The 230,686-nt window shown below is 62.0% G+C and carries 206 protein-coding genes and 2 pseudogenes (2 of these 208 only partly in view); 105 read left to right on the forward strand and 103 right to left on the reverse strand.

Annotated elements, in window-relative coordinates; all coding sequences use genetic code 11:
- The 6 genes from IB249_RS07310 to IB249_RS07335 form a co-directional block, all read right to left on the reverse strand.
- Positions 1-482 carry the 5' end (the start) of a hypothetical protein gene (locus tag IB249_RS07310; RefSeq protein ID WP_192303096.1) on the reverse strand. The gene continues 1,780 nt to the left of window position 1, outside the view, so the window shows 482 of its 2,262 coding nt (coding positions 1-482); its start codon is at positions 480-482; its stop codon lies beyond the left edge, outside the window.
- A 172-nt stretch (positions 483-654) separates the two neighbouring features.
- A complete protein-coding gene (locus IB249_RS07315) occupies positions 655-1,317 on the reverse strand; it encodes a hypothetical protein (protein ID WP_192303098.1) in 663 nt (220 codons plus the stop codon).
- Positions 1,318-1,383: 66 nt separating this feature from the next.
- Positions 1,384-2,082: a hypothetical protein gene (locus IB249_RS07320; RefSeq protein ID WP_192303100.1), complete on the reverse strand. Its 699-nt coding sequence runs from the start codon at positions 2,080-2,082 to the stop codon at positions 1,384-1,386.
- 536 nt (positions 2,083-2,618) lie between these two features.
- The gene (locus IB249_RS07325; RefSeq protein WP_192303102.1) at positions 2,619-3,287 is read right to left on the reverse strand and encodes a hypothetical protein; all 669 of its coding nucleotides are present in this window, start codon (positions 3,285-3,287) and stop codon (positions 2,619-2,621) included.
- Positions 3,288-4,046: 759 nt separating this feature from the next.
- On the reverse strand, positions 4,047-4,298 hold the full coding sequence (locus tag IB249_RS07330; protein ID WP_192304813.1) for a DUF1652 domain-containing protein: 252 nt from the start codon (positions 4,296-4,298) through the stop codon (positions 4,047-4,049).
- 172 nt (positions 4,299-4,470) lie between these two features.
- Complete coding sequence (locus tag IB249_RS07335; protein ID WP_192303104.1) at positions 4,471-5,967, reverse strand: helix-turn-helix transcriptional regulator; 1,497 nt, start codon at positions 5,965-5,967, stop codon at positions 4,471-4,473.
- Between the two features lie 268 nt (positions 5,968-6,235).
- Here IB249_RS07335 and IB249_RS07340 point away from each other — a divergent pair, with 268 nt between their 5' ends.
- From IB249_RS07340 to IB249_RS07370, 7 genes are all read left to right on the forward strand, one after another.
- Positions 6,236-7,537, forward strand: coding sequence for an OprD family porin (locus IB249_RS07340; RefSeq protein ID WP_192303106.1), 1,302 nt, complete (start codon positions 6,236-6,238; stop codon positions 7,535-7,537).
- Positions 7,538-7,785: 248 nt separating this feature from the next.
- A complete protein-coding gene (locus tag IB249_RS07345; protein ID WP_192303108.1) occupies positions 7,786-8,604 on the forward strand; it encodes an NAD-dependent epimerase/dehydratase family protein in 819 nt (272 codons plus the stop codon).
- A gap of 44 nt (positions 8,605-8,648) precedes the next feature.
- Entirely contained in the window at positions 8,649-9,536 is an 888-nt protein-coding gene (locus IB249_RS07350) for an SMP-30/gluconolactonase/LRE family protein (RefSeq protein WP_192303110.1), read from the forward strand.
- 69 nt (positions 9,537-9,605) lie between these two features.
- Positions 9,606-10,577 carry a TRAP transporter substrate-binding protein gene (locus tag IB249_RS07355; protein WP_192303112.1) on the forward strand — a complete coding sequence of 324 codons (972 nt, stop codon included), beginning with the start codon at positions 9,606-9,608 and terminating at the stop codon, positions 10,575-10,577.
- Between the two features lie 78 nt (positions 10,578-10,655).
- Positions 10,656-11,183 (forward strand): TRAP transporter small permease, encoded by a 528-nt coding sequence (locus tag IB249_RS07360; protein WP_192303114.1) that lies wholly within the window; start codon positions 10,656-10,658, stop codon positions 11,181-11,183.
- Positions 11,184-12,464, forward strand: a complete 1,281-nt coding sequence (locus tag IB249_RS07365) for a TRAP transporter large permease (protein WP_192303116.1) — start codon at positions 11,184-11,186, stop codon at positions 12,462-12,464.
- Between the two features lie 80 nt (positions 12,465-12,544).
- On the forward strand, positions 12,545-13,417 hold the full coding sequence (locus IB249_RS07370; RefSeq protein WP_192303118.1) for an aldose 1-epimerase: 873 nt from the start codon (positions 12,545-12,547) through the stop codon (positions 13,415-13,417).
- Here IB249_RS07370 and IB249_RS07375 read toward each other — a convergent pair.
- The 13 genes from IB249_RS07375 to pedF all read right to left on the reverse strand — a co-directional run bounded on the left by IB249_RS07375 (position 13,414) and on the right by pedF (position 26,833).
- The gene (locus IB249_RS07375) at positions 13,414-15,141 is read right to left on the reverse strand and encodes a NahK/ErcS family hybrid sensor histidine kinase/response regulator (RefSeq protein ID WP_192303120.1); all 1,728 of its coding nucleotides are present in this window, start codon (positions 15,139-15,141) and stop codon (positions 13,414-13,416) included. The genes IB249_RS07370 and IB249_RS07375 overlap by 4 nt on opposite strands.
- The gene (gene ercA / locus IB249_RS07380) at positions 15,125-16,288 is read right to left on the reverse strand and encodes an alcohol dehydrogenase-like regulatory protein ErcA (RefSeq protein ID WP_192303122.1); all 1,164 of its coding nucleotides are present in this window, start codon (positions 16,286-16,288) and stop codon (positions 15,125-15,127) included. The genes IB249_RS07375 and ercA overlap by 17 nt, the downstream gene beginning before the upstream one ends.
- 103 nt (positions 16,289-16,391) lie before the next feature.
- The gene (gene pqqE / locus IB249_RS07385) at positions 16,392-17,534 is read right to left on the reverse strand and encodes a pyrroloquinoline quinone biosynthesis protein PqqE (protein WP_192303124.1); all 1,143 of its coding nucleotides are present in this window, start codon (positions 17,532-17,534) and stop codon (positions 16,392-16,394) included.
- Complete coding sequence (gene pqqD, locus IB249_RS07390) at positions 17,512-17,784, reverse strand: pyrroloquinoline quinone biosynthesis peptide chaperone PqqD (RefSeq protein WP_192303126.1); 273 nt, start codon at positions 17,782-17,784, stop codon at positions 17,512-17,514. The genes pqqE and pqqD overlap by 23 nt, the downstream gene beginning before the upstream one ends.
- Positions 17,781-18,533, reverse strand: coding sequence for a pyrroloquinoline-quinone synthase PqqC (gene pqqC, locus IB249_RS07395; RefSeq protein WP_192303128.1), 753 nt, complete (start codon positions 18,531-18,533; stop codon positions 17,781-17,783). Before pqqC ends, pqqD begins: the two co-directional genes overlap by 4 nt.
- A 153-nt stretch (positions 18,534-18,686) precedes the next feature.
- Positions 18,687-19,601, reverse strand: coding sequence for a pyrroloquinoline quinone biosynthesis protein PqqB (pqqB, locus tag IB249_RS07400; RefSeq protein WP_192303131.1), 915 nt, complete (start codon positions 19,599-19,601; stop codon positions 18,687-18,689).
- Positions 19,602-19,656: 55 nt separating this feature from the next.
- Positions 19,657-19,728, reverse strand: a complete 72-nt coding sequence (gene pqqA / locus IB249_RS07405) for a pyrroloquinoline quinone precursor peptide PqqA (RefSeq protein WP_003253598.1) — start codon at positions 19,726-19,728, stop codon at positions 19,657-19,659.
- Between the two features lie 252 nt (positions 19,729-19,980).
- On the reverse strand, positions 19,981-21,501 hold the full coding sequence (locus IB249_RS07410) for an aldehyde dehydrogenase family protein (RefSeq protein ID WP_192303133.1): 1,521 nt from the start codon (positions 21,499-21,501) through the stop codon (positions 19,981-19,983).
- Positions 21,502-21,749: 248 nt separating this feature from the next.
- Entirely contained in the window at positions 21,750-23,525 is a 1,776-nt protein-coding gene (locus IB249_RS07415; RefSeq protein ID WP_192303135.1) for a PQQ-dependent methanol/ethanol family dehydrogenase, read from the reverse strand.
- Between the two features lie 266 nt (positions 23,526-23,791).
- The gene (locus IB249_RS07420; protein ID WP_192303137.1) at positions 23,792-24,718 is read right to left on the reverse strand and encodes a quinoprotein relay system zinc metallohydrolase 1; all 927 of its coding nucleotides are present in this window, start codon (positions 24,716-24,718) and stop codon (positions 23,792-23,794) included.
- A 16-nt stretch (positions 24,719-24,734) separates the two neighbouring features.
- Positions 24,735-25,493 carry a quinoprotein dehydrogenase-associated SoxYZ-like carrier gene (locus tag IB249_RS07425; RefSeq protein WP_192303139.1) on the reverse strand — a complete coding sequence of 253 codons (759 nt, stop codon included), beginning with the start codon at positions 25,491-25,493 and terminating at the stop codon, positions 24,735-24,737.
- The gene (locus IB249_RS07430) at positions 25,490-26,368 is read right to left on the reverse strand and encodes a substrate-binding periplasmic protein (protein WP_192303141.1); all 879 of its coding nucleotides are present in this window, start codon (positions 26,366-26,368) and stop codon (positions 25,490-25,492) included. Before IB249_RS07430 ends, IB249_RS07425 begins: the two co-directional genes overlap by 4 nt.
- A gap of 3 nt (positions 26,369-26,371) precedes the next feature.
- Positions 26,372-26,833, reverse strand: a complete 462-nt coding sequence (gene pedF / locus IB249_RS07435) for a cytochrome c-550 PedF (protein WP_192303143.1) — start codon at positions 26,831-26,833, stop codon at positions 26,372-26,374.
- Between the two features lie 254 nt (positions 26,834-27,087).
- Here pedF and exaA point away from each other — a divergent pair, with 254 nt between their 5' ends.
- Both exaA and IB249_RS07445 read left to right on the forward strand, forming a co-directional pair.
- On the forward strand, positions 27,088-28,980 hold the full coding sequence (gene exaA / locus IB249_RS07440) for a quinoprotein ethanol dehydrogenase (protein ID WP_192303145.1): 1,893 nt from the start codon (positions 27,088-27,090) through the stop codon (positions 28,978-28,980).
- Between the two features lie 131 nt (positions 28,981-29,111).
- Positions 29,112-29,759 (forward strand): pentapeptide repeat-containing protein, encoded by a 648-nt coding sequence (locus IB249_RS07445; RefSeq protein ID WP_192303147.1) that lies wholly within the window; start codon positions 29,112-29,114, stop codon positions 29,757-29,759.
- A 138-nt stretch (positions 29,760-29,897) separates the two neighbouring features.
- Here IB249_RS07445 and IB249_RS07450 read toward each other — a convergent pair whose 3' ends face one another.
- Genes IB249_RS07450 through IB249_RS29925 form a run of 3 tightly spaced genes read right to left on the reverse strand, consistent with a single transcriptional unit; the run spans position 29,898 to position 31,914 of the window.
- Positions 29,898-30,530, reverse strand: a complete 633-nt coding sequence (locus tag IB249_RS07450; protein WP_192303149.1) for a response regulator transcription factor — start codon at positions 30,528-30,530, stop codon at positions 29,898-29,900.
- Positions 30,527-31,789: a histidine kinase gene (locus IB249_RS07455; RefSeq protein WP_192303151.1), complete on the reverse strand. Its 1,263-nt coding sequence runs from the start codon at positions 31,787-31,789 to the stop codon at positions 30,527-30,529. The genes IB249_RS07450 and IB249_RS07455 overlap by 4 nt, the downstream gene beginning before the upstream one ends.
- Before the next feature lie 2 nt (positions 31,790-31,791).
- Positions 31,792-31,914 carry a hypothetical protein gene (locus IB249_RS29925; RefSeq protein ID WP_263864716.1) on the reverse strand — a complete coding sequence of 41 codons (123 nt, stop codon included), beginning with the start codon at positions 31,912-31,914 and terminating at the stop codon, positions 31,792-31,794.
- A 156-nt stretch (positions 31,915-32,070) separates the two neighbouring features.
- On the opposite strand from IB249_RS29925, the gene IB249_RS07460 reads away from it, so the two are divergent.
- From IB249_RS07460 to IB249_RS07485, 6 genes are all read left to right on the forward strand, one after another.
- Positions 32,071-33,255, forward strand: a complete 1,185-nt coding sequence (locus IB249_RS07460) for an ABC transporter substrate-binding protein (RefSeq protein WP_192303153.1) — start codon at positions 32,071-32,073, stop codon at positions 33,253-33,255.
- 40 nt (positions 33,256-33,295) lie between these two features.
- Complete coding sequence (locus IB249_RS07465) at positions 33,296-34,255, forward strand: YVTN family beta-propeller repeat protein (protein WP_192303155.1); 960 nt, start codon at positions 33,296-33,298, stop codon at positions 34,253-34,255.
- Positions 34,252-34,983 carry an ABC transporter ATP-binding protein gene (locus IB249_RS07470; protein ID WP_192303157.1) on the forward strand — a complete coding sequence of 244 codons (732 nt, stop codon included), beginning with the start codon at positions 34,252-34,254 and terminating at the stop codon, positions 34,981-34,983. Before IB249_RS07465 ends, IB249_RS07470 begins: the two co-directional genes overlap by 4 nt.
- Positions 34,980-35,771 (forward strand): ABC transporter permease, encoded by a 792-nt coding sequence (locus tag IB249_RS07475; protein WP_192303159.1) that lies wholly within the window; start codon positions 34,980-34,982, stop codon positions 35,769-35,771. Before IB249_RS07470 ends, IB249_RS07475 begins: the two co-directional genes overlap by 4 nt.
- Before the next feature lie 229 nt (positions 35,772-36,000).
- Positions 36,001-36,564 (forward strand): PQQ-dependent catabolism-associated CXXCW motif protein, encoded by a 564-nt coding sequence (locus IB249_RS07480; RefSeq protein WP_192303160.1) that lies wholly within the window; start codon positions 36,001-36,003, stop codon positions 36,562-36,564.
- A 56-nt stretch (positions 36,565-36,620) separates the two neighbouring features.
- Entirely contained in the window at positions 36,621-37,286 is a 666-nt protein-coding gene (locus IB249_RS07485; RefSeq protein ID WP_192303161.1) for a response regulator transcription factor, read from the forward strand.
- A gap of 116 nt (positions 37,287-37,402) precedes the next feature.
- On the opposite strand, the gene nahK is transcribed toward IB249_RS07485, so the two are convergent.
- The 4 genes from nahK to IB249_RS07505 all read right to left on the reverse strand — a co-directional run bounded on the left by nahK (position 37,403) and on the right by IB249_RS07505 (position 43,540).
- Complete coding sequence (gene nahK, locus IB249_RS07490; RefSeq protein WP_225606872.1) at positions 37,403-40,042, reverse strand: hybrid sensor histidine kinase/response regulator NahK/ErcS'; 2,640 nt, start codon at positions 40,040-40,042, stop codon at positions 37,403-37,405.
- Positions 39,972-41,135 (reverse strand): nitric oxide-sensing protein NosP, encoded by a 1,164-nt coding sequence (nosP, locus tag IB249_RS07495; protein WP_192303163.1) that lies wholly within the window; start codon positions 41,133-41,135, stop codon positions 39,972-39,974. The genes nahK and nosP overlap by 71 nt, the downstream gene beginning before the upstream one ends.
- A 238-nt stretch (positions 41,136-41,373) precedes the next feature.
- On the reverse strand, positions 41,374-42,558 hold the full coding sequence (locus IB249_RS07500; RefSeq protein WP_192303165.1) for a porin: 1,185 nt from the start codon (positions 42,556-42,558) through the stop codon (positions 41,374-41,376).
- Between the two features lie 175 nt (positions 42,559-42,733).
- Complete coding sequence (locus IB249_RS07505) at positions 42,734-43,540, reverse strand: sulfite exporter TauE/SafE family protein (RefSeq protein ID WP_192303167.1); 807 nt, start codon at positions 43,538-43,540, stop codon at positions 42,734-42,736.
- 161 nt (positions 43,541-43,701) lie between these two features.
- Between IB249_RS07505 and IB249_RS07510 the strand changes: the two genes are divergently transcribed.
- Positions 43,702-44,565 (forward strand): MBL fold metallo-hydrolase, encoded by an 864-nt coding sequence (locus IB249_RS07510; RefSeq protein WP_192303169.1) that lies wholly within the window; start codon positions 43,702-43,704, stop codon positions 44,563-44,565.
- A gap of 17 nt (positions 44,566-44,582) precedes the next feature.
- Here IB249_RS07510 and bkdR read toward each other — a convergent pair whose 3' ends face one another.
- Positions 44,583-45,071 carry a Bkd operon transcriptional regulator BkdR gene (bkdR, locus tag IB249_RS07515; protein WP_192303171.1) on the reverse strand — a complete coding sequence of 163 codons (489 nt, stop codon included), beginning with the start codon at positions 45,069-45,071 and terminating at the stop codon, positions 44,583-44,585.
- Positions 45,072-45,256: 185 nt separating this feature from the next.
- On the opposite strand from bkdR, the gene IB249_RS07520 reads away from it, so the two are divergent.
- The 5 genes from IB249_RS07520 (at position 45,257) to IB249_RS07540 (ending at position 51,472) form a co-directional block, all read left to right on the forward strand.
- Positions 45,257-46,492: a 3-methyl-2-oxobutanoate dehydrogenase (2-methylpropanoyl-transferring) subunit alpha gene (locus IB249_RS07520; protein WP_192303173.1), complete on the forward strand. Its 1,236-nt coding sequence runs from the start codon at positions 45,257-45,259 to the stop codon at positions 46,490-46,492.
- A 1-nt stretch (position 46,493) separates the two neighbouring features.
- The gene (locus IB249_RS07525) at positions 46,494-47,552 is read left to right on the forward strand and encodes an alpha-ketoacid dehydrogenase subunit beta (RefSeq protein WP_192303175.1); all 1,059 of its coding nucleotides are present in this window, start codon (positions 46,494-46,496) and stop codon (positions 47,550-47,552) included.
- Positions 47,553-48,824 (forward strand): dihydrolipoamide acetyltransferase family protein, encoded by a 1,272-nt coding sequence (locus tag IB249_RS07530; protein ID WP_192303177.1) that lies wholly within the window; start codon positions 47,553-47,555, stop codon positions 48,822-48,824.
- Between the two features lie 3 nt (positions 48,825-48,827).
- Positions 48,828-50,210: a dihydrolipoyl dehydrogenase gene (gene lpdA, locus IB249_RS07535; protein ID WP_192303179.1), complete on the forward strand. Its 1,383-nt coding sequence runs from the start codon at positions 48,828-48,830 to the stop codon at positions 50,208-50,210.
- 242 nt (positions 50,211-50,452) lie between these two features.
- Positions 50,453-51,472 (forward strand): branched-chain amino acid aminotransferase, encoded by a 1,020-nt coding sequence (locus IB249_RS07540; protein ID WP_192303181.1) that lies wholly within the window; start codon positions 50,453-50,455, stop codon positions 51,470-51,472.
- Positions 51,473-51,607: 135 nt separating this feature from the next.
- Here IB249_RS07540 and IB249_RS07545 read toward each other — a convergent pair whose 3' ends face one another.
- Together IB249_RS07545 and IB249_RS07550 are read right to left on the reverse strand one after the other, a co-directional pair.
- Positions 51,608-52,432, reverse strand: a complete 825-nt coding sequence (locus IB249_RS07545; protein ID WP_192303183.1) for a TIGR03915 family putative DNA repair protein — start codon at positions 52,430-52,432, stop codon at positions 51,608-51,610.
- On the reverse strand, positions 52,429-53,649 hold the full coding sequence (locus tag IB249_RS07550) for a putative DNA modification/repair radical SAM protein (RefSeq protein ID WP_192303185.1): 1,221 nt from the start codon (positions 53,647-53,649) through the stop codon (positions 52,429-52,431). Before IB249_RS07550 ends, IB249_RS07545 begins: the two co-directional genes overlap by 4 nt.
- A 205-nt stretch (positions 53,650-53,854) precedes the next feature.
- On the opposite strand from IB249_RS07550, the gene IB249_RS07555 reads away from it, so the two are divergent.
- Positions 53,855-54,886 (forward strand): D-cysteine desulfhydrase family protein, encoded by a 1,032-nt coding sequence (locus tag IB249_RS07555; protein WP_192303187.1) that lies wholly within the window; start codon positions 53,855-53,857, stop codon positions 54,884-54,886.
- Positions 54,887-54,889: 3 nt separating this feature from the next.
- Here the strand turns inward: IB249_RS07555 and IB249_RS07560 are convergent, their stop codons facing one another.
- Positions 54,890-55,228, reverse strand: a complete 339-nt coding sequence (locus tag IB249_RS07560; RefSeq protein ID WP_192303189.1) for an FKBP-type peptidyl-prolyl cis-trans isomerase — start codon at positions 55,226-55,228, stop codon at positions 54,890-54,892.
- A gap of 219 nt (positions 55,229-55,447) precedes the next feature.
- On the opposite strand from IB249_RS07560, the gene IB249_RS07565 reads away from it, so the two are divergent.
- From IB249_RS07565 to IB249_RS07575, 3 genes are all read left to right on the forward strand, one after another.
- Positions 55,448-56,515 carry a sensor domain-containing diguanylate cyclase gene (locus IB249_RS07565; RefSeq protein ID WP_225606873.1) on the forward strand — a complete coding sequence of 356 codons (1,068 nt, stop codon included), beginning with the start codon at positions 55,448-55,450 and terminating at the stop codon, positions 56,513-56,515.
- Between the two features lie 234 nt (positions 56,516-56,749).
- Positions 56,750-58,042, forward strand: coding sequence for an MFS transporter (locus IB249_RS07570; RefSeq protein WP_192303191.1), 1,293 nt, complete (start codon positions 56,750-56,752; stop codon positions 58,040-58,042).
- Between the two features lie 26 nt (positions 58,043-58,068).
- A complete protein-coding gene (locus IB249_RS07575; protein ID WP_192303193.1) occupies positions 58,069-58,845 on the forward strand; it encodes a substrate-binding domain-containing protein in 777 nt (258 codons plus the stop codon).
- Here the strand turns inward: IB249_RS07575 and IB249_RS07580 are convergent.
- Positions 58,835-59,740, reverse strand: coding sequence for a LysR family transcriptional regulator (locus IB249_RS07580; protein ID WP_192303195.1), 906 nt, complete (start codon positions 59,738-59,740; stop codon positions 58,835-58,837). The genes IB249_RS07575 and IB249_RS07580 overlap by 11 nt on opposite strands.
- A 238-nt stretch (positions 59,741-59,978) precedes the next feature.
- On the opposite strand from IB249_RS07580, the gene IB249_RS07585 reads away from it, so the two are divergent.
- Together IB249_RS07585 and IB249_RS07590 are read left to right on the forward strand one after the other, a co-directional pair.
- Positions 59,979-61,787, forward strand: coding sequence for a monovalent cation:proton antiporter-2 (CPA2) family protein (locus IB249_RS07585; protein ID WP_192303197.1), 1,809 nt, complete (start codon positions 59,979-59,981; stop codon positions 61,785-61,787).
- Between the two features lie 118 nt (positions 61,788-61,905).
- Positions 61,906-63,006 (forward strand): DNA alkylation repair protein, encoded by a 1,101-nt coding sequence (locus IB249_RS07590; protein ID WP_192303199.1) that lies wholly within the window; start codon positions 61,906-61,908, stop codon positions 63,004-63,006.
- 35 nt (positions 63,007-63,041) lie between these two features.
- Here the strand turns inward: IB249_RS07590 and IB249_RS07595 are convergent, their stop codons facing one another.
- On the reverse strand, positions 63,042-63,938 hold the full coding sequence (locus IB249_RS07595) for a LysR family transcriptional regulator (protein ID WP_192303201.1): 897 nt from the start codon (positions 63,936-63,938) through the stop codon (positions 63,042-63,044).
- A gap of 121 nt (positions 63,939-64,059) precedes the next feature.
- Here IB249_RS07595 and IB249_RS07600 point away from each other — a divergent pair, with 121 nt between their 5' ends.
- The 3 genes from IB249_RS07600 to lldD all read left to right on the forward strand — a co-directional run bounded on the left by IB249_RS07600 (position 64,060) and on the right by lldD (position 68,786).
- Positions 64,060-65,706: a GMC family oxidoreductase gene (locus IB249_RS07600; protein WP_192303203.1), complete on the forward strand. Its 1,647-nt coding sequence runs from the start codon at positions 64,060-64,062 to the stop codon at positions 65,704-65,706.
- A gap of 137 nt (positions 65,707-65,843) precedes the next feature.
- Positions 65,844-67,466 carry an MFS transporter gene (locus IB249_RS07605; protein WP_192303205.1) on the forward strand — a complete coding sequence of 541 codons (1,623 nt, stop codon included), beginning with the start codon at positions 65,844-65,846 and terminating at the stop codon, positions 67,464-67,466.
- Positions 67,467-67,643: 177 nt separating this feature from the next.
- Positions 67,644-68,786 carry an FMN-dependent L-lactate dehydrogenase LldD gene (gene lldD / locus IB249_RS07610; protein ID WP_192303207.1) on the forward strand — a complete coding sequence of 381 codons (1,143 nt, stop codon included), beginning with the start codon at positions 67,644-67,646 and terminating at the stop codon, positions 68,784-68,786.
- Positions 68,787-68,840: 54 nt separating this feature from the next.
- Here lldD and IB249_RS07615 read toward each other — a convergent pair whose 3' ends face one another.
- The 4 genes from IB249_RS07615 to IB249_RS07630 all read right to left on the reverse strand — a co-directional run bounded on the left by IB249_RS07615 (position 68,841) and on the right by IB249_RS07630 (position 73,405).
- Complete coding sequence (locus tag IB249_RS07615) at positions 68,841-71,312, reverse strand: TonB-dependent siderophore receptor (RefSeq protein WP_192303209.1); 2,472 nt, start codon at positions 71,310-71,312, stop codon at positions 68,841-68,843.
- Between the two features lie 133 nt (positions 71,313-71,445).
- On the reverse strand, positions 71,446-72,390 hold the full coding sequence (locus IB249_RS07620; RefSeq protein WP_192303211.1) for a FecR domain-containing protein: 945 nt from the start codon (positions 72,388-72,390) through the stop codon (positions 71,446-71,448).
- Positions 72,387-72,908: a sigma-70 family RNA polymerase sigma factor gene (locus IB249_RS07625; protein WP_192303213.1), complete on the reverse strand. Its 522-nt coding sequence runs from the start codon at positions 72,906-72,908 to the stop codon at positions 72,387-72,389. The genes IB249_RS07620 and IB249_RS07625 overlap by 4 nt, the downstream gene beginning before the upstream one ends.
- A 128-nt stretch (positions 72,909-73,036) precedes the next feature.
- Entirely contained in the window at positions 73,037-73,405 is a 369-nt protein-coding gene (locus tag IB249_RS07630; RefSeq protein WP_192303215.1) for a DUF427 domain-containing protein, read from the reverse strand.
- A gap of 270 nt (positions 73,406-73,675) precedes the next feature.
- Here IB249_RS07630 and IB249_RS07635 point away from each other — a divergent pair, with 270 nt between their 5' ends.
- The 3 genes from IB249_RS07635 (at position 73,676) to IB249_RS07645 (ending at position 76,910) form a co-directional block, all read left to right on the forward strand.
- A complete protein-coding gene (locus IB249_RS07635) occupies positions 73,676-75,625 on the forward strand; it encodes a DNA topoisomerase III (protein ID WP_192303217.1) in 1,950 nt (649 codons plus the stop codon).
- Positions 75,626-76,162: 537 nt separating this feature from the next.
- Positions 76,163-76,492, forward strand: coding sequence for a hypothetical protein (locus IB249_RS07640; protein WP_192304820.1), 330 nt, complete (start codon positions 76,163-76,165; stop codon positions 76,490-76,492).
- Positions 76,493-76,610: 118 nt separating this feature from the next.
- Positions 76,611-76,910 (forward strand): hypothetical protein, encoded by a 300-nt coding sequence (locus IB249_RS07645; RefSeq protein ID WP_192303219.1) that lies wholly within the window; start codon positions 76,611-76,613, stop codon positions 76,908-76,910.
- A gap of 23 nt (positions 76,911-76,933) precedes the next feature.
- On the opposite strand, the pseudogene IB249_RS30075 reads toward IB249_RS07645, so the two are convergent.
- Positions 76,934-77,028: pseudogene (locus tag IB249_RS30075) on the reverse strand (LysR family transcriptional regulator); the annotation flags it as partial.
- Positions 77,029-77,053: 25 nt separating this feature from the next.
- The gene (locus tag IB249_RS07650; RefSeq protein ID WP_192303221.1) at positions 77,054-78,556 is read right to left on the reverse strand and encodes an aldehyde dehydrogenase family protein; all 1,503 of its coding nucleotides are present in this window, start codon (positions 78,554-78,556) and stop codon (positions 77,054-77,056) included.
- Between the two features lie 378 nt (positions 78,557-78,934).
- Here IB249_RS07650 and IB249_RS07655 point away from each other — a divergent pair, with 378 nt between their 5' ends.
- From IB249_RS07655 to IB249_RS07665, 3 genes are read left to right on the forward strand one after another with little or no spacing between them, the layout of a single operon-like run.
- Positions 78,935-79,138, forward strand: a complete 204-nt coding sequence (locus IB249_RS07655; protein WP_192303223.1) for a hypothetical protein — start codon at positions 78,935-78,937, stop codon at positions 79,136-79,138.
- A 54-nt stretch (positions 79,139-79,192) separates the two neighbouring features.
- Entirely contained in the window at positions 79,193-79,708 is a 516-nt protein-coding gene (locus IB249_RS07660; protein WP_192303225.1) for a DoxX family protein, read from the forward strand.
- 58 nt (positions 79,709-79,766) lie between these two features.
- Entirely contained in the window at positions 79,767-80,468 is a 702-nt protein-coding gene (locus IB249_RS07665) for a dienelactone hydrolase family protein (protein WP_192303227.1), read from the forward strand.
- A 145-nt stretch (positions 80,469-80,613) separates the two neighbouring features.
- On the opposite strand, the gene IB249_RS07670 is transcribed toward IB249_RS07665, so the two are convergent.
- The gene (locus tag IB249_RS07670) at positions 80,614-81,231 is read right to left on the reverse strand and encodes a cell wall hydrolase (RefSeq protein ID WP_192303229.1); all 618 of its coding nucleotides are present in this window, start codon (positions 81,229-81,231) and stop codon (positions 80,614-80,616) included.
- A 197-nt stretch (positions 81,232-81,428) separates the two neighbouring features.
- Between IB249_RS07670 and IB249_RS07675 the strand changes: the two genes are divergently transcribed.
- Positions 81,429-82,283, forward strand: a complete 855-nt coding sequence (locus tag IB249_RS07675; protein ID WP_192303231.1) for a CAP domain-containing protein — start codon at positions 81,429-81,431, stop codon at positions 82,281-82,283.
- Entirely contained in the window at positions 82,280-83,179 is a 900-nt protein-coding gene (locus IB249_RS07680; RefSeq protein ID WP_192303233.1) for a bestrophin family protein, read from the forward strand. Before IB249_RS07675 ends, IB249_RS07680 begins: the two co-directional genes overlap by 4 nt.
- A gap of 5 nt (positions 83,180-83,184) precedes the next feature.
- Here the strand turns inward: IB249_RS07680 and IB249_RS07685 are convergent, their stop codons facing one another.
- Positions 83,185-83,973, reverse strand: a complete 789-nt coding sequence (locus IB249_RS07685) for a DeoR/GlpR family DNA-binding transcription regulator (protein ID WP_192303235.1) — start codon at positions 83,971-83,973, stop codon at positions 83,185-83,187.
- 72 nt (positions 83,974-84,045) lie between these two features.
- Entirely contained in the window at positions 84,046-84,714 is a 669-nt protein-coding gene (locus tag IB249_RS07690; protein ID WP_192303237.1) for an ATPase, read from the reverse strand.
- Positions 84,715-84,918: 204 nt separating this feature from the next.
- On the opposite strand from IB249_RS07690, the pseudogene IB249_RS30080 reads away from it, so the two are divergent.
- A pseudogene (locus tag IB249_RS30080) lies at positions 84,919-85,218 on the forward strand (PAS domain-containing protein); the annotation flags it as partial.
- 207 nt (positions 85,219-85,425) lie between these two features.
- Positions 85,426-86,517, forward strand: coding sequence for a methyl-accepting chemotaxis protein (locus IB249_RS07695; protein ID WP_412547996.1), 1,092 nt, complete (start codon positions 85,426-85,428; stop codon positions 86,515-86,517).
- Between the two features lie 128 nt (positions 86,518-86,645).
- On the opposite strand, the gene IB249_RS07700 is transcribed toward IB249_RS07695, so the two are convergent.
- On the reverse strand, positions 86,646-89,432 hold the full coding sequence (locus IB249_RS07700; protein ID WP_192303241.1) for an amino acid adenylation domain-containing protein: 2,787 nt from the start codon (positions 89,430-89,432) through the stop codon (positions 86,646-86,648).
- Positions 89,433-89,548: 116 nt separating this feature from the next.
- On the reverse strand, positions 89,549-90,481 hold the full coding sequence (locus IB249_RS07705; RefSeq protein WP_192303243.1) for a LysR family transcriptional regulator: 933 nt from the start codon (positions 90,479-90,481) through the stop codon (positions 89,549-89,551).
- Between the two features lie 143 nt (positions 90,482-90,624).
- On the opposite strand from IB249_RS07705, the gene IB249_RS07710 reads away from it, so the two are divergent.
- Together IB249_RS07710 and IB249_RS07715 are read left to right on the forward strand one after the other, a co-directional pair.
- Positions 90,625-91,029, forward strand: coding sequence for a RidA family protein (locus IB249_RS07710; protein ID WP_192303245.1), 405 nt, complete (start codon positions 90,625-90,627; stop codon positions 91,027-91,029).
- A gap of 90 nt (positions 91,030-91,119) precedes the next feature.
- Positions 91,120-91,614: a PaaI family thioesterase gene (locus tag IB249_RS07715; protein ID WP_192303247.1), complete on the forward strand. Its 495-nt coding sequence runs from the start codon at positions 91,120-91,122 to the stop codon at positions 91,612-91,614.
- Positions 91,615-91,659: 45 nt separating this feature from the next.
- Here IB249_RS07715 and IB249_RS07720 read toward each other — a convergent pair whose 3' ends face one another.
- Positions 91,660-93,057, reverse strand: coding sequence for an MFS transporter (locus IB249_RS07720; RefSeq protein WP_192303249.1), 1,398 nt, complete (start codon positions 93,055-93,057; stop codon positions 91,660-91,662).
- A 495-nt stretch (positions 93,058-93,552) separates the two neighbouring features.
- Positions 93,553-94,566, reverse strand: coding sequence for a GlxA family transcriptional regulator (locus IB249_RS07730; protein WP_192303253.1), 1,014 nt, complete (start codon positions 94,564-94,566; stop codon positions 93,553-93,555).
- 193 nt (positions 94,567-94,759) lie between these two features.
- Between IB249_RS07730 and IB249_RS07735 the strand changes: the two genes are divergently transcribed.
- The gene (locus IB249_RS07735) at positions 94,760-95,185 is read left to right on the forward strand and encodes a hypothetical protein (RefSeq protein ID WP_192303255.1); all 426 of its coding nucleotides are present in this window, start codon (positions 94,760-94,762) and stop codon (positions 95,183-95,185) included.
- A gap of 15 nt (positions 95,186-95,200) precedes the next feature.
- Here the strand turns inward: IB249_RS07735 and IB249_RS07740 are convergent, their stop codons facing one another.
- The 3 genes from IB249_RS07740 to IB249_RS07750 all read right to left on the reverse strand — a co-directional run bounded on the left by IB249_RS07740 (position 95,201) and on the right by IB249_RS07750 (position 102,123).
- Positions 95,201-95,851, reverse strand: coding sequence for a response regulator transcription factor (locus IB249_RS07740; RefSeq protein WP_192303257.1), 651 nt, complete (start codon positions 95,849-95,851; stop codon positions 95,201-95,203).
- A gap of 85 nt (positions 95,852-95,936) precedes the next feature.
- The gene (locus IB249_RS07745) at positions 95,937-96,533 is read right to left on the reverse strand and encodes a lecithin retinol acyltransferase family protein (protein ID WP_318653492.1); all 597 of its coding nucleotides are present in this window, start codon (positions 96,531-96,533) and stop codon (positions 95,937-95,939) included.
- A gap of 112 nt (positions 96,534-96,645) precedes the next feature.
- Positions 96,646-102,123: a trifunctional serine/threonine-protein kinase/ATP-binding protein/sensor histidine kinase gene (locus IB249_RS07750; protein WP_192303259.1), complete on the reverse strand. Its 5,478-nt coding sequence runs from the start codon at positions 102,121-102,123 to the stop codon at positions 96,646-96,648.
- A 295-nt stretch (positions 102,124-102,418) separates the two neighbouring features.
- Between IB249_RS07750 and IB249_RS07755 the strand changes: the two genes are divergently transcribed.
- Entirely contained in the window at positions 102,419-102,811 is a 393-nt protein-coding gene (locus IB249_RS07755) for a response regulator transcription factor (protein ID WP_192303261.1), read from the forward strand.
- 272 nt (positions 102,812-103,083) lie between these two features.
- Positions 103,084-104,031: an MBL fold metallo-hydrolase gene (locus IB249_RS07760; protein ID WP_192303263.1), complete on the forward strand. Its 948-nt coding sequence runs from the start codon at positions 103,084-103,086 to the stop codon at positions 104,029-104,031.
- A gap of 356 nt (positions 104,032-104,387) precedes the next feature.
- Here IB249_RS07760 and IB249_RS07765 read toward each other — a convergent pair whose 3' ends face one another.
- Positions 104,388-104,729: a hypothetical protein gene (locus IB249_RS07765; protein WP_192303265.1), complete on the reverse strand. Its 342-nt coding sequence runs from the start codon at positions 104,727-104,729 to the stop codon at positions 104,388-104,390.
- Positions 104,730-104,936: 207 nt separating this feature from the next.
- The gene (locus IB249_RS07770) at positions 104,937-105,317 is read right to left on the reverse strand and encodes a response regulator transcription factor (protein ID WP_192303267.1); all 381 of its coding nucleotides are present in this window, start codon (positions 105,315-105,317) and stop codon (positions 104,937-104,939) included.
- Positions 105,318-105,687: 370 nt separating this feature from the next.
- On the opposite strand from IB249_RS07770, the gene IB249_RS30085 reads away from it, so the two are divergent.
- The 3 genes from IB249_RS30085 (at position 105,688) to IB249_RS07790 (ending at position 109,454) form a co-directional block, all read left to right on the forward strand.
- Positions 105,688-106,677 carry a hypothetical protein gene (locus IB249_RS30085; RefSeq protein ID WP_412547990.1) on the forward strand — a complete coding sequence of 330 codons (990 nt, stop codon included), beginning with the start codon at positions 105,688-105,690 and terminating at the stop codon, positions 106,675-106,677.
- Positions 106,678-106,836: 159 nt separating this feature from the next.
- A complete protein-coding gene (locus IB249_RS07785; RefSeq protein WP_192303269.1) occupies positions 106,837-108,360 on the forward strand; it encodes a sensor histidine kinase in 1,524 nt (507 codons plus the stop codon).
- 74 nt (positions 108,361-108,434) lie between these two features.
- On the forward strand, positions 108,435-109,454 hold the full coding sequence (locus tag IB249_RS07790; RefSeq protein ID WP_192303271.1) for a GlxA family transcriptional regulator: 1,020 nt from the start codon (positions 108,435-108,437) through the stop codon (positions 109,452-109,454).
- Here the strand turns inward: IB249_RS07790 and IB249_RS07795 are convergent.
- Both IB249_RS07795 and IB249_RS07800 read right to left on the reverse strand, forming a co-directional pair.
- Positions 109,446-110,891 (reverse strand): mechanosensitive ion channel family protein, encoded by a 1,446-nt coding sequence (locus IB249_RS07795; RefSeq protein ID WP_192303273.1) that lies wholly within the window; start codon positions 110,889-110,891, stop codon positions 109,446-109,448. The two genes, IB249_RS07790 and IB249_RS07795, sit on opposite strands and share 9 nt — an antisense overlap.
- Positions 110,892-110,918: 27 nt before the next feature.
- Entirely contained in the window at positions 110,919-111,881 is a 963-nt protein-coding gene (locus IB249_RS07800; RefSeq protein ID WP_318653493.1) for a LysR family transcriptional regulator, read from the reverse strand.
- 329 nt (positions 111,882-112,210) lie between these two features.
- Here IB249_RS07800 and IB249_RS07805 point away from each other — a divergent pair, with 329 nt between their 5' ends.
- From IB249_RS07805 to IB249_RS07825, 5 genes are all read left to right on the forward strand, one after another.
- The gene (locus IB249_RS07805; RefSeq protein WP_192303275.1) at positions 112,211-113,803 is read left to right on the forward strand and encodes a sensor histidine kinase; all 1,593 of its coding nucleotides are present in this window, start codon (positions 112,211-112,213) and stop codon (positions 113,801-113,803) included.
- The gene (locus IB249_RS07810; protein WP_225606875.1) at positions 113,800-114,450 is read left to right on the forward strand and encodes a response regulator transcription factor; all 651 of its coding nucleotides are present in this window, start codon (positions 113,800-113,802) and stop codon (positions 114,448-114,450) included. The genes IB249_RS07805 and IB249_RS07810 overlap by 4 nt, the downstream gene beginning before the upstream one ends.
- Positions 114,451-114,682: 232 nt before the next feature.
- The gene (locus tag IB249_RS07815; RefSeq protein WP_192303278.1) at positions 114,683-115,888 is read left to right on the forward strand and encodes an NAD(P)/FAD-dependent oxidoreductase; all 1,206 of its coding nucleotides are present in this window, start codon (positions 114,683-114,685) and stop codon (positions 115,886-115,888) included.
- A 92-nt stretch (positions 115,889-115,980) separates the two neighbouring features.
- Positions 115,981-116,241, forward strand: a complete 261-nt coding sequence (locus IB249_RS07820; RefSeq protein ID WP_192303280.1) for a transmembrane sensor/regulator PpyR — start codon at positions 115,981-115,983, stop codon at positions 116,239-116,241.
- A 214-nt stretch (positions 116,242-116,455) separates the two neighbouring features.
- Entirely contained in the window at positions 116,456-117,127 is a 672-nt protein-coding gene (locus IB249_RS07825; protein ID WP_192303282.1) for a class I SAM-dependent methyltransferase, read from the forward strand.
- A gap of 39 nt (positions 117,128-117,166) precedes the next feature.
- Here the strand turns inward: IB249_RS07825 and IB249_RS07830 are convergent, their stop codons facing one another.
- The gene (locus tag IB249_RS07830) at positions 117,167-117,991 is read right to left on the reverse strand and encodes an alpha/beta fold hydrolase (protein ID WP_192303284.1); all 825 of its coding nucleotides are present in this window, start codon (positions 117,989-117,991) and stop codon (positions 117,167-117,169) included.
- A 213-nt stretch (positions 117,992-118,204) separates the two neighbouring features.
- Between IB249_RS07830 and IB249_RS07835 the strand changes: the two genes are divergently transcribed.
- Entirely contained in the window at positions 118,205-118,615 is a 411-nt protein-coding gene (locus tag IB249_RS07835; protein WP_192303286.1) for a helix-turn-helix domain-containing protein, read from the forward strand.
- Positions 118,616-118,625: 10 nt separating this feature from the next.
- On the opposite strand, the gene IB249_RS07840 is transcribed toward IB249_RS07835, so the two are convergent.
- The 5 genes from IB249_RS07840 to IB249_RS07860 form a co-directional block, all read right to left on the reverse strand.
- Positions 118,626-119,573 carry a helix-turn-helix domain-containing protein gene (locus IB249_RS07840; RefSeq protein WP_192303288.1) on the reverse strand — a complete coding sequence of 316 codons (948 nt, stop codon included), beginning with the start codon at positions 119,571-119,573 and terminating at the stop codon, positions 118,626-118,628.
- A gap of 133 nt (positions 119,574-119,706) precedes the next feature.
- The gene (locus IB249_RS07845; protein ID WP_192303290.1) at positions 119,707-120,267 is read right to left on the reverse strand and encodes a cysteine hydrolase family protein; all 561 of its coding nucleotides are present in this window, start codon (positions 120,265-120,267) and stop codon (positions 119,707-119,709) included.
- 75 nt (positions 120,268-120,342) lie between these two features.
- Complete coding sequence (locus IB249_RS07850; RefSeq protein WP_192303292.1) at positions 120,343-121,806, reverse strand: catalase; 1,464 nt, start codon at positions 121,804-121,806, stop codon at positions 120,343-120,345.
- Between the two features lie 156 nt (positions 121,807-121,962).
- Positions 121,963-123,318 (reverse strand): dicarboxylate/amino acid:cation symporter, encoded by a 1,356-nt coding sequence (locus IB249_RS07855; protein ID WP_192303294.1) that lies wholly within the window; start codon positions 123,316-123,318, stop codon positions 121,963-121,965.
- Between the two features lie 109 nt (positions 123,319-123,427).
- Positions 123,428-124,483: a tartrate dehydrogenase gene (locus IB249_RS07860; protein ID WP_192303296.1), complete on the reverse strand. Its 1,056-nt coding sequence runs from the start codon at positions 124,481-124,483 to the stop codon at positions 123,428-123,430.
- A gap of 136 nt (positions 124,484-124,619) precedes the next feature.
- Here IB249_RS07860 and IB249_RS07865 point away from each other — a divergent pair, with 136 nt between their 5' ends.
- Both IB249_RS07865 and IB249_RS07870 read left to right on the forward strand, forming a co-directional pair.
- The gene (locus IB249_RS07865; RefSeq protein ID WP_192303298.1) at positions 124,620-125,543 is read left to right on the forward strand and encodes a LysR family transcriptional regulator; all 924 of its coding nucleotides are present in this window, start codon (positions 124,620-124,622) and stop codon (positions 125,541-125,543) included.
- Between the two features lie 182 nt (positions 125,544-125,725).
- Positions 125,726-127,852, forward strand: coding sequence for a TonB-dependent receptor family protein (locus tag IB249_RS07870; RefSeq protein ID WP_192303300.1), 2,127 nt, complete (start codon positions 125,726-125,728; stop codon positions 127,850-127,852).
- A gap of 32 nt (positions 127,853-127,884) precedes the next feature.
- Here IB249_RS07870 and IB249_RS07875 read toward each other — a convergent pair whose 3' ends face one another.
- The gene (locus IB249_RS07875) at positions 127,885-128,046 is read right to left on the reverse strand and encodes a DUF2986 domain-containing protein (protein WP_192303302.1); all 162 of its coding nucleotides are present in this window, start codon (positions 128,044-128,046) and stop codon (positions 127,885-127,887) included.
- Between the two features lie 385 nt (positions 128,047-128,431).
- Here IB249_RS07875 and IB249_RS07880 point away from each other — a divergent pair, with 385 nt between their 5' ends.
- Positions 128,432-128,671, forward strand: coding sequence for a hypothetical protein (locus IB249_RS07880; RefSeq protein ID WP_192303303.1), 240 nt, complete (start codon positions 128,432-128,434; stop codon positions 128,669-128,671).
- A 59-nt stretch (positions 128,672-128,730) separates the two neighbouring features.
- Here IB249_RS07880 and IB249_RS07885 read toward each other — a convergent pair whose 3' ends face one another.
- The gene (locus tag IB249_RS07885; RefSeq protein WP_192303305.1) at positions 128,731-129,657 is read right to left on the reverse strand and encodes a Gfo/Idh/MocA family protein; all 927 of its coding nucleotides are present in this window, start codon (positions 129,655-129,657) and stop codon (positions 128,731-128,733) included.
- Between the two features lie 215 nt (positions 129,658-129,872).
- Between IB249_RS07885 and IB249_RS07890 the strand changes: the two genes are divergently transcribed.
- A complete protein-coding gene (locus tag IB249_RS07890) occupies positions 129,873-130,973 on the forward strand; it encodes an acyltransferase family protein (protein ID WP_192303307.1) in 1,101 nt (366 codons plus the stop codon).
- Between the two features lie 13 nt (positions 130,974-130,986).
- On the opposite strand, the gene IB249_RS07895 is transcribed toward IB249_RS07890, so the two are convergent.
- Complete coding sequence (locus IB249_RS07895; RefSeq protein WP_192303309.1) at positions 130,987-131,463, reverse strand: winged helix-turn-helix transcriptional regulator; 477 nt, start codon at positions 131,461-131,463, stop codon at positions 130,987-130,989.
- A gap of 128 nt (positions 131,464-131,591) precedes the next feature.
- Here IB249_RS07895 and IB249_RS07900 point away from each other — a divergent pair, with 128 nt between their 5' ends.
- Both IB249_RS07900 and IB249_RS07905 read left to right on the forward strand, forming a co-directional pair.
- Positions 131,592-132,833, forward strand: coding sequence for an MFS transporter (locus IB249_RS07900; RefSeq protein ID WP_192303311.1), 1,242 nt, complete (start codon positions 131,592-131,594; stop codon positions 132,831-132,833).
- Positions 132,830-133,720 (forward strand): EamA family transporter, encoded by an 891-nt coding sequence (locus IB249_RS07905; RefSeq protein ID WP_192303313.1) that lies wholly within the window; start codon positions 132,830-132,832, stop codon positions 133,718-133,720. Before IB249_RS07900 ends, IB249_RS07905 begins: the two co-directional genes overlap by 4 nt.
- Positions 133,721-133,797: 77 nt before the next feature.
- Here the strand turns inward: IB249_RS07905 and IB249_RS07910 are convergent, their stop codons facing one another.
- Positions 133,798-134,310 (reverse strand): nuclear transport factor 2 family protein, encoded by a 513-nt coding sequence (locus tag IB249_RS07910; RefSeq protein WP_192303315.1) that lies wholly within the window; start codon positions 134,308-134,310, stop codon positions 133,798-133,800.
- A gap of 21 nt (positions 134,311-134,331) precedes the next feature.
- Positions 134,332-135,402, reverse strand: coding sequence for an aldo/keto reductase (locus IB249_RS07915; protein WP_192303317.1), 1,071 nt, complete (start codon positions 135,400-135,402; stop codon positions 134,332-134,334).
- A 149-nt stretch (positions 135,403-135,551) separates the two neighbouring features.
- Here IB249_RS07915 and IB249_RS07920 point away from each other — a divergent pair, with 149 nt between their 5' ends.
- Positions 135,552-136,436 carry an AraC family transcriptional regulator gene (locus tag IB249_RS07920; protein ID WP_192303319.1) on the forward strand — a complete coding sequence of 295 codons (885 nt, stop codon included), beginning with the start codon at positions 135,552-135,554 and terminating at the stop codon, positions 136,434-136,436.
- On the opposite strand, the gene IB249_RS07925 is transcribed toward IB249_RS07920, so the two are convergent.
- The 3 genes from IB249_RS07925 to kdgD all read right to left on the reverse strand — a co-directional run bounded on the left by IB249_RS07925 (position 136,433) and on the right by kdgD (position 138,012).
- Entirely contained in the window at positions 136,433-136,804 is a 372-nt protein-coding gene (locus tag IB249_RS07925) for a hypothetical protein (protein ID WP_192303321.1), read from the reverse strand. The two genes, IB249_RS07920 and IB249_RS07925, sit on opposite strands and share 4 nt — an antisense overlap.
- A gap of 17 nt (positions 136,805-136,821) precedes the next feature.
- The gene (locus tag IB249_RS07930; protein ID WP_192303323.1) at positions 136,822-136,962 is read right to left on the reverse strand and encodes a hypothetical protein; all 141 of its coding nucleotides are present in this window, start codon (positions 136,960-136,962) and stop codon (positions 136,822-136,824) included.
- A gap of 141 nt (positions 136,963-137,103) precedes the next feature.
- On the reverse strand, positions 137,104-138,012 hold the full coding sequence (gene kdgD, locus IB249_RS07935; protein ID WP_192303325.1) for a 5-dehydro-4-deoxyglucarate dehydratase: 909 nt from the start codon (positions 138,010-138,012) through the stop codon (positions 137,104-137,106).
- Positions 138,013-138,372: 360 nt separating this feature from the next.
- Here kdgD and IB249_RS07940 point away from each other — a divergent pair, with 360 nt between their 5' ends.
- From IB249_RS07940 to IB249_RS07960, 5 genes are all read left to right on the forward strand, one after another.
- A complete protein-coding gene (locus IB249_RS07940) occupies positions 138,373-138,879 on the forward strand; it encodes a TRAP transporter small permease (RefSeq protein WP_192303327.1) in 507 nt (168 codons plus the stop codon).
- On the forward strand, positions 138,879-140,162 hold the full coding sequence (locus tag IB249_RS07945) for a TRAP transporter large permease subunit (protein WP_192303328.1): 1,284 nt from the start codon (positions 138,879-138,881) through the stop codon (positions 140,160-140,162). Before IB249_RS07940 ends, IB249_RS07945 begins: the two co-directional genes overlap by 1 nt.
- Positions 140,163-140,187: 25 nt before the next feature.
- The gene (locus tag IB249_RS07950; RefSeq protein WP_192303330.1) at positions 140,188-141,186 is read left to right on the forward strand and encodes a TRAP transporter substrate-binding protein; all 999 of its coding nucleotides are present in this window, start codon (positions 140,188-140,190) and stop codon (positions 141,184-141,186) included.
- Positions 141,187-141,267: 81 nt separating this feature from the next.
- Positions 141,268-142,071 (forward strand): carbon-nitrogen hydrolase family protein, encoded by an 804-nt coding sequence (locus tag IB249_RS07955; protein WP_192303332.1) that lies wholly within the window; start codon positions 141,268-141,270, stop codon positions 142,069-142,071.
- Between the two features lie 37 nt (positions 142,072-142,108).
- Positions 142,109-142,909, forward strand: coding sequence for an HpcH/HpaI aldolase family protein (locus IB249_RS07960; RefSeq protein ID WP_192303334.1), 801 nt, complete (start codon positions 142,109-142,111; stop codon positions 142,907-142,909).
- 84 nt (positions 142,910-142,993) lie between these two features.
- On the opposite strand, the gene IB249_RS07965 is transcribed toward IB249_RS07960, so the two are convergent.
- Positions 142,994-143,893: a LysR family transcriptional regulator gene (locus tag IB249_RS07965; protein ID WP_192303336.1), complete on the reverse strand. Its 900-nt coding sequence runs from the start codon at positions 143,891-143,893 to the stop codon at positions 142,994-142,996.
- A 112-nt stretch (positions 143,894-144,005) separates the two neighbouring features.
- Between IB249_RS07965 and IB249_RS07970 the strand changes: the two genes are divergently transcribed.
- From IB249_RS07970 to IB249_RS07985, 4 genes are all read left to right on the forward strand, one after another.
- Positions 144,006-144,677, forward strand: coding sequence for an RraA family protein (locus IB249_RS07970; protein ID WP_192303338.1), 672 nt, complete (start codon positions 144,006-144,008; stop codon positions 144,675-144,677).
- Positions 144,678-144,748: 71 nt separating this feature from the next.
- Positions 144,749-145,804, forward strand: a complete 1,056-nt coding sequence (locus IB249_RS07975) for a TRAP transporter substrate-binding protein (protein WP_192303340.1) — start codon at positions 144,749-144,751, stop codon at positions 145,802-145,804.
- Positions 145,805-145,870: 66 nt separating this feature from the next.
- Positions 145,871-146,488, forward strand: coding sequence for a TRAP transporter small permease subunit (locus IB249_RS07980; RefSeq protein WP_192303342.1), 618 nt, complete (start codon positions 145,871-145,873; stop codon positions 146,486-146,488).
- Positions 146,489-147,769: a TRAP transporter large permease gene (locus IB249_RS07985; protein ID WP_192303344.1), complete on the forward strand. Its 1,281-nt coding sequence runs from the start codon at positions 146,489-146,491 to the stop codon at positions 147,767-147,769.
- 130 nt (positions 147,770-147,899) lie between these two features.
- Here IB249_RS07985 and IB249_RS07990 read toward each other — a convergent pair whose 3' ends face one another.
- Positions 147,900-149,105, reverse strand: coding sequence for an MFS transporter (locus IB249_RS07990; RefSeq protein WP_192303346.1), 1,206 nt, complete (start codon positions 149,103-149,105; stop codon positions 147,900-147,902).
- Between the two features lie 107 nt (positions 149,106-149,212).
- On the opposite strand from IB249_RS07990, the gene IB249_RS07995 reads away from it, so the two are divergent.
- Complete coding sequence (locus IB249_RS07995; protein ID WP_192303348.1) at positions 149,213-149,857, forward strand: TetR/AcrR family transcriptional regulator; 645 nt, start codon at positions 149,213-149,215, stop codon at positions 149,855-149,857.
- A gap of 5 nt (positions 149,858-149,862) precedes the next feature.
- Here the strand turns inward: IB249_RS07995 and IB249_RS08000 are convergent, their stop codons facing one another.
- The 7 genes from IB249_RS08000 to IB249_RS08030 all read right to left on the reverse strand — a co-directional run bounded on the left by IB249_RS08000 (position 149,863) and on the right by IB249_RS08030 (position 157,503).
- A complete protein-coding gene (locus tag IB249_RS08000; protein WP_192303350.1) occupies positions 149,863-150,498 on the reverse strand; it encodes a helix-turn-helix domain-containing protein in 636 nt (211 codons plus the stop codon).
- Positions 150,495-150,827 carry a type II toxin-antitoxin system HigB family toxin gene (locus tag IB249_RS08005; RefSeq protein ID WP_192303353.1) on the reverse strand — a complete coding sequence of 111 codons (333 nt, stop codon included), beginning with the start codon at positions 150,825-150,827 and terminating at the stop codon, positions 150,495-150,497. The genes IB249_RS08000 and IB249_RS08005 overlap by 4 nt, the downstream gene beginning before the upstream one ends.
- 193 nt (positions 150,828-151,020) lie before the next feature.
- Positions 151,021-152,223: a GGDEF domain-containing protein gene (locus tag IB249_RS08010; protein WP_192303355.1), complete on the reverse strand. Its 1,203-nt coding sequence runs from the start codon at positions 152,221-152,223 to the stop codon at positions 151,021-151,023.
- Positions 152,224-152,502: 279 nt separating this feature from the next.
- Entirely contained in the window at positions 152,503-154,872 is a 2,370-nt protein-coding gene (locus IB249_RS08015) for a hypothetical protein (RefSeq protein WP_192303357.1), read from the reverse strand.
- A 49-nt stretch (positions 154,873-154,921) separates the two neighbouring features.
- On the reverse strand, positions 154,922-155,671 hold the full coding sequence (locus IB249_RS08020) for an ABC transporter permease (RefSeq protein WP_192303359.1): 750 nt from the start codon (positions 155,669-155,671) through the stop codon (positions 154,922-154,924).
- Positions 155,672-155,678: 7 nt separating this feature from the next.
- Positions 155,679-156,668, reverse strand: a complete 990-nt coding sequence (locus IB249_RS08025) for an ABC transporter substrate-binding protein (RefSeq protein ID WP_192303361.1) — start codon at positions 156,666-156,668, stop codon at positions 155,679-155,681.
- A 13-nt stretch (positions 156,669-156,681) separates the two neighbouring features.
- Positions 156,682-157,503, reverse strand: a complete 822-nt coding sequence (locus tag IB249_RS08030; RefSeq protein WP_192303363.1) for an ABC transporter ATP-binding protein — start codon at positions 157,501-157,503, stop codon at positions 156,682-156,684.
- 138 nt (positions 157,504-157,641) lie between these two features.
- Between IB249_RS08030 and IB249_RS08035 the strand changes: the two genes are divergently transcribed.
- Positions 157,642-158,373, forward strand: coding sequence for a GntR family transcriptional regulator (locus tag IB249_RS08035; RefSeq protein WP_318653494.1), 732 nt, complete (start codon positions 157,642-157,644; stop codon positions 158,371-158,373).
- Positions 158,374-158,452: 79 nt separating this feature from the next.
- Here the strand turns inward: IB249_RS08035 and IB249_RS08040 are convergent, their stop codons facing one another.
- On the reverse strand, positions 158,453-159,823 hold the full coding sequence (locus tag IB249_RS08040; RefSeq protein ID WP_192303367.1) for a PLP-dependent aminotransferase family protein: 1,371 nt from the start codon (positions 159,821-159,823) through the stop codon (positions 158,453-158,455).
- Positions 159,824-159,956: 133 nt separating this feature from the next.
- On the opposite strand from IB249_RS08040, the gene IB249_RS08045 reads away from it, so the two are divergent.
- From IB249_RS08045 to IB249_RS08075, 7 genes are all read left to right on the forward strand, one after another.
- On the forward strand, positions 159,957-161,243 hold the full coding sequence (locus IB249_RS08045) for a hydroxymethylglutaryl-CoA reductase, degradative (RefSeq protein WP_192303369.1): 1,287 nt from the start codon (positions 159,957-159,959) through the stop codon (positions 161,241-161,243).
- Positions 161,243-162,160, forward strand: coding sequence for a hydroxymethylglutaryl-CoA lyase (locus IB249_RS08050; RefSeq protein WP_192303371.1), 918 nt, complete (start codon positions 161,243-161,245; stop codon positions 162,158-162,160). Before IB249_RS08045 ends, IB249_RS08050 begins: the two co-directional genes overlap by 1 nt.
- Positions 162,161-162,224: 64 nt before the next feature.
- Positions 162,225-162,701, forward strand: coding sequence for a hypothetical protein (locus tag IB249_RS08055; protein WP_192303373.1), 477 nt, complete (start codon positions 162,225-162,227; stop codon positions 162,699-162,701).
- Positions 162,698-164,086, forward strand: coding sequence for a tripartite tricarboxylate transporter permease (locus tag IB249_RS08060; RefSeq protein WP_192303375.1), 1,389 nt, complete (start codon positions 162,698-162,700; stop codon positions 164,084-164,086). Before IB249_RS08055 ends, IB249_RS08060 begins: the two co-directional genes overlap by 4 nt.
- 38 nt (positions 164,087-164,124) lie before the next feature.
- On the forward strand, positions 164,125-165,147 hold the full coding sequence (locus tag IB249_RS08065) for an SMP-30/gluconolactonase/LRE family protein (RefSeq protein WP_318653495.1): 1,023 nt from the start codon (positions 164,125-164,127) through the stop codon (positions 165,145-165,147).
- 372 nt (positions 165,148-165,519) lie between these two features.
- Entirely contained in the window at positions 165,520-166,353 is an 834-nt protein-coding gene (locus IB249_RS08070; RefSeq protein WP_192303377.1) for an oxidoreductase, read from the forward strand.
- A gap of 38 nt (positions 166,354-166,391) precedes the next feature.
- Positions 166,392-167,300, forward strand: coding sequence for an AraC family transcriptional regulator (locus IB249_RS08075; protein ID WP_192304830.1), 909 nt, complete (start codon positions 166,392-166,394; stop codon positions 167,298-167,300).
- A gap of 74 nt (positions 167,301-167,374) precedes the next feature.
- Here the strand turns inward: IB249_RS08075 and IB249_RS08080 are convergent, their stop codons facing one another.
- Positions 167,375-167,809: a GFA family protein gene (locus tag IB249_RS08080; protein WP_192303379.1), complete on the reverse strand. Its 435-nt coding sequence runs from the start codon at positions 167,807-167,809 to the stop codon at positions 167,375-167,377.
- A 105-nt stretch (positions 167,810-167,914) separates the two neighbouring features.
- Between IB249_RS08080 and IB249_RS08085 the strand changes: the two genes are divergently transcribed.
- From IB249_RS08085 to IB249_RS08100, 4 genes are all read left to right on the forward strand, one after another.
- Entirely contained in the window at positions 167,915-168,793 is an 879-nt protein-coding gene (locus tag IB249_RS08085; protein WP_192303381.1) for a LysR family transcriptional regulator, read from the forward strand.
- 232 nt (positions 168,794-169,025) lie between these two features.
- The gene (locus IB249_RS08090; protein WP_192303383.1) at positions 169,026-169,502 is read left to right on the forward strand and encodes a hemerythrin domain-containing protein; all 477 of its coding nucleotides are present in this window, start codon (positions 169,026-169,028) and stop codon (positions 169,500-169,502) included.
- A gap of 291 nt (positions 169,503-169,793) precedes the next feature.
- The gene (gene alaE / locus IB249_RS08095; protein WP_192303385.1) at positions 169,794-170,267 is read left to right on the forward strand and encodes an L-alanine exporter AlaE; all 474 of its coding nucleotides are present in this window, start codon (positions 169,794-169,796) and stop codon (positions 170,265-170,267) included.
- Between the two features lie 117 nt (positions 170,268-170,384).
- On the forward strand, positions 170,385-170,720 hold the full coding sequence (locus IB249_RS08100; protein ID WP_192303387.1) for a hypothetical protein: 336 nt from the start codon (positions 170,385-170,387) through the stop codon (positions 170,718-170,720).
- Between the two features lie 199 nt (positions 170,721-170,919).
- On the opposite strand, the gene IB249_RS08105 is transcribed toward IB249_RS08100, so the two are convergent.
- A complete protein-coding gene (locus tag IB249_RS08105; protein ID WP_192303389.1) occupies positions 170,920-172,920 on the reverse strand; it encodes a peptidase U32 family protein in 2,001 nt (666 codons plus the stop codon).
- A gap of 181 nt (positions 172,921-173,101) precedes the next feature.
- On the opposite strand from IB249_RS08105, the gene IB249_RS08110 reads away from it, so the two are divergent.
- From IB249_RS08110 to IB249_RS08120, 3 genes are read left to right on the forward strand one after another with little or no spacing between them, the layout of a single operon-like run.
- Entirely contained in the window at positions 173,102-173,842 is a 741-nt protein-coding gene (locus IB249_RS08110) for an AzlC family ABC transporter permease (protein WP_192303391.1), read from the forward strand.
- On the forward strand, positions 173,839-174,165 hold the full coding sequence (locus tag IB249_RS08115) for an AzlD domain-containing protein (RefSeq protein ID WP_192303393.1): 327 nt from the start codon (positions 173,839-173,841) through the stop codon (positions 174,163-174,165). Before IB249_RS08110 ends, IB249_RS08115 begins: the two co-directional genes overlap by 4 nt.
- Positions 174,162-174,365 (forward strand): hypothetical protein, encoded by a 204-nt coding sequence (locus IB249_RS08120; protein WP_192303395.1) that lies wholly within the window; start codon positions 174,162-174,164, stop codon positions 174,363-174,365. Before IB249_RS08115 ends, IB249_RS08120 begins: the two co-directional genes overlap by 4 nt.
- On the opposite strand, the gene IB249_RS08125 is transcribed toward IB249_RS08120, so the two are convergent.
- Complete coding sequence (locus tag IB249_RS08125) at positions 174,362-175,135, reverse strand: SDR family oxidoreductase (RefSeq protein WP_192303396.1); 774 nt, start codon at positions 175,133-175,135, stop codon at positions 174,362-174,364. The two genes, IB249_RS08120 and IB249_RS08125, sit on opposite strands and share 4 nt — an antisense overlap.
- 211 nt (positions 175,136-175,346) lie before the next feature.
- Here IB249_RS08125 and IB249_RS08130 point away from each other — a divergent pair, with 211 nt between their 5' ends.
- Together IB249_RS08130 and IB249_RS08135 are read left to right on the forward strand one after the other, a co-directional pair.
- Complete coding sequence (locus IB249_RS08130; RefSeq protein ID WP_192303398.1) at positions 175,347-176,273, forward strand: LysR family transcriptional regulator; 927 nt, start codon at positions 175,347-175,349, stop codon at positions 176,271-176,273.
- A gap of 113 nt (positions 176,274-176,386) precedes the next feature.
- The gene (locus tag IB249_RS08135; RefSeq protein ID WP_192303401.1) at positions 176,387-177,952 is read left to right on the forward strand and encodes a GMC family oxidoreductase; all 1,566 of its coding nucleotides are present in this window, start codon (positions 176,387-176,389) and stop codon (positions 177,950-177,952) included.
- 16 nt (positions 177,953-177,968) lie between these two features.
- Here the strand turns inward: IB249_RS08135 and IB249_RS08140 are convergent, their stop codons facing one another.
- The 5 genes from IB249_RS08140 to IB249_RS08160 all read right to left on the reverse strand — a co-directional run bounded on the left by IB249_RS08140 (position 177,969) and on the right by IB249_RS08160 (position 184,071).
- On the reverse strand, positions 177,969-178,985 hold the full coding sequence (locus IB249_RS08140) for an XdhC family protein (RefSeq protein ID WP_192303403.1): 1,017 nt from the start codon (positions 178,983-178,985) through the stop codon (positions 177,969-177,971).
- Positions 178,986-178,995: 10 nt separating this feature from the next.
- A complete protein-coding gene (locus IB249_RS08145; RefSeq protein ID WP_192303405.1) occupies positions 178,996-180,348 on the reverse strand; it encodes a c-type cytochrome in 1,353 nt (450 codons plus the stop codon).
- A 17-nt stretch (positions 180,349-180,365) separates the two neighbouring features.
- Entirely contained in the window at positions 180,366-182,615 is a 2,250-nt protein-coding gene (locus tag IB249_RS08150; protein WP_192303407.1) for a xanthine dehydrogenase family protein molybdopterin-binding subunit, read from the reverse strand.
- Complete coding sequence (locus IB249_RS08155; RefSeq protein ID WP_192303409.1) at positions 182,615-183,082, reverse strand: (2Fe-2S)-binding protein; 468 nt, start codon at positions 183,080-183,082, stop codon at positions 182,615-182,617. Before IB249_RS08155 ends, IB249_RS08150 begins: the two co-directional genes overlap by 1 nt.
- Before the next feature lie 77 nt (positions 183,083-183,159).
- The gene (locus IB249_RS08160) at positions 183,160-184,071 is read right to left on the reverse strand and encodes an AraC family transcriptional regulator (protein ID WP_192303411.1); all 912 of its coding nucleotides are present in this window, start codon (positions 184,069-184,071) and stop codon (positions 183,160-183,162) included.
- Between the two features lie 203 nt (positions 184,072-184,274).
- Here IB249_RS08160 and IB249_RS08165 point away from each other — a divergent pair, with 203 nt between their 5' ends.
- From IB249_RS08165 to IB249_RS08175, 3 genes are all read left to right on the forward strand, one after another.
- Entirely contained in the window at positions 184,275-184,799 is a 525-nt protein-coding gene (locus IB249_RS08165; protein ID WP_192303413.1) for a sigma-70 family RNA polymerase sigma factor, read from the forward strand.
- Positions 184,796-185,737 carry a FecR domain-containing protein gene (locus IB249_RS08170; RefSeq protein ID WP_192303415.1) on the forward strand — a complete coding sequence of 314 codons (942 nt, stop codon included), beginning with the start codon at positions 184,796-184,798 and terminating at the stop codon, positions 185,735-185,737. Before IB249_RS08165 ends, IB249_RS08170 begins: the two co-directional genes overlap by 4 nt.
- A 97-nt stretch (positions 185,738-185,834) precedes the next feature.
- Positions 185,835-188,318: a TonB-dependent siderophore receptor gene (locus IB249_RS08175; RefSeq protein ID WP_192303417.1), complete on the forward strand. Its 2,484-nt coding sequence runs from the start codon at positions 185,835-185,837 to the stop codon at positions 188,316-188,318.
- Between the two features lie 31 nt (positions 188,319-188,349).
- Here IB249_RS08175 and IB249_RS08180 read toward each other — a convergent pair whose 3' ends face one another.
- Positions 188,350-189,825 carry an MFS transporter gene (locus tag IB249_RS08180; protein WP_225606876.1) on the reverse strand — a complete coding sequence of 492 codons (1,476 nt, stop codon included), beginning with the start codon at positions 189,823-189,825 and terminating at the stop codon, positions 188,350-188,352.
- A 265-nt stretch (positions 189,826-190,090) separates the two neighbouring features.
- Between IB249_RS08180 and IB249_RS08185 the strand changes: the two genes are divergently transcribed.
- The 3 genes from IB249_RS08185 to IB249_RS08195 all read left to right on the forward strand — a co-directional run bounded on the left by IB249_RS08185 (position 190,091) and on the right by IB249_RS08195 (position 200,655).
- Positions 190,091-190,945: a LysR family transcriptional regulator gene (locus tag IB249_RS08185; protein WP_192303419.1), complete on the forward strand. Its 855-nt coding sequence runs from the start codon at positions 190,091-190,093 to the stop codon at positions 190,943-190,945.
- A 254-nt stretch (positions 190,946-191,199) separates the two neighbouring features.
- Positions 191,200-199,854, forward strand: coding sequence for a GH36-type glycosyl hydrolase domain-containing protein (locus IB249_RS08190; protein WP_192303421.1), 8,655 nt, complete (start codon positions 191,200-191,202; stop codon positions 199,852-199,854).
- Between the two features lie 75 nt (positions 199,855-199,929).
- Entirely contained in the window at positions 199,930-200,655 is a 726-nt protein-coding gene (locus IB249_RS08195) for a Crp/Fnr family transcriptional regulator (protein ID WP_192303423.1), read from the forward strand.
- A 25-nt stretch (positions 200,656-200,680) separates the two neighbouring features.
- Here the strand turns inward: IB249_RS08195 and IB249_RS08200 are convergent, their stop codons facing one another.
- From IB249_RS08200 to IB249_RS08220, 5 genes are all read right to left on the reverse strand, one after another.
- The gene (locus IB249_RS08200; protein ID WP_192303425.1) at positions 200,681-201,421 is read right to left on the reverse strand and encodes an SDR family oxidoreductase; all 741 of its coding nucleotides are present in this window, start codon (positions 201,419-201,421) and stop codon (positions 200,681-200,683) included.
- Complete coding sequence (locus IB249_RS08205) at positions 201,418-202,563, reverse strand: alkene reductase (RefSeq protein ID WP_192303427.1); 1,146 nt, start codon at positions 202,561-202,563, stop codon at positions 201,418-201,420. The genes IB249_RS08200 and IB249_RS08205 overlap by 4 nt, the downstream gene beginning before the upstream one ends.
- Positions 202,564-202,660: 97 nt before the next feature.
- Positions 202,661-203,344 carry a type 1 glutamine amidotransferase domain-containing protein gene (locus tag IB249_RS08210; protein WP_192303429.1) on the reverse strand — a complete coding sequence of 228 codons (684 nt, stop codon included), beginning with the start codon at positions 203,342-203,344 and terminating at the stop codon, positions 202,661-202,663.
- A 360-nt stretch (positions 203,345-203,704) separates the two neighbouring features.
- A complete protein-coding gene (locus tag IB249_RS08215; protein WP_192303431.1) occupies positions 203,705-204,307 on the reverse strand; it encodes a TetR/AcrR family transcriptional regulator in 603 nt (200 codons plus the stop codon).
- 92 nt (positions 204,308-204,399) lie between these two features.
- A complete protein-coding gene (locus tag IB249_RS08220; protein WP_192303433.1) occupies positions 204,400-205,296 on the reverse strand; it encodes a LysR family transcriptional regulator in 897 nt (298 codons plus the stop codon).
- 108 nt (positions 205,297-205,404) lie between these two features.
- On the opposite strand from IB249_RS08220, the gene IB249_RS08225 reads away from it, so the two are divergent.
- Together IB249_RS08225 and IB249_RS08230 are read left to right on the forward strand one after the other, a co-directional pair.
- The gene (locus IB249_RS08225; RefSeq protein ID WP_192303435.1) at positions 205,405-206,823 is read left to right on the forward strand and encodes an aldehyde dehydrogenase family protein; all 1,419 of its coding nucleotides are present in this window, start codon (positions 205,405-205,407) and stop codon (positions 206,821-206,823) included.
- An 88-nt stretch (positions 206,824-206,911) separates the two neighbouring features.
- Positions 206,912-208,099: a GAF domain-containing sensor histidine kinase gene (locus IB249_RS08230; protein ID WP_192303437.1), complete on the forward strand. Its 1,188-nt coding sequence runs from the start codon at positions 206,912-206,914 to the stop codon at positions 208,097-208,099.
- 51 nt (positions 208,100-208,150) lie between these two features.
- Here IB249_RS08230 and IB249_RS08235 read toward each other — a convergent pair whose 3' ends face one another.
- Positions 208,151-209,068: a LysR family transcriptional regulator gene (locus IB249_RS08235; protein ID WP_192303439.1), complete on the reverse strand. Its 918-nt coding sequence runs from the start codon at positions 209,066-209,068 to the stop codon at positions 208,151-208,153.
- Between the two features lie 105 nt (positions 209,069-209,173).
- Between IB249_RS08235 and IB249_RS08240 the strand changes: the two genes are divergently transcribed.
- On the forward strand, positions 209,174-209,926 hold the full coding sequence (locus tag IB249_RS08240; RefSeq protein WP_192303441.1) for an SDR family NAD(P)-dependent oxidoreductase: 753 nt from the start codon (positions 209,174-209,176) through the stop codon (positions 209,924-209,926).
- Between the two features lie 48 nt (positions 209,927-209,974).
- Here the strand turns inward: IB249_RS08240 and IB249_RS08245 are convergent, their stop codons facing one another.
- Positions 209,975-210,865, reverse strand: a complete 891-nt coding sequence (locus IB249_RS08245; RefSeq protein ID WP_192303443.1) for a serine hydrolase domain-containing protein — start codon at positions 210,863-210,865, stop codon at positions 209,975-209,977.
- Positions 210,866-211,037: 172 nt separating this feature from the next.
- Between IB249_RS08245 and IB249_RS08250 the strand changes: the two genes are divergently transcribed.
- A complete protein-coding gene (locus tag IB249_RS08250) occupies positions 211,038-213,212 on the forward strand; it encodes a TonB-dependent siderophore receptor (RefSeq protein WP_192303444.1) in 2,175 nt (724 codons plus the stop codon).
- 77 nt (positions 213,213-213,289) lie between these two features.
- Here IB249_RS08250 and IB249_RS08255 read toward each other — a convergent pair whose 3' ends face one another.
- From IB249_RS08255 to IB249_RS08295, 9 genes are all read right to left on the reverse strand, one after another.
- The gene (locus IB249_RS08255) at positions 213,290-214,495 is read right to left on the reverse strand and encodes a CaiB/BaiF CoA transferase family protein (RefSeq protein WP_192303446.1); all 1,206 of its coding nucleotides are present in this window, start codon (positions 214,493-214,495) and stop codon (positions 213,290-213,292) included.
- 103 nt (positions 214,496-214,598) lie between these two features.
- On the reverse strand, positions 214,599-215,396 hold the full coding sequence (locus IB249_RS08260; RefSeq protein WP_192303448.1) for an enoyl-CoA hydratase: 798 nt from the start codon (positions 215,394-215,396) through the stop codon (positions 214,599-214,601).
- Between the two features lie 54 nt (positions 215,397-215,450).
- The gene (locus IB249_RS08265) at positions 215,451-216,530 is read right to left on the reverse strand and encodes an ABC transporter ATP-binding protein (protein ID WP_192303450.1); all 1,080 of its coding nucleotides are present in this window, start codon (positions 216,528-216,530) and stop codon (positions 215,451-215,453) included.
- A complete protein-coding gene (locus IB249_RS08270) occupies positions 216,527-218,284 on the reverse strand; it encodes an ABC transporter permease (RefSeq protein WP_192303452.1) in 1,758 nt (585 codons plus the stop codon). Before IB249_RS08270 ends, IB249_RS08265 begins: the two co-directional genes overlap by 4 nt.
- 57 nt (positions 218,285-218,341) lie before the next feature.
- Entirely contained in the window at positions 218,342-219,379 is a 1,038-nt protein-coding gene (locus tag IB249_RS08275) for an ABC transporter substrate-binding protein (protein ID WP_192303454.1), read from the reverse strand.
- A 64-nt stretch (positions 219,380-219,443) separates the two neighbouring features.
- On the reverse strand, positions 219,444-220,193 hold the full coding sequence (locus IB249_RS08280; RefSeq protein WP_192303456.1) for an SDR family oxidoreductase: 750 nt from the start codon (positions 220,191-220,193) through the stop codon (positions 219,444-219,446).
- On the reverse strand, positions 220,186-220,644 hold the full coding sequence (locus tag IB249_RS08285; RefSeq protein WP_192303458.1) for a MaoC family dehydratase: 459 nt from the start codon (positions 220,642-220,644) through the stop codon (positions 220,186-220,188). Before IB249_RS08285 ends, IB249_RS08280 begins: the two co-directional genes overlap by 8 nt.
- Positions 220,641-221,042 (reverse strand): Zn-ribbon domain-containing OB-fold protein, encoded by a 402-nt coding sequence (locus IB249_RS08290; RefSeq protein WP_225606877.1) that lies wholly within the window; start codon positions 221,040-221,042, stop codon positions 220,641-220,643. The genes IB249_RS08285 and IB249_RS08290 overlap by 4 nt, the downstream gene beginning before the upstream one ends.
- Before the next feature lie 10 nt (positions 221,043-221,052).
- Positions 221,053-222,219, reverse strand: a complete 1,167-nt coding sequence (locus IB249_RS08295) for a thiolase C-terminal domain-containing protein (RefSeq protein WP_192303460.1) — start codon at positions 222,217-222,219, stop codon at positions 221,053-221,055.
- 156 nt (positions 222,220-222,375) lie between these two features.
- On the opposite strand from IB249_RS08295, the gene IB249_RS08300 reads away from it, so the two are divergent.
- Positions 222,376-223,320 (forward strand): LysR substrate-binding domain-containing protein, encoded by a 945-nt coding sequence (locus IB249_RS08300; protein WP_192303462.1) that lies wholly within the window; start codon positions 222,376-222,378, stop codon positions 223,318-223,320.
- Positions 223,321-223,350: 30 nt separating this feature from the next.
- Positions 223,351-223,809, forward strand: a complete 459-nt coding sequence (locus IB249_RS08305; RefSeq protein ID WP_192303464.1) for an acyl-CoA thioesterase — start codon at positions 223,351-223,353, stop codon at positions 223,807-223,809.
- A gap of 12 nt (positions 223,810-223,821) precedes the next feature.
- Here the strand turns inward: IB249_RS08305 and IB249_RS08310 are convergent, their stop codons facing one another.
- Positions 223,822-224,859, reverse strand: coding sequence for a GlxA family transcriptional regulator (locus IB249_RS08310; protein ID WP_192303466.1), 1,038 nt, complete (start codon positions 224,857-224,859; stop codon positions 223,822-223,824).
- A 108-nt stretch (positions 224,860-224,967) separates the two neighbouring features.
- On the opposite strand from IB249_RS08310, the gene IB249_RS08315 reads away from it, so the two are divergent.
- The 5 genes from IB249_RS08315 to IB249_RS08335 are packed head-to-tail and all read left to right on the forward strand — an operon-like array spanning position 224,968 to position 229,776.
- The gene (locus IB249_RS08315) at positions 224,968-226,017 is read left to right on the forward strand and encodes an ABC transporter substrate-binding protein (protein WP_192303468.1); all 1,050 of its coding nucleotides are present in this window, start codon (positions 224,968-224,970) and stop codon (positions 226,015-226,017) included.
- A gap of 15 nt (positions 226,018-226,032) precedes the next feature.
- Positions 226,033-227,100: an ABC transporter ATP-binding protein gene (locus IB249_RS08320; protein WP_192303470.1), complete on the forward strand. Its 1,068-nt coding sequence runs from the start codon at positions 226,033-226,035 to the stop codon at positions 227,098-227,100.
- Positions 227,097-227,939 carry an ABC transporter permease gene (locus IB249_RS08325; RefSeq protein ID WP_192303472.1) on the forward strand — a complete coding sequence of 281 codons (843 nt, stop codon included), beginning with the start codon at positions 227,097-227,099 and terminating at the stop codon, positions 227,937-227,939. Before IB249_RS08320 ends, IB249_RS08325 begins: the two co-directional genes overlap by 4 nt.
- Positions 227,936-228,724: an ABC transporter permease gene (locus tag IB249_RS08330; RefSeq protein WP_192303474.1), complete on the forward strand. Its 789-nt coding sequence runs from the start codon at positions 227,936-227,938 to the stop codon at positions 228,722-228,724. Before IB249_RS08325 ends, IB249_RS08330 begins: the two co-directional genes overlap by 4 nt.
- 38 nt (positions 228,725-228,762) lie before the next feature.
- Positions 228,763-229,776 (forward strand): proline racemase family protein, encoded by a 1,014-nt coding sequence (locus IB249_RS08335; protein ID WP_192303476.1) that lies wholly within the window; start codon positions 228,763-228,765, stop codon positions 229,774-229,776.
- 174 nt (positions 229,777-229,950) lie between these two features.
- Here the strand turns inward: IB249_RS08335 and IB249_RS08340 are convergent, their stop codons facing one another.
- Positions 229,951-230,686: the 3' portion of an MFS transporter gene (locus tag IB249_RS08340; protein WP_192303478.1), read on the reverse strand. It continues 479 nt past the right edge of the window; only the last 736 of its 1,215 coding nucleotides appear in the window; its start codon lies off the right edge, out of view — the gene reads right to left on this strand; it ends in the stop codon at positions 229,951-229,953.

A 230,686-nucleotide genomic window follows, 5' to 3' on the forward strand; every position in this document is an offset into this window, starting at 1 on the left:
CTCTGGTCGCCGATCGTCCAGACAACATCAATGCCTTCCATGAGTTCGCGGGTATAAAACGACACAAGCGTTATACTCGCCGTCACCGTTTGGCCAATGATGGGTGCCGCAATGGGCGGACGCCTACTATCAAAGTCGTATCGGTAATGCCCCAGTTTCAGCGCGATACTGAAAGGCTGAGCAGTGAACTCACTGTGCAATCGCAACTCCATATCACGATCACCACCCAGCGCCGGACAGTGAACGTTTAGAATCGCACCGGTCTGGGCGAAATCCTGGAATTCACCACGTTTAGGTTCGATTTCAATCAAGGACGAGGGATCGCCAAGTAATTCATACCAGCAGACTTGGTGATTTGCCCATGGGTTGTCAGCCCGGGGCTTGATATTCAAAACATGACTTTTGTCGCCTTCAGCGCCATGGCAGAGGTAAACGGGCTCGAGGGCAGTCGATTCGGTTTCGATTTCGATTTTGAGTGTCATGACGATTCTCTATATCGGGATCAAGAGAAAGAGCGAACACCCCGACTATCGACAAAAAACAGCCTCGGCATAACTGTCAAACCTGACAGTTCGCCTAGAACGAATTGCGATAATGATCCGGCGACGGAATCGTGAATATCAGCGTTTGGGCTTTCACCACTTAAGCAAGCATTCAAGTCGACGACCGCACATCCACCAACACCTCTACCGACAGTTCCCTGTCCGGCAGTGTCGCCACCGCACGAATGGTGCGGACGCCGGTGGTCTTGTAAACAATCGGCACCATTGAGGCTTTTCCCTTGGGGCCGGTTTCCACTTGTTGAGTGTCATGCTCCGGCACATGAAACGTTACGGGCACACCCTCCAAAGGGAGGCCTTTTGAGGTCATCATTACACCGGAGGCGTAAATCACATTGATGTGGGCGGGAACGACAGTCGGGGGATAAGGCAGGTAACGGTCAATCAAATCGATGAAGCGCAGATTGACGTCCGAGACTTCGCACAACAGCGTCAAGGGCTCGGCCATGTCCGGCGTGTATACAACCAGAATGGCGGGTGTATTGTCGGATCCTGTCGGCGTTACTTTCCAGGTACAGGCGCCTTCCACCAATACAACACGCTCATCGAAAGGCGGATTGGCAGTGAAACGCTGACCGCCGCTATCGGCGAGGCCAAGGCGCAGTTCCTTTACTTCGTCCGATGTTGCCTGCACTTTGATCTGGTTCTCCTGCTCATTGAGCAGAACAACTTTTTCGCCCGCTTGGATCTCCTTGCCATTGACGACAACGTTGGCCCAAGTAGCCTGCGCGAGATCCGCTGTGTTTTTATTGCTCATGATAAGACTCCAGCTATCGACAACAATGGGGTGAATCGCCACCGGGTCAGTTTCAGAGGGGTGGAATCACAGCACCTCAACCAAGAGTTTTATTTCTTTCTCTGCGCCAGGCAGTTCGACCACCGCCCTGACTTCAAATACGTCCCCGACGGGATAATCGTTATTCTGAACCCATAAATTGACTCGACCGCTGGCATTAGTTCTATAGGCAAAGTCACTCATGTCCGGGTGGAAAAATTTACCGGGCACATTGGCTAACGGTTCACCCTGTGCATTGGTGAGAATTACCGCAACTCTCTCCACCGGAGTGCTTGCAGGCAGTTGATATTTATCTGGCGGAACGGGCAAGGGCGCCCCGCTGCTGTCGATAAAGGTGAATATCTCCGAGGAGGCTGAAACGACTTCGATGGTCACCTCTAACGGAAGCACGACATCCGGACTGAAGAAAACCAGTGTGGCGCTGCCTGTCTGGCCAGCGCCTGGCGTCAGGGTGCAACAGAACATCCCGCCCACAACGGGGAACAGTTCTCCAAACGGTGGGTCAGCACTCAGCTGCATGCCGCCGGCGTCGACCAGAACAGCGCGTAGTTGCGCAATGTGCGTGGCTTTAACGGTGATTACACTTTCCATACCGCCAGGGAGTACAAAAGGGCTCCCGGAAGGAATGACCTTTCCGTTCACTCGAAACTCGGCGTCCTCCCATGAAGTTGTCGATGGGGGATTCGCCGTTGAGAAAGCTGATCCATAATCAATGCTGCTGGCCATGATAAGTTCTCGACAATTATGACTTGATTGATAAGCATAAACTTACAGACATCAACTTCCCGGCTCATGCCGGTTACGACAGCCAATCGCTTGTACTTCGGACTGGTCTCACCCACCCGCTCTATCCGGACGCGTCGCTACTGCGTTCACCTTAAAAATATGACTGTGGCATTGATCGTCTTTGGCCCCGTAGCAGAGATACACAGGTCCGAGGGCGGTTGAAGCGGTGTCGATTTTTAGGGCCATGACCAATTCTCGATAAGCGGTGTCATAAGAAAAGCGGCAACCTGACTATCAAGAAAAAACACGAACTGCATAACTGTCAGCTTTGACAGTTCGGATAGATTAAATTGCGATAATGTTGGTGGATAACCTTCAAAGTGAGCATCGACTCAGCCCGCCCATCGGTCTTCGACGGCCTCTGAGAGCGCAGTCGAACACCGATCGACGCTTGTAACTCAGGTGATGCAGGTGTTCTTGAGGCGCCTCCGTGGGTGCAAAATGCCGCGCGACAATACCTTTCATGTTTTGAAAGGCTAAGGCCATGGCCACTCTCTTACGTTGAGCAACAACTTACCCGACACATCCCCTCCCGGCAGGTGCGCAATACCTTCGAATGTACGCAAGCCCACTGTGTCATAGGTGAACGCATTGACCATCACTACTCCTCCAGTGCCCGTCGTGTGTTTAAAATCCTCCTTCTCCGGCCGATACAGTGTGACAGGCACTCCCGACACGCCGGTACCATCTGCATACCTGAGTTTCATATGCACGCCCGACCAACCATTGAGACGGATATCAACGACAGCGGGGGGCAAAGGCGCCTCACCCCCTGTGGATTCGTACCAGAACCTGAGAACGGGCTTTTCCTTCGCGACTTGACACGGCACCTCCATTGGCGTGTCGACTTCCCGGCTGTAAATAATCAGCGTAATGGCACCACTGTAACCGGCATCAAACGAGACCTGGACCGTAAACTTGCCATCCGTTCGCTGGACATCCGTCCCCCAATCCGGAGACGCCTCAGGCTGAGGGTTCCCACCATTGGCGTGCCCGAAACGCAACGTCTGCGCGATGTTTTCCGGCAACTGGACTTCTATTTTGTTTATTTGACCGGTATTTAATTCGCCGGTCGTACCAGGCTGCCACTCTTCTCCATTGAAGAGTACGGTTGCCTGTTCCCATGGATTGGTTGAGTTAACCATGACCACTCGCTCCTGAGCCAATATTCAACGATCGTAATATGCTGACAACACGGTCCATCTTCCATTTTTTGATAGATGGCACCTCTTTATTTACTCTTAAAGGCTAATTGAATTTTAAATAGCCCTCTCCGAACCTTGATGTGGTTACGCGTAATCCGCTGACCGTTAAACTATCGAGGTAAAGCCCGCGCTGCGGAACTGTCAGATTTGACAGTTCGATTAGAACGAATAGAGATAACGCACTTGGTTGTTTGAGCGATTTGGGCCGGGCTGCAATCAAATACTGAAAATCATTCGTTGCGCCCAATGAAAGAAGGCAGGCTGAGGATTATGCTCAGCCTGCCTTTTTCGGTTATCCACTCTACTGCAACCCAACAGGTCAGGCGGAGGGCGCTATTGAGTAATGCAACGAGTCGTGGTGGTGACTCGGGTCACCTGTCCGTCCTCCCCCCGCACATCACCGAGCACATCAGTTTTGTCCATGTCCTGGCAGGTGCGCTCAGGAGGTGGCGGTGGCGTAACGGTCGGGGGTGGCGGCGGACTGGCGCAACCGGCAAGTATCGCCGTACAGAAGGCCAGCGACAGGGGTGTACAAACGCGTTTCCCAGGATTTTTCATAGGTTGACCCGCGATAAGTGATCGACACCCTTTTGTGACAACAGGACGGGCGTGCTAAATCCATGCTGCAGTCATAAAAAGTGTTCGTGATGTCGATGACTGTGCAATCACGGGCCGTATGCCGCATCAGGCTGGCATTTGTTACATCGTAGGGTTGGGATAATGCAAAGTGTTGCTCTGTAATTCGTAACGCAGCTCTTCGATCAGTGTCTCCACCGATTCTGCCGATTGCAGCCTCGCGATATTCAAGCCACTGACGACCAGATCAACCTGCCCCGAGACGGGGTGGTAAAGCTTGACGGTCAATGAATGGTCTCCTGAAATCGTGCATTCGCACGCCAGAGGCGAAAAGCTTCTCTCTATCTGCAGCCGCAAGTGTGCCAATGAGATCATTGCCGGAGCGCCAACAGGTGAGATTCGACTCGATTCATGAACAAGTTCCTTTAACGATTCCGAAGAGAACATACAGGCCGCCCGCAGACACCTCCCGCACTCCATCAGCCTAAGAACCGAAAGACCCGCTCAACACATGAATTTGCACCACGCGTGTTAGTGCATTTGCACCTTACGGCTGCCCCTTGCTCCGCCACTCCCCCGAAAACAACCCGCGCTCACGCGCCCAGACAATCGCCTCACTGCGGCTATGAACATCCAGCTTGGAATACACCGTCGCCACATGATTGCGCACCGTATTGGGCGCCAGTTTCAGCCGTGCCGCGATCTCCTTGTCGGCAAGACCTTCACAGATCAGACCGAGTACATCGCGCTCTCGGGCGGTCAGGTCGGTAAATGACACGCTGAGCAACTTTGGCGAATTGACGCTTTTCACATTCGCCAGTTTTTCGATCAGTGTGCGGCTGAACCAGGAGGCATCCTTCATCACCTCTTCGATGGCGGCCACCAACTCCAGCTCGGTGCGTTTGCGCTCGGTGATGTTCATCAACACCAACAGGTAACAGAGTTTGTCCTGGATGTTCACGGTGTCGGCAGAAATGGCGCAATCGATCAATTGGGCATTTTTACACCGAGCACTGACATCGATGCGATCGAGGCTGCCGGTTTTTTCCAGCGCCGCGAACAGTCGCGAGCGGGTTCCCGCGTCATGGATGAAGTCGATGTCGGCAATGGTCTTGCCCAGTACTTCATCGCTTGGGTAAGCAAAGGTATCGAGGAATGCTTCGTTGACGTCCTGCACCACGTGATCGTCTGCGCCGCACACCAGGATAGGCACCGGGCTCAGGCGAAAAGCCTTGGCGAAGCGTTCTTCGCTTTGGCGCAACGCGACTTCGACCTTGTGGCGCGGCTCCATGTCCACGAAAGAAAACAGCATGCAGGCTTCATCGTTGAGCTCCAGTGGCTGTCCGGCAACGATCACCTGCTTGGTACCGCCATCGACGACCTTCAGCTCGGCCTGCATCTGCGGAATGGTGGTGCGCTCGCGTAAACGCTGAATGGCCAACTCTTTCTTTTCAGCGCCCTCGAGAACGTCCAGCTCATAGGTCGAAGCCCCGATCACCTGATCTCGGGAGTAACCGGTCATTTCCAGGAAACCGGGGTTGACCTTGATGAAGCGCAAATCACTGAGACGACAGATCACCGCTGGCGCCGGGTTGGCGTTGAAGGTCTTTTCGAAGCGCTGCTCGGCGCTGGCCCATTCGCTGACATCATCCATGATCAGCACCAGCGATTCGGGTTCGCCGTCGCGGTCCGTCAGCACCATGCTGCGCACGTTATGGACCCAGGAGCGTTCGTCATCATCGACAGACGAGACCTCGACCAGCACGTCGCTGAAGGTCTCACCCCGCGCTACGCGGTTGATCGGGTAGGTATCGGCCGGAAGCGAATGATTATTGCGATAGCGCAGATTGAAGCGCCGGGCATATTCACCTGCACTGGTGCCCAGGTCGCTGATCCGGTTGACGCCATGCATCGTCAGTGCGGCGTCATTGGCCCAGAGGATGGTCTGGTCGAGTTCGAGCAAAATCACGCCGTCGGAAAGTCCGGCGATAATCTGCTGCAACTGGCGGCGATTGGTTTCGGTGGTCAGGACGTCCTGGCTCATTGGATCTCCACTATTCGGATCGCGCGATGGTGCGGCACTTCGTGAAGTTACGACCGCAGCCGTTTGCGATAGTGCAGCGCTTTTACGGGGGCAGGTGCACCTGGATGAACTCATTCGCCAGGGGGCTCGCCCCCCACCGTGATGCTCAATGAGGTCATCGTATAACTTCTGATTGACAACCTTTGAAACCCTCGCAAATAATCGCCCCACTGTTGTACGACGACGTATGACAAAAAATAAAAACAACAAAAAACAAGGGAGCTTCACTGTGAGCAATCTCGCCCGCAATTCCTCGGTCTGTACCCCTCGCCCGACCTTCGTCCGCCGTCAAACCCTGAGCCTGATCGGTTGCAGCGGCCTGGCTGTACTCGCCATGCCCATGACCAGCAGCGCCGAAGGTTTCGTCGATGATGCCAAGGCGACCCTGAATCTGCGCAATGCCTACTTCAACCGCAATTACACCAACCCGGCGTACCCTCAGGGCAAGGCTGAGGAATGGACGCAAAACTTCATCCTCGACGCCAGGTCCGGCTTCACCCCGGGCCCGGTCGGTTTCGGCGTGGATGTGCTCGGCCAGTTTTCGCAGAAGCTCGACGGCGGCAAAGGTACCGGGGGAACCCAACTGCTGCCGATCCACGACGACGGCCGCCCGGCAGACAACTTCGGGCGCCTGGGCGTGGCGCTCAAAGGCAAGGTGTCGAAAACCGAACTGAAAGTCGGCGAGTGGATGCCCGTGCTGCCGATCCTGCGCTCCGACGACGGCCGTTCGCTGCCGCAGACCTTCCGTGGCGGCCAGGTGACGTCCACCGAGATCAGCGGCCTGACGCTGTACGGGGGGCAATTCCGGCAGAACAGCCCACGTAACGATGCGAGCATGGAAGACATGTTCATGAACGGCAAATCGGCGTCGTTCAGCTCCGACCGTTTCAACTTCGGTGGCGGCGAGTATGCGTTCAATGACAAACGCACCCAGGTTGGCGTCTGGTACGCCGAACTGAAGGACATCTACCAGCAGCAATATTTCAACCTGAGCCACAGCCAGCCGATCGGCGACTGGACCCTGGGCGCCAACCTCGGTTACTTCATCGGCAAGGAAGACGGCAGTGCCCTGGCCGGCGACCTGGACAACAAGACCGCGTTCGCCCTGCTGTCGGCCAAGTACGGTGGCAACACCTTCTACGTCGGCCTGCAGAAACTCAGCGGCGACGACGTCTGGATGCGCGTCAACGGCACCAGTGGCGGCACCCTGGCCAACGACAGTTACAACTCCAGTTACGACAATGCCAAGGAAAAATCCTGGCAGGTGCGCCATGACTACAACTTCGTCGCCCTGGGCGTTCCTGGCCTGACATTGATGAACCGCTACATCAGCGGCGATAACGTGCACACCGGGACGATTACCGATGGCAAGGAATGGGGCCGCGAATCGGAACTGGCCTACACCGTGCAGAGCGGTCCGCTGAAAAACCTCAACGTCAAATGGCGCAACGCGAGTATTCGCAAGAGCTTCAACACCAACGAATTCGATGAGAACCGGATTTTCATCAGCTATCCGATTTCGTTGTTGTAAACACCGTACTGACCCAACTCGTATCACCGTGGGAGCGAGCCTGCTCGCGATGGGTTCAGGAGCGCGTACATCAGCCTGCCTGCGTCATGGTTGACGATCATCGCGAACAGGCTCGCTCCCACAGATTCCAGTCGTCCAATTTTCACCAAAGTCGCGTTGACAAGAGCCAAAAACCCTTACGATACTTCCGCAGCGTCGTACGACAACCTACAACAAATTCAATAATGCTTTTGCGTACAGGAACCACCATGACCACCACGCCCAATGCCCCTTTCAATCGTCTCCTGCTGACCGGTGCTGCCGGTGGCCTGGGCAAAGTGCTGCGCGAAAGCCTGCGGCCCTTCGCCAAGGTGATTCGCCTGTCGGACATCGCCAACATCGCCCCGGCCATCGATGAACGCGAAGAAGTCGTGATCTGCGACCTCGCGGACAAGCAAGCCGTGCATCATCTGGTCGAAGGCGTGGACGCGATCCTGCACTTCGGCGGCGTCTCGACCGAGCACTCGTTCGAAGACATCCTCGGCGCCAACATCTGCGGCGTCTTCCACATTTATGAAGCGGCGCGCCGTCACGGCGTGAAGCGAGTGATTTTCGCCAGCTCCAACCACGTCATCGGTTTCTACAAACAGGATGAAGTGATCGACGCCCACTCCCCTCGCCGTCCGGACAGCTACTACGGCCTGTCGAAATCCTATGGCGAAGACGTGGCCACCTTCTACTTCGATCGCTATGGTATCGAAACCGTGAGCATCCGCATCGGCTCTTCGTTCCCGGAACCGCAGAACCGCCGGATGATGAGCACCTGGCTGAGCTTCGGTGACCTGACCCACCTGATCGAGCGCGCGCTGTACGCGCCGAACGTCGGCCACACCGTGGTCTACGGCGCTTCCGACAACAAGAACGTCTGGTGGGATAACCGCTACGCCACCGCCCTGGGTTATGTACCGAAAGACACGTCCGAAGTGTTCCGCGACAAGATCGAAGCGCAACCGATGCCGGCCGCCGACGACCCGGCGATGGTGTATCAGGGTGGCGCCTTCGTTGCAGCCGGTCCGTTCGGCGACTGAGGTTTGAGCAGATCCCATAACAAAAACCAGGGGAACAAGGCGCCATGCAAGCCGAATTGATTGTCGATGCCCGCAACGCGGTCGGTGAAAGCCCGGTCTGGGTGCCCGAGGAAAACGCCCTCTACTGGGTGGATATTCCGGTCGGGGCGCTGCAGCGCTGGAACGCCGACAGCGGTCGGGTCGAGCGTTGGACCACCCCGGAAATGCTCGCCTGCATCGCCCGCCACCGTGACGGCCATTGGGTGGCCGGCATGGAAAGCGGCTTTTTCAGCCTGCACCCCCACGCCGACGGCAGCATCGACAGCCAGTTGCTGGCCCACATCGATCATGCCCGCACGGACATGCGCCTCAACGATGGTCGCTGTGATCGCCAGGGGCGTTTCTGGGCCGGCAGCATGGTGCTCGACATGAGCGCCAATGCGGTCGAAGGCGAACTGTATCGCTACAGCGCCGGACAACGCGGGCCACTCACCGCGCAACTGGAGGGTTTTATCGTGCCCAACGGCCTGGGATTCAGCCCGGATGGCCGGACCCTGTACCTGTCCGATTCTCATCCGCAGGTCCAGCAGATCTGGGCGTTCGATTACGACACCGACAGCGGCACGCCGTCCAACCGCCGGCTGTTCGTCGACATGAAAGCGTTACCCGGCCGCCCCGATGGCGCGGCTGTCGATGCCGAAGGCTGCTACTGGATCTGCGCCAACGATGCCGGGTTGATTCACCGTTTTACCCCTGACGGTCGCCTTGACCGCTCCCTCACCGTTCCGGTGAAAAAACCGAGCATGTGCGCCTTCGGTGGCAGTCGACTGGACACGCTGTTCGTGACCTCGATCCGCCCCGGCGACGACCAGGACCCGCAATCGCTGGCCGGTGGCGTATTCGCCCTCGACCCGGGCGTCAAAGGGCTGGCCGAACCCCTCTTCACCCCCTAGCTACAGGCAACTCTGCTGCACCGCTGCGCCTTGAATACAAAAAAAATAACAACACTGGAGACTCACCCCATGGATTTCAAACGCACTCTGCTCGCTGCTGCACTCCCCCTCGTGTTCACCCTCAGCAGTGCCGTCCAGGCGCTGGAAATCAAATTCGCCGACATCCACCCCGCCGGCTACCCGACCGTCACCGCCGAAGAACAACTGGGTAAAACCCTGGTGGCCGAAAGCGACGGCAAACTGACCTTCAAGATGTTCGCCGGCGGCGTGCTGGGGTCGGAGAAGGAAGTGATCGAACAGGCCCAGGTCGGTGCCATCCAGATGGCGCGCGTCAGCCTGGGCATCGTCGGGCCGGTTGTGCCGGACGTGAACGTGTTCAACATGCCGTTCGTGTTCCGCGACCAGGCGCACATGCGCAAGGTCATCGACGGTGAAGTGGGCGACGCCATCCTCGACAAGATCACCGATTCCGAGTTCGGCCTGGTCGCCCTGGCCTGGATGGACGGCGGCACGCGCAACATCTACACAAAAAAGCCGGTACGCAAACTGGAAGACCTCAAGGGCATGAAAATCCGTGTCCAGGGCAACCCGATGTTCATTGAAACCATCAACGCCATGGGCGGAAATGGTATCGCCATGGACACCGGCGAAATCTTCAGCGCCCTGCAGACGGGCGTGATCGATGGCGCGGAAAACAACCCGCCGACCCTGCTCGAGCACAACCATTACCAGAACGCCAAGTTCTACAGCCTGACCGGTCACCTGATCCTGCCCGAGCCGATCGTGATGTCGAAAATCACCTGGGACAAACTCAGCCCCGACCAACAGGCCCTGGTGAAGAAAGCGGCCAAGGCTGCCCAGGCTCAGGAGCGCACCCTGTGGGACGCCAAGTCCGCCAGCAGCGAAGAGAAGCTCAAGGCGGCGGGTGTCGAGTTCATCACCGTCGACAAAAAGCCTTTCTACGAGGCCACCGCCTCGATCCGCGAGAAGTACGGCGCGCCTTACGCTGACCTGATCAAGCGCATCGAAGCGGTCCAGTAATCCTCCCTGCATTCAAGAAAGGCCCGGCGCCACTGACGTTGCTGTACGTCGGTGCGCGCCCGGTTACGGTGGAACCCGATGAAGAATCAACTGCTGCGCATCAACGACCGGATTTACATGTCCTGCATCTGGGTCGCCGGCCTGTCAGTGCTCGCCATTGCACTGATCATTCCCTGGGGCGTGTTCGCCCGTTATGTTCTGGGTTCAGGCTCCAGCTGGCCTGAGCCCACCGCCATCCTGCTGATGATGGTGTTTACCTTCATCGGTGCCGCCGCCAGCTACCGCGCCGGCGCACACATGGCGGTGGCCATGCTCACCGACCGCATGAACCCGTCCGTGCGCCAGGCCGTGGGCGTTTTCTCGCAACTGCTGATGGCCACGGTGTGCCTGTTCATGACCATCTGGGGCACCAAGCTGTGCCTGTCCACCTGGAACCAGTTCATGGCGTCCCTGCCGGCCCTGCGCGTTGGCATCACCTACATGCCCATTCCCGTGGGCGGTCTGCTGACACTGATTTTTGTTTTGGAAAAACTGTTGTTCGGTGACCAGAGCAACCGGCGGGTCGTGCGTTTCGACCTGGTTGAAGAAAGCGAAGGTGGCGCATAAATGGACGCTCTGATTCTGATTGGCAGTTTTCTCGTGTTGATCCTGATCGGCATGCCGGTGGCGTATGCCCTGGGCCTGTCTGCGCTGATTGGCGCCTGGTGGATCGATATTCCGTTCCAGGCGCTGATGATTCAGGTTGCCGGCGGCGTCAACAAGTTCTCCCTGTTGGCGATTCCGTTTTTCGTACTGGCCGGCGCAATCATGGCCGAGGGCGGCATGTCCCGGCGCCTGGTGGCGTTCGCTGGCGTGCTGGTGGGTTTCGTGCGCGGTGGCTTGTCGCTGGTCAACATCATGGCCTCGACCTTCTTCGGCGCGATTTCCGGCTCCTCGGTCGCGGACACCGCCTCGGTGGGTTCGGTGCTGATCCCGGAAATGGAACGCAAAGGCTATCCAAGGGAGTTCGCCACCGCCGTTACCGTCAGCGGTTCGGTGCAGGCGTTGCTCACCCCGCCCAGCCACAACTCGGTGATCTACTCGCTGGCGGCCGGCGGTACGGTGTCGATTGCCTCGCTGTTCATGGCGGGCATCGTCCCGGGTCTGTTGATGAGCGCGTGCCTGATGGTGCTGTGCCTGATCTTCGCCAAGAAGCGTGATTACCCCAAGGGCGAAGTCATTCCCCTCAGGCAGGCACTGAAAATCTGCGGCGAAGCGATGTGGGGCCTGATGGCGATGGTCATCATTCTCGGCGGGATTCTCTCGGGGGTCTTCACCGCCACCGAGTCGGCCGCCATCGCGGTGCTCTGGGCGTTCTTCGTCACCATGTTCATCTACCGCGACTACAAGTGGAGCGAGTTGCCGAAACTGATGCACCGCACCGTGCGGACCATCTCGATCGTGATGATCCTGATCGGCTTCGCCGCGAGCTTCGGCTACATCATGACGCTGATGCAGATCCCGGCGAAAATCACCACGCTGTTCCTGACGCTGTCGGACAACCGCTACGTGATCCTGATGTGCATCAACGTCATGTTGCTGCTGCTCGGCGCCGTGATGGACATGGCCCCGCTGATCCTGATTCTCACGCCGATCCTGCTGCCGGTGATTCTGGGCATCGGTGTCGACCCGGTCCACTTCGGCATGATCATGCTGGTGAACCTGGGGATTGGCTTGATCACACCGCCGGTGGGCGCGGTGCTCTTCGTGGGGTCCGCCGTGGGCAAGGTCAGTATCGAAACGACTGTGAAGGCGCTGCTGCCGTTCTATGCCGTGCTGTTCCTGGTACTGATGGCCGTGACCTACATTCCGGCACTGTCGCTGTGGTTGCCGCACCTGGTGTTGTAACCGGGCTTCGTTGACTTGCAGGGGTCCGGTTCGCCGGCTCCTGCAGCCATCCCACGTCCTCCTTCATATCGCTGGTCAATATGACGTCCACACTGCTTGAACTCGAAGACGAATTCACCCGCCTCACCCTCTGCCCCGACACCGGTGGCGCCATCGTCAACTGGACGGTGCTGCGCAGTGGACAGCCGCTGTTGCGTCACAGCGACGCCGAGGCACTGAGCACCGGGCTTGCCAACAAACTTGGCGGATTTCCCCTGGTGCCCTGGTCAAACCGCATTTCCGACGACGGTTTCGACCGCCCGGATGGCTGGCTGGCCCTGGAACCCAACACGCTGACCGATCCTTATCCCATCCATGGCAGCGCCTGGCAGCAACCGTGGCAGGTGGTTTCGCGGACAACCGATGAAGTGCTCCTGCAACTCGACAGCAGCACCCCGTTCGCCTACTGCGCCCGGCAACGGTTTCACTTGAGCGGCGGCAAACTGAGCATCGACCTGCACGTCACCCATCTGGCCGAACGCGCTGCCTGGCATGGCTTGGGGTTGCACCCCTATCTGCCGCGCACCCGCAGCACCCGGTTGCAGGCCAAGGCCGGGCAAGTCTGGTTGTGCGATGCGTCCAAAATGCCGACCCGACTCAGTCCGCTGCCCGCCGATTGGGATTTCCACTCACTCAAAGGCCTGCCCGACACCTTGGTCGACAACGGTTTCTGCGGCTGGGATGGGCATTGCCTGATCCAGCAGGCGGACCTGGGCTATGAGCTGCAATGCCAGGCCCACGGCAGCGAATACTTCCTGCTCTACTGCCCGGTGGGCCTGGATTTTTTCTGCATCGAGCCGGTCAGCCATCCGGTCAATGCCCACCATCTGCCAGGCCGCCCGGGTCTGGTGTTGCTGGAGCAGGACCAAAGCACACAACTGGGTTTCAGCCTGCACTATCGCGAGCTGGCCTAACCCAGCATCTGGCTCAGCACCGCCCGCAGCTTGCCGGGTTTCACCGGTTTGTTCAGCAGCGGCGCATCGAGCCTTTGCAGCGAGCGCCGGCATTGATCGGTGCGGTCCGCGGTGATGATCACCGCCGGAATCGTGCGGCGGAAATGTTCACGCAGACGCCGCACCACTTCGCAACCGACCACGCCGTGGTCAAGGTGGTAGTCCGCCAGGATCAGTTCCGGCGCTTGCCCTTTCAACGCCGCCAGTGCGGCGGCTTCGTCGGTGGCGGTGACCACCTCGCAGCCCCACTGCCCGAGCAGTGCGCTCATGCTTTGCAGAATGCTCACTTCATTGTCCAGCACCAGCAAACGCCGGCCCGGTAACGGATTGCCCGTGCCCGGTTGCGGCGGCGCGAGGCTGATGGGCAATGGCACCTCCATGGAAATCGGCACCTCGATGCTGAACAGCGAGCCGCGCCCCGGCCGCGACCGCACCTGGATCCGGTAGTCGAGGATCTTGGCGATCCGCTCGACAATCGCCAGCCCCAGGCCGACGCCCTTGCGGTCGGCGGCGCGGCCGACATCCAGCTGATTGAATTCGAGGAAGATCGAATCAAGGCGATCCGCCGGGATGCCCCGCCCGGTGTCCCAGACCTCCAGCCGCAAAAAGTCACCGCGACGCCTGGCCCCGAGCAGGATGCTGCCCTGATCGGTGTAGCGGCAGGCGTTGCTGAGGAAGTTGCGCAGGATCCGGGTCACCAGACGCAGGTCGGTACGAATGGCGTAGTCGCCCATGTGCACACGCAAGCCCAACCCGGCGGCCGCAGCGACCGACTGGAACTCCGACACCAACGGCCCGAGCAACTCGTCGAGGCGGTACAAGGCCACATCCGGCTTGACCGCTGCCTGATCGAGGCGGGAAATGTCCAGCAGGTCGGTGAGCAGGTCTTCTGCACCTTCCAGGGCCTGATGGGTGCGTTCGACCAGCACCTGCTCGACCTCCGGCAACTGACGCTCACGCAAGGTGGAAATCAGCAGGCGCGCGGCGTTGAGCGGTTGCAGCAAGTCGTGACTGGCCGCCGCAAGGTATTTGTCCTTGCTGCGGTTGGCGGCTTCGGCGGCATCACGGGCATCGCGCAGGGCTTCGGCGATCTGCTTGCGCTGGGTGATCTGCTGCTGCAGGTTGCGATTGGCCTCCAGCAACTCGTCGGTGCGCGCGGTGACCCGCTGCTCCAGTTCGTCATTGAGTTGCTGCAGACGCTGCTGCGCCAGCTTGCGCTCGGTGATGTCGGCGACGAACCCTTCCACCAGCCCTTCCTGACCGGGCTTGAGCAACAGGTTCATCAACGCGTCGAGGTGGCTGCCGTCCTGGCGCCGCAACTGGGTTTCGTAGCCGTGCAGGCTGCCCTGGTGGCGGAGGATTTCGCCGATGTTTTCCAGCTCCTCGGCGCCGCCGACGAACAGGTTGCTCGCCAGGTCCGCCAGGGAAAACAGCACTTGCTGAGGATTCTGATAGCCGAGCATGCGTGCCATCGCCGGGTTGGCGGCGCGCATGCCTTGCAGCAGGCTGGCCTGAAAAATGCCATGCACGGCATTTTCGAACAGCCACTTGTAGCGATTGCGCTCGGCTTCGAGTTCATCCAGGCGCGCGGCCAGTTCCGGGTAATGACTCTTGCGCGCTGAGTGACTGCCTAACCCCAACAGCCCCGCCAGCGCCCGTTGCTGATCGTCAGAGGGCTTCGCCATAGACGACCTCGACATCACGCTGGCTGGACTCGCGCGGGTTGGTCAGGATGCACGGATCGTCCATGGCGTGTTGCGACAGGAACGGAATGTCCGCCGTGCTGACCCCGTGCAGACCCAGGGTTTCATGGAAGCCGATCGCATGCTTGAGGGCAATCAGGTGTTCCACCAGGCGTGCGCAGATCTGCCGATGATTGAGCCCGCGGCAATCGATGCCGAAGGTCTCGGCAATCACTTTGAAACGCTCCGGCGCGGAGCTGTAGTTGAACGCCACCACATGCTCGACCAGCACCGCGTTGCACAGGCCATGGGGCAGGTCCAGGAAGCCGCCCAGGCTGTGGGACATGGCGTGCACCGCGCCGAGGATCGCGTTGGAGAACGCCAGCCCGGCCTGCATGCTGCCGAGCATGATTTTCTCGCGCAGGGCGATGTCCGTCGGGTTGGCGATCATCTGCACCAGGTTGCCGTTGATCAGGCGCATCGCCTCCAGCGCATGGGGGTCGGTCAAGGGTCCGTGGCCCGTGGAAACGAAGGCCTCGATGGCGTGCACCAGTGCATCGATGCCGGTACAGGCGGACAGGAACGGGTCCATGCTCAGGGTGGTTTCCGGGTCGATCAGCGACACGTCCGGCACCACCGCCTTGCTGACGATGGAAAACTTCATGCGTTCCTGCTGGTTGGAAATGATCACGAACTGCGACACATCCGCCGACGTGCCGGCGGTGGTCGGGATCAGGATCAATGGCGGGCTGGGCACGCGGATGGTGTCCACGCCCTCGAACTCGAGGATGCTGCGCCCGTGGGCGACGACGATGCCGATGCCCTTGCCGCAATCCATCGGGCTGCCGCCACCGACGGCGACGATCACGTCGCAATGGTTTTCCCGGTACAACTCGGCGCCGAGCATGACTTCCTCGACCCGGGGGTTGGGCGACACATCCTTGTACAGGCAGTAATCGATGCCCAGCGCCTGCAGGCTGGCCTCGACATCGGCCACCCACCCGGCGGCGATCACCCCGGGGTCGCTGACGATCAGCACCTTGCGGGCCCCGAAGGTCTTGGCGTAATTGCCGACGTTGTGCCGGCACCCGGCACCGAAAATGATTTCAGGCGAAACGAATTTACGCAGCTGGCTGAGACTCTGGCTCATTGGAAAGCCTGTTTTTATTGTTTTGAAAGGTAAAGCCACACTAACCCATCCGGCTGCGAATGCAATCAGACCAATTGATGGATATACCCGGGTACTCCCACAGTCAGCCGCGGTAGATCAGGCGCGACGCCTTCTCGTTGCGCAGCACCAGCTGCTCCATGCCCTGCCCCGGCGCGTCGGCTTCTTCGCGGGCCTTGAGGATGACGCCGTGGTGCGGCGACTTGCTGCACACCGGATCGGCATTTTCGGCATCACCGGTGAGCATGAACGCCTGGCAGCGACAGCCACCGAGGTCCTTGTGTTTTTCATCGCAGGAGCGGCAAGGTTCCTTCATCCAGTCATCGCCGCGAAAGCGGTTAAAGCCGAAGGAATCGTTCCAGATGTGCTCGATGCTGTGCTCACGCACGTTGGGAAACTGCACCGGCAATTGCCGGGCGCTGTGACACGGCAGCGCGGTGCCATCCGGAGTGATGTCGAGAAACAGGTTGGCCCAGCCATTCATGCAGGTTTTCGGGCGTTCCTCGTAGTAATCCGGGGTGACGAAGATCAGCTTGCACGGGTGCCCCTGGGCTTCCAGGCGCTGACGGTATTGCTGGGTGATGCGTTCGGCACGCTGCAGTTGCTCACGGGTGGGCAGCAGGCCGGCGCGATTGAGTTCGGCCCAGCCATAGAACTGGCACGTGGCCAATTCGACAAAATCCGCCTCCAGTTCCAGGCAAAGGTCGATGATCCGGTCGATGCGATCGATGTTGTGCCGGTGAGTGACGAAGTTCAGCACCATCGGATAACCCTGGGCTTTCACCGCCCTGGCCATCGCCAGTTTTTGTGCGAAGGCCTTGCGTGAGCCGGCAAGCAGGTTATTGACCGTTTCGTCGGCCGCCTGAAAGCTGATCTGGATGTGATCGAGCCCGGCCACCTTGAATTCGGCGATCTTGCCTTCGGTCAGGCCGATCCCCGAGGTGATCAGGTTGGTGTAGTAACCCATGTCCCGGGCAGCCTTGATCAGCTCGGCCAAGTCCTGGCGCACCAGCGGCTCGCCCCCGGAAAAGCCCAATTGCGCGGCGCCCATGGCCCGCGCCTCGGCGAACACGCGAATCCATTCATCGGTGCTCAACTCCGCGCCCTGTTGGGCGAAGTCCAGCGGGTTGGAGCAATAAGGACATTGCAACGGGCAGCGATAAGTCAGCTCGGCCAACAGCCACAACGGCGGGCCGGGCGGTGCATCACTCGATCCAGAACTGCGCATGGGCCACCTCCAGAAACGCCAGCACATCCTCGTCGATCCCCGGCACACCGGGGAAACTCGCCGACAGTGAATCGATGATGTCTGCCACGCTGCGTTGCCCATCCACCAGGCCGAGAATCTGCCCGGCGCTGGCATTGAGTTTGATCATGCCCTCGGGGTACAGCAGCACGTGGCAGTCCTGGCGCGGCTCCCATTGCAGGCGAAAACCCCGGCGCAATGCCGGCGATTGCCCTCGGTCGATCAGGCTCACAGCGCGATCCCCCGGTGCCAGACGTTGTCCCGGGTGACCGTGTGATAAGGCGGACGCTCCAGTTCATAGGCCATGCTCATGGCGTCGAGCATGCTCCACAGCACATCGAGCTTGAATTGCAGGATTTCCAGCATGCGTTGCTGGCCCTCGACGGTGACGTAGTGTGCCAGGGTGATGCGCAAGCCATGCTCGACATCACGCCGCGCCTGGCTCAGTCGCGTACGGAAGTAGTCGTAGCCGCCGACGTCGATCCACGGGTAATGCGTCGGCCAGGCGTCGAGTCGCGACTGGTGGATCTGCGGCGCGAACAATTCGGTCAGCGAGCTGCTGGCCGCCTCCTGCCAGCAAGCGCGCCGGGCGAAGTTGACGTAGGCGTCCACGGCAAACCGCACCCCCGGCAGTACCAGTTCCTGGGACAGGATCCGCTCACGGTCCAGCCCCACGGCTTCGCCCAGGCGCAACCAGGCCTCGATGCCGCCCGCGCTACCGGGCACGCCGTCGTGGTCGAGAATCCGTTGCAGCCACTCGCGGCGCACCTCCCGGTCAGGGCAGTTGGCGAGGATGGCGGCGTCTTTCAGGGGGATGTTCACCTGGTAATAGAAACGATTGGCGACCCAGCCCTGGATCTGTTCGCGCGTGGCACGACCGGCGTACATCGCCTGATGGAAGGGATGATGGATGTGGTAATAGGCCCCCTTGGCGCGCAGGGCCTGTTCGAACTCGGCGGGGGTCAAGGGGGTTTCGTTCATTGCGGGTCTCCGGAAGATTCTGCGTGTCTGGTCTGGCGCTATCGCGAGCAGGCTCGCTCCCACCAGGGCCTCTGGTTGATCAGGAAGTGCGGGATCAGTTGCTGGCACCCCCACCACGTGTGGGAGCGAGCCTGCTCGCGATGGGGCCAGGGGCTACAACACAATGTCCATGCCGTCATAGGCCACCTCGATCCCCCGTCGCTCCAGCAACGCCCGTTCCGCCGAGTCCTCGTCGAGTATCGGGTTGGTGTTGTTGATATGGATCAGCACCTTGCGCTGCCGGGGAAAATCCTCCAGCCGCTCGAGCATCCCGCCCGGTCCGCTTTGCGGCAGGTGCCCCATTTCGCTGCCCAGGCTCTGGCCGACACCGCACACACGCATTTCGTCGTCGCGCCACACGGTGCCGTCCAGCAGCAGGCAATCGGCACGCGCCATCCAATGGGCGACGTCGTCATCGATCTGGCCCAGCCCCGGGGCGTAGAACAGTGCAGCACCCGAACGCTGGTCTTCGATAAACAGGCCGATGGTGTCGCCCGGCTGCGGATTGCCGCGGTTGGGCGAGTAAGGTGGCGCGTTGCTGACCAGGGGAATCGCGCGCAAGCGCAGGTGCTCGCAGGCGGCAATGTGGAACGGTTCGCGGTCCAGCTCGACGGGTTGCCACTGCAAACCGCCGTTCCAGTGTTCGAGCATGGGGAACAAGGGGAATCCGCTGCTGAGGTCTTCATGCACCCGGGCGGTGCACCAGACCGTATGCGGGCAACCTTCGCGCAGGCTCAACAGGCCGGTGCAATGGTCGATCTGGCTGTCCATCAACAGCACGCCGGCAATCGCCGTGTCGCGCAGGCGGCGCGCCGGTTGCAGCGGCGCGAAACTGTCGAGTTGCGCGCGGATGTCCGGGGAAGCATTGCACAGCAGCCAATTCACACCGTCCTCGCTCAGGGCGATGGATGACTGCGTTCGACGCTGCGCCCGCAGGCTGCCGCCGCGCTGTCCGGCGCACTGCCGGCAGTTGCAGTTCCACTGCGGAAAACCACCGCCGGCGGCGGAGCCGAGAACGCGGATGTGCATGGGCAATGCTCCAGGAGGCAGGCCCGGCCAACACCACGGCTGGCCGGGTGAACGATCAGCGGTTGGCGAAATACATCGTCACTTCGAAGCCAATGCGCAGGTCGGTAAACGCGGGTTTAGTCCACATGGGTCAATCCTCTTCTTATGCCGGGCAATTCCGGTAAAGCCATTAATGCACGGGGCGCGAAAGGTCCGAATGCTACTTTCGAACGAGGTTGTGGGGTGCGTTGGTAGGGGGTGCGCCTCGGCGTTCAAGCAATGTGAAAAACCCATATGGGAGCGAGCCTGCTGGCGATGAAGTCAGCACATTCAGCATTGAATGTCGGACCGCAATCGCGAGCAGGCTCGCTCCCACAGGGGGGGGCATGGGTTCAGGAGATCAGAAGAACCCCAACGGATTGATGTCGTAGCTCACCAGCAGGTTCTTGGTCTGCTGATAGTGATCGAGCATCATTTTGTGGTTCTCGCGACCGACACCGGATTTCTTGTAGCCACCGAACGCGGCATGGGCCGGGTACAGGTGGTAGCAGTTGGTCCACACGCGCCCGGCCTTGATCGCCCGGCCCATGCGATAGGCGCGGTTGATGTCGCGGGTCCACAGGCCGGCGCCGAGGCCGAATTCGGTGTCGTTGGCGATGGCCAGGGCTTCGGCTTCGTCCTTGAAGGTGGTGACGCCCACCACCGGCCCGAAGATTTCCTCCTGGAACACACGCATCTTGTTGGTGCCCTTGAGCAGCGTCGGCTGGATGTAGTAGCCGCTGGACAGGTCGCCCTCCAGGCGCTCGGCGGCGCCGCCGGTGAGCAGCTCGGCGCCCTCCTCCTGGGCAATGTTCAGGTACGAGAGGATCTTGTCGTATTGCTGCTCCGACGCCTGGGCGCCGACCATGGTTTCGGTGTCCAGTGGGTTGCCGCGCTTGATCTTGACGATTTTCTTCATCACTTCAGCCATGAACGGCTCGTAGATCGACTCCTGCACCAGTGCGCGGGACGGACAGGTGCACACCTCACCCTGGTTGAAGAAGGCCAGCACCAGGCCTTCGGCGGCTTTCTCGATGAACGCCGGTTCGGCCTGCATGATGTCTTCGAAGAAGATGTTCGGCGACTTGCCGCCCAGTTCGACGGTGCTCGGAATGATGTTCTCGGCGGCGCAATGCATGATGTGCGCACCGACCGGGGTGGAACCGGTGAAGGCAATCTTGGCGATGCGCTTGCTGGTGGCCAGTGCTTCACCGGCTTCGCGACCGAACCCTTGAACGATGTTGAGCACACCGGCCGGCAGCAGGTCGGCGATCAGTTCGGCGAAGACCATGATCGACAGTGGCGTCTGTTCGGCGGGCTTGAGCACGATGCAGTTGCCGGCGGCCAGGGCCGGGGCGAGCTTCCAGGCCGCCATCAACAGTGGGAAGTTCCACGGGATGATCTGCCCGACCACACCCAGTGGCTCATGGAAATGGTAGGCGGTGGTCAGCTCGTTGATCTCGGCGGCGCCGCCTTCCTGGGCGCGGATGCAGCCGGCAAAGTAACGGAAATGGTCGGCTGCCAGCGGCACGTCGGCGTTCAGGGTTTCGCGCACGGCCTTGCCGTTGTCCCAGGTTTCGGTGACGGCGAGGATTTCCAGGTTCTGTTCGATGCGGTCGGCAATCTTCAACAGCACCAGGGAGCGGTCCTGGGCCGAGGTCTTGCCCCAGGCATCGGCGGCGGCATGGGCCGCGTCGAGGGCCTTGTCGATGTCGGCGGCGCTGGAGCGCGGGAATTCGGCGATCACTTCGCCGTTGACCGGTGAAGTGTTGGTGAAATACTGGCCATCGACCGGCGCAACGAACTCGCCGCCAATGAAGTTGCCGTAGCGCGCCTTGAAGGAAACGACGGCGCCGGGTGTTCCGGGTTGTGCGTAAATCATGGTGAGCCTCTGTCTGGGTCGAGGCCTGTCGGACCGACAGGCGATGCACCGATACTAGAGAGCCCCGCCGGCCAGACGAATGCGCCGTTGGCAGGAGGGGCTCTCGTTATTTGGTAGTAGGTTGGGCGCAAATCCGATGTGGGAGCGGGCTTGCTCGCGAAGGGGCCGTGTCTGTCGAGAGGGACGTTGAATGGCACACCGCTTCGCGAGCAAGCCCGCTCCCACAGGGTGATGGGCAAGATTTCAGGTCAGTGCTTCGCCACCAGGTCCTTCGGCAACTTGAAGGTCCAGAGCATGCCGCCCTGGTTGAAGTCCTTCACGCGCTTGGCCACCTCACCGCCCCACAGCGGGACGGCGCCGCCCCAGCCCGACAGCACCGAGACGTATTGCTCGCCATCCATTTCCCAGGTCACCGGCGAGCCGAGCACGCCCGAGCCGGTCTGGAACTCCCAGACTTTTTCGCCGGTCTTGGCATTGAAGGCCTGCAGGAACCCTTCCGGCGTACCGGTGAACACCAGGTTGCCCTTGGTGGTCAGCACCCCGCCCCACAGCGGCGCGAAGTTCTTGTGGCGCCACACTTCCTTGCCGGTTTTCGGGTCGATGGCGCGCAACACGCCGATGTAGTCTTCGTTCAACGGCTTGATGGTGAAACCGGCACCGAGGAACGCCGCGCCTTTCTTGTAGGCGATGCCCTCATTCCAGATGTCCATGCCCCATTCATTGGACGGCACGTAGAACAGCCCGGTGTCCTTGTTATAGGCCATCGGCATCCAGTTTTTCGCGCCGAGGAACGCCGGGGCGACGAACACCGAACTGCCCTTGGCTTCGCTGCCCGGTGCACCCGGACGGCTGGCTTCGTTGTAGATTGGCCGACCGTCTTTATCCAGGCCGGTGGCCCAGGTGATCTTGTCCACGAACGGGAAGCCACGGATGAACTTGCCGTTGGTACGGTCCAGCACGTAGAAGAAGCCGTTGCGGTCGGCGGTCGCCGCCGCCTTGATTTCCTTGCCGCCCTCGGTGTAGTTGAACGACACCAGCTCGTTGACGCCGTCATAGTCCCAGCCATCGTGGGGCGTGCTCTGGAAGTGCCATTTGATGGTGCCGTCGTCCGGATTGAGTGCCAGGCGCGACGACGAGTACAGGTTGTCGCCAGGACGCAGGTGCGAGTTCCATGGCGCCGGGTTGCCGGTGCCAAACAGCAGCAAGTTGGTTTCCGGATCGTAGTAACCGCCCAGCCAGGGCGCTGCACCGCCGGTTTTCCACAGATCGCCCGGCCAGGTCTTGCCGGCCTCGCCGCCGGAGATACCGTTCTCTATCGCTTTGCCGTCCTTGTAGACATAGCCCATGTGGCCTTCGACCGTCGGGCGGGACCACAGCAAATCACCGTTTTTCGGGTCGTAGGCTTCGATTTTCCCCACCACCCCGAACTCGCCACCGGCCACACCGGTGATCAGCTTGCCGTTGATCACCAGCGGCGCGGCACTGATCGAGTAACCTTCCTTGTGGTCGGCGACTTTCTTGCTCCACACCACCTTGCCGGTGTCCTTGTTCAGCGCCACGAGCTTGGCGTCGAGGGTGCCGAAGAACACCAGGTCGCCATACAGCGCCACGCCACGGTTGATCACGTCGCAGCACGGGCGGATGTCGTCGGGCAAGCGTGCATCGTATTGCCAGAGTTTCTTGCCGGTGCGCGCATCCACCGCGAATACCCGCGAGTAGGATCCGGTCATGTACATCACGCCGTCCTTGATCATCGGCTGAGCCTGTTGACCGCGCTGTTTTTCACCGCCGAAGGAAAACGCCCAGACCGGTCGCAGGTCTTTCACGTTGTTGACGTTGAGGGTATCGAGGGGGCTGTAGCGCTGACCCTGGACGCCCAGACCGTTGGTGACGATCTGCTCCGGGTTCTTGGGGTCCTGGAGAATGTCCTGGTCACTGACGGCGGCCAATGCCGTGCCGGACAGCAGCATGGCACTGAGCAACACGCTCAGGACGAAGGGTTGGCGACGTGCGGGTTGGGTCATGGCGGCTACCTCTGCGGGTTTTTGTTATACCCGGGAAATTTTCCCGGTCTGGTGCAGATTCTTGGTCGCCACAGGCCCTGCGACAATTGCCCGCAGTGTTGAGATTTCTAGTTCCTTGGTAGCGGGTCTCGGTCTCGACCAATGCTGGCGCCCCTGTGGGAGCGCGCGTGTTCGCGATGGCACTGGATCAGGCACACCTGTGTTGAATGGACTGACCTCATCGCGAGCAGGCTCGCTCCCACAGAGGATAGGGATGTTGGGGGGGGTTATTGATCAACGCGCTTCATCTGCTCACGCTCATAACGCGGGTACAGATGGCTGACACTGCGAATCAGCTCGTAGCGGCTCAGGCTGATCGCGGCGAAGCGTTCCGGAATGGGGCTGCGGATCATTTCCGCCATGTCGCTGCCGTTGGCGGCGCCGTCGCGCATCAGTTGATCGAGCCAGCCGAGGTAGTCGCGCATTTGCGCGAATGGTCTGGCATCGTTGGCCAGCGGGCCGTGGCCGGGCACGATCAGTGTCCAGGGCAGCGCCTGGAGGCTGTCGATGTCTGCCAGCCACACCGACAGCCCAGGGCTGTTCGGCGTGGTCAGCGCCCGCTGATAAAACACCAGATCGCCGGCGAACAGCACGCCGGTCTTCTGGTCGAGAATAGCCAGATCCGCGCCCGTATGCCCACCCAGGCTCAGCAGGCGCAGATCGTGATTCCCAAAAGTTCGTATCCCGGGCGCCAGCGTTTCGGTCGGCAACACCACTTCGGTGCCGCGCATCCAGTCCCCTACCAGCCGGTACATGTTTTCGGCCATGGCGTCGCCCTGCTGTTTGAGCAGCTCGGTCGTGCCGGCCAATGCGCCGATCGGCACGTCGCTGAAGGCCTGATTGCCCAGCACGTGGTCCGGGTGGTGATGGGTCAGCAACACCTGGATGACCGGCTTGTCGGTGGTCGCGGCAATCGCCTTGCGCAGGGCTTCGCCGTAGCGCCGCGAGGGCCCGCTGTCGATCACTACCACGCCGCGCTCGGTGACGATGAACGCCGTGTTGACGATGTTGCCGCCGTTGCTGCGGGCGAAATTATCGGTACTGCCTTCGAGCAACCAGGTGTCTTCGGCGATCTGCCGGGGCGTGAGTCTGTAGTCGAGGTCGGCGAGCGCCGGCAGACTCAGGCTCATGAACAACAGCAGCATCCAGCGCATCGCGCGCTCCTTGGGGTCAGGGTATGGCCGCATCGAATTCATTGCCGCTGTTGTCACGCAATGTCAGGCGCGTCTGCCCTGCGCCCTCGACGTCGAAGGCCAGGCTGGGGTTCTCGCTGACAGCGGGAAACAGCTCGAGGCGCGCCAACAGGCGATCATCCTGATCGCGCAGCTCGACGTGGTTGATGAAAAATTCCGGAATGCCGCTGACCATGCCGTTGTCCATCGGATGCGCCACCTGCAAACGCAGGCGGCTGAACTCCCCGCGCGGGTAACGCCCGCCCAGCACCTGGCCCAGGCGCTCCTCCCAACCCGGCTCGGTGCGCACCACACTGGGTGCCGTGCAACCGCCACCCGCCGCATCGATCAGGGTCGACCCCACATGCCACAGCCCATCGCGGGTCTGTACGGCGGCGCGCAATGGGGTTGCCTGCTCGATACGGATGCGGATCGACAGCCAGGGCAGCACGCCATCCAGTGGCTGGAAATCGACGATTTTCGGCAAAGGATTGAGTTCGGCCCAGGCGATGATCTTCACCACCTCGCCCTTGAATGCCCGGGCATCGATCTCCAGCGGGACCTGACGTGCGTCCTCGGCAAACGGCGGCGCCAGCAGCTTGACCCGGTCATCGAACACGAATGGCGCATCGCCAAGCATCTGCTTGTGGTAGAAGGCCCACATCACCGAGGGCACCGGGTCCGGCCCCGGCTCCACCGCCCCGTGTGCGACCAGGGGCAACCAGCAGGCCAGCAGCCAACTTGCGCACCGGGTCATGGTTGATACATGTCCGGCGCGTCGTAACGCAGACCGTAACGGGCATAGAGGGCGTTGACCGAACCGTCGCGGATCAGCCCCTCCAGCGCCTCTTCCACGGCGTAGGCGAGTTGGCGGTTGCTTTCGTGCACCGCCATGCCGATTTCCCAGCGCTGCTTGCCCATGTTCGGGTAGGCGTTCTCCGCCAGCGCCACCTGCGGGTCGGCGGCTTCGTGCACCTGCCAGTCGATCTCGCCACGCATGGCCATGACCGCGTCGACCTCCCCGGCCTTCATCGCGGCAAACGCCTGGGGCACGCCGGGATAGTGACGGGTGGTGCCGGCGAGCATGCCGTTGAACACCGATGTCAGGTAGAACGACGGCACGCTGTCGACCTCGACGCCAATGGGGTGTTGCTGGAACACCGCGACGCTGGCCACCGATTCCAGGCGCCGGCGGTCATAGGCGACCTGCCATTGTTCATTCTGGTACGGACCGAACATCACCACATGGCCGTTTTCCAGTTCACCCACGTCATTGCGCTTGCGCGCGTAGTCCTGGTCGTAGGGCACGCGCATCATCAGGTCGGCCAGTTGCTGGTTGTGCAACTGGCTGGCCCGCCAGATGTAATCGCGCAGATCGTCGTCGAGTTTTTCGCCGGGCGGCGCCCAGATCAGTGTGAGCCGCACCCCCAGCGCCTTGGCCAGGGCACCCGCCAGTTCGACGTCCACGCCCCTGGGTTGGCCGGCGTCTTCGAAGCTGTAAGGCGCAAAATCCTTGTAGACCGCCACTTTCAACTCGCCGGCGGCGATCATTTCGTCATAGGTGCGGACCTGCGCCTGCACCGCCGGGCAGCACAGCAACACAGCGCTGATCACCATCGCGAGCAGGCGCATGCATCAATTCTCGACGCGGACGCTGTCGAGGTAGGTGCGAACGGCCCACAAGGCTTCCTGGCTCAGGTAGTCGGCCATCTTCGGCATGTACACCCGACCGTCGCGCACCGCACCGTGGCGCACGCGTTCGACAAACCATTCGTCACCGGCCTCATCGGCATCCAGCATGCGCAGGTCGGGGGCGATGCCGCCGGACTTGGCTTCCAGGCCATGGCAGGCCGCGCAGTTCTGGTTGTAGGCCGAAGAGCCGATTTCCACGGCTTTGTCGTGCTCGGGTGATTTGCGGTAAGGATTGACCGCCGCCCAACCGTCACCATCAAGCTGTACGCCAGCGTCCTTGATCGGGGTCAGCCCTTTGGTCTCGACGGCTTGCGGCACAACGTTGCCATGGGCCCAGACCGAACCTGCACTGATAAAGCCGGCCAGCAGTCCGGCGACGAGCAAGGCGTTGCGTTTAGTTGTCATTGTTATGCCCTCAGGATTGCACGCAAAACCTCTTTGCAGAGGCTATGGCAGCCATCTTAGAAAGCACCCGGGCGCATCCCCATGCTGCTTTGGTGGCCGCGGCTTAGTACCTTGGTAGTAGGGCTTGTGGTGCACACCCAAATCAGGTGCCGTCTGGGAATTCTTCCCGGCAACGGCGGGACTTTTTCCGTAGTCGCCGCCCCGCCGGACACACCACCCTGTGCAGGCCAAAACCTCCACTGGGAACTGCAACCATGACAATAAGATCGCTACCCGCCCTTTCCCCTTTGACGCGTGCCGTGCAGGCGTTCGTGCTGGCGGGCTGCTTGACCCTGAGCACGGCCGGCCACGCCGCCAATGCCCCTGCCGCACCGACGCGCAACGTGACGTGGGAAGACATTGCCAACGACCACCTGACCACCAAAGACGTGCTGCAATACGGCATGGGCACCAACGCCCAGCGCTGGAGCCCGCTGGCCCAGGTCAACGACAAGAACGTGTTCAAGCTGACCCCGGCATGGTCCTATTCCTTCGGTGACGAGAAGCAGCGCGGCCAGGAATCCCAGGCCATTGTCAGCGACGGCGTGGTGTACGTCACCGGTTCCTACTCGCGGGTGTTCGCCCTCGACGCCAAGACCGGCCAACGCCTGTGGACCTACAACCATCGCCTGCCGGACAACATTCGCCCGTGCTGCGACGTGGTCAATCGCGGTGCGGCGATCTATGGCGACAAGATCTATTTCGGCACCCTCGATGCGCGGGTGATCGCGCTGGACAAGAACACCGGCAAAGTGGTGTGGAACAAGAAGTTCGGCGACCACGCCGCCGGTTACACCATGACCGGCGCACCGGTGCTGATCAAGGACAAGACCAGCGGCAAGGTGCTGTTGATCCACGGCAGCTCCGGCGATGAGTTCGGCGTGGTCGGCCAGCTGTTTGCCCGCGACCCCGACACCGGTGACGAAGTGTGGATGCGGCCCTTCGTCGAAGGCCACATGGGCCGCCTGAACGGCAAGGACAGTACGCCAACCGGCGACGTCAAGGCGCCGTCCTGGCCTAACGACCCCACCACCGAAACCGGTAAAGTCGAAGCCTGGAGCCACGGCGGCGGCGCCCCCTGGCAGAGCGCCAGTTTCGACGCAGAAACCAACACCATCATCGTCGGCGCCGGCAACCCCGGCCCGTGGAACACCTGGGCGCGCACCGCCAAGGATGGCAACCCGCACGATTACGACAGCCTGTACACCTCCGGCCAGGTGGGCGTCGATCCCAGCACGGGTGAGGTGAAATGGTTCTACCAGCACACCCCCAACGATGCCTGGGATTTCTCCGGCAACAACGAGCTGGTGCTGTTCGATTACAAGGACAAGGACGGCAAGACCGTCAAGGCCACCGGTCACGCCGACCGTAACGGCTTCTTCTATGTGGTCGATCGCAACAACGGCAAGTTGCAGAACGCCTTCCCTTTCGTCGACAACATCACGTGGGCCAGCCACATCGACCTCAAGACCGGTCGCCCGGTCGAGAACGAAGGCCAGCGTCCGGCCAAACCCTTGCCCGGCGAAACCAAGGGCAAGCCGGTGGAAGTCTCGCCGCCGTTCCTCGGGGGCAAGAACTGGAACCCCATGGCGTACAGCCAGGACACCGGCCTGTTCTACATCCCGGGCAACCAGTGGAAAGAGGAATACTGGACCGAAGAAGTCAACTACAAGAAAGGCTCGGCCTACCTGGGCATGGGGTTCCGGATCAAGCGCATGTACGACGATCACGTCGGCACCCTGCGGGCGATGAACCCGACCACCGGCAAGGTGGTGTGGGAACACAAGGAGCACTTGCCGCTGTGGGCCGGCGTGCTGGCGACCAAGGGCAACCTGGTCTTCACCGGCACCGGCGATGGCTTCTTCAAGGCCTTCGATGCGAAAACCGGCAAGGAGCTGTGGAAGTTCCAGACCGGCAGCGGCATCGTTTCGCCGCCGATCACCTGGGAACAGGATGGCGAGCAGTACATCGGCGTGACCGTCGGCTACGGCGGCGCCGTACCGCTGTGGGGCGGCGACATGGCCGAGCTGACCAAGCCGGTGGCACAGGGCGGGTCATTCTGGGTGTTCAAGATCCCGAGTTGGGATAACAAAGTGGCGCAAAAATAAACCACCGCCCCATCCACCCCCGGCCTCTGTGGGAACGAGCCTGCTCGCGATGACTGCCTGACATCCAGCGTTGAAGGGACTGGCCTCATCGCGAGCAGGCCCGCTCCCACAAGGCCACCCGGAGACCCGCCATGAAATGCCTGCCGCTACTCCTTCTATTGAGCATCGCCACGGCTTACGCCGACGACGGCGACGACACCCCACTGATCATCAACGGCTGCACCCTCGCCGAACATAGCCAGTGCCCCGGCGCCAACCTCAGGGGCGCCAACCTGAGCAATCAGGATCTGCGGGGCATGAACCTCAGCGGCGCCGACCTGCGCGAGGCCGACCTGCGTCATGCCCGCCTGGACCTGGCCAACCTGGAAAAAGCCCGGCTGCAAGGCGCCAATCTCAGCCGCGCCAGCCTGCAACAAAGCAATGCGCGCCTGGCGGATTTCAGCGGTGCCAACCTGATGGCCATCCAGGGCTGGGGCCTGTTCGCCCAGGGTGCGCAGTTCCAGGACGCCAACCTCAGCGCCGCCTACCTGCAGTTCGCCAGGCTATCCGGCGCCAGACTGCACAATGCCAACCTGCGGGCAGCCGACCTGGAGATGACCTGGTTGAGCAAGGCCGACCTCAAGGGCGCCCGTCTCGACGACGCCAACCTGCAGGAAGCCAAGTTCGGTGAAAGCAACCTCGAACAGGCCAACCTCAGCGGCTCGCGCCAGCATTACGCGAACTTTCAGGACGCGAACATGGAGGGGTGTTCGGGGTGTCCGACGACCTGGGACAAATAACCCAATGCAGCGCCCTGGACGGTGTGGGAGCGAGCTTGCTCGCGATGGGTGCGAAGGCTAACGTTGGCACCTGACACGCTGCGTTGCTCCCAGTAGCATCGCGAGCAGGCTCGCTCCCACCGGGGGATAGCTCGGCGCTCACCCCGCCTTGCGCACCACCCCCAGGTCAATCCCCAAATGCACCAGCTCGGCGTGGGAACTGACCTGCAGTTTGCTCTTGAGCAAGGTCAGGTGATTGGAAACGGTCTTGCTGCTGATGCTCAGCTGTTCGGCAATCAGCCGGGCCGGGGTGCCCTTGGCGAGCATGACGAAGATCTCCAGCTCCCGTTGGGTCATGCTCTGCAAGCGCGGGTCCTCCTGTTGCGGGTTGCAGGCCAGTTGGGTGGCCAGCGGCTGCTCGATGTAGGCATGCCCGGCGAGGACGCGCCGCACGGCTTCGATCAGCACGTGCGGCGCCGAACTCTTGGTCAGGTAGCCTGACGCCCCGGCGTCCAGTACCTGGCGCACCAATGGCAGTTCGTCGTGCATGCTGAAGAACAGCACGCGCAGTTGCGGCAGGCGCTGGCGCAAGCGGCGGGTGGTTTCCAGCCCGCTGATGCCCGGCAGGCCGAAATCCATGATCACCAGGTTCGGCACCGCTTCCTGGACCCTGGCCAGCGCTTCCTCGCCCGTCGCCGCTTCACGCACTTGCATCGCCGGCAGCAGCGCCCGCAACAGGCTCGCGTAGCCCTGGCGGACCACCGCATGGTCATCGACCAGCAGAATATTCATGACACCTCCAAAGGCACGTTCAAGGCCAGCGCCCAACCGGCACCGGGTCGGCTGATGATGCGCAGTTCCCCACCCAGGCTGCGGGCGCGCTCGAACATCGAGTACAGGCCGACACCCGGCCGCTGGGGTTGCTGCGCACCGCAGCCGTTGTCGCGGATCAGTAGCCGCCAATGCCCGCCACGCTGGCCCAGGTGCACCCGTACCCGGCTGGCGTCGGCGTGGCGGGCGATGTTGGTCAAGGCTTCCTGCAAAAGGCGGTAAAGGTGGGTCTTGTCCGGCGCGGACAACGTCGGCAATTGCGCGCTGACCCGTAACCGGCAATCGATGCCCTGGCGCGCCTGCCATTGTTCCACCAGCAGGCCCAGGGCTTCGGCCAGCGGCAAGTGCTGCAGGACCACCGGGTACAGATCGCGGACCAGCGCCCGGAACCCCTGCTGCAAGTGTTCGCAATTGTGTTCCAGTTCGCGCACCGTGCGCGCTACCACCTCGGGCTGATCCGCTACCAGCGGTAACAGGCAGGCCTGGGCGCGAATGCCCGCCAGGTATTGGCCGAGGTCGTCGTGTAGGGTCTGCGCCAGCTGCGTGCGTTCCTGCTCCTGCAAGGCCAGCAGGGTCTGGGTCAATCGGGTGTTGTCGGCCCGCGCCTGTTCCAGGGCATCGGTCATCTGGTTGAAATGCATCGCCAGTTGCCGCGCTTCCGGCACACCTTGCGCACGCAGGCGCACCTTGAGCTGACCGCCGGACACCTGCTGCAACGCGTGCAGCAAATCGTCGAGCAGGCCCAGGCCCCGGCGCACGGCCCAGCGAATGGTCAACAGGCTCAACAGCAACGCCAGCGCGCACAGGCCCAGCAGCTGTTGCAGGGAGTCCCAGACTTCGTCGATTTCATCCCGGGGATCGACGGCGATCTGCACGCGACGACCATCCTGCACATCCAGGACCTGCGCACGCTGCCGGGCCTCGGCAAACAACAGCTGCCCGAGCCAGGCGTCGAGGTCGTCCTGCACCGGCGCGGTGGCCGTCTCGCCTGGCTGCAACCAGCGCACCCGCACATGGCGCAGGCTTTGTGTCAGCCGGGGTTGCAGGCTGGCAGGGTCGCGCTCGGCGGTTTCGCTCAGGTAATGCACCACGGCCTCGGCCGATTGCAGTTCACGCTCCACGTCCGCCAGCGCCTGGTGCACCAGCAACGCCATGCACGCCAGGGTCACCAGGGTGAAAAACCCGCAGACCCAGAGGTTGATTCGCCACAGCGCCGACATGCCTAACGCCCCGGAATCGCAGGCGCGACGTGCAGCGGCGCGGGACGCGGGCCGTGCAGCTTGTCGACGCCGATCAGGCTCAGGATCAGTAGCAACGGCAGCAGCAACGCCTTGAGAATGCGCATGTTCAATCTCCTCCAGGGTGATGGCCGTTAAGTCCATGCTAAAACCGCGCCGCCCGAGATGAGTTACTACCTTGGTACTGCCCCGTTGGTACTTTCTGCATATTTCCTCTACTTCCCGGGCTTCCTATGCTGGCGCTACCTGTAACGGAGTGCCTTATGCGCCAGCTTGCCCCTTACGCCCTGATCTACCTGCTGGCGATTGCCTGCGCCGCCGGGCTGGCGACCCGCAGCCAGGCCGCCGACGCGCCGCTACAGGTGCAGATCGGCTACCTGGGTTATCGCCCTGATCCAGGCCCGCTGCTGTCGAACATCATTCCCGAACCGACGGACGCCGGGCTGCGCGGTGCCGAACTGGCGATCACCGACAGCAACAGCACCGGGCGATTCCTCAATCACAGCTACAGCCTGGTCGCCGCCAGCGTCGACAGCCCACAGGCCTTGCTCGACGCCGCGAAGGCGCAGCATGCCCAGGGCCTGCGCCTGTTCGTGGTCAATGCGCCGGTAGACAGCCTGCGCCAACTCAGCGCTGCGCTGCCCGACAGCCTGCTGTTCAATGCCGGCAGCCCGGACGACGCCGTGCGCACCCGCGACTGCCTGCCGAACGTGCTGCACACGCTGCCGAGCCGGGCAATGCTGGCCGATGCGCTGGCGCAGTTCCTGGTGGTGCGCAAATGGCAGAAGGCGCTGTTGATCGTCGGCCCGACCGCAGACGATCAAGCCTACGCCGCCGCCCTGCGCCGGGCGGCGAAACGCTTCGGCCTGCAACTGGTGGCAGAGAAGGCCTGGCGTTTCGACAACGACCAGCGCCGCAGCGCCCAGGCCGACATGCCGCTGTTCACCCAGACCGCCGAATACGACGTGGTACTGGTGGCCGATGAACGCGGCGACTTTGGCGAATACGTGCCCTACCAGACCTGGTACCCGCGGCCGGTCGCCGGCACCCAGGGCCTGACCCCGGTCGGCTGGCACAAGAGCGTCGAGACCTTCGGTGCCGCGCAATTGCAGAAGCGCTTCGAAGCCCTGAGCGGGCGTTGGATGAATGATCGCGATTTCGCCGCATGGATGGCCGTGCGCAGCATCGCCAGCGCCGTGAGCAAGCTGCGCCAGACCGATCCGATGGCAATCCGCGACCTGCAAATCAGCGATCAATTGCCCCTCGACGGTTTCAAGGGTCGCAAGCTCAGCTATCGCCCGTGGAACGGCGAGTTGCGCCAGCCGATCCCGATCGTGCAGCCGCGGGCGCTGGTCAGCACTTCGCCCCAGGACGGCTTCCTGCACCCCTTCAACGAAATGGACAGCCTGGGCTACGACAAGCCCGAGGTCAGTTGCCGGTTTCCCTGATCTGGCCCTACACGACAACCACAACAAAAAGGAACACGTCATGCGCCGCACCCTGCTTTCCTGCGCCCTGCTCCTCGCCGCCGGGCACGCCGCGGCCAGCACCGCCTGGGTCTCCAACGAGAAGGACAACAACCTCAGCCTGATCGACATGCAGACCCTGCAGGTCATCGACACCCTGCCCGTCGGCCAGCGCCCTCGGGGCCTGCTGCTGTCCCACGACAACACGCTGCTGTACATCTGCGCCAGCGACTCGGATCGGGTGCAGGTGATGGACGTGGCCACCCGCAAGATCATCAAGGAACTGCCCTCGGGCAAGGACCCCGAGCAATTTGCCCTGCACCCGAACAATCGCTGGCTCTACGTTTCCAACGAGGACGATGCGCTGGTGACGGTGATCGACACCGAAACCTCGAAAGTGCTGGGCCAGATCAACGTCGGCGTCGAGCCCGAAGGCATGGCCGTCAGCCCCGACGGCAAATGGGCGGTGAACACCAGCGAAACCACCAACATGCTGCACTGGATCGACACCAGCACCCAGACCCTGGCCGACAGCACCCTGGTGGATCAACGTCCGCGCTTCGTCGAATTTTCGCCCGATGGCACCCGGCTCTGGGCCTCGGCGGAAATCGGTGGCACGGTGACCGTCCTCGACGTGGCCAGCCGGCAGATCCTCAAGACGCTGACCTTCCAGATCAAGGGTGTGCACCCGGACAAGGTGCAACCGGTGGGCGTCAAGCTCAGCGCCGACGGCAAATATGCGTTCGTCGCGCTCGGCCCGGCCAATCATGTCGCGGTGATCGATGCGAAAACCTACGAGATTCTCGATTACCTGCTGGTCGGACGCCGTGTGTGGCAGATGGCGTTCACCCCGGATCAGAAGCAGTTGCTGGCGACCAACGGGGTCAGTGGTGACGTTTCCGTGATCGACGTCGACAGCCTCAAGGTGATCAAGTCGGTCAAGGTCGGGCGCTACCCTTGGGGCGTGGTGGTGACGCCATGAACACCCTGGAGGTCAGCGAGCTGAGCTTTGCCTACGGTGCGCGTCAGGCCTTGGGCCAGGTGAGTTTCAACCTGGCGCCGGGGCGTTTTGCCGCACTGCTGGGGCCCAACGGCGCCGGCAAGTCGACACTGATCGCGCTGTTGACCCGCCTGTACGATCTGCAGCGCGGTGATATCCGGGTCGGCGGCCACTCCCTGCGCAGCGCCCCGCGCCCGGCGTTGCGGCAACTGGGTGTGGTGTTCCAGCAAAGCACGCTGGACCTGGACCTGAGCGTCGAGCAGAACCTGCGCTACCATGCGGCGCTGCATGGCCTTTCCCGGAGCCAGAGCACGATTCGCATCGAGGCCGAACTGGCTCGCCAGGCGCTGACCGAGCGCCGTCGCGAACGCGTGCGTGAACTCAACGGCGGGCATCGCCGTCGCGTGGAGATCGCCCGCGCACTGCTGCATGAGCCGCGCCTGTTGCTGCTGGACGAGGCCAGCGTCGGCCTCGACCCGGCCAGCCGCCTGGCCCTCAACCAGCACCTGCGCAGCCTGTGCCAGGAGCAACGCATCAGTGTGCTCTGGACCACCCACCTGCTGGATGAAGTGCAGCCCAGCGACGATTTGCTGATTCTGCATCAGGGACGATTGGTGGCCAGCGGACAAGCCGATGCCCTGAGCCAGGAACACGGCGGCGACCTGGGCTCGGCGTTCAGTCGCCTGACCACTGCGGGGGCCCGCCCATGAACGCTTACTGGCAATGCTTCAGCGGCATCGTGCTGCGCGAATGGTTGCGCTTCGTGTTGCAACGCACGCGGTTCCTCAGTGCACTGGTGCGGCCCCTGCTGTGGTTGCTGGTGTTCGCCGCCGGTTTTCGTGCGGCGCTTGGCATCGCGATCATCGAGCCGTACGACACCTACATTCCCTATGAGGTCTACATCATCCCGGGCCTGGCCTGCATGATCCTGCTGTTCAACGGCATGCAGGGCTCGCTGTCGATGGTGTACGACCGGGAAATGGGCAGCATGCGCGTGTTGCTCACCAGCCCCCTGCCCCGCACCTTTCTGCTGTGCAGCAAGCTGTTGGCCACTTCGCTGATTTCGCTGTTGCAGGTGTACGCATTCCTGGCGATTGCCTGGGTCTACGGCGTGCAACCTCCGGCATTGGGGCTGTTGATCGCCTTGCCGGCGCTGTTGCTGGTGGCATTGATGCTCAGTGCCCTGGGGCTGCTGCTGTCGAACGCGATCCGCCAACTGGAGAACTTTGCCGGCGTGATGAATTTCGTGATCTTCCCGCTGTTTTTCCTCTCCTCGGCCTTGTATCCGCTGTGGAAGATGCGCGAGGCGAGCGAGTGGCTGTATGGGTTGTGCGCGTTGAACCCGTTCACTCACGCCGTGGAACTGGTGCGCTTTGCCCTGTATGAACGGTTCAACCCTCTGGCGCTGGCGGCGTGCACTGGCCTGACGCTGCTGTTTACCCTGCTCGCGGTGCTGACCTTCAATCCGCAGCACGCGGCGTTGCGTAAGGCCGGCTGACATCCCCATGCCCCTTGTGGGCGAGCCTGCTGGCGTCGCAACAGTCAGTACAAGTCGACTGACAGTCCGCTATTGCGAGCAGGCTCGCTCCCACAGAAAACCGCGTCATTCAGGCGCATCTCAATCCGGCCAAATTACGACTTTAGTACTGGTTTCACCTGTCTATCGTCGCATTTCCAACGCACCGCGACTGGCATGTAATGGGCTCATAACTATAAGGACCGAACCCATGCCGCATGCCCGACGTCGCCTGCTGTGCCCTGCCCTGGCCCTGGCCCTGCTCTCGCTGAGCCTGTTGTCGGGTGCCGCGCAAGCCGAAACGGCACTGTTCTCCTCCGAGGGTTATCGCATCGGCCTGTACCGCAGCCCGACACCCGCGCAAGCCGAGGGCGCCACCCTGATCGACACCCAGTCCCTGCAGGCGCTGTTGAGCCAGACGCCACGGCCGGTGCTGATCGACGTCTACCGTCGACAATGGTTGCAGGGCCGATTCATCGAGGACCAGCCCCATGAGAACTTGCCCGGCAGCCACTGGCTGGCCAACACCGGCGACGGTGACCTGGCGCCCGACTGGCAGGCCTATTTCAGCCGACACCTGGATAAACTCACCGCCGGCAACCGGCGGCAGCCGCTGGTTTTCTACTGTCGCTCCGATTGCTGGTTGAGCTGGAACGCGGTCAAGCGCGCGGCCTCGATGGGCTACCAGACACTGTATTGGTATCGCGATGGTCTGGATGCGTGGCAAGCGGCGAACCTGCCCGTGACACCTGCTCAGCCGGAGCCCTTTCCCTGAGCTTTACGCCAGCGTGTTGTTGCCACACCATAACGAAAATAATGAGGTGAAAGGCTATGTACAAAATTCTGATTGCCGACGATCACCCGCTGTTTCGCGAAGCCATTCACAACGTCATCAGCGATGGTTTCCCCGGCAGTGAGGTCATGGAAACCGCCGACCTCGACAGCGCCCTGGCGCTGACCGAAGCGCACGACGACCTGGACCTGATCCTGCTCGACCTGAACATGCCTGGGATGCACGGTCTCAACGGCCTGATCAACCTGCGCAACGAGGCGCCGACGATTCCCGTGGTGATCGTGTCCGCCGAACAGGACAAGCAGATCGTGCTGCAAGCCATCACCTACGGCGCCGTGGGTTTCATTACCAAGTCCTCGCCGCGCCTGCAAATGACCGATGCCATCCAGCAGATCCTCAATGGCAACGTGTATTTGCCGCCGGACATCATCCGCACGCAAAAAAGCAGCACCCACCGGCGGATGAACGACACCCCGAGCTTCCCGCCCGAGCTGCTCCAGGCCCTCACCCGCAAGCAGCTCCTGGTGCTGGAACGCATGACCAAGGGCGAGTCGAACAAACAGATCGCCTACACCCTGGAAATCGCCGAAACCACGGTCAAGGCCCACGTGTCGGCGATCCTGCGCAAACTCAATGTGCACAACCGGGTCCAGGCGATCCTGAGTGCCGGGGACATTGATTTCGGGTCCTATCTGCGGCGCTAGGAACGAGGCGCGGCTATCGCGAGCAGGCTCGCTTCCACAGGATGATCACCTTTGTGAGAGCGAGCCGGCTCTGGGCGGTACTCAGACGAAAGTGCCCTGGCCAGCACCGCAGGCTTTCAAGGCCGGCCGAGCAAATGACTCATCGCCGTCTTCAGCTTCATCGGCCTGACCGGCTTGTGCATCAGGGTGTGTCCCAGCTCGCGGATCTGCAGTTTGAGTTCGTTGCTGTAATTGGCGGTGATCATCATCGCCGGAATCGCTGAAGCGCGCCGCGCGTTGATCCGCGCCACCGCGTCCACCCCATTCTGATCATCGTCCAGGTGATAATCGGCTATCAGCAGATCCGCTTCGGCGTGGTAATTGTCCACCTGTCGCGCCAGGTCCTGCTCCGACAACGCCGTGATCACCTGACATCCCCAGCCCTCGAGCAATGTGCGCATGCCGGCGCAAATGGCAGCGTCGTTGTCCAGCACCCAGACCCGCGCCCCGCGCAAACGCTCGAGCATCGGCTCGCTCATCAGCAACGAGGGCAGCGCCTTGGGCGCCGTGGCGCTCAGCGGCACCTCGACGCTGAACACCGAGCCCCTGCCCGGCCACGAGCGCACGTGAATGCGGTGGCCGAGAATCCCGGCGATCTTCTCGACGATGGCCAGCCCCAGGCCCAGGCCACGGTCCTGGTCAGGGCGCTGCACATCACCGCGCTTGAACTCCTGGAAAATTTCTTCCAGGCGGTTTTCCGCAATGCCCATGCCGCTGTCCCACACCTCGATCGACAGCTTCTGGTGCCGACGCCGGCAGCCGAGCACCACGCGCCCGCTGTAGGTGTAGCGAATCGCATTGCTCAGCAGGTTTCTCAGAATCCGCGCGAGCAATTGAATGTCACTGCGCACCAGGGCCGAACAGGGGATGAAATGCAGCGCCAGGCCTTCGCTGCGCGCCACCTGGGTGTATTCGGCGGCGAGGTTTTCCAGCAACTCACTCAGAGCGAACGGGGCGATATCGGCCTTGATCACGCCGGCATCGAGCTTGGAAATGTCGACCAGGGTGCCCAGCAGGTTTTCCACGTCGTCCAGGGAATTGCTGACGTTGCGCACCAGAATCTCGTTGGCCAGCGGTTCCCCGCGTTCCAGCAAGGCGCTGGTGAACAGCCGCGCCGCGTTCAATGGTTGCAGCAAATCGTGACTGACAGCGGCGAGGAACTTGGTCTTCGACAGGTTCGCCTGCTCGGCTTCAAGCTTGGCCTCGCGCAGACGGGATTCGACACGCCGGCGCTCGTCGATCTCCCTCAACAGCTGATCGTTGAGGGTGGTCAGCTCCGCCGTGCGCTCGCGTACCCGCAGCTCCAGGTTCTGGTAGGCCTGGTGCAATGCCTCGGCAGTGCGCCGGCGCTCGGTGATGTCGCGGATCAGCACGAAAATCCCCACCACTTCCCCGCTGGCCAGCCGGTTCGGCACGTAGGAGCGCAGCATGTAGCGCTCCTGATGGTTGATGTTGGTTTCGGCAAACTCGAACGTCACGCTTTCCCCCGCCAGGGCCCGCGCGACATAGGCTTCCAGGCGCTGGTAATGCTGCTCGCTGTGCACTTCGCGCAGGCTCTGCCCGAGCATCACGCCGCGTGGCCAGCAGTACCACTCTTCGTAGACCTTGTTGGTGAATTCATAGACCAGGTCAGCGTTGAGGTAGGCAATCAGCGCGGGGACGTGGTCGGTGATCAGGCGGATCCAGCGTTCGCTTTCGCTCAGCGCCTCGGCGTGCTGATAGCGTTCGGTGATGTCGGTGAACGTGTTGACGAAACCGCCGGTGGGCAGTGGGTGCGTGCGGATCTCCAGGACCCGGCCATCGTACAGCCGCTGCTCCAGCTCCTGCACCGGACGTCCGTTGCCATCGCGAGTGGCCGGGGTCAGCAGGCTCAATTCGCTGTCGGCGATCACTTCGGCGAACGGGCGATGGGCCGCCACCGGGGCGAGGCCGCTGAGTTCGAGGAAACGCCGGTTCCACAACTCCAGCACACCCTCGGCGTTGACCATGGCCACGCCCTGGGACAGGTTGTCCACGGCCCGTTGCAACAGGTGCGATTTTTGCGCCACGGCCTGCTCGCGGCGCATGGTCTCGCTGTGCTTGACGTCGGTGATGTCGGTAAACAGGATCACTCGCCCGCCCTCCTGAGTCGGCCGCTCGCTGACTTGCAGCCAACGCCCGTTGTGCAGGCGATACAGCAGGTTTTCGTCAGCCTGCCCGCGCGGCTCCTCGGTGAACAGGCCGGTGGAGAACATCAGGCGCTTCACTTCAGCCAGGCGCATGCCGGCGTTGATGCGCACCCGACTGTTACTCCAGAAGGCCTTGAAACGACTGTTGAACAGCACGATGCGCTGCTCGGCGTCGAACAGCACAAAGGCATCGGAAATGCTTTCGATGGCATCGATCAAATGCTGGTGGGCGGTTTCCGCCCGCAGTCGCGCTTCGCTGAGCAAGTGATTGCCCGATTTCAGTTCGGCCATGGCCTGGTTCAGGGCATCGGTGCGTTCGCGCACCTGCTCGGCCAGCACCACCGAGTGCTGGAACGCCCGATAGGGATCATTGCCACGGGTGACACCGGACTCGATGCGCTCGATCAAGGCCGCATTGATGCGCTGCAATTTCCGGTTTTCGTGCTGCAGACCGGCCACCTGGGCTTGCAGGTCCGGCTCAGCGGCGTCCGGGGGAACGGCCTTTGGCAATGGCGACCCCGGTGAAGGTCTGGTTGATGTGCATGCCATTGAACTGTTCTCCGTAGGTGTTGAACCCCATCACCCGCCGCTCACGCAAAAAGCGGCCGATCTGTTCGAGGCTGCCGTCGTCTTCCAGCTCCATGCGCCGCAGGAAGCAGTCGCAACCGATGGTCAGCAACAAATCGCCGAGCCGCGCCTGCAAACCGTCGAACAGGGTTTGCAGGTTGGGCAGCATCGGGCCTGGGGTCATGACGGTGAGGACGATGCCGTTTTCCACGGCGCAGTAGAAACTCAGGCTCAGGTCGGCATGCACCTGCTGGATTGCCCGCACGTAGTATTGATCGTTGATGCGCACCGCCAGCGGATGGGCGGCGAAGACCCGGTGATCGAGGTCAGCCACCGGGATGTCGATGTGCCGCGCATATTCCTCGGCGGCCGGTTCGGCATTGAGCTCGAAAACCCGACGCGAGGTGCTGTCCGCCCCGGTGACCACCAGTTTTTCCGCGCGCGGCAGGATGTGGTGAGTGGTGAACACTTCGAAGTCCAGCCAGGTGTTGACCAGCATCACCACCGCAGCGCCGCTGTGGAACTCGCCGCCGAAGTAGACGTGAGTGTGGGTCAGGTAATTGTCGTCACCGGCCGAACCGCCGAAATGCGGAATGTCGCCCAGGGCCGCGCTCAATGCTGCCAGGACCATTTCTTCACGGCTGGACAGGCCATCGAGCAGGGTCAGGGCAAAGCTGTTGCCCTTGATCGGTGCCAGGGTATTGCTGCGACAGCCACTCACCAGGCGCTCCACCACCTGCTGGGCGTCGATCAGGCTGAAGCGCTCCATTTCGTCGATCAGTTCGGCGTCGATGGAGAAATGCCGATGATCGAAGCCCACCGCCGTCACGCAGTTGCGCCCGTAGCCCAACGGCGTGATTTCCCCGGCGCTGGTGCAGCCGACCAGGCGGATCCCGCCAAAGCTCTGCTGCAGGGCCTGCCCCAGCGCCTGCAAGTCGTATTCGGCGGAACAGAAGAACAGCACGAAGCCCAGGTGCGGGTGCAGCAACTGGCGCGCCAGCTCCTGTGCCGCTTGCTGGGCATCGGTCGCCTGGGACATGGCACTGACGATACCGTCGTTATTGAGCCCTTGCATCGTCGCCTCCCGCAGGCGCCTGTATGAGGCACGAGTGTACGAAGGCCGGGGATGGCGCCGTATGCTACTTGGGTAGCGGTCTGGCGGTTCGATGGGAGGAGGCCGCCGGTGAATGGGACTGTGGGAGCGAGCCTGCTCGCGATGGCGGTGGGTCAGTCAACCTGTCTATCGACTGACCCGACATCATCGCGAGCAGGCTCGCTCCCACAGGGGTTTGGCTTGATGCCGGTTTGGCGGGCTACCAGGTCAGCACCGCACCCACGGCAAAGGTGTCGGTGTCTTCATTCTGCGCGCTGGTGTCATGGCCATTGATTTCGAACTGGTTGTACTCGGCCACCAGCTTCAGGTTGTCGTTGACGTCATGGAACAGCGCGATGCCGCGGGTCTCGTAATCCGCCCCGCTGCCGACCACGCCATTGCCGTCATCCTTGGTCTTGCCGTAGGACAGGGCCAGGCGGTTCTTGCCCAGTTTGTAGGAGCCCTGCAACAGATACCCGTCGCTGTCGACATTGCGCAAGGTCGGTTCACCCGCGTTGTTGGTGAAGAACGGGTTGATGCCCTTGGCCTGGAAACCCGAGCCGGTCAGCGACAAGCCGCCCATCTTCGCCTGTACGCCATAACCGACGCCCTTGGAGGTGACGGACTCGACCGTGGAGTCGGTGTTGTCCGAAGTCTGGTAGCTGCCGTTGAGCCAGCTGTAGATCTTCGCCCCGCCAACGTCGAACTGGTAGGTGATTTCGCTCTCGGTGCGCGGATTTTCCTGATAGGCCTTGCCGGTCGGGCTGCTGTCGTTGGTGTCCACCGGATCCATGATGCCCACCGCCACTCGCAGACCGTCCATGACCGGGGTGCGATAGGTGATCTGCGACGTCGGAAACGGATAGGGGTAACCGCTGCCGATGTTGCCGAACGAGACGCCGCCGCCATCGACCAGGCCCAGGGTGTCGCTGACCTGGCCATAACCGGCGAGCAGTTCATCCAGCAGGATGTTGGACCGGGCGAACAGGCCGAAATCCTTGCCGATCAGCACTTCGCCCCACTCCGGGTTGGCCACCGTACCGTAGAACTGACGGACGTCGATGGCGGTGTCGGTGCCGTTGGTTTCGCTGTCGTTGATGGTCACCCAGAACGACGCCCGGGCGCCGAGCTTGAGGTCGTCGACCTGCTTGCCCATGTTGAAGCCCAGGTAGTTGGGCAGGAACCCCATCTTGACCCGCGCCTGCCGACGGTCGTACTGCTCGCCCGCACGGTCGACGTCGCTGTTCACATAGAAGGCGTTGATATAGCCATCGGTGGAAAAGGTGGTCTGGTCCTTGTCGTACAGCATGATTTCGGCTTCGGCCAGGGTGCTCAGCCCGAGGCCCGACAGGCTGGCGATAAAGGCTGGCAAGTAACGACGCTTGAATTTCTTATTGTTGTGCATGACGCGCTCCGCAGCATGGGGACTGGATGTCGGAGGCGATTATCGAAAGCCGACCGGCGGCGTCATACGCTGCCTTGGAGGCGGTTATGAAGTGCTTTGGAGCGGCGCTGCCAGCTCGGCAACTTGGGCGTAGGACCGGGCCGCGACGGGGCCCGGAACTTAGGATGTAAGACCGCTAGCCCTGCGAACGGAGCAGCATATAGGCCGCGACCACCACGCACACCGTGGCGAAGCCGACCTGCAACGCCCGGGCGGGCACCCGCGCGCAGAGCCTGCGGCCGATGACCATGCCGACCACGCTCGCGGCGATGAACGCAAAGCCCAGGCCATCGATACGCACGCCGGCCTGCAACGCACCGATGACGCCAATGGCGGAAATCAGGCTGATGACCATCAGCGACGTGGCGACGATGCCGCGCATTTGCACATCGGTCAGTTGCTTGAACGCCGGGACGATCAGAAAACCGCCACCGACCCCGAGCAAACCGGACACCACCCCGGTCACCGCGCCAAGCGCCGCCAGGGTCGCGGTGCATTTGGCGGTCCAGGAAAAACGCCCGGTCTGCTGATCGAGCATGCAGTTTTTCTGGCCCCAGTTGGCGTGGCCGTGATCGCTCGGACCGTCGTCGCGGCGTTCGCGACGCAACATGCGCCAGGCCACCATGACCATCAGGCCGCTGAACAGGATCATCAGCGTCCGTTCCGCCAATTGGTGGGCGAGGTAGATGCCAAGCGGCGAAAACAGTGCCCCCAGCAACGCGATCAACAACGCCGCACGGTAGCGCACCAGGCCATGGCGCAAACCGTCGATGGCGCCGACCGCCGCCGCGCTGCCGACGGCAAAAAGGGCCACCGGCGCCGCCTGCGTCATGCTCAGGCCCAACCCCAGCACCAGCGCCGGAACCGCCAGGATGCCGCCCCCGGCGCCGGTCAACCCGAGCACCAGTCCCATGACCAGGCCAAACACACTTGCCAGCAACATAAAACACTCGAAATCCGCGAAAAGAGCCGGGAACGCCCGGTATCGATGCCTGACAGGATAGAGCCCCGGGCGTTTTTTTCACCCTTTGAATGATTCCGGGGCTGGTCAGCCCGGGGAAGATCACACTACCCTCAATGCCTGTCTCTGAAGAAACGGCCACCATGCCTGCCTTGATCGAAGCCTTCCTCGACCCCGCGTCATCCACCTACAGCTACGTGATCTACGAAGCCGAAGGCGGCCAATGTGCAATCGTCGACCCCGTGCTCGACTACGACCCCGCCGCCGGCCGCACCGCCACCACCCAGGCGGACAGGATCGTGACGTTCGTCAGGGAACACCGCTTGCAGGTGCAATGGCTGCTGGAAACCCACGCCCACGCCGATCACCTGTCCGCTGCGCCGTACCTGCGCCAGTTGCTGGGCGGCCAGATCGCCATTGGCCAGTCGATCAGCGCGGTGCAGGGGGTGTTCAAGGGCCTGTTCAACCTGGAAGCGGAATTTGCCGTGGACGGCTCGCAGTTCGATCACCTGTTCGCGCCGGACGAATCGTTCATGATCGGCAACCTCAAGGCCACCGCGCTGCATGTGCCCGGCCATACGCCGGCGGACATGGCCTACCTGATCGACAGCGACGTGATCCTGGTGGGCGATACGTTGTTCATGCCGGATGTCGGCACGGCGCGTTGCGACTTCCCCGGCGGCAATGCCAACCAGTTGTTTGCCTCGATCCGCAAACTCCTGGCCTTCCCCGCCGGCGTGCGCCTGTACGTGTGCCACGACTACCCGCCCGAGGGACGCGAGCACCAATGCCAGACCACCGTGGGCGAGCAGCGCAAGCGCAACATTCACGTGCGCGACGGCATCGATGAAGCGACCTTCGTCGCCATGCGCACCGGGCGCGACGCCGGTTTGGGCATGCCGACCCTGCTGCTGCCGGCCATTCAGGTCAATGTGCGCGCCGGGCATTTGCCGCCCGCCGAAGACAACGGCGTCACCTACCTGAAAATCCCGCTGAACAAGCTCTGATCGACACACTGGCCGGGTCAAGCCCCCAGCGTCAGGCCATTGGCCGGTAACGGCAGCGCGGTCTTGTAGCGCACCTGCTTAAGCGCAAAACTCGAGCGGATGTTGGCCACCCCCGGGACTTTGGTGAGGAAGTCCATCATGAAGCGCTCCAGCGACTGAATGCTCGGCACCAGCACCCGGATCAGGTAGTCCGGGTCACCCGCCATCAGATAGCACTCCATCACTTCCGGGCGATCCGAGATCGCTTCCTCGAAATGCTGCAAGGCCCGTTCGACCTGCTTTTCCAGGCTGACATGGATGAACACATTCACGTGCAGCCCCAGCAGGTCGGCGTCCAGCAGCGTCACCTGCTCGCGGATCACCCCCAGCTCTTCCATGGCCTTGACCCGGTTGAAGCACGGCGTGGGCGACAGGTTGACCGAACGGGCCAGGTCGGCGTTGGTGATGCGCGCATTCTCCTGGAGGCTGTTGAGAATGCCGATGTCGGTACGGTCCAGTTTGCGCATAAGACAAAATCACCTGATTTTTATGTTTGTGCAGATTTTTTATCCCCAAATGGTCGCCAACGCAACGAAACACAGATAAATATTCTCCTGCGCCGGGCCTATGATGTTTGTAGGACAAGATTTCCATCACCGTGGAATGACAGTCAGCTCACTACAAGAAATTCACAAGATCGAGCGTAGAAGCCATGAACCAAGCGTACGAACCGCTGCGCCTGCACGTTCCCGAACCTTCGGGCCGCCCAGGCTGCAAGACCGACTTCTCCTACCTGCGCCTGACTGACGCCGGTACGGTGCGCAAACCCGCCATCGACGTCGAACCTGCCGATACCGCCGACCTGGCCCGCGGACTGATTCGCGTGCTCGATGACGAGGGCAATGCCCTGGGTCCCTGGGCCGAAGACATCCCGGTCGAGATCCTGCGCAAAGGCATGCGCGCCATGCTCAAGACGCGGATCTACGACAACCGCATGGTAGTTGCCCAGCGCCAGAAGAAAATGTCGTTCTACATGCAGAGCCTTGGCGAAGAAGCCATCGGCAGCGCCCAGGCCCTGGCGTTGAACATCGACGACATGTGCTTCCCGACCTACCGTCAGCAAAGCATCCTGATGGCCCGTGAAGTGCCGCTGGTGGACCTGATCTGCCAACTGCTGTCCAACGAGAACGACCCGCTCAAGGGCCGCCAGTTGCCCATCATGTACTCGGTGAAAGAGGCCGGTTTCTTCACCATCTCCGGTAACCTCGCCACCCAGTTCGTCCAGGCGGTGGGCTGGGGCATGGCCTCGGCGATCAAGGGCGACACCAAGATCGCTTCGGCCTGGATCGGCGACGGCGCCACCGCCGAATCCGACTTCCATACCGCCCTCACCTTCGCCCACGTCTATCGGGCGCCGGTCATTCTCAACGTGGTCAACAACCAGTGGGCGATCTCCACGTTCCAGGCCATCGCCGGGGGTGAAGCCACCACCTTCGCCGGTCGCGGCGTCGGCTGCGGCATCGCCTCCCTGCGGGTCGACGGCAACGACTTTGCCGCGGTGTACGCCGCGTCCCGCTGGGCCGCCGAACGCGCCCGCCGCAATCTCGGCCCGACCATGATCGAATGGGTCACCTACCGAGCCGGCCCGCATTCCACCTCCGACGATCCGTCCAAATACCGTCCTGCCGACGACTGGAGCTGTTTCCCGCTGGGCGACCCGATTGCGCGCCTCAAGCAGCACCTGGTGAAAATCGGCCACTGGTCCGAGGAAGAACACACTGCAGTCAGTGCCGAACTCGAAGCCGAAGTCATCGCCGCGCAGAAAGCCGCCGAACAATACGGCACCCTCGCCGGTGGCCGGATTCCAAGCGCCGCGACCATGTTCGAAGACGTCTACAAAGAGATGCCGGAGCACTTGAAGCGCCAGCGTCAGCAGCTGGGGATCTGACATGAACGATCACAACAACAATATTCAGCTGGATACCGCCATGACCACGACCACCATGACCATGATCCAGGCCCTGCGCTCGGCCATGGATGTGATGCTTGAGCGTGACGATAACGTCGTGGTGTTCGGTCAGGACGTCGGCTACTTCGGCGGCGTGTTCCGTTGCACCGAAGGCCTGCAGAACAAATACGGCACTTCCCGCGTGTTCGATGCGCCGATCTCCGAAAGCGGCATCGTCGGCGTCGCCGTCGGCATGGGCGCCTACGGCTTGCGTCCGGTGGCCGAGATTCAGTTTGCCGACTACGTGTACCCGGCATCGGACCAGATCATTTCCGAAGCGGCACGCCTGCGCTACCGCTCGGCCGGCGAGTTCACCGCGCCCATGACCCTGCGCATGCCGTGCGGCGGGGGCATCTATGGCGGGCAGACCCACAGCCAGAGTATCGAGGCGATGTTCACCCAGGTCTGCGGCCTGCGCACCGTGATGCCGTCCAACCCCTACGACGCCAAGGGCCTGCTGATCGCGTCCATTGAAAACGACGACCCGGTGATCTTTCTCGAGCCCAAACGCCTGTACAACGGCCCGTTCGATGGCCACCACGAACGTCCGGTCACGCCTTGGTCGAAACACCCCGCCGCGCAAGTTCCGGACGGTTACTACACCGTGCCGCTGGACGTCGCCGCCATCACCCGCCCGGGCAAGGACGTCACGATCCTGACCTACGGCACCACGGTGTACGTGTCGCAAGTGGCGGCCGAGGAAACCGGGATCGATGCCGAAGTCATCGACCTGCGCAGCCTGTGGCCCCTGGACCTGGGAACCATCACCAAGTCGGTGAAGAAAACCGGCCGTTGCGTGATCGTTCACGAAGCGACCCGCACCTGCGGCTTCGGTGCCGAACTGGCGGCCCTGGTGCAAGAGCACTGCTTCCACTCCCTGGAAGCGCCCATCGAACGCGTCACCGGTTGGGACACCCCCTACCCGCACGCGCAGGAATGGGCGTATTTCCCTGGTCCGTCCCGAGTGGGCGCGGCTTTGCAACGGGTCATGGAGGTCTGAATGGGCACGCACGTCATTAAAATGCCGGACATTGGCGAAGGCATTGCAGAAGTTGAACTGTCGGTCTGGCACGTCAAGGTCGGCGACATGGTCGTCGAAGATCAGGTGCTGGCCGATGTAATGACCGACAAGGCGATGGTCGACATCCCTTCGCCGGTGCACGGCAAGGTCATCTCGCTGGGCGGTGTGCCGGGCGAAGTCATGGCGGTCGGCAGCGTGCTGATCAGCATCGAAGTCGAAGGCGCGGGGAACGTCAAGCCAGCCGCTGTACCTGAAGCGGCAGAGCAAACGCCGGTCGTGGCACCGGTCGTCGAAACCCGAGTGGAAAGCAAACCCGCCGCCGCGCCGGTGCCAAAAGCCGCTGTGTGCCAGGCGCCGGTGGTGGCTCGCGAAGCGGATGAACGGCCATTGGCCTCCCCGGCCGTGCGCAAGCATGCACTCGACCTGGGTATTGCGCTGCGCCTGGTGCGTGGCACCGGCCCTGCCGGACGTGTGCTGCACGAGGACCTCGAAGCCTACCTGGCGCAAGGGCAGTCGAATGCCCAGGCCGTTCCTGCCGCCTATGCCCAGCGCCACGACGAAGAACAGGTCCAGGTGATCGGCCTGCGCCGCAAGATTGCCCAGCGCATGCAGGAAGCGACCCAGCGTGCCGCGCACTTCAGTTATGTCGAGGAAATCGACGTCACGGCGGTGGAAGAGCTGCGCGCGCACCTGAACGAAAAGCATGGGGCGACCCGTGGCAAGCTGACGTTGCTGCCGTTCCTGGTCCGCGCCCTGGTCGTCGCCCTGCGCGATTTCCCGCAGATCAACGCCCGTTACGACGACGAAGCCCAGGTCATTACCCGACTTGGCGCGGTGCACGTGGGCATCGCCACTCAGGCCGACAGCGGCTTGATGGTGCCAGTGGTGCGTCACGCCGAAGCGCGCAGCCTGTGGGACAACGCCAGTGAAATCGCCCGGTTGGCCAGCGCTGCTCGCAACGGCAAAGCCAGTCGCGACGAGTTGTCCGGCTCCAGCATTACCCTGACCAGCCTTGGCGCGCTGGGCGGCATCGTCAGCACGCCGGTATTGAACCTGCCGGAAGTGGCGATCGTCGGCGTGAACAAGATCGTCGAACGGCCGATGGTGGTCAAAGGCCAGATCGTGATTCGCAAGATGATGAACCTTTCCAGTTCCTTCGATCACCGCGTGGTCGATGGCATGGACGCGGCGCAATTCATCCAGGCCGTTCGCGGCCTGCTCGAACAACCCGCTACGCTGTTCGTGGAGTAAGGCATGCAGACTTTGAACACTACCCTGCTGATCATCGGCGGCGGTCCTGGCGGTTATGTCACGGCGATTCGCGCAGGCCAGTTGGGCATTCCGACCATCGTGGTGGAAGGCCAGTCACTGGGCGGCACCTGCCTGAACATCGGCTGCATCCCCTCGAAAGCGTTGATTCACGTGGCCGAACAGTTCCACCAGACGCAACGGCACAGCCAGCATTCGGCCCTGGGCATCAGCGTCGCCGCACCGACCCTGGACATCGGCAAGAGCATCGAATGGAAGGATGGCATCGTTGATCGCCTGACCACCGGTGTTGCCGCGCTGCTGAAAAAAAACAAGGTCCAGGTGGTCCAGGGCTGGGCCAGGATCATCGACGGCAAAACCGTTGAGGTCGGCGACACCCGTATCCACTGCGAACATCTGGTGCTGGCGACCGGTTCGAAAAGCGTGAACCTGCCGATGCTGCCAATTGGCGGGCCGGTTATTTCCTCCACCGAGGCCCTGGCACCGAAGTCGCTGCCCAAGCGGATGGTCGTGGTGGGCGGTGGTTACATCGGCCTGGAGCTGGGGATTGCCTATCGCAAGCTCGGCGTCGAGGTCAGCGTGGTCGAGGCGCAGGATCGAATCCTGCCGGCCTACGACGCTGAACTGACCCAGCCAGTACACGACGAGCTGAAAAAACTCGGCGTGAAACTTTACTTGAAGCATAGCGTTCAAGCCTTTGATTCCAATAACAATACCCTGCGAGTCAGCGATCCGAACGGTGACACCCTGAACCTGGAAACCGACCAGGTCCTGGTCGCGGTCGGTCGCAAGCCGAACACCCAGGGCTGGAACCTGGAAGCGCTGAATCTCGACATGAACGGCGCGTCGATCAAGGTCGACCACCGCTGCCAGACCAGCATGCGCAATGTCTACGCCATCGGCGATGTCAGCGGCGAACCGATGCTCGCGCACCGGGCCATGGCCCAGGGTGAAATGGTTGCCGAGCTGATCAGCGGCAAAACCCGCGAATTCAACCCGACCGCCATCGCCGCCGTGTGCTTTACCGACCCGGAACTGGTCGTGGTGGGCAAGACCCCGGACGACGCCAAGGCCGCCGGCCTGGACTGCATCGTGTCGAGCTTCCCGTTCGCGGCCAACGGCCGGGCGATGACGCTGGAATCGAAAAGCGGTTTCGTGCGGGTGGTCGCTCGTCGGGACAATCACGTCATCGTGGGCTGGCAAGCGGTGGGCGTGGGCGTTTCGGAATTGTCGACGGCCTTTGCCCAGAGCCTGGAAATGGGCGCTCGCCTGGAGGACATCGCGGGCACCATTCATGCCCATCCAACCTTGGGTGAAGCCGTTCAGGAAGCGGCGTTGCGTGCTTTGGGGCATGCCTTGCATATGTGAATCATGGAAATCGGTGGCGTAGCGGCTGCCCCTTCGCGAGCAAGCCCGCTCCCACATTGACTGTGCCCTGATCCTGTGGGAGCGGGCTTGCTCGCGAATTCTTGAGGGCAACGGTATTTATCTGCCTGTGATCCGATAGTCCGGGCTGCGAAATCGCCCAAGAATGAAGTATTGTTGTGCCCATCCAAAAAACGTCAGAAGCCTTGAACCGTTTCGACGGTTGTTAAGTGATAGAGGGTGTCATGGGTAACGAAAGCATCAATTGGGACAAGTTGGGTTTTGACTACATCAAGACCGACAAACGCTATCTGTCGTACTTTCGCAACGGCGAATGGGACAAGGGCACCCTGACCGAAGATAACGTGCTGCATATCAGCGAAGGCTCCACGGCCCTTCACTATGGCCAGCAATGCTTCGAAGGCCTGAAGGCCTATCGTTGCAAGGACGGCTCGATCAACCTGTTCCGCCCGGACCAGAACGCCCAGCGCATGCAGCGCAGCTGCGCCCGGCTGCTGATGCCACAGGTCGACACCGAACAGTTCGTCGAAGCCTGCAAGGCCGTGGTCCGCGCCAACGAACGCTTCATTCCGCCTTACGGCACCGGCGGCGCGCTGTACCTGCGTCCGTTCGTGATCGGCGTGGGTGACAACATCGGCGTGCGTACCGCGCCAGAGTTCATCTTCTCGATCTTCTGCATCCCGGTCGGCGCCTATTTCAAGGGCGGCCTGACCCCGCACAACTTCGTGATTTCCTCGTACGACCGCGCCGCGCCACAAGGCACCGGTGCCGCCAAGGTCGGTGGCAACTACGCCGCCAGCCTGATGCCGGGCTCCCAGGCCAAGAAAGCCAACTTCGCCGACGCCATCTACCTGGATCCGATGACCCACTCGAAAATCGAGGAAGTCGGTTCGGCCAACTTCTTCGGGATCACCCACGACGACAAGTTCGTGACCCCGAAATCTCCATCGGTACTGCCGGGTATCACCCGTCTGTCGCTGATCGAACTGGCCAAATCGCGGTTGGGCCTGGAAGTGGTTGAAGGTGACGTGCTGATCGACAAGCTGTCGGACTTCAAGGAAGCCGGCGCCTGCGGTACCGCGGCAGTGATCACGCCAATCGGCGGCATCAGCTACAACGACCACCTGCACGTGTTCCACAGCGAAACCGAAGTCGGCCCGATCACCCAGAAGCTCTACAAGGAACTGACTGGCGTGCAAACCGGCGATGTCGAGGCGCCGGCAGGCTGGATCGTCAAGGTTTGACCTGATTCCGTCGCTGTCATGAAAAGCCCCCCATTGCCGAGGCGATGGGGGGCTTTTTTGTGTCCAAGTTGTGGGAGCGAACCTGCTCGCGATGAACACCCAGGCACTGCGGGCATTCTCGCTCCCACAGAGGAATCACTGGCCACTCTGCCCAATCCGCTTGCCGCCCCTGCCCTTGATCCCTTCGGCCTGGCCATCCTGTTGCTTGCCGGTCCGCGCCTGGGTGATCAACCCTGGAATCAATGCGCCCTCAGGCAGGTTTTTCCAGAACCTCGCAGGCAAGTGCCCCTGCATGACCTTCGGGTTGAGCCGCGCCGGATTGAAAATATGGCTGTAGTAGGTCAACCACATGTCACCGTGGGGGTCGTCGACGTTTTGCGCCAGTTGCTGCCATTGCGTCGGGCACCGGCGTTGGTAAATCAGCTGCTCACCATCGTAGTACACACCGTCCCCGGGGGTGGCGATCAGCCAACGATGGCGGCCCATGCGGCCGATGAAATGTTCGCTGGCGCTGAGCAGGATGTCATGGGCTGGCTCGTGCCATGCCACGTACTGCGGCCCCGGGTTTTGTGGCAGCGCGACAAACCGCACAAATGCATGTAAATGATGAGATTCACGTCGTATCTGCTTGATTCTTCTTTGTAATTCACTTCCAAATCGGTCGCCTGCCATCATCGCCGTGCGGTCGCCGTGACTGACCCGCCACAACACTTCGTACAGCAGGCTCCAACGCTGATCGCCCCGATAACGCGCCGCCTGTTCGAGCGTATCGAGTAAGGTTCGCGGGATGCGCGCCTGGAACGGCCCCAGGGCTTCAGGCAATGGCTCGTCACTGGCGAACAGATCCGTCACACCTTCACTGGCCCAGCTCACCCTGCTGGGGTCGACTCCATGGCTCAGCAGCCATCTCGCCTGCTGACGCCAGGTGTCGAACAGATCGTCGCAATCGAGGTTGATCATCCCCACAACCCCATTTGCTGCGGCTGCGGTCGGTCACGCATCTGCTGATACAGCAAATCGCTGGTGACCTCGGCCTGTTGCGGGTGGTAGTCGCTGGTGATGATAAACGGCTTGGCCTTGGTCAGTACGCAGCGCATGCGCGCCAGGTCCTCGTAACGAATCCGTCGCTGGCGGCGCAGTTCCACCAGACGCTCGGTGGTGCGCAGGCCGATACCGGGAATCCGCGCGATCAGCGTCGCCTCGGCGCGGTTGAGGTCCAGGGGAAACACGTCGCGGTTGGCCAGCGCCCAGGCCAGCTTGGGGTCAATATCGAGCGCCAGGTGCCCCGGCCCCTTGAACAGCTCCCCCGCGCTGAAGCCGTAACTGCGCAACAGAAAATCCGCCTGGTACAAGCGATGCTCGCGCATCAGCGGCGGCGCCGCCAGGGGCACGCTTTTCGGGCTGTTGGGGATCGGGCTGAAGGCCGAGTAATACACGCGGCGCAGACGATAGTTGCCGTACAGCGCCTGGGCGCTGTGGAGAATGGTGCTGTCGTCGGTCTCGTCGGCACCGACGATCATTTGCGTGCTCTGCCCGGCCGGCGCGAATTTCGCTGCTCGGGGTTCGTTGAGCACGGTTTGCTCACCGGTGTAGATGGTCTGCATCGCCTGGCGGATCGAGCCCAGCTGCTTCTCCGGGGCCAGGGTCTGCAGGCTGGCATCGGTGGGCAATTCGATGTTGACGCTCAGCCGATCGGCATAGCGCCCCGCTTCCTCGATCAGTGCCGGATCGGCTTCGGGAATGGTCTTGAGGTGGATGTAGCCGCGAAATTCATGCTCTTCACGCAGCAGTTTCGCCACGCGAACCAACTGTTCCATGGTGTAGTCCGCCGAACGAATGATCCCGGAACTGAGAAACAGCCCGCTGATGCAGTTGCGCCGGTAGAAATCCAGGGTCAGCTTCACCACTTCCTCGGGTGTGAACCGCGCCCTGGGCACATCGCTGGAGCGGCGATTGACGCAATACTGGCAGTCGTAGAGACAAAAGTTGGTCAACAATACCTTCAGCAGCGACACACAGCGCCCGTCCGGGGTGTAGCTGTGGCAAATGCCCATGCCATCGGTGGCGCCCAGGCCGCTTTTGCCTTCGGAGCTGCGCTTCGGTGCGCCGCTGCTGGCGCAGGAAGCGTCGTACTTGGCGGCGTCGGCAAGGATGCCGAGCTTGTCGATGAGTTCCATGGGATCGGCCCTATACTGTTTGTACATACAGTATAGCGTCGACCTCCTGCGCACAAGCCAGCCACGGACCCTTGGTCGGGTCAGCAGTCGCACAAGCGTGGCTCATTCATTACATCAGGTTAAAGCTGTTATGACTGGCACAGCGTTTATCGCCCGCGCCGTTCTCCCTACAGTCAGGTGAATAACCGTCAACGAGGCGCCATCGATGCACACCCCACTGGACAAGTCCCTGAACGCTTTTGCCCGAGCCGACCTGCTGCAAGGTTCGACGCCCATTCAACGGGCCGAACGACTGGAACGACTGCTGGGTCTGGATACGCAGGGCATTGGCCTGTTTCTCAAGCGTGACGACCATATGTCCCTGGGCGGCGGTGGCAACAAGCTGCGCAAACTTGAATTTCATCTCGGCGCGGCGCAGCAGGCCGGCGTCGATACGATCATCACCGTCGGCGGCGTCCAATCCAACCATGCACGCCTGACTGCCGCCGCCTGTGCCCGTCTGGGCATGGCCTGCGAACTGATCCTGACTCGCTCGGTGCCCAAGACCGATGTGGACTACGAACTCAACGGCAACGTGTTGCTCGATCAATTGTTTGGCGCCGAGCTCCAGGTGCTGAACGCGGGCGCCGACGCACTCGCCCTGGCGGAAACACGGGCCGCGCAATTGCGTGACGCTGGGCGCCAGGTACGGGTGATTCCCATGGGCGGCTCGACTCCGCTGGGCAGTCTGGGCTATGCCCGCTGTGCCGCAGAGATCGCACGCCAGGAGAGCGAGCTCGGCCTCACCTTCAACCAGGTCGTGGTGCCCAACGGCAGCGCCGGCACCCACGCCGGGCTGGCCGCCGGTTTCCAGTTGCTGGGACGCGGCACATCGATCGTCAAGTCTTATTCGGTGCTGTCGGACAGTCAGTCTTCGGCCACGCGCACCCTGAACCTGACCTGGGACACCCTGGCATTACTGGACAGCCATGCCAGCCCGACGGCCGAGGAGATCGTCATTGACGGCAGCCAATTGGGCGCCGGTTACGGCCTGCCGACCCACGCCATGCAGGACGCCGTGCGCCTGATGGCCCGCGCCGAAGGCTTACTGATCGATCCGGTGTACTCCGGCAAAGCCTTTGCCGGCCTGCTGGCCGACCTACGGCAAGGGCATTTCCGCCCCGGCGACAATGTGCTGTTCGTCATGACGGGCGGCACCCCGGGGCTGTACGCCTATCGGGAAACTTTTCAGGCCTAGGGCTCAATCATCCCGCGTCAGCACTTCGAGCAATTCAATCTCGAAAATCAGGTTCGAATTCGGCGTGATCTTGCCCATGGTGCGTTCGCCATAGGCCAGATGCGCCGGCACCAGCAGTTTGCGCTTGCCACCGACCTGCATGCCCATGATGCCCAGATCCCAGCCCTTGATCACCCGCCCGGTGCCAATCACGCACTGGAACGGTTTGCCCCGGCTGTAGGAAGAATCGAACTCGGTGCCGTCTTCCAGCCAGCCGCGATACTGGGTTGTGATCAGCGCGCCTTTGACAGCGGTTTTGCCGTCACCCGGTTCGATGTCGATGATCTGCAGTTCGTCGTTCATGCTTCCACTCATTCACTGTCACCCAGCTACGGGCGCGGACGCAGGTTTTCGCAGAAATTGCCTTCGAAGGCAATCCATCGAGCCGAGGCCGTTGCACCTGCGCCCATGACCGTCGACCTGTCGCGCTCACTCGCGGAGCGGATTGTGTCAGGGCCGTTGCTGCAATTGCGCGGATGTCTGGTCTACCATATGCGCAATGACCCGCAATGATGGCTCGCCATGATGGCACCTGTTTTCATCTGGATCAGCGCAGCACTCGCCGCAACGGTGTTGTTCCTGGTCGCCCTGTTGATCTGGCGCGAGCGTTCGCTGCGCAAGCAGTTGGCCGAATGTCGAGCGCTGCTTGCCGGTTTTCCCGAACGCCAGGCCAGCCCGGAGAAAGGCGACGTCGAACGCTACAAGCGCAGCCAATATTTCGCCCGCATCGGCACCTGGGACTGGGATGTCGACACGGAACGCCTGTACTGGTCAGACGCGATCTTCGGCATGTTCGGGTTCAAGATCGGCGAAGTCGTGCCCTCCTACGCCCTGTTTTGCAGCTGCGTGCACCCCGAGGACAGGGAAAGGGTGCGGGCCGGCGAACTGCGTTGCCTGGAAACCGGCGAGAATCATGACGAGGAGTACCGGGTCATCTGGCCCGACGGCACCATTCGCTGGCTGCGCGAAACCGGTAATGTGGTGAAAAACGCCCACGACGAAACGATCAAGATGATGGGGGTGGTGCGTGACATCACTGAAGAAAAAGCCTCTGCCAGCTACTTGCAGCACCTGGCCCACTTCGATCCGTTGACCGGCCTGCCCAATCGCCTGGTGCTCGAGGAGCGTCTGTCCAGTGCGCTGGAACAGGCGCGAACCAGCAACACGCGGGTGGCGCTGGTGTTCATCGACCTCAACGGTTTCAAGACCATCAACGACCGTTACGGCCATGCGGCCGGCGACCGCGTGCTCGTCACCATGGCCACACGCCTGAAGCGGGTATTGCGCTCGACCGACACCGTCGCCCGGATCGGTGGCGACGAGTTCGTGGTCATCCTCCAGGGCCTGCCGAAGGCCGGCAGCCTGCAGGACGAGGCGCGCGTGATCTGCCAGAAGATCTTCGTCGAACTCTCACCCCCCATCGCCATCGGCAGCGAGCACCGCCATATCGGCACCAGCCTCGGCGTCGCCGTGTTCCCGGACCATGCGCCAAGCATGGACCGCCTGATTCACATTGCCGACCTGGCGATGTATGAGGCCAAGCGCAGCGGGAACAACCAGTATCGGCTGGGTGGGCAGACGGTCTGTTGACGTCGCTCCGAGTGAAGTGCCTGACCTGGCAACCTGGCTGACGCGCAGTCCATCGCGAGCAGGCTCGCGTTGTTCGAAAGGGCATCGGCTCTCAACCATTGATCCGCCTTGCGCATCAATGCATGCCAACAATGCACTTATCATATCGATCTCCCTGTTCCACCATTCGCCTCAATAAGAACCGTGCGCCGCGACCAGGTGGTGCACGTCATAACAGCGGTGGAGTACAGGTCAATGACTGCAGCAATCCCTTCCGGGCGTTCCCGCGCCGGCGCCATTTTCCGAGTGACATCGGGCAATTTCCTCGAACAGTTCGATTTCTTCCTTTTCGGCTTCTACGCCACACAGATCGCCGCCGTGTTTTTCCCGGCCAGCAGCGAATTCGCCTCGTTGATGATGACCTTTGCCGTGTTCGGCGCGGGCTTCCTGATGCGACCGCTGGGCGCGGTGGTGCTCGGCGCCTATATCGATGACGTCGGTCGACGCAAAGGCCTGATCGTCACGCTGTCGATCATGGCCAGCGGTACGATCCTGATCGTGCTGGTGCCCGGCTACGAAACCATCGGCCTGTTCGCCCCGGCCATCGTGCTGGTCGGCCGCTTGCTGCAGGGTTTCTCGGCCGGCGCGGAAATGGGGGGCGTCTCGGTGTACCTCGCGGAAATCGCCACGCCCGGCAACAAGGGCTTTTTCACCAGTTGGCAGTCGGGCAGCCAGCAAGTGGCAATTATCGTCGCGGCAGCCCTGGGTTACGGGCTGAACCAGTGGATGGCGCCGGCGATGATTGCCGATTGGGGCTGGCGTATTCCGTTCTTCGTGGGTTGCATGATCGTGCCGTTCATTTTCTTCCTGCGTCGCAACCTGGAGGAAACCGAAGAGTTCGCCAAGCGCAAGCACCGGCCGCGCATGGGCGATGTGTTCCGCACGCTGGCGCAAAACTGGGCGCTGGTGCTGGCCGGGATGATGATGGTCGCCTTGACCACCACGGCGTTCTACCTGATCACCGTCTACGCGCCGACCTTCGGCAAGACCGTGCTGCACCTGAGCACCTCGGATGCGCTGCTGGTGACCCTGCTGGTCGGTGTGTCGAATTTCTTCTGGTTGCCGATTGGCGGGGCATTGTCTGACCGTGTCGGCCGACGCCCGGTGCTGATCGCCATGGCGCTGCTGACACTGGCCACGGTCTACCCGGCGCTGACCTATCTGGTCAATGCACCCAGCTTCGTCAACATGCTGGTGGTGCTGCTGTGGCTGTCGTTCCTTTACGGCCTGTACAACGGCGCGATGATCCCGGCGCTGACGGAAATCATGCCGACCGAAGTGCGCGTCGCCGGTTTCTCCCTGGCGTACAGCCTGGCAACGGCCGTGTTCGGTGGTTTCACCCCGGCGATGTCGACCTTCCTGATCCAGTACACCGGTGACAAGGCCGCACCCGGCTACTGGATGAGTTTTGCTGCGCTCTGTGCCCTGTGCGCGACGCTGTATCTGTATCGCCGCGCCTCTGGCCGCCTGCAACCGGCGATGTCCTGAACCCGACCTTTTTCGAGAGACTGAACATGAAAAAACCATTCAACCTCGCCGCCCTGGCGCTGATGGCCAGCCTGGGCCTGAGCAGCCTGGCCCAGGCCGAAGAAATCCGCGTCATGACCTCGGGCGGCTTCACTGCCGCCTACAAGGTCCTCGGCCCGAAGTTCGCCGCCTCCACCGGCAATACCCTTGACACCGCCCTGGGCCCCTCGATGGGCAAGGCGCCGGAAGCCATCCCCAATCGCCTGGCCCGTGGCGAGAAAGCCGATGTGGTGATCATGGTCGGCTACGCCCTCGATGACCTGATCAAGCAAGGCAAGGTCGACCCGGCATCCCGCGTCGAGCTGGCCGATTCGCGGATCGGCCTGGTGGTGCGCGAAGGCGCGCCAAAGCCGGACATCAGCTCAGAGGCGGGCCTCAAAAAGACCCTGCTCGACGCGAAGTCCGTCGCCTACTCCGACAGTGCCAGCGGCGTGTACATCGAGAGTCAGTTGTTCAAGCGCCTGGGCATCGAGGAGCAGTTGAAGCCCAAGTCGGCGATGGTCCCGAAAATCCCGGTGGGCTCGGTGGTCGCCACCGGCGACTACCAACTGGGCTTCCAGCAGGTCAGCGAATTGCTGCCGGTGCCGGGGGTCAGCTTCGTGGCGAAGATTCCGGAGTCGCTGCAGTCGGTGACGCGTTTCGCCGCCGGCATTCCGGTCGGCGCACAACACCCGGCGCAAGCCCGGGCGCTGCTGGACTACCTGGCGTCCCCGGTGGCGCAAGCGGATGTGAAAGCCACGGGGCTGGATTCGGTCACTCGCTGACCTCGACCTTCATCTGCACCACCAGGCGCTCCAGTTCCAGCGCCGCCGGGGTCAACGTACGGCCCCGGCGCTTGATGATCCCGACACTGCGCATCACCTGCGGCTCGGTCAACGGCACCCGGGTCAGGATCGGGTGGTCCGCCGCCGGCATGGCCATCAGCGGCACTGCCGCCACGCCCAGCCCCGCCTCCACCAGACCGATCATCGTCGTCACATGCCGGGTCTCGCAGATGCTCTGGCGCTGCGGCACGATGCCCGTCAGCGCCTGGTCCAGCAGAAAGCGGTTGCCCGAGGTTTTATCCAGCGATATGTAATCCTGCCGGTAAAACTCGTCCCAGGTGACGCTGCTGCGGCCCGCCAGCGGATGATCGCGGCGGCAGGCAACGACATAGCCCTCCTGCACCAGCGGCTCGAAGTCCACTTCAGCCTCCAGGGTGCCCATGAAACTCAGGCCGAAATCCGCTTCGCCATTGACCACGGCGCTCAATACATCGTGGGCGCTGGAGTCGAGGACCTTGACTTTGATCCGCGGAAACTGGCGGTGGTAATGGGCGACGACCCGCGGCATGAAGTAATACGCCGCCGACGGGACGCAAGCGACCGTGACGTGGCCAAGCCGGGTCGAGGCGACTTCGCTGATGCCCAGCAGGGCGACATCCAGGTCATCCAGCAAGCGTTCGACGCTGGGCATGAAGCCGCGACCGGCCTGAGTCAGGCTGACCTTGCGCGTGGTGCGTTCGAACAACCTGACGCCGAGGGCGTCTTCGAGCTTCTCGATGCGCCGGCTCAGGGCGGGCTGGGAGATGCGCACAGCGTCGGCGGCCTTGCGAAAACTGCCCTGTTCGACCACGGCGCGAAAGGCTTGCAGGTCATTGAGGTCGAAGTTGATGGCCATGCGGCAGGCTCGGGGGCGTTGGAAAGATTGATCAGTTTATCCTATGAATGTAACTTTTTAATGCAAAATGTAACTGAGTTTGTGACGTTTGCGTGGTCCTCATCGCGAGCAGGCTCACTTCCACAGGCCTGCGCCGGTCTCGTGGGAGCGAGCCTGCTCGCGATGGCGGTTGCTGACGCAAAGCGCTTCACCCTTTATTCTTCCCGCCCCCCGCCTCACCGAGTTCTGGAGTTTCGTCATGCCCCATGAAGGCAACCTGTTACAAGCCGCTGTCGTGTTTCTGTTCGCGGCGGTGCTCACCGTTCCTTTGGCCAAGCGCCTGCAACTGGGGGCGGTGCTGGGCTACCTGTTTGCCGGGGTGATTATCGGGCCTTCGGTGCTGGGACTGGTTGGTAACCCGCAAAGCGTCAGTCATATTTCCGAACTGGGCGTGGTGTTGCTGCTGTTCATCATCGGCCTCGAGCTGTCGCCACGGCGCTTGTGGGTGATGCGCAAGTCGGTGTTTGGCGTGGGGCTTGCGCAGGTGTTGTTGACCGGCTCGGTCATTGGTGTCGTCGCGCTGTTCCTGTTTGGCCAGCCGTTGAACAGCGCCATCGTGCTCGGACTGGGCCTGGCCCTGTCGTCCACCGCCTTCGGCCTGCAAAGCCTGGCCGAACGCAAGGAGCTGACCAGTCCCCACGGGCGGCTGGCATTCGCGATCCTGTTGTTCCAGGACATCGCCGCGATCCCCTTGATCGCCATGGTGCCGCTGCTGGCGGGCGGCGATCACACCACCAGCGCTGCCGAGGACATCAACCATGGCCTGCGGGTGCTGGGCAGCATCGCCGTGGTCGTGATCGGCGGTCGCTACCTGCTGCGGCCGGTGTTTCGCGTGGTGGCTCGCACCGGGCTGCCGGAAGTCTCCACCGCCACCGCCTTGCTGGTGGTGATCGGCACCGCGTGGCTGATGGACCTGGTCGGCGTGTCCATGGCGCTGGGCGCCTTCCTGGCCGGGCTGCTGCTCGCCGATTCGGAGTATCGCCACGAACTGGAAGCACAGATCGAACCCTTCAAGGGCCTGCTGCTGGGCCTGTTTTTCATCAGCGTGGGCATGGGCGCCAATCTGAGTTTGCTGCTCAGCGCACCGATCACGGTGTTGGGGCTGACCCTGCTGCTGATCGCCATCAAGCTGCCGCTGCTGTTTGTGGTCGGCCGGCTGGCTGGCGGTCTGGGCAAGGTCAGCGCGATCCGCCTGGGTATCATATTGGCGGCGGGCGGTGAGTTCGCCTTCGTAGTGTTCAAGATCGGTCGCGACCAGGGCCTGTTCGAACCACGTCTGTACGATCTGCTGGTGCTGACGATCACCCTGTCCATGGCCGTGACGCCGCTGTTGCTGCTGGTTTGCGCGCGCCTGGTCAGCCCTAAGGTGCAGCCGGTGGTGGTACCGGAAAAATTCCGCGAGATCGACACCGACGAACCCCGCGTGGTTATTGCCGGCATGGGCCGGATGGGCCAGATCATTGCCCGTATCCTGCGGGCACAGAACATCAAGTTCGTCGCCCTCGACACATCGGTGGAAACCATCGAACTGTCGCGCAGCTTTGGGGGCGTACCGGTGTTCTACGGCGACCCGATGCGCCCGGAAATCCTCAGTGCCGCGAAGGTCGAACAGGCGGAGTATTTCATCATCGCCACCGATGATCCGGATGCCAACATCAAGACCGCCGAGGTGGTGCACCGCCTGTACCCGCACATCAAGATCATCGCCCGCGCCCGGAACCGTCAGCACGTGCACCGTCTGGTCGACCTGGGCGCCGAGGCGATTCGCGAAACCTATTATTCAAGCCTGGAAATGAGTCGGCGCACGCTGATCGGCCTGGGCCTGACCCAAGCGCAGGCCGATGCCCGGATCAAGCGCTTCAAGCACCACGATGAGCAGGTGCTGGAAGCCCAGCATGCGGTGTATGACGATGCGGCGAAGGTGTTGCAAACGGCCCAGGAAGCGCGGGCCGAGCTGGCCAAGTTGTTTGAGTCGGATCAGCTTGAGGAGCAGTCGGCGAAGAACTGAGTCATCCTTGAGGCCGCCATCGCGAGCAGGCTCGCTCCCACAGAGGTCTGCGCCGTCCTTGCTCGCGATGGCGTTCCGAGAAGCGTAACGATGAACCGACATTTTTCAAGGAAAACCCATGGCAACTGACCAACCCGCCCCGGCCCTCAAGGAAATCTTCAACGCCGAGCGTCTCACGCACATCGCCACCGAGATGAGCGCGGTCTATCCCGAATTCGACGCCCGGGCCTTCCTGAAAATGGCCAACGACGGACTGGCCGAGCTGTCGATCATGCAGCGCATGGCGCGGGTCAGCGAGTGCCTGCATGCGACACTGCCGATGAGCTACGAAGCTTCGCTCGAGGTGTTGCGCGCCCTTGCCCCGCGCCTGAACAGTGGCTTCGTCAGCGTCTCGCTGCCGCATTACGTCGCGACCTACGGCCGCCATGCCTTCGAGTCGTCCATGGAGGCGCTGAAGTACTTCACCACCTTCGGCTCGGCGGAATTCGCCATCCGTTTTTTCCTGCGCAGCGATTTCGAGCGCACCCTGGCCGTCATGCAGGCGTGGTCGCTGGACGAAAACGAACACGTTCGGCGCCTCGCCAGCGAGGGTTGCCGGCCGCGCCTGCCGTGGTCGTTTCGGCTCGAGCAGGTTCAGGCCGACCCACGCCTGGCGGCCGCGATACTGGACAACCTCAAGGCCGACGACAGCCTCTATGTGCGCAAGTCGGTGGCCAACCACCTCAACGACATCACCAAGGATCACCCCGACTGGGTGCTGGACACCCTCGAAGGCTGGTCACTGGACAACAAACACACCGCGTGGATCGCCAGGCACGCGCTGCGCAGCCTGATCAAGCAGGGCCACCCGCGTGCATTGGCAATCATCGGCGCCGGTGGCAAGCCCGAAGTCGAGATCATCGATGTCAAGGTCGAACCGGCGGTCATTGCGCTCGGGGAAAAAATCACCCTGTCGTTCACGGTCAGGTCCACGGTCGAGAACAGCCAAAGGCTGGTGATCGACTACGCCATCGACTACGTGAAAGCCAACGGCAGCACCTCGGCGAAGGTGTTCAAGCTCAAGGCCCTGACCCTGCCGGGCAAGGCCCGCGAGTTCCTCACGCGGGGCCAGCACATCAAGGAACTGACCACCCGTCGGCATTACGCGGGCCGACACGCGGTGCATGTCCTGGTGAACGGCGAGCGGCTGGCGAGCACTGCGTTCGAGATCCTTTCCTGAGTAACCGCTTTTGCAGGAGCGTCGACCGGCGGCGCCTAAGGTTGATCGGCGCCCAGCAGTAGCGCCTGTTCGCGTTCACACAGCTCGACCACGTAATCCCACATCACCCGCAGTCGCACGGACTTGTGCAGTTCGCGGCGGGTGCTGATCCAGTAGCTGCGCAGGATGCTTTCCTCCGGGAACAGCGGCACCAGTTGCGGGTCGCCACTGGCCATGTAGCACGGCAGCACCGCAATCCCCATGCCTGAACGTGCCGCCTGTTGCTGGGCGATCACGCTGGTGCTGTGAAAGACCACCTGCGGGTTGCGGCAGAAGCTGTTGAGAAACATCAGTTCCTGGCTGAACAGCAAGTCATCGACATAACCGATCCACGCCTGTCGGCCGAGGTCTTCACGACTGCGCAGCGGCGGTGCGCGGTCGAGATAGGCCTGGCTGGCGTACAGCGCCAGCCGATAATCGGTCAGTTTGCGCGTGACCAACATGTCGGCCGACGGGCGTTCGAGGTGGATGCTGATTTCCGCCTCGCGGTTGAGGATGCTGACGAATCGCGGCACCGCCACCAGTTCCACCTCCAACCCCGGGTAGCGTTCGAACAGCCCGTTCATGCGGCTGGTGAGGAACATGATGCCCAACCCTTCGGTCACACCGACGCGAATCTTGCCCAGCGGCGCGGTGGATTGGGTGATCTCTTCCTGGGCCAGCAGCGCGACGTTTTCCATCGCTTCGGCATGCTTGAGCAGCGCCTCGCCGGCCGGCGTCAGCTCATAGCCCTGGGCATGCTGGACGAACAGTGCGGTGCCGAGGCTCTTTTCGATGGCCTCGATATGCCGGGCCACGGTGGCGTGGGTGGTGTGCAAGCGGCGTGCGGCAGTGAGCAAACGCCCGCTGCGCTGTAGCTCGAGAAAAAACCGCAGGTCATTCCAGTCGAACATGAAGCGTCCCTCAGGCTCACGCTGTTTAAAAACGAACAACGGCTGCGCAAAAACAAACATTCTTTTAACGAAAGCTAACAACTAGGATGACCGATAACAAGAACAACAACAGAGGTCAGGGATGCAGACTTCCCTTGATGAATTCGACTACATCGTGGTCGGGGCCGGGCCGGCCGGTTGCCTGTTGGCCAATCGCCTGTCGGCCAACCCGCAACATCGCGTGCTGCTGCTCGAAGCCGGCGGGCGCGACAATTACCCCTGGATCCACATTCCCGTGGGCTACCTGTTCTGCATCGGTAACCCGCGCACCGACTGGTGCTTCAAGACCGAAGCGCAACCGGGTCTGCAGGGCCGGGCCCTGAGTTATCCGCGAGGCAAGGTGCTCGGCGGCTGTTCCTCGATCAACGGCATGATCTACATGCGCGGCCAGAGCGGCGACTACGATGGCTGGGCTGCCGAAGGCAACCCCGGCTGGAGCTGGAACGACGTACTGCCACTGTTCAAGAAAAGTGAAAACCACTTTGCCGGTGATTCGCCCTTCCACGGTTCCAGCGGCGAATGGCGCATCGAACGCCAGCGCCTGTCGTGGCCGATTCTCGATGCCTTTCGCAGCGCGGCGGAGCAAAGCGGCATTGCCAGCGTCGACGACTTCAACCAAGGCGACAACGAAGGGTGCGGCTACTTCCAGGTCAATCAAAAAGGCGGGGTTCGCTGGAATGCCGCCAAGGCGTTTCTCAAACCGATTCGCCAACGGCCCAACCTCACCGTCCTGACCGAGGTTGAAGTCGACCGCGTGTTGCTGGAAAACGGCCGCGCCTCGACGGTGAGCGCCCGCTGGCAAGGCCAGGTCAAGCGCTTCAGAGCCCGCCAGGAAATCATCCTGTGCGCCGGCGCCGTCGGCTCACCGAGCATCCTCCAGCGCTCCGGCATCGGCCCTCGCCCGCTCCTGGAAAAACTGGGGATCGGCGTGGTTCACGCACTGCCGGGGGTGGGCGGCAATCTGCAGGATCACCTGCAACTGCGGCTGATCTACAAGCTGGAAAACGCCCGCACCCTGAACCAGATTGCCGCCAGCGTGTGGGGCAAGATGGGCATGGGTCTGCGTTACCTGTACGACCGCAGCGGGCCGCTGTCGATGGCGCCGAGCCAACTCGGGGCGTTTGCACGCTCGGGGCCCGAGCAGACGTCGGCCAATCTTGAATACCATGTGCAACCCTTGTCGCTGGAGCGCTTCGGCGAACCGCTGCACCCCTTCCCGGCCTTCACCGCGTCGGTCTGCGACCTGCGCCCGCAAAGCCGCGGGCGCGTGGACATCCGCTCGGCCGATCCGCAGCAGGCGCCGCTGATTCAGCCCAACTACCTGAGCCATCCGCAGGACCTGCGCGTGGCGGCCGATGCGATCCGCCTGACCCGGCGCATCGTCCACGCCCCCGCCCTGCAGGCCTTCAAACCGGTGGAATACCTGCCCGGCGAAAGCCTGCAGAGCGAAGAACAACTGCACGAGGCGGCCGGCCGCATCGGCACGACGATTTTCCACCCGGTCGGCACCTGTCGCATGGGTCTCGACAGCGACGCGGTCGTCGATGCGCAACTCAAGGTCCACGGCATCCCCGGCCTGCGTGTCGCCGATGCCTCGATCATGCCGCGCATCACGTCCGGCAACACCTGCTCGCCTACGCTGATGATTGCCGAAAAGGCGGCGCAGCTGATCCTTGACCCCGCCACGAGGAGAACCCCATCCCCCATGGAACTGGCGACAAATCCCTGAACCAAAGGACAGAACACTGTGGGAGCGAGACCGACTTGACGGTCTCGCTCCCACAGGGGTACGACAATAGCGGCACCCGCCCACAAGGCAGGCGCCGACAGTGGAACAACAAAAACAATCACTGTGAGGGAACCGATATGTCAGAACATGTTCAGCCGCTCAACATCACGCGCAGTGCCGAGATCGGCCGCGACACGCGCAAGGTCATCTTTGCCTCATCGCTCGGGACAGTGTTCGAGTGGTACGACTTTTTCCTCTATGGCGCCCTCGCGGCGGTGATCAGCAAGCAGTTCTTCGCCGGGGTCAACGACACCACCGCGTTCATCTTTGCGCTGATGGCCTTCGCCGCCGGCTTCATCGTGCGGCCCTTCGGTGCACTGGTGTTCGGTCGCCTCGGCGACATGATCGGCCGTAAATACACCTTCCTCGCCACCATTGTCCTCATGGGCCTGGCCACCTTCTGTGTCGGGCTGCTACCGACCTACGCCAGCATCGGCATCGCCGCGCCGATCATCCTCGTGGTGCTGCGCATGCTGCAGGGCCTGGCCCTGGGCGGCGAATACGGTGGCGCCGCGACCTATGTCGCCGAACACGCGCCCATCGACAAGCGCGGCTTCCACACCAGTTGGATCCAGTCCACCGCCACCCTCGGGCTGCTGCTGTCGCTGTTAGTGGTGCTGGGTTGCCGCTACTTCACCGGGGACCAGTTCGAAGTCTGGGGCTGGCGTATTCCGTTCCTGTTTTCCATCGTGCTGCTGGGGATTTCCACCTGGATCCGCCTGAGCCTGCACGAATCCCCCGCGTTCGTGAAAATGAAAGAGGAAGGCAAGCTCTGCAAGTCGCCGCTGCGCGACTCCTTCGGCAAATGGGAAAACCTCAAGGTCGTGTTGATCGCGCTGTTCAGCATCAATGCCGGTCAAGCGGTGACCTTCTACGCCGCGCAGTTCTACGTGCTGTTTTTCCTCACCCAGTTCCTGAAGATGGACCCGGCACTGGCCAACAGCCTGCTGATCATCAGCGTGACCATCGGCGCACCGTTCTTCATCTTCTTCGGCTGGCTGTCGGACAAGGTCGGGCGCAAACCGGTGCTGATGCTCGGGCTGCTGCTGGCCACCGTGCTGTACTTTCCGATCTTCAAGACCCTGGCCCACTACGCCAACCCAGCCATCGACCAGGCCAGCCGCCAGGCACCGATCACCGTACTGGCCGACCCGGCCACCTGCACCTTCCAGTTCGACCCGGTGGGCAAGGCCAAATTCGACAGCCCCTGCGACAAGGTCAAGACCTTCCTGGTCAAGCAGGGCCTGCCCTACAGCAGCGCTGCAGCACCGGCCGGCAGCGGCGTGCAGGTCAGCATCGGCGATGTGAAAATCGAAGGCTATGACGAAGCGGCCCTGCGTGGCGCGGTGACGCTGGCCGGGTATCCATCACAAGCCGATACCCAATCGATCAACAAGACCATGATCGTGGCGCTGATCGTCGCGCTGATCATCATCTCGGCCATGTGCTACGGCCCGCTGGCGGCGTTGATGGTCGAGCTGTTCCCGACGCGCATCCGCTACACCTCGATGTCCCTGCCCTATCACATCGGCAATGGCTGGTTCGGCGGGTTCCTGCCGACGGTGTCGTTCGCGCTGGTGGTGTATACCGGAGACATTTTCTATGGGCTCTGGTACCCGGTGGTGATTACGGCAGTCAGCCTGGTGGTGGGGCTGATCTGCCTGCGTGAGACCAGGCAGGTGGATTTGAACAACAACTGATCCATCGGGTGCCGCTCCCTCTGTGGGAGCGGCTTGCTCGCGAAGAGGACGTGTCAGCCAACGAAGAGGTCAACTGACAGCCCGCTTTCGCGAGCACGCCCACTCCCACAAGTGGTCGGGTTTTCGCTACTCTGACACCCCGCACCATCGCCCCGCCCTCCACCCGAACGAGGCCCCATGATCATTTCATCCGCATCCGACTATCGCGAGGCAGCCCGTCGCAAGCTCCCCAGGTTTCTCTTCGACTACATCGACGGCGGCGCGTATGCCGAGCACACGCTGAGGGCCAACAGCGCCGACCTGACCAGCATCAGCCTGCGCCAGCGCATCCTGAAGAACGTCGAGACCCTGAGCCTGGAAACCCGTCTGTTCGACCAGCCGCTGTCGATGCCCATCGTCCTCGCCCCTGTCGGCCTGACCGGCATGTTCGCCCGGCGCGGTGAAGTGCAGGCGGCCAAGGCTGCGGAAAACAAAGGCATCCCGCTGTGCCTGTCGACGGTCTCGGTGTGTTCGATCGAGGAAGTCACCCGCCAGACCGAGCAAACCATCTGGTTCCAGTTGTATGTGCTCAAGGACCGCGGTTTCATGAAAAATGCCCTGGAGCGGGCCAAGGCTGCCGGGGTGAAAAACCTGGTGTTCACGGTCGACATGCCCACCCCCGGCGCACGATACCGTGACGCGCATTCGGGGATGTCCGGACCTTTCGCCTCATCGCGCCGCCTCCTGCAAGCCATGACCCGGCCTGACTGGGCGTACAACGTCGGCCTCATGGGCCGCCCGCACGATCTCGGCAACATTTCCAGGTACCTGGGCAAAGCCGTCACCCTGGAAGACTACATGGGCTGGCTGGCCAACAACTTCGACCCGTCGATCAGCTGGAGCGACCTGCAGTGGATTCGTGATTTCTGGCAAGGCCCGATGATCATCAAGGGTATTCTCGATCCCCAGGACGCCAGGGATGCGGTGAGCTTCGGTGCCGATGGCATCGTGGTGTCGAACCACGGCGGACGGCAGCTGGACGGCGTGCTCTCCACCACCAAGGCATTGCCGCCGATCATGCAGGCGGTGGGCGATGACCTGACCGTGCTGGTCGATTCGGGCATCCGTTCGGGGCTGGATGTGGTGCGGATGCTGGCACTGGGGGCCAAGGGGGTCTTGCTGGGGCGTTCAATGGCCTATGCGCTGGCGGCCGATGGCCAGCGGGGCGTGGAAAACATGCTGGATATTTTTGCCAGGGAAATGTGCGTGGCGATGACATTGACCGGGGTGACGTCGATTGCGCAGATCGATGAATCAACGCTGGTGCAGGCCCTGCGCTGAGTGCAACCCTCCGAATCTGAATCGCCGCGCCTGGGCGCGGCGATTTCAGGCGGCCTAGAAACTCGCTTTGAGCGACACCATGAAGTTGCGCGGATCACCGTAATAGTTACCGAAGGATTCGGTACCAATCGTGGTGTAGTAGCGCTTGTCGAACAGGTTGTTGCCGTTCAGGGCGACCGACCAGGTGTCGTCGATGCGATACCCGATGCGGCCGTTCCAGATCGCATAACCGGCCTGGGTGATTTTCTCGCCACTGGCCGGAGAGAGCCGGAAGTTATCGCTCTGCGCATTGACCCCGGCACCGATCGTGAACCGCTCGAGCGCCCCGCCCAGCGCGTAGTCACCCCACATGCGCAGCACATGCCGAGGCACATAGCTGTTGAAGGCCGCGCCATTGAGGGTGCTGTCGATGTCGTCCAGGGTCTTGGTCTGGGTGTAGGTGTAGCCGGCCAGCAATTGCAGGCGCTCGATGACCTCACCGCTGATTTCAGCCTCGAAACCCTGTGCGCGGACCTTGCCGGCGTTGACGTAGCAGTAGCCATCCGATGACGGGCAGGACGAGTTGAAGTCCGTCTGCGCCTGGTCTTTCTGGATCGTGCGGAACAGGTTGAACGAGCTGTTCAAACGCCCCTCGAACCAGGCCCCCTTGATCCCCAGTTCATAACTCTGGCCCACCAGGGGCTTGAGCGCCGAACCGTCCTCGCTGCGGTAGTTGCCCTGCGGGGTAAAGATATCGGAATAGCTGGCGTAGGCCGTCAGGTTCTCGTTCAGGTCCAGCAGCAGCGCGGCGAACGGTGTGACCTGACCGGTCTCGGTGTTGCTGGAGTGTGACGAAGTCCCGGTGTTGATGAAGTCGGAGTCAGTGTCGGAGTTGTACCAACTCACCCGGCCGCCGACGACAAACGTCAATGGGTCCGCCAGCTTCAAACGCAAGGTCGAATACACACCCTTCTGCCTGGTCACCGAATTGACCGGGCCACCGCGAGACGAGTTATCAATGAAGTAGCTATCGTCTGGCTCGGGAATGTGTTTGTCGGGATTGAACACGTTCTGCCGCTGTGGCAGAAACGCCACCGAGTAAAAGTCGTCCTTTTTCGCACGGCTGGCGTTGAAGCCCACCACCAGTTCATGTTGTTGGCCGAACGCATCGAACTTGCCGTCCACATAGGCATCGAGGCCGTAATCGACCTGATCGTAGTCGTACATGCTGCCCAGCATACCGGTGGTATTGACGCCGGGCGTCACGGCACCGGAGGCGAATGCGTATTTGATGTCCTGGGTGTTTTTTGTGTAGACGCTGGCAACTTTCAGGCTCCAGTCTTCGTTCAACTGGTGTTTCACATCAGCGAAGACGGTGGTGCGCTGGCTGCGCCAGGTGTTCCACGACGGATCCAGGCAGGTCGAGCGGCTGAGTTTCAAATCGCTGCGATCCCTGTAGCGCGGCAGGCCCCCCCAGCACGGGCTGGCATCCACGTCTTCGTAGGCAACGCCCAGTCCAACGGTCGTGTCGGGGCTCACATCGACGTCAAGCGCGCCGTAGTACACCTGATCCTTGCGGCTGGCGTCGTCCACGAAGTAATGCCGGCTCTGCTCGGCGACCACGGCACGACCGCGGATCGTCCCGGCATCGTTCAACGGGCCACCGGTGTCGACCTGCCCGCGATAGTTGTCCCAGCTGCCACCGGACAGCGTGATCTCGGTATGCGGCGCGGCCTGGCCGCGTTTGCGCACGAAGTTGACCCCGCCGGCGGTGCCACCCGAGCCTTTCATCATGCCGGCGGCGCCACGGAGAACTTCGACCCGGTCGTAATACGCCATGTCACCGCTGAAGCTATCGGCCTGGACATAGAGGTTGCCCATGTCCAGCGGCACGCCATCGTACTGGTACTGGCCCGACATGCGGAAACCGCGCGAGTAGAAATACTTGCCGCCCATGGTCGAGTCATAGACGGTGATGCCCGGGGTCTTTTCCATCACCTGATCGATGGTGTTGAGGTTCTGGTCATCGAGCATCTTGCGGGTCATGACCGTGATCGATTGCGGCGTCTCCCGGAGCGAATGCTCGCCCTTGCCGATGGTCACCGCCCCCGTGGTGTACGACCCGCTGTTCTCGGTGGTCGCACCCAGCAATTGCCCGTTGATATTGGTCGCGCCCAGTTCGAGTGCCGAGCCCGCCGCCGGTGCCGCACGCAGCACATAGGTGCCGTTGGCCTGGGGTTCGGCTTGCAAGCCGCTGCCACCGAGAATCCGTGCGAACCCTTCGCCGACGCCAAAGGCACCTTGCAGACCGGCAGATTTCAACCCTTCGGTTTGCCGTGCATCAAAGGAAATGGCAACGCCCGCCGCGCTGGCAAAGTGGCTGAGCACCTCTGTCAGGCTACCGCCGGCAATGTTGAACGTCTGCATCTGATTCTGCTGCACCGGTGCCGCCACCGCGGCCACCGGCCAGGCGCCCATGGACGTTGCCGCGAGCAACCCGACCTTCACTGCAATCGCCAGACGACCTGGCTTGTACACCCGAGACATGCTTACCCCTCCCCCAAAAACCATCGGTATGAAACTCACTGAGGGATGAGCCGAACGGTGTGAATGAAAAGTGCAAACCTCTGAAAAATATTTGCTGGTGGCGCCAGACTGCTGGCTGTGCGAGTCGGCGGGGTCAGCCGGAAACCGTGACCCAATAGCGACTCAATCGACTGATCTTCAATGAAAAACCACTCTCCAGCGCAGCCAGCGCCAGGTCGGTGTTGTCGACGGGAAAAGCCCCGGATACCTTCAGCTGGGCAATCCGCGAATCGCAGCGCAAAACGCCGGGGCGATAACGCGACAGGTCGGCCAGCAATTCGGTCAAGGGACGATCGATGGCGATGATGCTTCCTCGTTGCCAGGCGCCCGTCGATGCGTCGTTGCGCCGAACCGGTCCCAACGACAAGGCGTTGAATGCCATGGACTGTCCCGCCTCGAGACGCACGCTCGGTCCGCCGCCCGCTGCCGTCACCTCCACTGCATGCTCGAGCACCGCCACCTCGCCCCCCTGATCAAGGGAGCGGACGATAAACCGCGTGCCCAGGGCCAACACCTCACCCTGGCGCGTCATCACCTTGAACGGCCGCTGCGCGGCATCAACGGCAGTGGTGACGAGCATTTCGCCCCACAGCAGTTGCAGACTGCGTTGGCGTCCGTCGAAACGCAGATTGACCGACGTGTCGGTGTTAAGCAGCAACGAACTGCCATCCGCCAACCGGAACTCGCGACGCTCGCCCACTGCCGTGCGGAAATCGGCCAACAGGTTCTGCGAGGTCTCACTGCGCCAACCCAGCCAGCCGAGGGAGCCGGCCGAGGCCATCACCACGAGGCTACGCAACACCTGGCGACGGGATCGGTCAGCACTGCGCAAGGTCGGTGAAGCCAGGGCGCCGGGCACGCTGTTCATCTGCTCGCCGACACTGGCCATGCGTTGCCAGGCTTGATGGTTCAGCGGGTCAGCCAGCAGCCAGGCGTTCCACGCGGCACGATCCGAGTCGGTCGCGACACCTGATCGCAAGCGGGCATACCACCGGGCGGCGGCAGCGATGGCTTTCAACTCGCCCGCGGACAGGCTCATGCCAGTTGCAACTGGATTTGCATCAGACAGCAATGCTCCATGGCCTTGGCCATGTAATTGTTGACCGAGCGCACGCTGACGTTCAGGCGTTCGGCAATCTGCGGGTACGTCAGGCCGTCGAACTGGGACAGGATGAACGCCTGCTTCACCTTCGGCCCCAACCCCTGCAGCAGACGGTCGATTTCCATCAAGGCCTGCAACAGGATCGCCTGCTCCTCCAGAGAGGGTTGCTCTCCTTCCGGCAGGGTGGCCAAGGCTTCGAGCCAGGACTGTTCCAGGGAACGGCGACGGAACAGATCGATCAACAACCCCTTGGCGATCATCGACAGATACGGACGCGGTTCGCGAATCTCCAGTGCGGTCCGCGCCTTGATGACACGCACGAAGGTGTCCTGCGCCAGGTCAGCGGCATCGAACGCATTGCCCAGACGCTTGCGCAGCCAGCCGTTTAGCCAACCGTGGTGGTCGCAATACAGATCATTGACGGCGCGGTTCAGGGACAAATCGTTGGCGGACATGAGGATGGAATAATTCGCGACTGATAATGACTCGCATTGTCATGTCTGCGGGCCGTCATTGGCAATAGCCTCATTGACCTTGACCACGCTTGCATCAGTCGGTGTAGCGGATGGCCGACCGGCAGCAGTCACTCGACATCCTTGAGGATTTCGAATGTCACCTGGTCGGGATAGAACGCAACGTAATTCTTGATCTGCTCGACCGAGATCTTCGGCGATTCATAGCTCCACACCGCATTCGCGCCCTCATGCCCCGGAATCTGCAGGCTGAAGTAGCTCGCGTCGCCCTTGTACGGGCAATAGCTGGTGTGGTCGGTGCGGGCGAAATATTGCTCGTCGATGTCCTCACGCGGCACGTAGTACACCGGCGGATAATTGGCCTCCAGCAGCACCAGCGCGCGCGTGGACGCGGCCACCTGAATACCGTGGAACTTTACCAGCAGGCAGCCGGGCTGCTCGGCGATAGTAATGACAGGGCTGGGACCGGAGCTCTTCATGTAATGCATTCCTCGGCAGGATGATGGACCGGTGGGAGCGTGCCTGGTCTTATCGTCGCACCGCTGCGATGGGTCAGGCCGCCGCCCCGAAACTTGAGACGGCACCTGTCAGGTATAACCCAATTTTCGCCATCGCGACGGACGCACAGCCGAACGGGACGGCAATGATCGGAAATACGGAAGCTGTACATCCATACAGATAAAGATTGCTCCTTCGCCCATCACACGCCATCCTGTGCACCTCCCCGCAGTTGATGAACGATGGTGGTTATGCGGCTGTTTCTCTGTGAAAAACCTTCCCAGGCCAAAGACATCGCGGCCGTACTCGGCGCACGCCGACGCGGTGAAGGATGCTGGCTGGGTACGGACGTCACGGTGACCTGGTGCATCGGCCATCTGCTGGAGACTGCCGCGCCGGATGCCTACGACGCGCGTTACAAGCGCTGGGTGCTTGCCGACCTGCCGATCATTCCCGGCACATGGAAAATGACCGTCAAACCGCGCACGGCCAGCCAGTACAAGGCGGTCAAACGCCTGCTCGGCGAAGCCGATGAACTGGTGATCGCCACCGACGCCGACCGCGAGGGAGAGATGATCGCCCGGGAGCTGGTGGATCACTGCCGTTATCGCGGGCCGATCCAGCGCTTGTGGCTGTCAGCCCTGGACGATGCCTCGATCCGCAAGGCACTGGCGGCATTGAAGCCCGGGTCCGAGACCTTCAGCCTCTACCATTCCGCGCTGGGCCGCTCGCGGGCCGACTGGCTGATCGGCATGAACATGAGTCGGTTGTTCACCCTGCTCGGGCGCCAGTCGGGCTATCAAGGGGTATTGCCGGTGGGCCGGGTGCAGACACCGACGTTGCGACTGGTGGTGGATCGCGATCGCAGCATCGCTGACTTCGTCCCCGTCGCCTACTGGGCCATCGACGTGCAATTGCTCCACCAGGGCACCGCGTTCACCGCACAGTGGCGCGCGCCCTCCGAGGCGTGTGACGACCAGGAACGCTGCCTCAACCAGGCCCTGGCCCAACACGCCGCCACGGCACTGGCCGGCGCGGCGAGTGCCCAGGTAATCAAGCTGCGCACCGAGCGCCTGCGCGAAGTGGCGCCGCTGCCGTTCGATCTCGGCACGTTGCAGGAGATCTGTTCGAAGAAGCTCGGCCTCGGTGCCCAGGAAACCCTCGACATCGCCCAGGCGCTGTATGAAACCCACAAGCTCATCACCTACCCGCGCAGCGATTGCGGCTACCTGCCGGTCAGCCAGCACAGTGAAGCGCCGGCGATCCTGGCGGCGTTGAGGCAGGCGGATCCGACGCTCGACGCCTTGCGCGACCACCTGCTCCCCCAGCGCCGCTCCCGGGCGTGGAACGACGCAAAAGTCAGCGCTCACCATGGCATCATCCCCACCGCTGCGGCACAGAACCTCGGGCGGCTCGCGGGCAAGCAGCGCGCGGTCTACACCCTGATCCGTGCACGCTACCTGGCGCAATTTCTGCCCGATCATGAATACGACCGGACCCAGGCCGACTTCGACTGCGCCGACCAAGCCCTACGCGCGGTCGGCAAGCAGATCGTCGAGCCAGGCTGGAAACGCGCCCTGCCCGAGGCCCTCGCACCGGCCAGGGGACGCGAAGCGCCGGCGCCACAGACCCTGCCGAGACTCAGCGAAGGCGCTGAATGTGCGGTGGCCGACGTGAAGCTCAAGGACCTCTGGACCCAACCACCCAAGCCGTTTACCGAAGGCGACCTGATCAAGGCGATGAAGAACGTCGCCAAACTGGTGCAGGACCCGGTGCTCAAGCAGAAACTCAAGGACACCACCGGAATCGGCACCGAAGCGACCCGCGCCTCGATCATCCAGGGCCTGCTCGACCGTGGCTACCTGGTCAAGCACGGCAAGGCGCTGTCCGCAACTCCGGCCGCTTTCAGCCTGATCGATGCGGTGCCACGGGCGATTGCCGACCCTGGCACCACGGCGATCTGGGAACAGGCGCTGGACATGGTGCAAAGCGGTGAAATGAGCCTGGAAGAATTCGTCACCAAGCAAGCCGCGTGGATGAGCAAGCAGGTCGCCCGCTGCGCTGGCCTGAACCTGACCATCAGCGGCCCGGCAAGCCCCGCCGGGCGCGGCGCCACGCCGTGGAAAAACAAGCGCAAGACGGCCAAGCGCAAGCCTGCCAACGGCAACAAACGCGCGGGCAAACCGGCGGGCAAGGCGTGATGCGCTGCCCCGCGCCGGAGCTGCACTGAGTTCCCCTGCTCATTCCAAACAGCTTTGTCGGACAATATGTAGTGACCGAAAATAATCACTACAAAACCGTTGACGCCTTCGATTTGCCCTTGCATGATGCAGCCATCTCCCCGATCGGGAGTAAGGCAACACGTTTGAGCAAGCTCGTCTGACCGCCGAGCTGTTTTTCCCGGATACACGCTGCCCACAAGGCAGATTGAAGAAGCTGACCTGGCCTGAACGTCCAGTACAAGGACGAGAAGCGCTGGCGATCAATCCTCATGAAGCTTGTGGCCGACCTTGAAACGTCGGTAGTGGCCTGAAGGTTATCGCTGCTTCTCTTCGTTGTGACGCAATTGCGTAGCAGTTATTCAACACGACTACATGCAACAGACGCGGGACCCCGCCCTTTCTGGTGGAGGAACGCTGACGTCCTGGTTTCGGTGCCAGGGATCAACTAACCGATGGGCTACCTGTATTAGCGAATCAACTTTGAAAGATTACCAAATGGTCAAGGGGGCTTTAATGATGAACCTGAACAATCAACCAACCATCGACGAATTGGCTCGTATGTTCGCTGCGCAAAAAGACAGCCATGACAGCCATATCCTGTGGGTCAGCAAGTCGGGCCAGGTTCAGATCGACTGCCTGGCGCCGCATGCCCACGAAGCCGAGTTCGACCAGAACCATCAGAACCTGGCGGCCCGCCTGAAGATGTACCGTCGCGGCCAGGGTTATGTCGGCAAGAAAGCCGCAGCCGACAAGGACTACATCGGCAGCGTCCTGCAGACACTGAAACAGGCCTGGGAATCGATGCAGAACAAGAACGAAGTTCAGGTGATTGACCGGTTCTATTGATTAATCGCCACAGACAAGGCCCCGCTCGACTGTTCGAGCGGGGCCTTTTTGTTTGCCGCCTGTTTGCCAAACAACGCTATCGTTAAGCACACGCGATGTTGTTCATTGGAGACGTGCAATGAGAAGTAAGCTGATCGTTCCGATGTTGCTGCTGTTGGCAAGTAGCGCCCAGGCAAACAGCGTTCAAGGCATCCCGTCATTCGCCGTGGAGTGCCCCGGCAAGTTCCTCGTCCAGGCGGATCAGGACGGGCCGGTGCTGATCAACAGCAAGGAAGCCGACACCAAGGCCATCACCGACCGCCGCTTCGAGGCCAAGGGCTCCGGTATCACGCTGTCAATCGTACTCGCCGATGACGACTCGGTGGAGGTGTCCTCGACCGGCAAGGCCAATGGAATGTGCCAGTCAGTCGACGATTGACGACTCGTCGGACGGCTCACGCCCAGGGTCGGTTGGGACACGGGAGCGCCTCGGCGACCTGGGCGAATCCGCCGTGATCGGCGACCGCCAGCAGATAGCGAAAATGTCGCAGCTGCATGAGGCGATCGCCCATACGCCGAGCTTTAGCGTTTGACCGACAGATCGGACTGGGTCATTCGACTGCGCACGGTAAAGACGCCGTCACCGGAGAGAATCGCACTGCGGGCGAACAGGCGGCCGCTTTCCCAGTTCGAAAGACCCAACTCCGGCTTGTTCAGCGCGTACTGCCCGTCGACCCAGCGAGTGATGCCGTTACCCACAAACGGTGCGTTGACCGCATTGTAGAAACGCTCATGCGCTTCGGGCGCCTCACTGATCAGCGACACAGTGAATTGCGGGCTGTAACGATTGAACAAGGCGATGGCACTGTCCAGGTCGTCGACGATCTTCAGGCTGACTTCCGGGGTTTCTTCCCATTCCCACTCGCGGCCCAGTTGGTCCTCCGGCAGCGGCTCGGCCATGGCCTCAGTCTGATAGCCTTCGGCGCGGCAGACGTCGACGGTCGCGTGCCGCCAATCGTAGGGCAGGCAGGACTCGCTGCCCTCGACGATGTGCAACTTGCAGCCCTCGTCCCGCGCGGCGCCCGCCTCTTTCAGTGCGTGCAGGAACAGCGGCACCAGTTCTGCGGCGCGGTCGCGGTGAATCAGGCAGACGTTCAGGGTGTTGCAGACCTTGCGATCCAGGGAGTTGCGCACCACAGCGGCAAAACGTGTGGCATCGGCGTCCTCGTCGGCGATCAGCCAGGCGCCACCGGTGCCGTGCAGGCTCACGGCGGTGCCGGCCTGTTGCGCAATACTGCCCAGTTGGCTGACGGCACGTCCCGACCCTCGGGCCACCGCCAGTGACAGGCGGCGGTCGGCGAACATCGCCCAACCGGCAGCGTGGTTGACGCTTTCCACCAGAGACACCGCGCCAACGGGCAGGCCAGCCGCCTCCAACGCCGGATTCAGCGCATGGGTAACGATGGCCTGGGCCGTGCCCAGGGCATCGCTGCCAATGCGCAGTACGGCGGTGTTGCCGGTGCGCAATACGCCTGCGGCGTCGGCGAAGACATTTGGCCGGCCCTCGAAGACAAAAGCGACGATGCCCAGGGGAGAAACCACCTGCTCCACCTTCCAGCCTTCATGTTCGACGCAACTGATGACTTTGCCGCGGGTGGCCGGAGCATCGCGCCAGGCCCGGAGGCCGGCGATCATGTCGCGACGCATGCGCTCATCGGCCAACAGGCGCGTGGTCGAACGCCCCCGTGTCTTGGCCCACTCGATGTCGGCCAGGTTGGCGGCCTCGATCAGGTCCCAACAGTCCTGATCCTCAAGGCGCTGGGCGAACAGGTCGAAAAACTCGCTGATCGCCTGGTCCGAAACGGCCGACAACGCGGTAAAGGCCGCCTCTGCCCGTTCGATCGCCAACGCCGCCGCTTTCTGGTCAGCCACGGGAATCAGCAGCAATTCGCCGCTGACCTGCTCGACCAGCAGATGGTCCCCGGGCTGGAAGCGCAAGGCCAGTTCGGGGCTGACCACGGTGACGCGGTTGCCGGCGAATGGGATTGGCGTACCAGCGATTAGACGTTCGAGCGCAAGAGACATGAAACGGTTTCACCATGCAGGGAGCGGTTGGGAAAGGTATAGCAAAATCCCGCCGGGGTAAAAGCGACAATTGGGTCTCGTTTGCAGGCTCGCTCTGAATCTTGAATGTGGGAGCGAGCCTGCTCGCGATGATGATGATGTATCTGACACGCTGAATGTGATGCTGCCGATGTCATCGCGAGCAGGCTCGCTCCCACAGGGGGACGTGTGATCGCCCGAGTTCTGTATCGCACTGTGTACACGCCCGTCCCCGACACACCGCGCCGACAAAAACCCGCACCGAAGACACATCGCGGATACACCCGATTGATGAAATGTGCCTGTCGGTCGGCTCAGCCGGTCACTGCACTCAACTCACTCAATGCACGGGGTATCACCATGTTCAAACTCTCGACGTCCTCCCTGACACTCGGCCTGATCGTTGCTGGCGGCCTGGCCCTGGCCAACGTCGCATCCGCCTCCGAATCCGAAGCGTTCAGCATGAAACAACTGGCCCACGGCTACAGCCAGGCCCAGGCCGACAGCGCCGAGAAACCGGCTGAAGGCAAATGCGGCGAAGGCAAGTGCGGCGCCGGCGAGTAACCCCTGCGCGGGGCTGCCCGGCCCCGCATCCCTGACTGAATGGAGACCCAGTCCATGAACGCTGCAATTTCATCGGCCGTCAAAGGCCTGCACCTGAACCTCGACCGCGCCGGTGCCTGGCTCGCCCCCCTGACCCTGAGGCTGTTCATCGCCTGGGAATTTTTCGAGTCCGGCCTGGAAAAATGGAATGGCGAAAATTGGTTCGCCGATATCCAGGAGCGCTTCCCGTTTCCCTTCGATCAACTGCCGGCCACGCTGAACTGGGAACTGTCGATGTGGGCCGAATTGATCTGCGCCCTCGCCATCCTGGTCGGCCTGGGTACACGGATTTCGGCCATCGTGCTGATCGTGGTGACCGTGGTCGCGACCGCCGCCGTGCACTGGCCCGCCGATTGGTCGACACTGAGTGAACTTGCCCAGGGTTATGCCATCACTAACAAAGGCCATGGCAATTTCAAACTGCCGCTGATCTACCTGGCCGCCTTGCTGCCGTTATTGCTGTCCGGCCCCGGCAAGCTCAGCCTGGACACCTTGCTTGGCCGTTTTTTCTGGCGCCGCGCCCCACACTGAAATGTTAACGTGGCAGCCTGTATGTTCCACCTCACTTGTGCAGTAGACAGGAGCCACCATGAGCGTGACCACCCAATGGATCGAGATCGACAGCGCCGAAGGTAAATTCGGTGCTTACCTGGCCATTCCGCATACCCGCAAAGGCCCGGGGATCGTGCTGATCCAGGAAATTTTCGGTGTCAACGAACACATCCGTTCCGTCGCCGAGCAATACGCCGCGGACGGTTACCTGGTGCTGGTGCCGGACCTGTTCTGGCGCAACGGCCACCGCATCGAACTGACCTACGACGAGGCCGGCTGGAAACGCGCCGTCGAATTGATGAACGCCACCGACATCGACAAGGCGCAGAAGGATATCGAACTGACCATCGACGCCCTGAAAGCCCAGCCGGGCCTGGACGGCGGTATCGCTTCGATCGGCTACTGCTTCGGCGGCCTGCTGTCCTACCTCACCGCCGCCAACGGCTTGGTGGACATGGCCATCGCCTACTACGGCGGCGGTATCCAGAATCAACTGGACCGCGCCGATGAAATCCAGGTGCCGCTGCTGATGCATTTCGGCGAAAAGGACAGCCACATCCCCCTCGAAGCCGTGGAGCAAATCGCTGAACGCTTCGAGAACAACGAAAACGTGGAAATCGTTGTGTACCCGGAGGCCGAGCACGGTTTCAACTGCTCGCATCGCGACAGCTACAACCAGCGCGCGGCGGCCGAGGCTCATGGCAATTCGTTGATCTTCCTGGGGATGGAGTTGCCGTAAGCAGGCTGCGACCGTAACGCTGACGCTGAAACTGTAGGAGCGAGCTTGCGCGCGAAGATCGTCAACGATGACGCTGAGTGCCTGACACCCAGCGGCGCTTTCAAGACCTGCGCGAGCAAGCTCGCTCCTACAGTTCGGGGCGTGATTAACGGGCTTCGCCCCCCTTGGGCTTATAGAAGAGAAACATCTCCGTCTCGGTGGTCTTGAGGTACTTCTTCGCCCAATCGGGTTTCACGTTGCGGTCGTGAAAGTACATCGCACCGTTGGTTCGGTCGTTGAGTTGTTTGTTCAGGGCCTTGCGCGCGATTTCCTTGGCGATCGCGTATTGGGTGGCCTCCTGGACGGTGTCGGGACGCCCGTCGCACCACCAGGAAAACTGGCAGTTCTTGCTTTCCGACCCTTGCTTGACCACCGCGCACACCGTGTCCGGAAAGCCTTCGTGCCCCAGTCGATTCATCACCACGCTGGCGACCGCTTCCATGTCGGCGGACGACTTGCCTTTGGCTTCCCAATAAATGGAGCGCGCCAGGCAGGTGATTGCATCGTCCAAGGGGGCCACACCGGCGGGATCGACCGCCTGCACTTCCGAGGTGGTGATGGCTTCGGATTTGGCGACCGGTAAATCACCGCCCTTCTCCGCCGCCTTCTCTTCCAGCACTTCGGCCTTGTTTTCTGCGGCTTCCTTCTGTTCCTGTTCAGTGGCCGATACCTGGCTGCTGAGTAGCGTGATTGCAATGCAAGCGGCTAGACAGATAAATCGCATGATCAACCCTTCCAGTTGAGTCCGATTCAATCAACACAATGTCGGCACACAGCAGTCGTTCGGGCGACATGGCATGAGTGTAGTTGCCAAATGCCATTCCGCTTGAGGGCCCACCTGCTGTATTTCTCGCGAAAGGCATTGCGCACACGGGGGTGTCATCGCGCATCATGTGCGCAGTCTGATCGAGGGAGATTTCCATGCCTGTCCTGCCATCCGCTTTGCGTCTTGCCACGTTGTCGTTGAGCCTGTTGTTCGCCGGGAAGGCGCTGGCGGTCGACGAAAAACAACTGATCGATTCGATCAACGATTACCGCAGCCAGGTACAGCGTTGCGCCGGTCAGGTGTCCTCGGAACTGCCGCCGCTGGCGGGCGACCCTCGCCTGGCACTGTCTGCCACCAGCATCGGCAACCTGCAACAGGCCATGGTGAGCGCGGGCTACCCGATGAAAAACGTGCAGGCGATCAGCTTGTCCGGCCCACGGGATGCGGCGTCGGCAATGAAAGCGATCCAGGAGAGTTTTTGCCAGATCGTGCTCGACCCGCAATTTGTCGACATCGGCGTGAGCCGCGATGACCGCGACTGGCGCATCGTGGTCGCCCGTCCGCTGTTGAGTGCGCGCCTGGGCACCTCTCAGGCTGAAGGCCAGAAGCTGCTGGCCGAGCTCAATGCCGCCCGCAGCCGGCCACACCAGTGCGGCACTCAATCCTTTGCCGCCGCGCCGCCGCTGACCTGGAACCCGACGTTGGCATCCGCCGCCGAAGAGCACTCGCGCTCCATGGCCAACAACAACTACTTCGACCACAAGGACCGCGACGGCCGTACGCCGGGGGACCGCGCTGAGCTGGCGGGCTACAGCGGGGTACAGGTCGGCGAGAACATCGCTGCCGGCCAGGACACCGCATCGCGGGTGGTGGCGGGCTGGGTGGCCAGCCCCGGCCATTGCGCCAACCTGATGAATCCGCAGTTCCAGGAGCTGGGCGCGGCTTATGCAGTGGACCCCAAGAGCGACTCGGGCATCTACTGGACCACGATGTTCGGGGCGCCACAATGATCGTCCGCCCCAAACCCAACCTGATCAACATTCTCACGTCGCTCAAGGGTTCGATTTTCAAGAAGATCGTGCTGCGCTGCCTGATGGTGACGCTGCTGGCTTCCGTCATCGTGCTGGTGGAAACCCTGCAACCGAATTATTTCGCCAAGGTCAACGCAACGCCGTTCACTTTGCTCGGTTTGTCGCTGTCGATCTTCATGAGTTTTCGCAACAACGCCTGTTACGACCGCTGGTATGAAGCGCGCAAGGCCTGGGGCGACATGATGGTTGCGATCCGCTCGATGATCCGGGAAACCCAGGCGATCAAGGACGTGACGCAGCGTCAGACCCTTCTGCGCAACCTCTGCGGATTCACCCACGCATTGAATGCCAGGCTGCACGCAAAGAATGAACTGCAAGCGGCTGGCGACTGGCTTGAGCCAAGGCCGGACGCCAACGTACCCAACATCAGCGCACGCATTCTTGATCACGTCGGCCAGCAGTGTTCGGCACTCGGCGAGGCCGGTGCGATCAGCGAATGGCGCTACACGGTCATGGCCAGCCACCTGACGAGCCTGACCCACGCTCAAGCAGTGTGCGAACGGATCAAGCACACGCCTTTACCCTTCGCCTACACCCTGTTGCTGCACCGAACCACGTACCTGTTCTGCATCCTGCTGCCCTTTGCCATGGCCGAATCCCTGGGTTGGCTGACGCCGCTGTTCACCGCCATCGTCAGCTACACCTTCTTCGGTCTGGACGCGATTGGCGATGAGTTGGAGGACCCGTTCGGTCGCGACGAAAACGACCTGCCAACCGAGGCGCTCGTGCGCAACATCGAACGCGAGGTACTCGCGGCTCTGGGCGAAACCGAGCTGCCGCCGGTCCTGGAACCCGTGGACTTCGTGTTGAGCTGAAGGGTTCAGACCTGTGCCTGGATGACCTCGATACCCAGCTTCCGGTAGTCGTTGATATCGCCCGAGGCCACGTGACGCTCGGTGATCAAGGTCTGGATGCGGTTGCAGGGCGCCACCACAAAGGGTTCGACAGCGCCCAGTTTGTCCGCCGTAGTGACCGCGATGACCTGGGAGGCGCTGTCGATCAGCGCCTGTTTGACCGGCACTTCATCGAAATGCAACGAACTGATACCCACCTCCGGATGGATCGCGCAGACCCCGGTAAAAAGCACGTCAGCCTTGATCCCCTGCAGCAGCCGCAGGGTCTCGTGACCGCTGACGGACATCGTTGCGAGGTTCAGTTGCCCGCCCGCCAGAATCACTTTGATACCCGGGTATTCAGCAAGAATGATCGCAGTCATCGGCGATGGAGTGATGGCGGTCAGGATGATGTCCGGACGTAGAGAACGGGCGATCTGCAAGGTGGTGCTGCCGGAGTCGAACATCACGATCTGGCCGTCCTCGACCCGGCTGGCAGCGATCTGTGCCAGGTGGGTCTTGACCTCATCGGTCTCGCTGACCCGGGTAAAGTAATCCTTGCCGGTGTCCTTCGGCCGGGGCAGCGCCCCACCGTGCACGCGCTGCACCAGACCAGCGGCGGCCAGTTCCGAGAGGTCGCGGCGGATGGTGTCTTCGGAAACATCGAAATGCTGACTCAACTCGCCGGACATGACCTTGCCGTCACGCTCCAGAATCAACAGGATTTTCTGCCGACGCACAGGCGGCAGCTCGGTGAGGGAATGCGAATCTTGCATGTTTATGCCTGAGAGTGCGGGTTTGTGCGAGATTAGCCAAACCCTTTCACAAAGGCAATCGAACCGCTGTGCTCAGTTGCTGGCGACCTGGGCGACATTGCCTGAAGTCACCAGCGCCTTGAGCGATGCATCGAACTGTTGCAGCGCATTCACTTGCAGCGCGGTCTGCTGTTCGATCTGTGCAGCGATCTCCGGCGCGGCCTTGCCCTGCACCCACACCGATGGCATCTGCTGGGTGCGCGAGCCTTCGGCCTTGCCGATGTACTGCAGGTTCGAATCATAGAACTTCGCCATGAACCGCGCCTCGACCTGGTCGTTGCGCTTGGACACCAGCCGGCTGTAGGTGTCCAGCATCACCACCACGTCCGGGTGCGCCTGCACCAGTGCGTCGAGGTTGTCGTAGACGGTCACCGAAGCGAACTGCCGGTTCAGCGAACCCAGCAGCCAGTTGATCGCCCGTTTCGGGTCGGAACTGCTGACGAAGGCGTTGCTGATGCGCGCGTCCAGTGCCGGGTTGCTCGCGCCCTTGAGCGCGACCGAATGGTATTGCTCAAGGTAGTCGAGGGTATTGAGGGTGTTTTCGCTGTAGAGCACGCCCACCGATTGGCCCGACTGGAAACTGACGGCGCTGTCGGCGACCGGCAGGAAGTGACAGGACGGTTCGGCAGCATTGACGGGCGTGGTGACAGCGGCACTGCCAGTCAACACAGCAACAAGGGCCAACCAGGTGGGAATTCTCATCGCGCAGCTTCCTTCGGGAGCGGATTCGGTATGCGCCTATCTTCCTCCCTTGCCGGAAAAACAGAACTTGCGTTTATTGATGGTCGCCATCAACTAAACGAATGATTGGGCACATCCGGTCACGAAACGACAGGACAAAACTATTTTCCGACATACAGCAGGTGTTTTTCAGGCTCCTTGCTAACCTTTTATTCCGGGCAGCCGATGGCTCTGCATCAGGAAAAGGAGCAACACAGATTGAGAAACAACCAACCAGTAACGCAGCACGAAGTTGCCCTGGGACCTCAGCAGAAACTCATCTCGACAACCGACGCACACGGGGTCATCACCTACTGCAATGACGCCTTCGTCGAGATCAGTGGTTTCAACAGGTCAGACCTGATTGGAGCGCCCCAAAACATTGTTCGACACCCCGATGTGCCCCCTGCCGTCTTCGCCCACATGTGGAGCGCGCTCAAGCAAGGCAAACCCTGGATGGGCATCGTCAAGAACCGCTCGCGCAACGGTGACCATTACTGGGTCAATGCCTACGTGACGCCCGTGTTCGAAGGCAGCAGGATCGTCGGTTACGAATCGGTCCGGGTGAAACCCGACGCCGACCAGATACGCCGCGCCGAACACCTCTACAAACGCATCAGCGACGGCAAGGCGGTACTGGGGGCCAGCGATAAATGGCTGCCTGCCCTCCTCGACTGGCTGCCCGTGCTGGCGATGGGCGCGGCGGGCACACTGGGTGGCGCGCTGCTGGGCACCACACCGGCCATTGTTCTCGCGGTCGCGGTTTCGGTGCCGATCGGCCTGCTGGTGTCGCGCCGGCGCAATCAAGGTGCGCTGCACGTGTTGCAGATGACGGAAGCCACCACGTCCGACGCGTTGATCGCAAAGATGTACAGCGACGCCCACGGCCCGCAGGCACGCCTGGAAACGGCGTTCGTCAGCCAGGCCTCGCGCCTGAAGACCTGCCTGACCCGCCTGCAGGACACCGCCGAACAGCTGAACGGGCTGGCGGGCAGGTCCGACGGGCTGGCCGCCGACAGCTCCCGTGGCCTGGAGCGCCAACGGGTCGAGACCGAACAGGTGTCGACGGCCGTCAACCAGATGGCCGCGACCACCCAGGAGGTGGCCAGCCATGTCCAGCGCACGGCGGATGCCACCCAGGAAGCCAATGTGTTGACCGGACGTGGGCGCGATGTTGCCCGCGACACCCGCGAAGCCATCCAGCGCCTGTCGGCGGTGGTCGGCGAGACCGGGGAATCCGTGGCGCAACTGGCCAGGGACAGCAATGAAATCGGCATGGTGGTCGATGTCATCAAAGGCATTGCCGATCAAACCAACCTGCTGGCCCTGAATGCCGCGATCGAAGCCGCCCGAGCCGGTGAGATGGGGCGCGGTTTTGCCGTGGTCGCCGATGAAGTCCGGCAACTGGCACAGCGCACCACCGAGTCCACGGCGCAGATCCACGGTTTGATTTCCAAGTTGCAGCACTCATCCAGCAACGCGGTGAAGACCATGGAACACGGCCAGCGCCAGGCCGAAGAAGGCGTGAGCTGGGTACTCGAGGCGGACAAGGCGCTGGTGGGCATCAGCGACGCTGTCGCGAACATCACCGAGATGACCACGCAAATCGCCGCCGCTACCGAAGAGCAAACCGCCGTGGCCGAGGAAATCAGTCGCAACATCACTACCATCGCGACCCTGGCCGATCAAACGTCAGAGCAGGCCCGACACTCTGCCGACCTGAGCAAGGAGCTGACGCAAACGGCGCAGACGCAGTACTCGCTGGTGGAGCGGTTCAACCGGTAAAAACGGCTGGCTCCTGCAGGAGTGAGCTTGCTCGCGATGAGCGTCAACGATGACGCTGGAGGCCTGATAGCCCGCAGCGTTCTTGAGGCCATCGCGAGCTGGCTCGCTCCCACAGGGGCCGCGGTGGGTCAGACCACCCGTTCCAGGGTATCCACCCCGGTTTTCTTCTTCCCCCGGCTCCACAACATCAGCAGAATCCGCACGCCCTTGTTCCACGCGTAAGCCACCGCGACACCGCCGACGATGGCCAGCACGACGCCCAACACCGGCTGCTCGGCGATACGACGCGCCACGGACCAGAACTGGAAATGGGTCAGGTAGATGAACAGCGTCGACGAGGCGATCAGGGCCAGCCCTCGTGAAAGGAGCCCCGGCACGGGAATCGACTTGATCCAGATCAGCGCGAGAACGCCCGGGACGGCGATGTCGATGTATTCCCTGGCGACCGATGCGTGCCGGTACAGGTACAGCAAATCCTCCCCGCCCATGACAATGACGGCCAGCGCACTGACCACCCACTTCTGCACGCTGGAATGGGCGTAGTGGATGGCCATGCCGAGGACCATGATTGCCAGGTAGTGTTGCGGCACCCGGTTGTACAAGGCGCTCGCATCGAACAGCCAGGCACTGATCGCAAGGTCCATCACGGCCAGTGTGCCGGCAGCGACCACCAGGTTCTGGAACGGGTTGGCCATGATCACGTGCCTGACCCGTTCGAACGACAGGGCGAAGCCGATGATCACGATCATCTGCACCAGCACTTCGATGTACCAGTAGGTGAACACGCCGATGACACTTTCGGGAAACCAGTTGGAAATGAGCAACAGGGTTTGCCAGTGGAACTTGTCGAACACCACCTGCACCAGCATGGCGTAGAGGATCGTCGGCGCAGCGATGGCGGCAATCGACTTGCCCAGCGAACGTGCATTGCCGCGTTCATTGATGGCTTGCAGTTGAAAGCGTGCCAGGGCGATCCCGGAGACGATGAACAGCACCTTGGTCTCGCCCACGATCGGCCATCTGGCAAAGACATGAAGATGACCGATGACAATGAACAGGATGGAAATCACCCGCAACAGGATGGGCAACTCCATGGCGCGTATGGAAAACCTCGAAGACCGGGTTTTCTGTGTCAGTGCGCACAATTCGCGCACCGGCATCAGCTCCCAGCGATCCGGCAAATGGCCGATCAGTTCTTCAAGCACCATCGAGGCTTGCACAAACGACAGCGAATCCCCGCCCAGTTCGACGAACGACAGGTTGGCATCCAGCTGCGGCACTTCGAGTATTTCCGACCAGGCCGCCGCCAGTTTCAGGGTCAGTGGCGACAGTTCCTGGCTGGCCACTGGCGCTGCGCCCTGGTGTTGGGCCATGGCGGGCAACGCGCGCTTGTCAATCTTGCCGTTGGGGGTCAGCGGAACGCTGTCGATGAACACGAACTGGGCCGGCACCATGTAGTCCGGCAATTCCTGGCCGAGGTGCTCGCGCAAGTGCAGCGGGGATACGTCCGCCGTGGCCACGCAATAGGCAACCAGCCTCTGGTTTGACGAGTCCGCCTGGGCCAGCACCACCGCCTGCTTGATTCGCGGATGCCGCGCAAGCACGCCCTCGATTTCGCTCAGTTCGATCCGGTGCCCGCGAATCTTCACCTGACTGTCCCCTCGGCCCAGGAACATGACACTGCCATCAGCCTGATAAGTGCCGAGGTCGCCGGTCTTGTAGCAGATGTCCTGCTCGATCCGGGTAAACGGGTTGACCACGAACTTGTCGCGGGTCAGCGCCGTATCGTTCCAGTAGCCCAGGGACAAATAAGGGCTGCGGATCAGGATCTCGCCGACCTCGCCTTCGGCGGCCAGTTGACTGGATTCGTTCACCACCAGCAGTTGTGCACCCTCTATGCCTTGGCCGAGCGGGATCCTGTCATTGCCTGCTTGCGCATCGATGCGATGGTGAGCCATGGCCTGCGGCGTTTCGGTGGTGCCGTAGAAGTTCACGTTGCCAGCTTGGGGAGCGATCAGGCGAATTTGCTGGTAAAGCGTTTTGCTCAGGGCGTCCCCGCCCCAGAAAAACCAGCGCAGGGCGTCGAACGTCAGTCCACCGAGCTTGGCCCCGGTTTCAATCAGTTTGCCCAGCGGCGGCGTAAGGTGGATGACGGAAATCCGCTGGTCCCTTATCCAGGTGGCCAGCGCCAGCGGATCGATGAGGGTCGACTGGGCCGGGCAAACCACCGTTGCACCGATCGACAGCGGCGTGAACACGTCCCGGTAGACCGGATCATGACCAAGGCCGGACAACAGGGAGAAACGATCGTCCCTGGAGAACCCGTGCTGCCGGGTGTGCCATTCGATGAAATGCACCAACGGCGCATGGTGGGTCACGACCCCTTTCGGTTCGCCGGTACTGCCCGACGTGAAGGTGATGTAGGCCGCTCGGCCCGGATCGACGTCCGCCAGGGTCTGATCGCCGGCGAACGCCTGCAAGGCGTCGGCAGGCAGTTCGGGAATACGGATGACCGGTGTCTCGAGCTTGAGATCAACGGTGGCGTCGCCGCACAGCAGCACGAAGGCAGGTTCGAGCGTGCGAATGATCTGATCCACCCGCGCCGCCGGATAGGCGGCGTCGGCCACGGTGAAGGCCAACCCGCCACGCAAGGCGCCCAGCATGGCGTAGACCAGCCCTGCACAGCGACTCGCAACGATCACCACTCTGTCGGTTTCGGTGGCGCCCCTTTCGATCAGCAGGCCCGCCACGCCTCGGCTGATCGCCTCCAGCTGGGCATAACTGCATTGCGCCCCGGCAGAAATGACCGCCGTGGCCCCGGGCGCACGGCTCGCTTGCTCGAGGAAGTCGGCGAATATCGGACGTTCAGCACAGTAATCCAGGCTGAGTTCAGGGTTGGGGCGAAGGTCATGCATTTGGTTTTTTTGCTCCGCGTGATCCATACGAGGTCAACATCGCGCCCCGATAAGCCTGGGTGAACTGACGCGGAGTGTAGCCCAAGCCGAGCCGGGACAAACAGCTCAGTGCCCGCTCAATCGGCGGCTCCCGGCCGCCCGGCGAGCGGCGCGTGCCGGGCCAGCAACTCGGCCACCCAATCGATGAACACCCTCAGCTTGAGGCTGATGTGCCGGTTCGGCGGGAACGCGATGTACAGCGGCATCGTCTCCAGGCGCCAGTCTTCGAACAGCGGCACCAGCTCGCCGCTGGCCTCGAACGCCCTGGACATGTACCGAGGCAACCAGAGGACGCCGAGCCCGGCCAGACCGGCGGCCAGGTAGGCGTTGCCATCGTCGACCGCCAGCGCGTAGCGGCCTTTGACCTGCACCCTTTCGCCCTGTTTTTCCAAGCCGTAGGGCACCGGTTTGCCGGTGCGTGCCCACAGGAAGCCGACAATCCGATGCCCGGACGCCTCCAGGTCGCGCGGATGCGCCGGCCTGCCCACCCGGTCCAGGTAACCCGGCGCGGCAAAAATCCCCAGCGGCAAGTCGGCGATCCGACGGGCCATCAGTGACTGATCCACCAGTTCACCGCCGCGCACCACGCAATCGACGTTTTCATCGATCATGTCGACGATGCGGTCGCTGACCCCCAGATCGATCTGGATATCCGGATAACGCGCATAGAATTCGGGCAATGCCGGCACCAGGATCAGGCTCGCCAGCGGGCTCGGCACATCCACCCGCAACCGCCCGCGCGGCAGCGACGAAGCGGCGGACAGGCTGGTCTCGGCATCGTCCATGTCGGCCAGCAGCTTGATCGCCCGCTCATAAAACACCGCGCCATCGGCGGTGACGTTGACTTTGCGCGTCGTGCGGTTGAGCAGTTTGACCCGCAGCCGCGCCTCCAGTTGCTGCACCAGCTGGGTCACCGTGGTTTTGCTCATGTGCAGGGTGTCGGCCGCCTTGGTGAAGCTGCCCGCCTCCACCACCCGCACAAAGGCTTGCATCGCATCGAAACGGTCCATCACAGCCCCTCGTGGCAATCGGATTGTTTGGTTTTCCCAAACAGTGATCGCCAAGGTTGCTCGTTTATCGCTCCGGTGCAAGCCCCTAGAGTGCATCTATCGCAGGTTTCGGGTCGCATCAGACCCTTTTCTGGAGGCACTGTATGACACAGCGTGATGTTGTTTTCCCGCCTGGACGCCAGGCACTTTATGAGCGCAACCGTTATTCGCCGGCCGTCAGGTCCAACGGTTTTCTGTTCGTATCGGGGCAAGTGGGCAGCCTTGAGGACGGTTCACCCGAACCCGATCTGGAAGCCCAGGTCAGGCTCGCGTTTACTAACCTGAACGCGATCCTGGGCGCGGCCGGTTGCTCCTTCGACGATGTGGTCGATGTCACCGTCTTCATGGTCGACCCGCAATCGACGTTCGAGCGCATCTGGAAGATCGTGCCGGAATTCTGGGGGCACGCGCCGCACCCGACACTGACCGGAATCGGTGTCACCTGGCTGTACGGTTTCCAGTTCGAGATCAAGGTGATTGCCAGGCTGCCACAAGCCATCGACGAGTGATCTGTCGCCGACGACGGTTTTTACGCTGCTCACCCCGGGCTGTTCAGCGTTAGAATCCATGGGGTTCGGTTCACTTCAAGGATGCCCGGTATGTCCAGCCACGAGACTTCCCTGCAAGACAGCGCCGCGCCGGAGGGTGTGTGCTACGGCTGCGGCGGCAGCAACCCCCACGGACTGCAGATCAAGAGCCATTGGCATGAGGACGGGGTGCATGTCATCGCCGAGCACCTGCCCGAGGCGAAGTATTGCGGCTGGCCGGACCTGGTCTACGGCGGGCTGATCGCAATGCTGGTGGATTGCCATTCCAACTGGACGGCGATGGCCTATCACTACCGCCAGGAAAACCGCGAGGCCGACAGCTTGCCGCGCATCAACTGCGTCACCGGCCACCTGGGCATCAAGTTCATCAAGCCGACGCCCATGGGCGTGCCGCTGATCCTCAGCGCGAAAGTGGAAGGTGAAGTGGGACGCAAGACCCGGGTCATCTGCGAGGTGTACGCGGGAGATGTGCTGACGGCAGTCGGGGATTCGGTTTTCGTGCGTGTGGACGCCGGGCAGTTGGCGGCCCAGGCGCATGCCCGGTAAACGGAAGAAGGCGCCCGCGGCGCCTTCGACTCGATGGCGACCGGCTTAAAGGTCAGTGATTTCCTTGTGGCGCGGCACCAGCACTTTCATCACGCTCCACGCCACCAGGTAGGCCAGCGCGCAGATGGCAAACATGATCATGTAGCCGGTGTGAATGTCGTTGATCGATTTGTAGTAGTCGAACACCCAGCCACCGATCTTGGTCATTACCACGCCACCCAGGCCACCGGCCAGACCGCCGATACCGACCACCGAAGCCACGGTTTTCTGCGGGAACATGTCGGACACGGTGGTAAAGATGTTGCACGACCAGGCCTGGTGTGCCGAGGCGCCCACGCCGATCAACAGCACCGGCACCCAGAAGCTGATGTAACCCAATGGCTGTGCGAGCAGGACCAGCAGCGGGAAGAACGCAATCACCAGCATGGCCTTCATGCGACCGTCGTACGGCGCATCGCCACGTGCCATGAAGTAGCTGGGGAACCAGCCACCGCCGATGCTGCCGACCATGGTCATGCTGTACAGCACCGCCAGCGGCCAGACAATCGCCTGCCCTTTCATGCCGTATTGGGCCGACAGGTAGGTGGGCAGCCAGAACAGGAAGAACCACCAGACACCGTCGGTCATGAACTTGCCGAAGGCAAAGGCCCAGGTCTGGCGGTAGGTCAGCAGTTTGAACCAGGAGACCTTTTTCTCCACGGCCCCCGGCTCCGGGGCGGCAATGGTCTGTGCGTCGCTGCGAATGTAGGCCAGCTCCTCGGCCGAGAGGCGTTTCTGCTGGTCCGGTTTTTCGTACAGTGCGATCCACAGGGTCACCCAGACGAAGCCCAACATGCCGATCACGATGAACGCGGCTTCCCATCCCCAGAGACCGGCAATCAGCGGTACGCAGATCGGCGCCAGAATAGCGCCGACGTTGGCGCCCGAGTTGAAAATACCCGTGGCGAACGAACGTTCCTTTTTCGGGAAGTATTCGGCCGTGGCCTTGATCGCGATCGGGAAGTTACCCGCTTCGCCGATCGCCAGCACGGCGCGGGACAACATGAAGCCGGCAATGGAAACCGGGATGACCGCCAGGCCGAATGCGCTGCACATCGCGGCGATCCCCTCGCCCATCGGCACGGAAAACGCGTGCATCATCGCGCCGGTCGACCAGATGCTGATCGCCAGGATGTAGGCCTTCTTGGTGCCGATCCTGTCGACGAAACGCCCGGCGAACAGCATGGAAATCGCGTACACGAACTGGAACACCGAGGCGATGTTCGCGTAGTCGCTGTTGCTCCAGCCGAACTGCGACGACAGATCCGGCGCCAGCAGGCTGAGCACCTGGCGGTCCAGGTAATTGACGGTGGTGGCAAAAAAAAGCAGCGCACAGATGGTCCAGCGGTATTTACCGACGGCCTGGCCAACACGTTGCGCATTAATGGGCTCGTTCAGATTCATGGCATCACTTTTATTGTTGGAGTTGGGTGATGATCGCTCGGGGTCAAGCGAGATCGGTGCACACGCGCAGCACGCCGATGGGCGCGTCGCGTCAGGCGAACAACAGGTGCATCAGGCGATGGGCGCAGCAGCCAGGGATAACGGGAATGAAACGGGGAAAGATCGAGCGGTCGATACCGGACCACGGGGAACGAGGTCGAGGGAGATGCAAAGGCGGAGTGTGTTCATGATGAGGCCCGGTTTTTTGTTATGGGGGGTTTGTAACATCATATGTCGTCGTACAACTGTGCCTTTTATAGCGATTCCCCTACCCGCCGTCAATCAGCAAAATTACCGTTCGTCTCCGCATTCACCTTTGCCTGAGCGCGACACCGCAGGCCATGGCGCGTTGCGCCCGGGCAATTGACGTGTGGGAGATCGAGGCCAGAAAAGTCGTACGACAACGCATGTCGCCCGATAGCAGAGTCGGTCAAGCGTTACCGACTCAGGAAACCATCATTTGACCAGGCGCTTTTCCTTGGACGGGCGATAGCCGAAATACGAGCTGTAGCACTTGCTGAAATGGCTCGGCGAAACAAAGCCGCACGCCACCAGCACATCGACCTGGGACAGCTCCGTGTGCTGCAACAGGCGCCGCGCTTCGGTGATCCGCAATTCCATGTAATAGCGCTGCGGTGTGGTGCCCAGTTGTTCCTTGAAAAGGCGCTCCAGCTGGCGACGGGAACGCCCGGCGTAGACGGCCAGCTGTTCCAGCTCCAGCGGTTCCTCGAGGTTGGCGTCCATAAGCTTCACCACCTCGCGCAGGGGCGCGCTGACGCAGATGTTTTCCGACGGCTTGATCCGCCGGTAGCGTGATTCCTCGAACGCCAGGATGTCTTCGATGCCCTCGACCAGCGCCTTGTCGTGCAGGCCCTTGATCCAGTCCAGCGCCATGTGGAAAGCCCCCGACGGACTCGACGCCGTGAGCCGGTCGCGATCGATGACATAGGGTTCGCTGGTGACGTGCGTGCCCTTGGCGATTTCCGCCAGGGCGGGCCGATGTTCCGGGTGGATGGCGCACCGATAACCGTCGAGCAAGCCGGCGATCCCCAGGAACCACCCGCCATTCCACAGGCCGGCCAGGCTGACGTCTTGATCGGCCGCCGTTCGCAACAGGTTGACCAGCTCATCGCTGGCCTTCAGTTCGGTGCGGTAGCCGCCGCAGATGACCAGCAGGTCGAGGTCGTGGATCGCCGCCGCATCGATCCGCGCATCCGGACGAATGACCAGCCCCAGGTCACTGACCACCTCGCTGTCGTTCAAGCCGAACGTACGGGATGAGAACAGTTTGGGTCGCAGCAGGTTCGCGGTGACGATGGTATCCAGCGCCTGAGTAAAGGCCGGCAGGGAAAAATGCTCGAGCAGCAAAAAGCCTGTGCGTGTCAATTGAACAGGCTGGTTGGGGTTTTCGTTCAGGTAGCGAAGGTTTTTCCCCTTCATGCCTCCGCTGAATTGGCGACGTTCGATCAAGGTTCAGGGCACTCGGTTACGTTAACGAACAGGCAATCAGGATATCGCAAATCCTCAGGTGTTCACCGATCTCCTGCAGGCGCGAGACCGCCCTACTGGCAAATCGAATGGAACCTCGCGTCTTGCGCTGTTTTCGAAGGGTTATGAGCGCTGATCCTTTCCTGGGCGAGGCGCCATTGAAGAGGAAGATCCGATGAACACTCGAGTTCTGCTTCTGATCGCCAGTTTCAGCCCGACCCTGGCGTTCGCCGAAGGCTGTGACGTGTTGACCCGCTCCCAAAGCCCTTCGGTGCCGGTGGTCGAGTCCCACAGCTGCTATGAGTACGAAGGCATGCCGGTCAACGCCATAGACTGGTCGTGCAGCAATGAAAGCAAGGAGATGCTGACCAGCACCAAGAAAAAGGTTGCACAGTGCGACGATCACTACCAGGCCAGTTGCGTTGCCACCCTGACCCAGGAGTCGTTGGCCAACCCGCATTCAACGAGCAAGGACAAGAACGCCAAGTCACCGAACATTCCCGACAATGCCCAGGTCACCACGTACTACTACGACGCCGAGCACTTGAGCCAGGTGAAGGCGGATTGCGAGTCGGGCGGCGGGCATTGGAAAACCCGATGAGGTTTCAGGTCCGCGTCAATGTTCGAACCGCTCTACCAGGGCCTCCGACATGCGAACCAGGTCGGCAAACGACTTGGCATTCATTTTTTTCATGGCATGCCCGCGGTGAATCTTCACGGTGATCTCGCTCAGGTTCATCTGGCCGGCGATCTGCTTGTTCATCAGGCCTTTGACGGCAAGGGCCATGACTTCTTTCTCACGTGCGGTCAACGTTTGATAACGGCTGTGCAGATCAGAGAACTGCTGTTCGACTTCCCGGCGCTTGACGTCCTTTTGCAAGGCCGTCGATACGGCGTCCAGAAGATCCTGTTCCCGAAACGGTTTTGCCAGGAAATCCACCGCCCCGGCTTTCATCGCCTTGACGGACATTTCGATATCGCCGTGGCCGGTGATGAAGACAATCGGAATGTTGGAACTGCTGGTCGTCAACTGGCGTTGGAACTCAAGGCCACTGGCACCTTGCAGCCGGACATCGAGGACCAGGCAACTGGCACTGTCGCCCTGGGGTTGCTGAAGGAACTCTGCAGTCGATGCGAAGGTTTCAACATGAATGCCGGCTGAGCGCAAAAGGTTGCTCAATGCGTTGCGCATGGACGCATCGTCATCCACTACAAATACCGTAGGGCTATTGCTGCCCTGCTTGTTGGATGGTGGATTCCCGCTCATGCACAGCCCCCGAGTAAGAAAAAGTGTATCCCACCACTTTATCTCACATTGGCAAGCACACAAGCCTGGATGAACCCACTGACATTCAGGCAATGAAATACAGTTGCAGGGCTGCAACAAGTGAGAGCAGATAACGTGGGCCACTCAGCAGCGCCCTGACCTGAGCACTGCAACTTTTGCCGTGGATGCACCAACTGCAGAAGTGTTCACAGTTGTTGGACAGCACACTGTATCGGCGCTCACCAAGCCTTGACCGCGCACGACTGACCACTTCGTCGGCGGGATACTCGCCGGGCTCCTGCACGATCCAGACCGGCCGGCCACTGGCGAAATGCTCGAGATCGATCACCTCGACCGGGCCCGCCATGAACGAGCCGCTGAACCCGGAATAATGAATGACCTCGCCCCTGCCCAGATGAATGCCATGGTGCAGATAGAACCCCCGTGGGCTCACCAGGTGCGCACCTGTGGGCAGAAGGTCTGCCTGCCCTGCGATACCTGCCAGGTTCAGGGGTATGTTCAGGAACGCCGCTTCATCGGATGGCTTGCCAAACGCATGACGTGCAAGCCCCACAAGGTTCAAGCGATTGCAAACTTCGTTGGCTGCCAGCGTCATGCCAACCGCGACGGTCGACCGAAACGCTGCACACCCATGTGTCAAAGTCATAGCCAGAGTCTTCACGATACGTTCTCCGCAAGCCTTGAAACGACTATATCGCCCGGCTTGCGAAGCTTCATTTGTACCTGTGACTACTTCAAACGACCATTGATATGCCTCTGCTAAAACCTAAGTATTAGGCCTCGGCCTGCTCCACAGGCAGGGTGAACTGGACAATCGCGCCGCGTGGACGATTGACGCTGGCCCACAAGCGGCCGCCATGGGCCTCGATGATCGAGCGGCAGATGGATAACCCCATGCCCATTCCCGTGGGCTTGGTGCTGTAGAACGACGCGAAGATCTGCTCGGTGTTTTCCGAGGAGAACCCTGGCCCCGAATCGCGGACACTGACCAGCACACCACCGGTGTCATCCCGACGCGCGCTGATGTGCAACTGGCGCTCGCCTTCGCCCACGCCATTCATGGCTTCGAGCGCATTCATGATCAGGTTCAGCAGCACCTGTTGCAGTTCGACACGGTCGCCTTCGATCGCGGGCAGGCCATCTTCGATCTCGGTCTGGATCGACGCGCCATTCTTGGTGACCTGGCCACGGGTGAGTTCGATCATTTCGCCAATCGCCCCGTTGATGTCGACCGGGCCCTTTTGCGGTGGGGCTTTGCGGATATGCTGGCGAATTCGACCCAGCACATCGGCGGCACGCTTGGCGTCCAGGATCAGGCTGCCCAACACGCTACGAACTTCATCGATTTGCGGCGGTTGCTGGCTCATCCAGCGCAATGCGGCGTCGGCATTGAGAATGGCCGCGGCGATCGGCTGATTGACCTCGTGGGCAATCGACGCCACCAGTTGCCCCATGGTCGCGACACGGTTGGCGTGGGCCAGCTCGGTTTGCACCTCGCGATAGCGCCGCTCGCTCTCGCGGATTTTTTCTTCCGCCTGCTTGCGCTCGGTCAGGTCCAGGACGAACGCCACCCCTTCCTTGCTGTCGGCTTCGAACATGGCGAGGCCGACGATCACCGGCACGCGCCCGCCGTCCTTGGTGAAATATTCCTTTTCGTAAGGTTGCGCATAGCCGGTGCGCATCGCCTGGGCCAGATGATGCTCGCTGATCTCGCGAAACGGCGGCGTGGTCAGGTCTCGCCAGCGCAGCTGGCCCGAGGCCAGGTCGTCACGTTCGTAGCGCACCATGCGCAGGAAGGCATCGTTGGCCTCGATGATATCGCCGTTGGCGTTCCATACCAGAATGCCAATGATGTTGGCGTCCACCAGGCGACGGATCTTGCCTTCGCGTTCCGCGACTTCGCGGTACAACCGCGCATTCTCCAGGGAAATGGCCGCCTGGGAGGCCACCAGTTTCAACACGGCAATCCGCGCGGGGCTGAACACGCGCGCGGCCAGGTTGTTTTCGAGGTAGAGCGCGCCGGTCAGCTTGGCCTGGTTCATCAAGGGCAGGCACAGGATGGAGCGAGCGTGGTGCTGACGAATGTAGGGATCGTCGGCGAACGACGGCTCGGTCATTGCGTCGTCGAGCGAAACGCTCTCCCCGGTACGCAAGACATGGTAAAGCAACGACTCCGGCAGCATGGCCGATGTCATGGGCTGGTCGCGCAATTGCATCGAGTCGCTGCCCGTGGTCACTTGCGCGGCGATGCGATGTTCGCCCGTGTCCGAGAGAATCAGCACGCCCCGCTCGGCGCCGGCCTGCTCGATGGCGGTGCGCATGATGACGTCGATGAGCTTGTCCAGGACGATCTCACTCGACACCGCCTGGGATACCTTGATCACGGTGGCCAGGTCGAGGTGTTCGACGGGTGTGTCCATGGTCGTGGTCGGCGCGAGCGCCTGCGTCTCAGTGCGCAGCGACGGATAGCGTGCCTCGAGCTGGCGCACCTTGCCGTCGGCGCCCCAACGCAGGTAACCATACCGGGCGTCCTGCATGTAGACGCTGGCGACCTTGCCAAGACCACGGGCCGCGTAGAAGCGCGACGCCAGCTCGTTGGCCAGCGCCTCGAGGTGCACGAAACCACTTTTTTGCGCCGAGTGGATGGCCTGCTCGAACAGCAGTTCGGCCTCGATCATCCGGCCTTCGACCCGGGCAATTTCGGCTTCCACCAGTGCGGCGCGGCTGGCGAAGTTTTCCGGGCACTGCACGGCCCAGGCCTGCAACTGATTCAAAGCCGTTGCCATGAAGGCCAGGTGCTGCGTCCGCTCGCCTATCTGCAGCAAATCACACCAGCGGGCGCGAGTCAGCGCATCGTAGAAGTAATATTCGGCTTCCTCGAAAAAAAGCGACAGCGTGCTCAGGAAACGCTTGACCTTGTCGGCGGCCTGCATCGCGGCCGCCAGATCGTCGGCCAGGTAACGCGCCTGGAGCTTGCGCACCCAATATTTGCCTTCCGCCAGCGCCAGGTCGGGATTGCTGGCGAGGTGAGCTTCCATGCTGGCCTCGTCGAACTTGCCCCCATCCAGGCAGCCGAAGACAGGCGCAGCCCCTCGCAGCATCCTGATCAATGCCAACTGCGTGCGCATGAAACAGGTGCCCAGGCCGAAGCGGACCTTGCGTGCGTAGGCCAGGCCTCGCTCGGCTTCAATCTGTACCTCGGGCAAGGGTTCGCCGGCAAAGAAAAAGTCGGACACCAGGCTGTTGCCGGCGAAGGCGCCATACGCCAGGTCGCCGATCCGGTTCGCCGCCACGAATGAACGACGTATCAGCGGACGGCATTCGCTTACGGGTCTCATCCAGCGCATGGAAAAGATGGCGAAGCACAGATAGGTTCTGGCTTCGAAGCGTTTCAGGCCCCGTTGCTCGACGAGCATGCAGCCGAGCTGACCAAAGCGGAACCCGGCCTGGTAATCGCCAAAGCGCCGCCCGAAAACCCTGAATGCGTTGGCATAGTGCGAGCTCGATGCATCGCAATTACCCTTTTCCAGGCACAGGATGATGGCCTTGCAGATCGACAGGCACGCCAGGTTTGCATCCGTCTGCAACGCCGGCGGGAACAGCTTGCCCAAGGCGCTGGCGGTCATCAGCGACGCGGCGTCGTCCATCAAGGGCAAATCGATCAGGGATTCGATTTCCCGTTCGCCGAGCAACGACCAGACATGGTCATATTCGCGGCGTACTTCATCGTCGCTCGGACGGGCCGACCACTCGATGCCGACATGCCGCAGATATTCCAGGCAGACCGTGACCGCGTCATCGCTGCGATCCATGAGCAGGTAGTCATCCATTTGCAGGCACACGACATTGCCCCGTTCAACCGTCGTGGTGGCACGGTTCGACAGTGCCGCCAGGCGCTTGTCCGCCACCGATAACTGTCCGGTCAGCAGTTCGCATTCGGCCCGGTTCAACTCCAGCGCGAAGCTCAGGTCATGCAGACGGTCCCAGCAATCGTCGTCCAGCAACTGCGCGCCCGTGGTCAGGTAATTGTGGGCCGATGCATAGGCCGTCGAGGCCTTGGCGCGCTGACCGGCCATCAGGTTGAACGCGGCCAGCTGCTCGCGCTCCGCCGGGTCGGTCAGCAGCGCTGCCCCTCGATTGAGTTGACCGACAATCTCGAAGATCGCCTCTTCGCGCTCCTGTTCGGGGGTGTGCGCCGCCAGCAGTCGGCCGATGCGCAGATGCGCTTCGGCGCGCTCGGCCTTGGGTATCAACGAGTAGGCGGCCTCATGAATGCGGTCATGCACAAACCCGTAGGCCCCTTCGAGCCGCTGCACCAGTTCCTGGCGGATGGCGTCCCAGAACACCGCACGGACCTGCGCCCTGGTAATGCCCAGCACGGTCGAAAGCGCCGCCGTCCCGGCCACGTTCCCCAGACAGGCCAGTTGTTGCAGCGCCTGCTGGGTTGGCGCCGGCAGGCGACTCAGCTTGCCGACCATCAGGTCGACGATATTGTCGGTGTAGCCCTTGGCGTGGATACGGTCCGGGCTCCAGCGCCACTGCCTGGCCTGATGATCGAAGGTCAGCAGTTTTTCGTCGGCGAGGGTGTGCAGAAACTGGATCACGAAAAACGGATTGCCGGCGGTTTTTTCCAGCACCAGTTGTGCCAGAGGCTCGATGTGCGCCGGCTCGTCATGCAGTGCATCGGCAATCAATCGCTCGATGTGTACCTTTGCCAGCGGCGCCAGGGTGATTTCATCGATGCGCCCGCCCGCACTGCGGATGGCCTGGAGTTTGCCTGTGAGGGGATGCGCGTCATTCACCTCGTTGCTGCGGTAGGCCCCCACCAGTAACAAGTGCTGCACATCGGAACTGGTCAACAGGTCTTCCAGCAGGTCGAGCGTTGCCGCATCGATCCATTGCAGGTCATCCAGAAACAGCGCAAGGGGATGCTCCGCCTTCGCAAATACCCCGATAAAACGCCGGAACACCAGAAGGAAACGCCGTTGCGCCTGCTGCGGCTCCAAGGCTTGCACCGGTGGCGGCTCGCCAATGATCAGCTTCAGCTCGGGAATAAGATCCACCATCAGCCCTGCTTCGGCATCCAGGGCGTTTTTCAATGCATCACGCCATTGCGCCAGCTCGGTGTCGTTCTTGCCCAGCAGCGTGCGAACCAGGCTTTGAAACGCCTGGACCAGGGTCGCGTAGGGAATATCGCGGCGGTACTGGTCGAACTTGCCGGCGGCGAACAATCCTCGCGGTGGCACCAGCGCCTTGTGCAGCTCATTGACCACCGAGGATTTGCCAATGCCGGAATAGCCGGTGACCAGCATGAGCTCCGGCGTACCACTGGCGATGCTTCGGTCGAACGCGGCTATCAGCGCGATCACCTCCCTCTCGCGCCCGTAAAGCTTTTCGGGGATCATCAGCCGGTCAGATATTCCCTGCTCGCCCAGTGCGAAGGCATCGATGCGCCCATGGGACTCCCAATCCGCCAGGCATTGCCGCAGATCCAGTTCGACACTGGCGGCAGTCTGGTAGCGTTCTTCGGCGGTCTTGGCCAGCAGCTTCATGACGATCCGGGACAGCGCCTCGGGAACGGTATTGACCCGCTCGCTCGGTGACTGCGGCTTCTTCGCGATATGGCAGTGCACCCACTCGATCGGGTCGGACGCCATGAAGGGCAGCGATCCGGTGAGCATCTCATAGAGCGTGACGCCGAAGGAATAGAGGTCGCTGCGCAGGTCGATCGAACGATTCATCCGCCCGGTCTGCTCCGGCGCCATATAGGCCAGTGTGCCGGCAATGGTCTCCGGCGCCTGGCGCTCACGGGGCAGCCACGAGGACAGTCCGAACCCGGTCAGCCGGGCCTGGCCATCGGCGCAATTGACCAGGATATGCGAGGGCTTGATGTCCTTGTGCACCAGCCCGCGCTGGTGCAGCTTGCCCAGTGCCTGGGCGATGCTGATGGCCAGGTGCAGAAATGTCGCGGTGGCCATCGGAGCATTCAACAACTGGAGCAGTGGTGTGCCACCCGTATCCTCCAGCAGCAGGTACATTTGCCCGTTTTCTCGCACCAGCTCCAGAGGACGTACAGCCCAGGCGCCATCGAGTTCATCCTTGAGGGCAAACTCGTGGGCGAAGCGGCCAAGGCAGGCCGGAAGCGGTTGTTCGGCAGTCGGTCGCGCAACGAGCACAGGACGGTCGCCTTGCGCACCCGAGACAGATTCCCGACAGAAAGTGCGTTCGCCATCGTTCCAGAGTATCTGCATGTGGTCATCCATCGGAGCGGGAACAATAGACAGGTTGTTGAGTGCCGCACAGTGCCGTCATGCCTTGACGATGTCGGCAGAATCGTGGCCGGACGTGACGCCCATCTCCAGAGTAGCTGTGAAGTGAAAACAGTACGCATCAACCCCGCATGCGATACAAAAAATAATCATTCCACAGCGGTTCCCGGAACAACAACGACGCTTTGGTCTTAGCCACTCATACGTAGGTATACTTCTACCCCCACTCACTTCGCGTATGTTGTACTAACGATAGAAAACTTCATGAGCACCCCTGATGAACCAAGATGCGCAAACAGGCAATTTTATGATTGTTGCAATCGTCGATGATGACGATTCGGTTCGGGGTGCACTAGAAAACTTGCTACGTTCCAGCGGCTACAAGATCAAGACTTATTGCAGCGCATTGGCCTTTCTCGAGACCAATGACCCCGCCCATACCCACTGCCTTATTTCCGATATCCAGATGCCCGGAATGAGCGGCCTGGAGCTGCACCAGCAACTTATTGCCATGGGCTATCGCATTCCCACTATTTTCATCACCGCTTACCCTGAAGCCCTTCCCCCGGCGATCTCCGACTCACCGACGCTGATTGCCTATCTGCCCAAACCCTGTGAAACCAATAAACTTCTGAGCTATATAGAAACGGCTCTGCACACGCCGCACTAAGCGTGTTTTTACTCGGCCCTGCGTGCCTGATTAAACTTTCGTATACCCCCATGCCACTGACGTATGGTTTTTCTGAACCGAGGTAGAACTGTGCTCGGGGTCATCCGCCAATAACATGAATTCACAGCAGACAATCTGCTGCTTTCATAAAAAGCCTGAACTTGCGGACTGTGTTAATCGCGCCGTTGATCAAGCGAGCAACTAACAGCACAGCCGTCGGGTAGCGAAAAAATTTCAGCGGAAGTTTTGCCCCATACATTCGGAGACCGACCATGACCTTGCACCTGGATACCCACCCCCACGTCAGTGAACCCACCAGCGCTTTCAACCCGGGCAAAGCCGGGTTCGAAGAACTGGTTCCGTCTCGCTATGCGCTGCGTGTCGGCGAGATTGACGTACTGGTGGTCAGCGATGGCGTGCTGCCTCTGCCGACCTCGACCATGTCGACCAATGTCACCCCGCAAGAGCGCGCTGCATGGTTCAAGAGCATGTACCTGGGCCCCGATGCATTCGACTGGGCACTCAACGTGCTGGTCGTGCGCAGCGGTGATCAGACCATCCTGGTCGACGCCGGGCTGGGCGGCCAATTCCCCGGTTTTCCACGGGCCGGTCAGTTCCCCAAGCGTCTCGAGGCGGCGGGTATCGAACTGTCGTCGGTGACTGACATCATCATCACTCACATGCACATGGACCATGTCGGCGGCCTGCTGGTCGACGATGTGAAGAAAAGCCTGCGTCCGGACGTGCGCATCCACGTGACCGCCACCGAAGTGGCGTTCTGGGAATCACCCGACTTCGAACACACCGACATGCCGTCGCCGGTTCCGGACGTCTTGCGCGCGACCGCCAATCAGTTCATCAACGATTACCGCGACAACGTGCGCACGTTCGACGATGAATGTGAAGTGGCGCCGGGTGTGGTCGCCAAACTCACCGGCGGCCATACCCCTGGGCACTGCGTGGTGTATGTGAATTCCGCGGGCGAAAAACTGACTTTTGCCGGTGATGCCCTGTTCCCCGTCGCCTTTGAACACCCGGACTGGCACAACGGCTTCGAACATGACCCCGAGGAATCGGTCCGTGTCCGCGTCCGCCTGATGCAGGAAGCGGCGGCGAGCGGCGAGCTGTTCGTGGCCACCCACCTGCCATTTCCTTCTGTCGGGCGAGTGGCCGTGGACGGTGACGCCTTCCGCTGGATTGCGGCGATCTGGGATTACTGATCCGTTCTGATCCGTTGCGAAAACAACAACGCCCCCGGCCAGCAGGTCGGGGGCGTTTTCGTTCGGCGACCCATCCCCGTGGGAGCGAGCCTGCTCGCGATGGCCGCGGGTCAGGCGACCGCCTGGGTGGCTGGAAGTCCGCTTTCGCGAGCAGGCTCGCTCCCACAGTTGATCGAGGTGAACCCTGGCATTGCGTCCACCGGAAATTCCCCCGTGGGAACGACGTGAACCCAAGCTCTGGCATTCACTGGAACCGGGGCAAAAAAAAGGCCCCACATCCGATCAGGTGTGGGGCCAAGGAATTGGTTGGTTGCGGCCAACCAAAGGAGCTCAGGGAAAAACGTTTACAGATCGAGTCAGATGCAATCCTGTGCGGCGCGTCCAAAACTTGAAGGCAACAGGTTCGAGGCCAGCAGATGCCGTTCGTAGATGAACACCTTGCCGCCATTTCCGGCCTTGTAGGCTTCCACCACGTTGTCCGCCGAGATTTTGCTCGGCACTACAATCCGGTAGCTGCGCTGGGTCTGCGAAACCGTCGGGTGCATCGCATCGCCCTGCAATTTCGGTACGACGCAGTCCGCGTATTGCGCCGGGGTCTTGCTGGTCTGCAAGGTCAAGGTCGGATCATTGGGTGCCGAGGCACAACCGGCGAGTAACAAAGGGGCAAACGCCATGGCCGACAAAAATAAACGACGCATTGGTCCAATCCTGAAAAAAAGTTCCGGTTGATCAGCAGGGAAACTGCGCCATCGGCGGGGTTAGCCGAATGGGATTCTGCAACTTCCTGGCCTGTATTCGATGGGGGCCATTGTCCGGCTATTGCCAACAAAGTAGAACTTGCGTTTGGTGATGGTCACTATTACCTCTAACGATAGTTGCCCTGGAACGGGGGCGTGGGTGGTGCTCTAGCCGGCCGTTCTGGCGCTCAGAACGCACTGCACGCGGGTCATCAGCTGCTGTCCATTGAAGGGTTTTCTGAAGTACCCGGCAGCGCCGAGGTCGCGCGCCTTGTGCTCGGTGGTTTCACGCTGGCAGGCGGTGATGAAGATCACCGGAAAACACTTGCCCCCGGCCTGCAACGCTTCGAACAACTGAAAACCGGTCATGCCGGGCATGCGCACGTCGGAAATAAGACACGCGGTCGAGTCAAGCGCGCTGCACGCCAGATAATCTTCGGCACAAGCATATGTCCGAGCGCTGTAACCCATTGACCGGACAAGACTATCCAGCGAAATACGTACAGTATCGTCGTCATCAACGATCGAAATGATTGGTGTATTTAACAATTAGCTCAACCTTCAATGCGTGGGAGCCATCTGATAAAGCCCCGCCTATTTGAAGACTGTCATTCGCCCCCACTCGTTACAACATACATATGTATAGATCCAAGCATAATAATAACCAGACTTAAAACCTTCACTAAATAGACTTAGAGCACCCTGCCGACCGCCATTAATACTTAGGTGTGAGTCACTCATACGAAGATACCTGCACTCAAACCCTACGCATAAGTGACGTGCGCGCTCAGTCCATTACTATTAAGTCAGTTCCGGCAAAACCCGATTTCCTGCAGTTTTATCCGCTCGATAACATGAATAGTGCATCGACCTCCGGGATATTCATGGAAGAGCTAACCGACCACTTAGGGTGAATATAATGAAGACTTCCGACCTTGGCCTGGCCATCGCTTTTCTTGCTGCGACGGGTTTGATCGCCGGGCACTCCGTTGCCAGCGACACCTGCATCGAACCGAATGTGGTCGCCGGACGAGAGAACAACGCACACGATGACACTGCGCCGCCGGAACAACAGTATCGACCACGATCGGCTCCCACCCGCATTGCCGAAGGCGGTGCCGATAGGCTGAACGAACGCCGTGTGGCCGAGGGCGGATCGGATCGCCTGATCGAACGCCGTGTCGCCGAGGGCGGGTCGGATCGCCTGATCGAGCGGCGTGTCGCCGAAGGCGGATCGGATCGCCTGATCGAACGGCGTGTCGCCGAAGGCGGGTCGGATCGCCTGATCGAACGCCGTGTCGCCGAGGGCGGGTCGGATCGCCTGATCGAGCGGCGTGTCGCCGAAGGCGGATCGGATCGCCTGATCGAACGCCGTGTCGCCGAGGGCGGGTCGGATCGCCTGATCGAGCGGCGTGTCGCCGAAGGCGGATCGGATCGCCTGATCGAGCGGCGTGTCGCCGAGGGCGGGTCGGATCGCCTGATCGAACGCCGTGTCGCCGAGGGCGGATCGGATCGCCTGATCGAGCGGCGTGTCGCCGAAGGCGGGTCTGATCGCCTGATCGAACGCCGTGTCGCCGAGGGCGGGTCGGATCGCCTGATCGAGCGGCGTGTAGCCGAAGGCGGATCGGATCGCCTGATCGAGCGGCGTGTCGCCGAGGGCGGGTCGGATCGCCTGATCGAACGCCGAGTCGCCGAGGGCGGATCGGATCGCCTGATCGAGCGGCGTGTCGCCGAGGGCGGATCGGATCGCCTGATCGAGCGGCGTGTCGCCGAGGGCGGGTCGGATCGCCTGATCGAACGCCGTGTCGCCGAGGGCGGGTCGGATCGCCTGATCGAGCGGCGTGTCGCCGACATTGGATCGGGATACGACTCGGCCATGTACGTCAACGCACACTTTTCCATGGACTGACCGAGGCGGGCTTCGTCGCGAGCAAAACCAACACCCGGCTTGGCTACTCCTTACCAAACGGGTTTTTAGCGCTCTTTTTCAAAGAGCGCTTTTTTTATCTGCATCCCGGCTACTCGAACTCCTATCGTCATTACCCATTTGTTTATAGAAGGCGAAAACATGATGCTCACCCGACTGTGCAAACGTTTTCTGGCGTCAGACCGGCTGGCGTTTATTGCCTCATTTTCCGCGGCGATCACTATTTCCTCCATCAACCTCATGCTGGATTCCGACCTGGCGCATGCCGTGCTCTACATCACATTGTTGTTCATGTCGGCGCATATCTTTTCAATCCGGATCGTCCTTGTGGTTGCCCTGTTCTGCTACGTCCTGATTACCGGCGGCTTTATCGTCGAGTACTTCTATGAGGCGACAGGCTCCATTGCCGGCTATGTCAGGTGCGTCGTTTCGCTGATTACCATCACCTTGCTGACCCTGCGCAGCAAATGGTCAACCGACGAGCTGCGCCGCAACCAGGCCTTCCTCACCAGCGCCCAGCGCTTGAGCCGCACGGGGAGCATCGGCTGGCGCTTCGACAATGGCCAGTGCAAGGAAATTCGCTGGTCGGATGAAGCTTTTCGCATCTATGGCTACCCACAGGATATCGAGCCCTCCTGGGCACTGATGACCGCCCGTTTGCACCCCGATGACCGCTCGATGGCCGACGACCTGTTTGTCCGGCTGGCCGCCGGAGAGCTGGACATCGACATGGAGCAGCGCCTCATCATGCCGGACGCAAGCCTGCGCTACGTGCACATGGTGATCAATGCCATTGATCCCGACAGCAACGCCCACAGTCGCGAATACGTGGCGGCGCTGATGGACATCACATCGGAACGCAAAGCCGAACAGGCGCTGTTCGATTCCCAGGCGCAACTGGCCCACGTCACCCGCATGACCTCGCTGGGTGAACTGGCCGCGTCCATCGCCCATGAGGTCAACCAGCCGCTGGCAGCCATCGTGTCCAGCGGGGAGTCCTGCCTGCGCTGGATGGACCGGGAAAAACCCGACCTGCTGGAGGCGAAGCTGTCGGTACAGCGGATCATTCAGAGTTCACAGCGAGCCAATGAAGTCATCACCTGCATCCGCGCGCTGTCGAAAAAGTGCGTGCCGCAGCGCCAGGAGCACGTGTTCGACAGCATTGTGACCGACGCCCTGGTCCTGATTCAGCAGGAGATGAGCCATAAACACATCAAGCAGCACCTGTCGCTGGGGACTGGCAACGCCCGCATCAACGGCGACCGTGTGCAATTGCAGCAAGTGATCATCAACCTGGTGATGAATGCCTGCCAGGCGATGGGCACGCTGTGCGAAGGCAAACGCTCGCTGGACATCAGCACCTGGGTGGAGCGCAACGAAGTGCTGATCAAGGTCGAAGACAGTGGCAAGGGCATCGAAGAAGGCCAACTGCCGTCGCTGTTCAACCCGTTCTACACCACCAAGGCCGAGGGTCTGGGCATGGGACTGTCCATTTGCCGCTCGATCATCGAGTTTCACGAAGGACGAATCTGGGCGACCAGCATCAAGGGACAGGGCGCTGCGTTCATGTTCGCCTTGCCATTGCTCAAACACCAGGCCGAGGTGAAAACCCGTAGCGACCGGCTCAACCCGGTGCAACCTTTACCCAACCTCAGCTTCGGTTGAGAATACGACACGACGCTCGACCGCAATTTAACCCTTAATGTCGCCCATGCCTGGCGATAACCGAGCATGCCACCATGAACTCAATCGCCCCCAACTTCGACCGTTCGACCGCCGCCCTCTCCCACCCCCGCACCGTGGTGTTCCTGGCCTACCCGCAAATGGGCCTGCTGGACCTGACCGGTGCACAGACGGTGTTCTGGGCCGCTTCCAAAGCCATGGCCGAGCGCGGCCTGCCAGGCTACGCCATGCACACCGCGAGCCTCGAAGGCGGGTTGATTCCCACCGCCGAAGGGCTGTCGGTGCACACGACGTCGCTGCAAGACTTCACGGACAGCCCGGTGGATACACTGATCGTGCCGGGTGCTCCGAACATTCGCCAGGCCATGATCGACGAGGTCGCGCTGGTCAACTGGTTGCGCCAGGCGGCGGTGAACGCCAGGCGTACGGCGTCGGTATGCAGCGGCACGTTCCTGATGGCCCAGGCCGGTTTGCTCGAAGGCTTGCGTGCAGCCACGCATTGGGCAATGTGCGACATGCTCAAGAGCGGTTTCCCGACGATCGAGGTCGATATCGATGCCATTTTCATCCAGCAGGGCGCCGTCTGGACCTCGGCGGGCGTCAGCACCGGCATCGACATGTCGCTGGCGCTGGTCGAGGCCGATTGCGGTCGCGACGTGGCCCTGGAAGTGGCCCGGGAGCTGGTGGTGTACCTCAAGCGCCCCGGCGGTCAGGCACAGTTCAGTCACCTGCTGCAATCGCAGATGGACGACGGTGGCAGCTTCGACGATCTGCACTTGTGGATCAGCGCCAACCTGGGTGATGCCAACCTGACCGTCGAGTCGCTGGCCCGCCAGGCGCAGATGAGCCCACGCAACTTTTCCCGCGTCTACAAGCGCAAGGTCGGACGCACGCCAGCCAAGGCCCTGGAGATGTTTCGCATGGAAGCGGCGCGGCGGATGCTCGAGGACTCCGAGCGCAACATCGATCAGATCGCACAGTTATGCGGGTTTGGCGATGAGGAGCGCATGCGCTACACCTTCCACCGTCACCTGTCGATTTCGCCGCGTGAATATCGCAGCCGGTTTTCACGCTGACGGCTGGCGCTTTTTCTGCAACCAGCCCAGAAGACCGCTGCGCTTGATATGCACCGGTTTTTTCGCCACCACGGACTCGCGGATCTCTTCGCGCTGATGCACCAGATTATCCAGAGCGAGGTGCAGATCGCTGCTGTGTTCCAGTTGCGCGCCCAGCATGCAGCGCTCGATGCGAAACAGACGTCCACTGGTGAGGCTGCGAAACTCGCCTCGCGAGCGCCCCTCGGAAAGAATGCCTTCCTCGCCCAGCACCTCGCCCGGCCCCATGCGCCCGGCCTCGATGAAGCGCTCACCGTCATGGATCGACACCGAAACCACGCCGGTGCTGATGATCATCAGGCAATCGGACACGGCATCGAACGCCAGCAGCACTTCGTTGGCCTGGTAGTCCACGGCCGTCATGTGCTCGGCAAGCCGGTCGCGATCGTCGACGCTCAATGAACGAAACACCCGGACGTCTTCCAGCAAACGCCGGGGTCGGCTCCATGCCTGAACGTCCGGCGCCACGCACCAGCTGACACCCGCCGCCTCGAGGTGACGATGGGCAAGGTCGAACATCAGGTTGCGCACTTCGGTCCGATGCGACAGCGACTCGACGAACCCCTTGAGTTCGTACTCGTTGTATTCCAGGTGCGAGCTTTTCACCGAGACCTTGGGGGTGAAGCCGGGGAGCAAGGCGCGGGTGCCCTGCAGGGCTTTTTCCAGGGCATCGATCGCACGTCGCGGGCGCACGCTGCTGGGAATGGCCATCAGCACACTGACACCGTAGGCATTTCCGGGGCGACTGACGTTGATGATCTTGGCTTTTGCCGCCAGCGAATTGGGGACCACGGCCATGCTGCCCAGCTTGGTCAGCAAATGGGTCGAGCGCCAGTCGATTTCCATCACCCTGCCCTCGACGCCATCGATGACAATCCAGTCGTCCACTTCGTAGGGTTTGGTGGTATTCAGCACAATGCCGGAGAACACGTCGCTCAGCGTGCTTTGTAACGCGAGACCGACAATGATCGCCATCGCCCCGGAGGTCGCCAGCAGCCCCTTGACCGGCAACTGCAAGACGTAGGCGGCGGCCCCGACGATGGCCAACAGGAAAATCACCGCGCCCATCACATCGTGCAGCAAGCGTGCGGTGTGCCCGCCGCGTGAGGTCAGGCCATTGCCCAGCACCACCGTCAGGGTCCTGGCCGCAAACAGCCACCAGGCGATCCCCACCATCGTCGCCATCAGGTTGAGAATCGCGTCTTCCGGCCACAACGGCGGCTGCAACGGGCTGATGCCGGCGGCCATCAGCCCCCAGGAAAAGGCCACGAACACGGCAATGCGTGAAAACATGCGCGACACCGGCCGGCCGGCGCCCAGCCAACGCCAAAGCGACAAGTCCAACAGCAGCAGAACCGCACCGATGATCAAGGGGTGAGTCTGGAAAAACATCAGCATGGTCTATTCCCGGCCATTGGCGCCCGCTCAGGCGACGGATGAAAGGCTGCTGCGGACAGGCACCTGGCGTACCGAGGCGCCGTCCTGCTCACCCAGAAAGGCACTGCACCGCGAGCGCAACCAGCGCTCGGCCGGATCGTTGTGCGTTGCCCCGCGCCAGACCATCGACAGTTCCTGCTGCGGCAGATCCAGCGGCACGAACTCGGCGCGCAGGCCGTCGATCATGGCCATGGAACGAGCAACGTAGTCCGGGACGATGGCAATCATGTCGCTGTCGGCCAGCAGCACCGGCAAGGCGCTGAACTGCGGCACCGCCAGCACCACTTTGCGTTGGCGTCCGATCTGGCCCAGCGTGCGATCCGCCTCTTCAATGACATTGCCCATGGAGGACACCACCGCGTGAGGACGCCGGCAGAACTCGTCGAGACCCAGCTCGCCGGGCTGCGAGTCGGCGCGCAAGAGCATCGGACGAATCGGCAGCAGCCCCTTGCGCCGCGCGTTGGCGGGCAGGTCCAGGGTGTGGCTGATGCCCAGGGAAATTTCCCCCGAGGTCAGCAGTTGCGACATCTGCCAGTGGTCCGCGCGGCGCACCACCAGGGTCATGTTGGGCGCCTCGACCCTCAAGCGACGCAGCAAGGAGGGCAACAGCGCGTATTCCACATCGTCCGAGAGACCGACGTGAAACGTCGCCTCGCTGGTTTCGGGATTGAACGCCTGGCAGCGGCTCAGCGCTGCGGCGATGCCATCGAGTGCCGGCGCCAGGTTGGAAAAGATCTCCTCGGCCCGTGACGTGGGCTCCATCACGCGTCCGGAGCGGATGAACAGCGGATCGTCGAACATCTGGCGCAAGCGCCCCAGCGCACTGCTGATGGTGGGCTGGCCAAGGAAGAGCTTCTCGCCGACACGGCTGACATTGCGCTCGTGCATCATCGACTCGAAGACCACCAGCAGATTGATGTCAGCACGACGCAGGTCATTTCTGTTCATCATATAAACCGCCCGGCGATTAGGCCTCAGAAGTTGGAAAGTTGGCGTGCCACCTCGCCCCCTTTCAATGGTCCGGAGCAACGGTGCGCGATGTATGAACAGATTAAGCCGCTGATCGGCAAACGTATGTCGTACCTGAGGACAACGCATTCATCCATGGGTGTGGCGTTTCATACCTGAGTATGGGGTTGGGCCTGTGGACGCCCGCGGTGAGGCGTGGCTCGACGCAGATGGCTGTTTTTCAGGGATTTATGTCCTATCGGATGAGAACCGTTGCTTTGTAGGATAGATCCCCATGTCCGTCCCCCCGCTATCAGATGTGCAGGGTCATAATGAAAAACAATCGGTCTGCGAGTGCGCGCAAAGCGTCGCCCTTTTTCTTCAACCTCTTTGCCAGACCCTCGCGCAGCCCGAACATCGTCGACGCCGTCATCAGCATCAGCCCCAGTCCGTGGATCAACGCCCTGGGGTGGGTGATCGGGTTGGTGGTGGCCTGCGGAATCGTGGTGATCAACTCCGAAACCCACAACGACCTTGCCCCGACGATTCTGTACATCACCCTGTTGCTGATGGCCGCCAATCTGTTCTCGATCAACGTGGTGATCTCCATCGCGTTGATGTGCATGTTGCTGCTGACCGCGACCTATCTGTACAACGGCGGTTATCAACACTGGGAGTCGACCACCGGTTTTTTCCGCTGCCTGACGGCGCTCTCGGCCATCACTTTTCTCGCCCTGCGCAGCAAATATGCCGCCGAGCGCCTGCGCCACAATGAGTTGTACCTGCTCGGTGCCCAGCGCCTGAGCCGTACCGGCAGCATCGGTTTTCGCGGCGACGGCAAAGCCATTTCCTGGTCTGAGGAAGCGGCGCGAATTTTCGAATACCCTCTGGGCGAACTGCCGACCAGCGACAGGGTCCAGGAACGCACGCACCCCGATGACCTGCACCTCGTCCAGGAGGTGTTTGCCAAGGCGGCGCGCCAGGACACCCTGATCGAAGTCAAACACCGTCTGCTGTTTCCCGACGGCCGCATCAAGCATGTGCACATGATTGCCAGCCCGCTGCTCGAACAACACGGTCGCTACGACTACATCGGCGCGCTGATGGACATCACCGCCAGCAAAGAAGCCGAGTCGGCGCTGTTCTGTGCGCAAACGCAGCTGGCGCATGTCACCCGTGTGACCTCTCTGGGCGAGCTGGCCGCATCGATTGCCCATGAGGTGAACCAGCCGCTGACCGCGATCACCAGCAGTGGCGAGGCCTGCCGTCGGTGGCTCGACCGACCACAGCCCGACTTGCCCGAAGCGCTGCAATCGCTCGACCGGATCATTGCCTGCGCGGGCCGGGCCAGCGATGTCATCAGCCGCATCCGGGCGCTGTCGCGCAAGAGCGATCCACTGCGCCAGCGCGAATCGGTGAATGACATCGTCAGCGAGACCCTGGGCCTGGTCCGGCAGGAACTGGCACATCACGAAATCACATTGAAGGTCGAACTCCTGGCCCTGACGGGCGAAGTCAATGTGGATAGGGTCCAGCTGCAGCAGGTCATCATCAATCTGATCATCAATGCCTGCCATGCCATGGCGGGCGCTGAAGCGCGCAACCGCGTGCTGTATGTACGGACCTGGGTCGTGGGCGGCGCAGCCGTGGTGGAAGTGGCGGATCAGGGCCTGGGCATCGCACCTGAAGTGCTGCCTTCGCTGTTCACCCCGTTTTTCACCACCAAGGAAAACGGCCTGGGCATGGGCCTGTCGATCTGTCGCTCGATCATCAATTTCCACGACGGGCAGATCTGGGCCACCAGCGCCGTCGGCCGCGGTACCTCGTTCAAATTCTCGCTTCCAGTGCTGGGCAGCGGGGCACGCGCTCAACGGCCCACACCGAACGACCATGCAAGGATCACGCACTCTATGGACGTCCCATGAACGAACAACACCCCATGAACAAAGTCGCCAATCATGACCCCCTGGTGTTCATCGTCGATGATGATGCGCCCCTGCGAGAGGCACTCGGCAGCCTGTTGCGCTCGATCGGTTTGCAGGTGGAGCTGTTTGGCTCCGTCGCCGAGTTCATGAACTTCTCCCGCCCCGACATCCCCAGCTGCCTGGTGCTGGATGTGCGCTTGCAAGGCACCAGCGGACTGGATTTCCAGCATGAATTGCTGGCGGCCAATATCAACCTGCCCATCGTGTTCATGACCGGGCACGGCGATATCGCCATGACCGTGCGGGCCATGAAGGCCGGTGCCGTGGACTTCCTGGCCAAACCGTTCCGGGAACAGGACTTGATCGATGCGGTATCGGCCGCCCATGCCCGGGACAAACATCGCCGAGAGTCCGAACGGGGCAATGAAGAACTGCGCAGCCGCTATGCGACCCTCACGCCACGGGAGCAAACGGTGATGGCGCTGGCGGCGTCCGGGCTGATGAACAAGCAGATTGCCGGCGAAATCGGCCTGAGCGAAATCACGGTGAAGATCCATCGTGGCCAGGCCATGCGCAAGATGTTCGCGCGTTCGTTTGCCGACCTGGTGCGCATGGCCCAGGCACTCGGGGTCGATCAGCCGCAATGACCGTCGCTCCCACTCGCACTCATACTTTGGTTTATCCGACTCACACCTAGGCGTGTCGGCAATGACCCTATGTAGAAGTGATCTCACGGCGTCCGCTCGATAGCATCTCATCACAGCGAATCGAACCGTCCTGCGGTTGTTCACGGGAGCCACGGCTTCGAACATCCCGGCCCCCGGTCACGCTTGAACAGACAACCCGTTAAACGATCGTTTTTTCTTCAGGAGTCTTCCAATGAAGCAGCAAATTCTAGTTATTGGCGCAGGGTTTGGTGGCGTCTGGAGCGCGTTGAGCGCAGCCCGTCTGTTGGACAAGCATGACCGCAACGACGTGCAGATCACGCTACTGGCTCCCCAGGCCGAGCTGCGCATCCGCCCACGTTTCTACGAACCCGACGTCCACACCATGGCAGCACCGCTGGGCGACCTCTTCGACGCCGTGGGCGTTAAATTCGTCAAGGGCACCGCCGACAACATCGATACCGACAAGAAGCAGGTCAACTACAGCGACGTGTTTGGCACCCAGGGCACGCTGAGCTATGACCGACTGGTCCTGGCCGCCGGCAGTCGCCTCGTTCGCCCAGCCGCCCTGCAAGGCATCAACGAATACGCGTTCGACGTCGATGAAATCGAATCGGCGGCGCGCCTCGAAGCCCATATCAAGGCATTGAAGAATCAGCCAAGCACCCCGGCGCGCAACACCGTCGTCGTCTGCGGCGGAGGCTTCACCGGGATCGAAACCGCTACCGAAATGCCGGCGCGCCTGCGTGCCGCGCTGGGCGACGACACGCCGATCCGCGTGATTGTGGTCGATCGTGCCCCAACCCCGGGTGCGTCACTGGGCGACGGTATCGGCCCATCGCTGATCGAAGCCTCGGAACACCTGGGTGTCGAGTGGGTGCTCAACGCCTCGGTCGCAGCAGTGGACGCCGGCGGCGTGACACTGGCCGACGGCCAGCGCATCGAATCCAACACCGTGATCTGGACCGTGGGCTTCCGCGCCAGCCCGCTCACCGAACAAGTGACCGGCACCCGTGACCCGCAGGGTCGCCTGCACGTTGACGGCAACCTCAAGGTGCTCGGCCATGCCGACGTCTATGCCGCCGGCGACACCGCGTACGCCGCCACCGATGACCTGGGCAACTACGCCGCCATGTCCTGCCAGCACGCCATCGCGCTGGGCCGTTATGCCGGCAACAACGTCGCGGCGGATCTGCTGGGCGTCGAACCGACTCCTTACAGCCAGCCCAAGTACGTGACCTGCCTGGACCTGGGCGCCTGGGGCGCAGTATTCACCGAAGGCTGGGACCGCCAGGTGAAGCTGGTCAGGAAAGAAGCCAAGGACCTCAAGACCCAGATCAACACCGTGTGGATCTACCCACCGGCGGCTGATCGTGCCACGGCACTGGCAGCGGCCGACCCGTCGATTCCAGTGGCCTGAGTCGCCAGGCGTGCGCACGGCACAGGGAGCCCTTCGCGCCCCTGGCCGTGCGCACTCGATGTGCTGGACCGTACAGCACCAGGGGGTTCGACATGTTTGGTTTTTTCGACGATCCGCATCGCGTGTTGAAGTTGTCCCATCTGTTGCTGGTTGGCGGGCTGTTCATGTTGATCGCCGGGATAATGCTGGCGTACGGACTGGATGCCTACCTGAATCTGCCACAGTTGGTCTGCGCCCACGCCTTGACCATTCTCGGCCCGACCGCCATCAAGCTGGGCTACGTGATGCGTCTGCTGTCCTTCAATCGGTTGCGCCTGGAAGGGCTCGTCGCCGGCAACGGTGCCACCGCTTGATGTAAAGGCTGTTGCCCATCCGGTTCGCGCGCTCTTTGCTGAACCGGCACTTCCCAAAAGCCCGCCACGCGTTTTTTGTGGCGGGCTTTTTTTGTGCGCGGGCGTTCTCCCGTGGGAGCGAACCTGCGCACGATGTTCGGCGCCCACGGATATCCGCGATCCTGCGAGGATTCCTGTCCTATCCTGTGTTCAACACCCGCTATTGGACATCGTCATGAGCACCCCCGAAGCCGCCCTTCTGCACAGCTGGCAGCGCAACGCCCGAGCCTGGATCGAGGCGGTGCGCGGCGGCGCCATCGACAGCCGCATTCAGGTCACCGACCAGGCCATCCTGCTGGCCATCATGGGTCGACAGCCGGCGCGTGTACTCGACCTCGGCTGTGGTGAAGGCTGGCTCTTGCGGGTGCTGGCCGACCGCGGCATCACGGCGGTGGGGGTGGACGGCGACGCCACGCTGGTTGAGGCGGCCAGGGCGGCGGGATCCGCCACGGTACACCTGGCAACGTACGAGCAGTTGGTGGAAGCCCGCGTAGACGTCGGCCGTGATTACGAGCTGATCTGCGCCAATTTCGCCTTGCTGCACCAGGACATCATCCCGTTGCTCGCGGCCATGAACGCCCTGCTCACGCCAGACGCAACGCTGGTGATCCAGACGCTGCACCCATGGGTAGCCGCCGACGGCGATTACCAGGATGGCTGGCGAGAAGAAACCTTCGCCGGTTTCAAGGGACAATGGCAACCCATGCCCTGGTACATGCGCACCCTGTCCAGCTGGATCAATGCGCTGGACATGGCCGGTTTCAGGCTGGTCGGCCTGCAGGAACCGCAACACCCGCAAAGCGCCATGCCGCAGTCATTGTTGTTGATGGCCGAACAACAACGATGAACGCCATCGCGCCCTGCAGGTCAGGAGAACGCCCGCGCCTCAGGACCTTACGAAGGCCAGCAAGTCGGCATTGAGCCGTTCTTTGTGCGTGTCGGTAATGCCGTGCGGCGCCCCCTCATAGACGATCAGCTTGCTGTGCTTGATCAGCTTTGCCGACGCACGGCCGGCGGCGTCGATGGGGACGATCTGATCATCGTCACCGTGGATGATCAGGGTCGGCACGTCGAACCTGGCGAGATCGTCCCTGAAGTCGGTTTCGGAAAACGCCTTGATACTGTCGAAGGTGTTTTTGTGCCCCCCGCGCATGCCCTGCAACCACCAGGCATCGATCACCCCTTGCGACGGCGTGGCGCCCGGGCGGTTGTAGCCAAAGAACGGGCCACTGGGGATGTCGATGAACAGCTGCGAGCGGTCAGCCAGCAACCCTGCGCGAATCTCGTCGAACACCGACACCGGCAGCCCGCCGGGATTGGTCTCGGTCTTGACCATCAGGGGCGGCACCGCCGATATGAGGCCGACCTGCCTGACCCGGGCAGTCCCGTGACGCCCGACGTACCGGGCGACCTCACCGCCCCCCGTGGAAAACCCGAACAAGGTTGCATCCCTGACATCCAGGTGTTCGAGCAATTGCGCCAGGTCGTCGGCGTAGTGATCCATGTCGTTGCCGTCCCACGGTTGGCTGGAGCGCCCGTGCCCCCGTCGGTCATGGGCAATACAGCGACAGCCGTTGGCGGCCAGGTGATACATCTGGGATTCCCAGCTGTCGGCATCGAGCGGCCAGCCATGGCTGAAGACCACAACCGGGCCCTTGCCCCAATCCTTGTAATAGATGTCTACGCCGTCTTTGGTGGTGAAGGTACTCATGGTTTGTGTACTCCTGAGCTTTCGCGATGACCGCAGGTTGAACAGCATGGGTAAATCGATCAGGACGAACTACGTAAATCCGGCAGGCTGGAAGATGGCATGAGTAAATGGCAGTCCTGTGTCCGACGTTGATGAATTTGCCTGTTTTACGTAGTGCGGCCGCCCCGTTGGAGGGAACCTTGATGACCTGACCGAGCCTGAAAGCAGGTGGAAATGAAAAAGTCCCCGGTCCCGCCGTCGAGTCCAGATTGCGCGCCAGCCGCCGCGCCGGGTCGCTGGCAGCGAGCAAAGCGCCGGGCCAATATCGCCAGGGTGCTGGAGCTGCTGCAACGTTACGACGAACAACCGGTGCGGCTCTGCGAGCTGTGCCGCCAGGCCCACATCAGCGAACGCACGCTGCGCTCGATCTTCAACGAGGTGTTCGGTATCGGGCCCAATCGCTATTTGCATGTACGCCGTCTGCACCGGGTGCGGGCGGCGCTTTCGATTGCCAACCCGAATACCGAGACGGTCAATCGTATTGCCCTGCGCTTCGGCTTTTCCGACCCAGGCCGCATGGCAGCCGATTACCACCGGCTGTTTGGCGAATACCCCAGCACCACCCTGATGCGCTCACGGTTTTGAACCCGGCCGCTCAGAGGTGCGTCAACGCCTTGGCCGCTTTCAGCGATTGTGCCGGCAGCAGCCCGAAGTACTGGCGATACAGGCTGGCGAACCGACCGAAATCCCACACGCCGAAGCGTGCACAGATCATGGTGATCGTGTCTTGCGGACCGGCGTGACGGATGGCGTTCCGAATGCCATGCAAGCGACGGATCATCAGGTATCGATGCGGGCTCATGCCCAGGTATTCATTGAAGACATTGCGCACCGTGCGTTCCGAAGAGCAGGTCGCCCGACAGATGTCTTCGATGTAAACGGCCTGGGTCTCCAGCGTGTCCAGCAGTTCAAGGGCACGCCGCAGGATCTCCTTGTGATCGCGATGGTGTCGCGGCGCGGCCGGCAGCGGATCAACGGGCAAGAGCATGCGGAACACCACATCCATCACTTCCTGGCGCGCAGCCTCCTCGCCGCTTTCGGCGTGCAGACCTTCAGGTGCATTGGCGTCGATGTGGAACAGGCGACGGGCCAGCCACAACAGCGGCCCGAGGTGACGCCGGGCATTGCTGACCATGTTGCGATGCAACACGGAAAAATCGAATTCATCTTCACGCACCGCGGCCCAGCGCAACACCCGTTCGCACGACATCGCCACCGTCAGCCAGCTGGCCGGGCTTTTCGCGTTGATGTGAAACATGGCATTGGGCACCATCCAGCCTATTCGTCGACGATTGAAGGCATGGCCATCCACGGCCGTGAATTCATGGCCGGTCAGCGGCAGGAAGATATTGAAGTAACCGGGCAGGCCGATGCCGGTGTACACCGTCCCGGCGCCCTCGCGACCGCTCATCAGTGCCACGCCGTTCAGGTCGACCACGTTGAGTTGCCAGTCACGCTGTTGCCGCGTACGCAGCACGTAGCGGCCCTGTACCCCGTACAACGCTTCTTCGAATTCATCGAAATCCGGACAGACCAGCCGCATCGGCGCACCTCACTGATCTCGAACAGTTGCAGGCAGCCTCCTTGCCGGATGAGTCCAGGCCAATGAGGATAGACCACGAATACGGCCGGTGATGGACAGCCGTGACCGTCCATCGCCCGCCTCCTCCCGTGCTTTAACGTTCCAGGTACTCGGAAGTGGAAATGACCGGTGCGTAACCGAAACTCAGTGCCGCCATGAACGCCGCATGCACTTGCGCGGCGGGCACCTTGACCCCGTTGAACTCAAGGTCGAGCGTCGCGCAGGCATCGTGCAGCACCGTGGTGGTGTAGCCGAAGTCCACTGCTGCGCGTGTCATGCCATCCACGCACATGTGGCTCATATTGCCGACCACCACCACTTCGTTGATTTCATGCCGGTCGAGAATGGCCTTGAGTTCGGTTTCGCGAAACGAATTGATGTAATGCTTGAGCACCACCGGCTCATCGCTGCGGTTCCTCGCACTGTCGTGGATTTGCGCGCCTTCGCTGCCCGGGCGGAAGAATGGCGCGTTTTCGTCTTTGAACTCATGACGGATGTGCACCACCAGGTCCCCTTTTTCGCGGAACCGGTCAATCACCCGCGCGGCTTGCGCGGCAGCGGCCTCGACGTTGGAAAGTGCCCATCTGCCTCCTGGAAAATAGTCGTTCTGAATATCAACGACCACCAGGGCCTTCTTGTTCGAACCAGTGCTCATGATCTTGCTCCCACTGAGGTTGCCGAATGAGACGGCCGGTGGCCGGGTCCTTCCGATCCGTCGTACGCCCCGGATTCAATTGTTCGTCAGGGCTGGCACCTGCACTTGCAGGCCCAGCGCTCTGGCCACACCGGCACCGTAGGCCGGATCGGCTCTGGAGCAGTTGGCGATATGCCGATGCTTGATCATCGCCGATGCATCGCCCATCGCCCGCGCGGTGTTGTCGAACAGCAACTGCTGTTGAGCCGGGGTCATCAGGCGAAACAGGTTGCCGGGTTGTTCGTAGTGATCTTCGATAACGCTCTGATCCCAGTGACCGGCGTCGCCTTCGAGCGGCAATGCCGGTTCGTGCAGCTGCCGATGGTCCTGCCACTCTCCGAAGCTGTTGGGGTAGTAGGACAACGTCGAGCCCAGGTTACCGTCGGTGCGCATGGCGCCGTCACGGTGATAGCTGTGGAAAGGACAGCGCGGGGCGTTGACCGGGATGTGATTGAAGTTCACCCCGAGGCGATAACGCTGGGCATCGCCATAGGAAAACAAGCGTGCCTGGAGCATCTTGTCCGGCGAAAAACTCACGCCCGGAACGACATTGGCTGGAGAGAACGCGGCCTGTTCGACTTCGGCGAAATGATTATCGGGATTGCGCTCCAGTTGCAGGATACCCACTTCCTGAAGCGGGAAATCGGCATGCGGCCAGACCTTGGTCAGGTCGAACGGATTATGCCGATGCGCACGCGCCTGGTCTTCGGTCATGGTCTGGATGCACAACTTCCAGCTTGGAAATTCCTGGCGTTCGATGCATTCATAGAGATCACGCAGGTGGCTTTCCCGGTCATTGCCGACCATCTGCGCCGCTTCACCGTCGCTCAGGTTGGTAATTGCCTGCTGGCACACAAAATGAAACTTGGTCCAGACCCGTTCGTTGCGCTCGTTGATCAGGCTGAAGGTATGGCTGCCGAAACCGTGCATGTGCCGGTAACTGGCGGGAATGCCCCGGTCACTCATGACGATCGTCACCTGGTGCAACGCTTCAGGCAGCAGCGTCCAGAAATCCCAGTTGTTGGTCGCCGAACGCAGCCCGGTGCGCGGGTCGCGCTTGACCACGTGGTTGAGGTCGGGAAACCGCAGAGGGTCGCGGAAGAAAAACACCGGTGTGTTGTTGCCGACGATGTCCCAGTTGCCCTCATCGGTGTACAGCTTCACGGCGAAGCCACGGATATCGCGCTCGGCATCGGCGGCACCGCGCTCTCCCGCCACGGTGGAAAAACGCACGAAGGCCGGCGTCTGTTTACCGACCTCGGCAAACAGGCTGGCCTTGCAATAGCGACGGATGTCAGCGGTGACGGTGAAGGTGCCGTAAGCGCCCGCACCCTTGGCATGCATGCGCCGTTCGGGAATCACTTCCCGGTCGAAATGAGCCAGTTTTTCCAGCAGCCAGATGTCCTGCAACAACGCCGGCCCACGCGGCCCGGCGGTCTGGCTGTTGAGGTTGTCGACCACCGGGGCACCGGTGGCATGGGTGAGATTCTTGTCGTTCATCAGGGCGACCTCTCGAGGCACTTGCGCAACCACTCGTCTCGATCACCCGCAGCAAAGGCTGGGTGACCGACCGCATGATCTGTAAATGCCCCGTCGAGGACTACGTAAAAACGGCAAATTGTCCGGGCGCCCGGCTGAGCAGTACCTTCGATGCCCCTAGGCCCGGGAGGCCTTTTTCAGGTTCGACAGCCCTGGCCCGTCTTCCACTGCCGAATGAGCAAACACACGCTCGACCTGAACCGCCACGTTTTTCGGCGCTTCGATGTCACCCTTGAGCGCGCGGTTCAATTTGCCGGTGTCCAGCGCCCCGACCCATTTGGCAATGGCCAGGGTGCCGACGCCATTGCCGATGGTGTTGGTGATCGCTCGCGCTTCCGACATGAATCGGTCGACCCCTAGCAGCAAGACCATGCCCGCCACCGGAATGGTGCCCAGTGACGACAGGGTCGCCGCCAGAATGATGAACCCCGAGCCCGTGACGCCCGCCGAGCCCTTGGACGTGAACATCAGTACCGCCAGCACGATCAGTTGATCGGTCAGGGTCAACGGCGTGTTGGTCGCCTGGGCGATGAAGATCGCGGCGATGGTGTAGTAGATCGCCTGCCCGTCCGGATTGAAGGTCAGGCCCGAGGGAATGATCATGCCGGCGACAGGTTTGGACACCCCGGCCTTTTCCATCTTGGCAATCATCTGCGGCAGTACCGACTCCGATGAGCTGGTGCCCAGGACAGTGAACAGCTCTTCCTTGATGAACTTCAGGAACTTCCACAGGCTGAACCCGCTGTAGCGGCATATCGGCCCCAGCACGAAGATCACGAACACGGCGCAGGTCAGGTACACGCAGGCCATCAGCTTGCCGAGCGAGAACAGCGAACCGAAACCATATTTGCCGATGGTGAACGCAATGGCACCGAAGGCGCCGATCGGAGCCAGGCGCATGACCATGTTGACGATGCGAAACATGCCCTGCATCAGGCTATCGAGCGTATCGACGAACGCTTTGCCGCGGGGGCCGACATGCGCCAGGGCGATGCCCAGCAGAATGGAAAACAGCAGGATCTGCAGGACGTTGCCCTTGGCGAAGGCATCGACGAGGGTGTCCGGGATGATGTTCATGACGAAATCCATGAACGATGCGTGCTTCACCGCCGAGGTGTAGGTGGCCAGGCTGGAGGTATCGAGGGTGGCGACGTCGATGTTCATGCCAGCGCCGGGTTTGAACACATCGACCACCACCAGGCCGACCACCAGTGCCAGGGTCGACACCACTTCGAAATAGAGCAGCGCGCGGAAGCCGACGCGCCCCAGTTCCTTCATGTTTTCCATGCGGGCGATGCCCGTGACCACGGTCAGGAAGATGACCGGGGCGAGGAGCATCTTGATCAGTTTGATGAAAGCATCGCCCAGGGGTTTGAGCGCAGCGCCGGTTTCGGGAACGAACACGCCGACGACCGCGCCAAGGATGACGGCGATCAGTACTTGTACATAGAGTTTGCCAAATATTCTTTTCATGACAGGGCCCTGATTTTTTATTGTTGTCAGGAAATGCCCTGGGGTCAGGTCAGGCGACCTGCCCCCCAGGCGTTGTGCCGCAGTACTACTTTGAATCGCTGGTGCAGGATCAGCGGTTGATCAACGCGATGACCGCCTCCGTGATCTGGCGTGTGGTGGCGTTGCCGCCGAGATCAGGGGTATGCAAACCGCTCTCGGTGACGGCTTCGATTGCCGACATCAACTGCTTGGCCGCTGTTTTTTCGCCGAGGTGTTCAAGCATCATGGCCGCCGTCCAGAACGTTGCGATCGGGTTGGCAACGCCTTTGCCGGTGATGTCGAAAGCCGAACCGTGGATCGGCTCGAACATCGACGGGAACTTGCGTGACGGGTTGAGGTTGGCGGTCGGCGCGATCCCCAGGCTGCCGGACAGCGCTGCCGCCAGGTCGGAGAGGATATCGGCGTGCAGGTTGGTGGCCACGATCACGTCCAGGGTCGATGGCTTGAGCACCATGCGCGTCGTCACCGCGTCGACCAGCTCCTTGTCGATCCTGACGTCCGGAAAATCCTTGGCCACTTCGTAGAAAATTTCGTCCCACAGCACCATGCCATGCCGCTGGGCGTTGGACTTGGTCACCAGGGTCAGGTGCTTGCGCGGACGGCTTTGCGCCAGCTCGAAAGCGAAGCGGTGGATGCGTTCGACCCCGGCACGGGTGAACACTGAGACTTCAGTGGCGACCTCCTCCGGCAGGCCACGGTGAACCCTGCCGCCGTTGCCGGAGTACTCGCCTTCGGAGTTTTCCCTCACGACCACCCAATCGATCTGATCGCCGTTGTGCAGCGGGCTTTTCACCCCCGGCAGCACCCGTGCCGGACGCACGTTGGCGTACTGGTCGAAACCCTGGCAGATCGGCAGGCGCAAGCCCCAGAGGGAAATGTGATCCGGTACGTTGAGCGCGCCCACCGCACCAAAGAAGATGGCGTCGAAGGTTTTCAGTTCCTCCAGGCCGCCCTCGGGAATGTAGTCGCCGTTTTTGAGGTAGTTGTCCGAGTTCCAGTCAAAGTGCTTGAAATCCAGCTGGAAGCCGGTTTTTTTCGACAAGGCCTCCAGCACCTCAACACCGGCGGCGATCACTTCGACACCGATGCCATCACCTGGAACCGCTGCAATTCTGTATGCGCTCATGCTCAACTCCACTCTCTTGATGTTCTTGTTTTGCCTGTCGAACGGACTGTTCAAGCAGGGGGTGAGCGGAGTATATGTAGTGAATAATTAGGTGTGAGTTACTCAAAATCACTACATAAATAACTTTGAGTTACGAATGAGCCAGACCCTGGATTTGTCTTTTTTTTATCTGTTGGCCAACAAGGGCAGCCTCGCCGCGACCGCCCGGGAGCTGGGCATCACGCCTCCGGCCGTGAGCAAGCGCCTCAGCGCGCTGGAGGCTCGACTGGGCATCCGCCTGGTCAATCGCACCACGCGCTCGATGAGCCTGACCGCTGAAGGCGAACTGCTTTTCTCCCATGCCGCACGCATCCTGACGCAGATCGATGAGGTCGAGCAGTTGATCAACAGCACTCGGGCCACCCCCAAGGGACTGATCCGGGTCAACGCTTCACTGGGCTTTGGTCGTCGCTACATCGGCCCTGCCCTCGGCGCATTCTTCGCACAGTACCCGGAGGTTGAAGTCCAGCTGGAAATCAGCGATCACCCCCTGGACCTGGCGACGCACGGATTCGACCTGGGCATCCGGTTCGGCACACTGCCGGATGCGGCCTTGCATGCCCGCAAGATCGCGTCCAACCGCCGCCTGTTGTGCGCCTCGCCGCTCTACCTTGAAAAATATGGAGTGCCGCAGCGGCTGACGGACCTGCAACAACACAACTGCATCTTTCTGCGACAAAACGAAACGCCCTACGGCGTGTGGAGCTTCACCAACGGTGGCCGCACGCAAAACGTCAAGGTACGCGGTGCGCTGGGTTGCAATGACGGCGAGGTGGCGCTGAACTGGGCGCTGGAGGGGCACGGCATTTTGTTGCGCGCCGAATGGGACATCGCCCGCTATGTACGCAGTGGCCGCCTGCGCCTGGTCCTGGAAGACCAGACACCGACCCGCGCCGATGTCTACGCGGTATACCCGCAACAGCTGTACCTTTCCGCGCGGGTACGCCGTCTGATCGACTTTCTGGTCGACCGTTTCAAGCACATCGATCATCTGGATGAAACGGCCGGTCTCCACGACTGAAACGCACAGGCCTCGACGCACGCCGGCGAACCCGCGAAAGCCGGTTGCTGGGGTTTTTCCTGAGAAGCTCGGAACGGCAAAGCCCTGCTCCTGCAAAAAAACAAAATTCCCATGTGTTTCCTTCGTGACTCCCTGCGTCGCAGTTCTTCATGGCCTATTCCCGGACGTCTGGAGTTCTCTCAATGCCCTCGCCCAAATCCCTGCCCGCTGCGTTGCTGGGCCTGGCGCTCGTGTGTCCGACCCTGGCCGAGGCCCAGGGACTGGAATTGGGAGAAGTGCTGATCGGGGCCGAAGAACCGGGCAGCGAAGATCAATCCATCGAAGACGCCAACGCCCGGCTTGCCGAGGTGCCAGGCGGCACCAACGTGGTGGACCTGCGTCGTCCCTTGCAAGGCCGGGTGGCCAGCAACCAGGACGTGCTGGCCTATCAGCCGGGGGTCTACGCGCAGTCGGCGGGCAATGAAGGGGTGAAGATCTCGATCCGTGGTTCAGGGATCAACCGCGCACCGGGCGCCCACGCTTCAGGGCTGTACACGATGCTCGATGGCCTGCCGCTGACCGGCCCGGGCGGCACACCCTATGAATTGCTCGAACCGCTATGGCTCGATCACGTGGAAGTGTTGCGCGGTGCCAACGGCTTCGACCGCGGAGCCCTGGCGCTGGGCGGCGCCATCGATTACGTCAGTCACACCGGCTACACCGCGCCCCGCTTGCAAGTGCGCTACGCCATGGGCAGCCACGGCTATCAACAGCGCCAGGTCAGCTCCGGGCAGGTGCTTGGCGATTTCGACTACTACCTGTCTTTGACCGACTCGCGCGCCGACGGTTATCAGGATCACACCGCCAGCGAAAGCCAGGGGATCATCGCCAACGTCGGGTATCGATTCAATCCGAATCTGGAGACGCGCTTCTACCTGCGCTACCGCCAGACCGACAACGAACTCGCCGGACGGGTCACCCAGCACGCCATCGAACATGATCCGCGGGCGGCGAACCCCGCCTACGTCACGCGCGATGACCGTCGCAAGCAGCCGGGCAGCACCTTCATCGGCAACAAGACCACGTTTTATCTCGATGACGACTCAAGTATCCAGACCGGCCTGGCCTATCACGACTACCCGATGGACCTGCGCGAAGGCCCCAACCGCCTGAAGGTCGCCTACACCGACGTCAGCGGTACTTTCGACTACAAGCGTCGCGACACGCTCTGGGGGCTGGAAAGCCACAGTACGGTGGGCCTGCGCGTGACCAAGCACCTGCCCAACGCCGGGGCCAGCGAGCAGGTGCGCATCCCCGGTGGCAATACCGCCGGCTACGCACCCGGCACGCACATGCGCAACTTTACCTATCAGGGTTCGGACACCGTCCTGCATGCGAGTAATGACCTGGAAATCGCCGAGGACCTGTGGCTGACCACGGGCCTGGCCGCCATCTATACCCGACGCGAAAGCGCGGTGACCTACCCCGACGGGGGCGGCAAGACCAGCCTCGGGGATTGGGACTACGCCCCGCGCCTGGGGCTGCGCTACCAACTGACACCCGACCTGCAGGTGTTCGGCAACCTCAGTCGCTCGGTCGAAGGACCGCATCCGTGGTCGCTGATCTACAGCGCCAACCAGCGCTTCCCGGCCGGCAGCGGCCCCGCCACCGGAACCCAGCGCGATCCGGTCGAACTGCAAAACCAGACCGCCACCACCCTGGAACTGGGTGGCCGTGGCGACAGTGGTATCGGACAATGGAGCCTGGCCTGGTACTACGCGCAAGTACGCCACGAATTGCTCTCGGTGCTGCCGGATGCCAACGCCACCACGCCCTACGAACTCAACGCCAGCCCCACGGTGCACCAGGGGGTGGAAGCCAGCCTGCAAAGCACCTTGTGGTCGCCAGACGACGGCGGCAAGCTGAGCCTGCGCCAGAGCTACACCTTCAGCGATTTCCATTACCGCGACGATGACCGCTTCGGCGACAACCGCCTGCCCGGCCTGCCAATGCACTACTACCAGGGCGAACTGCGCTACGACTGGCCGCAAGGGTTCTTTGCAGCGGTCAACACCCAGTGGGTGTCCAGGGTCGCAGTCGATTACGCCAACAGCTATTACGCCGACCCTTACGCCATTTTCGGCGCCACCCTGGGCTACAACGCGCCCAAGGACGATTGGCAGACCTGGCTGGACATCCGCAACCTGACCGACAAGCGCTACGCCGCCACCGTGACGCCGGGCTACGACGACAAAGGCCTGGACGCCGCGCGATCCACGCCGGGCGAAGGTCTGGCGGCCTATGTCGGGGTGTCGTGGAGCTGGCGCTGAGGCCTTCGGCTCAACCCATGCAGCGGGCGTGATCAGGCCTCGGACGTCGCACTCGGGGCGTCTGGAGTCTCAGCCTCCAGCTTCAAGCGGTCAGCCTTGCTGATGTACCTGGGCTTGTTCTTCGGCGCCAACTTGGCATTGGCCTTTTTGGCGTGGGCTTCCAGCAGCTGCTTGATCTTTTTACGGCGATTCATCTTGTCCACTCGGTATTGCCGACGTTGCGAGCCGGCGGGTGAACCCGCATTGTCCCGCGTTATTCAAACTTGCACAGCCCCTTTCCAAACACATCCTTGGCGTTCGCGTGGGGCCAGCCAGGAAATTGCAGGTTTTCGGAGCGATGGGTGATGGCCACGTCAGCGAGCTGGCGTGGAAACTGACAATGCAGACGGCGTCACCGGGCTTGACGCCGAACCGCAGCGGCTTTTTCTGCTCGGCGGTCATGAGGATACATCGGCACCCACGGCCGCCCCTGAAGCAGAACTTGCGTTTCATCATCCCGCGGATTATTTCTAGCAGTACTTGCGCGCCGTCTCCGCGAACGCACAACCCATAAAACCAAGATTTCATGAGGAACGCTGCTTGAGAACCTTTGACCTGATCCGCGATGCCGTTTTACCCGAATACCGTGATCGGGTGGCCGAGTACCTGGTCCAGTACGAAACCATCCTGGTGCACGAGCGTGCGCCCGATCCCGAGCTCGTCCAGGCCACTGCCCAGCAGTTACGCGGTTATCTGCGCGGCTTGAACACCACCCGGGTGTTAGGCATGGCGGATTGGGAGGAGCTGGATCGTCGGGTGATCAACACCTGGCTCGAATGACCGGCCCGACCGGCGCCGCAGCAGGTTGCAACCTGCCGCAGCGTTGACCCCGGCGGCGACTACTCGTAGAACGGTTCAACGAGGGTGCGACTGCCGACAAAAAAGCTGTCGGCCACCAGTCGCAGTGGCTGCAGGTCCAGGTCGCTGGCCTTGTCGGCGATCAGTTGATGAAAATGCCGGTACACCGCCGCGTATTCCCCCTCTGCCGACACGGCCTGGCGCACGCCGTCGATGCTTAACAACGCCCCCCCGTTATCCAGGCGCAGGGTGCCTTCGCTGCAGCGGACCTCGATGCTCCAGAGCTCATCGTGGCCGTGGTCGAAATCGAACTCGGCACGCACATCGAGCTGGCGCGCATCGGACATCCTGATCGAAGCGGCAATCGGCGACTGGCAGTTGTTTGGCACCCGCAGCTCGGCAGAGGCGACGAACAGCGGCAGCGCCAGCAAGTGGGTGGCAATCGACAAGGCATTGATACCGGGATCGAAAACGCCCAGGCCGCCAGGCTGCCAGATCCATGTCTGGCCGGGGTGCCATTTGCGCACATCTTCCTTCCAGTCGATCTGCACACTGTTCAAGGTACGGCCAGCCAGCCAGTCACGGGCGGCCTGGATGCCGGGCGCATACCGCGAGTGCCAGGCGAACAAGGCGCTGATCCCCTGTTCGCCGGCCTGATCGGCCAATGCCATCGCTTCACCCAGCGTGGCACAGGGCGGTTTTTCAACCAGCACATGCTTGCCCGCCGCCAGCGCCTGCTGCACCAGCGCGAAGCGGCCCTGCGGCGGGGTGCAAAAGGCAATCGCATCGACAGGCGGGCCATTTTCCAGCAACTCACCCAGCGACTTGAAGTTCTCTACCCCGGCGCAGGGCTGACCCTGCGTTGCGACGGACACCAGCTGGAACGCGGGGTTGGCCTTGATCGCCGGCACGTGTTGATCCTGGGCGATCTTGCCGTAACCCACCAGGCCGAGACGGATCGGTTGCATCAAATGACTCCTTGTTGTTTGTCTTGTTTGGATCGGCGAACGGGCAAGATACGTCTGTATCGCGGGGAAGTCATGGGTGGCGTGCTGCCCCTGAGACAAAAATGTCGCCGGCCGGTTTCGCCGGCTTGACAGGCGCCGGCAGATGCTAAGCTTTCGGCACAGTGGTCGCATTACTGAATGATCGGTATCCGTGGCAAGCGAAGGGAGTAGCGGGAATGAATGTAATCACCACTGACGACAGGCATCGTCTTGCCCTGGTTGACGCGTTGCGATGCTTTGCGGCCTTTTGGGTGGTGCTGTTCCATCTGTCCGAAGGCAGCCACATCCCGACGCTGCTCGCGACCATCCCCTCCTGGTTGAAATATGCAGTCTTCGATGCCGGTCACCTGGGCGTCCCGGTCTTTTTCGTGCTGAGCGGTATCGTCATGGCGACTACCACTTCTCGGGTGACGATGAACAATGTCAACGCTGCACATTTCGTCGCGCGCCGGCTGATTCGCCTGGCACCGCCCTACTATGCCGCCATTGCACTGGGGGTGGCCGTGATTGCCACCAAGCGCCTGTTTGGCCAACCGGCAATCGAGATGCCAGGCGTCACGGACATTCTGGCGCACCTGGTGTTTCTGCAGGATATCCTCGGCATAAAGAACATCATCACGGTGTTCTGGACCCTGTGCATCGAGGTCCAGTTCTACATCGCCTTTGCCCTGCTGCTGTGGCTCGCCGATCAGGCCGCCGGCAGCGAAGTGTTCAAGTCGCGCAACCATTTCATCTGGGCCAGCGCACTGCTGGCGCTGCTCTGGCCCACCGAGATCATTCACTCGATCGGCTGGAAAGGCGGGTTCATCGCGTTCTGGTACAGCTTCATGGCTGGCGTGCTGTGCGCACAGACCCTTTCCGGCACGGCACAGAGCCGCTTCGTCGCCATGGGCTATTGCGCACTGATATTGCTGATCGGCGTGGTTGGCGACGACTCGTTTGCAATGGCGGCCGGATTGACCGGCCTGGCGTTTTGCCTGCTGATCAATCGCTCCGTCACGCTGGGCTTCCTGACCAGCTACCCCGTGCAAAAAATGGCGCTGATTTCCTACAGCCTGTACTTGTTCCATGCCCCGGTGACCGGCACCTTCATGCGCATTTACCGGCGTTTCATGCCGGCCGGGCTGGCTTCGGACGCGCTGGCGACGGTCCTGATCATCGCCAGTTGCATCGCCTTCGCCGCGATCGCCTACGTCCTGTTCGAACGCCCCGCCATCGCCTGGAGCCGACGCATCAAGTTCAGACGCACGGACGCCGCGGTGTTCAATCAATTGTAATCCCGTCCACGGCTCAGACCTCAGGCGTCGTGCGCTCGCCCCCGTCAACGACTCTCACGCGATGACAGTCGGACGGCCCGAGCTTCTGGCCGCTGGCGGAACGAACCTCAATCGGCATCAACGGCTCACCCCGCTCATCGTCCAGCAGCAGGGAGCGCGTCTCGTGGGGCTCGAACAGAAAACGTTCGCCCCACTGCCGCAGGCTGACGACAATCGGAAAGATCTCCCGGCCCTGTTCCGTCAGGACGTACTCCTTGTAGGCGCTGCCATCCGACGCCGGTCGAACCTCGAACACCCCCACCTCGACCAGCGCTTTCAATCGCGCGGTCAGAATATTCCTGGCCACCCCCAGGTTCTTTTGAAATTCGCTGAACCGGCGAATGTCATCGAATGCGTCGCGAACGATCATCAGCGACCAGCGATCGCCAATGGCCTCCAGCGCACGGGCCACCGGGCATTCGCGGGCGGAGGGTGAAGCCTCTTCGATCATCGTCTTTCCCCTTTTTTTGATCGGCCCAGGCCAATCTCCTCGACCAATGTGGTTGCAATTTGAAACTTGATTGAGCAACATCCGAATCAAGTTTTGATTTGAAACCAGTTTACCCCAGGGAGATTCACATGACAGCCGATGCCGACTGCGCCCGCCAACCATTCGTCCGGCATGCCGGCGACTCTGTGGGGCTTTCCCCGTCGCTCACCCTGTTGTTCTCCGTCACCTGCGCGCTGGCGGTCGCCAACGTTTACTTCGCACAACCCTTGCTCGACTCCATGGCCCGCAGCCTGGGCGTCAGCCCTTCCCTGATCGGGATGGTGGTGACGGCGACCCAGGTGGGTTATGCGCTGGGTTTGTTGTTCATCGTGCCATTGGGCGACCTGCTGAACCGCAAATGGCTGATACTGACGCAGGTGCTGCTGTCTGCGCTGGCGCTCATCGCGGTCGGCGCCGCGTGGCAATGGTGGGTGCTGTTGGCCGCCATGATCGTCGTCGGCATGCTGGCCGTGGTGGTGCAAGTGCTGGTGGCCTACGCCGCCGTGCTGGCGACACCGGCACAACGTGGCCAGGCCGTGGGAACCGTCACCAGCGGCATTGTCCTGGGCATTCTGCTGGCCCGGTTGAGCGCCGGGATGATCGCGGACCTGGCAGGCTGGCGCACCGTCTATTTCGTGTCCTCGGGGTTGATGCTGACCCTCGCGATCGTGTTCTGCAGGGTCCTGCCATCCACCGCAGCGCCGCGCAATCATTCCAGCTACACAGGGCTCATCCGCTCACTGTTCATTCTGTTTCTGACCGACCCGATCCTGCGGATCAGAGGTTTGCTGGCCCTGCTGATCTTCGCCGCTTTTTCCGTGCTCTGGACCGCCATGGTACTGCCCATGAGCGCCCCGCCGCTGTCGCTGTCTCATACGGCCATCGGCCTGTTCGGCCTGGCCGGCATCGCCGGTGCGCTGGCGGCCCGGCGCTCCGGTCGCTGGGCTGATCAGGGACATGGGCAACGGGTCACCGGGTGTTCGCTGGCCATCCTGACGCTGTCCTGGTTGCCCATTGCGCTGGCCGAGACGTCGTTGCTCGCGCTGGTCTTCGGCGTGATCCTGCTCGACTTCGCGGTACAGGCGGTACACGTCACCAACCAGAGCCTGATTTTCGCGGCGCGGCCCGACGCGCACAGTCGCATGGTCGGCGCCTACATGTGCTTTTACTCGGTGGGCAGCGCACTCGGCGCCGCCGCCGCGACCCAGGTGTACGCGCTTCTGGGTTGGCCTGCGGTCAGCCTGCTGGGCGCCTCGATCAGCGCAACGGCACTCGTGCTGTGGTTTTTCACCGCACATTCCTCAACGACCGATCAAGGACCATCAGCATGAAGACGCGGCACCTGCTGCTCGCCATTTCGATCACCGCCATCTGGGGCCTGAACTTCTCGGTGATCAAGCTGGGGCTGGGTACGGTCGACCCCCTGATTCTTGCCGGCCTGCGCTTTACCCTCTGCGCACTTCCCGCGATCTTTTTCATCCCCAGACCCGACGTGCAATGGCGCTACATCGTGGGTTACGGACTGGTCTTCGGTATCGGGCTCTGGGGTGTGGTCAACCTGGGCATCAAGGCTGGACTTTCAGCAGGCATCGCCTCGCTGGTGCTGCAGTTCAGCGCGTTTTTCACCCTTCTGCTCGGCGCGTGGGTCTTCAAGGAAGCGATCTCCCGCTATCAACTGGCAGGCATGGGCCTCGCACTGTGCGGCTTGTTGAGCATTCTCTCCATCGTCGATGGAACCGTCACCAGCGCCGGGTTGATCCTGGTGCTGCTCGGCGCACTGGCCTGGAGTGCGGCCAATATGATCAACAAAAAGGCTCGAACCACACAGGTATTCGCGTTCCTGGTGTGGTCCAGCGCGTTTTCGCCGATCCCGCTGTTTGCGCTCGAGTACGCGGTGAACGGTTCGACAGGCTACAGCGCACTGGTCAATCAACTGGACAGTCGCGCCATCCTGTCGATCCTGTTCCAGGTCTACCCCAACACCCTGTTCGGCTACTGGGTGTGGAACTCGCTGCTCAAACGATACCCGGTGTCCACCGTTGCCCCCTTGTCCTTGCTGGTGCCGGTGTTCGGCTTGCTCGGCTCGGTGGTGATATTCGACGAGCACCTGTCGCTCAACAAACTCGTTGCCGTGGCGCTCATCGTCTCGGGGCTGGGTGTCGGCCTGTACGGCCAGCGGTTGCTGAACGCGGTGCTCAGGCATCGCTGCCCGTCTTGAAGTCACGGCTCGGCTTTCCTTTGTCGAACCACTGGCCTCGGACAACGCGCGGGGTTCACCGATAGCCTGCCGCCTGATTACTCCCGCGCAGGCTCGGGAATACGCCGCAACACATCATCGTACGGCGCCAGATCGAGAAACGCCGTGGCCTCGAAGACCTTGCCGTCGCGCAGGTGGAAGATCCAGGCATAACTGTTGTTGTAGGCCTGGCCATCACGCGCTGTGCCGACACCCTCCCATTGGACCACCACGTGATCGCCATCCGCCCAGACCTGCTTGCGCACCGGCCGCACCGGGCTCGACAAACGCGAGACAAACGGCCGCACGGCTTGCTCGACGAAAGCATCGACGCCTCGATAAACGCCGGCACTGGGGCTGGAACCCTTGATGGTCCAGACCACGTCCGGGGTCAATAGGTCGCTGAAGAACGTGGTGCCACCAGCGGCCCAACGGTCGAAGGCTTCGCTGACCTGTTTTTTGTTGCGTGCTTCGACGGCGGAATTGGCATTGATCGCGCCGGACCAAAGCCCCATGCCCACCAGTACGGCAAGGGCTAACCAACGCGTCTTTTGAAAAAGTGATGAGTACATGAACATGATCTCCTCTGCAGCTCACACCCGGGGCTGCAACCGGGTGCCGCCGAATATCAATTGCTGAACCATCGGGCGCGACACAAATCGACCGGGGAAAACAGGATCGGGCGCACTGGCGTCAGTCAATTGCGCGATGTGCTCGTCTTCCAGTTGCAAGCTCAATGCCCCCAGATTGTCCTCCGCCTGCGCCAGCGTCCTGGCCCCCATCACGGGTGCGACAACCGCCGGATTGAGCAGCGTCCACGCCAGGGCTACCTGGGAAGGTGTCGCGCCAAGTTGTGCGGCAACGTTCGTCACCACACTGGCGATCTGCAATGAGCGTTCATTCATATGGCCCGAAGAGCTGATCACGCCTTTGCGTGTCGAGGAGACGCCTGCTTCGCTGGCCTGGCTCAAATCATCGCGGCTGTATTTGCCGGTCAGGATGCCGCCGCCCAGCGGCGACCACGGCAAGACGCCCAGGCCCATGGCTTCGGCCATCGGTATCAATTCGTGTTCGACACTGCGTTCCACCAGGCTGTACTCGATCTGCAACGCCACCAGAGGCGCCCAGCCACGCAGGGTCGCGAGGGTTTGCAGTTCTGCGACTTTCCATGCCGGGGTGTTACAGATCCCGAGATAAAGCACCTTGCCAGCGCGCACCAGGTCATCCAGGGCGCGCATGACTTCCTCGGCACCGGTGGTGAAATCCCAGGCATGCAGGTACAGCAGTTCGACACGGTCGGTGTCCAGTTGCTTCAGGCTGGTCTCCACCGAACGCATCAGGTTCATGCGGTGATTGCCGCCCGAGTTGGGATCGCTAGGGTCACGAGCCATGGTGTACTTGGTCGACACCACCAGACGGTCACGCTTGCCCTTGAGGAATTGGCCAAGCATGCGCTCGGAGGCGCCGCCGGTATAGTTGACGGCGGTGTCGACCAGATTGCCGCCACGATCGACGTAGGCATCAAAAATCTGCCGCGCCTGCGCTTCATCCGAACCCCAGCCCCAGTCGGCACCAAAGGTCATGGTGCCAAGGGCAAGCGGCGAAACGCGCATACCTGATCGTCCGAGCAGGCGGTAGTGGTCGAGCGCTGTGATTGTGGGCATGATGGCCTCCTTACAGAAGTGGGGTCTAACCTGTAGGAAAGAGTCTGCCCGCCAGGGTGCGCCCCCTCGTAGACGGATCGTCCTGGGTTCTTGCACGATTATCCGGGTGAATGGGTTGCGCATTTCTTTCGACAATGAACGGGGTACACATGGACGCTCTGCAAAGCCTGATCGACCTGATCAGTCGACATGCGGCGACTGACGGCATCCACGACACGCCGATTGCCGGCGTCAGCCTGGTTCGCTCAGGCCAGCCCACGGTGCCCATGCCCGTCGTGTACGAACCCACACTGTGCCTGATTGCCCAAGGCCGCAAACACGTGGTGGCCGGCAGCGCATCGTATGTCTACGATGCCGCCACTTATCTGGTGGCCTCCGTGGGCATCCCCGTGATGGGCTCGGTCATCGAGGCGAGCGAGCAGGCGCCCTATCTGTGCCTGGTCCTCGACCTGGACATGAGCGCCTTGAGTGACCTCGCCCTGCGACACCCCACTCCCGATGAAACCCGCGATTTGCCCGTGTCGGGCATCGAACTCAACACGATCACCCCGCCCTTGCTGGATGCCGCCGTCCGGCTCGTCGGCCTGCTGGATACGCCGGCTGACATCGGCGAACTGGCGCCACTGATCATTCGCGAGATGTTGTACCGCCTGCTCATCGGCAACAGTAACGGCGCCATCCGGCAGATGGCCAGGGCAGACAGTCGCCTTAGCCAGATCGCCAGGTCCATTGCGTGGTTACGCAGCCATTACCACGAAAGTTGCAGGATCGAGGACATGGCCGACATCGCCGGCATGAGCCGTTCCACCTTTCACGAGCACTTCAAAGCCGTCACCGCCATGACCCCGCTGGAATTTCGCAGCCAGTTGCGGTTGCAGGAAGCTCGACGGTTGATGGTGGCGCAGGCCTTCGATGCCGCAGGAGCCGGGTACCGTGTGGGCTACGAAAGCCCCTCTCAGTTCAGCCGCGACTACGGGCGAATGTTTGGCTTGCCGCCAGGCAAGGATGCCGAGCGGCTGCGGCGAATGACCTAGCGATCGCTTCGGGTCGGCAGGGTCCAGTCGCCCGGCCTCTTGTCATGAATCGACGGCTCCCGCGAGTGGCCTTCGTAGCCGAACGACACCAGATACACCGCCAGTGCAAACGCTGCCAATGCCGCGCGGCCGAGTGGATGTGCATCCCTGGACAAGCCGCCACCCGCCGCTAACTGGACCGTTCCCCCTCGCAGATAGGCAAACACGGCCTGGCCAAAATAGGCCTGCAAGAGCAGGACGGTCCAGAAGCTCTGCCAATGCCCGGTGAAACGATAAAAGGCGTTCACCAGTGAGGCGGCAATCATCAATGCCAGTATCCAATACCGATGCTGCCTCAGGAACATCAGGGCATTGTTCTCCATTTCCATGAAACGCAGCCCTCGCCTCAACGCTTTGAACGCTGTGACCACCCGATCACCATGAAGACCAGCCCGATGATCCAGAAACCCGGATTCGCAGTCGCGATGCCGATTGCGAAAAGCGGTATTCCGATGACAAACATTGGCTGTTTAAATGCGTTTTCCATGACTCAACCACTCCCTTGAACATTGACCTCAGTAAACCACGAAACGATGTGCCGATCCCGTCGGCAAACAAAACGCCGCGCAGGAACAGGATTCCTGCGCGGCGTCGCACTGTCCAGTGATCAAGGGATCATCGAGGGTGATTACTTGCCGTGCTTATCAATCAGCGCAGCGAGCATTTCGTACTCTTGTGCAGTGAGGTCGGTGAGCGGTGTGCGGACCGGGCCTGCGTCATGACCGACAATTTTTGCACCGGCCTTGACGATACTGACGGCATAGCCCGCCTTGCGGTTGCGGATATCGAGGTACGGCAGGAAGAAATCATCGATCATTTTGCCAACGGCCATGTGATCGTCCCGGGCAATCGCCTGGTAGAAATTGGTAGCCAGTTGCGGCACGAAGTTGAACACCGCCGACGAGTAAACCGGAACGCCCAGCGCCTTGTAGGCAGCGGCGTAAACCTCTGCCGTCGGCAGGCCGCCCAGGTACGAGAAGCGATCACCGAGGCGGCGACGGATCGACACCATCAACTCGACATCGCCCAGACCGTCCTTGTAGCCGATCAGGTTCTCGCAGCGCTCGGCCAATTGCTCAAGCAACGGAGCGGTCAGGCGGCAGACATTGCGGTTGTAGACCACCACGCCAATCTTCACCGACTTGCACACGGCTTCGACGTGGGCCGCGACGCCCTCCTGACTGGCCTCGGTCAGGTAGTGAGGGAGCAGCAGCAAGCCCTTGGCGCCCAGACGCTCGGCCTCCTGCGCGTATTCGATCGCCTGGCGCGTCGAGCCGCCGACGCCCGCCAGAATCGGCACGCTGCTGGCGCAGGTATCGACGGCGGTCTTGATCACGGCGCTGTATTCGTCCGCAGCCAGGGAGAAGAATTCGCCAGTGCCGCCCGCCGCAAACAGCGCACTGGTGCCGTAGGGCGCCAACCATTCCAGGCGTCGCGCATAACCGGCTGCGTTGAATTCACCTTGCGCGTCGAAATCGGTCAGCGGAAAAGACAGAAGCCCGGACGACAGGACAGATTGAAGCTCGGAAGGAGTCATCGTGTTTTCACCTTTTTTATTATCAAGGAGTAGCAATTGAATTTATACGACATCATACAACTGCACTTAAAACAATCCCCGTGACGTTTTAAAGTTGGATAAACAACCCTCAACTTTACAGTGATCAATATCCTTTATCTGACCAATAAGAAGTTTGACTCAGGCAAAACACTGAATCGCGTTGACATCAATCGGACGAAAAGAAAGACTCACTTCAAGTCATACGACGACGTATAACTAATAATAAAAGGTGGTCAAACTTATGCTCCGTTCGCATTTGATTGCAGCGCGCTCCTGGCGGTTCAGCGGGCCATTGCACCCAACGATTCCCCTGCACTTCGTCAACCGGGTGCACGCCTCATGAACTCATTCCTGAATCTCTATTTCCTGGCGCTCAAAACATTGATCGTGGCCTGCCTGGTGTGCATCACCGGGTTGATCTTCACCAACGTCGTTCTGCGTTATGGCTTCAACTCCGGTCTGTTCTTCAGCGAAGAAATTTCCCGGCTGGCATTCGTCTGGCTGGTCTTCGCCGGCTCTCAACTCATGCTGCATGAGAACGGTCATATCGGCGTCGATATCCTGACCAGCCGTGTCTCGGCCAAAGTCGCCAGACACCTGCTGACCCTGACTTATCTGGTCATGTTGTTCGCCACCTGGCTGTTCCTTCAGGGCAGTTGGAAACAGACACTGATCAACCTGAATGTGGGCGCCCCTTCCACAGGCATTTCCATGGGCCTGTTCTATGGTGCCGGCCTGGTGTTTTCGATCCTGAGCAGCCTTCTGTTGTGCGTTCAACTGTTCAAACACCTGACCACTGCGACGGGCGAGCAGCTGCCTTCCACCACACATGGGGTACTCAAGTAATGGCCCTGGGCGTATTTGTCGGCGTGCTCATGGCCGCCATCCTCATCGGCGTTCCGATCGCCTATGCACTGATCCTCTGCGGCGTGGCACTGATGTGGCTGCTCGGGTTGTTCGACGGCCAGATCATCGCGCAGAACATCATTAACTCGGCAGGCAGTTTCCCGCTGCTGGCCATTCCCCTGTTCATCATTGCCGGCGAGGTCATGAACAGCGGCGGTCTGTCCAAGCGCATCATCAACCTGGCCATTTCCCTGGTCGGTCACCTGCGTGGCGGCCTCGGCTACGTCACCATTTTCGCCGGCGTCCTGCTGTCCAGCCTGTCCGGTTCGGCATTGGCCGACGCCGCGTCGCTGACGGCGCTGCTGCTGCCGATGATGGTGATTGCCGGTTACAACCGTAACCGCTCCGGCGGCCTGATCGCTTCGGTGTCGGTGCTGGGCTCGATCATTCCACCGAGCATCGGCTTTGTGGTCCTGGGGGTCGCTTCGGGCCTGTCGATCACCAAGCTGTTCCTGGCGGGCATCGCTCCGGGGTTGATGATTGCCCTGGCGCTGGTCGTCGCCTGGTGGCTGGTGTCGCGTCGGGACAACGATGTGCAACTGAGCCCCAAGGCGTCCGGCAAGACGCGCATGAAAGCCTTCGTCGACAGCACCTGGGCGTTGATGTTGCCGGTGATCATCGTCGCCGGCCTGCGCTTCGGCGTGGTGACGCCGACCGAAGCCGGTGCCGTGGCGAGCGTCTATGCGTTGCTGGTGTCGTCGCTGATCTACCGCGAACTGAGCCTCAAATCCCTCGGTGAACTGTTGCTGCGCGCCGGCAAGACCACCGCTGCCGTGATGTTCCTGGTCGCCGCCGCTTCGATACCGGCCTGGATGATCACCATTGCCGATATCCCGGGGCAAATCATCGACCTCATTCAGCCGGTCATGGACAACCCGAAACTGCTGATCGTGGTGTTGATGCTGCTGATCCTGGTGATCTCCATGGTCATGGACCTGACCCCCACCATCCTGCTCCTGGCGCCGATCCTGGTGCCCGTGGTCACCGCAGCGAACATCGACCCGATCTACTTCGGCGTGCTGTTCATGATCAATTGCTCCATCGGCCTGATAACGCCGCCCGTGGGCACGGTGCTCAACGTGGTGTGCGGCATCGGCAAGATGCGCTACGAGGCGCTGCTCAAGGGGACCTTCCCGTTCCTGATCGCTGAAATCATCGTGCTGTTCCTGCTGGTGATGTTCCCCGATCTGGTCACCGTCCCCGCCCAATGGTTCGCCCACTAAAACTCCAACAAGAACAGGAATGACCATGAAGACACGTCTGACCATATTGGCTGCCCTGCTGCTGGCCAGCAGCCTGAGCTTCGCCGCCGAGTACAACAGCCGCACCCTCAAATTCGCGGCAACCAGCCCGAAGGGCACGCCACCGGCCATCGGCATGGAGCTGTTTGCCAAGAAAATCAACGAACGCAGCGGCGGCAAGATAAAGGTTCGCACCTTCCCCAACGGCGTGCTCGGCGGCGACGTACAGGTGCTGTCGTCGTTGCAGGGCGGCGTGGTGGAAATGATGACGTGGAATGCCGGGCTGATGCTCAATCACGTGACCGATTTCGGCATTCTCGATTTCCCCTTCATCTACACCGACACCGCCAAGGTCGACGCCATGCTCGATGGCGAAGTCGGCAAGATGCTGATCGACCAGTTGCCGCAGAAGAACCTGGTCGGCCTGGCATTTTGGGAGCTGGGTGTGCGCAACCTGACCAACAACGTACGGCCCGTGCAGAAGCTGGAAGACATCGCCGGCCTGAAGATTCGCGCACAACAGTCCCCGCTGTTCCTTGATGTGTGGTCGGCACTCGGCGCCAACCCCACACCCCTGCCCTTCACCGAAGTGCATACCGCCCTCGAGACCGGCACCGTGGACGGCCAGGAAAACCCGGCGGCACTGATCCTCGCCTCCAAATTCAATGAAGTGCAGAAGTTCCTGAGCCTGACGCACCACAACTACAACCCGCAGATCGTCCTGATCAGCAAACCCTTCTGGGACACACTCAATGAGGACGAGAAAGCGTTGCTGACCGAGGTCGCGATGGAAGTGCGCCTTGAGCAGCGCAGGATTTCCCGCGAGGCCGACAGCCAGGCGATTGCCGAACTCGGGAGTTCCGGCATGAAAGTCAACGAACTGCCCCCCGAAGAGGTCGCGCGAATCCAGCAGAAAATCCGCCCGGTGATCGAAAAGTACGCGGCGCAGATCAATCCCGAACTGGTCAAGAAAGTCTACCAGGCCGTGGACTACGTACCGGAGTGACCCCAGCCAGTCACGCAGCCGGCCAGGGCTGGCTGCGACCTGTGGCAGCCGCCTGCCTACCCATCAAGAGGAACCTGCTTCATGAAAATTTCCGTCGCACAGATCCACCCGGTTGCCGGCAACCCGGCGCAAACCATCGAAAAAGTTGCCGGGCTCACCCGCCAGGCCGCCAGTGAAGGGTCGCGCCTGATCGCGTTTGCCGAATGCCTGTTGACCGGTGGTGCCTTCGACAGCCGTGAAGACCTTGAAAAAAGCGCCATCAGCGTCGACGCACTCGCTCCCCTGCTGAAGGTCACGGCAGAAACCGGGATCTACCTGGTCGTGGGCTTTTACGAAAGACACGCCGACTCGATTTTCAATACCGCTGCGCTGATCGGCCCCAAAGGCATCGTTGGCCTGCACCGTAAGCGCCATTTGCCGTTCATGATCGGCGACCGCTTTACCGACCGCCCGGACGAATGGACCGCACCGGTATTCGAGACCGACATCGGTCGCATCGGCCTGGCGATCTGCTACGAAATCCGTTTCCCCGAGGTCATCCGCACCCTGGCCCTGGAAGGCGCCGACATCGTCGTGCTGCCCGCGGCCTGGCCTGAGCAGGCACGCATGCTGCCAGACATTTTCAGCACCGTGCGCGCGGCCGAAAATATCGTCTATTTCGTGGCGCCCAACCGCAACGACATGGATGGCGGCATGCAGTTCATCGGCATGAGCCACATCATCGAACCCTCGGGCAAAACCCTGACCCGGGCAGGCGAAGAGGACGGGGTGTTCAGTGTCGAAATCGACCTGGAGAAGGCGCGCAACAAGTCGTTGATCCGCGACCCGGGCGTGTTCGAGATCCACCCCTTCCGCGACCGCCTGCCAGAGACCTATCGCCTCTGATGGCCACAGCCAATCCTCACGCTTTCAGGTAATTGCAATGCACAACAAGATCAGCTCATTGAAAGATCGGATGGCCAAGGGTCCGACGTTCGGAATGAACATCTACAGCACCGCCGGCATGGCCATCGAAGTGGCGGGAAACTGGGGCCTGGACTTTGTCTTCATCGATGCCGAGCACACGGCGCTGGGAGTCGACAAAGACATGGAGAAACTGATTCTGGCTGCTCACTACGCGGGCATCCATGGCCTGGTTCGCGTGCGCGGCACCCTCGAGTGGGACATCCGCAAGTCGCTGGAAATGGGCGCATCGGGGATCATCGTCCCGCAGGTCCACAGCGCTGCACAAATGCGCGATATTGTGCGCTACAGCAAGTTTCCGCCGTTCGGACGCCGTGGGGGCGACAGTTCGGTCCGCTCGGCCAACCATGCCGGACCGGGCTTCGACTGGGCCCGGTACACCCAGGAGGAAAACGCCCGCAGCGTCATTGTGCCAATGGCCGAAAGCTACGAGTTCTTCGACAACATCGACGAAATCCTCGATGTCGACGGCATCGATGCCGTGCATTTCGGTCCCGCCGATTACTCGCTGTCTCGCCAGTTGCCGGTGGACTACCGACTGGGCAACCCCGAAGTTCGGGATCGCCTGGCGCTGCTGATCGAGAAATGCCATGCGCGTTCGATTCAGGTCATGGTGCCCTGCTTTCCGGCCGACACCGAAACAGCGAGGCGCCTTCTGGAAATGGGCAGTGACATGTTGCTGATGGGCAGTGATCTGTCCTGGCTCAACCAGGCGGGACAACAGATCGCTGCCATCCAGAAGAGCGTTCAGGCCCCCTGAGCGGTTTCCCGCCAGACACAGGTAAATGGAACAGGTAAAAGCCGATCAATTAACTTGCTTCGGCTTTTACTTCCAGCGCCAACATCAACTTACCAGGAAATTCTGTCGCATTAAAGTTGCTCGCGTCAGTGCAACTAACTGCTCCAGTTCGACATCGGGTCTTTCCGTTAAATAAGACAAACAGAATCGGGCCGGCTCTATTGGTGGATTGCACGGTAATACTTTGAGCAAATCAACGGCCAACATATCCCGTATCAATGGAACGGGAAGAATACCGATGGCATGCCCGGCCGATATCATCTTGGCGATGAAGGCCAGGGAGTTGCTGGAATGGAAAGCCTCGGACACCCCGCCACCCTCTTTCAGCCACCGCTCCACCACGGAATACAAGGTCGAAGGTGCCGAGTGCGTCACGATCGGATAGGCACACGCCTGCTCCGGCAGAAACGAATCCCCTTCGATATCCAGGTGCGCGGCCGCCACCCACTGAAAAGTCATCCAGCCCAGAAAGATATCGGTCACCTCCTCCCGCGTCATTGGATTGGTCAGCAGCGCCAGATCCAGCTCGTGATCATTGAGCTTGCGATTGAGCTCGGCCCCTACGTCAATGGTGATTTCCAGGGTGATTTCAGGGAAGTGCGCCTTGATCTCGGCAATGACCGCTGTCAACCCGACCATGGCTGAACACTCGTCGGCACCCACGCGCAATCGGCGATTCTGCTTTTGTTTGGCGGCAAACTGCTCCAGCCGGATGCTGTTGTTCAGCGCCAGTTCCGCATGTTGCAGGGCAATCAATCCGTCGGCGGTGATGGTCATGCGCTGCTTGCTGCGGTCGAACAGCTTCACACTCAGCAAGGACTCCATCTCCCGGATGCGAGAGGAAATGGCCGGCTGGGTCAAGTGAAGGTGTCGAGAAGCGGCATGCACCCCTCCCAATCGGGCCGTCCAATAGAAAGCCTCGATCTGCATCAAGGTAATTCTCATGATAAAAATTGTCCCGCCACTGAGTCGTTTATTTTTATTATCCTGTGAAAAACACGCTTGTTAGGATGGACTCAATGTAACAGACATTCCTCCAGGACAAGTCAATTCCGGCATGTATATTATTCATGAACTACCACAGCAAATCGCCTCGGAAGAACTTGAAGTTCTTCTCGCGGCAGAACCGGCAACCATTGGCCACTTCATAACCAAAGGCATTGTTAGCAGCGATATAAAAGCGCACTTGCAGGATGTCAGGGCAGTGGGCACGGCGATCACCGTGAGAATGCCAGGTGCCGACGGCGGTATCCTGCATCACGCCATGGGCTGCGCCAGGCCCGGGGACTTCCTGATCGTGGATCGCTGCGGCGAACGAGTCACCGCCGCCATGGGTGGGGCCATGGCCTTCGCCGCCAAACAGGCTGGAATTGCCGGGATCGTCATCGACGGTTTTGTCACTGACCTGGGTGAACTGCGCGCCTACGGTGTCCCCGTCTGGTCCTGGGGCGCAAGCGCCATTACCACCCGGGTCAAGGGCGAAGAAGGCGAATTCTGTACGACGATCCAGTGTGGCGGTGTCGTGGTAAATCCCGGTGACGCCGTGGTCGCCGATGAAAACGGCATCGTGGTGATCAGCCCGGGGCAGGTGCTCACCCTGGCACGACGGGCCATCGAATTTCAGGAGCGGGAAAAAACCACCCTGGCGCGCCTGGCCAACGGCGAGAAATTCCCGGATGTCGTGGGCTCCAGGGCGATCATCGACGCCGCCATCCACGGTCGGTCCTGAACAATAAAACATCCGCTTCACTGCTTTCCGTTTCTGCCATGTAGCCTGCTCTAAACAATAAAAGGACTAGCATGAAACCGCATCAGATTGCGCCCTGGATCGTCGCCATGCTCAGTGGCCTGATCGGGCCCGCCGCCCTGGCGGACACCGTGCCACCGACCCACTTGAATGTGATCGGCGGTGGCAGTCACAACTACACCTACCGCGCCGTGGAGAAACCGTTCTGGAACACCACGCTGCCCGCCAGTTCTGGCGGGATGCTGACGGCCAGCGTCAGGGGCCTGTCCGAAAGCGGCCTCAAAGGTGCAGAGATGGTGCGCCTGATCCGCGCCGGCGCGGTTGAAATCGGCATGGGGGTTTTCGCGTTCGTCGCTGGCGATGACCCGTTTTTCGAAGGCATCGACCTGCCCGGCATGGCGGTCGATATCGAAACCGCCCGTCGAGTCTCGACAGCTTTCAAACCAGTACTGGCCGAACGCATGGCCGAGCGTCATGGCGTCAAGCTGCTGGCGACTGTCCCCTATACGGCGCAAGTGTTTTTCTGCCGTGAGCCCATCACGTCGCTGGATGACCTCAAAGGACGCAAGGTTCGCGTGCGCGGACGCAACATGTCCGACATGGTCAAGGCACTCGGCGGCGCCCCCATGACACTGCCATTCGCCGAAGTGGTGACCGCGATGCAGACCGGGGTGATCGATTGTGCGGTCTCGGGCATCGGCTCAGGCAATGCTGCCCGTTGGTACGACATCGCCAACCACCTCTATAACCTGCCGGTGGACTGGTCGATCGGTTTTTATGCCATCGGCCTGAAACGCTGGCAGGCACTGCCCGAGCCAGTGCAACGCCTGCTCGAACAGCAATCCCGGGTACTGGAAGATCGGCTGTGGGAAGAAACCGCCCGGGAAAACCGCTCGGCCCTGGCCTGTAACATCGGCGCGCCCGATTGCCAGATTCATCGACCCGCAAACATGCAGGCCAGCGCGCCGACGCCCGCCGAAAGACAGGTTCTGCAAAATGCCGTGCTGACCATTGCCAACAACTGGGGCAAACGCTGTGGCGTGCCGTGCGTCGAGCGCTGGAATGCCACGGCCGGAGCGGCCCTGGACGTGAAGCTGCAAACACCCTGATGGCGCTTGCGAAATGAACCCCGCCGCGCGCCCTGAACTCACCCCGTTTGCGGAGACTTACCGCTGATGAAACCCACCGAATCTTCTGCCATCAGGTTTGTGAACAGCGTCGCCCGGCTCAGCGCCTGGGTCGGGGGTGTCGCACTGATGGGCACTGCGTTGATGATCGGCGTCGACCTGATCCTGCGCAAAACCGTCGGCGTATCCATGGGCGGTGCCGATGAAATAGCCGGGTACGTCCTGGCCATTGTCAGCACCTGGGCATTTCCCATCGCCCTGTTGAAGCGCTCCCACATCCGCGTCGATATCCTCTACTCGCGCCTGTCGCTGAAAAGCAGAGCCTGGCTGGACCTGCTGGCCCTGGGCGGCATGGCCCTGTTTGTCGGCACCTTAGTGTTCCACGCATCCGGCGTGCTGGGGAACACCCTCAAGTTCCACTCAACCTCGACCACCCCGCTACAGGTCCCGTTGTGGCTGCCGCAATCCATCTGGCTGGCGGGCTACCTGTTCTTTGCCGTGACCATCGTGGTGCTGGCCTGCACCAGCCTCAGCCGTTTGCGTCGACAGCGATGGGCATCGATCAGCGGGCTGATCGGCATCAATTCCGTCGAAGAAGATATCCAGGAAGAAATCCACCGTCCCGTGCCGGGACTCACGCCTTCCCCTGCCAATGGAGAACACTGAATGCTGGTCTTTACCCTCTTCACCCTGCTCTTCCTGCTGGGCTTGAGCGTGGCCGCAGCGGTCAGTGTCGGCCTGCTGGGCATGTCGTTGTCGGAGCTGTTTTCGACGCTACCCCTGAGCAACGCCATGGGCGAAATTGCCTGGAGTACCAGTGCCGAGTTCCTGCTGGTGGCCATTCCGCTTTACATCCTGATGGGCGAGTTGCTGGTGTGCTCAGGCGTTGCCGGGCGCATGTATGGCGCGGTCTCCAAGTGGCTTTCGTGGCTGCCGGGCGGCCTGATGAACGCGAACATCGGCGCCTCGGCATTGTTTTCGGCAACCAGTGGCTCCAGCGTGGCTACCGCCGCCACCATCTCGACCCTGGCCCTGCCGGAGCAAGAGCGAAAAGGCTACCCGGCGCCGCTGTTCCTCGGCTCGGTTGCCGCTGGCGGCACGCTTGGCATCTTGATTCCGCCGTCGATCAACATGATTCTGTTCGCACTGATCGCCAACCTGTCGGTGCCCAAGCTCTACCTGGCCGCGACCATTCCGGGGATTCTGCTGAGTTTGATGTTCGTGGCGATGATCGTCATCGCCTGTCTATTCCGGCCGGAACTGGGCGGCAAAAAGAAACACGCCACCTGGGCTGAACGGCGGGAGAGCATCGCTGACCTGTTACCCCCTTTGGCCATTTTCGTGCTGGTGGTCGGCGCCATCTACAGCGGCTTCGCGACCGCCAGTGAGTCGGCGGCGCTAGGGGTGATCGCAGCGTTTTGCCTGGGGCTGTGGCGACGTGCCTTCACCTGGCAAAGCCTGGGACAAGCCTTTGAATCCACGTTGCGCACCACCGGAATGATTCTGTTCATCACCCTGTCGGCGTTCTTCCTCAATTTCGTGCTGTCGTCCATCGGGCTGACCTCAACCCTGGTCAGTTTCGTGACCGACCTCAACATGTCGCCGATGGGCACGCTGCTGGCCATCATCCTGTTCTACATCATCCTCGGCTGCTTCATGGATACGCTGGCCATGTTGATCACCACGGCACCGCTGGTGGTGCCGGTCATCGTGGCGCTGGGTTTCGATCCACTGTGGTTCGGCGTGATCCTCATCATTCTTTGCGAAATGGGTCAGATCACTCCGCCGTTCGGCATGAACCTGTTCGTGGTGCAGAGCATCCGTAACAAGGGCAACTTCCTCGACGTGGTGTACGGCGCGCTGCCATTTTGTGTCGTATTGCTGCTGTTGATCGCCCTGCTGATCGCGTTTCCGCAAATTGCGCTCTGGCTGCCGAGCGTTGCCTGAGGATGGCAGAACACCGTCAAGTCCCGATGGCCAGCCAAGGCAGGCTCGTCATCGGTCCCTCGCCTTCACGGATGCGACGCAGAACACGCCAGCGCTTTTCGAACCGGATGCCGGTCGAATGACTGGAGCCTCAATGCCCGACGACCACCTGGCCATGCCTTCGCTCCCCTCGCGGAAAACCGTGCACATGCGCTCGGGAGGCAATGGCCAGGCTGACCAACAGCAGCACCATCAACACCCAGGGGAAGGAACCTGCGCCCCACTGGTCGAGCAGTACACCGCCCATCAGGCCACCCGCGGCGATAGCGCTGTTCCACACCACCACATTCATCGAGAGCGCCACATCCGCGCCCTCTCCGGCGGCATCAGCCAGCGCAGTTTGCAGAAGGGTCGCGGCCCCGCCGAAGGTCAGCCCCCAGATCAAGACACCGGCATAAATGGCGGCGGCAGAACCTGAGAAAAAGCCGAAAAAAATCGAAACGGCGGCGAAGGTGGCGAGGCTGGCAAGCACCGACGTGCGCAGATGCCGATCGACCAGACGGCCCGTTATCCAGATCCCCGCCAACGCTGCCACGCCGAACACCAGCAGCACCAGGTCGACGTCAGCGGCCAGGCCGGCCGTGGCAACGAAAGGCGCGATGTAGGTGTAAAGGATGTTGTGTGCCAGCATCCAGGTCACCACCACGCCCAACACCGAACGCACGCCCGGGGTGAACAGCACCTGACGCAATACCTTGCGCTGTGAGGATGACTGTCCCGGATAATCCGGCACCTTGATCAAGACCCAGGCGATCAGGAGCAGGGTCAAACCGGACATCACGCCAAAGGCCATGCGCCATCCCATGATCCCGCCCAGCCAGGTGCCGAGCGGTACACCGAGCGACAAGGCTACAGGGGTTCCGACCATCGCCACCGCCAGCGCCCGGCCCTGCAATGATGGGCTGACCATGCGTCGGGCATAGCCTGCAATCAGGCTCCAGGCCAGGCCTGCAGAAACACCGGCGAAGAACCGGGCGACCAGCGTCAGCCAATAGTTCGAGGACAACGCGGTGAAGGAGTTGAACACCAGGAAACCGACAATCGTCAGCAGCAAGACCCGGCGGCGCCGCCAGGTCTGTGTAGCAATGGTCAGAGGAATCGCAGCCAACAACGAACCCAATGCATAGACCGTCACCATCTGTCCTGCCAGAGACGGCGAGATGCCCAGACCGGTACCGATCCCGGGCAGCAAACCTGCGGGCAATGTCTCCGTGACGATGCAGATGAATCCTGTCATCGCCAGCGCCAGCAATGCCCCGAGTGGCAGCCTTTCCCCTTGCTGTTTTACCTCAGTCATCCGAACCCCCAACTAATATATCGATCGGTACAAATATAGGAGCCAGACACCAGCTGGTCAACAACTTATGTATCGATTAGTATTTATGTAGTGGAGAGGAGGTTTTCATGGCACAGATGGGACGTCCGCGCACGTTTGACCGTGACGTGGCAATCACTCAGGCAATGCATTTGTTCTGGGAGCACGGGTATGACGCCACCTCGCTCAGCCAGCTCAAGGCCCATATCGGCGGCGGCATTACCGCCCCCAGCTTTTATGCTGCCTTCGGCTCCAAGCAAGCCCTGTTCGGCGAGGTGATGGAGCGCTACCTGAACACCCATGGCAGGGTGACGGAAAGTCTGTTCGACACTGCCCTGCCGCCCAGGGAGGCCATCGAACTCACCCTGCGGCGCTCAGCACAAATGCAGTGCGAAGAGGACCACCCAAAAGGCTGTCTGGTGGCCTTGGGGATGATGAGCAGTTGTTCGGACGAGAGCCGAGTCATCTCACAGCCCCTTTCACAGGCAAGAGCCGTGAACCGCGCGGGGATGGTCGCCTGTATCGAGCGTGCAATGGCTTCGCAGGAACTGCCGGCAACGGTCGAGCCACAAGCATTGGCCACGGTGTTCGACAGCTTTCTGCTGGGGCTTTCGCCCCTGGCGCGCGATGGCGTGCCGCATGCGACGCTCGATGCGGCGGTGACGCAGATCATGGGGGTCTGGGACAGCTTGCGAACCGATGAATGCATAGACCGGGGCGCTTCAGGCGAATAGTTGCCCTAGCCCTTGGCCGAGTTTTTACCTGTTTGCCTGCGCCCTTTGGCAGCGGCGGTTTTGTATTCGCCGCTGCCCTCTTCCAGCGCGCATTCGGCCAGCGCACTGCCACGAGCGCGGTAGGAATCCAAGGCTTTGTCGAGCGCCGGGCGAGGTGTTTTCTTATCGGTCGACTTTGCCGGGGCCGAGGCGAGAAAAGCACTTGGCTCCATCGCAAATCGCTCGGCCAGCGCGTACGCCATCTTGTGACTGATCGGGCGATCCCCACCGAGCACCTTGGACACGGCGGTTTTATCGCCGATCTCGGGGAGGTCGGAGCCGGTGAGCCCGAGCGTCGACATGAGGTCCTTGATCAATTGCACAGGCGTGCACGTGGCCTCGAAAACAGCATTCGAAGCGCGAAACTGCTCGGAGTCTCGCTGGTAGGCCAGCAATTCTTCCTCCAGCTCGACGAGAATCTTCTCCTCGACCTTGCTCAGCTCACGTCCGTCGGTAAGCTCGTCAAGCAGGCTGGTGGCTCGCTCGTAATCGGCGGGCGTCTTGATGCCGTGCACAAACTCACCGCGCAGGCGCTCCACGACCGCGTGCAATTCGCCGAGCGTGGCGATCATGCTTTGAAAGTCGTCTCGGGTTGGGTTCATCGTTTTACCCCTTTGTTTCGCGCATACCAAACGTTGGCGACGTCGTACTCGGCATGCGTGTAGACGTGTTTGACGTAGAACTTCTGCCGGGTGTAGTTGACCCCGCCTATCACCCTGAGAGCGTTACCGCCGACGTCGATCACCACCCAGTTCATTGCAGCTCTCGGCTTGAACAGGTCGACGCCGTGGATACCGAAGAGTCTTTGCAGGTCCGAGAACTGTCGCGGCCGCGCCACCTTCAGCAACCGCAGGCAGCGATCAAGACCGGCCTTGTCGTTCGGGTACAGGATCCCGGCGTCGGCAAATCGTGATGGCGTGAGTATATCCATGGGCGTCCTTGTCTTGGGCCGATGCTACGCCAGTTGTGTTTTTTAACAACTACTGTTCGTCGGCAGCAATGGGTTGGGGTCATGCGGGTCAGCCTGCGAAACCCGTCCCTTCACAGTTTATCCGGGGCTGGCGGGCTGTCCTGCCTCCATCACTGCCAACCTGTATCCTGTTGTTTTTAACCAGGAGTCCCCTTCATCCACTCAGGGTTTGCGACCTGTCGCGGGTACGGGCGTCGCTGCGCTGAAACCCCGCAGGCGCCATTCGCAACGTGTTACGCCCCAGGCCCTTGGCCTCGTACAGTGCCGCGTCCGCCCTGGCCAGCAGGCTGGCCGTGGTGTCTCCCTCCCCCGGCACGACGCAGCACACCCCGATGCTGATACGCAGTTCGATACGGGTCTCGCCATACCTTGCCGGCGAGTCCACCAGGGAAGCGCGCACGTCATCGAGTACCGCCACGGCGCCTTCGGGCCCCGTGTCGGGCAACAACAGCAGGAACTCCTCACCGCCATAACGACCGATACTGTCCGATTGTCGAAGGCGCCGGGTGAGGTGGTTGACGCAGTGACAAATCACTTCATCACCCGCAAGGTGGCCATGCACGTCGTTGATCTGCTTGAAATGGTCGATGTCGACCATCGCCACCGCCAGGTACGAACCCTCCCGGCGCGAGCGTTCCAGTTCCCTGGAGAACTGCTCGAGGATGGCCCGTCGATTGAGAATGCCCGTCAGGACATCGCGCAGCGCCAAGCGCTGAAGCATTGACTCACTGCGCTCCTTGGACAACAGCACCAGGCCGAGAGAAATCATCATCGCGGTAAAGGTGCCGATGCTCACCGAGATGGTTTGCTTGAGGTTGCTGACGTCATAGCGCATCTCGGCCGCGCCGCCGCCAAGGATGGCCACGACCCGCATGCCCAGGCCGATCAGGCTGATGCTGGAGCCGATGATCAACAACATGCGCGCACGGCCCCGGGCGGGAATGAAGCGACACGTCCAATAGATGATCAAGGTGCATTGCACCATCAACACAAGCGTGGCCGCGAGCATGCGCGGTTCCAGGGTGTCGATCAGGCTGACCATCGACACCAGCATCAGCACCATCGGCGCGAACACCCGCCACCAGGGCACCGGCAACTCGACAATCCTGAACAGGCTGGCGCCATAAAAGGCCAGGGCCACCGAGAGCAAGGTGTTGGCAGCGCCATAGGTCAACCACAACGGCGCATGTCCATAGAGGGTGTAACCGACATAGGCCAACGCATGCGCCAACAAGCCCGAGCCGATGGTGAGCAAACCGTCGCGCCGATTGAACTGGCCGACCAGGATCAGACAAAACGCCATGATCGTCGCCACCAAAGCGACACAGGCAAACAGCGTGGGGGTATGGGCAATCATGGCGTCTCACTGGGCGCGGTCGAGAAACTCTGACCGCAAGTCTAGTTGAGCAGGGCCAATTCCGGGCTGTTGATTCGCCTGACCGCCCAAGGAGGTTTGCCCCGATCCCTCCGGGCACACTCCCCGCCCCTCGACGACCTGTCCTCTCCCCGCTTGAACCTATCAGACCCCAATCCCGATTCCCCGGTCAACCACGTGCCAGGTTGGCGCCGCTGACGGACTGCAAGACCTGGCATGCCGTCGTCCGGACAGTTTCCTGCCAGGACGAAGCGCTCATGATCACAGCGTGACGAACAGAGCAGATGTCCACAGCCGGGACTGATCCCGCTGCCGGGCACAGATGAACAAAGGATGCTCACGGCCGTGCTCCAGCCCCAGGCTGGCCAGTTCGATGCGGCCTCGTACTTCTCGGGGCAATGCCTGGGCGGTCACTTGTTCGAGGGAAACCTGCAACTCTGCGCCGGACAACTGTTCGACCACCTCATGCTGTGCCAGCAACTGAGCGCCGGTGACCTCCAGGTTCACCACCGGTGCGTGGATGTGAGGTTGCGGTATCAGCGGGTCACCCACCTTGATGTAGCTATCGACGCGGCTGGACACATGGATATGCGCGCCCGCCAATTGCGACAGCTCGATTTCCAGGCTGTCGATGTCGCCGTTGGTGTCGGTGCGAAATGCCAGGGTCGTCGCGTTCTTGCGCCAGACGGTCTGTTCCGGATGGTCCGCCCCCAGGAAGTGGAAGCCATTGATGACCGCGCCGGAGATGCTGATTTCACCGCTCCAGTAGGCGCCACGATAACGGTCCTTGATCCGGGCGCCCCCCAGGCGCAGACGAATATGACGCGACGACAGGCCTGCTTCCCGATGCAGATTGCGCGACCAGATGCAGTGCTCGCCGCGAAACAAATCAATCTGCTCCCAACCCGAATCGCCCAACAAACGGTAGTCGAGCTGATCGCTGGCTTGCGCGTTCACGACGTCGCCCATCACCTGCTCGCCCAACCGCAGCAAGCCGTAGGTGCGCTCCCCGGTGGTAGCGAAGGTATGCCGAGCACGCAGCGCTTGCCCCACCGCGGCACGGTCGAAGCGCTCGGCGATCACACCGGTCAGGCCACCGCGTGAACCGAACACCGCGGTCGCCGGTACCCCTCCGCCGCACCGACCCTGATGCTCGTCGCTGTTGGCCGCGGCGCCAACCCGGTAACCGCGTTGCAGCGCCTCGGCATACACCCAATGAAACTGCCCCCAGGCCGAGCCCACTTCCACCAGGCGCTCAAGCTCGGGATGGTGCCAATCGAGGTTGCAACGACGACCGCCCACATGGGGCATCATCAAATGGCCTTCCGGGTTCTTCGCATAAGCCGCGTAAAGCTCGTCGACCGGCCAGGCGCCGGGCTTGATGGTGCCGGCAGTAAACTCATTCCACTCGAAGGAACGCACCAGGCGGCCCTGGCTGTCGAACGGAAACTCCGGTTTGCCTTCGTGGAGAAACACCACGTTGCGATCACCGCCGGCACAGGAGTTACCGCACCACTCCGTGCCGGGGTAGCAGACGAAACGCCCGGGCTCGTTGAGTTCATGAATCAACGCCACGGCCGCATCCCAACGTTGCTCGGTGATGTTGAAGTCGTTTGCCGTGTAACCCAGCACGTCCAGGCCGGCGACGTCACGGCCATAACCGAGGTTGTAAAGGGTGTCGTTGGTGCCGACGGTGTCATCCGAATGCACATGCAGGTCGGCATACAGCGGGCGCAGCCCTGTCAGGGCCTCGTCGACGTTGACATAGGTCTTTCCTTCCTGCACTCCGGCGCTGCCGGCCAAAGCGCGGATCGCCCACTCGCCGCTTTCGGCCAGGCTCACCGCCGGCAGGCGCACCACCGCCCAACCGTCGCGCGCCAGGGCATAGGGCTGACGCTGGCTCACACCCTGAGGGCCGTCCAGCAGGAGTTCGCCGTGCAGTTCGAGCTGGCGGCAAGTGTTGCCCCATGCATCGTCGGCACGGACCAGCACATCGAACGGCTGCCCCAGGCCGACCAGTCGCGGCGCGATCACCAGCAGACGCTCCGGTGGGCCGGGCACGATATCGAGCAGCAGGTCACCCGGCACTTCGGCGAATTTCGAGCTACCCAGCGGGTCGACGAACAGGCGCAGGCGGAAGTCCTTTTCGACGAAGCTCTGAACCCGCGTGCCAGGACCGCCCTGGCGTCGGTCGCCAAGGCGAATGATGATGCGGTCGCCGGGGTTGATGTAGCCGTCGACGATATCGATCAGGATGGCCTTCTGGAACGGCCGCTCATGGCCCTTCTGATCGAAGCGCACTTTCAGGTACTGAACGGTCGCCGGGCTCTGGCCAGGGACCAATTCGCCGGCCTGATACTCGGCACTGACGTAGTTGGCTGCGCTCGGGTCGCTGGTCTGGAACAGTGCCCAGTCCGAGTAGAATTTAAAGGCCAGTTTGAGCCAGGCGCCATCGGCCAGGCCGCTGGCCCCCACTTCGTAGACAAAGGTCAGTTCATCCCACTGCCCGGCCACCAGTTGCTGTCGGTCGCAGCGGATACTGCCCAGGAACGGGCGCGCCTTGTTGCGTTCGTACAAGCCGGTCGGAGCGATGTAGTGGCCGGCATCCTTGGGGTCGAAGGTCTGTGTCACGGTGCTACCTCTTGCGGAGCAATGTGGAAATCGGGGAGTTGGGGGTTGCTCATGACGCACGCCAGGATTGGTAGTGACGCTCGATGCGACGGAACACCAGGCTTTCCATGAGCCAGGCGAGCAAGCCGATAATGGCGATGCCGAGAAGCACCTGGCTGGCATTGCCGATTTGTCCGCCCATGGACACCATCCAGCCGATGCCTTGTGAGGCGCCGATCATTTCGGCGGCCACCAGCGCCCGCCAGCCCTGGCTGAAACCGATGCGCAAGGCCGCGGTGAGAAACGGCAAGGACGCGGGCAGGTAGACGTAACAGAGCAGTTGCCGGCGATTGGCGCCCAGGGTACGGGCGGCCCGCACTTCGCCATCGCGAATGCCCAGCACCCCCTCCTGAATGGTTACCGCCATGGGAAACACCGCCGCGATGAAAATCACCAGCACGATCGAGAGAAATCCGAAACCGAAGATGATCAGGATCAGCGGTGCCCAGGCGATTGGCGGGATGGCCATGAACAAACTGTTCAGCGGTGCAATGAAGTCACGAAAGCGCCGCGACATACCGGCAGCCGTGCCGAGCACCACGGCCACCAGCACCGCGCTGGTAAAACCGGCCAGCTCTTCCAGCGCGCTGGCCCGGAACTGCTTCCATAGCGAGCCGTCATCCAACCAGCGCAAGGCTTCGGCGGCGACCACCCAGGGTTGCGGCAGTACGTAGCTTGGAAAGCGGCTGGCCATGGCGATCCAGACCAGCAGCAGAAATGGCAGCGAGGCCCAGCCCCAGTTGGGTGTCAGCAATTTCATGGGGCACTCAATGCGCGGATTTCTGCAGGTACGACGTGTCGACCAGGTCGTTGAGCGGGACCTGGGTGTCCATGAATTTCAGCGAGTGGGAGTAATCCATCAGGCGCTGGATGAACTGCAAGTCCCGCGGCTCGAGCTCGGCGGACCAGCCCAGGCGTTTGCGCGCTTCGGCGACGATCTGCTCGCCACTGGCCTGACTGCCGTCCGGACGCTGAATGGTTTCCAGTTTGAAGGCTTCGGCGATGATCCGGTTGGCCTGCTCTGGTTGCCGGTTGAGAAAGTCGATCGCCCGGCGATGGGCGCGCAACAGCTTGACGACATCGTCGGGACGATCGCGCAGAGTTTCCGGCAGGCCAATCACCACGTACCAGGGGTACTGCGGGAGCGCCTGGTTGACGTCCAGCAGCAAGCGGGCCGAGCCACGCAACAGCGCCTGACTGACAAAGGGTTCCCAGGAGAAAGCGGCGTCGACGATGCCACGGTCCAGTGCGGCATTCATGTTGCCGGGCGGCAGGTCAATGATGTCCAGATCCTTGTCCGGATCGAGGCCGGCACGCTCCTTGAGCACGTAGCCACGCAACAACACATCCATGCCACTGCCCTTTTTCACCCCGGCCAGCTTGTGCCCCTTGAGGTCGCCCAGCTGCTGGATGTTGGTCTGGCTGCCGGCGACCACCGCCGCCTGGCCATAGTTGACCTTGGCCAGAATCACGCTTTTCAGGCCACGGGCGTACCACTGGTAAACCGGGGGCGTGCCGACATAGGCCACGTCCAGCTCGTGAGCGGCCAGTGCCTGCTGGATCACCGGACCATCGCCGAGGGCCTTGACGTCAACCGCCAGCCCTTCGTCCTTGTAGTAACCCAGCTTTTCAGCGATCAGCACGGGCGCGTTGGCCATGGCGAACACGTAGCCGATACGCAGCGGTTCAGTTGCGCTGGCTGCGCTCAGCCAGCAGCTTGCCGCCAGGGCGACAGGCACGAAGAGTTTCTTGATCATGTCAGGCTCGTTGTCAGGAGGTGGGTTCTAGCAGGAAGGGTGATTGCGCCATGACCTCGGCAATCCGTCCCATCAATTCATTGCGGTAATCGAGAAACGCCGGCAGGCGACGGGTCTGCAGGTTGCTGCGCGGGCGCGGCAAGTCGATGGCCAGCTCGCTGTGAATCCCGCCGGGCGCGATGTTCAGCACCACCACGCGGTCGGCGAGGAACACCGCCTCGTCGATGTCGTGGGTGATGAACAGGACGGTCTGGCCCAGTTCGGCCCAGAGCCGCAGCGTTTCCTCATTCATGCTCGCGCGGCTGATGGCGTCGAGCGCGGCGAACGGCTCGTCCATCAGCAGCACATCAGGCTCGAGGGCCAGCGCCCGGGCCAGGGAAACCCGTTGTTGCATCCCGCCGGAAAGCTGCCGTGGCAGACGCCCGGCAGCGGCCTCCAGCCCCACCAGGCGCAGATAGCGCAGAGCCTGTTCACGCTGCTCACGCTCGTCATATCGACCGGCAATGCGCAGCCCGAAACGGACGTTTTCCAATGCGCTCAACCAGGGAAACAATTGCGGGCTCTGGAACACATAACCCAACTCGGGCAGCTCTGGACGGGTCGGCGCACCATTGATCAGGACCTGCCCTGCCTGGGGTCGCTGAAAGCCTGACAAGAGATTGAGCAGCGTGGTCTTGCCGCACCCCGATGGTCCCAGCAATGCCACGAACTCGCCCTGCCGGGCGCTCAGGCTCAGGTTGCGAAACACGCTATGCCCGTTCCCGTAGGTGAAGTCCACGGCCTGCACGCTGAGGGCATCGGAGGCATCGGAGGCGGAGGGATAAATATTGGGCATGGCAAGTCGCGTCAGGTCATCTACAATAGGATTGCCTGCAATAATACGTATTAATACAAGTAGCACCAAGATTGAATGTTTATAACCTTAGAAGCAAAGGCCCCTGACCTGCGCTTCGCTCAAATGGATGCGCAACTCGTGGCCCTTCATCGTGAAAGCTCGACCTCCCTCTATGAACAGATCGCCCGGCAGTTGCTGCAAGAGATCCAGCAAGGCGCCTTCGGCCCCACCGGCAAACTGCCGTCGGAAGCAGAGTTGGTGGAGCGCTTTGCAGTCAGTCGGGTGACGATCCGCCTGGCACTGGGCAAGCTGGGCGATGATGGCGTGGTCGAGCGCAAACAGGGCAAGGGCACCTACGTCGCGGCCCAGCAAGTGCGGCATGACCTGGACGCGCTGCGCAGTTTTCATGATTCACTGAAGCTGCAGGGCCTCAACCCCGGCATGCGCCTGCTCGGCCATCGCCTCGAGCCTGTGCCCGATGAGCTTGAAAAACTGTTCGCGGGCCATTGTGTCAGCGTCGAGCGCCTTCACTTCGTCGACGACGAACCCATCGCATTCGCCGTCAGCCACCTGATCGAGGCGCTCAAGGACATCGACTGGACAGCGATGGCCGAGGTCCCCCTGTATTCCGTGCTGGAGCAGGTCACCGGCCGCCCGGTGGCCAGGGCCGACATTGCCATTCGGGCGCGCGAGGCTGACAAGGCACTGGCCGGTCACCTCGGCGTAAAGCGCGGCACTGCGTTGCTGGTGATGGAGCGCACGTCCTGGTTCGCCGATGGCACCTGCTGTGACCGCTCCACCTTTTTCATCAGGCCCGAGCGCTATGCATTCGTGTTGAGTGGGGTGTTCACGACTCGCTCCAGAGTTTAAGTCTCGCTGTACGGCGCTCAAACCAATCGGCACGATTTCGTCGACGATGGACAACGCAACGCCCTGGCACTCCAGGCCATCAACCTTTCAACACCGCTTTCAACAACGGATCATTCAGATAAGCCACATTCAGCCGCGTCCACGGACTGATGCGCGACTGCTCGGGGGAGAAGATGTGCCCGGGGGCAATCATGAATCCCTTGGGCAGCAACTGGCGGGTCAGTTCCCTGGCATCATCGATGTGCGTGAACTTCGCCCACAGATACAGGCTCTGCTCCGGTCGAGAGAACACCTCTGCGCCTATCTCGTCCAGCACTTGCAAACCTGTAACGGTCGCGCTGCGCAGCCGCTCCTGCAACCGTACGAGATGGCGCAGGAAATGCCCCTCGCCAAGAATCACATCGACGGTGCGCTCGCAGAACTCCGAGGTGCTGGTGTGCAGCAGCATCTTCACATCGCCCAATTCGTCGATGACGTCCTTGCTTCCGGCGATGAAGCCCACCCTGAGCGCTGCCGAGACCGACTTGGAAAAACTGCCGACGTAGAGTGAGCGCTTCAACTGGTCCAGCGCGGACACCTTGATGGCCGATGCCGATTTGAAATCGCCCAGCGCGTCGTCATCCACCAGGATGAACTGATGCGCTTCGGCCAGTTGAACCAGGCGATGTGCCTTGCCCGGAGAAATGTCAGAGCCGGTCGGGTTATGCCCCACCGACTGGATGAAAAACAGTTTGGGCTTGTGTTCGCGCAGCAAGCGCTCCAGCACCTCGATGTCGGGGCCATCCGGCAGTCTCGGGACGGCGAGCATTCGCGCGCCCTGCAACTGCAACTTGCCAAAGAGCGGGTAATAGCCCGGGTCTTCCACCAGTACGCAATCGCCGAAGCCGATGAAGCGGCGGATGATCAGGTCGAGCGCGTGGTTGGCCCCATGGGTGGTGACAATCTGGCGCGGACTGACGGTGATCGAATAGCTCGCCAGCTTCTGCGCCAGGTGTTGCCGCAAGCCGGCATTGCCCAGACGATTGCCATAGCGAAACAGCGTTGTGACACCGGTGCGCATGATCTGGCGGGTGAATTTGTCCAGGCGCATGTCCATCAGCCAGTCCACGGGCGGAAACCCTTCGCCCAGCGGCGAGTGCCCCGGCTCGCGAACGAACTGCTGACGCATCAACCAGATCGTGTCCATCGCCCGCGCATAGGGGGGTGGCTCTTCCGGCTCGGGCTGGTTGCAGGCGCCTCGCTTGACGAAGAAACCCTGGCCATGCCGCGCCTCGACCAGCCCCTGGGACGCCAGCGCTTCGTACGCATTGATCACGGTATTTTTCGAATGCCCCAGCAAGCGCATGCATTCGCGCAACGAAGGCAAGCGGTCGCCTTCGCGGTAGGTACCGTTATCGATCTGCTCGACCAGTGTGGCCGTCAGTTGCTGGGCCAGCGTCAGGCGCACCATGGCTCATCGTCCCGAGTGATTTGAAGACAAGGGTACAGCTTGGGTACTGTCTGTCCAAACTGTACCTTCTTTGCAGGCACAGAGCGCATTAGGGTGACGCTATTCGAGAACAATAAACGTCACAGGATCACCCATGAGTATCGATTCGCGCCTCCCGAACTTCCGCAGCCTGTCCCCTGCCCAACGCCTTGAACACTTGCAGCAGTTGCTCCAGCTCCCCGGCGAGGACGTCAACCTGCTGAAAGATGCCGGCGCCCTGCCGCTGGACATTGCCGATGGCATGATCGAGAACGTCATCGGTAAATTCGAATTGCCCTATGCCGTGGCGAGCAATTTCCAGATCAATGGCCGCGACGTGATCGTGCCGCTGGTGGTCGAGGAACCTTCAGTGGTCGCCGCCGCCTCCTTCATGGCAAAACTGGCCCGCGATGCCGGCGGTTTCATGACGTCCAGCAGCCTGCCGCTGATGCGCGCCCAGGTGCAGATCGTCGATATTGCCGACCCTTATAACGCGCGCCTAAGCCTGATGCGCCGCAAGGAGGAAATCATCGAGCTGGCCAACCGCAAGGACCAGCTGCTCAACAAACTGGGCGGCGGTTGCCGGGATATCGAAGTCCACACCTTCGCCCAAAGCCCACGGGGACCGATGCTGGTCGCGCACCTGATCGTCGACGTCCGCGATGCCATGGGCGCCAATACGGTCAATACCATGGCCGAAGCCGTGGCGCCGCTGATGGAGGAAATCACCGGTGGCAAGGTTCGCCTGCGAATCCTGTCCAACCTTGCCGACCTGCGCCTGGCCCGTGCCCAGGTGCGCATTGCGCCCGAGCTGCTGACCACCCCCGAGTACACGGGCGAAGACGTGATCGAGGGCATCCTCGATGCCTACAATTTTGCCGTCGTCGACCCCTACCGCGCCGCGACCCACAACAAGGGCATCATGAACGGCATCGATCCGTTGATCGTCGCTACCGGCAACGACTGGCGCGCAGTGGAAGCCGGAGCGCATGCGTACGCCTGTCGCAATGGGCATTACGGCTCCCTGACCACCTGGGAAAAGGACGCTCAAGGCCACCTGGTCGGCACCCTGGAAATGCCCATGCCGGTCGGCTTGGTAGGTGGTGCCACGAAAACCCACCCGCTTGCCCAATTGTCGTTGCGCATACTGGGGGTGAAGACCGCGCAGGAGCTCGCCGAAATCGCCGTGGCCGTCGGCCTGGCGCAGAACCTCGGTGCGTTGCGCGCCTTGTCCACTGAAGGCATCCAGCGCGGACACATGGCGCTGCACGCCCGCAACATCGCGCTGTCGGCGGGTGCGCGGGGCGACGAAGTGAACTGGCTGGTCAAGCAGATGGTTGAAGCCAGGGACGTGCGCTCCGATCATGCCGCCCAGCTGCTGAAGCAAAAGCGGGCGTTGTGATGACCCGGCCTGAGGACAGCGTCCGGCTGGTGGAGGTCGGCGCCCGGGATGGTTTGCAGAACGAACAACGCACCCTGGCGCCAGCGATCCGCGCACAACTACTGACCCGACTGGCAGACGCTGGCCTGCAGACGCTGGAGGCCGGTGCGTTTGTTTCACCTCGCTGGGTGCCGCAGATGGCTGGCACCGACGAGGTGTTCAAGGCTCTGCCTGCCCGCCCCGATGTCACCTGGACGGCGCTGGTGCCCAACGTTCAAGGCCTGCAGGCGGCCCTCGATGCCGGGTGCCGCGAAATCGCGGTGTTCGCCGCCGCCTCCGAAGCGTTTTCGCAGAAGAACATCAACTGCTCGATCGCCCAGAGCCTCAGCCGTTTTCAGGAGGTCATGGTACGGGCCCGTGAGGCCGGCGTGAGGGTGCGCGGCTATGTGTCCTGTGTCCTGGGCTGCCCGTTCACCGGCCAGGTCAACGTCCGCGACGTGGCCGCCGTCAGTGCTGCACTGTATGGCATGGGCTGCTATGAAATCAGCCTCGGCGACACCCTTGGCACAGGCACGCCCTCCGCCACCCGGGCCTTGATCCAGGCCTGCGCCGAGGAGGTCCCGCTCAGCGCACTGGCGGGTCACTTCCACGACACCTACGGCATGGCCATCGCCAACATCTGTGCGGCGATGGACGCCGGGGTACGCGTGTTCGACAGCTCAGTGTCCGGATTGGGCGGATGCCCGTATTCTCCGGGCGCAACGGGCAACGTTGCCACCGAAGATGTGGTCTACCTGCTCGACGGCATGGGTGTCCGGCATGGGGTGAACCTTGATGCACTGATCGACATCGGCACCTGGATCGACGCGCAGCTGGGCCGGGATACGGCGTCCAGCGTCGCCCGCGCAGTGCTCGCCAAACGTCGTTCGGGAGGCTGAACGAGCGTCTTGCCTCTTCACGTTCATAACAATAAAAGCCCGTAAGGGCGGTGGGAGAACTCTGTTGAAACCCGAACTGTACGAAGTCTGGGGTGACACCGTAGACGGTCGTCACCTGATCTGCTCCATCGCGATTGGCGCAACGGTCAGCCTGAGTGCCTTTTTCGCGGCCCAGGAACTGCTGTCCCATTGGGTTGCCTCGCCACAGATGGCCCGTGCCTACGCCATGCTGGTGGGCATCGTTGGCTGCCTGGCAGGCGGCGCCATCAGTGCTGCGTTGTTCAAACCCAAGCGCCACGTGGTCGAACAACAGGCCGATCCCGCCTGGCGTTCAGAAGTGCTGAAGGAACTGCAGAGCGAATTCGGTGATCTTGGACGGCTGTCGGACCTGCCACCGGAAACACTGGCCGAACTGCGCGAAATGGACCTCTACGACCTGTTCGCAGAACACGAAAAAACCCTCGCGGCACCTGCCAGGGCCAGCGACATGGCAAGCGCAGCCGAGCGGCCCGCCGTGGCGATCGATGGGGGCAAGTCATGATGACCGTCCTGTTGGATCAAATCCTGATCGCCCTGGGCATGGGAATCCTGGGCGCCGTGATCTTCGCCGGGATCGGCCTGATTTCCGGCAGCGACGAAACCACCACCCTTGCCCCGCTGACGTTGCTGGTGGTGTTGCTGGGGGTGCCCGCGCCCGGTGTCCTGACGTTTTTCCTCGCCGGAGCCGTCGCCAAGCACATGACCCACGCGGTGCCGACCGCACTGCTGGGCATCCCCGGCGACACCATGGCAACCCCGTTGATGCGCGAGGCCAACTTCCTGCGCAACCTCGGTGTGCCGCACATTGCCCTGCGCAAGATGATTTCCGGTGCGGTGATCGCCGCGCTGATCGCGGTGCCCATGGCCGTCCTGTTTGCCGTGATGCTCGCGCCGTTTGGCGACATGATCAAACACGCGGCGCCCTGGGTGTTCCTCGCGGCCGCCATCGCCATCGCCTGGTTCTCCAAGGGGCGTCTGGCAGCCGTCTTGGCCCTGGTGCCGTTCGTGATGGTCATCGTCGGCCTGCAGAGCATCACCGGTCAGTACGGGGTCAAGCTCAGCGTCAGCTACTTCCTCGGCATTGCCATCGGCCCCTTGATCGCAGCGCTGTTTTCGATGCTGGCGCCGGCCGAGCGGGCAAAGATGCAACGCCAGGAGGTTCGCAGCTTCTCCCTGTCACCCGACGTAAAGAGCTGGGGAGGCTTCTTTCCCAACCCGCTCAAGGTCCTGGATCGCAAGCAAAGCCTGTGGACGGCAGCCACCGCAGCGGTTTCCAGCGCCACCTTTGTCTTCAGTCCGGTCGCCATGACCGTGATCATGGGCGAAGTGGTCGGTGCTCGCGTCAAGCACGTCTACCATCGCTTGACGACGGTGATCACCGCCCGCAACGGTGTGACCGAATCGACCTACATCGCCGAAGCCCTGATCCCGCTGATTGCCTTCGGCCTGCCATTGAGCCCGGTGGCTGCAGGCCCGGCAGCGCCGCTGTTCAACGCGCCGCCGCGCTTCACCGTCGACTCCGCCACCGGGCAAGTCCACAACCTGCATTCGCTGCTCAGCACTTGGGAGTTTTTCGGCTACGGCATGCTGGCGGTGGTGGTCGCGATCCTGGTGGCCTACCCCTTCACCATGAACTACGCACACCGGGCGGCCTCGTACGTGACGCGCAAGATCAGCCATGAAGCCGTCATCGCCACGTTTGTCGGCCTGATCCTGGTGATCGGCATCTGGGAAGGCGGCTTGCAGGGCCTGCTGGTGATCATCACCGTCGGCCTGCTGGGTGGTTTCCTGTCACGTTTTCTGGGCTTCAACATCGGTGTGCAGTTCATGGGGTATTACACCGCCGTACTCACGGTGCCGGCATTGATTGCGCTGATGGGCGCTTGATTCTCCGCAAACATAACAACAACAGGCAGGTGATCACTGTGCAGAACAACATCCTCGTTTCCATGCTCTTCGTGCTGAGTGCCGCAACCACCCTGGCCCAGGCACAAGCCCCCATTCCTGCGCTCGCCTACGCCCGGGAAGGCCGGCAGTTGCAAGCCATTCCCGGTCCGGAACAGAACCTGCCCACCATCACCGCGCAACAGTGGTTCAAGGTGTCGGACAAGGGCCTGCAACTGGAGGGCCCTTCGTTTGATCGCGACGGCAACCTGCTGTTCGTCGAGGTGTTCGGTGGTCAGGTGCTGAAACTCGACACTCAGAAAAAGCTCAGCGTCGTCGTCGAAAAAAACCCGCTGGGCTCCGCCGGCCTGGCCATCCACAAGGACGGACGCCTGTTTGTCGCGGGCCTGGGAAATTTCAAGGACACGGGCAATCTGACGACCTACAACGCCGACGGCTCAGACCCGCAGGCGATCATCGCCGGCACCAGGAATTTTCTGGTGGATGATCTGGTTTTCGACAACACGGGAGGTTTCTATTTCACCGATTTCAAAGGCACCTCAACCGAGCCGACTGGCGGTGTTTACTACGTGGCGCCCGGCAGCACGGCCATCGTCCCGATCCTGCCCAAGCTGGCCATCGCCAACGGCATTGCCCTTTCCCCCGACGGCAAGACCCTGTGGGTCACCGAATTCGCAACGGGCCTGCTGCACCGCATCGAACTGAAGGATGCGCAGACGATCGCGCCGTTTGGCGAGGCCGTGGTCTATCGCTTCAATGGCCCCTCCCCCGACTCGATGCGCGTCGACGAAGACGGCAATCTCTATGTGGCCATGTACAGTCAGGGACGAGTGCTGGTACTCAATCCCAACGGCCAGCCGATCGGACAGATACTGATTCCCGGACGGGAGAACGGCCATTTCCTGCGGTCGACCAGCATGGCGCTCAAGCCGGGAACCAACGAGGTGTATCTGGTGGCCAGCGACGGGGATCTGGGCGAAGGCAGCGCGATCTTCCGCGCACAGGGCTTTGCCAAGGCGCTGAAGCTTTACTCACACCAATAGTGCGGTGCCTGCGCGCGCCCAAATCCCGCCCTGCAGAGCTGAGAAGGAGCGGATCGCGTCGACCTCGCCGACTCGATCCGTGCGTCTTATGCCAGCCCCAGGAAGGACAGGACCACTGCGATGACCACGACCAGACCGACGATGTAGATAATGCTGTTCATGTTCTTGCCTCTCTGTGTGAAGGGAGTTGCACTGCGAAGGTGTGCATTGGGGGCACTGAACCTTGGCTCGTATTGCAAGTGACAACAGCCGGGCGAAATAACTCCTTCGATTTTACCTGATAGGAATAGGCAAGCCTCAAAGACGAACCGGCATGGGGCAGCGGTTGGCCGATCGTTACCATGGCCTCACACCTACCGACAGGAACTCGCCATGCCCCGTATCCAGACCCTTTTCATTACCGGAGTCAGCAGTGGCTTCGGCAACGCGCTGGCCCGTGAAGCGCTTGCGGCCGGTCACCGCGTCATCGGCACCGTACGCCGCGAAGCCGACTTGCAGGCCTTCCAGGCGCTGTCCCCGGATCACGCCCACGGCGTGATCCTGGATGTCACCGACTTCGAGCGGATCGACGGCGTTGTAGCCGATGTCGAAGCGACCCACGGCCCGGTCGACGTGCTGATCAACAATGCCGGCTACGGCCACGAAGGCATCCTCGAGGAGTCGCCACTGCAAGACATGCGTCGCCAGTTCGACGTCAACGTGTTCGGCGCGGTCGCGGTGATCAAGGCGTTCCTGCCCTTCTTCCGCAAGCGTCGCCAGGGCCGTATCCTCAATATCACGTCCATGGGTGGCACCATCACGATGCCGGGAATCGCCTACTACTGCGGCAGCAAGTTTGCGCTAGAGGGCATCTCCGATACGCTGAGCAAGGAACTGCAACCCTTCAACATCTTTGTCACTGCCGTGGCACCGGGTTCGTTTCGCACCGACTGGGCCGGTCGTTCGATGCAGCGCACGCCGAGAAGCCTTGCGGACTACGACGCCAGTTTCGATCCGGTGCGCAAGGCGCGCGAGGAGAAAAGCGGCAAGCAACCCGGCAATCCACAAAAGGCGGCGCAAGCGATGCTGCAGATCATCGCCAGCCCCAACCCACCGGCGCACTTGCTGCTGGGCAGTGATGCACTGGGCCTGGTGCGTGACAAACTGCAACGCGCCGCCATCGAGATCGATCAATGGGAAGCACTGACTCGCTCCACCGACAATTGAGCGCCCACCTGGACCCGGCCGACGCGAACAGCACACGCATGGTGCACCTGCTGGAAAGGCTCGCGCCGGTCGAGGGCTACAACCTCAGTGCCCTGGAAGACGTGCGCTTTCTGCGCTCCAACCAGCCACTGACCCGAACGCCGGTGCTGTATGACCCCGGGATCGTCATCCTCTGCCAAGGGCGCAAGCGCGGTTACCTGGGCGACGACGTCTACGTGTACGACGCGCAGCACTATCTGGTGGTGTCCGTCCCCCTGCCCTTCACCATGGAAACCGACGCCAGCGAGGACGAGCCGATGCTCGCGATCTACATGCGCCTGGATTTCCAGATGGCCAGCGAGTTGATGCTGCAAGTGGATGAGGTGCATGGCCCCAGCGATGCCCCGCCCAAAGGCATGTTCGCCTCGCCCATGGACCACTCGTTGCGCACTTCGACGCTGCGCTTTCTCGAGGCCATGAGCGTACCGGGCGAAGCGCAGATCCTGGGGCCGACGCTGATGCGGGAAATCTATTACCGCATCCTCATCGGCGAGCAAGGCGGCTCCATGCGCGCCGCGCTCAATCGCCAGGGGCACTTCGGCAAGGTGACGCGGGCGATCCGCAAGATCCACAGCGGCTACCAGCAGCACCTGGATGTCGAGCAACTGGCCCGGGAAGCGAGCATGAGCGTGCCCAACTTCCATCTGCACTTTCGCAGCGTGACGGACACTTCACCCATGCAATACCTGAAATCGACACGCTTGCATCAGGCGCGCTTGTTGATGCTGCGTCAGTCCATGACCGCCTCTGCCGCCGCCTTCAACGTCGGCTACGAAAGTGCCTCGCAATTCAGTCGCGAGTTCAAGCGCTTCTTTGGCCGAACACCACAGGCCGAGATTGAATGGATGAGAGCCACCTATGCGCTGCCGGCACCGGCAACGCCTTCGATGTATGTGTCTTCGCACTAGTGGCGTGCGTGGCAGGTGGGTCGGATCTGCCGTGAGTCACCGACGGTGCCCCCGAGCTCCAACCAACCCTTTGCTCACCCCAACAGCGCCCTGCCGAAATCTTCCGGCGTGGGGCTTTCCTGCCACTGTGGAACGTCCTCCGGCAACACCAGCCAGGCCTGCTTGCGCCGGACCCAGATATGCGCCCGGGGTGTCCACTGATCGGCCCCGTCCAGTACGCCTGCGCGCACCACCCGCATGCCCGGTGCCGCTGTGGTTTCATTGAACAGCCGGGTAAAACACGCGCCGCAGGCGTACTGGGTGGAGGCCTGCCCGGCGTGTTCATGCACGTGGGTGCTGGCTGTGCCCGTTATCTGCACGGCCGATGCCGCGCACAGCATGTGCAGGCCGAACGCACTGCCGCTCCAGCGTTGGCAGTTCAGGCAGTGGCAGGCATACAACGACGGGAGGCTTTGAGCGATGATCTCAAGCTTGAGTTGCCCGCATCGACACTGACCGGTGAAGCGCATGGTATGACTCCTTATAATGACGTCCCAGAAAAACAGGGGCGCATGATCCCCGTTCAATCGCCCAGGTAAAAGCGTAAAAATGGAGCAACTGTTGGTCAGAAATGTATGAGCGGTCTCGAATGGGAAAACCAGCGGGTGTTTCTCGCCGTGCTGCGTTCAGGCAGCCTGAGCGGGGCCGCGAAGCTGCTTGGCATCGCACAGGCCACGGCCCGACGACGGCTGGAGGCGCTGGAGCGCTCGCTGGACGTGAGTCTTTTCACAAGGACCCCGGCCGGCCTGACACCCACCGATCCGGCACGTCGCCTGATCCAGCATGTCGAGGCGATGGCCATCGCCGCGCAAGCGTTCAACCGCATGGCTAGCGCCGAAACGGATGAGGAACACGGAACCGTCAGGATCACCTGCGGCGACTTGCTGGGCGTCGAGGTATTGCCCGGCCTGCTGCGCGACTTCCACCATCGCCATCCGGGGTTGAAGCTCGAACTGAGCATCAACGACCCGCTGGAAGACATCGCCCGGCAACAGTCGGACATCGCCGTGCGTTTGGTCCGCCCCACCGAAGCCGAGATCGTCACCAGGCGCGTCGGCGCCCTGCGTGTCGGTCTCTACGCCAGCGCCGAGTGCCTGGCGCGGCATGGCCGGCCGGACAGCCTGGAAGCCGTGCGCCGTGGCCCGCTGATCGGCCCCGACCGGCGCTCGGCGGACCTGCGCCGACTCGTGGAGGCAGGATTGTGCGAAGCCCACCAGCCTTTTGCGATTGCCACCGACAACCACCTCGCTCAACTCGCCGCACTCAAGGCCGGGCTGGGATTTGGTCTGTGTCCATCGAGCATTGCACGTGCCCATGGCCTGATCGGGATCCTGCCGGACAGCTTTGGCTTCGAGATTGATGTCTGGCTGGCGATGCATAACCACCTGCGCAGGATCAGGCGTATCGCCAAGACCTTCGAAGTACTGAGCCAGGCGCTGCATGAATACCTGTAATGGCTCGAGCGACGCAGGTCGAAGGCCGCACAGGCCGTGAACTGCACTACTCACCGTGCCCTTTTCAGGCAGGCTGCACGAAGGCGATATGCCTTCAATCACGTAACCTTTTGATCTGGCAAGATAATTTTTCTGCCCCTGGTTGGCACGAGCTATGCGGAGGCTTAAGGGATCGCACAGAGCCGTGAGACAACGGCCTGTATTCACCCCCGTGACAGCAGAGGCCACACCCATGAACGCCATCGACCTACTGAAAGCCGACCACGAAAAAGTAAAAGCGATTCTGACCCAACTGAGCGAATCGACGGATCGGGCGCTGAAAAAACGTTCCGACCTGTTGGGCAAGCTGGAAATGGAAATCTCGATCCACACCCGCCTGGAAGAAGAGATTCTCTATCCGGCCTTCAAGGAAGCCGGTGGTAAAGAACAGGACGTCATGTATTTCGAAGCCAAGGAAGAACACCGTACCGTGGACTCCCTGGTGTTGCCTGACCTGAAGCTGACCGACCCCGGAACGCCGGAGTTTGCCGGTCGCGTGAAGGTGGTCAAGGAACTGCTGGAACACCACATCGAAGAGGAGGAAACGGAAATGTTTCCTCAGGCGAAGAAGCTCTTGGGCAAGGCCAAGCTCGACGAACTGGGGCAGCAGATGGAAAAGATGAAAGCGGATCACATGAAAAAGATCGCAGCCGGCAAACTGGCGGCGTGATGTTTTGATGTATCGGGCCCGGCAAATGCCGGGCTTTTTTTTGACCGCCAACCTGGACAGGTCAGTTACAGCGGTGGGAGCTTTGTCGAGCCTGCGTTCAACCAGTCACAGCTCCTGCAAAGTGCGGGGTCTCACTAAACACTCGATCGGCCGCTCGATGAGGCATTTGAGCAAACCGTTTGGACAAAAGGACACCGGGCGTGGTCAGAGCCATTGATTGTCCCGCTGAATCCTTTGGTCCTGCCGATCGATGCCGCCCTGTCGGGATGAAACAGACTGGAGGCCCGCGTTTTGTCGAGTTCAACCCGAGCGTCAAGTGACCGGTGGCGATCATTCGCGGCCGATACGCTGGCGTTGATTGTGTTCTTTACCGCCACGGGCATTCTCAACGAACGGTTCATTGCGGGGATGACCTGGGAACAGGTGCTGGATGCACGGCTTCTGGGTGCCGGGCTGATGGTTGTGTCGGGTCGCCCCTATGGCCTTTGGCGAGACTGGATCATGCGCTTTTCCGGGCCCCGTCGAGGCTCGCGGATCGCCTGGGACGCTTTGGCGCTGGTGAGCTTCCAGGTGCCCATCTATGCCGCCATCCTGGCGATATCCGGTGCTGACAGTGACGCGTTGTTGCGCGGTTCGTTGGGCGTGACCGTCATCATGCTGGCGCTGGGGAGGCCCTACGGAGCGTTCCTGAACCTCGTCAGGCGTCGCTTCGGTCTGCCGGACGGCGGAGACAAGCCCATGTCGCTGAACGTGCAGGACCCCTGAAGCGAGTTCATCATTGACTGTGTCAATAACAACCATTAACTCAATGAAGTTTTCATATTTCTATAGCGGCGTAACATCAGCTCCATACCCACTCAGCACAACACGGAGTACACCACCATGAAACGCCAAACTATCCTCGGCATCGCCTTCTCGATCTTCGCACTGAACGCTTTTGCCGCGACCGAAACCGACCCACTGTTCAGCGATGCGGTAGCCGCGACTGAGACCGACCGTCTGTTCAGCGACGCCGTTGCAGCGACCGAAACCGACCGTCTGTTCAGCGATGCCGTTGCCGCCACTGAAACTGACCGTCTGTTCGGCGATGCCGTAGCTGCCACTGAAACCGACCCTCTGTTCAGTGACGCCGTCGCTGCTACTGAGACCGACTCGCTGTTCAGTGATGCCGTTGCCGAAGGTGGTTCAGACCGTCTGATCGAACGCCGTGTCGCCTGAATGCAGGGTTTCACCGCAGGACTCGACAAGAAGCCCGGCCTGACCCGCCGGGCTTTTTTACGTCTGCACCCTGTGCAGGAGCGGGCTTGCTCGCGAAAAATCTCCGGGCACCTCTCGCGAGCAAGCTCGCGCCCAGACAAAAATGCCCGGCTGATCGACCGGGCATTTTCGTGTTTGCTGCAGGCGTTATCCGCCGACGTCAGTGCGGCGCGCGAGGGATGGTTTTCAGCAGGTCTTCCGGGCTGATGTGACCGACGATGGGCTCCGCGACGCTGCCCGGCAATGGCAGGCCGAGGATGTGCCCCTTCATCTTGCCGATGACGTGCATTTCGCAAGGCTTGCAGTCGAACTTCAGGGTCAACACCTCGTTGCCATGTACCAGCTGCATCGGCGCGACCTTGGTGCGAACCCCGGTGACGCCCTTGGCTTGCTTGGGACAAAGGTTGAAGGAGAAGCGCAGGCAGTGCTTGGTGATCATCACCGGCACTTCCCCGGTTTCCTCGTGGGCCTCGAACGCGGCGTCGATCAGCTTGACCCCGTGACGATGGTAGAAATCCCGGGCCTTCTGGTTGTAGACGTTGGCCAGGAACGACAGGTGCGATTCCGGATACACCGGCGGCGGACTGGTCTCGGCCTTGCGACTGCCCCGCGGGTGGGCGGCCACACGCGCCGCAGTCAAGGCTTCGATCACTTCGCGGCGCAGGGCCTTGAGTTGCGAGTTGGGGATGAAGAACGCCTGCGGCGCATCGAGCCTGATGTCCGTGGCGTGATACTCGGTGGTGCCGAGCTGACCGAGCAGGTCACGCAGTTGCTCCAGCGCCTGCTCCGGCTTGTTGGCCAGGCCGAACGGGCCGTCCAGCGCCACACTGGCGCTGATGCCCTCCTCGCTCGTGGCGGTCAGTTGCAGGCGTCGTTCATCCAGTTGCGCCAGCCAGCTCACGCCGATGCGCCGCTCGGCGGAGGTCTTGAGCAATGCCTGCTGCCAGTTGTGGTCGAGGTTGCGACTCAGTGGATGGTTGGGCCGCAGCTTGTGCATGCCGTCCGGCATCTCGTTGGGTTCGACGCGATAGCGATAGCGCTTCTCGCCCTCCTCCTCGAACTCGCCCCTGGGCTCGGCGATGTTGGCGCGGAAACCCACCACCTCGCGCTTGACCAGGACATTGAGGCCGTCGCCGTTGGACAGAGGCTCAGTGGTCACCACCTGCATGTCGCGCTTGCCGACCTTCTCCACCACGCCCACCGGCAAACCGGTGAAGGTCGGTGAGTCGAAGGCGCCGATGTCGATCTTGCGCTCGCTGACGAAGTAATCGGTGCTGCCACGATGAAAGGTCTTTTCCGGGTCGGGCACGAAGAAGTGCGCGGTACGACCGCTGGAGGCACGGGCCAGGTCCGGGCGATCCTCGAGCACGGCGTCCAGGCGCTGACGGTAATAGGCGGTGATGTTTTTCACATAGCCCATGTCCTTGTAGCGCCCCTCGATCTTGAACGAGCGCACGCCGGCCTCGACCAGGGCGCGGATGTTGGCGCTCTGGTTATTGTCTTTCATCGACAGCAGGTGTTTTTCGTAGGCGATCACACCACCCTTTTCGTCTTTAAGGGTGTACGGCAGACGACAGGCCTGGGAACAGTCGCCACGGTTGGCACTGCGGCCCGTCTGCGCGTGGGAGATGTTGCACTGGCCGGAGAACGCCACGCACAACGCGCCGTGGATGAAAAACTCGATGGCGGCATCGGTTTCATCGGCAATCGCACGAATCTCTTTGAGGTTCAGTTCACGGGCCAGCACCAGCTGCGAGAAACCGGCCTGATCGAGGAACTTCGCCCGCTCCAGGGTGCGGATGTCCGTCTGGGTGCTGGCGTGCAGCTCGATGGGCGGAATATCCAGCTCCATCACCCCCAGGTCCTGGACGATCAGCGCATCCACCCCGGCATCGTACAGTTGATGAATCAACTGGCGCGCCGGCTCCAGCTCGTTGTCGTGCAGGATCGTGTTGATGGTGGTGAACACCCGGGCATGGTAGCGACGGGCGAATTCCACCAACCCGGCGATTTCACTCACCTCGTTGCAGGCGTTGTGGCGGGCGCCGAAGCTCGGGCCGCCGATATAGATCGCGTCAGCGCCATGCAGGATGGCTTCGCGGGCGATGCTCACGTCACGGGCGGGGCTGAGCAGTTCCAAGTGGTGCTTGGGCAAGGACATATGTTTTTATCTGGTTTGGCACGGTTGAGCTGCGCATTGTACCGGCCAAATGCCTGATCGGCACCGGGGTGCGACCGAATGCAGTCAAACGGGCACTTGCTTCGGTGAGATCTCGTGCCGGCGGGAACCTGAGAACGCAGCCGGATTGACGTCACCAGCACAGGAACGACAAGGAAACGACATGCAGTATCGAACGGGTACGGACGCTTTTCTGCACGGCATTCGAACGCTCATGCCATTGACCCCCGGGGTGATTCCTTTCGGGCTGGTGACCGGCGTGATGGCCATCGAAATGGGCATGTCGCCCGGTACGGCGATGGGCATGACGATGCTGTTTTACTCGGGGTCTGCGCAGATGGTTGCACTCCAGCTGCTGCACAACGGTGTCTTGCCGGTGGCCATCGTGGTCACTGCCTTGATCATCAACTTGCGCTTCATCATGTACAGCGCGTCACTGGCCCCTCACCTGCATCACTTGCCTCGTCGCTGGACATGGCCCCTGTCCTACCTGCTATCCGATCAGTCGTTCGCGCTCTACAGCCTGAGGCTTTCAGCGGGGCAACCCGATCGCTTCGGGCATTACTTCTATGCCGGCACCGCCATTGGCATGTGGCTGACCTGGCAGCTCTCGGTTCTGGCCGGGGTCTTTCTGGGCGCCAGCATCCCGGAGTCGTGGTCCCTGAGCTTTGCCATCCCCCTGTCTTTCCTGGCGCTTCTCGTCCCCAACCTGCGCAGTGCCGCGAGCCTGGGAGCCGCAGCGGCTGGCGGGTTGATCGCGGTGTTGGCAATCGATATACCTTACAACCTCGGGTTGGTCATGGCTTCGACAGGTGGCGTTCTTGCCGGGCTATTGATCGAGAGGTTTCGTCGAAGCACTGTGAACACGATGGACGCTGACGATGCCGAACGGGAGACACCATGAGCGACCTGGCGTTGTGGGGACTGTTTGTGGCAGTCGGCGTGGGTACATTCGTGATGCGCCTTTCGTTCGTCGAACTCTATGGTCGATGGCGAATTCCCGAAGTGCTCGATCGAGCCCTGCGCTACGTACCGGCAAGTGTGCTGGCGGCGTTGGTGCTTCCGGCGGTGGTGTATCCCAACGGGCACAGTGAATTCGTGCTCGGTAACCCGCAGATCCCCGCCGCTGTGGTCGCTGCCTGGGTCGCCTGGAAGACCGGGAATACAATCCTGACACTGGCGGTGGGCATGGGCGCGCTTTGGGCATTCAAGTTCATGGGATCATGAAGCGCGGGCCTTCAGCCGGCGACATTTCGCTGCGTTGCACGCTCAAGGGCGTTTTGCTCGGCTGGTACACGCAAGAGAAAGAGGTGATTGCCGGCCGCGCGCAAGCACTGATCGACTTGATCGACGAATTGCTGGACCTTCTGCACGCGGAACGTCAGCGAACGGCAACCACCGCTTCCCTGCAAATGCCCTCCAACTAAGTCGTCGGAATCGTCCCGCCATCGATGACAAACTCGCTCCCGGTGATGGACGCCGCCCGAGGCGAAGCCAGGAACGCGATGAGGTCAGCCACCTCCGATGGTTTTGCAGGCCGCCCGAGCGGGATGCCGCCCAGCGAATTCATGATGATTCGCTTGCCGCCCTCGTAATCGGTACCGGCCTCCTGTGCCAGCCTTTCGGCCAACGCAATCGAGGCTTCGGTTTCGATCCATCCCGGAGACACGCGAACCACACGCACGCCCTGGGGCGAGACTTCCTTCGACAGACTTTTGCTGTACGTCGAGAGCGCCGCCTTGGCCGCGGCATAGGCCGTGGTGGCTTCGGGCAACGGTAAGCGGCCCTGAATCGACGTCACATGGACGATCACACCCGCCCCACGTTCCAACATGTCCGGGAGCAACGCACGATCCAGGCGCACCGCCGGCAACAGGTTCAGGTCGAGCTCGCGCTGCCAGTGCTCGTCGCCCAGTGCAGCGAATCCGCCACCGGGCGACGAGGAGCCACCCAGCACATGGATGATGATGTCCACGCTGCCCAGGCTGTGCCTGATCGCGCTCACCAGCGCATCGCAACCTTCGCCGGTCGAGAGATCGGCGGGGACGAACAGGGCATCGGACAGGTCGCTGCCCGGGTGTCGGGCCGCGGTCACCACCCTCGCCCCTTCGGCGAGGAGCTGTTTGACCACAGCCTGTCCGACGCCTTGGGTGCCGCCGGTCACCAGGACCCGTTTTCCGCTCAACTCAAGGTTCATGGCGCAATCTCCAGGGAGCGGGCACGGGCATTCTCAAACACCAACGCGTGGTCGAACTGAATGGGGTTGCCGGGTATATGGCCGGTAAAACTCATGACGGGGTCTCCTGTCTCGCGTCCGGTAGTTGGACACAAGGATCTTGCCGCCACCCTGATAGTTTGCTCAACTGGGACAAACATTAATGCCCCATCCCGCAAACCAGGACAATCCAATGCCCGAGCCTCGCGTTAGCCTCAATGAGCTGGATGCCGTCATGGCCGTGGCGCGCAGGGCTTCGTTTCGTCAGGCGTCAATCGACCTCGGCATGTCCACCACCGCGTTGAGCAACACCATTGCCCGACTGGAGGCGAACCTCGCCACGCGGTTGTTCAATCGCACCACGCGCAGCGTGTCCCTGACCGAAGCCGGCAAGATGTTCCTGGAGCAGGTCGGCCCGGCCCTGCAGGATGTCCGCGCGGCACTCGACGCCGTGCAATCCCACAGCGCCGGGCCGTCGGGGGTGTTGCGCATCAACGCGTTCGCCAGTGCCGCCCGCTCGACGCTGTTGCCGCTGGTGCTGGAGTACCTGCGGCGCTATCCGCACGTGCACATTGATCTGGTGACCGAAGGCCGTCTGGTCGACATCGTCGCTGACGGTTTCGATCTCGGTGTGCGGTCCGCGAACCTCGTGCCCAGTGACATGATCGTGATCGCCCTGGGGCAGCCGCAACGCTACGCGGTAGTCGGCACGCCGGGGTATTTCGCCAGGCATGGCCGACCCGGCACGCCTGCAGATCTGCTCCATCATCCGTGCATTCGCATTCGTCTGCCCAACGGCGCGATTTACCCCTGGCAGTTCGAGCGGGAGGGACAAGTGCTGCGCCTCGATGTGCAGGGCCCGCTCACCCTCGACGAATCCGGTGTGGCCAAGGCTGCCGTCAAGGCCGGCGTGGGCCTTGGTTTTTTCATGGAGCAGGACGTGCTCGATGAAGTCGCCGCCGGCGAGTTCGAGCGGGTGCTTGAAGACTGGACGCCGCCCCGGGACAACCTGTGCCTGTATTACCCCAACCGCCGCAATCCCAGCGCTGCGCTCAAGGCGTTCACCGCGCTGGCTCGCGCCAACCTGACGGGCCTGGAGGGCCCCGGGTCGGACAATTGACCGATACCTGGCGCACAGGGCCACCCGCAGAATCGGGCTTCCATCCAGGGAGCTGATCCAATGAAAACAATCACATCAAACACCATCACCCGCGCCTTCGCCGGGTGTGACGCATGAATCGCCCCACCCCTGACAGCCATTACGATTTCATCGTGTGCGGCGCCGGCACGGCCGGCTGCGTGGTCGCGGCACGCCTGGCCGAGCACAAAGACGTTCGGGTGCTGCTGCTCGAAGCCGGTCATGGCAGCACCGGCCCCGCGATCACAGAGCCTTCGCAATGGCCACTGAACCTGGGCTCGGAGCGCGACTGGGCATTCGAAGGGCAGCCCAATCCCCATCTGAACGGTCGTCGCCTGTCCTTGAGCATGGGCAAGGGGCTTGGAGGTGGATCGAGCATCAACGTGATGGTGTGGGCACGCGGACACCGATCGGACTGGGATTACTTTGCCGCCGAATCCGGCGATTCGGCATGGGGCTACGACTCCGCATTGCGCTACTACGCGCGGATCGAGAACTGGCAAGGCCTGCCGGACGCCCAGCGCCGGGGTGTCGGCGGCCCCGTGCACGTCGCGCAGCCAACCGCGCCGCAACCGCTCGCCTGGGCCACGCTGGAAGCCGCCAGCCGCCTGGGCATTCCCCGGTTCGACAGCCCCAATGGCGAAATGATGGAAGGTTCCGGCGGCGTCGCCATCACCGACCTGCGCATCAACCGCGGACAGCGAGAATCGATGTACGACTCCTACATCAAGCCCCACTTGCACGCTCCCAACCTGACCGTCCTCACCGGGGCACGGGTGTCCCGCCTCCTGCTGCAGGGAACACGGGCAACGGGTGTCGAAGTGCTGATCGACCATCGGCGCCGCTGTTTCTACGCGGAAAATGAAGTGGTGCTGTCGATGGGCGCGGTGAACACGCCAAAGGTCCTCATGCAATCGGGGATCGGACCGGAAGAGGAGCTTCGCCCCCACGGGATCGACCTGATCAATCCCCTGCCCGGCGTCGGCCAAAACCATCAGGACCACTTAGCCTTCGGCTGTACCTGGGAGTATCGGCAGCCCCAGGCCGTCGGCGGCGGGGGTTGCGAAGCCACCCTGTACTGGAAAAGCGATGCTCGCCTGGACGCCCCGGACCTGCTGCAGTGCCAGCTCGAGTTTCCGGTCCCTTCCCCGCCCGAGGTCGGTGTTCAGCCGCCGCAACACGGCTGGACGATGTTCGCCGGTCTCGCCCGCCCCGGCAGTCGGGGCCGATTGCGCCTGTCGGGTGCCGGCCCGCTGGACAACCTGCTCATCGAGCCGAATTCGCTGAGCACTTCGCAGGACATGGCTGCCGCGTTCGCGTCCATCGAATTGTGCCGGGAACTGGGCAACATCGACGCCTTCGAAGCACTGATCAAGCGGGAGGTCGTTCCCGGCCAGCGTGACCGACGGGCCATGGAACGATTCATCCGTGATTCGGCGGTGACCTACTGGCACCAGTGCTGCACGGCGAAAATGGGCCGGGATGCGCTGTCGGTGGTTGACCATCAGCTCAAGGTGTATGGCATCGAGAAGCTGCGGATCGCCGATGCTTCGATCATGCCGCGAATCACGGTCGGCAACACCATGGCGCCGTGCGTGGTGATCGGCGAGCGCGCGGCCGATCTGATCCTCGCGGCCCATGGACTGGCACCGGCTGGCTGACTGTCGCCGTGTGCACTCAGGTCGCCGCCAGACACTCGCGGGTCTTGGCGGCCGCCACGCTCAGTCCCCCCGACAGACCCACGCCATTCTTGGCCGCCAGAATCTGCGCCATCACACTCACGGCGATTTCCGCCGGGGTCTTGCTGCCGATGTAGAGGCCGATGGGACCTTGCAGGCGTTCGAGCGAGACCTCGGTCTCGCCGAAATGCTCGATCAAGCGTTCGCGACGCAGTTGGCTGTTGCGTCGCGAGCCGATGGCGCCGATATAGAACGCCGGCCCGTGCAAGGCTTCGAGCAAGGCCAGGTCGTCGAGTTTGGGGTCATGACTGAGGGCCACGATGCAGGTGCGCAGATCGACTGCGAAGTCCCGCACGACGTCATCCGGCATGCCGATAATGCGCTCCACCCCGCCCACCGCCCACGTCTGCATGTGCTCGGGACGCGGATCGCAGACCGCCACCTTGAAGCCGTTGAACAACGCCATGGTCGCCAGGTACTCGGCCAGCGCGCCGGCGCCGATCATCAGCAGGCGATAGCCGGGTCCGAGGGTGTTGATCATTTGCCGGCCATCGAAGCTGAACTGTTCCGGGGTTGCGCTGGGTTCGAGCGTGACCGTGCTGGCAGCCAATACCAGCCGGCGACGCACCAGCCGGCCCGCGTCGAGTTGCGCCAACAGTTCGTCCAGCAATGCCCCTGACGGGCTGAACTCGAGGACCAGTTCAAGGGTGCCGCCACAGGGCAAGCCAAAGCGATGGGCTTCATCGGCGCTGACGCCGTAACGCACCACCTCGGGCGCCCCGTCCGTCAGCCCATCGCCGCCGTACGCCGTGGTGTAGCGGTGGATCAGGTCGTCTTCGATACAGCCGCCAGACACGCTGCCCACCACACGGCCATCGCTGCGCAAGGCCATCATCGAGCCCACCGGACGGGGCGACGAACCCCAGGTGCGCGCCACGGTGGCGAGCAGCACGCGATCCCCGGCGGCGAGCCAATCGCGCGCGGTACGCAGGACAAGCACGTCGATGCTTTCCATCAACCCCTCCTCAACGCATTTGCAGAATGATCGGGCTGCTGCTGGCCGGATCGGTGTGTTCGCGCAGCTTGCCGACAGCCTGGGCAGTCACTGCATCAGCCTGGTTGCCCCAGCTGCTGCGCATGAACGTCAGGACTTCGGCAATCTGCTGATCCGACAGCTGCTCACGGAAGGCGGGCATGCGGTAGGCATCCGGCACACCGGCAGCGACGACGCGTTGCGAGCCGTTGAGGGTGATGTTGATCGCCGAAGCGTTCTCCCCGGCCAATGCCGAGGTGGCGCCGGCCAGCGGCGGCATCCACTCGGGCTGCCCCTTGCCTTCCAGGCCATGACAGGAGGCACAGCGGGTCACATAGGTATGCGCACCCGGGCCTTCCTGCAGGGTGGCGGCGGCCACCGGCTGATACTGCCAGGGAGCGCCGTCACGCTGGAGGTCGCCGGGCAATGACTTGAGATAGCGCGCAATCGCAGCCAGATCGTCATCGCTCATGAACTGCGTGGAGTTGTTGAACGCCTCGGTCATCGAGCCGAAGACCACGGCATGCCGGTTGCGACCGGTCTTGAGGAACCGGACGATGTCCGGCTCGCTCCAGCGCCCCAGGCCGGTGTTGTGATCGTTGCGCAAACTCGGTGCGTACCAGCCATCGAGCAAGGCGCCGGCGAGGAACGGCGTGGCGGACTCGTCCAGCCCTTTCTCGTTGAACGCCACCCCCCTCGGGGTGTGACAACTGCCGCAGTGGCCTGCGCCCTGGACGATGTAGGCACCACGGTTCCACAGCGCATCCTGCGCCTGTTTTTCCACGTAGGGCCCGGTGTCGGTGAACACCCCGTTCCACAACGCGATCGGCCAACGCAGGTTCAGCGGCCAGGGGATATCGCTGGGGATATTGACCTGTTTGACCGGTGCCACGCCTTTCATGAAAAAGGCATACAAGGCCCGGACATCGTCGTCGCTGAGTTTGGCGTAAGACGGATACGGCATGGCCGGGTATAGCCGCCGCCCACCCGGCGCCACCCCGTGGCGCACCGCGCGGTCGAAGTCCGCCAGGCTGTAACGGCCTATGCCGGTCTCGGGGTCCGGGGTGACGTTGGTGGCGTGGATTGCTCCCAAGGGCGTGGCCATTTCCAGACCGCCGGCGAAGGGCGCACCGTCGGGCACACTGTGGCAGGCCACGCAGTCGCTGAGCCGGGCGACATACTCGCCGCGGCTGACCAGTGCCGCGTCGATATCGGCCGCGGCCAGCGGCTGGCTGTCCAGGCGCGAGGCGGGTTCAGAGGTGACATACCAGGCCAGCAGGCCGGCCGCGACCAGGCACGGCACGGCCAACCAGCCAGCGGTTCTTGCGAATCGGCGGTTACTCATGGACGCTCCGGCGCTGTTCAAGTGAAGGTGTAGCGGCTCAAGGGCATGCTGCGGATGCGCTGCCCCGTGAGGGTCGCCACCGCATTGGCCACGGCCGGTGCGACGGCCGGCAACGGCGGTTCGCCGATACCGCCCATTTTTTCCCCGCTCTCGACCACCCGCACATGGACCCGAGCCATCCGCGAAGGCGGCAGGATCGGGTACAAATCGTAGTTGCGCGCACGGGGCTTGCCGTCGATGTACACCGCCTCCTCCACCAGCACCTGAGACAGGCCCAGTGCGACAGCACCGCTGACCTGGGCTTCGACGATGGCCGGGTTGACGATGCTGCCCGGGTCGATGGCCTGCCAGATGTCGTGCACCTTGACCTGGCCCTTCTCGATCGACACCTCGGCGATCACCGCCGTCTGGGTGCCAAACGGCGAAGCCATGGCCACGCCACGCGCACGCCGGGTGCCGTCCTCGGCCGTGAACGGGCCGCGCTTCCAGCCGCCCGACAGTTCACCCACCGCTTGCAGCAACGTGGTCAGGCGCTGGTTATCGCGCAGCAAGTGCAGGCGCAATTCGAACGGGTCCTTGCCGCCCTTGTCGGCGATTTCATCGAGGAACGCTTCGTAGAAGAAATCGTTGAGTGAATTGCCGACCGAGCGCCAGTAACCGAGCATGGCCGGGCCCTTGACGTAGATCTGCGCGATCCGCTTGTTGGGAATGGCGTAGGACTTGCCGGCCAGGCCTTCGAGGGCCGTCGGGTCGAGCTTTTCACCCTGCTTGCCGGCCAGTGATTCGGTGGGGCCTTCGGTGGCACTGATCGCTTCGATGGCCAACGGCAGGCCATCGGTATCCAGTGCGGCGCGGAAGTTGACGGCGGCGATAGGCCGAAGTGCATCGCGCAGGAACTCTTCTTCGCGGGTCCAGATCAGCTTGACCGGGCGTCCCACCGCTTTGGCCAGGGCAATCGCCTGCGGGTAGGGGTTGGCCGAGTCGTAGAGAAAATGCCGGCCGAAAAATCCGCCAAGCAACGGTGAATGCAAGTTGATCCGCGAAGCGTCGAGACCGGTCCGCTTGGCGATGTCGGCAAGGAACATGTCCGGCGCCTGGTTGGGCAGCCAGACGTCAAGAGAGCCGTCCGGGTTGAACCGGGCCAGCGCCGACGGCGGCTCCAGCTGAGCATGGTTGAGGTACTGATTATGGTAGGTGGCCTCGATTGTGGTCTTGGCCTTGGCCAGGACGCCGGCGACATCCCCTTCGTTTTCATCGTCGCGGGCGGGTCCCCGTTCGGCGGCCAGGCGCTTGACGAATGCATCGCTGGAAAAGTCCGCCGGCATCGCCCGCACCTGGGAGTCGGCGCCCGGCTCCTGCCAGTCGACCTGAATCGCCTCCACCGCGCGCTTGGCGTGCCACCAGCGCTCGGCGACCACCGCCACTGCGCCGGGCAGGCGATGCACCGAGTGCACGCCTTTCATGGCCTTGACCTGTTCTTCGTTGCGCAGGTTGCCGACGGTCATGCCCAGGCGCGGCGCGTGTTGCACGGCGGCATGCAGCATGTCGTCGACTTTCAGATCGATGCCGTAAAGCGCCTTGCCGGTCGACTTGTCGTAGGCATCGAGGCGCTTGACTGGCTTGCCGATCCAGCGGAACTGACGCGGATCACGCAACTGGACACTGGCCGGATCAGGCACCGGCAGGTCCATCGCGCGCTCGGCCAATTCACCGTAGGCGAGCGTGCGCCCCGAGGCGGCGTGCACGACCCTGCCCGGCTCGGTCGTCAGTTCACCCACCGGTACGCCGAGCTTTTCGGCGCCCGCCTGCAGCAACATGGCCCGGGCCAGCGCCCCCAGGCGACGCATGGTCGGGTAGCTCATGCGCACCGACATGCTGCCGCCGGTAATGCGCATGCCGTTTTCCAGCACCACATAGGCTTCGCCCGGTGGCGCGGCCTCGACCCGGAAGCTCGCGGGATCGGCGTCCAATTCTTCACCGACAATCTGCGCCATGGCGGTGTAGGTGCCCTGCCCGCCCTCCATGAACGGGCACAGCAGACGCACGGTGTTGTCCGGGCGGATTTCCAGAAACGCCGGCACTTGGGTCCCGCGTTCCGCTGCCGCGGTGGCAGCCGCCTGCACCCTGGCCGAACCGAGCGGCAGGCCGAAGCCCAGCACCAGAGCGCCCACGGCGGTGCCGGCGAGAAAACGCCGACGGGACACGTTCACCGGGTCAGTCAGTGTGAAATGGAGGGTTTCTTCCACGGAATCGATACGCGGGCTCATCAGGCTTCCCCTTTCTTCGCAGGCTGGCCGGCAAGGTCGTGGACCGCAGCCTGAATGGCGTTGTAGGTGCCGCAACGGCAGAGATTGACCATGGCCGCCTCAATCTGCGCGTCGTTCGGCGTGGGGTTGTTTTTCAGCAGCGCCGTGGCGGCCATGACCTGCCCGGACTGGCAGTAGCCACACTGGGCCACCTGATGCTCAACCCAGGTCGCCACCACCCGCTTGCCCACTTCATCCGCCTCGATGGCCTCGATGGTCGTCACCTCGCGACCGACCACACCGGCCACCGGCGTGACGCAGGAACGCACCACGTTGCCGTCGACCAGCACTGAACACGCACCGCACTGCGCCAGCCCGCAGCCGTATTTGGTGCCGGTCATGCCCAGGTCATCGCGGATCACCCACAGCAGGGGCGTATCGGCGTCGGCATCGACTTGATAGGTCTTCTGGTTGATTCGTAATTCCATGGCTCACCCGCTGATCATCGGTTGATGTACTTTATTTATGTTTTTTTCCGCCGTTTCCACGGCATTCGATGGGGTCTTCAGACGGCATCCAGCACCTGCCCACGCAGCTGCGCAATGTCATTTCTGGGCGCGTTGCCAAACATCCGGCCGTACTCACGACTGAACTGCGAAGGGCTCTCGTAACCCACGGCGAACGCCGCCCGCGATACGTCCAGGCGTTCGCTGAGCATCAACCGCCGCGCTTCGTTCAGGCGCAGCCATTTCTGGTACTGCAGGGGACTCATCGCGGTCAGTTGGCGAAAATGGTGGTGAAAGGTCGGCGCGCTCATCTGCACGCGCGCCGCCAGTTCATCAATGCGCAGCGGGACGCTGTAGTTGAGCTTGAGCCAGTCGATGGCCTTGGCAATGCGATAGCCCTGGCCATCGACGGCCGTGATCTGACGCAACCGCGTCGCCTGGTCGCTCCTGAGCAGGCGGTAGTGAACCTCGCGCAGGATCAGCGGCGCGAGCACCGGGATCGCCTCCGGCTCATCGAGCAATGCCAGCAGGCGATTGAGCGCGTCTTTCAGCGCCGGGGTCATGGTGCCGATCCCGACCCCCCTGTCGATTGCACGGCCACGGGTGACTGGCATACCGCCCTTGGCAAGCGCCTCGGCGAGCATGGGGATGTCCAGCTTCAGGACCAACCCGACACAGGGTTGCCCGGCGCTGGCGGTCAGCACTTCGGAATTGGCCGGAAGGTCCAGGGAGGTGATCAGAAAGCCCGAGCGGTCGTAGCGATAACCCTCGCCACCGACCCACAGGCGTTTCTCGCCACGCGCCACCAGGATCAGGCTCGGCTCGACCATGCAGACCGCCGGCGCCGCCGGCTGATCGCGGCGAAACAGCGACAGGCCGGGAATCGACGTGGCGAAATCACCCGATTGACGGGTTCGCGGGTCGATGTTCGCGGCCAGAGGCGACTCCTTGCAGGGACTGACATGGATCATGGCGGCTCGCTCCTATTGGCCAGACTCTAGCCTGCGCCCAGCGGCTTTCCTATCCATCACCCTGCATGTTCAGAGGATCAGGCAAGTATTCGATTGGATTGCGCAAGTGCGCGGGTTCATCGATGACCTATTCACAAACCGCGTCAGCCTTCATACAATTGCGATTAATTCTTATCCTCAAATAAACCGACAGGGAGTCCGTCATGTCCGCCATTCTGCCGCCTTCGCCGCTGCATCAACAGGTGGACAGTCTTTACCGTGACCACGGCGGTTGGCTCACTGGCTGGCTGCGCAAGCGTCTGGCTGATCGAGACAAGGCTGCCGACATTTCCCATGACACCTTCGTTCGTCTTCTGACCGGCACCATCGCCCATCCCTTGCGCGAGCCGCGGCATTTCCTCGCCACCGTCGCCAAGCGCGTGATGATTGACCACTTGCGGCGGCGCAGTGTGGAGCAGGCTTACCTCGATGCACTGGCGCAAGAGCCGGAACTGCTCGCCTGTTCCCCCGAGCAGCACATGCTGATGCTGGAAACCTTGTTGCAGCTGGACGCCATGCTCGACGGGCTCGGCTACAAGGTGCGGCAGGCGTTTTTGCTCGCCCAGCTGGAGGGTCTGGGCTATATCGAGATCGCCGAACACCTCGGGGTATCGGTCAGTTCGGTCACCAAGTACATGGCCAAGGCCACCGAGCAGTGCCTGCTCTTTGCCCTGGATGCGCAGGCATGAACGCCGCGAAGCAGCGCCTGGCCCTTCGCGATGCCGCGCAGTGGCACGCTCGTCTCGGCGCGGTACCGGGCTGCGAGGACACTCGGCGGCAGTGGCTCACCTGGCATCAGCAAGATCCGCTGCACCAGTGGGCCTGGCAGCGCCTGGAAATGTTTCAGGCCGAACTTCAGGGTGTCTCCGGCCCACTGGCCCGCCGCGCTCTGCTGGCGGGCGAATCGCGCCTCGACCGGCGGGCCGTGCTCAAGAGTCTGCTGCTCGGCGCAGGGGCGTGCGGGCTGGCCTGGTCCGGCTACCGGGAGATGCCGGTGTGGATGGCCGACCTGCGCACCCGTACCGGTGAGCGTCGCAACCTGAACCTCGACGATGGCACGCTGATTACCCTGAACACGGCAAGCGCCGTGGATATCCGCTACGACGCGACACAACGCCTGATCATCCTGCGTGCCGGGGAAATCTGGGTGCAAACCGGTACGGACCCGCGCCCCCTCAAGGTGCGCAGCGCCCAAGGCGAGATGCGTGCACTGGGAACCCGTTTCAGTGTTCGCCAATACGACGCCCACACCGAACTCAACGTTTTCGAACATGCCGTCGCGGTACGCAACAACCCTGTCGACAATGAGCTGATCGTCCGGGCCGGGAACCGTCTCGACTTTAGCGAGGGCCCTCTGTCGACACCGCAATCGCTGAGCCCGGAACGGGACGCCTGGCGCAACGGCCGACTGGTGATCGACGACTGGCGCCTGGACCACGCACTGAGCGAATTGCAACGCTATCGGCCGGGCATCATCCAATGCGCGCCACAAGTCGCCGGGTTGCGACTGTCCGGCGCTTTCCCGCTGGACGACACCGACCGTGCAATGGCAGCGATCAGCCAGGCGCTACCGGTACGGATCGAAACGCGCACACGCTTCTGGGTCAGGGTCGAACCGCGCGCCTGAGTCTTTTCGAAAAATATTCTCATTAACGATTGTCGATTTTCAGGTTTTCGTACGACTCCTTGTGCAAAACAGCCTCATTGCATTCGAAGGAGTCTTCATGCATCGCCCCAACCGCACCCTGCCCCATCCGCGCAAACCACTGGCCATTGCCGTCCTGGGCACCACGCTGGCCTTGCAGGTCGGTCTTCTCCAGCCGTTGATGGGTTCGAACAGCCAAGCCATGGCGCAATCCGTCACGCGAGATTACGCCATTCAGCCCGGCCCGTTGGGCGCGGTCATCGGCCGTTTTGCCAACGAGTCAGGCGTGGTCCTGTCCTTCGACGCCGGCCTCACCAGCGGCAAGCACAGTCAGGGCCTGCAGGGCAGCTATACCCTGGAACAGGGCTTCGCCAACATACTGGCCGGCAGCGGATTGACAGTGACACAGGGTCCGTCGGGCGATTACCTGCTGGCACCACGCGGCAGCGATGATGTGCTTGAACTGGGCGCGACCAACGTGACCGGCGCCGCACTCGGCTCGACCACCGAAGGCACCGGCTCGTACACCACCGGCAGCTCCGCAACTGCCACCAAAATGAACCTGTCACTGCGCGAAACGCCGCAGTCGGTCAGTGTCATGACTCGCCAGCGGATGGACGACCAGAACCTCGCAAGCCTGCCCGAAGTACTGGAACAGACGCCCGGCATCACCGTGCAGAACCTGGGCAGCGAGCGCTTCAACATCTACTCGCGCGGCTACACGGTCGACAACTTCCAGTTCGACGGCATTCCGACCACGCTGGACATCGTCAGCCAGGTCTCGGCCCAGAGCCTGGCCGACATGGCGATCTACGACCGCGTCGAAGTCTTGCGCGGCGCGACGGGGTTGATGACCGGCGCAGGCGACCCGTCCGCCACCATCAACATGGTACGCAAACGCCCCACCGAGCAATTTCGAGGACATATCAGCGGGGGGCTGGGCTCATGGAACAAGTACCGTGGCGAAGTTGACCTGTCCGGCCCATTGACGCCCACCGGCAACGTGCGCGGGCGTACGGTGGTTGCTTACCAGCAAAACGACAGTTTCATGGATCACTACCATCAGGAACGCGATGTCTACTACGGCATCCTCGAAACCGACCTGAGCGACAGCACCCTGCTGACCTTCGGCGCTGATTATCAAAAGAACAAGCCGCAGGGTTCCTCTTCGGTGGCCTTTCCCCTGTTCTACAGCAATGGCGAACAGACCGACTTCTCTCGCTCCACCAACAGCGCCGCACGCTGGAGTTCCAACGAACAGAACACCCTCAACAGCTTCTTCAGCCTGGAACAGAAACTCGCCCGCGACTGGACGCTCAAAGCATCGCTGAACCAGATGTACATTGACCGCAGCGACTATGAACTGGCCACCGCCAGCTGGGGCTTCCCCAACAAGACCACCGGCGCAGGCGTTCGTCTGTATGGCGGCGCCGGCAGCACCTGGCAGAAGCAGACCGGCGTCGACCTGCAGGCGCAGGGCCCGTTCGAACTGTTCGGCCGACGCCATGAGGCCATCGTTGGCTACAACTACGCCAAATACGAGAACCGCCACAGCCCGCTGCGCGGCACCGCTGTCGAAGGTCGCGTCGTCAACTTCTACACCTGGGACAACAACACCGCCAGGGCCAACACCTCGCTCGGCAAGCTGTACGACGGCGACACCACGATCTACCAGCGCGGCATCTACTTTGCGACCCGGCTGCGTCCGAGCGACGACCTTTCGGTGATCCTCGGCGCACGGGTCAGCGACTACGATTACACCTACGATCTGAGCTACGCACTGACACCGGCCCTGAACCGCGTCACCACCTACAAGGAAACCGGCGTCGTCACACCTTATGCAGGGGTGGTCTACGACCTCAACGACATCCACTCGGTGTATGCCAGCTACACCAACATCTTCAAACCGCAGAGCGTGCGCGACCGCGACGGCGCCACCCTCAAGCCCCGTGAAGGTGACAACTACGAAGTCGGTTTCAAGAGCGAGTACTTCGGTGGTCGCTTGAACACCAGTATTGCCGCCTTCGTCATCAAGCAGGACAACCTCGCCGAAGTCGACCCGGGTCAAGTCATTCCCGGCACCACCACGGCGGCCTATCGAGCGGTGAGCGGCGCCACGACCAAGGGTTTCGAGATGGAGCTCAACGGAGACCTGATGCCCGACTGGAACCTCAGCGCCAGCTATAACCACAGCATAACCAAGGACGCCGACGGCAAGCGCATCAACACCGTGAGCCCGGCCAACGCGGTCAAGCTGTGGAACACCTATCGCCTGCCAGGCGAACTCGATCGACTGACCGTGGGCGGTGGCATGAATTGGCAGAGTGGCATTCATTTCAGCGCCACACCGGCGGGATTGCCCGGTGCGGTCAAGGCCAGGCAGGACGATTACGCCGTCTTCGACCTGATGGCACGCTACCAGGTCACCGACCAGCTATCGGCCACACTCAACGTCAACAACGTATTCGACAAGAAGTACCTTAGCGCCCTCGATACCACGTTCTACAGTGGTTATTACGGCGATCCGCGTAACGTGATGCTCAGCACGCGTTACGATTTCTGATCGGTACCGCCTCGGCATAGCCGGGGCGGATTCAAGTACCCGTGCCTGCTCGGGCCCCGTCGCTGACGCGGCGAGCGGGTGCACTGGCGGCGGGCTGCCAGGCAAGCGTCAAGCTCAATCCCGCGCCGGTGGCCAGGCAGACGGCAATGCACACGCTGGCGACGGTGAACGCCTGGGTGATGGCGGCCGGATCAGTGCGTGAGCCGAGCACTGTGTAGAACACCCCGCCAATCACGGCGACGCTGAGTGAGGTGCTGACCTGCAGGGTCGAACTGGCGATGCCGGCGATCATGCCCGAGTAGGCGGGGGCGACGCGGCCGGTGACCATACGCATCAAGGTCGGCAGCGCCAGCCCTTGTCCCAGTCCAATCACGAACAGAAGGACGCCCAGCAGCACGGAGTCAGGCTGCACACCAGTCGGCGTCGCGCTGATGAGCCAGACCAGACCGAGAACGGCGATGGACTCCAGGGCCATGCCGAGCGGATTGACGTAGTCACCGATCATGCGTCGACCCCAGGGTGTCGACAGCGGCCCCAGCAGGAACCCTGCACCAAACGGCAGGAACACCAGGCCAGCACTCAGCGGGGAGGCGTTCAGCGCCTGCTGCTGGTAGACCGAGAACAACAGGAAGAAAACCCCGATCGAGTACAACGTCAGCGCGGTCAGCAGCGAGCGGCCAAGGCCCGGCGCCTGCAATGCCGCCGGATCGAGCAGCGGCTTGCCGCCCATGCGCCCAAGGCGAGTTTCATAACGCCAGAACAGCCACACCAGCAACGGCATAGCACCGAGCGACAGCCACGACCACCACGGCCAGCCGGCTTCCCGCCCTACGATCAGCGGCACGATAAGCGCCGCGAGGCTGACCATCGACAGGGCCATCCCGCCCAGGTCCAGTTTGCTGGCGTGTAACGCGCGCGTCTCTTTCAGCAAGGGAAGGCCGAACAGCACGACCAGAACCGCCACTGGCAAGTTGAGGAGAAAGATCGCCCGCCAGCCCAGGCCCATGACATCGAGCGAAATCAGGACGCCGCCCAAGGCCTGCCCGATCACCGCGGCCAGACCGAAGACAGCGCCATACAGGCTGAGCGCGAGCGGCTTTTCCGACTCGGGGAAGATCGCCTGCACCGAAGCGAGTGCCTGCGGCGCCATGACTGCCGCCGTCAGACCCTGCAAGGCGCGCCCGGCGACCAGCACCCAGGGCGATCCTGCAAAGCCGCAAACCAACGAGGCGCAGGCAAAGCCCATCAACCCGAGAAAAAAGACCCGGCCCCTGCCGTATATATCCCCGAGGCGCCCGCCGGTGATCAACGTCACGGCATACAACGCGGCATACGAAGAAATGACCAGTTGCTCGACAGAGGCCGAAGCGCCCAACTCTTCGCGGATCGAAGGCAGCGCAACGTTGACGATGAAGAAATCGAGCGGTGGCAGGAACGCACCCACCAGTAGAACCACAAACATCGCCCAGCGCCGTGGGTCGGCGTGGGTTGCATCGTTGCCGTACATGAACAGCCTCCATACGCAGTCAATAGAGAATGGGCACAGGCGTCATGCGCCCGGCGGCTACGCCCCGCAAACCCGGGCAAACTGATGGTTCGAGCGCCCGCGAAGGCTTGCGAACCGGCAGTTGGCAACCAGCCCACCCGCGGCGTCAGGGAGTCCGGCTCGAAGCGCCGCGAGGTGAATCAAGAGGTTCATTGTGCGAGTCGAAGGCTTGCGGCGGGACTGTCATTGCTGCATCTTCGCCGTTCACTTTTGTACGAGGTAAGCCATGGAATGGAATGACTTGCGGGTCTTTCTGGCCATCGCCAGGGGTGGGTCGCTGGGCGCAGCGGCGAAGCTGTTGGGCGTCAGCCATCCCACCGTGGGCCGGCGTCTGCATGTGCTCGAACAGACCAGTGGCCAGGTGTTCTTTCGCCGCACGGCAACGGGATTGGTGCTGACCGACAGCGGGGAGCGCATTTTCGGGCTGGCTGAGGAAATGGAACGCAGTGCGCTGACGATCGAGCGACGCATCGCGGGGGAAAATGACCAACCTGAGGGCCTGTTGCGGATTTCCTCGGCGGACTGGTTTGCCAGCTACGTGCTGGGCCCGGTTTTCGCTGAGCTTTTGCGGCGTCATCCACTGATTGTGCCCGAAGTGATCGCCGGGCATCGGCTGTTCGACCTGACACGCCGGGAAGCGGATATCGCCTTCCGGATTGTCCCTTTCACCGAACCCGACATCGTCCAGCGACGCCTCACCACCCTGAGTTACGGGTTGTACGCGGGCGCAGAGGTGCCATTGCGTCCGGGAGCCGAGGGTGAAGGCGTCGGCCTGATCACCATGAACACCGCCCAGGCGCATTACCCCGACGTGCTCTGGCTACAGGAGCTGTTTCCCGGGGCCAGAACCGTGTTCACCAGCAGCAGTCGCACCGTCCAGGCACGAATGTGTGCGCTGGGGCTGGGCGTTGCCGTACTGCCGCGCGTCCTGGGCGACCAGTTGCCCGCGCTCAGGTTGCTGGACACCGGCCAGGCGCCCCCCGGACGTGATATCTGGATGGGCTTTCACCACGATATGCGGCAGATGGATCGACTTCGCGCACTCGCCGACCTGGCGGGAGAGATGATCGGGACGGCCTGATCGGCTCAGGCCCCTTTTGCAGCACGCCTGCATGCTCAGACACCACCCCCCGATCAGCAAGCCCGACGCGGCGACTGACTCGCCAAGGCTGTGCTCGCTGTATGTTCGCCAGCGAACAGACGAACGCCCCTCATAGTCCTCACACTCAAGGCTGAAAAGCTACGTCCAGAAGGCGCTGCTCGGCGCTGGCGCGATGCGTTGGCGCACCTCTCAAAGCGCGCAATTGCAGTCGTGCGTTTCAGGCTCAGGACTTTATGAACAGTATATGGACACGCATGCTGAGGGTGTTTTCCCGCTCGTCCGGCGTTTGGCGAACCGGTCAGTTCTCCAAACCCCGCTTCGAATATGAGCCGATATTGCGCTCGGAGCTGTTCAGCGCCGATCAGATGGCCACTCACGGCATCGCTCTTGCCGGACAACATCGCCTGACGGCGTTGTCCGCCCGGGACCCGATGCTGCGCAGGCTCGATGACAACGAGCGACTGCTCAAGCGCAGTTGTGCGGCGCTGGCCGATGCGCAAATGTCCAGCCGTCGAGTGACGCCGGCAGCGGAGTGGTTGCTGGACAACTACTTTCTGGTCGAGGAAAACATTCGCACCGCCCGCTCACACCTGCCCAAAGGCTACAGCCGCGAATTGCCACGCCTGGTCAACGGCCCTTCCGCCGGTCTGCCCCGCGTCTACGACATCGCACTGGAAACCATCTCCCATGGCGACGGCCGGGTCGACGAACAAAGCCTGAGCCGCTTCATCTTTTCCTATCAGACCGTGATGCCCCTGGCGCTGGGGGAACTGTGGGCGATACCGATCATGTTGCGTCTGGCGTTGATCGAGAACCTGCGGCGAGTGGCCTCGCGGGTCATGGCCAACGCCGATGACCGCAATCTGGCCGATGACTGGGCCGAGCGCCTGATCGAGACCTCGGAGCGCGACATCAAGAATGTGGTGTTGACCGTTGCCGACATGGCCCGCTCCGCACCGCCGATCACTGCCGCCTTTGTCGCCGAATTCACCCGTCGCCTGCAGGGTCAGAGCGCGGCCCTGGCCCTGCCGTTGAACTGGATCGAGCAGATGCTCAGTGAAAGCGGCTCGAGCATCGAGCGCCAGGTGCAGCTCGATGCGCAACAACAGGCAGCGGACCAGGTGTCCATCAGCAACAGCATCGGCAGCCTGCGGCTCCTGTCCGCGACCGACTGGCGCGAGTTCGTCGAGTCGATGAGTCATGTCGACCGGATCCTCAGGGAAGACCCGGCGGGCGTTTATCAGGCGATGGATTTCAGTACGCGCGACAGCTATCGGCATGTGGTCGAGCGCCTCGCCCGACGAAGTCCCCGACTCTCGGAAATCCAGATCGCCCAAGCCACGATCGATCTCGCCATCGCCGCAACGGCCACCGTGTCCTGCCCGGTGCTGGCCCGTCACGTCGGGTATTACCTGATCAGCGCAGGCCTGCCGGCGCTGGAGCGCCGACTCGAGGCCCGGGTGCCGTTCCATGAGCGCTGGAATCGCCTGCTGCAGCGCTCGCCGCTGGTTTTCTACCTGTCACCGGTGGCCTTGCTGACGTTCGTTCTCGCCTGGCCCCTGCTGGCCTCTGCGCAGCGCGATGGCATGTCGGCAGCAGCCCTGCTGATGCTGGCGATTCCCTGCCTGATCATGACCAGTCGACTGGCGATCGGTCTGATCAACTGGTTGGTGACGTTCAGCCTGGTGCCGGCCGTGTTGCCGAAAATGGATTACGCCAACGGCATTCCCGATGACGCGACGAGCCTGGTGGTGATCCCGACGCTGATCGCCAGCCCGGCCGATGTGGACGAACTGGTGGAGGGTCTGGAAGTACGCTTCCTCGCCAACCGCGACCGCAACCTGTATTTCGCCTTGCTCAGCGACTTCCTGGACGCCGCGCAGGCGAACGAGCCCGAGGACGCCGGGCTGCTCGACCAGGCCAGCCGTGCTATCAGCCAGCTCAACCAGAAGTATGCCGACGGGTTGGACGACCGCTTCTTTCTGCTGCACCGGCCACGGCGCTGGAACGCCAGTGAGCGGGTGTGGATGGGCCACGAGCGCAAACGCGGCAAGCTGATCGAGCTCAACGAGCTGTTACGCGGCCGGGGGCAGGACCGTTTCGATGCCATTGTCGGAGACATCACCCCATTGCGCGCCGTGCGCTATGTCATCACCCTGGACACCGACACCCTGCTGCCCCGCGATGTCGCCCGCCAGTGCGTGGCGGCGATGATGCACCCTCTGAATCGCCCGTTGTTCGATGCCACCGGCGAGCAGATCGTCTCCGGCTACGCGGTGTTGCAACCGCGCGTGGGCATCAGCCTGACCAGCGCCACGCGCTCGATCTACGCCCGACTGTTCGGCAGCGATGCCGGGGTCGATCCCTACACGCGGGCGGTGTCGGACGTTTACCAGGACCTGTTCCAGCAAGGCTCGTTCATCGGCAAGGGCATCTACGACGTGGATGCGTTCACCTGCGCGCTGGACGGTTGCCTGCCGGATAACCAGATCCTCAGCCACGACCTGATCGAAGGCTGCTATGCCCGATCCGGGTTGCTCAGCGACGTGCAACTGTACGAGCAATACCCGTCGCGCTTCGGTGCCGATGTCAAACGACGGCATCGCTGGATTCGCGGCGACTGGCAGTTGCTGCCGTGGACATTACCCTGGGTGCGCAACGCCGAGGGCCACTGGATCCATAACCGGCTGAGCGTCATGGCGCGCTGGAAGATCCTCGACAACCTGCGCCGCAGCCTGGAGCCGCTGGCGCTGTTGCTGATGCTGTCATGGGGGTGGTTTGCCAGCACGGCGCCGCTCCACTGGACGCTCACCGTCATCGGCCTGCTGTTCATCCAACCTTTGCTGCGGGTGGTGACCGACCTGATACAGCCTCCCGACGATGTGCCCTATGGGCAATACGTGCGAGCGCAACTGGGCGATCTGGGCCAGGACCTGGCCAGGGCTTGCCTGGCACTGGCCTGGCTGCCGTTCGAAATGTTCTACAGCGCCGATGCGCTCTTGCGTTCGCTCTGGCGAATCGGCTTCAGCCGGCGCCGGCTGTTGCAATGGCAGCCTTCGCGCGAGGTCGAGCGCAGCACGGAAAACCGGCTGTCCGGGCTCTACCGGCAGATGTGGGTTCAGCCGTTCTCGGCGCTGGTGTCCCTGGCCCTGCTGGCGCACGACCCACAGACCCTGGCCATCGCCAGCCCCCTGCTGCTGGCATGGTTGGCCGGTCCCTGGATCGCCTGGCGACTCAGTTCGCCGCCCCGACAATCGGTGTTCGCCCCGTCGACGGAGGACTTGCGCTTCCTGCGCCTGTTGGCGCGCAGAACCTGGGCGTTCTTCGATCACTACGTGGGACCGCAGGATCATTGGTTGCCACCGGACAACGTGCAGGAAGAACCCAGGCCCGCCATTGCCCATCGCACCTCGCCCACCAACATGGGCATGTCCCTGCTCGCCCACCTGGCCGCTCACGATTTCGCTTACCTGAGCACCGAACGACTGCTGACGCGGCTGGGTGCCTCGCTGGACAGCATGGACGGCCTGGAACGGTATCGGCAGCACTTTTACAACTGGTATGACACGCAGACCCTCGAACCGTTGAAACCGCATTACGTCTCCACCGTCGACAGCGGCAACCTGGCGGGTCTGCTGCTGACCCTGAGCGCCGGCCTTGCGCAGCTTGCCGACGCGCCCATGTTCGGCCCTGCGGTGATCAGGGGCCTGCGCGACACCCTGGAGATCCTTGGCGAAACCCAGCGTGCCGCGGGCGTGGATGAAACCGCCTGCAATGACGTGCGAAAACGGCTGGATGAGGCCCCGCCATCGTTAACCCGCGAGGCGCTGGCAGACCTGCTGCACGCGGCACGCATCAGCGTCGCGGACACTCCTGGCGGCCTCGATGAAGAGAGCGTTTACTGGCGCGAGGTGTTCGACCACCAATGCATCGACTGGAGCGAAGAGTTGCAGCGCTATCGACTCCCTGCGCCCTTGCCCGGCACCCCGTCGGCACCTGGCAGCTTGCGTCAACTGGCAGGCCTGAACCCGGCCGGCTGGGCAGCGGAGCATCACCCTCGACTCGAGCAGGTGCGCGCCGTCGCCGCCGCGCGCCTGCTGACCCTGGAGCGCCTGGCCCTGTTGTCGACGTCGCTGGCACAGATGGATTTCTCGCTGCTGTACGACAATCAGCGGGACCTGTTCGTCATCGGCTACAACGCCGAAGACCGCAGGCTCGACAGCGGTTACTACGACCTGCTGGCCTCCGAAGTGCGGCTGACCAATTACGTGGTCATCGCCCTGGGACAAATCCCCCAGCGTGCCTGGTTCACCCTGGGCAGGCTGTTGGGGGAAAACGCCGGGGTGCCGACGTTGCTGTCCTGGTCGGGCTCGATGTTCGAATACCTGATGCCGATGCTGGTGATGCCCAACTACGACGGCAGCCTGCTGGACCAGACGTGCCGCGCCGCCGTGGCGGTACAGATCGAACACGGCAACCTGCTGGGCATTCCCTGGGGCGTTTCAGAGTCGGGTTATTACACCCTCGACGCCCACTTCAACTATCAATACCGCGCTTTCGGAGTTCAGGCCCTGGGGCTCCAGCGCGGTCTGAGCAATGACGTGGTCATCGCACCTTACGCCAGCGTCCTGGCGTTGATGGTCGACGCCGATGCCGCCTGCAAGAACCTGCAACGGCTCGCCCTGCAAGGTTGCGCGGGACGTTTCGGTCTGTATGAGGCGGTGGACTACACCGAGGCCCGACTGCCCCGCGGCCAGCCCCACGTCGTGGTCCGCTCCTTCATGGCGCACCACCAGGGCATGAGCCTGCTGGCCTTGACCAGCCGCCTGCTCGATCAGCCCATGCAACGCCGCTTCGCCGCCGATCCGGCGCTGCAATCGGCCCTGCTGCTGTTGCAGGAACGGGTGCCGAAATCCGCCGCTCCGTACCTGCAGACCGCCCAGTCGCCCGCGCTCGGTGATGGCGGGCTGGGCCAGGACGCCGGGCTTCGGGTGTTCGCTGACCCAGGCCGCAAACGCCCTGCCGTGCAGTTGCTTTCCAATGGTCGCTACCACGTCATGCTGACCAGCGGTGGCGGTGGTTACAGCCGCCGCCACGACATGGCCGTCACCCGTTGGCAGGAAGACATTTCCCAGGACAACTGGGGGATGTTCTGCTATCTGCGCGATGTGCAGTCCAATACCGTCTGGTCGGCCGCGCATCAGCCAACGCTGCGCCAGCCCGAAAGCCATGAAGCGATCTTCAGCGACTCCCGGGCAGAGTTTCGCGCACGCAACCTGGATTTCGACACGCACATGGAGATTGTCGTCTCGCCTGAAGACGACATCGAACTGCGCCGCCTGCACGTCACCAACCGGGCGTCATCGGCCAAGACCCTGGAAATCACCACCTATGCCGAAGTGGTGCTGACGTCCCCCGCCAGCGATGCCATGCACCCGGCGTTCAGTAAACTGTTCGTGCAAACCGAACTGCTGCCGGCACTCCAGGCCATCGTGTGCAGCCGCCGTCCCAGGGCGAGCGACGAATCGACGCCGTGGATGTGCCATTTACTGGCGGCACACGGCGTGGACATCGACGCGATCTCGTACGAAACCGATCGCGCCCGGTTCGTTGGCCGTGGACGCAACCTGGTATCACCCGCCGCCCTGGATGCCGACTGCCCGCACTTGTCTGGCAGTGCCGGCCCGGTACTGGACCCGGTGGTCGCGATTCGCTGCAGGATTACCCTGCAACCCGGCCAGCAGGCGACCATCGACCTGGTCACCGGCGTCGCCGATAACCGTGACGACTGCGTCTACCTGATCAACAAATACCGCGACCGCCACCTCGCCGACCGGGTGTTCGACCTGTCCTGGACCCACAGCCAGGTGCTGCTGCGCCAGCTCAACATCTCGCTGGCCGACGCCCGCCTGTTCGAACAGATGGCGTCGTCGCTGCTGTATGCGAACGCCTCGATGCGCGCCGATAACACCGTACTGACCGCCAATCGGCGCAATCAGTCGGGCCTCTGGGGCCAGGCGATCTCCGGTGACCTGCCCATTGTCCTGCTGAAAATCCAGAGCCTGGACAACATCGCGATGGTGCGACAGCTGATTCAGGCTCATGCCTACTGGCGGCAAAAAGGCCTGGTGGTCGACCTGTTGATCTGGAACGAAGACCAGGCCGGTTACCGTCAACAACTGCAGGACGCGATCATGGGGCTGATCACCTCCGGCAGTGAGGCCACGTTGCTGGATCGTCCGGGCGGCATCTTCGTGCGTGCGGTGCAACAGCTGTCGAACGAAGATCGCGTGCTGGTGCTCTCGGTGGCCAGGCTGGTCTTGAACGAAGGTTCCGGCAGCCTGGCCGAACAGATTCATCGTCGCAAAGTGTCACCGGTCCATGCCCCATTCGTGGCAACACGGCACTACCAGGCAAGGCCGACCCTGTCCGTGCCCAAGCCTTCGGCGCTGCTGCTGGGCAACGCGTATGGCGGCTTCAGTGCCGATGGCAGCGAATACATCATTAGCGGCCTGGCGGCCAATCCGACACCGGCGCCCTGGGTCAATGTGATTGCCAACGCTCAATTCGGCACGGTCATCTCGGAAACCGGCAGCGCCTACACCTGGGCCGAAAACGCCCATGAGTTTCGCCTGACGCCCTGGCACAACGACCCGGTCACCGATCGCGGCGGCGAAGCCATTTACCTGCGGGATGAAGAGACCGGGCACTTCTGGTCTGCCGCCCCACAACCCTGCCCCGGAACAGGCCCCTACCAGACCCGTCACGGTTTCGGTTACAGCGTGTTCGAACATGAAGAAGACGGAATTGTCAGCGAACTGTGGATCTATGTCGCACTGGATGCACCGATCAAATTCATGCGCCTGTTGCTGAGCAACCGCTCGGGGCGCAGCCGAACGCTGTCGGTCACCGGTTATGTGGAATGGGTGCTGGGCGATCTGCGCAGCAAGTCGGCGATGCATGTGGTCACGCAATCGGATCCGGCCACCGGCGCCCTCTTCGCCCGCAACGCCTACTCGGTGGAATTTTCCGAGCGGGTGGCGTTCTTCGATACCGATACGGTCGATCACGGGGTCAGCGGTGACCGTACGGAATTCGTGGGTCGCGGCGGCACCCTGGCCGCGCCGGAAGCGATGCGGCACGCCGGGTTGTCCGGGCGCCTGGGGGGCGGCCTGGACCCTTGTGCCGCCCTGCAAGTGGCGGTCGATCTCGCCGATGGCGATAGCAAGGAAGTCATCCTGCGCCTGGGCGCGGCCGCCTCGAGCGACGCCGCCAGCCAGCAGGTGCAGCGCCATCGGGGCAGCCTGGTTGCCGCCGAGCAGTTGCACAAGGTGCGGGAGCACTGGCGCTCGTTGCTCGGGGCGATCCATATCGAAACCGCCGCGCCCGAGGTGGATGTCATGGTCAACGGCTGGCTGATGTATCAGGTCATTGCCTGCCGGTTCCAGGCCCGCAGCGGCTACTACCAGTCCGGTGGTGCCATCGGCTTCCGCGATCAGCTACAGGACAGCATGGCCATGATCCACGCCGATCCGGCGACCGTGCGCGCGCATCTGCTGCTGTGCGCCGCTCATCAGTATCTGGAGGGAGACGTGCAGCACTGGTGGCACCCGCCGATGAATCGAGGGGTTCGCACCGCCTGCTCCGATGACTTCCTGTGGCTGGTGGCCGCCACCAACCGCTATGTCGAAATGACCGCAGACGCGGCGGTGCTCGACGTGCCTGTCGGGTATCTGGAAGGACGCCCATTGACGGGTGGCGAAGAATCCTACTATGACCTGCCGGTGGTTTCGCCCCAGCAGGAGTCGCTGTACCGGCACTGCGTACGTGCCATCGAGCACAGCCTGCAGCGCGGTCGCCACGGTTTGCCGCTGATGGGCTCCGGCGATTGGAACGACGGCATGAATCGCGTCGGCCATCTGGGTGAAGGTGAAAGCGTGTGGCTGGGTTTCTTCGGCTATCAGGTGTTGACGCAATTTGCGCTGACCGCTCGCCTGCACGGCGATCACGCCTTCGCCAGGCGCTGCAGCGACAGCGCAGAGGCACTGCAACGCAACCTTGAACAGAGTGCCTGGGACGGCGCCTGGTATCGTCGTGCCTGGTTCGACGACGGTCAGTTGCTCGGTTCGGCGAGCAACGCGGAGTGTCGTATCGACTCGATTGCCCAGAGCTGGTCGGTGCTTTCCGGAGCCGGCTCCATTGTCCGCCAGGCCAAGGCCATGCAGGCACTGGATGAGCATCTGATCAAGCGAGACATCCGCGCCGTGCTGCTGCTTGACCCACCGTTCGACAAGGGCGCTCTGGACCCGGGCTACATCAAGGGCTATGTGCCAGGCGTGCGCGAGAATGGCGGCCAGTACACCCATGCTGCCGTTTGGGCGGGCATGGCGTTCGCGCAATTGGGCGATGCCGCCAAGGCGTGGGAGGTGCTGAACCTGATCAACCCGGCCGCCCTTGCCAACGTTGCGCGAATAGACACCTACAAGGTCGAACCCTATGTCATGGCCGCCGATGTCTACGGCGCGCCTCCGCATGCCGGGCGCGGTGGCTGGACCTGGTACACCGGTTCGGCGGGGTGGATGTACCGGCTGATAGTGGAGTCACTGCTGGGTGTCCAACGCAGCGGTCGCACGCTGAGCCTCGAACCGTTGATACCCGTCGACTGGCCGGGTTTCAAACTGCATTACCGCTTCGGCAGCACGCTTTACCACTTCGATGTGCATCAGGGCAGTTCGCCGCTCACCTCGATGACCCTCGACGGCCAGCCGTTGAGCGGCACGGCGCTGACGCTCGAAGACGACGGACTGGAGCGCTGGGTTCGGGTGGACTGCCGCGCCCGGTCGCCCAGGCCTCAAGCGCTGGAGTATGCGCAGGCCGTCGATGAGTAGGCATTGATCACCGCCCGTGGCGTGCATGGGTGTACCCTGAGCCGGTACCCCCCCTTCCGCCACGGTGCCCCACCCATGTCCGCTTCACACCAGCCAAGCCACAATTACCTGCTCGCGGCGCTGCCCGCCGACGATCTCCAGCGCCTGGTCCCGCACCTGGAGCAGGTCAGCCTGGGACTGGGCGATGTGCTGTATGAACCGGGGGATACCCTGCGGCATGTTTACTTCCCCACCGATGCCATCGTTTCGCTGCTGCACGTCACGGAAAACGGCTCGTCGGCGGAAATCGCCGTGGTCGGGAACGAAGGTTTGATCGGCATCGCCCTGTTCATGGGGGGCGAAAGCACCTCCAGCCGGGCGGTGGTACAGAGCGCCGGCGTCGCATTCCGCCTGCCGGGGCAAAAACTCAAGAAAGAGTTCAACCGCCACGGCGATCTGCTCCTGCTGATGCTGCGCTACACCCAGGCCCTGATCACCCAGATGTCGCAGACCGCCCTGTGCAACCGCCATCACTCGATCGATCAGCAATTGTGCCGCTGGCTGCTGCTGTCGCTGGATCGCTTGCCTGGCAATCGCCTGAACATGACCCAGGAACTGATCGCCAACATGCTCGGCGTACGCCGCGAAGGCGTCACCGAAGCGGCCGGCAAACTGCAGCGCCAGGGCGTCATCGAATACAGCCGTGGGCAGATCACGGTGCTGGACCGGACCCGCCTGGAACGGCTTAGTTGCGAGTGCTACCTGGTGGTCAAGACCGAGACCGACCGACTGCTGCAGCACAGCCGCCGTCACGACGATTGAAACCGCACGGCCACTCGACGCCGGGTCAGAACGCCTGGTGAGTCGGCCGCAGCACGATTTCGTTCACGTCCACGTCGTCGGGCTGCTCGATTGCGAAGGCGATGGCGCGCGCCACCGAGGCGGCCGGGATCGCCTTTTTGTAGAAGTCGAGCACGGTGTCCCTGGCCGTCCCGGAGGTGCTGTGCTTGAGGTCGCTGTCCACCGCACCGGGCGCGATGGAGGTTACGCGGACCTTGTCGCCCACTTCCTGGCGCAGGCCTTCGGAAATGGCGCTGACGGCGAACTTGGTCCCCGAGTACACCGTGCCGCCGGGGGCAAAGACTTTCACCCCGGCCACCGAACTCAGGTTGATGATGTGCCCGCTGTCCTGCGCGAGGAACCGGGGCAGCGCCGCCGCAATGCCGTACAGCGTGCCCTTGAGGTTGACGTCGATCATCGCGTCCCACTCATCGGTGTTGACCTCCGACATGGGTCGAATCGGCATCAACCCGGCGTTGTTGATCAGCACGTCGAGCCTGCCGAAATCCGTCACCACGGCAGCGACCACGGCCTCGACCTGGCGTTTGTCGGTGACGTCGAGGCTGTAGGCCTTGGCGTCACCCCCCTGGGCAGCGATCTCGGCCACCACCGCCTCCAGTTTGTCGGCCCGACGCGCGGCCACCGCGACTTTGGCGCCGCGTGCCGCCAGCAGCCGGGCCACTTCGGCACCGATACCGGTACTGCCGCCGGTGATCAAAACGACTTTGCCTTCGATACCTTTACTCATGACAACACCTCACATCTGGAAGGGGAATATTTCGGGTAATCCGTGAACCCTTGCTCATCGCCGCCATACAGGCCGGTGGCGTTCAGGGCATTCAGCGGCCAGCCATTGGCGATGCGCCGGGGCAAATCGGGGTTGGCGATAAAGGGCCGCCCGAATGCAACCAGATCAGCCAGGCCCGCCTCGACCAGGCGCGCCGCGCGGTCCGCGGTGTACAAGCCGGCGTAGATGATCCGGCCGCTGAAGGTGCTTCTCACCTCGCGCCGAAATGTCTCGGGCAGGTCCGGCGCATTCGCCCAGTCGGCTTCGGCAATCGACAGGTAACCGATGCCTGCCTGCTCAAGCACCTTGATGGCTTCGATGTAGGTCTGGTGCGGGTCCTCCTCGACGAAGCCGATGTACACGCGGTCTTCATCGGTGCTGGTGAACAGCGGCGCGAAGCGCACCCCGACGCGTTCAGGCCCGACCACCGCGCCGACCGCCTGCACCACTTCGCGCAGGAAACGCAGGCGGTTGTGCAGCGAGCCACCGTACTCATCGGTGCGCTGGTTGGCGTGGGCCGAGATGAACTGGTTGACCAGGTAACCATTGGCCGAGTGGATCTCGACGCCATCGAAGCCGGCGCTCAAGGCATTGCGCGCGGCCTGGGCGTAGAGTTCCACCAGCGCCTCGATCTCGGCGACGCTCAGCGCCCGCGGCAGGGAAGGCTCGACCAGGGTGCCCGTGCCCGGGCCGGTTTCGATAAAGGCCTTGGCCTTTTGCGCCTGGATCGCCGACGGCGCGATGGGCGCGGCGTTGTCCGGTTGCAGCGCATTGTGGGACACCCGGCCGACGTGCCAGAGCTGGGCAAAGATCACCCCGCCTTCTGCGTGCACGGCATCGGTCACCGTGCGCCAGCCCTCGATCTGCTCCTGGCTGTAGATGCCTGGCGTCCAGGCGTAACCCTTGCCACGGGGTTCGATCTGGGTGCCCTCGCTGATGATCAGGCCGGCACTGGCGCGTTGCTGGTAATACCGGGCCATGAGGGGCGTTGGGATGTCACCGGGCTGAGCGCTGCGTTGGCGCGTGAGCGGCGGCATGACGATACGATTCTTCAGCGTGATGGCGCCCAACGATGTGGGCTCGAACAGCGAGCGATGTTGCATGATTGATTCCTTGTTGCGTCAGTCTGTCGGGTCGGCTTGCAAACCGCCGGGGTGGAGGCAGCGGCAGACGCCGGAGCGTTTGCCGCCAATGGCAGGCTCAGGCGTCGTTCAGCACGTCTATCAGGACCTTCGCCGCTTCGCTGGACGAACCCGGGTTCTGGCCAGTGATCAGCAGGCCGTCGCGAACCACGTAGGACGCCCAGTCCGGACCTTTGGAATACAGGCCGCCGTTGGCCTTGAGCATGTCCTCGACCAGGAACGGCACCACGTTGGTCAGGCCGACCGCCTCTTCTTCGGAGTTGGTGAAACCGGCCACTTTCTTGCCCTGGACCAGTGGGGTGCCGTCAGGTTTTTTCACGTGGCGCAACACGCCCGGCGCATGGCACACCAGGGCGGCGGGCTTGCCGGCGGCCAGGAACGATTCGATCAAGCGGATCGAAACCGGGTCTTCTGCCAGATCCCACAGCGGACCGTGGCCACCTGGGTAGAAGACGGCATCGAAATCGGCAGGCGAGACGCTGTCCAGGCGCACGGTGCTGGCAAGCAACGCGGTGGCGACGGCGTCGGCTTCGAAACGGCGGGTCAGGTCAGTCTGGAAGGACGGCTCGTTGCTCTTGGGATCGAGCGGTGGCTGACCACCGGCGGGCGAAGCCAGGACGATCTCGGCCTTGGCGTCCAGGAAGGCGTAGTAAGGCGCCGCCAGTTCTTCAAGCCAGAAACCGGTTTTGCGGCCAGTGCTGCCCAGGGTGTCGTGGGAGGTCAGTACCATAAGAATTTTCATGTTGATGTTCCTGATTCGGATTGGGTGTGGAATGAGAAAATTAGACCAGTCGTCTAGTTAGTAGGCAAATAAAAAGAGGCGTTCGCTGCCTCGATGATCAGGTCCGCCCTGTGCGATGTGTTCATCGTTTAACCCCGCTGCGATGCCTTCAATGTGTGAGTACCTTAATACTCGATTAGACCAGTCGTCTAGTAAATTTTTGAGATTTCTTCCACGTTCGTTGTTTCGACGGTTCAGGGAGAAGGCGCAGGTCGTCATCGGCCGGTGCAAGACGGGCGTTCAAGCGCTATTTGATTGGCCACTGAGGGCCCGAGAGGGTAACCACGAGGGGGGCGGCTCTACACCGCCCTGCCCCATGGCTCAGGAAAGATCGAGAATCTGACGAGTCGTCGACATCGCCGTCTCGAAGGGCTGGACACTCTTGGTGATCTTGACCATGACACTGGCGCCGACCCACAACTGGTAGAGGCTCTGCGCCAACGCATGGGGCGCAGCCTCGCACGTCAGCGAGCCTTCGGCGACCCCGGTTTCGATCGCCTGCGCCAGGCGGTCGGTGACACCCGACGTCCCTCGCTTGAGCACCGCGCGCATCGTCTCCGACAGGTCAGCCACCTCCACGCCGAGCTTCACCGCCAGGCATTTGCCCTGGCAGTCGTGGAACGACTGGGTTTGCTGCCAGATGTCCCAATACTTCATCAGACGCTGGGACATCGTCAGCCCAGGCAGCGCCAGGACCTCGTCGAGCTCGGCCAGGTAAGTCTCGAAATAGCTTTCCAGCATGGCCTCGCCAAAAGCGTCCTTTGAACCGAAGTAATGGTAAAAGGACCCCTTGGGCACACCGGCGGTGGCCAGGATTTCATTCAGGCCCACGGCGGAATACCCCTTGGCGGCCATGATTCGTTGGCCTACATCAAGGATTTCCTGGCGGACGTCGGTGGTGGCGCGTGTCTTTGGGCTGCTCATGCTCGGCATGTTATTCGTTACTAGACGATCAGTCTAGCCGGCGATATCCCGCCATCACGCGGTCGATGGATCCGATCGCAGACAGACCTGCCCTACCCTCCACGAACCTCATGCACCAGATCCACAAAGGCGCGCAGCGCTGCGGGCACATGACGGTGGCCGGAGTAATAGAGGCAGAGGCCTGGCAAGTGGACGGCACAATCTTCGAGTACGGGAACAAGCGTGCCGCTGTCGATGTCGCTGGCCACATACCAGCGGGCCAGGTGTGCCAGGCCCCAGGAGGATCGGGCGGCTTCGCGCATCATCAATGGCGCATCCAGCACCAGCGAACCCGGCACATCGACCGAGATCGACCGGCCCCTGGACTTCAATTGCCAGGGCGATGGTTTGCCATTGGGCAGTCGCGCGCGGATGCAGGCATGGTGGGTCAGTTCGCTGATCCGGGTGGGTTTGGGGTGCTGCTCGAAATAGGCCGGCGACCCCACAATGACCATTGGCACATCGCTGGTCAGAGGCACGCGAATCATGTCTTTGGGCACCAGATGACTGGGCCGCAGGCCGGCATCGAACCCCTCGGCAACGATGTCCACCAGCTCGCCTTCGGTCACGATGTCCAGTGTCACCTGCGGATAGCGCCTGGAAAACTCGGACATGAACGGCTGCCAGCTCATCAGAGCAGCCCCCAGGGAGCTGTTGATCCGCAGGTTTCCGGAGGGCACCAGGCGCCGGTCATTCACCGTCGTCATGGCCTCTTCAATCTGTTTGACCGCCGGGGAAATCTGCTCGACGAACTGGCGCCCGGCATCGGTCAGCGCCACGCTGCGGGTGGTGCGATGAAAAAGTCGCGAGCCGAGGCGCGCCTCCAATCCCGCGATGGCGCTGCTCACCGCCGAGCTGGACATTCCCAGTTCCAGGGCGGCTGCGCGGAAACTCTGGCGGCGAGCCACAGCCAGCACCACATGCAAATCAACGAGTCCGCTCTTGTGCATTGTCCTGATTTTCCAAATGGAACATGCGGATTTACCCGCGTAGTCGAGACAATAGCCCAGCCCTAAACTGACGCTCAACCCCTTCGGGCTCAATCAGAGGAGCGTGTGATGCGTCAGTTCAACCAGGCCTACATCGATGGTCGTTTCGTGCCGGTCCACGGTGAAACCGTGGTGCACAGCGTCAACCCGGCGACCGAACAGGTCATCGCCACCGCCACCTTGGCCAATCGCGACGATGCCAAGGCTGCAATCAACGCCGCCAGCCGAGCGCAACGATCCCTGGGGCAAACCGGTAAATCCGAACGCATCGAGATGCTCAGGCAACTGCAAGCCGCCGTGCTCGCCCACGCCGATGACATCCGCGACGTCACCATCGAGGAGTACGGAGCCCCGGCCTCGCGTGCGCAGTGGGTCAGCCAATACGCCTCGCAGTGCTTTGCCCGAACCGCCGACATCCTGCAAACCTATGACTTCACCCGACGCCTGGGCGACGCCGTGGTGCAGCAGGTGCCGGTCGGCGTCTCAGCCCTGATCGCGCCGTGGAACAGCGTTGCCGGCACTGTTTGCAACAAACTGGCATCGGCCCTCGGAGCCGGCTGTGCCTCGGTGATCAAACCCAGTGAACTCAGCCCGCTGCAAACTCAGGTGACGGCCCGGGCGCTGCATGCGGCAGGTTTGCCTGATGGCTGCTTCAACCTGCTGCTCGGGCGTGGAGAGGATGTCGGTGATGAGCTGAGTACCAGCGTCGACGTGGCCAAAATTTCCTTCACCGGTTCAACCCGGACCGGCAAGCTGATTGCGCGTGCCGCGGTAGAAACGATGAAGCGGGTCAGCCTGGGCCTGACCGGCAAATCGGCGACGATCGTGCTCGACGATGCGGATTTTTCGGTGGTCGTCCCCCAGGCGTTGGCCGTGGCGTTCATGAACAATGGCCAGGCGTGCATTGCCGGCACTCGGTTGCTCGTCCCACGGCGGCGCCTGGAGGAAGTGATGCGGTTGGTACGTGCACAGTTGGCAGCGCTGCCCGTCGGTGACCCGCGTGACGCGGCAACCGTGCTGGGCCCTCTCGCCAGCCGTGACCAGTACGAACGTATCCAGCGTTACATTCGCCGTGGCCTCGAACAGGGTGCGACACTGATCGCCGGTGGCGAGGGACGCCCCGAAGGATTGCACCGTGGCTATTTCGTCAAACCGACGGTCTTCGCTCATGTACGCAACGACATGGACATTGCCCGGGAAGAAATTTTCGGGCCCGTACTGTCGATCCTGACGTTCGAAACGGACGCCGAGGCGGTGTCGATGGCCAACGATTCGATCTACGGGTTGCAGGCCTATGTGTTCTCGGCGGACGTCCATCGCGCTCAGCAGATTGCCCAGCGGCTCGAAGCCGGTGGAGTCCTGATCAACCGGACCACGATCGACCCCTGCGCGCCGTTCGGCGGCTTCAAGCAATCGGGCATCGGCCGGGAAAACGGTGTGTCTGGCCTTGAAGCGTTTCTGGAAGCCAAGGCGGTGGTCACCGGTTGAAGCGTTACGACGCCGCCTGCCATCAAATGCCATTAGTCAGGACGCGAGATAAGGGATAGCCTCGTCAAAACCATGCGAAGCGCCCCTCATGTCCAACACAAGCTTTACCCCCGATATTGAAGCCATCCGCAGCATCGATGCAGTGCCCGTGATCCTGAGCATGGTCAAGCACCTCACGGGCATGCGCTTCGCGGCGGTCGCCAGGGTCACCGAGAAAAACTGGGTCACGTGCGCCGTCGACGACGCCATCGATTTTGGCTTGAAACCGGGTGGTGAGCTGGTGCTCGAGTCGACGATCTGTCACGAGATCCGGCAGCACAAAAAGCCTGTCATTTTCGGCCACGCCAGCTCGCATCCGCTGTTTTCGCTTCATCACACGCCCAGGATCTACGGACTGGAAAGCTACATCTCCATCCCGATCATCAAGGCCAATGGCGAGTTTTTCGGGACACTGTGTGCCATCGACTCCGTTCCAGCCAACCTGGATGAGCCCGCCATCGCGCAAACGCTCACCCTCTTCGCCCAGTTGATCGCGATGAGCCTGGACGCTCACAGTCATTTGCAGGCAACGAAAGCCGAGTTGAGCAGCGCCACCGAACTGGGCAGGCTGCGCGAGCAATTCATTGCGGTCCTGGGGCATGACTTGCGGACACCGCTGAGCGCCATCCGCATGAGTGCTGACCTGCTGGAAACCAAAACCGAAGACAAACGCTCACTGAACCTGATCTCAGCGATCCGCAACAGCTCCACGCGCATGGGCGTATTGATCGAGAACGTCCTGGATTTCGCCAGGGGACGCCTGGGTCGCGGCATTCCAGTGCGGCGCAAGCAGGTGGATGACTTGGAGTCCACGATCCGATTGACCGTCGAAGAAGTGCTGAACGCCCATCCGCACTCAGAAATCATTCAGACACTGGACGTGCCGCCAGGTGTCTATTGCGACCCGCTGCGCGTCAGCCAGCTGCTGTCGAACCTGCTGATCAATGCGGTCACTCATGGTTCAAAGTCGACGCCCATCCTCCTGGAGGCCTATTCGGAGAATGATGAGATTGTCCTGTCGCTGACCAACCAGGGGCCCGTCATTCCCCCTCAACTCATGCCGCTTCTGTTCGAACCCTTCTCCCGTTCGCAGGCGGGCCAGCGCGGTGAAGGATTGGGGCTTGGGCTCTACATCGCCGCACAGATCGCGACCGCCCACAATGGCACGTTGAGTGTTTCTTCGACCGTCGAGTCGGGAACGAACTTTGTCGCAAGATTCCCCACTCACTTCAGATGAGCATGAAAATGCCCCTTGCCCGGGTCGGCAGCCGTAGTCGAAAACCGTCGGTTATCGCGGCCAGCGCCATACCGGATCGGCAAGATGCTCGGCAAAAAAATCCGAAAGGACCCTGATTTTCACCGGGCGGGTGCGCGCCGACGGGGTCACGAAATACAGGCCTCCGCGGGTCATGCTCCACTCGGGCAGGATGCGCTCCAAACGACCGTCCGCCAGGTACTCACTGGCCATGAACTCGGGCAGCTCGGCGATTGCCAGCCCCTCCAGCAGCACCGGAATCATCGCATCGGAGTTGGTCACCCGCAGTGGCCCGTTGGGCACCACGTCTTCTTCGACGCCACTGTGGTGGGTGAACCGCCACACCTGAGTGCGAGCGCGGTAGGCATAACTCAGGCACGACCGATTTGCCAGGTCCCGCGGATGTTCCGGTCGGCCGTGTTGTTCCAGGTAACCCGCAGACGCCACCAGAAACTGCGTAACGGAACAGATTCGCCGGGCCACCAACGATGAGTCCGGCAGCGCGGCGATTCTCAGGGCCGCGTCGAAACCGTCGGCAATCAGATCCACCGAGGCGTCGGACAAATGCAGGTCGACCGACAACTCGGGGTACAACCGCAGCAGCTTGGGCATCAGCGGCGCCACCCAGCGCAGGCCAAAAGACATCGGAATGGCCAGGCGCACCTGGCCGCGCGGTTGTACGGAGAGGTCCTGGGCTTCGCTTTCGACCTCTTCGGCCTGGCGATAAAGGTCGCTGGCCTTGGCCGCCATGCTCAGGCCGAACTCGGTCAGCGAGAGCTGGCGTGAGGTGCGGTTGAACAAACGGCCGCCCAATCGCTCTTCCAACCGTGCCACCGCCCGCGACACCGTGGGCACCGACACGCCCATGATCCTCGCGGCGGCCGCGAACGAACCCTCCTCCGCGACCTTGGCGAACATCGCCAAACCTTCAAAATCCGGCAACTTGCTCATTTCATTTCTGCAACGATGAGTTGCGGACAATTCTATTTTGAAATCATCTGATCGTCGATACGCTTCTCCCACACCTCACCTACACACCTCTCTGGAGAACGATCAATGAACGGCAAACTCAATGGCAAAATTGCGCTGGTCACCGGCGGCACCACCGGCATCGGCCTGGCCACGGCCAAGCGCTTCGCCGAAGAAGGCGCGCACGTCTACATCACCGGCCGGCGCCAGGCCGAACTCGACGCTGCAGTCGCCCGGGTCGGCAATGCCACCGGCGTGCAAGTGGACTCGACCCGGCTCGACCAACTCGATGCGCTCTATGAAAAGATCCGCGCCGAGCGCGGCCACATCGACGTGCTGTTCGCCAACGCCGGCGGTGGCTCGATGGTGCCAATGGGCGAGATCACCGAGCAGCATTTCGACGACACCTTCGACCGCAACGTCAAAGGCGTGTTGTTCACCGTGCAGAAGGCGCTGCCACTGCTGGCGAAGAACGCCTCGGTGATTCTCACCGGCTCCACAGCAGGCAGCTCGGGCACTGCGGCATTCAGCGTGTACTCGGCCTCCAAGGCTGCGGTTCGGTCGTTCGTGCGCAGCTGGATTCTGGATCTGAAGGATCGCAATGTGCGCATCAACACCCTCAGCCCAGGCGCCACCCGCACGCCTGGACTCGTCGATCTGGCAGGTCCGGACTCGGCCCAGCAGCAAGGCCTGCTGGATTACCTCGCCGCGCAAATCCCGATGGGGCGTGTCGGCGAACCGGACGAAATTGCCAGCGCCGCGCTGTTCCTGGCGTCCAGCGACGCCAGCTTCGTCAACGGCATCGAGCTGTTCGTCGACGGTGGCCAGGCGCAGATCTGAGCCGTTCCGGTCGCGGCAGCCCGCTGAGCTGTCGCGACCACCTTCAGCTCAAACGGCGCGATTACCGACAATGGCCAGCAGTCGCGCCAATGCCTCGGACTCCACCGCTCCCTCCTCACGGCCCTCGCCAAACACAGAACAGGTCGCGACGCACTGGTCAGTGCGAAGCTGGTACACCGCAATGACGCCGCCAGGCCCGCCACCGGTATGACCGACCAGCCTGTGCCCATCCTTCGTTGTGCCAATCATCAAACCCAAACCATAACCCGGCGTAGCCCAGGGCCGGTCGGGAATGGGACCGCCAAGCACGATGGCGTGCTGCATTTCATCCAGCAACGCTGGAGGAAGCAGTTGCCCGGCCAGCAATTGATCCAGCAATCGCGCGGCCTCGCAAAGCGGGCCTGTGAGCAGTCCGTGATACACCCAGCCAGGATGATAGGCGGCCATGGACGGCGGGTGTACGTCGGCCAGATCCTGCCGTGTTCGTGCAAGCCGGACCCGGGTCAAACCCAGGGGCAGAAACACTCGTTGAGACAGCGCCTGTTCCAGACGTTGCCCTGTACACCGTTCAACCAGAGCGGCCACCTGCATGTATCCCACGTTGGAATACCGCCACGCGGTCCCCGGTGAATAGCGCAGCCGGGTGCCGTCAAGCCGTTGGAGCATTTCGGCGGCGGGCCAGGGTTGCCGATGTTCGGCAACGGCGGCGTGGTAGTCCTGGAGTTCCGAGTAATCAGCCAGCCCGGCCTGATGCTTGAGGAGTTGGCGCAGGGTGAACGGGCCCTCCTCGACTGGATCGTCAAGTCGGACAACACCATCGCGCACAAGCGTCAGCGCTGCTGCTGCCAGCACCGTTTTGGTGAAACTCCACCATGGGACCCTGACGTGAGCTTGCGCGGTCGGCGTGGGCTGACCATTGAGCGATACGGACCAAAGCATTCACGGATTTCCTGATGGTTCAAGGGGTTACGGACCGCTCTGCGGCAAACCTCGAACGGTCCTGTCCGATCATTTTTTCGCTTTCCCCACTTCTGCGCAACGAAAAACCCTGCCACAATAATTAGTAACGATTCTCATATACATTATCATTACTAAATACCAGGAGCCGTCCATGTTGCGCCCGACCCCGCTGCGCTGTTTCCGTACGTCCAGAGATCTGCTGGCCATGGCCATCTGCATGGCGACCCTGACTCCGGCGATGGCCGACGACGCCAGCACAGCGCAGGAGCCATCCAACCCCGCCACACTGGAACTGGGCGCAACCGAAATCACCAGCACCCAACTGGGCAGCACCACCGAGGGCACCACGTCCTACACCACCGGTGCCATGTCCACCGCGACCAAATTGCCGTTGACCATGCGCGAAACGCCCCAGGCAGTGACCGTAATCACCCGTCAACGCATGGACGATCAGGCGATGACCAGCGTCAACGACGTGGTCAAGAACACCCCCGGCCTGTACCTTTCCACCTCTGACGGCCCAGGGCGGCAGAAATATTCGGCGCGCGGTTTTGATATCGACAACCTGATGTATGACGGCATTCCCAGCGGTTACAACGGCTGGGCGGTGGGCGTGCAGCCAAACCTGGCGATGTTCGACCGGGTGGAAATCGTGCGGGGGGCGACCGGCCTGGTGACGGGCGCAGGCAACCCATCGGCGGCGATCAATCTGGTGCGCAAGCGTCCGCTGGCCGAGCAGAAAGTCACCCTGACCGGCGCTGCCGGCAGCTGGGACGATTACCGTGGCGAAGTCGACGCCTCCAGCCCGCTCAACGACAGCGGCACCCTGCGCGGCCGGGTGGTGACCTCTTACCGGGATTCCAACAGCTTCATCGATGACGTCGAGGAAAACCACGGCCTGTTCTATGCGATCACCGAAGCCGACCTGAGCGAGGACACCACCCTGACCTTGGGTTTCTCGCACCAGAAGGACAAGACCAACTACTTCTGGGGCTCATCGATGATCGGCCTCGACGGTCATCACCTGAACCTGCCGCGTTCCTACAACCCCGGTACGTCTTGGGAAAACAAGGACCAGGAGGTCAACACGGTCTTCGCCGAGATCCGGCACAACCTGGCCAACGACTGGAAGCTGCAGGTCAACGCCAATTACGCCGAGCAAAATGGCGTGTTCAGCGGCTCGTACCAGTCGCGCTGGGACGGCACTACGTTGGAGCGCACGGTGTGGCAGGCGACCTACGATGAGAATCAGACCGGGCTGGACGGCTTCCTCAGCGGTCCGTTCCAGGCATTTGGCCGCACCCATGAACTGGTCCTCGGCGCGAGCAAGCGCATCTATGACATGACCACCCAGAACTACACGCCCTACGACATGTTCTGGCCGATCACGGCGGGCAAGCCTAACTTCACGCGTAGCGACCGCGTCCGTGAAATCACCACGCAGGATGGTGTGTACGCCACCACCCGTCTGAGCCTGGCCGACCCGTTGAAGCTGATTCTCGGCGGACGCCTTGACTGGTACGACTACGACAACCGCGATGCCGAGGGCGATTACAAGGTGACCCGCAACGTCACCCGCTACGCCGGCCTGATCTATGACCTGGATGAGCATCATTCGGTCTATGCCAGCTACAGCGACATCTTCACTCCGCAAAGCGAGAAGGACGTCTCCGCGACGCCAGTCAAACCGATTGTGGGCAAGAACTATGAAGTCGGCATCAAGGGTGAGTACTGGGGCGGCGCGCTGAACGCGAGCCTGGCCGTATTCCGCGTCGACCAGGAAAACCGCGCGGTACAAGTCTTCGTACCCAACTGCCCGCAAGCCGATTGCTACCAACCTTCGGGCGAAATTCGCAGCCAGGGTGTCGACCTGGAACTGCAGGGCGCGCTCACCGAAAACTGGCAACTCGGCGGTGGCTACACCTACGCCCGTGTGCACACGCTCAAGGACGACGCCAACCCGCAGAACGAGAATCAGCGATTCGACACCGACACCCCGGAACACCTGTTCAAGCTGACGAGCAGCTATCGCTTCCAGGGCCCGCTGGAAAAACTGCGCGTGGGTGGCAGCGTTTACTGGCAGAGCCGCATGTACAACGACATCGCTCTGGCCGACGGCAGCGAGTACCGCCTGAAACAAGGCAGCTACGCGACGACGGACTTGATGGCCGGTTATCAGGTCAACCGCAACCTGGACCTGCAACTCAACGCCAACAACATCTTCGACCGCAACTATTACGCCTCGATCAGCACCTCCACCCAGTACGGTGGCGACAGCTACGGGACGCCGCGTAACCTGATGCTGACGGCCAAGTACAGCTTCTGATGATTTGCCCTCGGTAAGAACACGCTGCTGCAGGAGCGAGCATGCTCGCTCCCGCAGTCTGGGTACCCCGCCCCGCCTCAAATCACCCCACGCGCCTTGTACGCAAGAATCTGCTCCTCGCTGAACCCCAACTCTTCCAGCACACTGGCACTGTGTTCCCCCAGCGTCGGCGATGGCTGCTCCTCGACCATCTCGGTGTAAGGCATGTGCAGTGGATGCTTGACATAGCGATTGCCCGAGTGCGCCGGCACTTCGACGATCATCCCGCGATGCTGCACCTGCGGATCGGCGATGGCCTCGGCCACGGTGTTGATCGGGCTGCACGGCACGTCGGCTGCCTGGAGCGTCTTGAGCCAATGTTCGCGACCGAACTCGGTCAGCCTTGTTTTCATCAGCGGCTCGAGGTGCGCGTGGTTCCGGGCGCGCAGCGGGCCATCGCGCAGCAACGGGTCGTCGATCCACACCGCACAGTCCATCGCGACGCAAAGGCGTTGCCATTGCTCTTCGGTGTCCACGCAAATGGCGATGGGTTCGTCTGCGGTCGGGAATGCCTGGAACGGCGCAATCAGCGCATGCCGGCTGCCCAGACGTTTGGGCACGTCACCGACCTGAAGGAAGCGGGCCACGGCGTTTTCCATCATTGCCAGTTGGCAATCAAGCATCGAAATATCGATGAACGCACCGGTTCCGCCGTTGCGTTCCTTGTCGACCAGGGCCGCCAGCACACCGACGGTCGTGAATAAGCCCGAGCCGATATCGCCCAGGGAAATCCCGACCCGCGCAGGTGGCCCGAACTCTTCACCGGTGATGCTCATCATGCCGGACATGGCCTGGGCCACCACGTCAAAGGATGGCAAATGTTTGTACGGGCCGTCCTGACCGAACCCGGAAATGGCTGCGTAAACCAGACCCGGGTTGTATTCGCGCACCGTCTCATAACCAAAACCCAAACGTTCCATGGCCCCGGCCCGATTGTTTTCCACGAACACATCGGCCGTGGACAGGAGCTTACGCAATACCGCCTTGCCTTCTTCATCTTTCAAGTTGAGGGTCAAACTGCGTTTATTGCGGTTCACGCTGTTGAAATAAATGCTGCCGTCATCCTTGAACGGCGCGACACCCCGGGTGTAATCACCGCCGTTGGGCCGTTCGACCTTGATCACGTCGGCACCCAGACTGGCCAGCAACCAGGTGCAATAGGGGCCGGCCAGCATATGGGTGGCATCGATGATGCGTATACCGCTCAGCGGGCCTTTATTGGCGTTATCCGTTTTCGTAGACATGACTTCACCCCGTCAGGCAATTAAGGATCACCTGAGCACATTAGGAATTAGATGTAGAGAAGTTGAAGTTCTCTGTTGTTAGTGATCGATCGCGTTAAATGAATCAGCGTCCTTGCCAGGCAGGCGAACGCTTCTGCTGGAACGCTGAAACGCCCTCACGAAAATCAGCGGACTGATAGCAGCCCAGCAACGCATCCTCATCCTGCACATTCGCCACCTGCGCATCCCGCAGGCGCCGCAGTACGGTTTTGGTCGCCCACAGCGTGAGGGGCGCCAATTGCGTCAGGTGTTCGGACACTCGCTGCGCTGCCGACTCCAGCTCCTCCTCAGCGACCAACTCGCGAAATGCTCCGCTGGCCATCAACCCGATCGCATCGACCAACCGCGCGCTGAACACCATTTCCTTGGTCATCGCCGGCCCGAACAGGTCGATCAACCGCTGGTAGTTCAATGCACTCAGGCAGTTGCCAACCGTGCGGGCGATGGGGAAACCAAAGCGCGCCGAAGGGCTGATGATGCGCACATCGCAGGCGGCGGCGATCAGGGCACCGCCACCGACGCAGGGGCCGGCGATGGCCGCGAGCGTGGGAATCTTCAACGCTTCCAGAGCAGCGATCAGCGTTTCGCTGTGGCCTTCCAGCTCGAGGAATTCGGCTTCGGTTCTGGCGTCCTCCAATGCGCCGAAATCGGCCCCCGCCATGAACGACGGGCGCTTGCCCGTAGCCCCGGTCAGGACCAACGCCTTGACCGAGTCGTCCTGGGCCAGGTCGAGAAAAACGCGGGTCAGCGTCTCCTCCATGGCCGGCGACATGGCGTTCAACGCCTCCGGCCGATTGAAAATCACCCATTCGACACTGCCCCGCCGTTGTCGAACAACTTCTGTGGTTTCACTCGTTTTCATCATTACACCCTGCTCTTCACAATCTGCATTTGAATGTTGCTGCCCGCCCGCTCATCAACTGGTGATGCGGCTGCCCGGCTGCAGCAGATGGCAGTCATCTTCCGGCAGTTGCAGCAACACCACCTGGCCCACCTGATAATCGATCTGCGGCGGTGTGAAAGCCCGCACCGTGGCACCGTTGCCGATATCCACCAGCACATCGCAGTACTCGCCCAGATAAGCGGTGCGCAGCACGGTGCCCGGCAATACGTTGTCCGCGCCCTGACCCGGCGCCACGACACGGACCTTCGAAGGGCGGATGCACAGCGTCACCTCCTCGCCAGGCTGCACACCGCTGCGATCAACACCCCGGAGTGCCTGCTCACCGAACTGTGCGGTACCAGCAGGAGTCATCCGTGCGGGAATGACATTGTTGCTGCCAATGAAGGCCGCAACGAACGCGTTCGCGGGCCGTTCGAAGATTTCCCGAGGCGAGCCCAACTGCTGGACGCTGCCACCGTTCATGACGGCCACCTGGTTGGCGGTCACCAGGGCTTCCCCCTGATCGTGAGTCACGTACACCGTGGTCAACCCGAGCAGGTCATGCACCCGTCGAATTTCGAAGCGCATTTCCTCGCGCAGGTGAGCGTCGAGGTTGGAAAGCGGTTCATCGAGCAACAGGATGCTGGGCTCGACAATCAGCGCCCGCGCGAGAGCCACGCGCTGCTGCTGCCCGCCGGACAACTCGGAGGGATAGCGGTCCGCCAGGTGATCGAGGTGCACGGTCTTGAGCGCTTTTTTCAGCTTCTGCTCCAGCTCTGCACGCGGCACCTTGCGGATCTGCAACCCGAACGCCACGTTCTCGGCCACGGTCTTGTGGGGCCAGACCGCATAATTCTGAAACACCAGGGAAATGTCCCGGCGCTCGGGTGGCACCACGCCCTGGGGGCTGGAAATGACCCGGTCGTTGACCCGGATCTCACCACCGCTGGGCGTTTCGAACCCGGCCAGCAACTGCAGCGTCGTCGACTTGCCGCAGCCCGACGGGCCGAGCAAGGCCAGCAATGTTCCGTCCTCGACGGTCAGGTCGATGCCCTTGAGCGCCTGAAACTGACCGAAGCTTTTTTGCAAGTTACGGATATGGATCTGGCTCATTGGGCGACTCCAGGGTCGGTGCTTGCGCGTTTATGTTTTGCCAGCTTGACGCTCAGCAGTTGAGCGATCACCACCACCAGCATGGTGACCACCAGCAGCAATACACTGGCCGCTGCCACCGCCTCGTAGTTGCCGCCGTCCTTGTAGTTGTAAATCAGCGTGGTCATGACGTTCGTGCTCGGGGTAATCAGGAACACCGCCACCGACAGCTCACGCATCACCGGAATGAACACCAGCAGCCATCCGGAGATCAGCCCGGATCGCATCAGCGGTGCGGTGATGCTGGTGAAGGTCTTCGCTTCGCTGGCGCCGAGAATCCTCGCCACCCGCTCCAGGTCGGGGCTGATGCCTTTGAGAATCGCCCCGCCGTGGGAATAGGCAATCGGCAGGAAGGTCGCCACAAAAGCCGCAACGATGATCGCCGAGGTGCCGTACAGGCTCAGCGGAGGTTGGGTATAGGCGGCGAAGAACCCTACCGACAACACGATCCCCGGGATGATGATCGGCAGGTTGGTCAGGCCGGCAATGATCGTGGTACCGGCCACCAGTCGACGCTCGACGATGTAGGCGATCACCGCCCCCAGCAGCACACAGACGGTGGCGGCGCCGGCAGCGTAGGAAAGCGAGTTGAGGATCGCGGCCTGAGTCTCGGCGTTTTCCAGGATCGCCCAGCGGTACCAGTGAAAGGTCAGATTGCCGAGCGACGGCCCCTGCCCCCAGGCCTTGGAAAGCGAGACGACAACCAGTGCAAAGTACGGCAGCAGCACCGCCGTTACCGGTACGATCAGGGCAAAGGCAAGCCCGCCCCAGCGCCAGCCTTTCAGATCGATGCGACGGCCTGCCCGGCTCTTGCCGCCGATCATCACGAAACGTCGGCGGCCGAGAATCTTCTTGCGCACCCAGAACAACCCACCCGTCAGCAGCAACAACGGCATGCAGTAGGCCGCCGCCATGTACAGCTCAGGCGGAAACAACTGATAGAACTCGGCGAGCTTGGTGGTCACCACCGCTGTGCCTGAGGGGGTCAGCAGGAACGCCGGCACGCCGAACAACGTCATGCCCTGGATGAACGACAGGATGAAACCGACGATCACCGCCGGCATCACCATCGGAATGGTGACGCTGAACATCGTGCGCAACACCCCCGCCCCAAGCGTCGTCGCCGCGTCCTCGAGTTCCACCGCCATGTCATCCAGCGCGCTGGCGACAATGGTGAAGGTGTAGGGAACGGTGTAGATCGCACAGACGAAGATCGCACCGCCCATCGAGTAGATGTTCATCAGCGGCTGCGAGCTGTCGAACAGGAAGCGATAGAGCGAGTTGAGCCACCCGGCATTCGGGGCCGCCAGCAGGATCCATCCCAGCGCGCCGATGAACGACGGCGTGACGAACGCACCGAGGGTTAACATCCTGATCATCCCGCGACCCGGCATGTTGGTACGGGCCACCAGCCAGGCCAGAGGCACACCGAGCAAGGTGGAGAACGCCGCCGTGGAAAATGCCAGGATGATCGAGTTCACCAGCGGCGCGAGCATGCCTTTGGCTGTCACCAGGCGCACGTAGTTATTGAGCGTCCATTGTTGTGTCGCGTCATCGTGCAGGCTGTTGTAGACAATCCAGCCCACGGGTTGCGCGACCAGCAAGAACAGGCAAATCAGTACCACCGACACCACGGACCAACGTACCCACGGTCGGTGTCGGCGTGTGCCGGCCCCTGAGGTTGCCGACGATGAATCTATTGCAAATACGCCCATGAAGGGTCACTCCTGAATCTGACAACGGTCAATCTGCAAGCCGTAGCCTGCACAGGCTCACCCAATGATTTCTTTCCATTTGGCGATGCCCTCGGCCACTTCTGCCGCCAGATCCTCCGGTGGGTTGCGGTACCAGCTGATTTGCTCAAGGCTGCGACCTTCCGCCCACGGCACGTCGGTGCGCAGGGTCGGCCAGAAGTTGGCGGCTAGAATCTGCGAGACCTCCAGGTCGTAGAGGAAATCAGAGAACAGCTTGGCCGCATTAGGGTGCGGTGCCTTCAGGGGGATGGCGCTCAGTCCCAGGTTGAGAATGGTGCCATCGGTGGGCGGCTGCACATCGATCGGGTTACCCGCCGCTTTCTGCGTCAGCGAGTAGCTGAAAGGCGCGCCCAGCCCGACCACACGTTCACCTGACAGAATGTCGGTGACGGTGTCCACGTTCGACTGGCCGACTTTCGGATTCAGCTTGCTCAGTTCCTTGAGGTAGTTGTCGCCGTACTTCTTGCGCATGGCCACCAGCCAGGAGGCGACGTCACCGGAGAACGCCGGGCTACCCACCGTCAACTTGTTTGCCCACTGCCCGTCGAGTGCCGCCTCCCAGGTGGCGGGAGCCGAGGTGACTTTGGCCGACTGGAAGTTGAGGCACGTCAGGCTGATCGCACCCACCTGATAGGTGTCATCCTTGTCCAGCCCCTGGAATTCAGCGGGCAAGAACTCGGTGCCCGCAGGCTTGTAGGGCAACAGGGCGCCGATCTTCTTGAGTTCCAGGTAATGAAGAATGTTGGTACTGCCGAGGGAGTCGCAATTGGGCGCGTTGTTCTGCAGTTCAAGACGCAAACGGGTGTAGATGGTCTGCGAAGCCTGACGCAGCAGATTGACCTTGATGCCCGGATATCGACGGATGAAGGCATCACGGATGGCTTCGATGGTCTTCTGCTCATAGGAACCCCAATAGAGGTTCAGCGCGCCCTCCTTGCGGGCCGCTTCATAAAGCGTTTCGTCAGCGGCAAACGAGGGTCGGATCAACCCTGCCGCCAAGCCTGCACCCGCAATACCGCTGGCCTGCAAAAATCTGCGCCGTGTAAATTCGACCATCTTGAGACTCCTTCGCGTTCAGTGACTGCGATACATTTTCAATGGTTGTCTGGAATCGGCGGGATCAGTAGTCGCCTGTTGTCGCCCCGCCATCAACGATCAGCACTTGCCCCGTCATGTAGCTGGCATCGTTCGAAGCCAGGAAGGCGACGACCGATGCAATTTCCGCCGGTTGTGCCGGCCGCCCCAAGGGCATTCTGGAGATCCATTTCTCTCTGACATCCTCCGGCACACTGGCCAGAATCGGTGTTTCCACGATGCCCGGTGCAACCGCATTGACCAGCACGCCATGGCGCGCCGCCTCCAGGGCGACCGTATGCGTCAAGCCAACCACACCCGCTTTGGCACTCGAGTAGTTCGATTGCCCGAACGTGCCGAAGATCGCCGTCGAAGCGATATTGATAATCCGTCCCCATCCCCGCCCGTTCATGGCCGCCAGACCGAACTGGCACCCCAACCATGAGCCGCGCAGGTTCACGTCGATGACCGCCTGCCACTCCTCGTCGGTCATTTTTATCAATGATCGATCCCGTACTATGCCTGCAACGTTGACCACGATGTCGAGCGCTTCGAAGCCTGGCGGAAGTTCAGCCACGGCGGCCTGCCAGCTGGCACGACTCGAGACATCGAGACTGACGGCGCAGGCTTCATGCCCTTGCGCAATCAGGGACTGAGCCAGGTTCTGTGCTCCCGCGCCCAGGTCCGCGACGACCACCCTTGCACCCTCCTCGGCCAGGCGCAGGCAAATGGCGGACCCAATGCCGCCGGCACCTCCCGTGACCAACGCGACATGGCCTTGCAGACGCTTATTCATGCGTGGCTCCTTCCCGGCAGGCGACGGCAAACACATCCTCGCCTTCCTGCACCAACTCGTCGTTCTGGTTCAGAAGCCGCAAGGAAACCTTTGCAATGCCACGGGACGGGTTGGAATGGCTCCTGCGCAGCTCCTGTACCTGAGCGACGTAATGCAGGGTGTCGCCTGCGAAGACCGGGCCAGCGAATCGGCGTCGGGTTTCCATGAACGCCAGGATCGCCCAGTCATCGATACTCGAACGCAGGCCGGTGCTCATCGAGTGGGCCAACATGCCATGCGCGATCCGACGTCCGAACAGCCCCTGGCGCGCGGTCTCCTCATCCATGTGCAGCGGATTGAAATCTCCCGTCAACCCGGCGAACAGTACGATATGGGTCTCCGTCACGGTGATGCGCGAAGACTGCACTGACTGGTCAGCCACCAGGTCTTCAAAATACAAGGTGGTACTCATGGCTTGCTCCGGGCCTGGAACACAGGCAGTGAGGTGGATGAATCCAGGGCGGTGAACGTAACCATCACCTGCATGCCGATCGAGATGTCCTCGACCTGGATATCGTGAAGCTGCGACAACATCAGCGGCCCCTCTTCTAGCTCGATGACCGCGCATACGTAGGGCGCATCCAGACGCGTGTGGCCACGATGAATCACCGAGTAGGTGAAGACCGTGCCGCGCCCGCACACCTGCACCCATTGCGGCGCAACCGAGAGGTCATCGATGCAATGGGCCCTCGGGTACCACTGCCAGGCACCGGAGACGGGATTGCGCTGGACGAGCAATCGGTGGTCCTGATTGGCTTGCCACCAGGCAGCAGACAGGTTGTCGGTAATCACGGGGCTGAGTGTGACCATGGGCATTTCCTCAAACGGTCAGAACGAGAGTGGCGGCGGCGCAGAACGTGCCGCCCAGGCCGTGGACGAGCGCGACCTCGGCGTCGTCAACCTGCACGCCAGGCCCTTCGTTGCGCAGTTGGCGAACGCCTTCGATGAGGGCCAGCAGCCCGCGCTTGCCGGGATGATTCGAAGCGAGGCCGCCGCCGTCGGTGTTGCACGGCAAGGCCCCGCCGATTTTCAGGTTGCCATCGGCGACAAAACGGCCGCTCTCGCCCCGAGGGCAAAAGCCAAGGTCTTCCAGTGCCAGCAGCGGGGTAATGGTGAAGGCGTCGTAGAGTTGCGCGACGTCCACATCCGCCGGCGCAAGCCCGGCCATCTCGAATGCCCGAGGCCCGGTTCGCGCCGCCGGAGTGATCAGCTCACGGGACATCTGACTGATCTGGGTGCGCTGGGTGGCCATGCCGAAACCAGCGAGATAGACCGGTTTGTGCCGACAATCCAAGGCTCGCTCGCGGCTGGTCATGACAATGGCGCCACCGCCGTCGGTGACCACGCAGCAATCCAGGCGATGCAAGGGCGATGCGATCATCGACGAACTCAACACGTCATCGACGGTGATCGACTTGGCGCCGAGAAAGGCATCCGGATTAGCGGCGGCATGTTGTCGGAACGTGACGGCCACCTCGGCCAACTGCTCCGGGGTCGTGCCGTAGAGATGCATGTGGCGCCGGGCATACATCGCATACGTGGAGATCAACGTGGGCGCGAATGGCAACTCGAACTGCCCAGGCCCGGCGGGCAGAACGAAAGGATCGAAAGACGGCGTGTTCAACGGCCACCAACGGGGCGAGGCGGCGTAACTGATGACCACCACGTCGACCAACCCGGCAGCAATCGCCACGGCGGCATGCGCGGCATGGACCAGGTACGAGCAACCGCCGACGTCGGTACTGTCGAACCAGCGCGGCTCGATACCCAAATACTCAGCCATCTCGGTAACGCTGTTGACACCGCCCCCCTCGGCCCAATCGCCGGAGGCGACACACAAGCCGTCAACGTCGCCGAGGGTCAAACCGGCCTGGGTCAGCGCAGCCTGAATGCACTCCACCTGGATGGCGAACGGGTGGACGCCCTGGGCGTCTCTTCGCGGTGATTCATAGGCGCCGACGATGGCGGCGCGTCCGGAAATATTCAACCTGTGTTCCTCAGTTCGAAAACCATGTCATCAAGTTCCGTTATCCGAACGCTGCGCAACAAGCAGTTAGAACCTGCTTGATTGGTGCATTCAAAGCACCGAAATCTGGCATGAGCCTTGCTGTAGCCAAAGGATGTCAGCGCCCTGGAGAAAACCATGAACCGACGCCTTCCTCCCCTGCTCGCCGTGCGTGCCTTCGAAGGTTTCAGCCGCTGGGGCAGCGTGCGCCAATGTGCCGAGGAGCTCTCGGTTTCGCACACCGTCATCTCGCGCCATATCCAGAATCTGGAAACTGCCGTGGGGACGAAACTGGTCAGAAAATCCGGTCGCGGGCTGGAGATGACACGCGAGGGGCAACGCTACGCCGCCCAACTGCGACGGGCCCTGGACATCATTGCCGATGCCAGCAGCGACCTTCGCCAGGGCGAGGATGCGCTGCATGTCTGCTGCATGGCGGGCCTGGCGTCGCGGCGCTTGCTGGGGCGTCTGGGAGAACTGGAAGAGGCCTTGAACGGTCGTGAACTGACATTGGAGCCCACCAGCACCCGGCCCGACTTCAACCGCAACGAAGCGGATGCTGAAATCGTCTATCTCGAAGAATTGAACCTTGGCGACGAGCTTTGCGCAGAGCTGTTTGCCCGGCCCTTGATCCGCGCCGTGGCGAGCCCGGCATTCTGCAATCGCTATCCCGAGGTGTTCAGCGCCGAGGATGTCCTGGGGCTGCCGCTGATCCACGAACGCAATACGCAACGCTGGTCGCAGTGGCTGAGCATCGCCGGTGTCACCGATATACCCAGGCTGCGTGGCCCTCGGTTATGGCACGGGCATTTGACCCTCGAAGCAGCCTGCATGGGACAGGGCATCGCGCTGGTGAGCGAGCTGCTGGCCGATGAAAAAATCGCGGCCGGCGAACTGGTGGAAGTTCTGCCCATGACCATCCGCCTCGGTGGCTACTACTTCATTGCCCCGACGCGAAAATGGAATGACCCGGCTATCGTCAGACTCCGTAGCTGGCTGCATTCCGTCTTTCCGCACGAGTTGGAGAAAGGCGACAAAAACGCACCAGTAGCGCGCTCGCCCAGCGAGACGGCACCGCATTGATGCTCATCCTGCAACCCCGGAGCCCCACCGTTGAAAACCTCACAACCGAAAGCAAAACCCCATGAACTGGCCGTCGTCAAAGATGAATGGATTGATCTGTACGGCCACATGAACATGGCCTACTACGTGCAACTGCTCGATGAACTGGGTCATCGCATCCTCGGTCAGTTCGGCCTTGGCGAGGGTTATACCCTGGAGCACAACTGCGGCCTGTTCACCGTCGAGGCCAACGTCAAATACATCAGGGAAGTCCGCGCGGGCGATCCATTACGGGTGGAGTTGACCCCTGTGCGCTTCGACGACAAGCGCCTGGTGACCCAGGTCGACCTCTACCACCACGAGCAGAACTACCTCAGCGCAAGCATGTGCCAGACGGCGCTGCACGTGGACCTTGGCACGCGCCGGGTTCGTCCCTTCACGGCCACCGCCACCAGTCGACTGCAAGGGTTGAAGGACGAGTTTGCGGCCAATGGCTGGATGGATTCGTGACACTGCGGAGGCTCAAACCCGCGCTTCATTCTGATACTGGCGCGGACACATGTTGAACCGGGCACGAAACTCGCGAGAGAAGTGCGCGCCATCGGAAAAGCCACAATCCATGGCGATCTGGGTGATGCTGCTGTGGCTGTTCACCAGCAGCCAGGCGCCGTACTCCACGCGCAGCGAGCGTTGGAACTCCATGGGTGACAGCCCCAGCGACTGCTGGAAGGCCCGGGTCAGTTGGCGCCGGCCGAGGCCCACGTAACGTGCGATGGCGTCCAGGGTCGGCAGGCTGTCCATGCGCTGTTCGATGTAATGCGCGGCCTGGCGCACGCGCTCATCCTTGATGTCCTCGAGGTTGGCGTAGAAATGCGCCTGTGGCTGCCGGCCCTGGCGAATCCCCTGCAGCATCATGTGCCGCACCGCCTGCTGGGCTTTCTCCCGCCCGCAATGGCGGGCCACCAGGTACAGCGCGAGGTCGATGGCGGCCGTCGAACCGGCGCAGGTGATCAGGTCGCCTTCGTCGATGAACAGATGATCGACTGCGGCCGGGGTCTTGGGGAACCGGGTGCGAAAGGCATCCAGCACGTTCCAGTGCACACACACCGAACGACTGCCCACCACACCCGCCTGCGCCAGGGCGAATGTCCCGGTGCAAATGCCCAGCAGTCGCGTCCGGCTCTTTGCAACGCGCTGCAACCAGTCCCGCAATGGGCTCGGCATGTGGGTGTTGAGGTAATCGTTGCCGCCGCAGATGGCCACGTAGTCGAACGCTTCCAGATCCTGCGCCAGGCCGCCGGTCACCTCCAACGCGATGCCCGCACTGGAAGTTCGCGGCAACCCGTCGACACTCATCACTTGCCACGCCGTATGAATCTGCCGGCTGCCGCCTCCCAGGTCGGCGGCCAGGCGCAAGACATCGATAAACCCGGAAAACGCCGCCAGAGTGAATTGGTCCAGCAGGACGAAGCCCACGGACAGCTGCGGACGGCTGTTCGCCCCGCAGCCGGGAACGGCGGACAGTTGGCAATGCGGGTTTACCGGAGTCATTTTGGGCATGACCTAACTATTCAACTTTAAGACCCCGAAGTGCAAGCGCTCGAATCGACGATACGAGCAAGATGCACGCAAGGGGAACAGTCCAACAACAGCTATAGAGGACACACGATGAAACTCAAGACGGGTCAGACAATCACCGCCGCGCTGTTAGTCACCGGCTGCATCGCCTCACCGGCCGTTCTGGCCGACTCGCAGAAACTGACCGTGGCGTTGTACGGCGGTAACTGGGGTGACGCGTTCCTCAAATGTGTTGCAGAACCTTTCACGCAAGCCACGGGGATCGCCGTGGCCGCCGAAGTCGGCACCTCGACCGTCACTTTGGCCAAGCTCCAGCAACAGAAATCCAGCCCGACGATCGACGTGGCCTGGATGGACGGCGGCATCAGCGAAATGGCCTATGACGCCGGGGTGGTCGCCGACCTGGACCCGGCAGCGATTCCCAACCTGAAAAACGTGCAGGACAAGGCGATATACAGCAACGCCGGCCACACCTTCGCGGTGAGCAGCGGTTACTACTCCCTTGGCCTGACCTACAACACCAAGGACATCAAGCAAGCACCCACCAGCTGGAAAGACCTGTGGAATCCGGAGTACGCCGGCGCCATCGCGCTGCCCTCGCCCGCCAACTCGTCCGGGGTGCCCTTCGTGTTTTTCATGGCCGACGTCTGGGGCATCGACCGCGCCCATCTGGACCAGGTCTACAGCAAGCTCGGTGCGCTGGACACCGCGCTGTTCTTTGACAGTTCGGGCGCCGCCACCAATGCCTTCCAGAGTGGCGAAGCGATCATCGGGGCGCATTTCAACGTCGGCGCCTGGGACCTGATCGACAAAGGCGCGCCCATCGGCTTCACCATTCCCAAGGAAGGTGCCTGGGCCACCGACGCCCGCCTGCACCTGATCAAGGGCGCCAAGAACAGCAAAGCCGGCGAGCAGTTCATCAACACCGCGCTGACCCGCGAAGCGGCGTCCTGCCTGGCCAGCAAGCTGTACCTGGGGCCGGCGGTCAAAGACGTTGAAGTCGCGCAGGACGTGGCGCGCAAATTGCCCTGGGGCGTGAACGGTTCGATCGACAGCCTGCGTCTGTTCGACTGGAGCCAGATCAACGCGCAGCGCGCCGCCGTCACGAACGACTGGAACCGCAAAGTCACCGCCAAGTAGCTCGTGAGGTCTGCAATGTCAGTTTTGTTGAGCATCGACCGCGTCTGTAAACACTTCGGGCCCTTCCAGGCGCTGGACCATATCAATCTGGATATCCAGCAGGGCGAATTCATCGTTCTGCTCGGCCCCAGCGGCTGCGGCAAGACCACCTTGCTGCGCTCGATTGCCGGCTTCATGCAGCCGGACTCGGGCAGCATCGCCATCGACGGCCAGGACGTCAGCCGTCTGCCGCCCTACCGTCGGCCCCTGAACACGGTGTTTCAGAACTACGCGCTGTTTCCACACATGACCGTGCTGGAGAACATTGCCTACGGCCCAAGGCGTCAGGGACTGGGGCGCAACGAAGCAAAGCTCAAGGCCAGAGAAGCCCTGGCGATGGTCGGCCTGGAGGCCCTGGAAGACCGTTTTCCGCGTGGCATGTCCGGGGGGCAACAGCAACGCGTGGCCCTGGCCCGCGCCATCGTCAACCAACCGAAACTGTTGTTGCTCGACGAACCGCTCTCGGCGCTGGATATGAAGTTGCGCAAGCGCATGCAGCTGGAACTCAAGCACCTGCAGGCCAAGCTGGGGATCGCTTTCATCTTCGTCACGCACGACCAGGAAGAAGCGATGACCATCGCCGACCGAATCGTGGTGATGAACGCCGGACGCATCGAACAGGTCGGGACCAGCAGCGAAATCTACAGCGCCCCCGCCTCGCGTTTCGTCGCGGACTTCATTGGCGAGGCCAACCTGATCGGTTACGAGGCCCGCGACAGTGGTGAAATCCACCTGGCGGTCACCCATACCCCATTGCTCTACATGGCGAGGAACCTGTTGCCACGCGGCACGGCCGTGCTGCGCCCCGAGCATGTGCAGGTACTGGATGCCTCGAGCCTGGAAAGCCCCGGGCGCTGCGAACTCCACGGCACGGTGACCGATGTCATCAGCGTGGGCAGCCACACCCTGGTCCACTCCATGATCGACGGCCAACCCGTCGTGGCCCGAACCATGGGCTTGCCCCGGGCCGACCTGATCTCTGGCAGCGCGGTGCGCCTGGGCTTCGATCCGGCGCACCTGCACCTGATCGGGGAAACGCTATGAGACGCACCGCACTCGCGCCGTCGCTGATGCTGTTCGGTGCCCTGGCGTTCTTCACTGCGTTCTTTCTGGCGCCCTTCGCGGTGGTGATCTTCGCCAGCCTGACCACCAGTGGCGACCAGGCGTTCACCCTGCAGCACTACATCAAGGTGCTGGGCGATCAGTACCACTGGGACGTGATCCTCGTGACGTTCCGCATCGCCGCCCTGACCACGCTGATCTCGTTGCTGCTGGGTTATCCGCTGGCCTGGTATCTGGTGCGCGTCGTGAAATGGCGAGCCTGGCGTCGCGCCTGCGTGATCCTGCTGGTGGTGCCGATGTTCACCAGCAACATCGTGCGCTCGTTCGGCTGGATGGTGCTGCTGGGGCGCAAGGGCCTGGTCAATCAAAGCCTGATGGACGTCGGCCTGATCGACACGCCGGTGCGCTTCCTGGGCACCGAACTCGGCATCCTGATCGGCATGGTCTACATCCTGCTGCCGTTCATTGTGCTGGCGGCCGGCAACGCCCTGGCGCAGGTCGACCCGGCCTACGAACAGGCGTCCGACGATCTCGGTGCCAGCCCTCGCGCGACGTTTTTCCATGTGGTGTTGCCGCTGACCATGCCCGGCATCATTTCCGGCTCGATCATGGTGTTCACCCTGGCGGCCAGCGCCTACGTCACGCCAGCGCTGCTGTCCGGCGGGCGGATCTCGGTGCTGTCGATGCTGATTTTCCAGCAATACAGTTCGGTGTTCGATTTCAACTACGGCGGAGCACTGAGCGTGGTGCTGCTGATCTTCACCCTGGTGATGGTCGGGCTCGCCGGGCGGGTGGGCAGCATTCGGGGGAGCCAATCATGATCACGCAACTCTTGGTCAGACTGGTGGCGTGGGCCGTACTCGGCTACATGCTGCTGCCGCTGGTGGTCATCCTCGGCGTCTCGGTCACCGCGACCTCCTTCCTGGCGTTCCCGCCACAGGGCTGGACGCTGGACTGGTACGGCAAAATGCTGAGCGACCCGAGCTACGTGGCGTCCTTTGCGACCAGCACGATCCTGGCGCTGGCAGCGACCTTCGTCGCCGTGTTGCTCAGCGTTCCGGCCGCCCTGGCAATGGCCCGCTACGAGTTTCGCGGCAAGGGCACGATCCTCGCAGCGCTGACGTCACCGCTGGTGTTCCCGCACATCGTGCTGGGCGCGGCGTTGTTGCAGTTCGGCGGCTACCTGGGCTTGACCCGCAGTTTCCTCGCCCTGCTGATCGGCCACACCATCATCATCTCGCCCTTCGTCCTGCGGTCGGTGCTGTCGATGCTGACGCCCGAACAGCGCGCGCTGGAAGAAGCCTCGAGCGATCTGGGCGGGACACCCTGGACCACGTTCTTTCTGGTGACCCTGCCGCAGATCCGGCCGGGCCTGGTGACCGGGTCGATTTTCGCGTTCATCTCGTCCTGGATCAACGTGGAGCTGTCGATCTTCAACACCACCCCGGACCTGAACACCATCCCGGTGAAGCTCTTCAATTACGTGCAATACACCGTCGACCCGACCATCGCGGCCGCCTCCGGCGCCACCATCCTCGTCGTCGTGATTGCCGTGATCATTCTGGACCTGTGCATCGGTCTCGACCTTTTGTCAGAACGCAAATAACCCTCACACCAAACATCCCGCAAGCCAGGAGTGCAGTCATGCGCATGCAAGACACGTTCGATGTCATCTATACCCATACCGAAGGCGAGCCACTGTGCATCGTCCACAGCGGTATTCCCTACCCTGCCGGCTCGAGCATTCTGGCCAAACGGGCCTTCCTCGAGCAGAACTACGACTGGGTACGCAAGGCCCTGATGCAGGAACCCCGTGGCCACAAGGACATGTTCGGGGTGTTCCTCACCCCGCCTTCGAGCAGCGAATTCGACGCTGGTCTGATCTACATGGACGGCAGCGTGTACTCGCACATGTGCGGCCACGGCACCATTGCCGTGAGCATGGCGATGGTCGCCCTGGGCCTGGTGCCGCGTGGCAAGGACGGCATCACCAAAATCCGCTTTGAAACCACGGCCGGGCTGGTCGTGGCCGAAGTGGCATCGGAAGGTGAAAACGTGCTCTGGACCCGGTTCGAAAACGTGCCGGCCTATGTTGCGGCACAAGACATTCCGATCCAGCTTCCCGGCTATGGCGACCTCAAGGCCGACCTGGTGTGGGGCGGCAACTATTTCGGCATCGTCGACCTGACCGACTGCGACCTGCGCATCAGTCCGGACAACGGCAGCGAACTGTCGCGCCTTGGCCTGCTGGCACGGGATCAGATCAACAGGCAGTTGAAGATTCAGCACCCGACCGAGGCGCACATCAACGACCTCAACTTCATCACGTTCTGGCACCCGGCGACCATCGAAGGCGCGTTCTACAAAAACGTCCACGTCTTCAGCGCCGGCCAGCTCGACCGCTCCCCGGGCGGCACGGGCACCAGCGCGATGATGGCGATGTTCGAGGCCCGCGGGAAACTGGGGCTGAACCAGCCGATCCTGTCCGAAGGGCTGCTGGGCAGTGGCACGTTCGAAGGCTGCCTGCTCGGTGAAGTGGACCTCAACGGCACCCGCGCCGTGCGACCCACCGTCAAGGGGACGGCGAGCATCCTCGGCACCTCGCGCTGGGTGATCGAACGCAACGACCCGGTGGGCGCAGGGTTTGTCATCAACTGAAGAATAGTGGGAGCGGCTTGCTCGCGAGGGTCGTCAACGATAACGCGCAAACCCGGTGCCCCGCGGCGTTCTCCAGTCCATCGCGAGCAGGCTCGCTCCCACAGCACTGCGCTCACCGAGAATCACTGTAGGGGCGAGGATCGTCAACGGTAACGCGGTTGATCCGATCAGTCGTTATTGGTCGAAGACACGCGGGTTGACCAGGTTGACGATCGTCACCGGCACAAACGAAACGGCCGCCGTGCCCGCAATGATCAACACCGCTGCCGCGACACCCAGGTGATCGCCGGCGTAACCATACAGCACGGGAGCCAGCGCCCCTGCACCGATGGTGCCGGTGTAGAAAACCGAATAGCTCTTCTCCAGCGTTGCCGGGTCCACCACATCGTTGACCGCGCCGTACAGGACCGACGATGTGCCATTGAGCACGACACCCAGCAACGGCAATGCCAGCATGGCCAGGGTCAGGGGCGAAAACAGCACCACGGCGATCAACGCTGCGGTCAGCAACTCCGTCAGCAGAATGGTCCTGGCGCTGCCCAGCACATCCGCGATCCAGCCACAGCAGAACTTGCCGATCGCCCCACCGATGAACACCAGCGTCAGCCCCAACCCTGTCTGGGCCAACGAACCGCCATGAGCCTTGATGATGAACGGCAGAAAGGTGAGGAAACCCATCCGGACCGCGCTGTCCAACACCGCCGTCGCCAACAGGGCTTGAAAGGCTCGCGGATACCCTGCGGCCGGACTGTCGGCGCGGACGGGTGTTCTGGACACTGGAGCCTCGCCACCGGCGACGACGTTTCTGAGCAGTGACCAGACCAGTGCAGCGGCCAGCAGCCCCACGCCGGCGTACATCATCAGCACATTGTGATAGGTGCCGTAGGTCAGTAGAGCGGCGGCCGACGCC

The organism is Pseudomonas sp. PDM04, from assembly GCF_014851765.1.
Taxonomy (GTDB): domain Bacteria; phylum Pseudomonadota; class Gammaproteobacteria; order Pseudomonadales; family Pseudomonadaceae; genus Aquipseudomonas.

Coding starts and splice junctions, on each gene's coding strand:
- IB249_RS07315 (WP_192303098.1), bottom strand. CDS start 1,317: ATGAGCAATAAAAACACAGCGGATCTCGCGCAGGCTACTTGGGCCAAC.
- IB249_RS07320 (WP_192303100.1), bottom strand. CDS start 2,082: ATGGCCAGCAGCATTGATTATGGATCAGCTTTCTCAACGGCGAATCCC.
- IB249_RS07325 (WP_192303102.1), bottom strand. CDS start 3,287: ATGGTTAACTCAACCAATCCATGGGAACAGGCAACCGTACTCTTCAAT.
- IB249_RS07330 (WP_192304813.1), bottom strand. CDS start 4,298: ATGATCTCATTGGCACACTTGCGGCTGCAGATAGAGAGAAGCTTTTCG.
- IB249_RS07335 (WP_192303104.1), bottom strand. CDS start 5,967: ATGAGCCAGGACGTCCTGACCACCGAAACCAATCGCCGCCAGTTGCAG.
- IB249_RS07345 (WP_192303108.1), top strand. CDS start 7,786: ATGACCACCACGCCCAATGCCCCTTTCAATCGTCTCCTGCTGACCGGT.
- IB249_RS07350 (WP_192303110.1), top strand. CDS start 8,649: ATGCAAGCCGAATTGATTGTCGATGCCCGCAACGCGGTCGGTGAAAGC.
- IB249_RS07355 (WP_192303112.1), top strand. CDS start 9,606: ATGGATTTCAAACGCACTCTGCTCGCTGCTGCACTCCCCCTCGTGTTC.
- IB249_RS07360 (WP_192303114.1), top strand. CDS start 10,656: ATGAAGAATCAACTGCTGCGCATCAACGACCGGATTTACATGTCCTGC.
- IB249_RS07365 (WP_192303116.1), top strand. CDS start 11,184: ATGGACGCTCTGATTCTGATTGGCAGTTTTCTCGTGTTGATCCTGATC.
- IB249_RS07370 (WP_192303118.1), top strand. CDS start 12,545: ATGACGTCCACACTGCTTGAACTCGAAGACGAATTCACCCGCCTCACC.
- IB249_RS07375 (WP_192303120.1), bottom strand. CDS start 15,141: ATGGCGAAGCCCTCTGACGATCAGCAACGGGCGCTGGCGGGGCTGTTG.
- ercA (WP_192303122.1), bottom strand. CDS start 16,288: ATGAGCCAGAGTCTCAGCCAGCTGCGTAAATTCGTTTCGCCTGAAATC.
- pqqE (WP_192303124.1), bottom strand. CDS start 17,534: ATGCGCAGTTCTGGATCGAGTGATGCACCGCCCGGCCCGCCGTTGTGG.
- pqqC (WP_192303128.1), bottom strand. CDS start 18,533: ATGAACGAAACCCCCTTGACCCCCGCCGAGTTCGAACAGGCCCTGCGC.
- pqqB (WP_192303131.1), bottom strand. CDS start 19,601: ATGCACATCCGCGTTCTCGGCTCCGCCGCCGGCGGTGGTTTTCCGCAG.
- IB249_RS07410 (WP_192303133.1), bottom strand. CDS start 21,501: ATGATTTACGCACAACCCGGAACACCCGGCGCCGTCGTTTCCTTCAAG.
- IB249_RS07415 (WP_192303135.1), bottom strand. CDS start 23,525: ATGACCCAACCCGCACGTCGCCAACCCTTCGTCCTGAGCGTGTTGCTC.
- IB249_RS07420 (WP_192303137.1), bottom strand. CDS start 24,718: ATGCGCTGGATGCTGCTGTTGTTCATGAGCCTGAGTCTGCCGGCGCTC.
- IB249_RS07425 (WP_192303139.1), bottom strand. CDS start 25,493: ATGACCCGGTGCGCAAGTTGGCTGCTGGCCTGCTGGTTGCCCCTGGTC.
- IB249_RS07430 (WP_192303141.1), bottom strand. CDS start 26,368: ATGCGCCTGCTCGCGATGGTGATCAGCGCTGTGTTGCTGTGCTGCCCG.
- pedF (WP_192303143.1), bottom strand. CDS start 26,833: ATGACAACTAAACGCAACGCCTTGCTCGTCGCCGGACTGCTGGCCGGC.
- exaA (WP_192303145.1), top strand. CDS start 27,088: ATGACAATAAGATCGCTACCCGCCCTTTCCCCTTTGACGCGTGCCGTG.
- IB249_RS07445 (WP_192303147.1), top strand. CDS start 29,112: ATGAAATGCCTGCCGCTACTCCTTCTATTGAGCATCGCCACGGCTTAC.
- IB249_RS07450 (WP_192303149.1), bottom strand. CDS start 30,530: ATGAATATTCTGCTGGTCGATGACCATGCGGTGGTCCGCCAGGGCTAC.
- IB249_RS07455 (WP_192303151.1), bottom strand. CDS start 31,789: ATGTCGGCGCTGTGGCGAATCAACCTCTGGGTCTGCGGGTTTTTCACC.
- IB249_RS29925 (WP_263864716.1), bottom strand. CDS start 31,914: ATGCGCATTCTCAAGGCGTTGCTGCTGCCGTTGCTACTGATCCTGAGC.
- IB249_RS07460 (WP_192303153.1), top strand. CDS start 32,071: ATGCGCCAGCTTGCCCCTTACGCCCTGATCTACCTGCTGGCGATTGCC.
- IB249_RS07465 (WP_192303155.1), top strand. CDS start 33,296: ATGCGCCGCACCCTGCTTTCCTGCGCCCTGCTCCTCGCCGCCGGGCAC.
- IB249_RS07470 (WP_192303157.1), top strand. CDS start 34,252: ATGAACACCCTGGAGGTCAGCGAGCTGAGCTTTGCCTACGGTGCGCGT.
- IB249_RS07475 (WP_192303159.1), top strand. CDS start 34,980: ATGAACGCTTACTGGCAATGCTTCAGCGGCATCGTGCTGCGCGAATGG.
- IB249_RS07480 (WP_192303160.1), top strand. CDS start 36,001: ATGCCGCATGCCCGACGTCGCCTGCTGTGCCCTGCCCTGGCCCTGGCC.
- IB249_RS07485 (WP_192303161.1), top strand. CDS start 36,621: ATGTACAAAATTCTGATTGCCGACGATCACCCGCTGTTTCGCGAAGCC.
- nahK (WP_225606872.1), bottom strand. CDS start 40,042: ATGGCATGCACATCAACCAGACCTTCACCGGGGTCGCCATTGCCAAAG.
- nosP (WP_192303163.1), bottom strand. CDS start 41,135: ATGCAAGGGCTCAATAACGACGGTATCGTCAGTGCCATGTCCCAGGCG.
- IB249_RS07500 (WP_192303165.1), bottom strand. CDS start 42,558: ATGCACAACAATAAGAAATTCAAGCGTCGTTACTTGCCAGCCTTTATC.
- IB249_RS07505 (WP_192303167.1), bottom strand. CDS start 43,540: ATGTTGCTGGCAAGTGTGTTTGGCCTGGTCATGGGACTGGTGCTCGGG.
- IB249_RS07510 (WP_192303169.1), top strand. CDS start 43,702: ATGCCTGCCTTGATCGAAGCCTTCCTCGACCCCGCGTCATCCACCTAC.
- bkdR (WP_192303171.1), bottom strand. CDS start 45,071: ATGCGCAAACTGGACCGTACCGACATCGGCATTCTCAACAGCCTCCAG.
- IB249_RS07520 (WP_192303173.1), top strand. CDS start 45,257: ATGAACCAAGCGTACGAACCGCTGCGCCTGCACGTTCCCGAACCTTCG.
- IB249_RS07525 (WP_192303175.1), top strand. CDS start 46,494: ATGAACGATCACAACAACAATATTCAGCTGGATACCGCCATGACCACG.
- IB249_RS07530 (WP_192303177.1), top strand. CDS start 47,553: ATGGGCACGCACGTCATTAAAATGCCGGACATTGGCGAAGGCATTGCA.
- lpdA (WP_192303179.1), top strand. CDS start 48,828: ATGCAGACTTTGAACACTACCCTGCTGATCATCGGCGGCGGTCCTGGC.
- IB249_RS07540 (WP_192303181.1), top strand. CDS start 50,453: ATGGGTAACGAAAGCATCAATTGGGACAAGTTGGGTTTTGACTACATC.
- IB249_RS07545 (WP_192303183.1), bottom strand. CDS start 52,432: ATGATCAACCTCGATTGCGACGATCTGTTCGACACCTGGCGTCAGCAG.
- IB249_RS07550 (WP_192303185.1), bottom strand. CDS start 53,649: ATGGAACTCATCGACAAGCTCGGCATCCTTGCCGACGCCGCCAAGTAC.
- IB249_RS07555 (WP_192303187.1), top strand. CDS start 53,855: ATGCACACCCCACTGGACAAGTCCCTGAACGCTTTTGCCCGAGCCGAC.
- IB249_RS07560 (WP_192303189.1), bottom strand. CDS start 55,228: ATGAACGACGAACTGCAGATCATCGACATCGAACCGGGTGACGGCAAA.
- IB249_RS07565 (WP_225606873.1), top strand. CDS start 55,448: ATGATGGCACCTGTTTTCATCTGGATCAGCGCAGCACTCGCCGCAACG.
- IB249_RS07570 (WP_192303191.1), top strand. CDS start 56,750: ATGACTGCAGCAATCCCTTCCGGGCGTTCCCGCGCCGGCGCCATTTTC.
- IB249_RS07575 (WP_192303193.1), top strand. CDS start 58,069: ATGAAAAAACCATTCAACCTCGCCGCCCTGGCGCTGATGGCCAGCCTG.
- IB249_RS07580 (WP_192303195.1), bottom strand. CDS start 59,740: ATGGCCATCAACTTCGACCTCAATGACCTGCAAGCCTTTCGCGCCGTG.
- IB249_RS07585 (WP_192303197.1), top strand. CDS start 59,979: ATGCCCCATGAAGGCAACCTGTTACAAGCCGCTGTCGTGTTTCTGTTC.
- IB249_RS07590 (WP_192303199.1), top strand. CDS start 61,906: ATGGCAACTGACCAACCCGCCCCGGCCCTCAAGGAAATCTTCAACGCC.
- IB249_RS07595 (WP_192303201.1), bottom strand. CDS start 63,938: ATGTTCGACTGGAATGACCTGCGGTTTTTTCTCGAGCTACAGCGCAGC.
- IB249_RS07600 (WP_192303203.1), top strand. CDS start 64,060: ATGCAGACTTCCCTTGATGAATTCGACTACATCGTGGTCGGGGCCGGG.
- IB249_RS07605 (WP_192303205.1), top strand. CDS start 65,844: ATGTCAGAACATGTTCAGCCGCTCAACATCACGCGCAGTGCCGAGATC.
- lldD (WP_192303207.1), top strand. CDS start 67,644: ATGATCATTTCATCCGCATCCGACTATCGCGAGGCAGCCCGTCGCAAG.
- IB249_RS07615 (WP_192303209.1), bottom strand. CDS start 71,312: ATGTCTCGGGTGTACAAGCCAGGTCGTCTGGCGATTGCAGTGAAGGTC.
- IB249_RS07620 (WP_192303211.1), bottom strand. CDS start 72,390: ATGAGCCTGTCCGCGGGCGAGTTGAAAGCCATCGCTGCCGCCGCCCGG.
- IB249_RS07625 (WP_192303213.1), bottom strand. CDS start 72,908: ATGTCCGCCAACGATTTGTCCCTGAACCGCGCCGTCAATGATCTGTAT.
- IB249_RS07630 (WP_192303215.1), bottom strand. CDS start 73,405: ATGAAGAGCTCCGGTCCCAGCCCTGTCATTACTATCGCCGAGCAGCCC.
- IB249_RS07635 (WP_192303217.1), top strand. CDS start 73,676: ATGCGGCTGTTTCTCTGTGAAAAACCTTCCCAGGCCAAAGACATCGCG.
- IB249_RS07640 (WP_192304820.1), top strand. CDS start 76,163: ATGAACCTGAACAATCAACCAACCATCGACGAATTGGCTCGTATGTTC.
- IB249_RS07645 (WP_192303219.1), top strand. CDS start 76,611: ATGAGAAGTAAGCTGATCGTTCCGATGTTGCTGCTGTTGGCAAGTAGC.
- IB249_RS07650 (WP_192303221.1), bottom strand. CDS start 78,556: ATGTCTCTTGCGCTCGAACGTCTAATCGCTGGTACGCCAATCCCATTC.
- IB249_RS07655 (WP_192303223.1), top strand. CDS start 78,935: ATGTTCAAACTCTCGACGTCCTCCCTGACACTCGGCCTGATCGTTGCT.
- IB249_RS07660 (WP_192303225.1), top strand. CDS start 79,193: ATGAACGCTGCAATTTCATCGGCCGTCAAAGGCCTGCACCTGAACCTC.
- IB249_RS07665 (WP_192303227.1), top strand. CDS start 79,767: ATGAGCGTGACCACCCAATGGATCGAGATCGACAGCGCCGAAGGTAAA.
- IB249_RS07670 (WP_192303229.1), bottom strand. CDS start 81,231: ATGCGATTTATCTGTCTAGCCGCTTGCATTGCAATCACGCTACTCAGC.
- IB249_RS07675 (WP_192303231.1), top strand. CDS start 81,429: ATGCCTGTCCTGCCATCCGCTTTGCGTCTTGCCACGTTGTCGTTGAGC.
- IB249_RS07680 (WP_192303233.1), top strand. CDS start 82,280: ATGATCGTCCGCCCCAAACCCAACCTGATCAACATTCTCACGTCGCTC.
- IB249_RS07685 (WP_192303235.1), bottom strand. CDS start 83,973: ATGCAAGATTCGCATTCCCTCACCGAGCTGCCGCCTGTGCGTCGGCAG.
- IB249_RS07690 (WP_192303237.1), bottom strand. CDS start 84,714: ATGAGAATTCCCACCTGGTTGGCCCTTGTTGCTGTGTTGACTGGCAGT.
- IB249_RS07695 (WP_412547996.1), top strand. CDS start 85,426: ATGGGCGCGGCGGGCACACTGGGTGGCGCGCTGCTGGGCACCACACCG.
- IB249_RS07700 (WP_192303241.1), bottom strand. CDS start 89,432: ATGCATGACCTTCGCCCCAACCCTGAACTCAGCCTGGATTACTGTGCT.
- IB249_RS07705 (WP_192303243.1), bottom strand. CDS start 90,481: ATGGACCGTTTCGATGCGATGCAAGCCTTTGTGCGGGTGGTGGAGGCG.
- IB249_RS07710 (WP_192303245.1), top strand. CDS start 90,625: ATGACACAGCGTGATGTTGTTTTCCCGCCTGGACGCCAGGCACTTTAT.
- IB249_RS07715 (WP_192303247.1), top strand. CDS start 91,120: ATGTCCAGCCACGAGACTTCCCTGCAAGACAGCGCCGCGCCGGAGGGT.
- IB249_RS07720 (WP_192303249.1), bottom strand. CDS start 93,057: ATGAATCTGAACGAGCCCATTAATGCGCAACGTGTTGGCCAGGCCGTC.
- IB249_RS07735 (WP_192303255.1), top strand. CDS start 94,760: ATGAACACTCGAGTTCTGCTTCTGATCGCCAGTTTCAGCCCGACCCTG.
- IB249_RS07740 (WP_192303257.1), bottom strand. CDS start 95,851: ATGAGCGGGAATCCACCATCCAACAAGCAGGGCAGCAATAGCCCTACG.
- IB249_RS07750 (WP_192303259.1), bottom strand. CDS start 102,123: ATGCAGATACTCTGGAACGATGGCGAACGCACTTTCTGTCGGGAATCT.
- IB249_RS07755 (WP_192303261.1), top strand. CDS start 102,419: ATGAACCAAGATGCGCAAACAGGCAATTTTATGATTGTTGCAATCGTC.
- IB249_RS07760 (WP_192303263.1), top strand. CDS start 103,084: ATGACCTTGCACCTGGATACCCACCCCCACGTCAGTGAACCCACCAGC.
- IB249_RS07765 (WP_192303265.1), bottom strand. CDS start 104,729: ATGCGTCGTTTATTTTTGTCGGCCATGGCGTTTGCCCCTTTGTTACTC.
- IB249_RS30085 (WP_412547990.1), top strand. CDS start 105,688: ATGAAGACTTCCGACCTTGGCCTGGCCATCGCTTTTCTTGCTGCGACG.
- IB249_RS07785 (WP_192303269.1), top strand. CDS start 106,837: ATGATGCTCACCCGACTGTGCAAACGTTTTCTGGCGTCAGACCGGCTG.
- IB249_RS07790 (WP_192303271.1), top strand. CDS start 108,435: ATGAACTCAATCGCCCCCAACTTCGACCGTTCGACCGCCGCCCTCTCC.
- IB249_RS07795 (WP_192303273.1), bottom strand. CDS start 110,891: ATGCTGATGTTTTTCCAGACTCACCCCTTGATCATCGGTGCGGTTCTG.
- IB249_RS07800 (WP_318653493.1), bottom strand. CDS start 111,881: ATGATGAACAGAAATGACCTGCGTCGTGCTGACATCAATCTGCTGGTG.
- IB249_RS07805 (WP_192303275.1), top strand. CDS start 112,211: ATGAAAAACAATCGGTCTGCGAGTGCGCGCAAAGCGTCGCCCTTTTTC.
- IB249_RS07810 (WP_225606875.1), top strand. CDS start 113,800: ATGAACGAACAACACCCCATGAACAAAGTCGCCAATCATGACCCCCTG.
- IB249_RS07815 (WP_192303278.1), top strand. CDS start 114,683: ATGAAGCAGCAAATTCTAGTTATTGGCGCAGGGTTTGGTGGCGTCTGG.
- IB249_RS07820 (WP_192303280.1), top strand. CDS start 115,981: ATGTTTGGTTTTTTCGACGATCCGCATCGCGTGTTGAAGTTGTCCCAT.
- IB249_RS07825 (WP_192303282.1), top strand. CDS start 116,456: ATGAGCACCCCCGAAGCCGCCCTTCTGCACAGCTGGCAGCGCAACGCC.
- IB249_RS07830 (WP_192303284.1), bottom strand. CDS start 117,991: ATGAGTACCTTCACCACCAAAGACGGCGTAGACATCTATTACAAGGAT.
- IB249_RS07835 (WP_192303286.1), top strand. CDS start 118,205: ATGAAAAAGTCCCCGGTCCCGCCGTCGAGTCCAGATTGCGCGCCAGCC.
- IB249_RS07840 (WP_192303288.1), bottom strand. CDS start 119,573: ATGCGGCTGGTCTGTCCGGATTTCGATGAATTCGAAGAAGCGTTGTAC.
- IB249_RS07845 (WP_192303290.1), bottom strand. CDS start 120,267: ATGAGCACTGGTTCGAACAAGAAGGCCCTGGTGGTCGTTGATATTCAG.
- IB249_RS07850 (WP_192303292.1), bottom strand. CDS start 121,806: ATGAACGACAAGAATCTCACCCATGCCACCGGTGCCCCGGTGGTCGAC.
- IB249_RS07855 (WP_192303294.1), bottom strand. CDS start 123,318: ATGAAAAGAATATTTGGCAAACTCTATGTACAAGTACTGATCGCCGTC.
- IB249_RS07860 (WP_192303296.1), bottom strand. CDS start 124,483: ATGAGCGCATACAGAATTGCAGCGGTTCCAGGTGATGGCATCGGTGTC.
- IB249_RS07865 (WP_192303298.1), top strand. CDS start 124,620: ATGAGCCAGACCCTGGATTTGTCTTTTTTTTATCTGTTGGCCAACAAG.
- IB249_RS07870 (WP_192303300.1), top strand. CDS start 125,726: ATGCCCTCGCCCAAATCCCTGCCCGCTGCGTTGCTGGGCCTGGCGCTC.
- IB249_RS07875 (WP_192303302.1), bottom strand. CDS start 128,046: ATGAATCGCCGTAAAAAGATCAAGCAGCTGCTGGAAGCCCACGCCAAA.
- IB249_RS07885 (WP_192303305.1), bottom strand. CDS start 129,657: ATGCAACCGATCCGTCTCGGCCTGGTGGGTTACGGCAAGATCGCCCAG.
- IB249_RS07890 (WP_192303307.1), top strand. CDS start 129,873: ATGAATGTAATCACCACTGACGACAGGCATCGTCTTGCCCTGGTTGAC.
- IB249_RS07895 (WP_192303309.1), bottom strand. CDS start 131,463: ATGATCGAAGAGGCTTCACCCTCCGCCCGCGAATGCCCGGTGGCCCGT.
- IB249_RS07900 (WP_192303311.1), top strand. CDS start 131,592: ATGACAGCCGATGCCGACTGCGCCCGCCAACCATTCGTCCGGCATGCC.
- IB249_RS07905 (WP_192303313.1), top strand. CDS start 132,830: ATGAAGACGCGGCACCTGCTGCTCGCCATTTCGATCACCGCCATCTGG.
- IB249_RS07910 (WP_192303315.1), bottom strand. CDS start 134,310: ATGTACTCATCACTTTTTCAAAAGACGCGTTGGTTAGCCCTTGCCGTA.
- IB249_RS07915 (WP_192303317.1), bottom strand. CDS start 135,402: ATGCCCACAATCACAGCGCTCGACCACTACCGCCTGCTCGGACGATCA.
- IB249_RS07920 (WP_192303319.1), top strand. CDS start 135,552: ATGGACGCTCTGCAAAGCCTGATCGACCTGATCAGTCGACATGCGGCG.
- IB249_RS07925 (WP_192303321.1), bottom strand. CDS start 136,804: ATGGAAATGGAGAACAATGCCCTGATGTTCCTGAGGCAGCATCGGTAT.
- IB249_RS07930 (WP_192303323.1), bottom strand. CDS start 136,962: ATGGAAAACGCATTTAAACAGCCAATGTTTGTCATCGGAATACCGCTT.
- kdgD (WP_192303325.1), bottom strand. CDS start 138,012: ATGACTCCTTCCGAGCTTCAATCTGTCCTGTCGTCCGGGCTTCTGTCT.
- IB249_RS07940 (WP_192303327.1), top strand. CDS start 138,373: ATGAACTCATTCCTGAATCTCTATTTCCTGGCGCTCAAAACATTGATC.
- IB249_RS07945 (WP_192303328.1), top strand. CDS start 138,879: ATGGCCCTGGGCGTATTTGTCGGCGTGCTCATGGCCGCCATCCTCATC.
- IB249_RS07950 (WP_192303330.1), top strand. CDS start 140,188: ATGAAGACACGTCTGACCATATTGGCTGCCCTGCTGCTGGCCAGCAGC.
- IB249_RS07955 (WP_192303332.1), top strand. CDS start 141,268: ATGAAAATTTCCGTCGCACAGATCCACCCGGTTGCCGGCAACCCGGCG.
- IB249_RS07960 (WP_192303334.1), top strand. CDS start 142,109: ATGCACAACAAGATCAGCTCATTGAAAGATCGGATGGCCAAGGGTCCG.
- IB249_RS07965 (WP_192303336.1), bottom strand. CDS start 143,893: ATGAGAATTACCTTGATGCAGATCGAGGCTTTCTATTGGACGGCCCGA.
- IB249_RS07970 (WP_192303338.1), top strand. CDS start 144,006: ATGTATATTATTCATGAACTACCACAGCAAATCGCCTCGGAAGAACTT.
- IB249_RS07975 (WP_192303340.1), top strand. CDS start 144,749: ATGAAACCGCATCAGATTGCGCCCTGGATCGTCGCCATGCTCAGTGGC.
- IB249_RS07980 (WP_192303342.1), top strand. CDS start 145,871: ATGAAACCCACCGAATCTTCTGCCATCAGGTTTGTGAACAGCGTCGCC.
- IB249_RS07985 (WP_192303344.1), top strand. CDS start 146,489: ATGCTGGTCTTTACCCTCTTCACCCTGCTCTTCCTGCTGGGCTTGAGC.
- IB249_RS07990 (WP_192303346.1), bottom strand. CDS start 149,105: ATGACTGAGGTAAAACAGCAAGGGGAAAGGCTGCCACTCGGGGCATTG.
- IB249_RS07995 (WP_192303348.1), top strand. CDS start 149,213: ATGGCACAGATGGGACGTCCGCGCACGTTTGACCGTGACGTGGCAATC.
- IB249_RS08000 (WP_192303350.1), bottom strand. CDS start 150,498: ATGAACCCAACCCGAGACGACTTTCAAAGCATGATCGCCACGCTCGGC.
- IB249_RS08005 (WP_192303353.1), bottom strand. CDS start 150,827: ATGGATATACTCACGCCATCACGATTTGCCGACGCCGGGATCCTGTAC.
- IB249_RS08010 (WP_192303355.1), bottom strand. CDS start 152,223: ATGATTGCCCATACCCCCACGCTGTTTGCCTGTGTCGCTTTGGTGGCG.
- IB249_RS08020 (WP_192303359.1), bottom strand. CDS start 155,671: ATGAAATTGCTGACACCCAACTGGGGCTGGGCCTCGCTGCCATTTCTG.
- IB249_RS08025 (WP_192303361.1), bottom strand. CDS start 156,668: ATGATCAAGAAACTCTTCGTGCCTGTCGCCCTGGCGGCAAGCTGCTGG.
- IB249_RS08030 (WP_192303363.1), bottom strand. CDS start 157,503: ATGCCCAATATTTATCCCTCCGCCTCCGATGCCTCCGATGCCCTCAGC.
- IB249_RS08040 (WP_192303367.1), bottom strand. CDS start 159,823: ATGGTGCGCCTGACGCTGGCCCAGCAACTGACGGCCACACTGGTCGAG.
- IB249_RS08045 (WP_192303369.1), top strand. CDS start 159,957: ATGAGTATCGATTCGCGCCTCCCGAACTTCCGCAGCCTGTCCCCTGCC.
- IB249_RS08050 (WP_192303371.1), top strand. CDS start 161,243: ATGACCCGGCCTGAGGACAGCGTCCGGCTGGTGGAGGTCGGCGCCCGG.
- IB249_RS08060 (WP_192303375.1), top strand. CDS start 162,698: ATGATGACCGTCCTGTTGGATCAAATCCTGATCGCCCTGGGCATGGGA.
- IB249_RS08070 (WP_192303377.1), top strand. CDS start 165,520: ATGCCCCGTATCCAGACCCTTTTCATTACCGGAGTCAGCAGTGGCTTC.
- IB249_RS08075 (WP_192304830.1), top strand. CDS start 166,392: ATGGTGCACCTGCTGGAAAGGCTCGCGCCGGTCGAGGGCTACAACCTC.
- IB249_RS08080 (WP_192303379.1), bottom strand. CDS start 167,809: ATGCGCTTCACCGGTCAGTGTCGATGCGGGCAACTCAAGCTTGAGATC.
- IB249_RS08085 (WP_192303381.1), top strand. CDS start 167,915: ATGAGCGGTCTCGAATGGGAAAACCAGCGGGTGTTTCTCGCCGTGCTG.
- IB249_RS08090 (WP_192303383.1), top strand. CDS start 169,026: ATGAACGCCATCGACCTACTGAAAGCCGACCACGAAAAAGTAAAAGCG.
- IB249_RS08100 (WP_192303387.1), top strand. CDS start 170,385: ATGAAACGCCAAACTATCCTCGGCATCGCCTTCTCGATCTTCGCACTG.
- IB249_RS08105 (WP_192303389.1), bottom strand. CDS start 172,920: ATGTCCTTGCCCAAGCACCACTTGGAACTGCTCAGCCCCGCCCGTGAC.
- IB249_RS08110 (WP_192303391.1), top strand. CDS start 173,102: ATGCAGTATCGAACGGGTACGGACGCTTTTCTGCACGGCATTCGAACG.
- IB249_RS08115 (WP_192303393.1), top strand. CDS start 173,839: ATGAGCGACCTGGCGTTGTGGGGACTGTTTGTGGCAGTCGGCGTGGGT.
- IB249_RS08120 (WP_192303395.1), top strand. CDS start 174,162: ATGAAGCGCGGGCCTTCAGCCGGCGACATTTCGCTGCGTTGCACGCTC.
- IB249_RS08125 (WP_192303396.1), bottom strand. CDS start 175,135: ATGAACCTTGAGTTGAGCGGAAAACGGGTCCTGGTGACCGGCGGCACC.
- IB249_RS08130 (WP_192303398.1), top strand. CDS start 175,347: ATGCCCGAGCCTCGCGTTAGCCTCAATGAGCTGGATGCCGTCATGGCC.
- IB249_RS08135 (WP_192303401.1), top strand. CDS start 176,387: ATGAATCGCCCCACCCCTGACAGCCATTACGATTTCATCGTGTGCGGC.
- IB249_RS08140 (WP_192303403.1), bottom strand. CDS start 178,985: ATGGAAAGCATCGACGTGCTTGTCCTGCGTACCGCGCGCGATTGGCTC.
- IB249_RS08145 (WP_192303405.1), bottom strand. CDS start 180,348: ATGAGTAACCGCCGATTCGCAAGAACCGCTGGCTGGTTGGCCGTGCCG.
- IB249_RS08150 (WP_192303407.1), bottom strand. CDS start 182,615: ATGAGCCCGCGTATCGATTCCGTGGAAGAAACCCTCCATTTCACACTG.
- IB249_RS08155 (WP_192303409.1), bottom strand. CDS start 183,082: ATGGAATTACGAATCAACCAGAAGACCTATCAAGTCGATGCCGACGCC.
- IB249_RS08160 (WP_192303411.1), bottom strand. CDS start 184,071: ATGATCCATGTCAGTCCCTGCAAGGAGTCGCCTCTGGCCGCGAACATC.
- IB249_RS08165 (WP_192303413.1), top strand. CDS start 184,275: ATGTCCGCCATTCTGCCGCCTTCGCCGCTGCATCAACAGGTGGACAGT.
- IB249_RS08170 (WP_192303415.1), top strand. CDS start 184,796: ATGAACGCCGCGAAGCAGCGCCTGGCCCTTCGCGATGCCGCGCAGTGG.
- IB249_RS08175 (WP_192303417.1), top strand. CDS start 185,835: ATGCATCGCCCCAACCGCACCCTGCCCCATCCGCGCAAACCACTGGCC.
- IB249_RS08180 (WP_225606876.1), bottom strand. CDS start 189,825: ATGTACGGCAACGATGCAACCCACGCCGACCCACGGCGCTGGGCGATG.
- IB249_RS08185 (WP_192303419.1), top strand. CDS start 190,091: ATGGAATGGAATGACTTGCGGGTCTTTCTGGCCATCGCCAGGGGTGGG.
- IB249_RS08190 (WP_192303421.1), top strand. CDS start 191,200: ATGAACAGTATATGGACACGCATGCTGAGGGTGTTTTCCCGCTCGTCC.
- IB249_RS08195 (WP_192303423.1), top strand. CDS start 199,930: ATGTCCGCTTCACACCAGCCAAGCCACAATTACCTGCTCGCGGCGCTG.
- IB249_RS08200 (WP_192303425.1), bottom strand. CDS start 201,421: ATGAGTAAAGGTATCGAAGGCAAAGTCGTTTTGATCACCGGCGGCAGT.
- IB249_RS08205 (WP_192303427.1), bottom strand. CDS start 202,563: ATGCAACATCGCTCGCTGTTCGAGCCCACATCGTTGGGCGCCATCACG.
- IB249_RS08210 (WP_192303429.1), bottom strand. CDS start 203,344: ATGAAAATTCTTATGGTACTGACCTCCCACGACACCCTGGGCAGCACT.
- IB249_RS08215 (WP_192303431.1), bottom strand. CDS start 204,307: ATGAGCAGCCCAAAGACACGCGCCACCACCGACGTCCGCCAGGAAATC.
- IB249_RS08220 (WP_192303433.1), bottom strand. CDS start 205,296: ATGCACAAGAGCGGACTCGTTGATTTGCATGTGGTGCTGGCTGTGGCT.
- IB249_RS08225 (WP_192303435.1), top strand. CDS start 205,405: ATGCGTCAGTTCAACCAGGCCTACATCGATGGTCGTTTCGTGCCGGTC.
- IB249_RS08230 (WP_192303437.1), top strand. CDS start 206,912: ATGTCCAACACAAGCTTTACCCCCGATATTGAAGCCATCCGCAGCATC.
- IB249_RS08235 (WP_192303439.1), bottom strand. CDS start 209,068: ATGAGCAAGTTGCCGGATTTTGAAGGTTTGGCGATGTTCGCCAAGGTC.
- IB249_RS08240 (WP_192303441.1), top strand. CDS start 209,174: ATGAACGGCAAACTCAATGGCAAAATTGCGCTGGTCACCGGCGGCACC.
- IB249_RS08245 (WP_192303443.1), bottom strand. CDS start 210,865: ATGCTTTGGTCCGTATCGCTCAATGGTCAGCCCACGCCGACCGCGCAA.
- IB249_RS08250 (WP_192303444.1), top strand. CDS start 211,038: ATGTTGCGCCCGACCCCGCTGCGCTGTTTCCGTACGTCCAGAGATCTG.
- IB249_RS08255 (WP_192303446.1), bottom strand. CDS start 214,495: ATGTCTACGAAAACGGATAACGCCAATAAAGGCCCGCTGAGCGGTATA.
- IB249_RS08260 (WP_192303448.1), bottom strand. CDS start 215,396: ATGAAAACGAGTGAAACCACAGAAGTTGTTCGACAACGGCGGGGCAGT.
- IB249_RS08265 (WP_192303450.1), bottom strand. CDS start 216,530: ATGAGCCAGATCCATATCCGTAACTTGCAAAAAAGCTTCGGTCAGTTT.
- IB249_RS08270 (WP_192303452.1), bottom strand. CDS start 218,284: ATGGGCGTATTTGCAATAGATTCATCGTCGGCAACCTCAGGGGCCGGC.
- IB249_RS08275 (WP_192303454.1), bottom strand. CDS start 219,379: ATGGTCGAATTTACACGGCGCAGATTTTTGCAGGCCAGCGGTATTGCG.
- IB249_RS08280 (WP_192303456.1), bottom strand. CDS start 220,193: ATGAATAAGCGTCTGCAAGGCCATGTCGCGTTGGTCACGGGAGGTGCC.
- IB249_RS08285 (WP_192303458.1), bottom strand. CDS start 220,644: ATGAGTACCACCTTGTATTTTGAAGACCTGGTGGCTGACCAGTCAGTG.
- IB249_RS08290 (WP_225606877.1), bottom strand. CDS start 221,042: ATGGTCACACTCAGCCCCGTGATTACCGACAACCTGTCTGCTGCCTGG.
- IB249_RS08300 (WP_192303462.1), top strand. CDS start 222,376: ATGAACCGACGCCTTCCTCCCCTGCTCGCCGTGCGTGCCTTCGAAGGT.
- IB249_RS08310 (WP_192303466.1), bottom strand. CDS start 224,859: ATGCCCAAAATGACTCCGGTAAACCCGCATTGCCAACTGTCCGCCGTT.
- IB249_RS08315 (WP_192303468.1), top strand. CDS start 224,968: ATGAAACTCAAGACGGGTCAGACAATCACCGCCGCGCTGTTAGTCACC.
- IB249_RS08320 (WP_192303470.1), top strand. CDS start 226,033: ATGTCAGTTTTGTTGAGCATCGACCGCGTCTGTAAACACTTCGGGCCC.
- IB249_RS08325 (WP_192303472.1), top strand. CDS start 227,097: ATGAGACGCACCGCACTCGCGCCGTCGCTGATGCTGTTCGGTGCCCTG.
- IB249_RS08330 (WP_192303474.1), top strand. CDS start 227,936: ATGATCACGCAACTCTTGGTCAGACTGGTGGCGTGGGCCGTACTCGGC.
- IB249_RS08335 (WP_192303476.1), top strand. CDS start 228,763: ATGCGCATGCAAGACACGTTCGATGTCATCTATACCCATACCGAAGGC.